Raw genomic sequence first — 230,686 nt, forward strand, 5'->3', positions numbered from 1 at the left:
GCGGTAATGGTAGAAGTAGTTCAAGGAGAGGGAGGAGTAATACCTGCTGATTTATCTTTTTTGAAAGAGATTGAAACATTATGTAATAAGTTCGGTTCCTTATTTATTATAGACGAAGTACAAACGGGGATAGGAAGAACTGGAACACTATTCGCTTATGAACAAGTGCGAATAGAGCCTGATATCGTTACCGTTGCAAAAGCACTTGGGAATGGGATTCCTGTCGGAGCAATGATTGGCCGGAAAGAGCTCGGAACGTCGTTTACTGCAGGATCACACGGTTCAACTTTTGGCGGGAATTACATCGCGATGGCTGCAGCGAAAGAAGTATTGCAAGTAAGTAAAAGACCATTGTTTTTAAAAGAAGTACAAGAAAAAGGCGAGTATGTATTAGAGAAGTTGCAAGAGGAATTACAGCATGTCGAATGTATTCAAAATATACGTGGTAAGGGGCTTATGATTGGGATTGAGTGTAAGCATGAAGTTGCAAGTTTTATAGAACAACTAGAAAACGAAGGACTTCTCGTATTACAAGCAGGCCCTAATGTTATAAGACTATTACCGCCACTCATTGTCACGAATGAAGAGTTAGAACAGGCAGTATATATAATAAAAAAAGTAGTTTGTACAAAAAACGTATCAATCATATAAGGGGGAAGTTTCATGTCAACTGTACAAGTACCGAAATTAAATACGAAAGATCTTTTAACACTAGAAGAATTAACGAAAGAAGAAATTATTTCTTTAATTGAGTTCGCTATATATTTAAAAAAGAATAAGCAAGAGCCTTTATTACAAGGCAAAATATTAGGGCTTATTTTTGATAAGCATTCAACTCGTACTCGTGTATCTTTTGAAGCGGGAATGGTACAACTCGGGGGACATGGTATGTTTTTAAGTGGGAAAGAGATGCAAATGGGAAGAGGAGAAACCGTTTCAGATACTGCGAAAGTATTATCGCAGTATATTGACGGGATCATGATACGTACATTCTCACACGCGGATGTAGAAGAGCTTGCAAAAGAATCTAGTATTCCTGTTATTAACGGTTTAACGGATGATCATCATCCTTGTCAAGCATTGGCAGACCTAATGACAATATATGAAGAAACAAATACATTTAAAGGAATAAAATTGGCTTACGTAGGTGACGGAAATAATGTATGTCATTCATTGTTGCTAGCGAGTGCAAAAGTCGGAATGCATATGACTGTTGCAACGCCTGTAGGATATGAACCGAATGAAGAGATTGTAAAAAAAGCGTTAGCGATTGCCAAGGAAACAGGAGCTGAAATTGAAGTTTTGCATGATCCTGAATTAGCGGTGAATGAAGCAGATTTCATTTATACTGACGTTTGGATGAGCATGGGGCAAGAGGGCGAAGAAGAGAAATATTCTTTATTTCAACCTTACCAAATCAATAACGAACTTGTTAAGCATGCGAAACAAACATATCGTTTCTTACACTGTTTACCTGCCCATCGTGAAGAAGAAGTAACAGGAGAAATTATAGATGGACCACAGTCTATCGTCTTCGAGCAAGCTGGTAATCGATTGCATGCTCAAAAAGCGTTATTAGTGAGTTTATTTAAAAATGTAGAAGAGCCTTCCTAAAAGGGAGGTTTTTTTATATTAAAATGTCGGATGTATATTTGGTTAACCATTTCGATATCATTTATAATAAAAGAGAAAACTAAATTTGTTTTTCAGAGTGTGTAAGGACATACTACATATAAAAATATAGTTAAAGAGATGATGAGGGTGAAAACAACTAAGAAAACATATTCGTTTTTTCAGCGGATGTGGAGAATATTAAAGTTTCAATATTATAAGTTGCTTCGATCGCCAGAAGGCGCAAAGAAAGTATCGTTAGGGTTTGCTATAGGATTCGGCTTAGAAATGTTAGTCATTTATACGGCATCGCTCGTATATGTAATATTTTATCCAATCGTCAGGTTAGCAAAGGGATCTTTTCCTGCGGCAGTTATTGGCAATATTATTGGGAAAATATCGTTTCTCCCAGTATTTTTATTTCCGCTTGCGTATACGCTAGGAAAAATGATTTATCCATTCCATGTACAGAAAATTCATCATGAACCATTTACGATATCGGACTTGTTTTCAAGTCACATTTTTACGATATTAAAGAGCTTATTACAAAGTGAAGTGTATGTATTAATTGGAATGACGATTTTAGGAGTTGTGTTTGGTCTCATTTCGTATTTCGTTGTGCATTATTTATACGAAAAGAACCGTAAGTTACGCTTGAAGAAAAGGAAGAAACGAGTGAGAGAACCACTTGTACAATTATAAACAATGTCACATTCATTTTCTCCTTTGAATATGTTTAAGAAAAAGGAGGAGAGGATAATGTATTATTATTACGTACCTCAAGTATATCCATATGTAAATTATTATCCGGTTTATGATACGAGTAGACAATACGAATTATATCGGCAACAACAATTACAGCAATTATCACAAATACCACAAATACCACAACAACAGCCTACACAGGAAAAAAAACCATATTTAACAACATGGCCATATTCCAATGTATACTATGGTAACTATTACGAATCATAAAGCTGCTTCTATTTAGAAGCAGCTTTATACGTTTGTTTTCAAAATTAAATTTTGAATGGTTTGAAGAGAATGAATGAGCTTTTCGCGCTCTTCCTCAGATAATGTTTGGAAATTTTCTTTTAGTTTGTCTAAAATGAATTGCTGATACTGATTTACTAATAATTTCCCTTCAGCTGTTAGGGAAATTAAAATGACCCGTCGATCTTTTTCGCTATAATGACGCTCTATTAGTTCTTCTTGAATAAGTTTGTTTAATAGAGGTGTCATGTTAGGCCGTGAAATCGCTAGCCGCTTGCCGATTTCGGAAACTGCTAATGTGCCGTTTTCATGCAAAAGCAGTAATACTTGTGTATGTGATGGCGGCATATGTCTTTGAGAAGAAAATTCTCCAGGAAGCATAAATTTGCGATAAAAAAGAGGCACTAGCGAAAGAAGATGATCAACAATACGTTCCCACTCGCGTGATTCCATATAAAGGCCCCCTTCCACTATCATTGTAACAAAAAAGACATGTTATAAAAATAGAATTGTTTCATGGTCGCTTTAATATTTGTAGGATAACACTTGCTTTGTAAATGTATTGGCAATAATCGCATAGCCGTTATCATTTGGGTGTACTTGGTCAAATAATAACTCTTTTTTATCATTCGATATTAATTTACGAATTGGTAAAACGATAGATGGTTGATTTGCTTTGGAAATGGAATAAACAGATTCATTCCAGCCATCTAAAAACATATCTGCATAACTTGCGATGGAGTCATCGAGTTGTAACGGGTTATAGAGTTCTGAGAGAATGAGTAAAGCATCCGGATTTTGATCTCGAACTGTCTTTACAATACTTTTTATATCCGCTTCAAAATGGGCTTTTTCTTTATTTAACATTTTTATACCATCTATAACACCAACATCACGATTTAAACGAAATAAATTATTTCCTCCAATATTAATTGTAATTATATTTGCTGCTCTAATTTTTTCCTTTACATCTTCTGATTGAACTTTTTTAGCGAGACGATCTGTTGTAAGACCGTTTACCCCAAGGTTTTCTACTGTAATTGGTTTATGAATTTGTGCTTCTATTTGCTTAGAAGCTAATTCAGCAAATCCACCTTGTGTCGATCCATATCCTTTAGCGAGTGAATCACCTAATACAAGATGATAAAAAGATTCATTTGTTTGCTTATCAATCCAATTTGGGGCAGATGTTTTTTCTGTTTTTTCTTCAGATTCATTTTGTTTTGTCTCGTCGTTCTTTTCAAAATAAGAATAAGAAATGATCAGAAGGAGGAGACAAACAATTGTTAAGATGACTTTTTTCATAAATTCATCCTCCTTGTAATTGGTAATTGTATCATATTCAGCAGTATTAGCAATGTAAGGGCATATTATATGTTTATGAAAAGTTTATAATAACTTTACAGAAAATTTGTTGAAGTTTGTCAAAAAATATTGACGATAGGAAAGAACTTTATATATGATAATGTCAGATAAGGTGAAACTTTAATTAGTGGGAGCTTTATTTCCGATTAATTAATGGTCTTCATCAATCGGGCGTTTAAGGGGACTACTCGTTAGCGCAGGGTGAAATGAAAATTGTGTCTCTAATAGAAGAAAAAAGGTATGTGGTTAGAGACAGATAGGGATTCATTTCATTATTTTTGGTAATTGTATAAGGGGGATTTTTTGTGAAAAAGTCAAAAAAAATGCTAGCTGGAGCAACTCTTGCGATTGGTGTTATAGCGCCGCAAGTAATGCCAGCAACAGCTCATGCAGATGAGAACACTGGGGAGAGTACAGTTAACTTACGAATTCTAGAAACATCAGATATTCACGTTAACTTAATGAATTACGATTATTATCAAACGAAAACAGATAATAAAGTAGGACTTGTACAAACGGCAACACTCGTTAATAAAGCACGTGAAGAAGTGAAAAACTCTGTCCTATTTGATGATGGGGATGCATTACAAGGGACACCGCTTGGGGATTACGTAGCGAATAAAATAAAAGATCCGAAGAATCGTGTGGATCCTAGTTATACACATCCATTATATCGTGTAATGAATTTAATGAAGTATGACGTCATCTCTCTTGGGAATCATGAATTTAACTATGGTTTAGATTATTTAAACAAAGTGATTGAAAAAACGGATTTCCCGGTTATTAACTCGAATGTATATAAAGTTGACCATGATGATAAGGAAGAGAACGATGAAAATTATTTTAAACCATATCATATTTTAAAGAAAGAAGTAGTGGATGAAGCAGGCCAAAAACAAATAGTGAAAATTGGTGTAATGGGATTTGTTCCACCACAAATCATGAACTGGGATAAAGCGAACTTAGAAGGAAAAGTAAAAGCGAAAGACATCGTCGCAACAGCAAGAATAATGGTGAAAAAAATGCAAAATGAGGGTGCGGATATTATCGTTGCATTGGCTCATTCAGGCGTCGATAAGAGCGAATATAAAGAAGTGAATAAAATGGAAAATGCATCATATCATTTAGCAACACAAGTTCCTGGCGTAGATGCAGTATTAATGGGACATTCACATACTGAAGTGGAGGATGTATTTAATGGTGTTCCAGTTGTAATGCCTGGTGTTTTTGGTAGTAACTTAGGTATTATTGATATGCAATTGAAAAAGGTAAACGGAACATGGGAAGTACAAAAAGATCAATCTAAGCCACAACTTCGCCCGATTGCTAATAGTAAAGGTACCCCATTAGTAGAATCTGATCAAAAATTAGTTAATGAAATTAAAGATGAGCATCAAGCGACAATCGACTATGTAAATACACCTGTAGGTGAAACGAAAGCACCAATTAATAGTTATTTTTCATTAGTACAAGATGATCCTTCCGTACAAATTGTGACAAATGCACAAAAATGGTATGTAGAACAAGAACTTAAAAAACCAGAGTACGAAAAGATTAAAGATATTCCGGTTTTATCTGCAGGCGCACCATTTAAAGCAGGTGGCCGAAACGGTGCGACATATTATACTGATATTCCAGCTGGAACGTTAGCAATTAAAAACGTTGCAGATTTATACGTGTATCCAAATACGTTATATGCTGTAAAAGTAAATGGGGCACAAGTGAAAGAATGGCTTGAAATGTCTGCAGGTCAGTTTAATCAAATTGATCCAAAGAAAACAGAAGAACAGCCGTTAGTAAATATAGGCTATCCTACATATAACTTCGATATTTTAGATGGCTTAAAATACGAAATTGATGTAACACAACCGGCGAAATACGATAAAGATGGAAAAGTTGTAAATGCAAATGCTAATCGTATTGTAAATATGACATATGAAGGTAAGCTAGTAGCTGACAAGCAAGAGTTCATCGTCGCTACAAATAACTATCGTGGAAGTAGCCAAACGTTCCCAGGTGTAAGTAAAGGGGAAGTTGTATACCAATCACAAGATGAAACACGTCAAATCATTGTGAAGTATATGCAAAAAATAAAAGATATTGATCCAGCAGCTGATCAAAATTGGACATTTAAACCGATTGTTGCAGATAAATTAAATACAACATTTGATTCTTCACCAAATGCACAAAAGTATATAAAGAAAGATGGAAAGATTTCATATGTTGGACCATCTGAAAATGAATTTGCGAAATATGCAATTGATATAACGAAGAAAAATGATGATAAAGAAACTGGTGAAGGAAATCCAACGACACCGCCAACAGGTGGTGGAGAAAATCCAACAACACCGCCAACAGGTAATGGAGAAAACCCAACACCACCAACAGAAGAAGGTAATAATGGTAATGAACCAAAACAAGATGGAAATAATACCGGATCTGGACAAACTACAACAGATGATCAAAATACAAAAGAAACAACAACAACTGTAAGTGAAAATAAAGAAGCTGAAAAAGATGAACGTGATTTACCGAAAACAGGTGCAAGTATTGCTTCTACAATTGGAGCTGGTCTTGCGTTTGTTGGAGCGGGATTACTTATGTTATTTAGAAAAAAGAAAGCGAATAGATAGTAGAGAAATATAAAAAGGATTACCAATTTGGTAATCCTTTTTGTTATATTATGAAACTGGTACTGCTTTTTCTTTTTTCCATGAAAGACCGAATCCAGTAAAGCCGACGATAATGGTTACGACTGGACACGCTAAACAGAAGATTGCGTATGGCAAGTAATCGAATGTTGGAACGCTAAGAACGTTTGTTAAGAATACGCCACTTACACCCCATGGTACGAGTGGATTAATTACTGTACCAGCATCTTCTAATACTCGTGATAAATTACGACGTTCTAAACCGACTTCATCGTATTTATTAGCAAATGCTTGTCCTGTTAAAACGATGGATAAGTACTGCTCACCGAGTAAGAAGTTTACACCAATTGCAGTTGAAGCAGTAGAAATAATTAAGCGTGTACTAGTTTTTACGAAGCTAGAGATAATATTCATCAGCTGCGCTATAATACCCATTCCTTGTAATAATCCTCCCATACAAAGAGCTAGGAAAATAAGAGCAATTGACATCATCATACTTTGCAGGCCACCGCGAGATAATAAGCTATCAATATCTTTGATACCAGTTTTAGAAACGTAACCGTCTTGCATAATTTTTATTAAATCAGCTAAAGAAGTGCTAGGTTTAAAAATAAAGAGAATAATAATCCCTACCACAATTCCTGCAAGTAATGTTGGAACTGCGGGTACCTTTTTAAATGCGAATAGGAACAGTAATAAAATAGGAATCAGTGTAACGATAGAAATCGTTGCATTTTTTTCTAATGTGTTAATAAATGCTGAGAAATCAACGTTTCCACCAGATCCGCTTCCTAAAATGAAAAATGCGATAAAAGCAATAATGAAAGCTGGCACTGTTGTCCAAAGCATGTTACGAATATGTTCAAATAAATCTACACCCGTTACAGCAGGCGCTAAGTTTGTTGTATCAGATAAAGGAGACATTTTATCTCCGAAGAATGCCCCAGAAATAATTGCCCCAGCAATAAGAGCTGGATCGTATCCAAGGGCAGTACCCATTCCCATAAAGGCAAGTCCTACAGTTGCAGCAGTTGTAAATGCACTACCGATACTCGTTCCAACAATTGCACAAACAACAAAAACAGTTGGAACGAAAATTTTTGGAGATACAAGTTGGAAGCCGTATACCATTAAAGTCGGAATAGTTCCAGCTGCGATCCAAACGCTAATTAATACGCCTACAAGTAAGAAAATAAATATAGATGGAATACCAGCTGAAATACTACTAATCATCCCTTTCTCCATAGTAGACCAAGAGATTTTCTTCAGGAATCCAAATGCTAATAAAAGAACGATACCAAATAAAATTGGGATGTGTGGTGAAACTTCTAATTGAATAACACTAAAACCAATACAGAAAAAGATAAAAATTGTTAAAAGAACAGACTCAATTTTTGAAACCATTGTTTTCCCCTCCTAAGTAATGTGAAATAGCTCTTTTTTATATAAAATTCGCCAATATTGTATATTTCCTTCTAAATTTTAGAATTTTGTGACAAATTACCGGTAATTGTTGGTTCTTCTATATGATGCGGAAATGATTGGATAAAAAAACGTCCCTGCATATAATTATGCAGGGACGAAGAAATCGCGGTACCACCCTAGCTTGTGAAATGAATGTATCACAAAATAAAGGGTCATATGATATGCGCTTATAAAATAAAAAACGCCCCTGCAATATATGCAGGGACGAAAAATTCGCGGTACCACCCTAAATTGTGAAACAGTGTCGTTTCACCACTCTTTAGACATAACGGTCTATAACCGTCTTTCACTACTCCTCACGTTTCGTAAAAGAAGCTCCAGGGGGTAATTCATAATTCGCTCTGTACTGGTTCGCACCGACCACCAGCTCTCTGAAATCAGAAATCGAAATACTACTAAATCCTATCATCGCCGATTCATATGATGTTAGTTAAATTTTTATCACATTTTCATCTTAAATGTCAATAAAAATATTAAATGTTTTTTTAGGGAAATAAAGGAGAATTGTTTTAAAGCTCTAATTTTGTACGTTATAATGAATTTGAAAGGGGAGGAAAGAGTGAAGAAAAAAATAATTCTTTTTACCACCTTACTAGTCGTTGGCGGAAGTGCTGGAATTTACACAGCTTTTGCGGCTGAATCAGAGCAGTTGAAACAAAAACAAATACAACAGTCAGAAGTGAAGAAAGTAAAAGAAATAGAAGAGAAGAAATCAATGGAAAAAGCAGCAGAGAAACTAGGAGTTTCTACTGAGGGGAAAACAAAAGAAGAGGTTACGAAAGAAGTAAATACCGCTAGGTTTGAGAAGCGTCATGATTTATTAATTGAGCACGCTAAACAACTTGGAATTGATACAGAGGGAAAAAAAGATGAAGAAATTATTTTAGAAATTGGAAAGATACAGCATGGAAAGTAGAACAACTTATCGTATGATAAGTTGTTCTTTTTTAAGAACTATTTGATTTTAAAATAATTGACAGTCATTCGGATTTAATGTTAACTATATTTATAAACAAGTTAACATTAGGAGTGACAGTTGTGACAATAAATAGTAGAACGATTGAAAAATCATCTTATACATATGAAGAATTAGCAGAGAAAAATAAAGCTTACGTATGGCACCCATTTACACAAATGAAAGATTATTTAGAAGAAGATCCTGTCATTATTGAACGTGGAGAGGGAAGAAAGCTATACGATGTAAATGGTAATGAATATTGGGATGGTGTTTCATCTATATGGTTAAATGTTCACGGACATCAAGTACCGGAATTAGATGAAGCAATTCGTGAGCAATTAAATAAAATTGCTCATTCTACTATGTTAGGACTTGCTAACGTTCCATCTATTTTATTAGCAGAAAAAATTATTGAGGTTGTACCAGATGGATTGAAGAAGGTATTCTATTCTGATTCAGGTTCTACCGCTGTTGAAATTGCAATTAAGATGGCTTTCCAATATTGGCAGCATAAAGGGAAACCAAAGAAACAAAGATTCGTTACATTAAAAGAAGCATATCACGGTGATACAATTGGAGCTGTTTCAGTAGGGGCAATAGACTTGTTTCACCAAGTGTATAGTTCGCTCTTATTTGATGCGATTAAAATGCCGTATCCATATACATATCGTTCTCCTTACGGAAATAATAAGGAGGAAATTGTAAAAAGCCATTTAGCAGAAATGGAAGAATTGTTGAAAGAAAAGCATGAAGAAGTAGCTGCCATCATTGTAGAGCCATTAATGCAAGGTGCTGGTGGAATGATTACAATGCCAAAAGGATATTTAAAAGGACTGCGCGATTTATGTACAAAGTACAATGTATTATTTATTACAGATGAGGTAGCGACTGGATTTGGGCGTACAGGGAAAATGTTTGCGTGTGAACATGAAAATGTGACGCCAGACATTTTAACTGCTGGTAAAGGTTTAACAGGTGGATATTTACCAATTGCAGTTACCGTAACGACAGATGAAATATATAATGCCTTCTTAGGAGAATATGAAGAACAAAAAACATTTTTCCATGGACATAGCTATACAGGCAATCCGTTAGGGTGTGCCGTAGCAATCGCGAATCTAGAACTATATGAAAAAACAAATTTAATAGAAGAAGTGGCACGTAAAACGGATTATGTGGCAGCGCAATTAGAAAAGCTCTTTGCGTATAAACATGTAGGTGATATTCGTCAGTGCGGATTAATGGTTGGTATCGAGCTTGTGAAGAATAAGGAAACGAAAGAAGCTTTTGACTGGACAGAAAGAGTCGGTGTTCAAGTATGTAAACGCTCAAGAGAGCTAGGTATGATTTTACGACCGCTAGGTAACACGATTGTATTTATGCCGCCACTTGCTTCTACTTTTGAAGAGATTGATGATATGTTACGCATCTTATATAAGGCAATCTCGGATGTTACGGAGGGAGAATAATGAGTGGTTTTTTCATAACAGCAACTGATACTGAAGTTGGAAAAACAGTAGTTGCAGGTGCTATAGCAGGTGTATTTAGAGAATTAGGATATAACGTAGGGGTATATAAACCGTTGCAAAGTGGGCATGTTGCATCAAACCCTGAGGGAGATGCGGCAAGGTTAAAAGTATTATCAGGTGTACCGACACAAGAAAATGAAATTTGCCCTTATTCTATTGAAGAACCACTTGCTCCGAGACTTGCCATGAAAAGAGCTGGAAGAGTAGTAAAGTTAAAAGAAATTACTGATTACTATAATGAACTATTAAAAGAGTTTAATAGCGTATTTGTAGAAGGAGCAGGTGGGCTTGCTGTCCCATATACAGAAGATGCTTTAGTAATTGATTTTGCAAAAGAATTACAGTTGCCTCTTATTGTAGTAGCTCGTCCTACATTAGGAACAGTAAATCATACAGTGTTAACGATTGCTTACGCAAAGGCGCATGGCTTAACCGTAGCGGGTGTCATTTTATCAGGTTGCAAAGAATGTGAAATGGAAAGAGTGCAAGAAAATAAAGAGATGATTGAAGAGTTGAGCGGGGTACCAGTTTTAGGATTATTACCATTCTTTGAAGGTGAGTTTACGAAAGAAGAAGTATTGGAATCTGCAAAAGAATATATTATGATTTCAAAATTAGAGGAGTTTATCCAAAATGAATCAAACGTGGCGGGCGCACCTTCAATCTAAATTACAACAATTACATAAGCAAGGGCAGTATCGAAATTTATATGTAACAGAGCAGGCAGAAGAGACTTGGCTTATTCGAGATAAAAAAAGGATGTTAAATTTAGCGTCAAATAATTATTTAGGGTTAGCTGGAGATGAAAGGTTAAAAGAAGCTGCTATTGCCTGTACAAAAAGATATGGAACTGGAGCGACTGCCTCTCGTCTCGTTGTAGGAAATCATCCATTATATGAAGAGGTTGAGAGAAGCATATGTGACTGGAAAGGTACTGAAAGAGCTTTAATTGTAAATAGTGGGTATACGGCAAATATAGGTGCCATATCTTCTTTAGCCTCTCGGCACGATATTGTTTTTAGTGATAAGTTAAATCACGCAAGTATTGTTGATGGAATCATATTAAGCGGGGCAGAGCATAAAAGGTATCGTCATAATGATTTGGATCATTTAGAGAAGCTTTTGAAAATGGCTTCGCCTGAAAAGAGGAAATTAATCGTAACAGATACCGTTTTTAGTATGGATGGTGATACTGCGTATTTGAGAGATTTAGTACAACTGAAAGAGAAATACGGAGCAATCATTATAGTCGATGAAGCACATGCGAGTGGAATATATGGAATCGGCGGAGCTGGATTATCTCACATAGAAAAAAATCTTTCTCAAAAAATTGATATACATATGGGGACGTTTAGCAAGGCTTTAGGGTGTTATGGTGCGTATTTGACAGGTGATGAAATTTATATAGAGTATTTACAAAATATGATGAGAAGCTTTATTTTTACTACAGCTTTACCACCAAGTACGTTAGGAGCGGTGCAAAAAGCAATTGAAATTGTAAAAGAAGATAACGAAAGAAGAGAGAACCTTATAGCAAATGGAGAATACTTCAGAACTAAATTAAGGGATGCTGGTTTTGATATTGGGAATAGTTCAACTCATATTGTACCGATTGTAGTCGGTTCAAATGAACATGCTTTACGGTTTAGTAAAAGGTTGCAAGAGGCAGGGATTGCGGCTATTGCAATTCGTCCGCCAACTGTGCCGGTTCATAGTTCTCGAATTCGCTTTGCAGTTACATCGCAACATACAATAGCTGATTTAAAATGGGCTATTGATCGAATTATTCACATTGCGAAAGAAGAGGAGATTTTCGTATGAACGAGCTAAAGATTATTTTTATTCCCGGATGGGGAATGGAAGAGAATATTTGGGATTTAGTAATTCCGTATTTTAAAGGATATCCTGTTCAATGCATAGATTGGCGTAATGTGAAAGAACGAAGTGAATTTGCGGAACGAATTATAGATGTAGCGCATAATGACAACGTAATTTTAGTTGGATGGTCACTAGGAGCGTTAGCAGCAGTTGAAGCTTATAAAAAGATTAAGGCAAAAGGCATCGTATTAATTGGTGGTACTGCTAAATTTACAAGTACGAGCGATTACAGTAACGGATGGAATGCTTTGCATGTAGAACGGCTGAAAAGAAATTTGGCGAGAAGGAAAGAAGATACGCTCAAGCGGTTTTATGAAAATATGTTTACGAAAGATGAGCTAAAAGAGAATAAAAACTTTGAAGACATTGTAGACCGTTTTAAAGGTGATTCTATTCAGTCTTTACAACTAGGTTTAGATTATTTAATAGAAACAGATATGAGAGAAGAACTAAAAGAAATTAAAGTACCTATACTACTTATTCACGGAGAACAGGATGTAATATGCCCATTGTCTGCGGCACGTAGTATGACGGAGAATAGCAGCAGCGAGCTGAAAGTAGTAAGTGAAGCAGGGCATGCATTATGTGTAACGAATTTTGAATATTGTGCAAATGAGATAATTCAATTTGTAGAGGGGATACGACATGATCAACAAAACGTTACTACAAAAACGGTTTAATGGGGCAGCCGTATCTTACGATCGATATGCAAATGTACAAAAAAAGATGGCACATTCATTACTTTCAATCTTAAAGGAACGATATAGTGAAACGGCATCAATACGTATTTTAGAACTGGGATGCGGGACGGGGTATGTAACAGAACAATTATCAAAGTTATTTCCGAAAGCACATATTACAGCAGTTGATTTTGCTGAAAGTATGATTGCGATTGCGCAAACTAGACAAAATGTAAAAAATGTAACGTTTCACTGTGAAGATATTGAGCGATTACGATTAGAAGAATCATATGATGTCATTATTTCAAATGCTACATTTCAATGGTTAAATAATTTACAACAAGTGTTAAGAAATTTATTTCAACATTTGTCTATAGATGGCATATTACTCTTTTCAACGTTTGGACATGAAACATTTCAAGAATTGCATGCTTCGTTCCAACGTGCGAAAGAAGAAAGAAATATAAAAAATGAAACATCGATTGGTCAACGTTTTTATTCAAAAGATCAGTTGCTTCATATATGTAAGATAGAAACAGGGGATGTGCATGTTTCTGAAACATGTTACATAGAGAGTTTTACAGAAGTTAAGGAGTTTCTGCATTCTATTCGAAAAGTAGGAGCAACTAATAGCAATGAAGGATCATATTGTCAAAGTCCCTCACTCTTTCGTGCGATGCTGCGCATATACGAAAGAGACTTCACGGGAAATGAAGGGATAATGGCAACGTATCATGCTTTATTTATGCATATAACAAAAGAGGGGAAGAGATGAAATGAAACAAGTACAAACAAAAAAGGATTGGAAAAAACTTGCATACGACGTAGTGGAAGAAAAGATGATTACGAAAGAAGATGCAATAGCGATATTAGAAGCTGATGATACAGAAGTTTTAGAAATTATGAATGCAGCTTACATTATTCGCCATCATCACTTTGGTAAGAAAGTAAAATTGAATATGATTATTAATACGAAATCTGGATTATGTCCTGAAGATTGTGGATATTGCTCACAGTCTATTATTTCAGAAGCACCAATTGATAAATATGCATGGTTAACGCAGGAGAAAATTGTAGAAGGGGCACATGAAGCAATACGCCGTAAAGCAGGTACATATTGTATTGTAGCGTCTGGTCGTCGTCCGACGGATAAAGAGGTAAATCACGTAATTGGAGCAGTTAAGGAAATTCGTGAAACGACAGACTTGAAGATTTGTTGTTGTTTAGGTTTCTTAAATGAAGATCAAGCAGGACGTTTAGCGGAAGCAGGCGTGCATCGTTATAACCACAACTTAAATACACATGCAAATAATTACGATAGTATTTGTTCAACGCATACGTATGATGATCGTGTTGATACAGTTCAAAAAGCGAAACAAGCTGGTATTTCACCATGCTCTGGAGCGATTTTTGGCATGGGAGAAACAATTGAAGAGCGTGCTGAAATTGCATTTGAATTACAACGTATAGATGCAGATTCTATCCCTTGTAATTTCCTTGTTGCTGTAAAGGGGACACCTCTTGAAGGGCAAAAAGAGTTAACGCCAGTAGAATGTTTAAAAGTACTGGCAATGATGCGTTTTGTAAACCCAACAAAAGAAATTCGTATTTCAGGAGGACGTGAAATCAATTTACGTTCTGTACAGCCAATCGGTTTATTTGCAGCAAATTCTATTTTTGTCGGGGACTACTTAACGACAGCTGGACAAGAGCCGACTGCGGACTGGGGTATGATTGCAGATTTAGGATTTGAGATTGAAGAATGTGCATTATAAGATAGATGAAAAAGCAAACTTGTAAAAGGGTTTGCTTTTTTTGTAAATAAAATGTAATAAATAGTTGTGAACGCTTGGTATTATTGGTTTTTGAGCGAAAAAAAGAATTTTTGTGGACGAATTTTCCAAGCCCTAGTTGTACATAGTAAATATGTAATTTATATTGGGTTGGAGGATTTTACATGTACAAATACATATTAGCGATTATGACTTGTTTAATTTTAATAAAAGCAATAAGTTCTGATCCAGTTAAGGCTGCTGAAAATCCTGAACAAAAAGAGATGCAACAAAGAATCGAACAACACTTTCGAACGAAAGCTGAACATTTTGGATTGAAAACGGAAGGAAAAGATTTAAAGGAAGTTAGAAAAGAAATTACTATTATAGAAGAAGCGAAAAAAAGAGAGAATGTATGGAGAACAGCACAAGCTCTTCATATAAAAACAGAAGGAAAAACGATGAATGAATTAATAAAAGATGTACAAAAAAAGGTGAAAAAATAAAAAGAGGCCGCAGCCTCTTTTTTTATGCCCATTGTTTTGATAAGTGAGCCATTTCAATTGCAGCAACAGCTGATTCATATCCTTTATTACCAGCTTTCGTACCTGCGCGTTCAATCGCTTGTTCAATTGTTTCTGTCGTTAATACGCCGAAAATAACTGGGATGTCCATTTGTAGTGATAAAGACGCAACACCTTTTGCTACTTCATTACAAACGTAATCGTAGTGAGTTGTAGCACCTCGGATTACAGTACCTAATGTAATAACAGCATCATACTTTCCGCTACTAGCCATCTTTTTAGCGATTAAAGGAATTTCAAATGCACCAGGAACCCAAGCAACATCAATATCATTTTCTTCTACACCGTGACGCTTTAATCCGTCTAAAGCGCCGCCAAGTAACTTACTTGTAATAAATTCATTAAAACGTCCAACAACAACTCCAACTTTTAATCCTGTACCAACCAAATGACCTTCGAATACCATAATAAATCTCTCCTTTAATTATAAGTTTAGTAAGTGTCCTAATTTGTTTACTTTCGTTTGTAAATACGATTTATTCTCTTCTTTTGCTGGCGTTTGCAACGGTACACGCTCGACTACTTCTAAATCGTAACCTTCTAAGCCAGCAATTTTTCTTGGGTTATTCGTTAATAATCGTAAACTTTGTAAACCTAAATCTTTTAATATTTGTGCACCGATACCGTAATCACGAAGATCAGCAGGGAAGCCGAGTTTTTCATTTGCTTCTACAGTATCGAATCCTTCTTCTTGTAATTTATAAGCACGAAGCTTATTAAGAAGCCCAATGCCTCTTCCTTCTTGTCTCATGTAAAGAAGAACACCTTTTCCTTCACGCTCAATTTGAGCAAGTGCTGCATGGAGTTGTGGTCCGCAATCGCAGCGATGTGAACTGAATACATCTCCTGTTAAGCATTCAGAATGAACACGCACAAGTACCGGTTCACCTATTGAAATATCACCTTTTACAAGTGCGATATGTTCTTTCGTATCTAATGAGTTAGAATAGCCAATTGCGTGGAAAGTACCGAAATCTGTAGGTAATGTAATTTCCACCTCTCTCGTCACAAGTGTTTCATGATGGCGGCGGTAAGCAATTAAATCTTCTATTGTAATCATTTTTATATCAAATTGTTTTGCGCATTCTATTAAATCAGGTACACGTGCCATCGTGCCGTCCTCATTTATAATCTCGCAAATAACTCCAGCTGGTTCGGCACCGCATAGCTTTGCTAAATCAACAGCAGCTTCTGTATGACCTGCACGACGCAGGACACCGCCTTCTTTCGCAATTAATGGAAAGATATGTCCAGGTCGATTGAAATCAGTGCCTTTTGATGCGGGATTTAACAATTCTTGTATCGTAGTTGCACGTTCGTGAGCGCTAATCCCTGTTGTTGTAGAAACATGGTCAATGCTCACTGTAAACGCAGTATGATGTGAATCTGTATTATGAGATACCATTGGTTCTAATTGTAGACGTTCTGCGTATCCTTCCGTAATCGGTACACAAACGAGACCACGACCATGTGTAATCATAAAATTAATTGTTTCCGGTGTAATGTACTCTGCTAAAGCAATAAAGTCGCCTTCATTTTCTCGGTTTTCATCATCACATACGATAACGACTTTACCTTGTTTTAAATCTTCTAGAGCTTCTTCAATACGATGAAACATTGTGCTTCCCCCTTATAGAAATCCGTTTTCTTGTAAAAAACTTTCGGTCATGGAACCTACTCGTTTTGCAGGTTTAGTAATAAAGCGTTCGATATATTTACCAATCATGTCACACTCAATATTTACGATATCTCCGGCATTTTTTTCTCCAATGACAGATTCGCTTACTGTGTGCGGGATGAGTGAAATCGTTATGGAAGCTTCGTCTATATCAAATATCGTTAAACTCGTTCCATCAACAGCAATGGACCCTTTATGCAAACAATAGTGTAGCAATTTATCAGAAATTGCTATTTTATAATAGACGGCATTGTAATGTTGTTTTTTAGTTAAAATCGTTCCGATGCCATCAATATGTCCTGAAACGAAATGTCCACCGAATCTTCCATTTGCAGACATTGCCCGCTCTAAATTTACTTTAGAGTGGGGTTTAAGCATGCGAAGCGATGTCGACTGCATCGTTTCAGGCATTGCATCAACTGTAAATGAAGTAGTTGTAAAGTTTGTTACAGTTAAGCAAATACCGTTAACTGCGATACTATCACCTAAGTGAACATCTGATAAAATTTTCTTTGCATGAATCGTTAATTTCATCGCTTCTCCGCTTTGTTGCATGTTTGCTATCGTTCCTAATTCTTCTACAATTCCTGTAAACATTCCGTCACCTCGTTTCGGGCATTCGCAACGATTTTTATATCATCACCAATTTGTTTCATCTCTTGAATTTTCAAGGAAAGCGCATCTTGTAATTTTGAAAAACCATTTCCTCCAAATAAAGTAGGAGCATCTTTTCCACCAATTAATTTCGGGCTTATATAGGTTACAATTTCATTGAAATTGTTTGTTTTTAAGAAACTTGCATGAATTGATTGGCCACCTTCAACGAATAGAGAAAGAATTTGTTTCTCTCCAAGAAAGGAAAGAAGGTCCTCGATTTCTATATGCTTCGTTTCCATTTGGAATATAGCTATATTTTTAGAATTATAAGAAGATATCTTCTCTTTCTTTACATCCTTACCGATAATAATCCATGTCGGTGCTAAACCATCTGTTATAACATGAGAAGATGGTGGCGTTCGTAAATGGGTATCTAAAACAACGCGAATAGGATGTTTCCCACCATTTGGAATTCTTGTTGTTAAATGAGGATTATCAGCTATAACTGTATTCACTCCAACAAGAATTGCATCATGTGTATGGCGATATTGGTGAACATCAGCACGTGCTTCTTCACCTGTAATCCACTTACTTTCACCAGTTACAGTTGCTGTTTTTCCATCTAAGCTCATCGCTGTTTTGATTGTTACAAAAGGGCGTTTCGTTTTCATGTAGTGAAAAAAGTAGCGATTTAATAAAACTGCTTCTGCTTCAAGAACACCGGTAGTTACTTCAATTCTAGCTTCCTCTAATCTTCTTTTTCCGTTACCAGAAACGAGCGGATTACAATCGAGAGTAGCAATTACCACACGCTTAACTCCTTTTTCGATGAGCAATTCACAACAAGGTGGTGTTTTTCCAAAGTGGCTACACGGTTCCAGTGTTACATAAACGGTAGCGTCTTTGGCGTTCTGACCAGCCATTTGAAGGGCATGAACTTCTGCGTGTTCTTCACCAGCTCGTAAATGAGCCCCCATACCAACGATGTTTCCATCTTTTACAACAACAGCACCAACCATAGGATTTGGACTTGTTTGTCCTGATGTTCCTTCTGCTAACTGCAGGGCAATCCTCATATATTCTTGATCTGTCATTTTCTTCACCTCTCCTAAAAAAATCAAAAAACCCCAAGGATTTAATATCCTTGGGGTTTGGGAGACGTGATTTCTAGAAATATAGTTTGAATACGAAAGCATAGGAAAGAAACCTAACGATAATTGATATTTCTGCATAAGGAAAAAACCTAGCAAAATATCGAATTTTTAAACGCTAGTTGTCTCTTTTTATTTCAGTATAAAAAATAAGTATAGAAAATTAAACATATATAAAGAATCAAAATGAATCTTTAAAAATATGCATACTGAAATAAAAGTGTATTCACTATATAAAAAACTAGAAACATATCCTTCTCCCATCCAGACTATACTGTCGGCCCTAGAGTTTCACTAGATCCACCGTTTTCGAGTTGAAAACGGGTCACGGACTTAGAAGTTTTCACTTCATCACCGCCGGTTGGGAATTTCACCCGACCCCGAAGGATGCTGTTTGCTCAAATTATAGCACAAAAAAAATAAAAGGCTAGTAAAAAATATTCGAATGTGAAGAATTGTGTGAAAATATATGTGGGCTGGAATGGAAATAAAAGTATTAGAAATGTTGTAAGGAGAAGGGATACAACGGAGTTGCTAAAAAGAAAAAAACATGCACAAAAAAATGTGCATGTCACATGTAAAATTATTCTGCCTCTGGTGCTCTAACAACGGACTCGAATTTACCTTTATGCGAAGCGTCGCAATAAGGCATATTTTTTGATAAACCACAACGGCATAAAGAAAATGCCGGTTTTGCTGGGAATACATTCCCTTGTGAGTCGACTAATTCCACGTCCCCTGTAACGCGAAAAGAGCCATTATCATTTACTTTAATTTGTACTTTTGCCAACGTTATCCCTCCTTCCCAAACGCTTAATTTCATCATATAATCAAGGGAAGTGCTTGACAATATAAAAAGAGCACTTTGTTTGAGAAAGAAGAGAGTGTTATAATAGTTTTCATAACTGACTAGAGTAAGGTGACGAGAGATGGATAAACAATTACATACATTACGAAACATTGCAAATGAGCGCACGTGGGCATCATTTTTGAATGATAATCATCCATATAGTTTGTTACATTGGTCCATTGCAGGTGTAGGGCAAGAGGCAAAGGATGTTTGGTTACTTCAAGATGAAGTAACATTTCAAACGACAGAATTCCCAACGTTAGATGATGCAATGCAATGGATTTCTGAAAATATGGAACAAGTTACAGACGTTTTAGCGCAATAAAAAAACAGGCTTATGCAAGCCTGTTTTTTGTTTCTTTCACATATGTGTTTAAAAATTGATCGATGGCTGCTTCGTACTCTTCTTTATTTTCGTTATAAGAGCAAGCGTGTGCACCACGTTCTGCAATATAAAGTTGTTTATTGTTTTCTTTTGCTTCATATAGTGATTTCGTCATATCAGCTAAAATATAATCATCATCTTTACTATGAATAAAGAGGACGGGATTGTTAATATTTTTTATACAATCAATTGGTGAAACTTCGCGAATCGTATAACCGTCACGCACTTTTAAAAAAGCATTTGCTAAAGGTAATAAAGGCCATTTTGGTAAATGGAATTCAACCTTTAAACGGTGCTGTAATTGTCCGTGAAAATCAGAGAAAGGACAATCTGCAATATAGAAATCAGCACCATCTTCTACAAGTCCTGCGTATTGAAGAAGTGTTGCAGCTCCCATAGATTCACCATGAATACCGAGTGTTATATTTGTTCCAAAGCGACTTTTTAGCCAGTCAACTACAGATTTTAAATCATGTTTTTCATAGTATCCATAGCTTGTTGTTTTTCCGCCAGTTTTACCATGACGACGATGATCATAAATAACGACATTATACCCTCTGTTTAAAAATAACCTTGCATATTTTACAGAGTTCATTTTATTTACAGTTACGCCGTGACAAAAAATCATAAACTTATTGGAATGACCAGCAGGAATGTAATAGCCGTGAAGATCATATCCGAATTGTGAAGGAATATGAATTTCTTCTTTATGAAGAGCATCAAAATCTTCTATACGAAAATGTTTTTTCGTTTCTCTTTCGAGTACTTCTTCCTCTGTTTTTTTCTTTAAATACATCACTTTATTTGTAAAGAAAATCCCAAGGGCTGTTATCGCACCTAGTACAGTAAACAATGCTGCAAAAAAACGTTTCATACTTTACCTCATCCTCCAAATACCGTTACATGTGATACACTTATATTGTATCACAATGATATAAAAGGGGAGAAATAGGAAATGGTGCATATACAAAAAATTACGCCAACGATGAAAGAAACAATTCGAATGTTTATGTGTGAGAACTGGGGAAGTTCATTGATGGTTTCACGTGGTAAGGGGCATCAATTAGAAGAGTTGCCAGGATTTGTTGCGTTTTCTAATGACAGAATAATCGGAATTATAACGTATGAAGTGACTGGAAATATGTGTGAAATTATATCGTTAGATAGTATTGAAGAAAGAAAAGGAATAGGGAAGAAGCTTGTGGATTGTGTATTGCAAGTTGCAGAAGAAGAACGGTGCAGGCAGGTTTGTCTTATTACAACAAATGATAATATGAATGCGTTACGATTTTACCAAAAACGTAATTTTGTAATGACTAATTTATATGTGAATGCGGTAGAGGAGGCACGAAAAATAAAGAAAGAAATTCCACGTATTGGATATGATAATATCCCAATTTTACATGAAATTCAGTTGGAGTATCGTTTAGTGAAATGATGTAACAATTTTCAGAAATATGAGTTATTAATCTTGACGGATAGTGTAATTTAGGTTACCGTAAAATTGTAATCTATTACCATATTAAGGGGTGACGATGTGGCAACTATACGTGATGTTGCAAAATTGGCAGGTGTTTCAGTCGCAACCGTTTCACGAGTTATTAATGAAAAAGGATATGTTCATGAGGACACAGTAAAACAAGTAAAGGAAGCAATTGAAGAATTACGTTATAGGCCAAACAGTGCAGCGAAGCCACTATTTAAAGAGAATTCAACGATAATTGCATTACTTGTAGATAATCTATATGACCCATCAAACATCACTTTGCTACATTGTATTGAGGAAATAGCATATAAAGAAGGATATCAAATCATTGTTTGTAATATAGAGAATAAAGATAGATACATATATATGTTGAAGGAGAATAACGTTGCAGGTGTTATTTTAACAAAATCCGTTTTTAAAAGTATAGGAGAAATTCCATTTCCGTTTGTTGTGATTGATGAGCAACAATCACATGGAAATTATTATGAAAGTGGACAGAGGGCTGTTTCTTTATTAAAAGAGAAAGGGTGTCACTTTCTTGCATATTTCGGTGAGGGAGAAGAAAGTGAAGAAATGGAAGATCATATAGCAGGTTTTTTAGATACTGTTTGGGATGAAGGAATCTCTTATCGAGAAGAATGTGTACAAGGGTATACAAATAAACAGTTTATTACATTATTGCGAAACAATCCGTATATAGATGGAATTGTAACCTCAAGTGATCAGATTGCTATTGAGTTAATTCGGTCAGCAAGATTTGTAAATATACATGTACCAGATAAATTAAAAATTGTTGGACCGAATGGGAGCATAGAGTGTGAATGGATAGGTTCATCACTACCGGCAATTGAAAGCTATGTCAAAGATAACGGAAAAGTAGCTTTTCAACAATTAAAAGGAAAAATAAAAAAGTAAAAGGTGCGTTTTATACGCACCTTTTTATAATGTAATTGCGGCAATAAAGCCAAATATAAGTAACGGTATATTGTAATGTAGAAAAGTGGGTACACATGTATCCCATATATGATGGTGCTGACCATCAGCATTTAAACCGGATGTTGGTCCGAGGGTACTATCTGATGCTGGAGATCCTGCGTCACCTAGCGCTCCGGCTGTACCAATAATTGCAATTGTAGCCATCGGACTAAATCCAAGCTGAATGCACAGAGGTACAAAAATTGTTGTTAAGATAGGGATGGTTGAAAAGGATGAACCAATTCCCATCGTAACGAGAAGTCCAATAACAAGCATAAGAAATGCAGCGAGTGGTTTGTTATTTCCGATTATATGTGCACTCGTTTGCACCAGAGATTCAACATGTCCTGTTTTTCGAAGAACAGCGCCGAATCCAGCGGCAGCAATCATAACAAAGCCAATAAAGGACATCATACGCATTCCGCTTGTTAATATCGCATCTGCTTCTTTAAGTGGTAGACTACCACTTACTGATAAGACGATAATACCTGCTAAAGCACCGAAAATCATTGATTCTGTTGTTAATTGAACAGTTAATGTAGCAATGATAGATAATAACCCGAAAGTAATGCTACGTTTTGTATAGGGAACGATCTCATTTTCGGTAGTATGAATTTGTTCTGTTTCATACGTACGAGGTTTTCGGTACGTAATGAATACCGCTACACATAATCCAATAATCATACCGAGTGCTGGAATAGTCATTGCTTTTGGAATAAGTGTGACATCAAATGTAAGACCGCTTTGCGCAGCGTTGGTTTGCAATACGTCATGATAAATTTTTCCGAACCCTGCAGGGATCCACATATAAGGAGTAATTAATCCAAATGTAATAATACACGTGACAAGTCTTCGATCCACTTTCAGCTCATTTAATACTTTTAAAAGTGCTGGAATTAAGATGGGGATGAAAGCAATGTGAACAGGAATCACATTTTGTGAGAAACAAGCCATCGTTAAAATAATGAATAAAATAAGTATTTTAGAATAAACTTGTTTTTTCGTGTCTTGTTCATTGCCAATCCATTTTAATGCAGTTTGAATCATAGCATCTGGAAGTCCTGTTTTGGAAAGGGAAATAGCGAAACCACCAAGCATTGCATAACTTAAAGCGATTGGAGCACTGTTTCCAAGACCAGTTGTAAAAGTGTTAATCGTTTCTGAAATACCGAGTCCGCCGATAATTCCGCCTGTTAAAGCTCCAACAATGATGGCGACAATGACCTGGACACGTAACAAACTAAGCAATAGCATAATTGCTACTGCGACGAGTACAGCGTTCATAATAAATGTAATCTCCCTAAATTTTTATTCTGTTAAGACAAGTAAATATGAAACATTTTGCTATGTTTATACATACTTGCGACATATTATTATAAAATGTTTTCTATGAAATGTAAAAGAGCCTTTTGTTACTAATGCTGAAAAGCTAGCTCTTGTTTAATTGATTGCAAAGAATTGGCGAATAATTCTGGTTCTTCTAGATCAGGAGAATGTGCTGAATTTGGGAACCAAATCATTTTTTTTATAGGCGCTTCAATAATATCGCAATATTCCTGAACGAGTGCATAAGGAGTTTGATAATCATAGCGACCAGAACAAAAATAAACTGGAATAGATAAACTTGAGATAGAAGAAAAGAAATCGATTGTCAGCATTTCTTCCCATAAAACGCCAGATTTTAAATTTCCTGCGAGAAACTTGAACCAATCTAATAGCGTATATTCAGGAGAAAAGAAACCTTTTCGTATGAAAGAAAAGGAAGATCCGTTTTGGATTGCTCCTCCGAATGTGCCAAGCCACTTTCTTTGAATAATAAGACGTCTCATATCTAAAAATGGTGGTTTTCCTAATTTTAAAAGGGAAGCTAATGCTTTTTTATGATCATGTTTTTTTGCAGAACTAATTAAATGTTGATATAGCAATTCTTCATTTTGTTTCATATGTACAATTTGCCCAATACCGATGTAAGCCTCGATATACTTTGGATATTGATGTGCTATGTTAAGCCCAATAATACTTCCCCAAGAATGACCAGCGAGAAATAGTTTTTGTTTGTTGAACCTTTTAAGTGCATATTGAATCACTTCTTTTGCATCGGAAACGAATTGTTCGATTGTAAAATTTGCTCCGAAATCTTTCATTGAAAAAGATTTACCTGCCCCGCGCTGATCCCAATTAATAACAATAAAGTGCTTCTCTAATTCTTTTTGAAAATGACGAATAAATCCGATTTGTGCCATGCCGGGTCCACCATGGCAGCATAATAAAATAGGCTGCTCTACGTTTTGCCCACGCATAAGGAGAGTTTGTTTTCGATTATTAATCATAACGCTTTCTATCGTAGCGATACTATTAGGAATGAGTTGTTTGTTTTCAGTATAGAACTGAGGGGTATAGCTACGCAAAAGCATATTGAAAACCTCCTTTTGTGAAATCGTATGAATCGCACAGGCTATTCATTTTGCATATACTGTTAGAAAATCATTGTAACATACCATACTAGTGTCATTTCAACACGGGAGGAGGGAAATTGTGACGATTGGAGAAATTATAGATGGTTTAAATAGGCGTGAATCCATCGCTATTATAGCAAAACGTCTTGAAATAAGCCCGTATACATTATCGAAGAAATTAAGATTGATTGGATACGAATATGATGGAGAGCAGAAGAAACGTATTTTTGTAGGAGATGGAGAAGAACCACGTCACTTACAACTCCAAGAAGCGACCGCCCTTCAATATGAGAAAACAGATTATCAATTATTAATTTATGAGCAATTACAAAGTATTTATGAATTATTAAGAAGAAGAGAAGAAGTAATTGCACCAATTATGAGTAAAAGTACAGAGAAAAAGAGACGCACCTTTTCTATTAATACAGAAATATTAGCAAGATTGGACCTTATATCAGAATCGAAAGGAATTCAAAAATCTAAAATTGTAGAAGAGGCGTTGCAACAATTTTTACAGCAATATGAATTTAACAAAACATCACATTTTGATAACTAAAGAAAAGGATACTATGTTCATTGGAAGAACGAGTATCCTTTTTATGATGCATATTACGTATAAATACAGGATTAGTGCAAATCTTTTATGGCGTGAAAAATGAAATTTCTTATTAGAGAAACACTTAATTTACTTTTTGGATTCTTCCATCAATAACTGGCTGAATTGGTTCTTTTAATTGTTTTACGTAATCGACTAACGCTTCAAAGTCGTTTGGACCAGTTTCTGCATTTTTACCATTTTTAAATGATATGAATCCGTCACCGCCAGAAGCTAAGAAAGCATTTGCAACTACGCTATACGTTTTAGATGGAGATAATTCTTCTCCGTTTGTTAAACGTATATTTGTAACTTTTTCACCGTTTGGTTTATTTGCATCCCACGCATATTGAATACCTGAAATTTGAAGCATTCTTGTTGTTCCTTTTTGCCATTGCTGATTTAAAATATCGCGAATGTCTTGACCTGTTAAATCTACTTTAATCAATTGATTTCCAAAAGGTTGAATGCCGTATAACTCACCCCACGTAATATCACCAGCATCTAAGTCATTACGAATGCCACCAGGATTCATGAGGGCGATTTGAGTTTGCATCGTTTGACGCTGAGCATCGGCAACTAAATTTCCAAGAGTGGACTCACCAGCATCATTTTGTTTACGGTCGATAGATGCTGTAGATTTTCCGACCACTTCATTTACAAGTGGTGCGATTTTTTCTTTATATTGATCTAGTTTTTTCTTTACTTGTTTATCAGGTTCTACACCTTCATGATACGTTGTAACAACTTCAGCTTTTTTCTTTATAATATCCTTTGTTTTACGATCAATTGTTACATCCACGTCTGAGAAAGCCGTGCCGTAAGAATTTGCTTGGACAATTAGCTTATTATTTACTGTACCATTTACATACGTATGACTATGTCCACCGAAAATAACATCAACTTCTGGGTCTGTTTCATTTGCAATTCGAGTAAGGTCGCCATTTGTTACCCCAGACTCATCGGTTGTTCCACCGACATGAGCAAGAACGACGATAGATTTAACGCCGAGGCGTTTTAATTGTTGTGTTGATTTATTAATTGCTTCTACTTCATCAGTAATTTGTACATTTTTAAGCATCGTAGGCATAACGACATTTGGTGTATCAGTTGTAACAACACCAATGAATCCTACAGGAACACCATCTACCATTTTTACAGTAAATGGTGGTAAAAATAAGCGGCCAGTTGATTTGTTATAGAAGTTAGCAGCTACATAGGGGAAGTTAGCCCCTTTGAAATTCCCTGTTTTTTCATGATATCCACCGTAAATGAGGCGTTTCATTTCATCAATGCCTTCATCAAATTCATGGTTTCCGATTGTACCAACATCAAATTTTAAATCATTTAAAAATTCAATCGTCGGTTCATCCTGTAATAATGCTGAAACTGGTGGACTAGCTCCGACGATATCACCAGCATGTACGAGAAGTGTATTAGGGTTTTGTTTTTTACGTTCTTTTAAATAAGTAGCTAAGTAATCAGCGCCACCAGCTTCTTTATTATTAATTTTTTTAACAGTATCTAGTTGTCCATGGAAATCATTAATACCAAGCATTTGTACGTCTATGTAGCGGTTTTGTTCAGCTGGATTCTGAGATGGGGGAGCGGCAAATACGCTTGAAAAAGTAATAGTGCTTAAAACAGCAACGGCAGGAATAATTTTTTTCCACATAGTTCATTTCTCCTTTTTTATAATCTGACATCATACGACATAATTTTAATAGATTCATAGGATTATAGCTACATAAAAATTTAGTCTTTTCGAAAAATTAACATATTTACAAAAAAATGGATAATAGAGTAAAGACCCTTTTTTATTGTCGATTGCATCGTGTATCTACTATAATGGAGAAAAAAGTAAAAGGTGAGTAGCATGAAGAAAAAGAAACAAAGACAAATGCAAAGACAATCGCAAGTGAATCCACCAAAGAAAGAAACACTTACATTAGGCGATCAATTAAATGATTCACTCATGCAACAATTAAAGAGTAAGAAGAAAGAGTTGCAAGTGAGAGAAGAGGAAAAAGAGGCAGCTGAACTGGAAAGAAAGCGCAAAGAACAAAAAGAACGTGAAAAGAATAAATCATTTGAAGAACTGCTAAGTGAAAGTAACCTTACTTGGAAAGACTTTAAATAATAAAAAAATGATCAGTGAAATTCACTGATCATTTTTTGACGAGCTTGTAAGAAAAGGGGAGTTATTATGAGGAAAATTGTAGTTGTTCCGCATGAAAATCATTGGAGTGAAAAATTTCAAATGGAGGCTGAAAGATTAAAAACAGCGATGCCAGAAACGGTGAAAATTCATCATATTGGAAGTACGTCAGTGCCAGGACTGGCAGCTAAACCTATTATTGATATGATCATGGAAGTAGAAAGTATTGAAAGGGTAGATAGGTGGAATGAACGATTTATAGAGCTTGGTTACATCGTAAAAGGGGAAAATGGTATTTCAGGACGCCGATTTTTTATCCATGGAACGGAAGAAAAACGTTTGTATCATTTACACGTGTTTGAAAAAGGAAATCCAGAGATAGTAAGGCATTTAGCATTTCGTGATTATATGATGGCTCATTGTGAAGAAGCAGAGGCATATGCAACCTTAAAGAAAGAATTGGCCGAAAAGTATACATATGATGGCACGTTATATACGGAAGGGAAAAATGAGTTTGTGCGCAATGTGGATGAAAAAGCGAAAGAATGGAGAGAAAATAACGTGAATAAATGAGTTCACGTTATTTTTTAGCTATATAAAAGTGTTATGTAAACTGTACGTATGTTTTGACTTTTGGGATGAATCTTGTTGAAATAAAGTTGTGGCTTATAAAAAAATGTAACAATGAAAGGGAGACGACTGTGTATATTCCAACAACTACACTTCATAATGGGGTGAAAATGCCGATGATTGGTCTAGGCGTTTATAAAGCAAAAGAAGGCGACGAAGTAAAACAAGCAGTAAAAACAGCGTTAGAAGTTGGATACCGTTCGATTGATACAGCAACTGTGTATGAAAATGAAAGCGGTGTCGGAGAAGCGATTCGTGAATCAGGAATTCCAAGAGAAGACCTATTTATTACAACAAAAGTTTGGAATGACGATCAAGGATACGAGGAGACACTCGAGGCGTTTGAAAAAAGCTTAAAGAAATTACAAATGGACTATGTAGATTTATATTTAATACATTGGCCAGTAAGAGGGAAGTATGTGGATACGTACCGAGCGTTAGAAAAATTATATGAAGAAGGTAAAGTGCGTGCGATTGGTGTTTCTAATTTTCATAAACATCATTTAGAATTGTTATTACCAAATTGCAAAGTGAAGCCGATGGTGAACCAAGTAGAACTTCATCCGATGTTAACGCAATTTGAATTGCGTAATCATTGTCAAGGTGAGCAAATCCAAATGGAAGCGTGGAGTCCGTTAATGAGGGGCGGAGAAGTATTTCAGCATCCAATCATTCAGGCTATTGCTAACAAATATGAAAAAACACCTGCGCAAGTTATATTAAGATGGGATATTCAAAGCGGGATTGTTACAATTCCTAAATCCGTTACACCATCTCGTATTAAAGAAAACTTTACTATTTTTGATTTCTCACTAACTGAAGAAGAGATAAATCAAATTAACACGTTGAATCGCGATTTACATGTAGGCACAAATCCTGATAAATATGATACGTTATAAAAAAGACTGTCTCCTAATAAAGGAGACAGTCTTCTGTTTATCGGTAATTCGATATTTTTAACGATGCAAAGCATATGTGTCATATTTAACAATTTTTTGAAGTTGTACATATTCTTCTTTAGTTAAAGGTAACTGTTGGCTAGCTCGTATATTTTCCTGCAATTGTTGAAGAGAGCTTGCGCCAGGTATAACAGCTGCAACAGTCTTATTATGTAAGCAATATTGAATAGCTGTTCCTGTTAAAGAGCTTTCTCCAATCGTTTCTTTTACACTCGCTAGAGTTGTATGTAATTCATCGTAAGAATAAGAGAGGTAATCCTTTTCCTTTACTCTTTCTATTTTTCTTGCATTGTTATCAGTTAAAATTCCTTTTGCAAGTGGTCCGCGAGCAATGATGCTAATTTGGTATTCATTCAGAAGCGGGAACCATTCTTCTGGACGACGATTTAAAAGGCTATATTCCATTAGTACACTAACGATGTTTGAGCGTTTTGCATATTCACGGATTACATTTGGACGTATAGAAGAAATACCGTAATGGCGGATAATACCTTCTTTTTTCAATTCTTCAAAAGCTTCAATTGTTTCATCTATTGGATCTTCAATCGTTCCGCCATGAAGTTGGTAAAGGTCAATATAATCAGTTTGAAGTCTACGTAAACTTTCTTTTACTTCAGCCTTTATGTAAGCTTTAGAAGGGTCCCAAGACCAGCCGTTTTTTTCTTCTGTCCAACGATTTCCAACCTTCGTTGTAAGAACAATTTTGTCTCGTTTCCCCTTCAAGGCTTTTCCAACAAATTCTTCATTTAATCCGTAATCATATAAATCTGCTGTATCAAAAAAATTAATTCCTAAATCGATTGCTTCATCGACAATACGCATAGCCTCTGTTTCAGATGTACCGAGAGACATACAGCCAAGGCCCATTTCTGTAACAAATAAATCTGAGTTTCCTAATTGACGTTTTTTCATAGGTCAACCTCCTTACCTTTATTGTACGAGAGGGAAAAGAGGTTGACAAACGTTTCCTTTTCGCTTTGCATTAACTGCCCGTAAAAGCATAATTAATGTGAGCTTAATGGATTAATGTTTCATTTTATTTGCTGTAATCCACTCTTGTACAGTTGTATACTCTTTGCTATATTGTTTTAGCTTATGGCGAATTTGCCATGCTTTTCCGACTAACGTGATGCGATTTGGTAAAATATAAACTTTCATTTCTATCACGCTCCTTTCAATGTGGTAAAATGTATGAAGAAAGAATAGGAAATAGAACAGGGAGATGAAGTAGTATGAGTAATCTTACAGAGAGAACAGTAAAAACTGAGCCGATTTTTGATGGTAGAGTTATAAAAGTTCGTGTTGATGATGTAGTATTACCAAATGGAGAAATGAGTAAACGTGAAATTGTAAATCACCCTGGTGCAGTTGCGATTATTGCTATTACAGATGAGGGGAAAATTGTGCTTGTTGAGCAGTATCGTAAAGCGCTTGAAAAGGCGATTATAGAAATTCCAGCCGGCAAGTTAGAGCCTGGTGAAAAACCAGAGGTAACAGCAGTTCGTGAATTAGAAGAGGAAACAGGATATGTATGTGAAAATATGGAGCTTATTACTTCTTTCTATACATCTCCAGGATTCGCAGATGAAATTTTATATGTATATAAAGCGACAGGTTTGACAAAAAAAGAAAATAAAGCTGAGTTAGATGAAGATGAGTTTGTGGAATTAATGGAAGTATCGTTAGAAGAAGCGATTACTCTTATGAAAAATCTTCGTATTCATGATGCGAAGACGATGTTTGCAGTACAATATTTACAACTACAAAAATAAACACTCGCCAAAGGCGAGTGTTTTTAATTGATTTTTGCATATACACGTGCATCACGTAAGCTACCGTCTGGTGCTAGGAAATCATTTTCCATTGTACCTTCTAGAATGAATTCTAAACGTTCTGCTAAGCTACATGCATTTATATTTGTTGCATCAGTACGAATTTCAATTCTTCTAGCGCCTAGTTTATCAAAGGCGAATTGGATAGCGCCTTTAACAGCTTCAGTCATATAGCCTTGTTTTGTATAATCGCTATGCAACCAGAAGTGAAGTGAAAACTTTGGAATATCCCAGTTTTCAGGTTTTAGTGTAATTGCTCCGATGAATGTACCAGATACTTTATCGTATAAGTGAAAATCAAGTGTTTCACGAAGTAAAAACTGTCCGTGAGCTTCGCGAACAATTTCTTCAGCACTCTCTTCTGTTTCAGCGTTAATTGGTACCCACGGTACTAAGTCTTCTAGAGAAGCTTGGATTGCTTCATATACTTCTGCACCATCACCTGGAAATGGTTTACGAACTTGTAAGCGTTCAGTTTGAAATAATGTTGGAAAATCTAATAATAATGGTTTCAAGAGAAATCCCTCCTATTCTCTACTTTTTAGTTTAGCAAAGTAGAGCGGAATTTCAATGTTAATTCGTCATACTTTTTTCTTTCTTTCATACATTTTTAATAAGAGTGTGAACGGAGGGAAGAAAAATGTGGCGAAAAAATTGGCAAGACCGTGTAATGTCTCACATACAGGAAAACTCTTCATTATATATATTTAACGCTGTTTTATTATTGATGGGAGTAATATTTGGAGCCATTCTTGTGAATAGTTTACAAATCAATCAAAAACAAGATTTATCATTTTATTTACAACGTTTTTTTGGACAAGTCTCTAAAGGAGAATTTGCCATTGCGGGCGAAATGTTTCGAGAAAGTTACTTTTCGCAATTAAAATACATCGGATTTATTTGGATTTTAGGGATTTCAATTATTGGATTACCACTTATTTTTATTTTATTATTTGTAAAAGGAGTTGTTGTTGGATTTACAGTTGGTTTTTTAGTAAGTCAGCATGGATGGAATGGACTATTATTAGCATTTGTATCTGTTTTGCCACAAAATTTAATTATCATTCCAGTCTTTCTCATTATGACAACCATTGCTGCAAGTTTTTCTTTACGGATGATTAGGCATCAATTTATTAGAAAAATAACCGAGCCACTATTACCATTATTAATCCGGTATACATGTTTCTTTCTTGTAATTGGAGCGGTATTAGCAATGGCTTGTAGTGTGGAGGCTTACGCATCACCAGTTTTAATGAAAGAAGTTGTTGAGGCTATTAATAAAAAATAAATATTTTTTGAGAATAATTATCAATTTGTTTTTATTGTTTTTCTTTTGACAGAAGCCCTTCTTCTGATATAATGGTGTAAGAGTGGCGAGGAGGGAGTAGTACCGAATGGAAGAAAGAATTGAACGAATTAAGAAGCAATTACATGCAGCGAGCTATAAATTAACACCGCAACGTGAAGCAACAGTTCGTGTGCTGCTAGAAAATGAAGAAGATCATTTAAGCGCAGAAGATGTTTACCTCCTTGTAAAAGAAAAGTCGCCAGAGATCGGATTAGCAACCGTCTATCGAACTTTAGAACTATTATCTGAGTTAAAAGTTGTCGATAAGATTAACTTCGGAGACGGTGTTTCACGCTATGACTTACGCCAAGAAGGTGCGCAGCGTTTTCACCATCATTTGATTTGTACACAATGTGGTGCTGTACAAGAAATACAAGAAGATTTACTTGGTGAAGTGGAAAGGAAAGTAGAACGAGACTGGAGCTTTAAGGTGAAAGATCATCGTTTAACATTCCATGGGATTTGTAAAAATTGTCAAGAAAATGAAACGGATGAAAAATAACCTTTTCCTATTTATCTAGGAAGAGGTTTTTTATTTGAATAAGGTATAAATTGGTGAAAGCTTGGCATATGTTGTAATAACTTATATTTTGGAGGAATTTACAATGCGCCGAGCTTTAAAATTAACTTTTGATGGAATAAAAGTATTTTTATTATTTACAAGTTGTACGATTTTGTTTTATTTCGCTATACTATGGATAAATGAAGAATATGAAAGCTATCATCGTTATGAAAAACCTAAAGAAGAGACTGTAGAAAAAGTATCAGGGAATGAAGAACCGGCAAAGGATGCTTTCGTAAATAGAATGATGTTTTTCTATGAAAATGGGGAGTAGTGTAGAGTGGAAGATCAATTAAAAGATTTTATTCATTATATGGTTGTCGAAAAAGGATTAGCAAAGAATACAGTAGTATCTTATGAACGGGATTTAAAAAGCTACGTAAAGTATTTGCAAAATGTGGAACAGACGAAAACTTTTCATGAAGTGACCCGTTTACACATTGTTAACTTTTTGCAGTATTTAAAAGAAAACGGAAAATCTTCGAAAACATTGGCGCGTCATATTGCATCAATTCGTTCGTTCCACCAATTTTTACTTCGTGAACGAGCGGTAGAACACGATCCATCCGTACATATTGAAACGCCGCAAGGGGAACGGAAATTACCAAAAGTATTATCAGTTGATGAAGTAGAGGCGTTACTTCAAACACCAAAAATGACAAGTGCTTTTGGGATACGTGATAAGGCGATGCTAGAGTTACTGTATGCGACAGGACTTCGTGTTTCAGAATTGATTGCACTCAATTTAGAAGATGTACATTTAACGATGGGATTTGTTCGTTGCATAGGGAAAGGGAATAAAGAAAGAATTATTCCACTAGGAAGTTTAGCAACGGAAGCGATTCAAAAGTATATTGAAAAAGGAAGAAGAGAATTAATGGGGAAAAAAGTAGTAGATGCACTCTTTTTAAACCATCATGGTAATCGATTATCAAGACAAGGATTTTGGAAAATATTAAAACGATTAGCGAAAGAAGCAAATATTGAAAAAGAGCTTACACCTCATACGTTGCGTCACTCGTTTGCTACGCACTTATTAGAAAATGGAGCAGATTTACGTGCTGTACAAGAAATGCTTGGTCATGCAGATATTTCAACGACGCAAATCTATACGCACGTTTCAAAAACTAGATTAAAAGATGTATATAAACAGTTTCATCCAAGAGCATAGTTACTATGCTCTTTTTTCATAGATTCAGAAGGGAAGACCGTTTCACAGAAACTTCACAAACATTTCGTATATTGTTTTCAGCAGAAGACTGGAATATTACAATGTATTTCCTCTATACTAAATAAAGTATAAAGGAGGAAATGATGATGAAAAAACTGATTATAACTTTATTTATCGCGATGCTAGCGTTGGCTGGCTGTAATACAAACAAAGAAGAACCGAAAAAAGAACAGAAACTTGAAGCTGTAAAAGTAGCAGTCCAAACAAATCCGAAAGAAATTAAACCAGGTGAAAAAACAGAAGTACAAGCACTTGTTACACAAGGGAAAGAAAAAGTAACGGATGCCGATGATGTAAAGTTTGAAATTTGGAAAGATGGCGACGAAAAGCACGAGATGTTAGATGGTAAGCATAAAGGAAAAGGTGTTTATGCAGTAGAGAAAACATTCGAAACGGATGGAGTATACCATATTATCGCTCACACAAATGCACGTGAAATGCACGTTATGCCGGAAGTGAAAGTTGCTGTAGGAAATGCGAAAGTAGAAGATGCGAAAAAAGAAAATAGTGATCACAGTGCAGGACATGGAGATCATAAAAGTGACACAATGATCCATCTTATGGCTGGAGACATAAAGGCAAATGCTGAATCTACAATGAAAGTTCATTTAAAGCAAAAAGAAGAAGCATTAGCTGGTGCTGAAGTACAACTAGAGATTTGGAAAGATGGTGTTGAAAAACACGAATTTATTCCAGCGAAAGAAGGGAATAAAGGAGAGTATGAAACGAAACATACTTTCAAAGAGAACGGTGCTTACAAAGTGAAAGTGCATGTAAGAAAAGGCGAATTGCATGAACATAAAGAAGAAACAATAGAAGTAAAATAAAAAGTAGCTCTTTAGAGCTACTTTTTATTTTTAATATGAAGAAATAAATCATAAAAAAATTAGCACTTCGTTGCAGAATGAATTACAATAGAAGTGTGAAGAAAATGAGAAATTCTACGAAAATGTATTAAAAAGAAAGCGTAAACATGTTATGATATCAGTATCAGATGTCTGACATCTGACTTAGAAAAAACTAGAAATGTTTTTGAGTCGTTTCAAGTAAAACGAAATAGGTTAGAGAATGGTTTAAAGAAGTACTGTTTGACAATGAGAATTCTTATGGATAACAGTTTCACTTTATAGCGTTTTGAACATACTACAAGAAGTAGAACTGAACTTATAGGAGGTCGCAGTTATGAATAAATATAAACGTATATTCCTAGTCGTAATGGACTCTGTGGGAATCGGTGAAGCACCAGATGCTGAGCAATTTGGTGATTTGGGATCTGACACAATTGGTCACATTGCTGAACATATGAATGGTTTACAAATGCCTAACATGGTGAAATTGGGTCTTGGTAACATTCGTGAAATGAAAGGTATCTCTAAAGTAGAGAAACCACTTGGATATTACACAAAAATGCAAGAGAAATCTACTGGTAAAGATACAATGACAGGTCACTGGGAAATCATGGGCCTTTACATTGATACACCATTCCAAGTGTTCCCGGAAGGATTCCCGAAAGAATTACTTGATGAATTAGAAGAAAAAACAGGCCGTAAAATTATCGGTAATAAGCCAGCTTCTGGAACTGAAATTCTTGATGAACTTGGCCAAGAGCAAATGGAAACCGGCTCTTTAATCGTTTATACTTCTGCTGATAGCGTATTGCAAATTGCAGCACACGAAGAAGTAGTGCCACTTGATGAGTTATATAAAATCTGTAAAATTGCACGTGAATTAACATTAGATGAGAAATACATGGTAGGTCGTGTTATTGCTCGTCCATTCGTTGGTGAACCTGGAAACTTTACACGTACACCAAACCGTCATGATTATGCATTAAAACCATTCGGCCGTACAGTAATGAATGAATTAAAAGATAGTGACTACGATGTAATTGCTATCGGTAAAATCTCTGACATCTATGATGGTGAAGGGGTAACGGAATCACTTCGTACGAAGTCTAACATGGATGGAATGGATAAGCTTGTAGATACATTAAATATGGACTTTACAGGTCTTAGCTTCTTAAACTTAGTTGACTTTGATGCATTATTCGGCCACCGCCGTGATCCACAAGGATACGGAGAGGCTCTGCAAGAATATGATGCACGTCTTCCAGAAGTATTCGCAAAACTACAAGAAGATGATCTATTATTAATTACAGCAGACCACGGTAATGATCCAATTCACCCTGGTACTGACCATACACGTGAATATGTACCATTATTAGCATATAGCCCAAGTATGAAAGAAGGCGGACAAGAGTTACCACTTCGTCAAACATTTGCTGATATTGGTGCAACAGTAGCAGAAAACTTCGGTGTGAAAATGCCAGAATACGGAACAAGCTTCTTAAACGAGCTAAAGAAATAGGGGGATAAACAAATGAATCGTGAACTTATTACAAAATCAGCTTCATACTTAAAAGAGAAATTTCAAGAGACACCACAAGTAGGACTAATCCTTGGATCAGGACTTGGTGTATTAGCAGACGAAATTGAGAACGCAGTAACAGTACCTTACAGTGAAATCCCTGAGTTCCCAGTATCAACTGTAGAAGGCCATGCAGGTCAACTAGTATTTGGCACACTTCAAGGTGTAACAGTAGTAGCAATGCAAGGACGTTTCCACTTCTATGAAGGATACGACATGCAAAAAGTAACATTCCCAGTTCGTGTTATGAAAGAACTAGGTGTAGAAACGGTTGTTGTAACAAACGCAGCTGGTGGTGTAAATACATCATTCGAGCCAGGCGATCTTATGTTAATTTCAGACCACATTAACTTCATGGGTACGAATCCATTAATCGGACCAAATGATTCTGAAATGGGCGTACGTTTCCCTGATATGTCTACATCATATACAGTAGAACTTCGTGAAATGGCGAAACAAGTTGCAGCAGACTTAAATATTAAAGTACAAGAAGGTGTATACGTTGGAATGACAGGTCCTGTATATGAAACACCTGCTGAAATTCGTATGCTTCGTACACTTGGCGGAGATGCAGTTGGTATGTCAACAGTACCTGAAGTAATTGTAGCACGTCATGCTGGAATGAAAGTATTAGGTATTTCTTGTATTTCAAATATGGCAGCTGGTATTTTAGATCAGCCACTTCATCACGATGAAGTAATTGAAACGACAGAACGTGTTAAAGCTAACTTCTTAGCATTAGTAAAAGCAATCGTAAAACAAATGAAGGGGTGACTTCACAATGAGAATGGTGGACCTAATTGCAAAAAAACGTGACGGACATGCATTAACGACAGAAGAAATTAACTTTATTGTTGAAGGATATACAAATGGTGATATTCCTGATTATCAAGTAAGTTCACTTGCAATGGCAATTTTCTTCCAAGATATGAACGATCAAGAGCGTGCTGATTTAACGATGGCAATGGTAAATAGCGGCGATACAATTGACTTATCAGCTATTGAAGGTGTAAAAGTAGATAAGCATTCGACAGGTGGTGTTGGTGATACAACGACACTTGTATTAGGTCCATTAGTAGCTGCTTTAGACGTACCAGTAGCGAAAATGTCTGGACGCGGTTTAGGACATACTGGTGGTACAATTGATAAATTAGAAGCAGTTCCAGGATTCCATGTGGAAATTGAAAACGATGAATTCATGCGACTTGTAAATGAAAACAAAATCGCTGTTATCGGCCAAAGTGGTAACTTAACACCTGCTGATAAAAAGTTATATGCACTTCGTGACGTAACAGCAACAGTAAACTCAATTCCGCTTATTGCAAGTTCGATTATGAGTAAAAAAATTGCTGCTGGTGCAGATGCAATTGTTCTTGATGTAAAAACTGGAGCAGGTGCATTTATGAAAACGGATGAAGATGCAAAACGTTTAGCAGAAGCAATGGTACGCATCGGTAATAACGTTGGTCGTAATACGATGGCAGTTATTTCTGATATGAGTCAACCACTCGGTGAAGCTATCGGTAACGCACTAGAAGTACAAGAAGCAATTGATACATTACAAGGTAAAGGGCCAAAAGATTTAGAAGAGCTATGTTTAACACTTGGAAGCCAAATGGTGTACCTTGCTGGACAAGCTTCATCTTTAGAAGATGCACGTGAAAAGCTAATTGAAGTAATGAACAACGGAAAAGCGCTAGAATCATTTAAAACGTTCTTATCAGCGCAAGGCGGCGACGCATCTGTTGTTGATGACCCTTCTAAATTGCCACAAGCACAATTTAAAATTGAAGTGGAAGCGAAAGAAGACGGATATGTATCAGAAATCGTTGCAGACGAAATCGGAACAGCAGCAATGCTTTTAGGAGCAGGACGTGCAACGAAAGAGTCAGAAATTGATTTAGCAGTTGGTCTAATGCTGCGCAAAAAAGTAGGCGATAGCGTGAAGCAAGGTGAATCCCTTGTTACAATTTACGCGAACCGCGAAAATGTTGAAGATGTAAAAGCGAAAATTTATGAGAACATGAAGATCTCTAAAGAACACGTAGATGCACCAACTTTAGTACACGGTATCGTAACGAAGTAATAAAAAAAAGCTGAGGAGATTTCTCCTTGGCTTTTTTTACTATTTTTTGTTTATAATAATAATGGGTGAAATTATGATTAGAATTTGTGCAGTAACAAAAACAGATGAAGTATTATATGATGTTTCTCTAGAAGAAACAAAGAAAGACCATATTGTATGGTATTGGCTAGATTTATATAAGCCAACGAAAGAAGAGTATACATATATTCTGCAAGACCATTTTAAGTTCCATCCCCTTGCAATTGAAGACTGTCTAGAATATGTACAGAGACCAAAAGTTGATTTTTATGATGGATATAACTTTTTAGTTCTTCACGCGTTTGGAGAAGATGGGCTAGAACCACATGAAATTGATTTGTTTGTTAGTGATCGCTATATTGTTTCTTTCCATTTTTCTCATAATAATGCAATTGAAAGAGTATGGAAAACACTTGGTGAGAAGAGGCGGATTAAGAAAGGACCTTTACATGTAGCACATACAATCACTGATCAAATTGTAGATGATTATTTCGCACCTGTATATTACATTGAAGATCATTTAAATGCGATTGATGATAATTTAACAGGTGAGACAGCAGGAGCCGTGCTAGAAGAAGTATTTGATATTAGGGCAGATTTATCTAAGTTAAGACGTACAATTATTCCAATGCGTGATTTATTGTATCGTATTTTGAATTCCACTCGTTTTTACGGTATAAGTGATCATGAGATTTATTTTAAAGATATACATGATCATTTACTTAAACTTACGGAAATGATTGAGGCAAGTCGAGAGTTAACGGCGGATATTCGGGATAGTTATTTTTCATTAAACTCACATCATATGAATAACATTATGAAAACATTAACTGTATTCTCGACTATTTTCATGCCATTAACATTTATTGCGGGAGTATATGGAATGAACTTTACGCATATGCCAGAGCTTGGTGGACAATATAGTTATTTTATTTGTCTTCTTCTAATGGCATTAATTGGCGGCGGAATGATGGCATGGTTTTATAAAAAAGGATGGTTTAAGTAAAAAACACCGAGGATTTCCTCGGTGTTTTTTCTTAACCAATAGCATGTAATACAAACATAGCTAAGAATAAGCATGTAATGATATACATAGATGGTGCGACTTCTTTACGCTTTCCAAGAGCAACTTTTAAGATAGGGTAAGCAATAAATCCGAACGCAATGCCATCAGCGATACTATATGTGAGCGGGATCATAACGATAATTAAGAATGCTGGAAATCCTTCTGAAAAGTCGTTCAGAGGAATTTGTTGAATGCTTGTAATCATCAGACCGCCAATAATAATTAAGATTGGTGCAATGGCACTATCAGGAATTAATTTGACAAATGGAAGAGCAAACAGTGATGCAAAGAATAGCAACCCAGTAACGATAGACGTCAGACCTGTCTTACCACCTGCAGTAATACCTGCGGCACTTTCTACTGTTGAAACGGTAGGGCTTGTGCCAAATAGACCACATGTCATTGCTGAAATTGCATTGGCTTGGTAAGCACGTGGGAATTTACGATCATCTTCTAATAAACCGTGCAGAAGTCCCATGTTCTCAAAAATAAGCACCATGCTTAAAGAGAATGTTGCAATCCAAAATGGTAAGGAAGAAAGTTTCCCAAATGACATAGCTCCAAACACATCACCGTAATTAGCGAATGAGAATGAACTATTTCCCATTTGACTCGTATCCACAAGACCAAATAACCATGAGATACCAGTTCCTATTGCAATCGTCCATAAAAAGTTTCCACGTACGTTACGAATAAATAATACAAGTGCAATGATAAGAGTAAGTAATGTCGCAAGAACGACAGGATTACTTAATTTCCCCATTGCCACAGCAGTATTTGGGTTCGAAACGACTAAACCACCTTTTTGCAATCCGATAAACGCTAAAAATAATCCAATGCCGACAGTAATCGCTTCCTTTAATGACTTTGGAATTGATACTGATAGCACGCGAGCGATTGGTGTAAAAGCGGCAATTGCAAAAATAATACCAGAGATAAAGACAGCAGCTAATGCTTCTTGCCAAGTTAGTCCAAGCGTATGCACAGCTGTGTACGTGAAGAATGCATTTACACCCATACCAGGGACAAGAATAGCAGGTGCATTTGCCCAAAATGCCATGAGTAGACATCCGACAAATGAACTAAAAACAGTTGCTAAAATTCCAGCTTCAAGAGGAATGCCAGCATCTGATAAGATGGACGCATTTACAATCATAATATATACGATTGTGAAAAATGACGTAACTCCAGCTAAAACTTCTTGTTTTGGTGATGTTTCGTGTAAACCTAATTTAAATGTTCTTTCAAGTATTCCTTTCATGTTAAACCTTCTTTTTCATATCCCTCTCCCACCCGTGATATCTCTTTTGTAAGAGCTCACCGTCCTTTATTATATCAGAACATCATGTTTTTACAACAAGTAAAATGATAACGTTTACTTGTAAAGAGAATTCGTTATAAATACGTAAAAATAGCCCGTATGGATGAAATGATTTCTAATTCACCAGATTGAATGGGCGGGGCTGCTTGTGCATGTAAAGTAGCATAAGACGTAACTTCCCGTGGTAATTGGGCAGATTCTTCAACGAATGAGAGGGGAACAGGATTAATATTTAGATTATATGTACTCGCAATAGCACGAGCTTTTTCTACTGCCTGGTGCAGAGCTTGAATGAGAGCCTTCTCATAATATTTATTTGGATGAGATACTCGGAAACGTAAACCTTTTGCTACATTTGCGCCATTTGATACGGCTATATCATATACTTCCCCAGCTTTTTGTACATTTAAAACGGTAATTTCATACAAATGCTCCACACGGTATCCTTGGAGCAATGCTTTATCATTTACATATTCGTATTGAGGAGTGATCGTATAAGAAATCGTTTCTATATCTTTATCGGCAATACCAAGCTGTTTAAGTGCATCCAGTAATTGTTTTGATTGTACTGCATTTTCTTCCTGCGCTTGTTTTACATTTTTACTATCAGTTCGAATGCCAAGCGTTAATATAACAACGTTTGGTTTTGCTTTGACAACGCCTTCGCCTTGTACAGTAATAGTAGCTTCTTTACCAGTATTAGCTGTGCGTACGTTGTGTAAATAAGGATTTATTCCACCCTGCATTTTCCATCACCATCCTTTTTATATGTATATGTGTGAACAAAAAAGAAATTTATATGAAAAAAGTTACATAAATGAGAATGTTGAGGAAAGAAATCATATACAATATAGGTATTTATAGATTATAATATGTGTAAATATGATAAAAAAGGGACGAGGCTATTGAACGAAAAAAGAGAAACGCTGATTTTAGATTTATCTGCATCATTTCGAAAAATGATACGTTTATTACAAAATGATATTAATACACGTTTTGCAGAACATATGCCATATAATGAATTTTCTGTATTACGTGCGTTATTTTTAAACAGTCCACAGATGGCTTCGCAAATTGCGAGTGAAGTAAACGTAACCTCCAGTCATATTACAGCTGTTACAGATCGACTTGTACGAAAAGGATTAGTAGAAAGAAAACGTTCTAATTCAGATCGTCGTATCGTGTACTTAGAAATTACAGAGCACGGAAGAGAAGTAACTGAAAAACTTGAAGCTGTGCGTAAAGAATATTATAAAGAGAGATTTAAAGGTTGGAGCGACCAAGAAATAGAAATGGTCTTAGAACTATTTGGCCGCGTATTATAATAAATGAGGATAGGAAGCGAAAGCATTCCTATCCTTTTTCTTTTGAATAAAAATATTTTGAAACTCCGATACTTTAATTAAAAGATCGGAGGAAAGATTATGAAATATATTGCTGCACTTACCATTTTATTTGGTAGTTTTTTCTATTTTAAAACATTCACGTACGCAGATACGCCTATCCAAGTGGTGCGAAAAGAAGTGAAGTACATTGAAACTGATAATACAGTTTTATATTCGAAATTATGGGTTCGTTCTATGCAAAACGCAGTATTATTTCACCATAGCGATAATATTCGTAATCGGGACACATTACGTAATGTAACAAGTTCATCGTTTGTTAAAGCGAAGCAACTATCTTTTCAGAAAGCAGCACTTTATATACCGAGACTATCGCAATACGTATCAAAAATAGGGAAAGAAAACATTCAAGTGTACTACATTGCGATTCACTATAATGTGAAAAAAGAAAATGCATATCAATTAGATGGTATGAACTATTTTCTACAAGTATTTGTAAAAGAGCGTGGGGAATGGAAAATTGCCGAAAGTGTAGTTGCACCGACAGAGCAAATTGTGCAAAATGGTGATGGATTTGGGATGAAAGAAGAGATGGTGTATGGGGATAGGAGAGAGAATGTGAAATAACCTCCTCTTTAAGAGGAGGTTATTTCACACGCCAAGAAAATTTAAATTTTAATAAGCGAGATAATAGTAGGTAGACTATCGTACTGGTTCCTATAAAACCAATATAATAATTTAAGATAGAATGACTTCCTCCCGTTGCCATTCCTCCAAACATTCCAATAAAGATTACACAACATATCATACATAGTGTTTTGAGTTTCGGATATAATAGAAAATTCCCATTTTGTTCATTAGGTGATCTTGTATATAAGTACATTCCTAAAGGTAATAGAATAAGTACATTTGCGATTGGGCCGATAAGTTTTGTTGCTGAGGGAATATACGTAAAATTAGGTTCATCATGACGTACGCCTTGTTCATCAGTATAAGCACGTTGAGGATCGTAATTAAAATTAATATTGAATCCGCGAACTGGCGCTAAAATACTCACTTTTTCTATTACTGAACCATAACGATCTACATTCTCCTCCGTATAGACGGGATGATTAGAAATAAGTCCAACCGTATGAATAGAAATAGCTCCGGCAATTAGAGTCGGCAAAATAAAAGGGAATCCAAGTATAGCAACACTGAAGAATCCTTGTGAAATCATATTACCAGCAATTGTTCCTATGCATAATGCAAGTGTATATATAGCAATTAAGATGATAACCATGTATAAGAAATAGGTATGAAATGGTGAAAATATTTGATACTTATTATGAAAAGTTGCCTTTTTCATAATAGCAAAAAGTCCCCAATTCAATATAACGATAGCTAAAATATTACACACACCAAAAAGCCATTTCGTCATGAAGAGATGTTTCCGTTTAAATGGCATAGACCATAGAATGTCACTTGATTGATTTTGACGCTCCCATCCAATAAGGATGCAGGCTAATGCAATAAGGAGTCCTCCTTGAACCATGATAGCATCGGGAAGTGAAAGTTGATAATAGTATCGGTATATATATTTCCATTCATTATGTTCATGAAAATATTTTAATTGCTCGGCAGATGCTAAGTAGTATTTATAGGATAGTACATAAAAACTTACTAACCAAAATAGCCAAACAATATATTTACTTTGCTTGTAGGTATGCATCCATAATACTTTTTGAAACATAGGATCTCTCCTTTAAAAAACTTTATAGTTTGTAAGACGTGATAATATAAAATAAGTGACGATTCCAAATAAAAAGAACCCAACATAGTAACTAAATAATAAATCAAAACGCTTCAACATTTGCCCACCTATTAATGCAAAATAAAAGGTAGTACACGACATCCAGAGTGAGTTGTATTTTGGAAAAAGGAAAATTTTCTTATTATGTTCATTAGGTGACCTTGCATAGAGAAACATCCCAATAAGCAAACTGAAAATTGTATAGAAGATAGGAACAAGTATTATTTTTGCAGAGTAATAACTATGAAAAGTGGGTCCCCTTTGTATTACTTTTCCATGATCTTCATCTGATTGGGCAGTAGGGTGGTAATTATAACTAATTGAAAAGTCTAATATAGCGCTTGAAATGTTGGTCTTTTTATTGAATTCATAAATGTTTTCGAAATTCGTATAACTTTTATTCCCCTGTATTGCCTCAGCATGAGCTGTAAAGAATAGGAGTAAGAGTGAAAAGGTTCCCATTCCCATGATGCAAAAAGTAATGCTAAAGATGCTTTGTGAAATAATACTGCCAGTAAATGTACCAATACATAAAGAGACAGTATAGATCGCTATATATGTGAAAATTGCATACAGGAAATATCGATGAAACGGTTCGAAAGATTGATATTCAAAGTGAATCGTAGATTTATAAATAAAATACATAAGACCCCAATTGATTAGAAGTGATAGTACAATGAAAAATCCACCGAAAACCCACTTCGATAAGAACATATCACGTCTTTTAAATGGAAATGTCATAAGTGAATCTCCACTTTGATTACTTCGCTCCCAACCAATCAATATACAGGATAGGATAATTGTAATAATACCTAACCAAAAGCTATTAGAAGAATAAAAAGAATAATGATAGTAGAACTTTTCTTCACCTATTTTTTCTGGATGGAGAAAGAGAGACTGTTGAGTTTCTGCTGCTTGATAGTATTCGAAAGATAAAAAATAAAGCGAACTAAAGAAAAACAGTAACGCAGCATATTTCCCGCGCTTCCAATTCCACATCCACAACGCTTTATGAAACATACCCATCCTCCTCCAGTGTCGTAACGAAGACATCTTCAAGTGACATTGTTAGTTCTTCAATGAGTATAGGTTGCTCTTTATAAAACTTCTCCAGTGTTGTAGCTACATTTCCCTCAATTAAGATTGTATATACTTTTCCCGTTTGGTTTAATATTTTAATATTGCTTAAGTTTTCTAGTTTTTGAGGTAATGAGCGTTCATAGGCTACTTGGATTTTAGCAAATTGTGATTTTGCATCGTCTAGTGATGTAATAGAAGATACAGTATGTCCTTTTAAAATAATGATTGTATCTGCAATTTGTTCAACTTCATCTAAATGATGGGTAGATATGAAAATGGTAATCTCTTTTTCTGCAACTTCTCCAACGAGAAACTGTAAAATCTGTCTTTTAACGATAGGATCAAGTCCGTTTGTTGGTTCATCTAAAATAATATATTCTGCCTGTGCAGCAACAGCTAAAATGATGGCAAGCAGTGCTTTCATTCCTTTTGAATAACTACGAATTCGTTTGTTTGGTAAATTGAAACGTTCTAGTAGTTCGTAGAAATATGGTTCATCAAATGCTGTATAAACTGCTTTATAAAACTTCACGATTTCTTTTACTGTATAACCGTTCAGTATGTTAGTAGAATCCGGAACATATACGATTTTTTGTTTCGTTTCAGGATTTTTATGAATGTCGATATCCTCATATGTAACAGTTCCCTCATCTGGGTCTAAAATACCGACTATCGTTCGTAATAAAGTTGTTTTCCCCGCACCATTTCTTCCAAGTAATCCGACGATACTACCTTTTTGTAATGTGAAAGAAACATCGTCTAAAATTGTTTGATTATCAATTGTTTTCTTCAAGCTTGTCACTTTCAACATCCGTATTTTCTCCAATCTCTTTATAGTATGAATCTATCCAATCATGAATTTTATCTTTCGTAATACCAAGATAAGAGGCTTCTAATAGTAATTGATGAAATTGCTTTTCAACCATAGCGATTTTCCTTTCGTCTAATGTTGGGGTAATCGATTGGGATACAAATGTTCCTTTTCCTCGTAACGTTTCAATAATTCCTTGTCGCTCTAACTCTTGATACGCTTTACTCACTGTATTTGGATTTATAACGAGTAAAGAAGCGAGCTCGCGTACAGAAGGAAGTTTATCACTTGGAGCCAACATGTTTTTCAATACGAGTTCTTTTATATTTTGAACAATTTGTTCCCATATCGGAGTGTTGCTTCTTGGGTCAAGTTGAATATGCAAGAGCAATGTCTCCTTCCTCATATGTATTAAGTGTACTACTGTATGTAATACACTTAATACAATATAGGGGACGAATGTATTTGTCAAATGAAAATAATAGAAAAAATTGGTATTAAAAAAAGAGAAATTGGAAAAAATAGGTCTGATATAGAATGGAGGGTTAGTCATGAAGCGAGTTTTTGGAATACTTGTTTGTTTCATGTTATTGCTTTCTGGAACTTCAGTGAGTTTTGCGCAATCTGAGAAAACGAAGCAGGAGAAAACAGAAGAAACAACGCCGAAGTTAGCGGAACAAGCGTCGTCAGCAATCGTAATTGAGCAAGATACAGGTAAAGTTTTATTTGATAAAAACCCAAATGAAAAATTACCACCTGCTAGTATGACAAAGATTATGACAATGCTTTTAATTATGGAACAAGTTGAAAAAGGAAAACTAAAACTGACCGATAAAGTTAGAGCGAGCGAACATGCAGCTTCAATGGGTGGATCGCAAATCTTTTTAGAACCTGGGGAAGAGATGACTGTAAATGAGATGTTAAAGGGTATTGCAATTGCATCTGGAAATGACGCATCTGTTGCAGTAGCTGAGCATATCGCAGGTTCAGAAGAAGGATTTGTAAATATGATGAACAAAAAGGCGAAAGATCTAGGGTTGAAAAATACACATTTTCAAAACCCAACAGGTCTTCCGGCCAAAGACCATTATTCGACAGCAAATGATATGGCTATAATGGCGAGAGAATTGATGAAGTATCCACTTATTCGTAAATACACAGGTAAGTACGAAGATTATTTACGTGAAGATACGGATAAAAAGTTTTGGCTCGTTAATACGAATAAGCTAGTACGTTTTTATCCTGGCGTAGATGGAGTAAAAACAGGTTTTACGACAGAAGCGAAATATTGTTTAACAGCATCGGCTCAAAAAAATGGCATGCGTGTCATTTCAGTTGTCATGGGAGCACCAACATCAAAAGAACGGAACAACGAAGTGACGAAGCTTCTTGACTATGCATTTGGACAATATATGACAAAGAAATTGTATACGCGCGGCGAAAAAATTAAGACAGTTCAAGTAGGAAAAGGGAAAAAAGAAAAAATAGATTTAGTTGCGTCAGATAATGTTTCTCTTCTTATGAAGAAGGGCGAGAGTATGGACAAGGTAAAACAAGAAGTAATTGCTGAAAAGAAAGTAAAAGCACCGATTAAAAAAGGTGACGCGCTTGGCACACTTGTTATTAAAAAAGATAAAGATGTTTTATTAAAACAAACAATTGTAGCAAAAGAAGATGTTGCTGCAGCGAGCTGGTGGGAGTTATTTAAAAGAAGTTTTGGGATGTTTTCAACATCAAAATAGCGGCAAATAGTTTGCCGCTTTTCTATTCGTATGCCAGTGAATAATGCTGAAAGGTTTCACTTTATGACGAAATAGTTCTTCTTTTGTCAGCAGGAAGGATTCTTATTTTATATCACGAAAATCTTTATGTATGTGAATAAGTAAAGTTTGAGCATAAGGAGGAAATCGTGTGAGTCTTTCCATGCAATTAGAAGTAAAACGTGACGTCCTATGTGTGAGACTAGAGGGTGAATTAGATCATCATACGGCTGAAGAGTTGCGAACGAAAGTAACAGATATGATTGAGACACATGGTGTTCATCATATTGTTTTGAGCCTAGAGAACTTATCGTTTATGGATAGTTCTGGTCTAGGTGTTATATTAGGCCGATATAAACACGTAAAGGGATTAGGTGGAGAAATGGTTGTTTGTGCAATTTCACCGCCTGTTAAGCGTTTATTTGAAATGTCGGGCTTATTCAAAATCGTTCGCTTAGAAGAAAGTGAAGCGCACGCGCTCGCGACGTTGGGGGTGGCATAGATGAGAAATGAAATGAACCTTCAATTTTCAGCATTAAGTCAAAATGAATCATTCGCTCGCGTTACAGTGGCGGCTTTCATTGCACAACTAGATCCAACGATGGAAGAATTAACGGAGATCAAAACAGTTGTGTCAGAAGCGGTTACAAATGCAATTATTCATGGATACGAAGGAAATGCAGAAGGTATTGTTTATATTTCTGTAATTTTGGAAGAAGCAATGGTGAAACTCACGATTCGAGATGAAGGGATTGGAATCTTTAACTTAGATGAAGCGAGACAACCCCTTTTTACAACTAAACCTGAATTAGAGCGTTCCGGAATGGGATTTACTATCATGGAAAATTTTATGGATGAAGTAGAAGTTATTTCAAACGAATCTTTCGGGACAACAATCCATTTGACAAAATACTTATCAAATAGTAACGCTCTATGCAATTAAGGAGAATAGCCTATGGACATAGAGGTCAAAAATGAGAAGAAGAAACCTCAGTTAAAGGACCACGAGCTAAAAGCGTTAATTCAAAAAAGTCAAGATGGAGATCAACAGGCGAGAGATACAATCGTTCAAAGTAATATGCGTCTCGTTTGGTCGGTTGTACAGCGGTTTCTTAATCGAGGATACGAACCAGACGATCTATTTCAAATTGGATGTATTGGGCTCTTGAAATCGGTAGATAAATTTGATTTATCTTTCGACGTGAAATTTTCAACATATGCAGTTCCAATGATTATTGGAGAAATACAACGTTTTTTACGTGATGATGGATCAGTGAAAGTTAGTAGGTCTTTAAAAGAAACAGGGAACAAAATTCGAAAGATGAGAGATGAGCTTTCGAAAGAGTTCGGAAGGGCTCCAACGATTAATGAGGTGGCAGAGGCGCTAGAACTAACGCCAGAGGAAGTTGTTCTAGCACAAGAAGCGAGCCGGGCGCCTTCATCTATACATGAAACTGTATATGAAAACGACGGTGATCCAATCACTATTTTAGATCAAATTGCAGATCAATCTGAAACGAAATGGTTCGATAAAATTGCTTTAAAAGAAGCGATTAGAGAACTAGATGAACGAGAGCGCTTAATTGTATACTTGCGTTACTATAAAGATCAAACACAGTCAGAAGTAGCAGAGCGCATAGGTATTTCGCAAGTACAAGTTTCAAGACTTGAAAAGAAAATATTAAAACAGATGAAAGATCGAATAGACGAATAATTGTCTATTCGATTTTTTTATGAAGTTAATAGGAGAGAGATGTTAATTTTCGAAAAAATTAACAGAATTTATTGATAATTTAGTTAATTTAAAATATAATCCAAGTATGAACTTGTCATAAAGGGGGGAAGGAAACATGGAAACGAGGCAACAATGGGGAACGAGAGCTGGATTTATTTTCGCAGCGGTCGGATCTGCCGTTGGATTAGGAAACATATGGCGTTTTCCTTATACAGCGTATGAAAATGGCGGCGGGGCATTCTTTTTACCGTACTTATTTGCATTATTAACGACGGGTATTTCATTGTTAGCATTTGAGTTTGCTCTTGGTCATCGTCATCGTGGCTCAGCACCACTTACATTTTTCCGTATTAGCCCGCGTGCCGAATTTATTGGATGGTGGCAAATGTGCGTAACATTTATTGTTTCAACATATTATGCAGTGATTATTGCTTGGTCTATATCGTATACATACTTTGCAATTACTGGAGCATGGGGAAAAGACACGCAATCATTTTTATTTAAAGAGTACTTACATGTTGCAGATAAGCCAGGACAATTTGGAGGACTTGTACCGGAAGTATTAATTCCGTTAGCTCTCGTTTGGATTATTGTGCTTGGCGTTGCATTTAAAGGAGTTAAAAAAGGAATCGAAGTTGTTAACCGTATATTTATTCCTTTATTAGTTGTTATGTTCCTTATTATCGTCGTTCGTGCAGTGACGATGGAAGGTGCTATGCAAGGACTAGATGCATTCTTTAAACCAGATTGGAGTCGTATTTTTGATGGGAAAGTATGGCTTGCTGCTTATGGTCAAATATTCTTTAGTTTATCTTTAGCATTTGGAATTATGATTACGTATTCTAGTTATTTACCGAAAAACTCTGATACAACAAATAATGCCTTTATTACTGGATTCGCAAACTCAGGATTTGAATTATTAGCAGGTATTGGAGTCTTTGCAGCTCTTGGATTTATGGCAAATAATATGGGAGTACCGGTTGATAAAGTAGCAAGTGCTGGCGTTGGACTTGCGTTCGTAGTATTTCCGCAAATTATTAATGAGTTGCCGATGTCACCGTTGTTTGGTGTATTATTTTTCTTATCGTTAACGGTTGCTGGAATCACATCACTTATTTCACTTGCGGAAGTATGCTTTGCCGCTGTATCTGAAAAATTCAGTTTAAGTCGTGAAAAAACCATTGGAATTATGGGAACCCTTCTCGTGTTAGTTTCTCTTGTTTTTGCAACACGTGGTGGACTTATGTTCTTAGATGTTGTCGACTATTTCGCTAATAATTTCGGATTAATTACAATTGCACTTGCGGAAGTAGTTACGATAGGGCTCATTTTACGTCGTTTACCAGTTTATCAAAATCATGCAAACTTTGTATCTGATATTAAATTAGGAACGTTTTGGAGAGTGAGTTTACTCGTTATTACTCCGCTTATGTTAGGGTATATGCTAATTGATGGTACAATCCAAAATATTAAAAAGAACTATGGAGATTATCCGACTGAGTTTGTTGTAACGTATGGTTGGTCGATAGCAGCAGCATTCCTCATAGTTGCAATAATCATTGGTCTGAAAAAATGGGATGCACAAATTCATTCGGACTCTGCCAAACTTGAAAAAGAATGGAAAGATCGAGGTGTTTCATAATGAGTGGATCAGCGATTATGATGATGGTTATTGGAATCGTAGTCATTTGGGGAGGGCTTGCATTAAGTATTGCAAACTTATTTAAGAAAAAGGCATAAGTAAAAAACATCTGCACCAAAATGGTGCAGATGTTTTTTTATGAAAAAATTGTATTAGAAAAAAATTCAATAACCATACTACAACTACGAGGAAGAGTGAAGGGGTGAATGAAAGTTGGAACAAACGATTTATATTAAAATGCGCAATCGTTTAAAAGTTTCTCCTACTTATGAAGTAAAGCTGGGCGATGTTGCTCAACTTGCCGGAGATTCTTCTGTAGTTGAGTTGTTACAAAATGAGATAGTTTACAAAATAACAGCGCATGATAAGACGCATGTTGTAATTGATGTTATGAAAGTAATTGAGATTATTCAACAGAAAGCATCTCATGTACAAATTAATTTACTCGGTTCTGGACAAACTCTTGTTGAAATTATATACGAAAAAAAGAAGGCGCATCCAGTTTTTTTCGGGCTTGTATGGCTGTTACTTTTCATTGGAGCGGCCCTTGCGATCATTTATTTCCATGAAGATGTAAGTATGCAACAAGTACATCAACGGTTATATTACATGATTACTGGAGAATTTAATGCGCAACCACTTTTATTTCAAATTCCTTATTCTTTAGGTCTTGGCTTAGGGATGGTTTTATTCTTTAATCATGTATTTCAAAAGCGAATTAATGAAGAGCCAAGTCCGCTAGAAGTTGAGATGTTTCAATACCAACAGTCGCTTGATCAATATGTAATCGTTAATGAAAACAAGGATAATATGAAACAACTTGCCGATGATTGAGTCTGGATTTGTTATTTTAATTGGTTTAGCTGGAGGGATTGCGGTAGGTAGCGGGTATGTCGCATTTTTAGCTGTACTTGGTATAATCCCCCGTTTAGCTCAATTAACGAGAAGTGGAAAGCATATTCAATATTTTGAGTGGGCAGTCATTGCAGGTACTTTAACAGGGGCTTGGTGTAGTTTGAAAAACATTACATTTCAAACATCGCAATATTGGCTCGTTATATTAGGGATGTTTTGTGGCACGTTCATTGGAATGCTTGCTGCGGCATTAACAGAGGTGTTAAATGTTCTACCTATTTTAGCGAAACGAGTAGGGGTAGAGGGGAAGATTGTTGTTTTACTCATTGCTATTGTACTTGGGAAAGTAATAGGATCGTTGTTTCACTGGATTTATTTCGTAAAGTAGGAGGCAGTATATAAATGACAAGTCAGAAATTGAAGGATGATTACATAAATAAAGTGAAGGAGTATCATCCAAAGCCAAACTATTTACTAAATTGTATCAAAGCATTTCTTGTAGGTGGACTCATTTGTACAGTTGGAGAAGTATTGATGAAATTTTATATACATTATTTTCACTTCAGTGAACAAGAGGCAGGAAACCCAACTGTTGCAACGCTTGTTTTATTATCCGCGATTTTAACAGGATGTGGTGTATATGATAAAATCGGTCAATTTGCTGGAGCAGGATCAGCGGTGCCGGTGACAGGATTTGCAAATTCTATGGCGAGCGCTGCCTTAGAGCATAAGAGTGAAGGGATTGTTCTAGGGATTGCTACAAATATGTTTAAACTGGCAGGAAGTGTAATTGTATTTGGGGTTGTTGGTGCATATATCATTGGGTTAATAAGGTATACCTTTAAAGTTTTTATGTCTTAAAGGAGGGGCTAGTATGAGGTTGACCGGAAAACAAACGTGGGTATTTCAAAATGATATATATGTGAATGCAACGGGTACTGCTGTCGGTCCGAAAGAAGCTGAGGGCCCTCTTGGAAAAGATTTTGATATTTCATACGATGACTTGCATTGTGGAGAGGAAAATTGGGAGCTCGCCGAACGAAGATTAATGTCAGACTCAATTCAACAAGCAGTGCAAAAAGGGAATATAAAAACATCGCAAATTGATTTCTTTTTAGCGGGAGATTTATTAAATCAAACAGTGACAGCAAATTATGTTGCGCGTAAGTGGGGCATTCCTTTTTTAGGAATGTTTAGCGCTTGTGCGACGTCTATGGAGACTTTAGCAGTTGGCTCAGCTTTTATAGACGGTGGATTTGCAAATCGTGTCTTAGCTACAGTAAGTAGTCATAATGCAACGGCTGAAAGACAATTTCGCTATCCAACAGAGTATGGTGGGCAAAAGCCAGGGACAGCAAATTCAACTGTGACTGGTGCAGGATCTATATTAATTAGCAATGAAAAAAGTGCGATTAAAATTACGGCGGCTACAATCGGAAAAGTGCAAGATTTAGGAATCACAAATCCTTTGGATATGGGGGCAGCGATGGCTCCAGCAGCAGCTCATACAATTCAACAGCATTTTGAAGATTTAAGAAGAAGTGCCGATGATTATGATTTAATTGTTACGGGTGATTTATCAGCTGTTGGGACGCCGATTGCAAAACAACTTTTACTTGAGGAAGGTTACGATCTTGGGCATATATACAATGATTGCGGATTGATGATTTATGAATCAAGTCAAGAAGAAGTGTTTGCAGGTGGTAGTGGTTGCGCTTGTTCAGCAGTTGTCACATATGGCCATTTATTACACGAGATGCAAAAAGGGAATTTACAACGAATTTTTGTCGTTGCCACTGGCGCATTATTAAGCCCGATGATGATGCAACAGAAAGAAACGATTCCAACAATTGCACATGGTGTCGTATTTGAAAGAGTTAAAGGAGAGTGAATTGTGGATTTTATATATGCATTTCTTGTAGGTGGAGCTATTTGTGTAATTGGGCAACTATTGTTAGATTTCGCAAAGTTAACACCAGCTCATTTAATGGCAACTTTTGTAGTCATCGGAGCAATTTTAGATGGATTTGGATTGTACGATAAACTAATAAAGTTTGCAGGTGCTGGAGCAACAGTCCCTATTACAAGTTTTGGACATTCACTATTGCACGGAGCAATGCATGCAGCAGAAAAACATGGATATTTAGGAATTGGTATTGGCATGTTTAGTTTAACGTCTGCGGGCATTTCCGCAGCGATATTGTTTTCGTTTTTTATAGCACTTATATGTAAACCGAAAGGATAAATCAAATGAGACGAAGGGTTGTTTTGGTCACAGATGGAGATGAATATGCAAAGCGGACAATTGAGCTTTTAACAAAGGAATTTGGGGGAAGGTGTATTTCAGCATCACAAAGTAATCCAACCAAATTGACAGGGAAAAAAGTTGTTGAGCTTATTATGCAAACGCCATATGACCCTGTATTTGTCATGTTTGATGACAGTGGATTTATTGGAGAAGGATCTGGTGAGAAGGCTTTAAAATATGTGGCTACCCATAAACAAATTGATGTGCTCGGAATTTTAGCAGTAGCGTCTAATACGCATCATTGGGAATGGGCACGTGTAGATGTAAGTGTAGATCGGAATGGGAATTTAACCGAATACGGTGTTGATAAATTTGGACTTCCAGATGGTGAAATTGGCAGGATTAGTGGAGATACAATATATTGCTTAGACGATTTAAATGTTCCTGTCATTGTTGGAGTTGGTGATATTGGTAAAATGTGCGGGAATGATGAATGGGAGAGAGGGTCACCTATTACTAGAAAAGCGATTCAATTAATTTTGGAAAGGAGTGGTTTTTATGACGAAGCCTAAAAAGGTGGATATCCCTATATCAACTTTCATAAGTGACAATGAAAATTATTTAAAGCAGACAGTTGGACTAGGCGTTACATACGATGTTGGCATTCGTAAATTTCAAATTTTGAATAAAGAAATTGGTGTGTTATTTGTAAACGGACTTTGTGATACAAATTATATTATCCCTATTTTAGAAGAAGCGGTGGATACAAATGAGATAAGGGATGTAGAAGAAGATACAGTGAAGCTTTTAGAGAATCGCTTAATCCATCAACAAGTAAGCAAAGTGAAAACGATGGATGAGGTAATGCTCCAAGTATTATCAGGACTCATTGTGATATTTGTGGAAGGTGAAACGGAAGCGTTCGCGATCGATGTTCGTAGTTATCCAGGGCGAACACCGACAGAACCAGATACCGAAAAGGTAGTACGCGGTGCGAGGGATGGGTTTGTTGAAAATATCGTTGTAAATACAGCATTAATTCGTAGAAGAATTCGAGATCCACGTCTTCGAAATGAAATTATTCGAGTAGGAGATAGATCACAAACGGATATTTGTATTACATACGTTCAAGATGTTGCAAATCCAGACTTAGTAAAGATTATAAAACAAGAATTAAATAACATCGATGTAGATGGAATTACGATGGCGGATAAAACAGTAGAAGAATTTGTTGTAAAGCAAAGCTATAACCCATTCCCACTTATTCGATATACAGAAAGGCCAGATGTAGCAGCAAATCATCTACTAGAAGGGCATGTGTTAGTGCTCGTTGACACATCACCAAGTGCTATGATTACACCGACAACATATTTTCATCATTTACAGCATGCGGAAGAATTTAGACAAAATCCAGCTGTCGGTACATTTTTACGCTGGGTGCGCTTTTTAGGTGTTATATTCTCGTTATTTTTATTACCATTTTGGCTAGTGTTTGTATTTGATCCAACTCTTTTGCCAGCAAATCTTGCTTTTATTGGACCGACTAAGATGACGCATTTACCAATTTTATTACAGGTGTTAATGGCAGAGGTCGGACTTGAGTTTTTAAGGATGGCAGCCATTCATACTCCAACGCCGTTATCGTCTGCAGCAGGGTTGATTTCCGCTATATTAATTGGTCAAATTGCAATTGATGTAGGTTTGTTTGTGCCAGAAGTAATTTTGTATGTAGCGGTTTCGATGATTGGTGCATATGCAACACCGAGTTATGAATTAGGATTAGGGAATAAGGTTGGGAAATTGTTTGTTATTATTTTAACAGGTCTCTTCCATGAGATGGGATTTGTAATTGGTATGACGATATTAATTTTATTTTTAACGTCTATAAAAAGTTTACAAACACCTTATTTATGGCCGTTTTTACCATTTGATTGGGGCGCGTTAACAAAAATTTTACTCCGTCCAACAATGTCTAGTTTAAAAGTACGACCAAGTATTGTAAGACCTCAAAATGTAAAAAGACAAAAATAAACGGGATTATACACCCGTTTATTTTTTTTAGCAAAAATTTATTGTTTTTTAACAAAAATCACACATTTTTTGTGTACACTTAGAGTAGATATTGTGTATGGAAGGGGAAGAGGACATGATTAAATTATTTGTAAGTGATTTAGATGACACGCTCGTTTACGATGTGAATCATATGCAAAAAGAAGATGAACGTGCGCTGTGTTGGTTAGCTGAGAAAGGGACAAATATTTGTTTTGCCTCTGGCCGCTTTACACATAGAATTGATGAAGTTGTAAAAAGGTTTTCATTCCCATATTACACAACAGGCTTAAATGGAGCGACAATGTTACTTCCGGATGGGGATTTATTCCATGAATCGAGTTTTGAAAATACGGTTGCCCAGGAAATATATCGATATATACATAAAAAAGGACTAGCGGATATTGTTTGTGCAAATGAGCAGCGATATACAAAAAGGAAAAATGAACAACACCATAATTTTGAAGCGTATATGGGTGTGCATATCGCTGAAATTGAAGCGTTAGAAGAAGAGTTTGGTAAGACTGTGCACCCTGCAAAATTGTTTGTTTTTGGAGAAGAAGAGAAAATTGTGACGTTAGATCAAGAGCTACGAGATACGTTTCAAGGCGAAGCGGAAGTTTTTATATCAGGTAAACGCTATGTTGATATTATGCCAAGAGGCGTGAGTAAGGGTAGTGCTCTAAAGCGACTAATGGACCATTTGCAAATTGAAGCAAATGAAGTTGCTTGTATTGGAGATTCTTTCAATGATATTTCTATGTTTGAAGTAACCCCGCATTCATTTACTCTTCATCATGCCCATCCATATGTAAAGGAGAAAGCAAATCATATAGTGCGTTCGGTTGAAGAGGCTGTTATGAAATTACCGTTACTTGTATAAAAAAGAAGCCCGTCACTGGCGGGCTTCTTTTTTACTTGAATAAAGATTTAACAAAATCAATGATACTTGAGAAGAAATCTTTCACTTTATCTAGAAAACTTTGTCCTTCTTCAGATCCTAAAAAGGCAGAAACGTGTTCTTTTGCTTTGTTTAATTGACTACCAACTTGATTCCAATCGATATTAAGATTTTTCATTTTATCAAATAACGATACTAAGTTATCTAACTGTTCATCTGTTAATGTAATGCCTAATTGATCAGCAATTTTTTTAATTAATGAACGTAAATCTTCTGTTGTTTTTGGCTGTTCTTTTGCAATTTCTTCTTTAATTTTTGCAACAAGTTGAACTGCTTTTTCTTCACCAATTTTATCACCAAGCTGGGCTGTTTGTACCATTTCTTCATTCGCTACTTTTTTAACTTCTTCAGGAATTTGTTTATTGGACGCAGTTTCATATGCTTTCATTAATCCAGTTAAAGCTGCAGTTCCTGAAACTTTAAAAGGTGCGTTAATTTGAATTTCTGCATCTTTTACACCTGCTGTAATCAAAGCGTTAGTGTACATTGCATCTGTTACCCAGTTAATGTTCTTTGATCGTACAATAAGACCAGATCCTGGTTTAGTGTATGTAATCATAGAAGAAGAAATTGCTCTCGTACCAATTTGTGCTTTTGGAACAATGCCTTCTAGAAATTTATGTTCTTCCGCATTAGATACAGTAATAATTGTAGCATCTTTCGGTGCTTTCATTTCTTTTAACAGATCTTGTTTTTGTTGTTCGGATAAGTTCTCTCCTAGTGTAACAATTGATTCTCCCTCGATGATGTCTGCAAATGAAGCTGTTGGCATCATAAATACCGTTACAGCTAATAGCAGAGCTAATAATTTCGTTCTCACGAAAAATCGCTCCCTTTCTCTTTCTAAAATTTTCGGGCAACAAAGTTATTATAGTATATATTTCTTATTTGTCACCTAGCTTTTTCCACATTTCAAAAAAGAAGTATCTAGATTGTCGGATTCTTTTTGTTTCTAGTCATGAATGTGGTAATATAGTGCTGAGATAGTTGAAAGGAGACATATACATATGAAAACTTTAGGATACATATTAATGGAAAACGGTGAAAAAATCGACTTGGAATTTTTCCCAGAAGAAGCACCGAAAACAGTAGAAAACTTTAAAAAATTAGCAGAGCAAGGATTTTATGATGGTGTTACATTCCACCGTGTTATTCCTGGCTTCGTAAGCCAAGGTGGAGACCCAACAGGTACAGGTGCAGGTGGCCCAGGTTACTCTATTCCATGTGAAACTGATGGAAACCCTCATAGACACCTTGTCGGATCACTTTCTATGGCTCATGCTGGCCGTAACACAGGCGGTAGCCAATTCTTTGTTGTTCATGAGCCACAGCCACATTTAGATGGCGTTCATACTGTATTTGGTAAAGCAACAAGCGGTATTGAAACAGTATTAAAAATGCGTCAAGGCGATGTAATGAAAGAAGTTAAAGTTTGGGAAGAATAAGGTAAGGGAAAAGAGAGCTTTTGCTCTCTTTTTTTACTTTTAAATGGGACGGGGTACTTCTTCTGCAGCTCATCATACAAGTAGTATTGTTGCTAAAATATATTGCTTGTGAGAACAAACCTTTAACAAATTACATAGAATACATTACATTATATGTTTCAATAAATATTTTTTGTTATATTAATTTTGCTAGAAGTGTGCTGCTTTAGGGTAACTATTAATGAAGTGATATTGAATGATATGTTTCTTTCCATTCCATATAAAATTTTCTTTTTTTAACTCTATTTATTAAAGGAATAGTGCTGAAACATAGATTTGACTTTCTTCTTTTCGCTTTGTATGATTATCAAGTTGTTTTAGGCTCTTCTCACTCTGTTGAAAATATTGTAAAATGAATATGATATGAAAAGAGTGATTGAGGGGATTACTAGTTTGTAACTTTTGTAAGAAGGGATAAGGGTTATGTTAATTCGTTTTAAAAAAAGTTATGAAAAAATTGCAATGGGGCTTCTTTCGTTTATGCCAACTGAAAAAGATGTGAAAACATTACAATTGACAATGAAAGAATATGAAGCAAAAGATGATTGGCAATTGTATTTGTGGAAAGAGAATGAAGATTTTGTTGGAATAATGGGGATTGTAAAAAAAGAGAATCAAGTATTAGAAATTCAGCATTTGAGTGTCAACCCATCTCACCGTCATGTAGGGATTGGGACAAAGATGGTTCAAGAGTTAAAGAGTAAATTTCTTGAGTTTACAATTTGCGGAAATGAGCAAACAGCAAGTTTTTGCGAAAAATGTAAAGGGCTAGAACAAAATATACATTCGTGAAAGCAGGGATAAGTAGTTTATTATCTCTGCTTTCTTTTTTGTAATTGTTCATTTCGTTCAGTAATGACTTCTGTGCGATCACGCATAGTATGCTTGTTTATAATATATTCACTTGGGATAGCATTCAAATCTTTCCAAGGGAGGTTTTGTTTTTGACATAACTCTGTGCACTGCTTCTCTAACGATGGATCTGATAAGGGTAAAAATAAAGGTACAAAACGTTCTTTTTTATGGATAGATTGCAATCTTTCATTGAGCAAGGAAAGAAGTTGTACTTGATTAATTCCTAAACGTTGTAAAGACACACCGCTTTTTTCTAAAATTGTGATTGCGCTTTTCATCATTTTTGTAGAACCATTCCAGTTATCACGTCTTTGGTGGTATAAAGAAACTGCAATTTGAATGAGACCAACTAAGTAATGATCACGATTTCCTCGTGGTTTTGTCTTCCAGTACTCTTCTAGTATTTCGTGGCATTCAAAATAGTCGTAATCTCCTTGGAAATGAATTAAAAATTGTATGTATTCGGTAGGATACATGTTTTCTCGCCCCTATCTAACGGTTATACATATAAGTGTATCATAGAAATATGAACAATAAACGACTAGGAGATTTCCCCCTAGCCGTTATTGTTCATATTAGCAGAAGCAAGCTGCTCCTACAATAATTAGTAAAATAAACAGTACAACAAGTAATGCGAACCCACCGCTAAAACCACAATCAACGTGACCCATAGTTTTTTGACCTCCTACATTGTTCTTACTACACTGTTATCATATGAAGTGGTGGGCATGATGACATAGGCATCGGTCTATTTTTAATTAAATTTCTTAAAAAGGTTGGATAGAACATGAGTATGCTCTATACTTATGTTGTTATAGAAAAAATGTGGTGGGATGCTTTGTGCAATATAATTTTAAAGTAGAGGCTTTTGAAGGGCCTTTAGATCTATTGTTACATTTAATACATCGTTATGAAATTGATATATATAATATTCCTGTAGCAGATATTACAGAGCAATATTTATCTTATGTGCATACGATGAAAGAACTTCAATTAGATGTTGCAAGTGAGTATTTAGTAATGGCCGCAACGTTATTACAAATTAAAAGTAAAATGTTGTTGCCGAAACATGAAGAAGATGTACTTGATAACGGTGATGATTTTATAGATGATCCTCGTCAAGAATTGATGGAGAGGTTAATTGAATATAAGAAATATAAGCAAGTTGCTACTGAGTTAAAAGAAAGAGAACAAGAAAGAGCACAGCTATATACACGTCCACCAATTGACTTTACATCGTTGCAACAAGAAGAGGAGACAAGCTTGCCTCTTGATGTTACGTTATATGATATGCTAGCGGCATTTCAAAAATTAATGCGCCGTAAAAAGGCAAAAAAACCTGTAACAACACGTATTACTCGTCAAGAAATACCAATTGAACAGCGAATGACTGATATTTTAAAGCAGTTAAAAATAAAGGGTGGTCGCCAAAGTTTTTATGATTTATTTGTTGATGATGAACGTGAAATAATGGTCGTAACATTTTTAGCAGTTCTGGAACTTATGAAAAATCAACAAATCATAATTGAGCAAGAACATAATTTTGATGAAATTTTCGTATCAAGCTCTAATAAATCTGCATAGGGCAAGTATGTAAAATTGGGATAAAAACACTTTATCTCATGCTATGTTTTAATGTATCGTTTGGAACAAGAGAAAAAATATTGAACCGAACGCATTGATTGTGATTCGGTTTTTTGATGTGTATTTTTATGGGAAAATAGAAGGAAGGAGCTCGTGAAATGGATAGGAAAGAACAAAAGTCAATTATTGAAGGCCTTTTATTTGTTTCTGGTGATGAAGGGATTTATCCAGAACAAATAGCGAAAGTTCTTGAAATTGAAATGAATGAAGTAATGAATATTTTAGAAGAAATGCAACAAGAATGTGAAGGTGCAAACCGTGGTTTGCAAATTGTACAGTATGCAAAAGTATATCGTTTTGCTACAAAGAAAGAACATGCTTCATATTATCAAAAACTAATAGATACACCAACAGCTGCTTCGCTCTCACAAGCTGCCCTTGAAACGTTAGCGATTGTTGCATATCGTCAACCAATCACAAGGACTGAAATGGAAGAGATTAGAGGAGTTAAAACCGATAAGGCGTTACAAACGTTGGTTTCCCATTTACTTATAAAAGAAATGGGAAGGGCGGAAGGACCAGGGCGTCCTATTTTATACGGAACAACAAAAGAATTTTTGGACACATTTGGATTGAAAACATTAGATGATTTACCCCCGCTTTCTGAAGAGAATGAACAAATGAATGAAGCAGATTTATTCTTCGGTTCCTTACAAGAGATATCGAAATAAAAGCTTAGCATTTTGCTAAGCTTTTTTTGTATATCAATTATTTACAGTGCCATACTAAATGAAAAAAGGAGACGAGTTATGAGAGGTATGCGGATTATTCTATTATTAGTTTCTGTTTTATTATGTTTTTCTTTAAATAGCGCATCAGCTAAAAGGTATATGATGTCCATTCATACTACGTCTCCTTTACATATGCATCGGCAACATCTTAGTAAAATGAAAGTGAGCTTTTTAAAAGTGGGGCAAGGTGATGCAACACTTATCATAATGCCAAACGGACAAACAATGTTAATTGATGGAGGACCTTATGAAGCAGGAGAGGTTATTATTCAGAAATTAATTGAGAAAGGGATTAATCATTTAGATGTAATTGTCAGTACGCATCCCGATATGGATCATATAGGGGGGCTAATTCCAATTGTAGAGCAAATGCCGGTATCGCTTATATTAGATAGCGGAAAAACATATAGTTCTCTTACTTATCATACATATCGGAATAATATTAAAAAAAGAGGGATACCTTTCGTTTCAGTAAAGGAAGGGCAATATATACCGCTGGATCCACATGTTTCTATACAAGTATTAAACAATGGGAAATCAAAAGATGAAAATAATGAATCCTCAATTGTTTTGAAGGTACGATATGGAAAAGCGGATTTTTTATTAATGGGTGACGCGGATGTACGGACAGAACATGAAATATTAAAACAATTTGATGTACATGCAGATGTTTTAAAAGTGGGGCATCACGGCTCGTATACTTCAACAAGTGAAACGTTTATAAAAAAAGTGGAACCGCAGTTTGCTATTCTGTCTTATGGGAGTAGTAATCCGTATGGACATCCTCACCAAAGTGTAGTAAAACGCTTAAAAAGGCACGGTATAATGGTATATAGAACGAATAAACGTACAGTAGAAATAGAAACAGATGGTGAACATGTTATGTTAGAGTCTAGCGGGTTAATGCCATTGTTGAAGTGACTTCTATATTAGGGGTGGATACTGTCCCTTTTTGGAAAAATGAATACTATATATTATAATTATAATGGACGTAAGAAATTTCCTTTTTTGTTGAATAAAAAGGAAATTTCATTAGAATGTATAGACAACTACTCGTGCATATATTAAGATGGAACTAGGCGAATAAGGTAATAATAACAAGTAGGTATTTCATGGGAAAGGATCGATGAAAATGAAAACGCAAATTGTCATCAATGCCAAAATTTACACAGGTCAAGAAATAGTGGAAAACGGATTTATTCGTTACGCAGAAACCATTAAAGAAATTGGTTTGATGGCTCAATATGTACCACAAGAAAATGAAACTGTTTTTGATGCTACAGGGAAGATTGTAATTCCAGGTATGATCGATGTTCATATTCATGGTGGATACGATATTGATGCGATGGATGCAAATAGCGATGGGTTAGTAACTCTAGGTAAAGAAATGTTAAAAGAAGGGGTTACAACTTACTTCCCAACAACAATGACACAAGCTCCAGAGGCAATTGAAGCAGCGCTAACTGCTGCGAAAGAAGCAAAAGAAAAAGGAGCACATTTCGAATATATTCACTTAGAAGGACCTTATGTTTCAAAGAAACGTGCAGGTGCACAACCACTTGAACATATCGTTCCTGCAAATATTGAGCAATTTAAACAATGGCAAGAAGCAAGTGGGAATTTAATTAAATTAGTAACATATGCACCAGAAGAAGAGGGAGCATTAGAGTTTGAACAATATCTTACTGAAACTGGTGTAGTTGGCACAATGGGGCATACAGATGCAATTGATGCGCAACTAAAAAATAGAAAGATTACACATGCGACACATTTATACAATCAAATGCGTGGATTACATCACCGTGAGCCAGGAGTTGTTGGTCATGTGTTATTAAATCCAGATGTAATGGTTGAAGTAATTACAGATGGTATTCATATTCACCCTGATATGGTGAAATTAGCATATAAGTTAAAAGGACCGAAAAAAGTAAGTGTTATTACTGACGCAATGCGCGCAAAAGGTCTTGAAGATGGATTATATGAGCTTGGCGGACAGCCGGTACATGTAAAAGATGGTAGTGCTCGATTAGAAGATGGAACGTTAGCTGGTAGTATTCTAAAAATGGATCAAGCTTTCCGAAATGTAATTGAATTTACAGGTTGTTCAATCGAAGATGCAGTACTGATGACATCAGTTAACCAAGCAGAAGAGTTTGGATTAAATAATAAAGGTGCATTAGCGGTAGGAAAAGATGCAGACTTTGTTGTGATGAATGAAGATTTACATGTATATGATACGGTTCGTTTAGGAATTCATATGAAGGAAGGGAAGTAATTAAATGAATATTCTTGTTGTAAAAACTCCAGAAGAACTAGCAGAAGTAGGTTATAAATTAATTGAAGAAGTTGTAAAAACAAAAGAAAATCCAACATTAGGAATGGCTACAGGAAGCTCTCCATTAGGTATTTATGCAGAAATGCGAAAAAATAAACTTGATACAAGCCGTGTAACCACTGTAAACTTAGATGAGTACGTAAATTTACCACATGAAGATAAAAACAGCTATCACTATTTCATGCAAGAACAGTTGTTTGATCATCTTCCATTTAAACAAACTTATGTACCAAACGGGATGGCAAGTGATTTAGAGGAAGAATGCAAACGTTACGAGGGCATTCTAGCTGCTAACCCAGTTGACCTACAGATTCTTGGAATCGGTGAAAACGGTCACATCGGATTTAACGAGCCAGGAACACCGTTTAATTCTCCAACGAACATTGTTGAATTAACAGAATCTACACGCCAAGCAAACCTTCGCTTCTTCGAAAAAGAAGAAGATGTGCCAACTCATGCGATTACAATGGGAATTGGAAGCATTATGAAAGCGAAACAAGTTCTACTTGTAGCTATGGGTGCTAAAAAGGCAGAAGCTGTTAAAGAATTATTGCAAGGTGAATATAGTGAAGAGTGTCCGGCTACAGTTTTACAACGTCATCCGAATGTAACCGTAATCGCAGATCAAGAAGCTCTATCTTTATGCAGTGAGGCGATTGCTGATGAACATCGACAAGTATTCACCATTTCCGATCTATTATCAGATTCAAGAGTGGGTGAAACAGCTAATTGAGGACGGCGAATGGAAGCCGGGAGATAAAATCCCATCTGAGAATGAACTTTGTGATAAGTTCGAAGTGAGTCGTATGACAATCAGACAGGCGATTAATAATTTAGTGGAACAAGGCTATTTATATCGGAAGCGTGGAATTGGAACATTTGTCCAACTTCCGAAAGTGGAACAAAAATTGCAAGGAATGACGGGATTCACAGAAGACATGATTTCTCGTGGGATGAACCCAAGTAGTCAATTACTTAGTTTCCGCCTAGTTCCAGCTACTGCTAAAATAGCAGACCGGTTGAGAATACAGGAGGGGGAATCGGTTTATGAAGTGAGGCGTATTCGCTTAGCTGATGATGAACCGATTGCTTTTGAGACGACATATTTGTCGCCAGCTCTTGTAAAAGATATTAACGAAGAGATATTGCAACAATCTTTATATGAACATTTAGAGAAAAAACTGGGCTTTAAACTTGTTAGCGCTACTCAGTCAATTGAAGCTTCTGTTGCAACGGAAAATGAAGCTGAACATCTGCATATTCCTAAAAAGGCGCCTGTACTTGTAATGCGTCAATGGTCATATTCAGAAGGTGAGATACCGCTAGAGTACGTGAAATGTATTTATCGTGGAGATCGTTATAAATTTATTACGAATATCGCACGTAACAAATAGTATATTTCAGTTTGTGAAGTACAGTGGAAATGAAAATGGATAACATGTAAAGAAATAAAAATACGACTCATCCTTATAAGGAATGAGTCGTATTTTTATTATGAGCAATTACGTGGTTAACAGCATCTTTGACGTGATTTACTACATAGTGAGCGTGTTTTTTTACTGCATCATCTGCTTGCGACATAGCAAAACTGTGAGGAGTTAAAGAAAACATAGGAATATCATTGTAAGAATCCCCTATACAAGCAATTTCCTCAGGTTTTATTTGAAACTCATTTAATAAAACAGAAATGGCAGAGCCTTTACTAACATTCGGTGGCATTACATCTAAACATTGTTCTGCTGAGATGAAAGTACTAACTTTCCCGTGGAATTTTTCATCAATTTTTTTCTGAAGGAGTTGCAAGCTCTCCTTTGTTCCACCGACAGAAATTTTATTTGGGAAAATTGTATCATCAATCTTCTGTAGTAAGTTTGGTTCTTCAACAGAAGTCATAGTTACTTGTTGTTCAAGTTCTTGAATAAAAGGTGTTTTCTCTTCAATGTAATAATTATGCTCATCACTTACATAACGGAAATAAGGATTTTCATTCGTCATAGCTAACAAATCGGGAAGTATGCTGGAATCAAAAGTTGCAGATAATAGTTGTTTATTTTCATGTGTATATACAAAAACACCATTTACACTAATACGATGAAAATTTGTATTTACAGCTTTCATTAAGTCTGCAATTTCATTATCAAGTCTTCCGGAAGCGAAGCAAAGAATAACATTTTGCTCGGCGAGGCTGCGTAGTGCCGCAACATCTTGCTCATCAATAAGACCTCCGTGTTGCATCATTGTACCATCGATATCACTTACAAACATTTTAATCATGTTGTTATCTCCTTTCTATGTACAGTTGCTCTTACATTATATGCATCATATATAAACATGTCTAAAAAATGAATTTTTATTAAATGGCAGATGTTTTACATTGACGACAAAGAAGAATATTCTGTAACATAAAAGTAGGCTATTTAAGTACGAGGGTGGTGTTATATGAATAATTATCTGGAAATTAAAAAAGTCTTAAATAATAATGTCATCATTGCTAGCCATCCTGAACACGAGGAAGTAGTAGTGATTGGTAAAGGAATTGGATTTGGGAAAAAAGCGAAAGATGTATTGGAGCAAGAACAAATCGAAAAAATGTTTGTCTTAAAAAATGAACGTGATCGTGAACAATATAAATTATTAGTGCCGCATGTTAGTGAAAAATTAATTGAATTGATGAACGATATTATGCTGTACATTCAAGAAAAAGCAAAATCTCCACTAAATGAACATATTCATATTGCGTTAACAGATCATATTTCATTTGCAATTAAAAGGTTAAAACAAGGACTTACAATTGATAATCCTTTTTTAGTTGAAACAAAAATGCTCTATCCAGAGGAATATGAAATTGCTGAAGGTGTTGTAGAACTTTTAAATTCTCGTTTGCAAATTACATTGCCAGAAGGAGAAATTGGTTTTATTGCACTTCACATTTACAGTTCGCTTACAAATTCTGATTTATCTTCAGTTAATCAAAACTCCCGTCTCATTGCACAACTTGTATCTTTAATTGAGACAAACTTACAAATTACATTAGATCAAGAGAGCATTCATTATTTACGCCTTATTCGTCATCTTCAATATGCTATTGAGAGGGTGAAAAAAGGAGAAAAAGTAGAGGAATCGCAAAGTTTTGCTGATTTATTAAAGGCGGAGTATCCAGTTTGCTATAACGTGGCTTGGAAGCTAGTTAAGGTCATGCAAAAAGAGTTGCAACTACCTGTATATGAAGCTGAAAGTATTTATTTAACGATGCACTTGCAACGCTTAGTAAAGGCAGAGCATGTGTAAAAAGTCATATATTTTTGTCTAAAATGAAAACGTTAAAAAAAATGATTGAATCGCTTACAATAGTTATGTATAATAACTATTGCAAAGTTATACAAATTTCGACAAACAGATTAAGGAGAGTAACGAAAACGTTTGCCTTAATTATAGTGAACTTATACGTAAACCTATTTTTGACACGTGTTACTGATTCGATCAGGCATGAGTGGAGAAAAGTAAGGAATGTAAGCTAGAGAAAGGGATATACTACCCTTTGTATAGCTATCGTTCTATCTTTTTTTCCTCATGTCTTTTTGGCGTTTGTCGGAAGGTATCAATATAGATAAGAGAGGAAGGGTTTCCATGTTTAAGAAGATCTTTGGTGTTCTTCAAAAAGTCGGAAAAGCGTTAATGCTTCCAGTAGCGATTTTACCGGCGGCAGGTATTTTACTTGGATTTGGTAATGCATTTCAAAATCCACAGTTAACAAATGTTATTCCTGCTTTAAAAGCAGATTGGTTCGTAATGGTTGCAAAAATTATGGAACAATCTGGTGATATTATTTTCGCTAACCTTGCATTATTATTCGCAGTTGGGGTAGCAATTGGTTTAGCTGGTGGAGACGGAGTAGCTGGTTTAGCAGCATTCGTCGGCTACTTAATTATGAACAAAACGATGAGTGTGTTCTTAGAAGTAGATAAGCTAGTGAAAGTAACAAGTTCTGGAGCAGACCCAGTAAAAATTGGATTTGCAGATCCAGCGTATGCAAACGTATTAGGTATTCCGACGCTACAAACAGGGGTATTTGGTGGTATTATCGTCGGTATAGTAGCGGCATATTGCTATAATAAATACTTCAACATTGAATTACCATCATACTTAGGTTTCTTTGCAGGTAAGCGTTTCGTACCGATCGCAACTGCAACATTCTCTTTAATAGTAGGTATTATCATGTGCTTCGTTTGGCCATACATTCAAGGTGGCTTAAACACGTTCTCACATCAAATGATTGATGCGAATAGAACAATCGCAGCATTTATATTCGGTTTAATTGAACGTTCATTAATTCCATTTGGACTACACCACATTTTTTATTCGCCGTTCTGGTTCGAATTCGGTCAGTATACAAATGCAGCTGGCGAATTAATCCGTGGTGACCAAAAAATCTTTATGGCACAGTTAAAAGACGGTGTAGAATTAACGGCAGGTACATTTACAACTGGTAAGTATCCGTTCATGATGTTCGGTCTTCCAGCAGCAGCTTTAGCAATGTATCATGAAGCACGTCCAGAAAATAAAAAATTAGCAGCAGGTATTTTAGGTTCTGCAGCATTAACATCTTTCTTAACAGGTATTACAGAGCCACTTGAATTTTCATTCTTATTCGTAGCGCCAGTATTATTCGGAATTCATGCTGTATTTGCTGGTCTATCATTTATGACAATGCAAATTTTAGGTGTTAAAATTGGTATGACATTCTCTGGTGGTTTAATTGACTTCCTATTATTCGGTGTACTACCAGGCCGTACAGCATGGTGGTGGGTAATTATTGTTGGTCTTGTACTAGCAGTTATTTACTACTTCGGATTCCGCTTTGCAATCCGTAAATGGAATCTAAAAACACCTGGTCGTGAAGAGGCAAATGCGAATGACGGTGCAGGAAAAGCAGAAGCAGGCGAACTTCCTCGTGAAGTATTAGTAGCACTTGGGGGTAAAGAAAACATTGCTTCTTTAGATGCTTGTATTACTCGTTTACGTGTTCAAGTTAACGAACAAAAGAATGTAAATAAAGACCGCTTAAAAGAACTTGGAGCAGCTGGTGTACTTGAAGTTGGAAATAACATTCAAGCTATTTTCGGACCGAAATCTGACACGTTAAAATCACAAATTCATGATATTATGTCAGGTCGTACACCTCATGCTGAAAAAGAAGAACCTGTAAAAGTGGAAGAAACTCCTCAAAAAGTTGATGAAAATGAAACAATTGTATCACCAATTGAAGGGAAAATCTTACCAATTACAGAAGTACCTGACCAAGTATTCTCAGGAAAAATGATGGGAGATGGATTTGCAATTGAGCCAACTGAAGGAACAGTAGTTTCTCCAGTTAACGGTGAGATCGTTAATGTATTCCCTACAAAACATGCGATTGGTATTCAATCTGAAGGCGGAAAAGAAATTTTGATCCACTTCGGTATTGATACTGTAAAATTAAATGGTGAAGGTTTTGAAGCGCTTGTAGCACAAGGCGACAAGGTGAAACAAGGCCAACCATTATTAAAAGTAGATCTTGCATTTGTAAAAGAAAATGCACCATCTATCATTACACCAATTGTCTTTACAAACTTACAACAAGGGCAACAAGTCGAATTGAAAAAAGATGGAAATGTTAAGAAGGGCGAAACCGCTATTATTGACATTCAGTAGGAATTTGACGCAAAATGTTTATAATTATAATAGGCGATGTGGTTGACCGAACATCGCCTATTATATACAATAGATGATGTAGTACTCACGTCTATACAACTAAAAAATACTGTAATTTAAAGGAGATAAATTATCATGGAAAAAATCTTTAAAGTAACTAGCGACTCAGGAATTCATGCTCGTCCAGCAACTCTACTTGTAAACACTGCAAGCAAATTCGGTTCTGACATTAACTTAGAGTATAACGGAAAGAATGTTAACTTAAAATCAATCATGGGCGTAATGTCTTTAGGTATTCAACAAAACGCAGAAATTAAAATCACTGCAAATGGTGATGATGCAGCTCAAGCACTAGCAGCTATCGAAGAAACTATGAAAAACGAAGGATTAGGAGAATAATGACTCTTAACATTCAAGGGATCGCTGCATCAAGTGGGATTGCTATTGCAAAGGCTTTCAGACTTGAAAATCCTGAATTTAACATCGAAAAGAAATCAATTACAAACGAAGCTGCAGAAATTGCACGCTTAGACGCTGCGCTTGAGAAAGCAAAAACTGAATTAGAAGCTATTAAAGACCACGCATTTGCTGAGCTAGGTGCTGACAAAGCTGCGATCTTTGAAGCACATTTATTAGTGTTAAATGATCCAGAACTAGTAAACCCAGTAAAAGATAAAGTGAATAGCGAAAAAGTAAATGCTGAATTTGCAATGGATGAAGTTGCATCAATGTTTATTTCTATGTTTGAAAACATGGATAACGAATATATGAAAGAACGTGCTGCAGACATTCGTGACGTAACAAAACGCGTTCTTGCACATTTACTAGGAATTAACTTCTCAAATCCTGGTACAATTTCTGAAGAGGTAATCATCATTGCTGAAGATTTAACACCATCTGATACAGCTCAGTTAAACCGTAAGTATGCAAAAGGTTTCACTACTGATATCGGTGGACGTACATCTCACTCTGCAATTATGGCTCGTTCTATGGAAATTCCAGCTGTTGTTGGTACAAAAGTTGTTATGGAGAAAATCCAAAACGGCGATATCGTTATCATTGACGGTTTAGATGGAGAAGTAATTGTAAACCCATCAGAAGAAACTCTTCGTTCGTTTGAAGAAAAGAAAGCGAAATTTGAAGAGCAAAAAAATGAATGGGCAAAATTAAAAGACCAAGCTACTGTAACAAGTGATGGACATCACGTTGAGCTTGTTGCAAATATCGGAACACCAAATGATGTACAAGGTATTATCGATAATGGTGGAGAAGGCGTTGGTTTATACCGTACAGAATTCTTATACATGGGCCGTGACAATCTTCCAACAGAAGAAGAGCAGTTCGAAGCGTATAAAGCAGTTCTTGAAGGTGTAAAAGAAGGTCAACCGGTCGTTGTTCGTACACTTGACATCGGTGGAGATAAAGAGCTTCCATACTTACATTTACCAAAAGAAATGAACCCATTCTTAGGATACCGTGCAATTCGCTTATGTCTTGATGAGCAAGATGTGTTCCGTACACAACTTCGTGCATTACTTCGTGCTAGCGTATACGGCAACTTAAAAATTATGTTCCCAATGATTGCAACTCTTGATGAGTTCCGTCAAGCGAAAGCGATTTTATTAGAAGAGAAAGCGAAACTTGTAGAAGCGGGTACAACTGTTTCTGATTCTATTGAAGTTGGTATGATGGTTGAAATCCCAGCTTCAGCAGTATTAGCAGATCAATTCGCGAAAGAAGTTGATTTCTTCTCTATCGGAACGAATGATTTAATCCAATACACAATGGCTGCAGACCGTATGAACGAACAAGTATCATACTTATACCAACCATATAACCCATCTATTTTACGTCTTGTAAAAATGGTTATCGATGCTGCTCATAAAGAAGGCAAATGGGCTGGCATGTGTGGTGAGATGGCGGGAGATTCACTTGCTATCCCATTATTATTAGGATTAGGTTTAGATGAGTTCAGTATGAGTGCAACATCTATTCTTCCTGCAAGAACACAACTAAGCAAGTTGTCAAAAGCAGAAATGGAAACATTAGCAGAAAAAGCATTAATGATGTCAACTGCTGAAGAAGTTGTTGAACTAGTTAAAAGCATATAATTAATAAAAAAACCTGAGTCGATTTGAAATCGGTCTCAGGTTTTTTCTATGAGAAAAGTAAATCTTGTTTTCTTACTATAGAGGATAAGACACAGAACTAGATAGCGATAGCAACGATATCAGTTGGGCATACACGTAAAATACCATTAAAAGTATTACGTTGACGGTTCTTATCATCTTTGTTGTCGTCTTTATTATCTTTATCATTATTGTTACGAGCTAAAGCGGAGAAAAGAGCAACACCGTTAGCGAAACCTTCAAAAATTACATCGTTGAAAGATCCGATACCTTTAATGCTTAAAAGAGAAAGCTCTGTTCCAACTGAAATGCTAGCAAGTACGTTACATACAGCTGGTTGTTGTGGTTTTACCTCTCTCTCTTTCTCGCGATGGTCACGATGGTCGCACTCTCTTTCACGATGATGACAGTCTCTAAAGTTATCACAGCATCCAAATGATCCAAACATAATCCTCATCACCCCCTTCACACTTATAATCTATGTAAGTTCGGTAGTTAGTGACTGGACAGAGAGTGGAATTTTTTCTAGGGGATTTTCTCATTTTAAATGACTAGCTGGGTGTTTAGTATGGAATGATGTTTAAAATAGGGGTAATATAACAAAAAAATGTAAAAACCACCAAAATAAACGAAATGGGTAGCCTTTACACTTTTTTACTTTTATATAAAACGACGATATATACAGGAAGAGCTAGGAGTAGTGGTACGATGGATCGTGCAGTATGTTTTTCTGATTCTAATTGAAATGCTTCTTCTTTTGGGAATTGTAAAATGGAGATGTTTGCGGCATCACCAATAAAATATAGAAGCAGTACAGTTACTATGTGACATAAAAGTGCGATCAAGCTTCCGTATGAACTCAATGAAAATCCCTCTCTTGTTATCTATTTGTTATCATTGTATCACAATTGTAATAAAAACACACGGGTATATTTCAATACCTTAACAAAATTCGACACAAAACGTCACGTTTATTTATGATAAAGGAATAGAATATACTTTTCTATAAGTATAAATGTCGAATGATTTGTAGTAATATTACAAAAGTATGACAGGAAATAAAAAACGAAGGTAATGTAGTTACCTTCGTTTTTTATTATTTTGCCCACTCACTCACTTGCTCTACGCTCATACGTGGTGCAGGGTGACCTTTTAAAGTTGATTCACCAATTGTAATAAGCATAATTGGAACGTAACGAGATGAAACGTTAAATTCGTCTGTCAGTGCTTGTGGATTGAAGCCACCAATAGCACAAGTATCCCAACCAGTTGCTTTAGCTGCAAGCATAAGTTGCATTGCTGCTAAAGATGCATTTGAAAAGGCAGCATCTCTCGGGAATTGTTCACGAGCATATGCAGATTCAATATTTTTAGCTAAGCGTTCTTTTGCTTCTTCTTTCATAAATCCTTGTTCTACAATTGGACCATATACTGGCTCAACATTTTTATAAGCTTCTAAATCACCTAAAATAGCGACTACTGCAGAAGCATCAAGAATTTGTTGTTGGTTATAAGCTATTGGGTGTAATCGTTTTTGTACATCTTCACCTTGAAAAACAAGGAATTTCCAGTGTTGTAAGTTCCAAGCGGAAGGTGCTTGTGCTGCGGCTTTTAAAATCTCATGCAATTCTGTAGATGAGATTTCTTTATTTGGGTTGAATGCACGTGTAGATGTGCGTTCATATAAAACGTTAAAAAAGTTGTCGTTTGTCATTATATATCCTCCAAATTGTATATAAAATTATCAAGAAAACGCAATGTATATTACTTACATTTTGTAAGTTGTCGAATTTAAGAATATAATATCTTTATTTTAATTGTCAAGTTTTAAGAAATAAGCTAGGGCATTCATACAAACGATATAATTCCTATAATCATACACTAAAAAAGGAATTTATAGAGTGAAAAGGGAAGATAACATTCTCAATTAGCTTGTTAATATGTATCTCTCGCAAATTAAAGTTTATTAGAGAACAGTCTTTTAAAAATGTTTGTGAGGAATTCAGTAGAACAAGATATATGAAGTGAGTGAAGACTAGTGATGAACATACTACATTTTTTATTAGAGAATACGGTTTTCCAAAATGTGTTACAAGATTTGCAGTTAAATGTCCTTTATATAGAAAATGGATGTAAGCATCAACAAACGATAGAAAATATCCATCCAAAATGTATGTTTATAGCAAATAATTTTGAAGAGGGCGAACTATTATTTCAAAGAACGAAACCGCACATTATAATTATGTATGTAACAGATTATTCTCAAATCAAATATATAAAGAATATGTATACCCCGCAAAGTACATTCATTGTCATTTGGGATCAACAAATAACAAAAGAATTTACAGATGTACTTGCATTAGGAATACGTAATATTGTAATAGCCCCTGTAACTCCACAAGCAGTATTAGAAGAAGTGAATAAGAGTTTGTATCAACTTTCTTTAGTAAGGCAAGTTAGTTTGCAACAGGAACTGCTTCAAACGATGTTTGATTTTCAAAATGATTTATTATTTATAGTAGAAGATGATGAGATTGTTGATTGTAATACAAATTTTTTAACTTTTTTCGGATATGAAAATTTGTTTGCCTATCGTGAGCAACATTTAGTATTTGCTGAACATTTTATTAGAGAAAATGGATACTACTCGACGACGCATGATATAACATGGCTAGACGATACTTTATCAAGTGGTAGAAGAATTAAGATGTCAAATTATGAAGGGGAATTATCTACTTTTCTATTACGTGCGACACCATTGCCAGAAGATTTATCAAGATTTATTGTAAAATGTACGGAAATTACAGAATTAGATGAAATCTATCAAGAACAAGAAAGACTTGCTATGGTAGATTCATTGACAGAGATTTATAATCGTTTAAAGTTTCAACAAATACTAGAGGTAGAGTGGGAAAAGGTAATACGTAGTGATGAGAAAATAGCAATCATTTTATTTGATATAGATAATTTTAAAACAGTTAATGACACATATGGTCATGATTTTGGTGATTTGGCATTAATACAACTTGCAGAGCTTATGAAATCTAAAGTGGAGCAGCAACACGTATTTGCAAGATGGGGAGGAGAAGAATTCATTATATTAGTGACAAATACAGTAGAAAAGGAAGCATTTCAAGTTGCGGAGTCATTACGATTCTTCATTGAAACAAAGCAATTCACTGGAATTTCGAAGCTAACAGCTAGCTTTGGAGTTGCGTTATATGAACAAGGAACTACAAGAGAAGAATTAATGCAACGAGCGGACATTGCTTTATATGAAGCGAAAAAAAATGGAAAGAATCAAGTATGTGTGTACAGAAAAGAAAAAATGTAATTTTTCGCAACAAATTGTTGCGATTTTTTTTTATTGTTTGATAATAGAATAGGGGGACAATTTTTAGCGAAGGAATTATGGAGGATCGACATGATAAAAAAAGTAATGATAATGGCTTCACTGTCTGCTATAGTTGGCGGCGGAGTATACTATTTTCTTGTTAGCCCCAATATAAAGGAAAACACAGTATTAACAACTAAGGTGAATCCTACTATTGAACCAGAAGTGCAAGGGAATATAGAAGAAAAAGAAGAGCAACAAATTGATTATGCTAGCATATCTCAAAAATTAGATCAATATTTAGTCGGAAAGCAATTTAATGGAACAGTTTTGGTAACAGATAAAGAGCATGTTATATTGAATAAAGGATATGGGTATGCTGATGTTCAAAATAAAATAGAAAATACGCCTCAAACAAAATATCGTATCGGTTCTATTACGAAAACAGTTGTTGCCACATCTATTTTACAGTTGCAAGAACAAGGTAAATTGAATATTCAAGATAATGTAAATAAATATATTCCTTCATTTCCGGAGAATAAAAATATTACACTATATCATTTGTTAACCCATACCTCTGGTTTACCTGAACACGCAAAAGGCAATGTTAATGCTGCTTCCCGTTTACAGTTAATTAATTGGATCGGACGTCAAAATTTAGAATTTCCTGCAGGAACAGGTTGGAGATATACAGATTATAATTATATGGTTCTTGCTTATATAATAGAACATATCTCGAAAAAACCTTTAGGAGATTACATAAAAGAAAACATATTTGTAAAAGCAGATATGCATGAATCCGGTATGGGAAATATGGTACCTGGCGATAAAAATTTTACAAAGGGTTATGTGAAAAAAAATCAAGAGCTTGTACCAGCGCAGAAGTTAGGCATGGATTGGCTATATGGTTGTGGTGAGATGTATACGACAGTTGGAGATATGAAGAAGTTAGACGAAGCAATTATAAATGGAAAACTTCTTTCTGAACAAAGTATACAAGCAATGTTTTCACCTTCAGCAGAACGGAAATATGCATTTAGTTTTTATATATATGCAGATTATTTTCATAATCATGGTGTATTATCTGGTTGGAACACTTTCAATAATTTTAATAAAGAAAAAGGAATTTTTGTTATGTTATTTTCAAATGTAAAAAATAGTATGGATGATGACTTTAATAAAGAGTTCCGAAAGATGGTAAATGATTTATTAGAACAAAGGGGATGAGAAAATGGAACATAAAACTTTATCAATAGGTTTCATTGGTATTGGCGTAATGGGAAAAAGTATGGTTTATCACTTAATGCAAGATGGTCATAAAGTATATGTATATAATAGAACGAAAGCAAAAACAGATTCTTTAGTGCAAGATGGTGCACAATGGTGTGATACGCCAAAAGAGTTAGTGAAGCAAGTTGATATTGTAATGACAATGGTTGGATATCCACATGATGTAGAAGAAGTGTATTTTGGTATAGAAGGAATTATAGAACATGCAAAAGAAGGTACGATAGCAATTGACTTTACGACATCTACACCTACTTTAGCAAAACGTATTAATGAAGTTGCAAAAAGCAAAAATATATATACGTTAGATGCACCTGTCTCAGGAGGAGATGTTGGTGCGAAAGAAGCAAAACTCGCAATTATGGTAGGTGGAGAGAAAGAAATATATGATAGATGCTTACCTTTACTTGAAAAGTTAGGAACAAACATTCAATTACAAGGACCAGCTGGGAGTGGACAACATACAAAAATGTGCAATCAAATTGCGATTGCTTCCAATATGATTGGAGTATGTGAGGCTGTTGCTTACGCGAAGAAGGCTGGACTGAATCCAGATAAAGTGTTAGAGAGCATTTCAACAGGGGCAGCAGGTAGCTGGTCATTAAGTAATTTAGCTCCTCGAATGTTAAAAGGAGACTTTGAGCCGGGATTTTATGTAAAGCATTTTATGAAAGATATTAAAATTGCTTTAGAGGAAGCAGAAAAATTACAATTATCAGTCCCGGGCTTAAGTATGGCGAAAGAATTGTATGAAGAGTTAATTAAGGATGGAGAAGAAAATAGTGGAACACAAGTATTATTTAAAAAATATATAAGGGGGTAAACGAGGTGGACCTTCAAAAGTTTGATGAGATGATTGATACTGTACAGCGAGCTACTTGTATAAAAATTAATGAAAAACAAAAAGAAGCTTTTAAACAAAAATATGATTTTGAACCAGAATTTGAATATGGAAGAGATGAGAAGGGGCATTATGTAATTCGAACCTCAAAAAAGATGTTAGAAGAAATGGAGTTTTATTTGGCATTGAAATATGATCGTGATGGAGTGGATCTTTATATGCAAGCTGAGATTGACGGTATATTTCATGTATCTGTTAGCTATGGTGAAGATGCCCTACATCTACAAGAATTGTTTCAATTTCTAGAAGAAAATAAATAAAAGTCCTCATTTGAGGACTTTTATTTATTTAGTCATCTTTAATTTTTATAATTATAAGTTAGAAGCGCGGCGGCATCGTTCAACCGGGAATGGGATAATTTGTGCGATGTGATTAGGACCCAATTGTTTTGTACGAGCATGGCGTATTATATAAAAAGCACACAGAATTGAAACAGGAATAGCGCCGAATAAACCAAACAATAAAGCGCTTACACAAGATGCGACAAATCCTAAAACACCAATTTCTAACTCTTCCATAATAGCTCCTAAAATAACTGGAAATGCTCCACATGTAACCCCAAGTATAAGTGCGATAAGTAAGCTCATGATTATCCCCCTCTGTTTGCGATATTATTTTCCTTCTTAATTAATTGTAGTATATCATATACAAAACAGAATTTTCAGAAAAAATTCAATAAATATTCAAAAAATGTTCAAAAAATATACTTGGAAAATCAAGGTGTTAAATTTGTGATGAAGTGGTACTTTTGAGTAAATAAAAAATCAGGCTTATTTCAAAAATGAAATAAGCCTGTTCCATAGGAGGATGTATATATGTAGAGTGAATAAAAGTTTGGAAAAGGGGGTCCAAGTCCTTTTATTCAACTAACTACCTTAATAGATTGGAACCCAGCCTTCAGTTGTCACAAAAATACGAATAGCTACAACTTGACGATCATCTTGCAAGGTAAAATAATGTCTTGCATTTTCAGGAACAGATATGAGATCGCCTGGCTCAAGTTCAACATCAAAGAATTTCCCATCTTTGCCTTCAATAGCGAAAATGCCATGACCACTGACGATAAAGCGAACTTCGTCATCTGTATGATGATGTTCTTTTTGGAAATTAATTAATAATTCGTCAAGGTTAGGTGTGCTATTTGAAAGTGAAATTACATCATGTGCTTTATAACCTCGACTTGCTGAAACATCAGCGATTTCTTTTGAAAAAACAGCTAATATTTCAGCTTTGTTTTCATCTGTTAACGAATAATTTTCATTTAAATGAGTAGGAAGTTTAGAAATGTTCCATTTCTCATATAAAACGCCTTCCTCTTGTAGAAATTTAGATACTTCCACTTCATTTTCAATACGAGTATTTACTTCATGAATACGAATTTGCGCCATTAGAAACGCCTCCTTGAATTGATAATAGTTTTATATGAAATTGGAATAAAAACTCATAAGCTTCTAATCTTTTCTTTGCATCAAAGCTATCTCGGCCCCATACGGTAATACCGTGGTTACGGATTAATACTGCTCCTGAATCACCTTTTATATGCTTTCGGAAGTTTTCTCCAAGCGTTGGGATATGGGCATGGTTTTCGATAATAGGAATGTGAATTGTTGCACCTTCTTCCCAAATATCGAGAGCTTTAATAATTTCTTGATTTTGAAGGGTGACTGCATCATTATATAAATTTGTGATGACATTGTTATCAGTTGTATGAACATGAAGTACGCACCCGGCATTTGTATTGTTATAAATATGTGTATGCAATACTGTTTCTGCTGACGGGCGTAATTCAGTCTCTAATACGGGAACCCCTAAATGATCTACTAATAGAAAATCATCTGGAGTAGTTTTTGTTTTATCTTTACCACTTGCTGTAATGAGAAAAGTAAGGGGCTCATGACTAACCTTTATAGAAATATTACCACTCGTTGCCGGAAACCAATTTCGTGTTGTTAATTCTTTTTTTATCTCGCTTAAGTCATACCATTGACGAAAAAGTTGTTTCATAATTTCACCTCCAACAAATGTTTTAATTCATTTTGAATATCATGGAATGTTTCAAACGGTGTATAAGCAATATAATTCTCTTCACACTTTGTAATAAGGAAGTCACGAGCAAATACTTTATCTGCTTGTTTCGCAGCTTGTAAATCAGTAATTGAATCTCCAATCACAATATGGAAGTCATTCGTATCACTCAATTTACGGATGAGTGATGATTTACATAATCCGCAATGATTTTGACAATGATGATCACAAGGATGAGGCCAATTCACCGTAATGTATTCATTTGAAAAATCTGTTTCATTACAGTAAATTTGCTCTTTTGGAATGAGTCCTTGTAAGAGTGGATAGACGAAGAAATCCATTCCACCTGATATAACGTAAAAAGAAATGTTATTTTCATTTATAAATTGTATAAATTCATGAAAACCATTACGAATTTCAGCAGTTTCTATTAAAAATTGAATAATTTCATCGTGCAGATGAGTAGGTATTAATTGAAATAATTGAGAAACACCTTCTTGAATAGATAGCTCTTGTGATAAAATTCTATTCTTTACTTCTTCAGCTTCTGGTGGTGCGAATTTTTCCATAATGGACATAATGTTATCATTATTTGTAATCGTGCCATCGAAATCACAAAATACTTGAATACTCATAATTTCACCTCATGAGAGGGATTTCCCCATATTTGTAGTGCACTATGCAAATTTATGTCATCTACTTCATGGAGTGGTTTATTTTGCAAAGTAGCATCAATTGCAGTACGGAAAGCTTTACCACCGCCTTGCGCTCCATTTGGATGTCCATGTATCCCGCCGCCAGCATTAATAACAACATCTTTACCGAAATCTCGTACAATAAAGGGAACGAAACCAGGGTGAATACCAGCAGACGGAACAGAAAAGCTCTTCTTGAAAAATGCATCGTCTTCAGTTAAATATTTTGAGATAGCAAGAGCTTCCTCTTTTTCTAGCGCAACACTTCCGTATGGAGATGGGAATAATGAAAAGTCAGCCCCAGCATAGCGTAGTAGCTTTCCGAGTAATAATGGAGATGAAATTCCATATAACTTAGATGCTGAATAAGCACCACTTACAGCAGGGTGTGCCATAATAGGAACTGGGATTTCATCATCTTCTGCAAGTGATTGTAGTACATCTAGTCCGTAAGCAAATACGTTAAATAATAGAATATCAGCTCCAGCTTGCACTGCACGTTTCGCATTTTCTTTTAAATCAAAAGTTCGTCCTGTTAAATTTACGGCATATAACGTTTTATGTCCGTATGTTTCATATACGGATTGTAAAACTTCTTTTCCAGATACAATGCGTTTCGTAAGTGGTGTTAATGCATTTTCAAATAATATTTCATCATCTTTTACTATATCTACACCACCAATTGCTTGATCGCGTAATTGCGTTTTTAAATACCCAATATTTCGTCCAATCATTCCTTTAAAAATACTCATTAAAAGGGGACGATCATGCACTTGTAAAAGATTTCGAATACCATCTATCCCGAATTTTGGCCCAGGAAAATGTTTTTTTAACTCGTCTGAAAAAGTTAAGTCAATTAATTTTACTTCGCCATCAAGGGATAGCTTTCCAAATGTAGTCGTTAAAATTGCTGGTAAATCTGGACTGAAGTTTAATAACGGATATTCGATTTTAATAATTCCGCGTTTTACTTTTTTACGTAAATACGAATTTGTATGTTCATGTTCAGCTAATTCCACAATATGAATGACGTTGCCTTTATGTTGCTTTAATTGTTCTTGCAATAATTGTGGCAAATGAGTCCAAGAGCCAATTGTTAAACCAAGTGCAATTTGCTCAGCCTTTTTTTCTAAGTTATGTGAATCATCATGGATTAAATACGTCGCTATAATTCCGCTCATTGTTATAACCTCCTAGTTAAATAAAAAAACCTCTCAGCTAAGGAGAGGTTTTTTTACAACCAGCTCCTTATCTGTCAGCGTAATGCTGCGAGAATTAGCACCGTGTCTACAATTGTAGATCGGTTGCCGGGTTTCGTCGGGCTCGTCCCTCCACCTGCTCTTGATAAGAAGTATTTAGAAATGTTTAAATTTTTAAGATAACTGAATTTTGTCAGATATTTTTCATGTTGTCAATTACTTTTTGAAAAAATTTAATTTATCAATTCGATTAATGGCTTCCCGTAATCTATCTTCTGTATGCAAGAGACCAACACGGATATACCCTTCGCCATGTTCACCAAATCCAACACCAGGAGCAACTGCAACATGTGCTTTTTCTAGTAAAATATCAGCAAATTGCTCAGAGGTATATCCTTTTGGAACAGGAAGCCATGCAAAGAATGACCCTGTTGGAATGTCTACATTCCAACCAATTGATTGACAAGCCGAAATAAGAGCGTTTCGTCGAGATTCGTAACTATTTACAAGGTCTATTACGCAAGACTGTGAACTTAATAGTGCTTCGCGGGCAGCATCTTGAACTGCACCAAAAATACTAACATACATATGATCTTGTAATAAGTTAATGGTTTCAATGACACTTTCATTCCCTACTGCAAAAGCAATACGCCAGCCAGCCATATTGAAAGTTTTCGATAGAGTGTAAATTTCAATACCTGTATTTTTAGCACCGTCTGCTTGCAAGAAACTAACAGGTTTTTGACCATCGAATCCAATCGCACCGTAAGCAAAATCATGAACCACTAATATATTATGTTTATTAGCAAAATGAATAGTTGCATCAAAAAAATCTTTTGATGCAGTAGCACCTGTAGGATTATTTGGATAGTTTAAAAACATTAATTTTGCACGCTCGGCAATAGAGTTATTAATTTTTGTGTAATCTGGTAAAAAGTTATTTTCTGCAATAAGCGGCATTGTTTCAAATTGTGCTTTTGCTAAAGCAACTCCTGATAAATAATCTGGATAGCCTGGATCTGGAACGAGAATCGAATCACCAGGGTTTGTAAAACAAACTGGTAATTCTACTAATCCAGCCTTTCCACCAAACAATATAGCAACTTCAGTTTTCGGATTTACTACTACATCATATTCACGTTGATAGAATGTTGCCACGGCTTCTTTTAAACTTTCATGTCCGCGAAATGGCGGATATTTATGATGAATGGTCTTTTCTGCAGCATCTTGTAAAGCTTTTACGATATGCTGCGGTGTTGGTTGATCTGGATTACCTTGACCTAGATTAATAACATCGTGACCAGCTGCAACGAATTTGTTAACTTTTGCAACAAGTGAAGCGAAAAATTGTGTTGGCAATGATGTTACTATCTCAGAAGGTTGAAATAATTTCATACTTTCCACCTCTTTTGAAAGTTGTTACAATTCTAGTGACAAATGATATAATCTTTCCAGTATTTTGTAAAGAGAAAAATAAGAATGGGGCTGAAAAAATGAAAGTCGCATGTATTCAAATGGATATTGTTTTTGGAGATGTAGAAAAAAATATTGAGAATGCTAAAAATAAAATAAGCGAAGCGATGAAGGAGAGACCGGATGTTATTGTCTTACCAGAATTATGGACAACAGGATATGATTTAGCAAGACTTTCTGAAATTGCAGATAGGGATGGATTGGAAACGAAAGAAAAGTTGAAAGAATGGTCGAAACAATATGGTGTACATATTGTTGGTGGTTCCATAGCGAAGCAAACAGAGCAAGGTGTTACAAATACAATGTATGTGGTAAACAAGGAAGGAGAACTAGTCAATGAATATAGTAAAGTGCATTTATTTCAGCTTATGGATGAACATAAATATTTAATCGCTGGAAATAGTACAGGTGAATTTAAGTTAGATGATGTAGAGTGCGCCGGCACAATTTGTTATGACATTCGTTTTCCAGAGTGGATGCGCGTTCATACTGCAAAAGGTTCAAAAGTTTTATTTGTTGTAGCAGAATGGCCATTAGTTCGTTTAGCACATTGGCGTTTGCTATTGCAAGCAAGAGCAGTTGAAAATCAATGTTATGTTGTTGCCTGTAATAGGGCAGGAAAGGATCCGAATAATGAGTTTGCCGGTCATTCTTTAATTGTCGATCCTTGGGGCGAGGTTGTTGTAGAAGCAAATGAAGAAGAATCAATTTTATTTGGAGAGCTTGTATTCGAGAAAATTAAAGAAGTACGTAAAGGAATTCCAGTTTTTGCGGATCGTCGTCCAGAATTATACAAATAAAATGTTGACAAGTGATTTTTATTCTTGGTATAGTCTTCAACATAAAGTTAAAAATTCAAAAAATTATACAACTCTTATCAAGAGCAGGTGGAGGGATTTGGCCCGATGAAGCCCAGCAACCGACCGTAATACCATTGTGAAATGGGGCGTTTATTACGCCAAAAGGCACGGTGCTAATTCCAGCAGAAAGTAAAACTTTCTGGCAGATAAGAGGGGAGAAGATAAACTTCAAACCTCTTTCTTAGTGGAAAGAGGTTTTTCTATGTTAGAAAAACCTCTGAATTTAAAAAGGGGGAGAAGACGATGGGATATTATTCATTAACAGAAATAACAGCTGTACAATATGCGAAAGATCATGGCTATTTTGAAGCGAAGGCAAATGTCGTTTGTCATGAAATTGGAGACGGAAACTTAAATTACGTGTTCAAATTAGATGATGGAGAGAAATCAATTATAATAAAACAAGCACTGCCTTATGCGAAAGTAGTTGGTGAAAGCTGGCCATTGTCTATAAAAAGAGCAACGATTGAAAGCAAGGCACTGCAAATTTTTGCGCAGTATGTACCGGATTATGTTCCGGTAGTGTACAGTCATGATGAAGAGTTAGCGATAACGGTAATAGAAGACTTATCAAGACTAACAATTACAAGAAAAGGATTAATAGACGGAGAAGAATATCCGCTTTTATCCCAGCATATCGGCCGTTTTCTAGCACATGTTTTATTTTATACTTCAGATTTTGGTTTACAGTCAGAAGAGAAGAGGGTACTAGAAGGTACCTTTGTAAATCCGGACCTTTGTAAAATTACAGAGGATTTAGTGTTTACAGATCCGTTTGGACATTATGATACAAATGATTATGAGCCAGATTTACAGCTCGTGGTTGATGAACTTTGGAGTGATAAAACTTTAAAACTAAAAGTAGCACAATATAAATATAAGTTCTTAACAAGAAAAGAAACTCTTATTCATGGTGATTTACATACTGGTAGTATTTTTTCGTCACCTTCTGAAACGAAAGTGATTGATCCAGAATTTGCGACATATGGCCCATTTGGATTTGACATAGGTCAATTTATTGCAAATCTATTATTAAATGCTTTATCTAGAGAAGAAGAAAAAAGAAGTGTACTATTTTTCCATATAGAAAAGACGTGGAGTTATTTTGTAGAGACTTTTACAAAGTTATGGATTGGAGAAGGTGTAGAAGTATATACGAAAGAAAAACAATGGTTACCAATTATTTTGCAAAATATCTTTACTGATGCAGTTGGATTTGCCGGATGTGAACTGATTCGTAGAACAATTGGTTTAGCTCATGTAGCAGATTTAGATGAAATAGAAAATAAAGAAACAAGAATTCAAGCTAAGAAGCAAGCGCTATCCTTAGGTAAAGAACTAATAAAATATGAATCTAAAAGTGCAGATATTCAACTGTTTCGAACATTATTTCAACAGACAGTTTCAGGGGGCGTAAAAGCGTGAGTACAATTGTTACTGTTCCGAGATCTGTAAGCTGGAAAGGTGATGCAATTGCGGTATTAAATCAAACGAAATTGCCGCATAGCACAGAATACAAAACATTGACGACTATTGAAGAGGTTTGGAAAAGCATCGTAATGTTAGAAGTACGAGGAGCGCCTGCAATTGGAATTGTAGCTGCATTTGGCTTGGCGCTTGCATCAAAAAAATATAACACTGTACATATTGAAGAATTTCAAAAGAAGTTTAATAGAGATTGTAATTATTTAGGAACGTCACGCCCGACAGCAGTAAATTTATTTTGGGCAATTGATCGTATGAGAGAATCTATTCGAGAGATTACTACAATAAAAGAAGCACAAAAAACATTAGAAGAAGAAGCGCTTCGCATTCAGCAGGAAGATGAAGAGGTGTGCCGAAATATTGGGGAATATGCGTTAACATGTTTTAAAGATGGCGATAATATTTTAACAATCTGTAACGCTGGAAGTATCGCAACTGCCAGATATGGAACTGCATTAGCTCCCTTTTATATTGGAAAAGAGAAAGGTGTGCGTTTACATGCATATGCGTGTGAAACGAGACCAGTTTTACAAGGTGGTCGCTTAACGACCTGGGAATTGAAGCAAGCAAATATTGATGTGACCCTTATTACAGATAATACTGCAGCTCATGCTATTCAAACGAAAGAAATAAATGCAATTATTGTAGGGGCGGATCGAATTGTTGCAAATGGAGATACGGCAAATAAAATAGGGACAATGAATTTAGCTATTTTAGCAAAGCACTTTGATATCCCATTTTATGTTGCTGCGCCACTGTCAACATTTGATGTTAGGAAAGAAACTGGAGCCGAAATAATTATTGAAGAAAGAGATGAAACAGAAGTTACGAAAATCTTTGGAAAACAAGTAGCACCAATCGGAACGAATGTTTATAACCCTGCATTTGACGTAACACCGAACGAATTAATTACAGGAATTATTACTGAGAAAGGTATTATAAGCGGGGATTATAAACGAGAAATTGCATCATTATTTGAAAAACAGGCTAATACATAATAGCTTGTTTTTTTATGCCTAAATGCATTGTTTTCTCTTACTTATATAATGAAAGGAGGAGAAGAGGATGGAAGAGTGGATCAAGATGATAGGTAATGTAGGGTTTCCAATTGTTGTAACATTATATTTACTCCACCGTATTGAAAGTAAATTAGAGGGGGTAATTGTTGCAATTGAGAAGCTCCCGCGGCAATTACTAAAGTACGAAGATCCTCGCGATAAAAAATAAAGTTTGCTCTTCTTGAGCAAACTTTATTTTTTATTGAGCAGTATAGCCACCATCGATAACGACAGCTTGACCAGTTATACCTTTCGCTTTTTCACTCGCTAAAAACATAGCATAATCAGCGATTTCTTGTACTTGTAGCAAACGCTTCTGTGGTACAAGTGGATAAATGACATCTTCTAAAACATTTTCAAGTGGTACATTTCGTGTAGTGGCTAAGTCCTGCAGTTGATTACGTACAAGAGGGGTATCGACATAGCCAGGACAAAGGGCATTCACAGTAATCCCGTGGGTAGCACCTTCTAAAGCAGCAACTTTTGTCAATCCAATTACACCATGTTTTGCACTATTGTAGGCAGCTTTTCCAGCAAACCCGACCAGGCCGTTAATAGAAGCGACATTAATAATACGACCATATTTTTGTTGTTTCATAATCGGAAAGGCATGCTTAATTGCGATAAACGGAGCAATTTGCATAATTTGAATTAGCAGCTCGAACTTTTCAGTTGGAAAGTCTTCAATGGGTGAAACGTGTTGCATTCCTGCGTTGTTAATTAATATATCTAATGAACCGAAATGATCAACTGTTTGAGAAATTGCTGCTGTAATTTCCTCTTCAGATGTAACGTCACATTTTAAACCGATAGCTTGAAAACCTTCATTTTGTAATTGTTCAGCAGCTTCTTTCGCACGTTCTTCAAGGCGATCAGTAATCACAACTTTTGCACCTTCTTTTGCAAAAGTACTTCCCACTTCATATCCAATACCACTCGCAGCACCTGTTAAAAAGACAACTCGATTTGTAACCATGATGAAAAACATCCCTTCATAATAAAGTTTTCATAGTGCTCTATTTAGAGAGGTTATAATGAAATTCCTGCAAACATTTGGAAAAAATATCGCTAGCTATCTTGTTTTGCAAAATAGTCTTTGCTATACTATTTTGTAAAGCAAGATACTTACGCTTATCTATCTTGTAAAACAAGATAGTAGGAGGATTTGAATTATGTCGACAAGTCAAATGCTGAAAGGGATCTTAGAAGGATGCTTACTTGCTATTATTTCTGAAGGCGAAATATACGGTTATGAAATGAGTGAGAAGCTAGCAAAGTATGGTTTTACAATGGCGAGTGAGGGAAGTATTTATCCGTTATTAATACGAATGCAAAAAGAAGGATTAATAACAAGCGTAATGAAGGAATCTCCATCTGGTCCAAAGAGAAAATATTACACATTAACAGAAAAAGGCGAGGAAGCACTTGATGAATTTATGGATCGCTGGGAAGCGATGCAAAGTAGTGTAGAACGTTTACTTGAAGGGAAGGGAAGGAGAAAATAATGTTATCAAGTGAAGCACAAAAGTTTTTGTTAGATATGAGATTATTTTTGACGGCAAAGAGTGTGAAAGAAAGTGATATTGAAAACTTTTTAGAAGACGCAGAACTTCATTTAATAGAAGGTGAGAGTGAGGGGAAGAGTGTAGAAGGTATTTTCGGAAGCTCACCGAAAGAATATGCAAATGAACTTGTAAAAGTGATGGAAAGAGATAGACAGGAAACGTGGAAGCAAATTGGTTTTACAGTAATGAATATCGTATCTTTTTGGATTATTGCTTCTATCTTAATAGTGAGTAATGGAATGTTACAGATTTCACTTATTCAGTGTATCGGTTACAGTTTTTCATTGATTTTAGTTGTCATGGGTCCTAATTTTCTACTTCGCAAAATGACCTTCGTCACAAGCTTTACAAAAACATGGTTTTCTATGTGGTCTTTAGTTATGATTGCTCCATTGTTTTTATTAGGAGCTGTTACGATATTAGATGTGATATATCCTACAAAAATGCTCACATTCACCGAAGTCCAAAGTTATATACTAGCTGGTGGGATTTTTATCATCACAGTAGCTATAAATATATATTTTGAAGGATGGTTTAAAAACTTATATTTAATCATTCCACTTTCTATTATGTTACTGTTTAAAACATTTACATCGGAAGATCTTATGCCAATGTTATTTCAAATTATATGTTTATACGGAAGTTTGTTTATTTTGATTTTCCTTGAAATTATGATGAAGACGAATAGAAGAGAAATGGTTAAATAAGGGAGTGATAAAAGTGCTATCGAATGAAGGGCAAAAGTTTTTAGATGATACTCAAGGGTATTTACGAACGAAGGGCATTAGAGAAGCTGATATTATTTCCTTTATAGAAGATGCGGAAGTTCATTTAATAGAAGGAGAAAAGAGAGGAAAGAGTGTAAATGATATATTCGGTCATGCTCCAAAAGAGTATGCAAATCAACTTGCCAAAGAGATGGAAGTTGATAAAAAAGGGAATTATAAATTATTGCTTTACTTTATTATAAATTTATTAGCATTCACGATGATGAAGAGTGTATTTTTTAGTGAAGCCGACCATCGTTTGTCTTATTCTTTAATTGAATTAATCGGATATCCGATTATGATTTTTGTAGGAATTAGTGTATTAATATGGGGCATGAGAACAGCCTCATTTAAGCGTAAAAGAACTGAATTTTTAATTATGTATATAACAGGTGCGATATGGTTTTTATCAATTTTCAGTATTGCATTATTAAATAATTTTTATGGTACAACATTTATTAAATTTACTGCGACAGAAAGCTTCATTCTTGTTGGAATAGTAGTTCTATTTGCAGCTATTGTAAATATTAAATTTGGTGGTTGGTTTACTTTGGCGTATTTACTAGTTCCAATTGCATTGGAATATGTATTCGTAATGATAGATTTATCAAGTATTATTGGAATGTATGTACAACAAATAATTCTTTTCATTGTTATTTATATGCTTTTGAAAATTCATATAAAATTAGAAAAAGGAAAGTATACGAATAAAAAGAGAGACAGTATTATTTATAGGTAAATTGAGTAGTAGTTTTCTAAGGTTAACCTAACAATAACTCTTTTATAAAAAGGATATATGTTGACTATTTTATTAATATATTAGATTACACATCAGGATATATTCTGTTTTTCGGTTTAATAGGAAAGCGGCTGCTCTGGATATGCAAAAAATTATTTCCAAAGAAATATTATATAGGGATTTTTAGAGGGATTACATTTACATTTAGTTGTCTATTTTTATTTCTAGCAGCCGGGATTTGGTTTGTTGATTGGAACAAGTTGTTTTAAACAGTAACATGAGGGTTACTGTTTTTTTCTTTGTAGTAAAGAGCTTTGTAAAGAGAGCGCTTTTTGTTCTGTTGTTAATAAGGAATGAATATGAACGTTTTCTGGACGAGGGACTATCGGATACATAAGATTTGTTGGAGAAGGGTGATGCTCCGAGCCGGTTGGAGAATGAGGATCTGCATGAGTAAGTTTTCCATGAATACGTCTTGTAAATAAAATATGACCGATTTCGTGAGCGAGCGTATATATATTTTTCATAGGGGCAGCCGAATTTGTTAAAACGATATAGCCAGTAAGTTGCTGTTGTTTTGCTAAAGAATAAGCGCAGGCAATTACTGCTGTTTCTTTGAAATAATCACTGCCAATATAACAAATATAAAGGTCGCATTCAGGAGCTTCATTTACACATGTTTGGAAAAAGGATGCCAACTTTTCTTGACTTTGAATGGGATTTTTATAACTGATTTCACGGTCAAAAAAACGGAAAAGTTCATTTAATACAATTACTTCTTGAATTTGAAATGTAATGGGGTGCCAAATTGATTCTGCAACAGCTAAATCTTTTGCGATGCGGTCATCAGAAATATCGGCGCCGGGAGTAATGCAAATACATATATTGACGTATGGATCCATAAGGAACACCTCAAATGAAAAAAGTTCTTCCTATAATATATGTGGGAAAAAGATGTCATGTATGGATAAACGCCTTCTTTATTGAATATATAGATGACAAGTCGAAAAAATTTCATAGTTCTATAACATGGTATGGTCGTCTTTTTGATATAGTAAAGGAAAGGGGGAGAATATATGTATACATTAAAAATCGTTTCAGACAGAGAAGCACTTTATCAATTTGCGAGTTATGTAAGAGTTGTACAAGGGGTTGAAGATGTATATGTAGAGGTGGGAGAACCTTTATATGAACATCCTTTAATGAAGTTTTATGTACATATTAAGCTGAAAGAAACATATGAGCAGCATAAAGCGTTACAGGAAATAGCAAGATTAGTAGAATTGGGTCGTTTTACATATGTCCATTATCGTAATGATGAAATTGAGGAAGCTTTTGAAGCTGTAAAATATGAAAGTTTTAAGAAATAAAGATGAAAAAACGGAGGCGAAAGCTTCCTTTTTTTCTTTAAAATTACATGAACAAAAAGAGAGAAATTTTGTTATGATAAGGGAGGTTAGGGAAAGGGGAATTTACATATGGGGTATATTGAAGAGTTACGAAAAGTCGTTGGTACAAGACCGCTTATTCTCGTAGGATCAGCAATCATTATATTAAATGATAAACAAGAAGTATTGCTTCAATATCGTTCAGATACATATGATTGGGGTGTACCTGGCGGGGCGATGGAACTGGGTGAAACGACAGAAGAAACGGCACGTAGAGAGTTATTTGAGGAAACGGGGTTAACTGCAAAAATAATGCAATTTCTTGGTGTTCTATCAGGAAAAGAAGTATATTTCCGTTATCCGAATGGCGATGAAATTTTCAATGTCATTCATCTGTATCAGGCACATCATGTGAGCGGGGAATTAAAGCTCGATCATGAAGGGTTGAAACTTCAATATTTTCCAGTAGATAAGTTGCCAAAATTGAATGAAACGACAGAGAAAATTTTGCAAAAGTTTTTATATGCACTGACAGAATAGAAGGTTAATTCCTTCTATTTTTATTATATGAAATATTTTGATTTTTTAGTATGTTTATAGTATGATAGTTATAGATATACATCTTATGGAATTTCACCTAAAAACTTACTAGGGTACATAAGAGAGGGGCAAGTACAAAATGCATAATGTTGTTATTACAGCTGCAGTTCGTTCGCCAATTGGAACTTTTGGAGGAGCGCTAAAAAATGTAACGCCAGTAGAATTAGCTGTTCCTGTACTTCAGGAAGCTGTAAAACGAGGCGGGGTAGAACCACATGAAGTTGATGAAGTAATTTTAGGTCATTGTATTCAAAGAACTGATGAAGCAAATACGGCGAGAACAGCTGCATTAGCGGCAGGATTTCCTGACACAGTTACGGGATATACAATCCAACGTCAATGTTCTTCAGGTATGCAAGCAATTATGTCAGCTGCAATGCAAATCCAATTAGGTGTAAGTGATGTTGTTGTTGCAGGTGGAGTAGAAGCGATGAGTTCGAGCCCTTATGCATTGAAACAGCACCGCTGGGGACAACGTCTACAGCACGGAGAAATTCGTGATACGGTGTGGGAAGTGTTAGAAGATCCGATTCACCATATTATGATGGGTGAAACAGCGGAAAATTTAGTTGAACAATATGAAATTACAAGAGAGGAACAAGATGAAGTTGCTCTTCGCAGTCATACATTGGCACTGAAGGCAATCGAGTCTGGACACTTTGACGATCAAATTGTTCCTATTACAATAAAAGAACGTAGAAAAGAAGTAGTATTTTCGAAGGATGAGCATCCACGTGCAGATATTACAGCGGAAAAATTAGCAGGGTTAAAACCAGCATTCCGTAAAGATGGGTCTGTAACTGCAGGTAATGCATCTGGCCTGAATGACGGAAGTGCAGTTCTAGTATTAATGAGCGAAGAAAAAGCAAAAGAAAAAGGCTTACAACCGTTAGCTAGAATTGTTGGATATTCAGTAGCTGGAGTAGACCCGAAAATTATGGGTATTGGACCAGCACCAGCAATCCGAAAAGGATTAGAGAAAGTAGATTGGTCATTAGAAGATGCAGATTTACTGGAAATTAATGAAGCTTTCGCGGCTCAATATTTAGCTGTAGAGAAAGAGTTAGGCTTAGACCGTGAAAAAGTGAACGTAAACGGTAGTGGCGTAGGACTTGGGCATCCAATTGGTTGTACAGGGGCTCGTATTACAGTAAGTTTAATTCACGAATTAAAAAGACGTGGTTTAGAAAAAGGAATTGCCTCTTTATGCGTTGGTGGCGGTATCGGGGTTGCCTTATTTATAGAAGCACTATAAAAAAGAAGCAGCTATTGCTGCTTCTTTTTTATGACTCAAATAGATGATGGAATAATCGATCGCGATTTTCAAAGAAAAGTTTCGTCGTTTGATAATGCTCGGTTTCTTCTAATGTGGATTCGTGAATCCCCTCTTGTGTTAAAGAGTATATAGTAGATTCAGGGTAAGCCATTAAAATAGGAGAATGCGTCGCAATAACAAATTGTGAACCTTGTTCAGCTAGTTCGTGCATTCGAATGAGCATGGAAAGTTGTCTCATCGGTGATAGAGCTGCCTCAGGCTCATCTAAAATGTATAAACCTTGTCCTGAAAAACGATTCATAAATAAGGAAAAGAATGATTCACCGTGTGATTGTTCGTGTAGTGAAACGCCGCCGTAAGATTTTATAGCATCTATTTCATCAATATAAGAAGCGACGTTATAAAATGATTCAGCGCGAAGAAAGAAACCGTCGCTTGGTGTATTGAAACTTTTTGAAATTCGAAGGTATTCATGTAAAGATGAATGTGAATCGTTTGTGCTAAAGCGGAAATTCTTCGTTCCACCTTCTGCATTAAAACCTAACGCAATTGCAATTCCTTCAAGTAATGTTGATTTACCCGTTCCGTTTTCTCCAATAATGAATGTTACATTTGGATGGAAAGCTAGTGATTGTAATGTTCGGATAGCGGGTAAGCAGTAAGGATATGCGGAAAAACTAGGGATATTTTCTTTTTTTAATGTGACATTTTGTAAAAAGGGTACGTCAATCAATATATAAACCTCAATTCATAACGGATTTTGAATCTAAAAAGGTAGCAAATACAAGTGTTAATGACACCTGAATCCCTTCCTTATTTTCTGAATATTTTATGTGGATTATATCATTTAAACTATCATATTCCAATGTGAAAATAAATATTGCATGAAGTTCCATTCTCTCGTTATGATAGATGGTATTCTATTGAAAATGTGAGAAGGAGTTAAAGTATGCCGTTTACATTTGCACATCCAGTAGCAGTTCTCCCTTTTACGAAAAAGCATTCTAAACATATTTCAGTAACGGCTCTTATATTAGGTAGTATGTCGCCTGACTTTGAATATTTCTTACACTTTAGACCGTATGGTGTAATTGGGCATACGTGGCTGGGGTTCTTATATTTAAATTTACCACTTGTCTTCTTATTAGCATACATATATCATTACATTTTAAAAAAGTCTTTTATAACACATTTACCTAAGCCATTTGCTGGCTACTATACATATGCAGTAGACAAGGGGTGGGGTCTTCATACATGGAAGGATCTTTTTGTATTTTGTTATTCAGCATTATTCGGTATGTTAACGCATGTTGTTTGGGATGCATTCACTCATAAGACAGGCTATTTTGTTATGAAAATACCATTATTGCAAAGAGAATGGTACGGTATCTCTGTTTATAAATATATGCAACATGGAAGTACATGTATTGGTTTTCTATTATTAGCATACGTTTTATAGAAGCATAGAAATGAAATGGGTAAAGACTTTATTTTAGCTTCGGAAAAAAGAAAGTATTGGATTTCAGTAATTGTTGTGGCAACTATTATATTTATCGTGTATGTGTTCCTAGATCCCTATTTTCATATTTTCCAAATTGGAGGTATAATAGTATCTGGACTGACAAGTTCATTTTGTGGACTTTTCATTGTTTCTATAGTTTACAAAGCAAGGGATTAATTTTATATTCATGAATGATAGCGTTAGGAGAAATGAAATGATGAAAGCATGGAAAAGTATTTTTGTTTTATGTAGTTTTCTTCTTATGTTAAGTGGTTGCTTCCATCAAGAAGAAAAGAAAGCTGAACCGAAGAAGAAAGAATCTATTCCTGAAACAAAAGAATATGGTGGGCGTGAGCTGAAAAAAGTAGGACAAAAAGTGAAAGAAACAGGCTGGGGTACTTTCATGTTAGAGCAGATGCATTCTGTGAATCAAACATTTGAAGTAGCGCCAATGAAAATTCACGTACAAGATGTGAAAGTAATCTCTTTATCACAGATGAGTGAAAAGGCAAAAAATACATTGAAAGTATACACTGCACTAACTCCTGAAGAAGTAAAACGTAGATTAGGGGATAAAGTAAGCCAAGAAGATGCAGAATTATATGCATCGCTAAGTGGAACAGAGATTAGTAATACAATTCGTTACGTTGAGATTACATATAAAGTGGAGAATAGCGGAAATAAAAATATGCAATTTTTCTCTATGAATGATGTTATAATTAATGGTAAGCAACATTTTAAAGTAGCGACTCAAAACTTTTTATATGACGAAGATACGTTAGTTGGTACAAAAAATGTATCAAGAGAAGACTATAAGCCTGGTGAAACAAGAGATGGGATTATTGGTTTAATACTTGACGATGGAAAAGACAAGGTAAAGGATATTCAGTTTATAACTGATGATTTACTTGCAGGAGATTCAGAAACACAAGATGTTGTAAAAGAGCCACAAACGTTTAATATCTCACTTTCGGAGTAATGTGTTTTTAAAATAATGTAAGACAAAACAGTCAGCACTCAAAAGATTATGCTGACTGTTTTTTTATTTCTTTTATGTATGAATCTACATTTTGAAAAGGTACCTTAATTTTAAACGCATCTTTTTGTTTATTAAATTGCTTTTCATTATAGGGACCGAAACGTTTATTGTGCTTTACGTCAATAATCCAATAATGTTCACTTTTTTTATTTGCAATTGCTGCGTCAGGGTTATTTGGATCTGATTTTTCCTCAGTTTGTTTTGCAATAATGTATTTATCATCCCAAGCAATGTCTGTAATTTTTGCAGGGATGTATTGTGTGGCATATACAGCATCTTGCGAGGGGAAAAGTTCAAATGCATCTCCAGAAGTACGTATGAGCTCGTATTCATCGTTAACCGTATAAGTTAAGTGACTTGTGTTTCCTGTACAACCAGTTAATAGGAAGGCGACGAATAGGATTATCCATTTTTTCAATATGGGAACCTCCTTTATAATGCTATTGTAACAAATTGTACAAGAAAAGTAAGAGAAACGCTAGTTTACAATGTTTTTTAGAAGTGGTACGATGAGACGGGTAAAGAAGGATATGAAGGAGTCGACATAAAATGAAGTTAAAGATGCATCGTCCAGCGCTTGTAATGAATCGCATAGGTGCTTCCCTAATTGACATGTTTTTAATCTCGGTTATGTATGGTGCAGTAGTAGCTATTATGACCGGAAACTATAGTGCTATGTTTAAGCGCTTTAATATAAGTTTAGGTGATTTTAGATATGATTTCGCAGTAGTTTTCATATTAATGGCGATATATTTTATTGTGTTACCCTTTATTTGGAACGGTGTTACACTTGGCAAAAAGGTAACGAGAATAAAATTAATTTCATTGAAGAGTGAAAAGCTAACGTTGCAAACATTAATTATAAGATTTTTTGTATTGTTATTGCCGAACGTATTGCTATTAGGAATTCCATTAATATGTAACGTATATATGATGTTGTTCCGCAAAGACAATTGCGGTTTTCAGGACTTAATTACAAAGACGAAAGTAATAAGTCTTGTATAATGAAAAAAGACCTTTTTATCCATAAAATAAGAAGGTCTTTTTTTGTTATACTACAATTTATGTAATAATATCATTTTGGGTTTTAATAGATTGAAAATTAAGAAAATGTTATAATGATTAAAATAATATCTTTATATAATAAGGGGGAAATTGAAATGACTGGAGGTAGTGTAATCTTTTGGGGGATTTTAATTTTCATCGGTTTAGTTTTCGATCAGCGTAATAGTAGGAAAAAAGAAGGAGTAAAAAAGTAATCGCTTACAAACGAATGAGCAATTTTTCTTGCTTGCAGATTAATCTTATAAAGGAGTATACTGAATGACGGTAAGACTTATAGAAGGGGTAATGAAAATGAAGCTTGCAGGAAAAGTTGCTATCGTAACTGGCGGTGGCATCGGTATTGGACGTAATACAGCTCTTTTGTTGGCTAAACAAGGCGCAAAAGTTATTGTGACGGACATTGATCAAGAGAGTGGACAAGCAACAGTGGAGGAAATTATGAATCTAGGCGGAGAGGCACTTTTTGTATCCTATGATATGGGAAAGCAAGGAGATTGGCAACGCGTTATTAGCATTACTTTGAATGCATTCAGTCGCATTGATATGCTTTTTCAAAATGGTGGTTTATATAAAATAGATTCTATTTTTTCTCGCCAACAAGAGAACGATTCCAATGTACTTTGTATTAATGACGTTTGGATAGAGATAAAACAATTAACGTCATCTTTTATGAAACAGCAAGAAGAAGTGGTGCTTAGTGATTTACCGATTTTCGGTATTATTAGCACGAAAGGACAATCATTTCATACAGTAGAAGCCCTAGTATAATAATGAAAACCGCCCTCAATATATGTGGACGGTTTTTTTGTATGTTATATAGAAGGAAATTTCTTTAGCGAATACGTTGTTCTGTTTGGCTGTCAAAGAAATGCGCTTTATTTAAATCAAATGCCAATTTAATTTGATCTCCAGGTGAGAATATATGTCGTGCATCAACACGTGCTGCAAAATCTTGATTTCCAAGTTTCATATATAAAATAGATTCAGCACCTAACAATTCAGCAACTTCAATTTTTGTTGTGAAAGTAGTAGATTGTGAAGCTTCTAAAAATAGTAGTTCATCATGAATGTCTTCCGGGCGAATACCTAAAACAATTTCCTTATTTACATAGCCTTGTTCACGTAGCATCTTCATTTTTCCTTCAGATACTTTGATTTTTATGGTATTGTCTATAACGAAATCGGTTTCAGTCAATTTACCACGAAAGAAGTTCATCGCTGGTGACCCGATAAATCCACCCACGAAAATGTTTTCTGGTGTTTCATATACTTCTTTTGGAGTTCCAATTTGTTGAATCTTTCCATCCTTCATAACGACAAGACGCGAAGCCATAGTCATTGCTTCTGTTTGGTCATGTGTTACATAAATTGTTGTTGTTCCAAGGCGATGATGTAGCTTAGAAATTTCTGAGCGCATTGCAACACGGAGTTTAGCATCTAAGTTTGATAATGGTTCATCCATTAAGAAAACTTTTGCATCTCGAACGATTGCTCTACCTAACGCAACACGTTGGCGTTGTCCACCTGATAATGCTTTCGGTTTTCTATCTAAATATTGTTCAAGCCCTAAAATTTTTGCTGCATCTTTCACACGACGATCGATTTCATCTTTTGGTATTTTTCGAAGTTTTAATCCAAATGCCATATTATCATATACACTCATATGTGGATAAAGAGCGTAGTTTTGGAAGACCATTGCGATATCTCGATCTTTTGGAGGAACATCATTCATTAGTTTACCATCAATTGAAAACTCGCCTTTTGAAATATCTTCGAGTCCAGCTACCATTCGTAATGTTGTAGATTTTCCGCATCCAGAAGGACCGACAAATACGATAAATTCTTTATCTTGAATGTGTAAATTAAAATCGGTTACAGCTGTTACGTTATTATCATATATCTTATAAATATTTTCTAATTTAAGTTCTGCCATGGTATTTCCCCCTAGAAATAATTATGCAAACGTTTTCTTTGAGTTCATTATAAACGAATAGATTCAAAAAATAAATAAAAAAATAAAACGTTTTCATTTATTGAAGAGTTATTAGTAATTTTCGTATGTTTTCTTAGAAAAAGAACAATAAAAATTGTAAGCGCTATTTTAAATTGAGATAGAATCTGTTATCATTCATTAATGAAAACGTTTGCGCCTTAAAAAAGAGAAAAATGAATTATGAATGAAATGGGGTAGCATAATGGAAAAACAATGGTGGAAAGAAAGCGTAGTATATCAAATTTATCCTCGTAGCTTTATGGATAGTAACGGTGATGGTATAGGAGATCTTCAAGGGATTATTTCAAAGCTAGATTATTTAAAAGAGTTAGGGATTGATGTGATTTGGTTATCACCAGTCTATGAATCTCCAAATGATGATAATGGTTATGATATAAGCGATTATTGTAAGATTATGAACGAGTTCGGAACAATGGAAGATTGGGATGAGCTATTACATGAAATGCATGAACGTAATATGAAATTGATGATGGATTTAGTTGTTAATCATACATCTGATGAACATAAGTGGTTTATTGAATCACGTAAATCAAAAGATAATAAATATAGAGATTACTATATATGGCGTCCTGGAAAAGAAGGGAAAGAACCGAACAACTGGGGAGCTGCTTTTAGTGGGTCTGCATGGAAGTACGATGAAATGACGGATGAATATTATTTACATCTGTTTTCTAAAAAACAGCCGGATTTAAACTGGGATAATGAAAAGGTAAGACAAGATGTTTATGAGATGATGAAGTTTTGGTTAGAAAAAGGAATTGATGGATTCCGCATGGATGTGATCAATTTTATTTCTAAAGAAGAAGGATTACCAACTGTTGAAACAGATGAAGATGGCTATGTTTCAGGTCATAAACATTTTATGAACGGTCCAAACATTCATAAATATTTGCATGAAATGAATGAGGAAGTATTATCGCATTATGATATTATGACGGTTGGTGAGATGCCAGGTGTAACGACAGAAGAAGCCAAATTGTATACTGGAGAAGAACGAAAAGAGTTGCAAATGGTATTCCAATTTGAACATATGGATTTAGATTCAGGAGAAGGTGGAAAGTGGGATGTAAAACCATGCTCACTTCTTACTTTAAAAGAGAATTTGACAAAGTGGCAAAAAGCATTAGAGCATACCGGATGGAATAGCCTTTATTGGAATAACCATGATCAGCCTCGCGTTGTATCTCGTTTTGGTAACGATGGAATGTATCGCATTGAATCAGCAAAAATGTTAGCGACAGTTCTTCATATGATGAAGGGAACGCCATATATTTATCAAGGTGAAGAAATCGGAATGACGAACGTTCGATTCCAATCAATTGATGAATATCGAGATATTGAAACGTTAAATATGTATAAAGAAAAAGTGATAGACCATGGTGAAGATATAGAAAAAGTAATGGAGTCTATTTATATAAAGGGTCGTGATAATGCTAGAACTCCGATGCAGTGGGATGATCAGAATCACGCTGGATTTACAACAGGTGAACCTTGGATTACTGTAAATCCTAACTATAAAGAGATTAATGTGAAACAAGCAATCCAAGATGAAGGTTCAATTTTTTATTACTATAAGAAATTAATTGAGCTACGCAAAAATAATGAAATAGTTGTATATGGATCATATGATTTAATATTAGAGAATAATCCTTCTGTTTTTGCTTATGTAAGAACATATGGAGACGAAAAACTACTTGTTATTGCAAACTTTACTGCGGATGAAAGTGTATTTGAAATGCCTGAGGATATTAGTTATAGTGAATCAGAATTATTTATACACAATTACGATGTAGAAATCGGATCGATAGATAACATTACATTACGTCCGTATGAAGCGATAGTATTCAAATTGAAATAAGAAAAATCCTTATGCCACCTTGGCATAAGGATTTTTTGGATTACCATTTTAATATGGAGAATCCATATGGAGGAAGTGTAACTTGTAATACACTTGCTTCCGCTGAAAATTCTTCATTTGTATAAATGTTAATTATTTTCTTACCAGTAACATGAAGAGGGAGTGAAACTGTAACTTCACTATTAGTAGGGTTTAAAACGAAAAAGATAGTTTCATCCTCATATGTTTTCGTATAAGAAATATAATTATGTTCATCATTTGCTTCGATGAATTGAAAAGTACCATGTCCTCCAAAAGCTTCATGTTGTTTTCGTAATGAAATCAATGTTTGTATATGTGTAAATAATGCATGATCTTGTTCTTTAGTATCCCAAATCATACATTTACGGCAATCGGGGTCCATACCACCATCCATGCCGATTTCATCTCCGTAATAAATGCATGGAGAACCGATGAAAGAAAGATGGAATACATAGAGCAATTTCAACTTATTTTTATCTCCGTTGCATGTTGTTAAAATTCTTGGAGTATCATGGCTATCTAATAAATGAAAGGCTGCTTCATTTACATTCATAGAGTAGGAATGTAGAGATTCTGTAATTTGCTTCATGAACTCACTTGCTTTAATGGAATCGTTAGCAAAGTAAGAAAGTAGAGCGTTTGTAACAGGGTAGCTCATGACAGCATCAAATTGATCGCCTTGTAGCCATGGAAGGGCATCGTGCCAAATTTCTCCCAAAATATATACTTCAGGATTTAATGTCTTTATTTCAGTTCGGAATTCTCTCCAAAAATTGTGATCGACTTCATTTGCGACATCAAGGCGCCAGCCATCTATATTAAATTCTCGTACCCAATAACGTCCTACTTCAAGTAAGTATTCTTTTACATCTGGATGAGCTGTATTTAATTTAGGCATATACGGTGTAAAGGCGAAAGTATCATAATTTGGAAGTGGCTCGGTTATAATTGGGAATTCATGAATGTGGAACCACTCTTTATATGCGGACTTCTCACCGTTCTCTAGTACGTCTTGAAATTTCTCGAAAAAGTATCCACTATGATTAAACACAGCATCGAGCATTACTTTTATACCGTGCTTATGACATTCTTCAACGAGCTCTTTGAAAGTTTCTTTCGTCCCAAATTGTGGATCAATTTCCATATAGTCAATTGTGTCATATTTATGGTTTGAATGAGCTTTGAAAATAGGTGTGAAATATATTCCGGAAATGCCAAGCTTAACAAGGTAATCAAGGTTTTGAATAACACCAGCAAAATCTCCGCCGAAAAAATTAGTTGGAGTTGGATTCGCACTTCCCCAAGGAAGGGTGTTTTCTGGATTCAGCGTACTATCGCCATTAGCGAATCGCTCAGGGAAAATCTGATACCAAATGGTGTCTTTAATCCAAGATGGTGCTTTGAATACATCATCTGCATGAATAAATGGAAAACAGAAAAAGTTACCAACATCATCATTTGGAATGTTAGAAAAGAATCCTCGCTCTGTATAAATAAGAGTGTCTGTTTCAGATTTTAATTCAAACCCATAACGTAAGCGCTTAAATTTGGGTTCGATTGAAATGGACCAATAATCAAATAATGCAGTAGAACCCGTTTTTTTCATGGGTGTACTTGATGATATCCATTTCCCGTCTTTCCATTCGTAAGGATCACCGTAAATAAGATCGGCGCTTTGAATATCATCTCTCTTAGTACGTACTCGGATGTGAATTGTTTGTTCATCATAAGCGTATGCATAATTATCTTTCGGCCTATGATAAATGGCTTCTTTAAACATATAGAAAATCCCCCTTCAATATCTCTATACATAGTATTCCCTTAAGTGTAATAATAAAGCCTATATTGCAAACGATTGCCTTTCTCGTAGCTTTAATATTGCTTATAAGAGTAGTATTCATTTCATATAAAGTCAATGTATAAAGAGTATAATGACATAATTTTTAAATTAATATTTGCAAAATGAATAAAAGAATGTATAATGATAGACAAATAGCGCAAACGTTTTCATAGACTTGGGATATTGTTTGCGCTTCAATTAAACTATTAAATGCAAACGTTTTCAGTTACTGAGGTACATAGACAATTTAGGGAGGTTTTTGGGATGAAGAAAGCATTATCATTATTAACGGTTTCAGCATTATCTATTGGTATGTTATCTGCATGTGGACCGAAAGATTCAGGGAAAAAGGAGGAAAGTAAAGCGAAAAAAGACTATGACCTTCTTGTTTGGGAAGATGAGAAAAAAGGTGTGGGTCTAGAGCCAGCGGTGAAAAGTTTTGAAAAGAAATATAATGTGAAAGTAAAAGTTGAAGAGGTTCAGATGACGAAACAAATAGAAAAACTTCGTCTCGACGGTCCAGCTGGCACAGGGCCAGATGTTGTAACATTGCCACATGATCATATTGGTAATGCGGTAACAGAAGGGCTACTTTCAGAAGTGAAAGTAGATGATACAGTAAAAAGTAAATTTACAGATTTATCAATAGAAGCACAAACATATAACGGAAAAATATACGGTTTACCAAAAGCGATTGAAACACCAATCTTTATTTATAATAAAAAAATGATGCAAAAAGCACCCGAAACGATGGATGAACTGTTTAACTTCTCAAAAGACTTTACGAAAGATGGAAAATACGGATTTTTAGCATTAGGAGATAACTTCTACTTTGCTAATGCATTTATGGCAGGTATGGGTGGTTATGTATTTGGTGAAAAAGATGGAAAGCCAAATGCAAATGATATTGGATTAAATAATAGCGGTGCGGTACAAGGTGCTGAATATATTCAAAAATGGTACAAAGAAAAGTTATTCCCGAAAGGTATTATCGGTGAATCTGGTGGTTCAGCTGCAGATGGATTGTTTAATGAAGGAAAAGCAGCATCTATTATGAATGGTCCATGGGCATTCCAAGCGATGGAAAAGGCTGGAATAGATTATGGTGTTGCTCCAATGCCGAAATTACCAAATGGTCAACCGATGAAAACGTTCGTTGGTGTAAAAGGATGGCATGTAACAAGCTTCTCTAAACAAAATGATTTAGCTACAAAATTTACTGAGTGGGTTACAAATGAAGAAAATGCTAAAATTCGCTTTGAGAAAACGAAAGAAATTCCACCAGTAAAATCAGTAATGGAAGATCCAATCATTAAAGAAAATGAGGCTGCAAAAGCGGTTGCGACGCAATCGGAAAATGGAATTCCAATGCCGAATATTCCAGAAATGCAGGAAGTTTGGAAACCAGCTGGGGATGCGCTTCAATTAGTTGTATCAGATAAAGAAGCACCAAAATCCGCACTTGATAGTGCAGTGAAACAAATTAAAGGTAATATTGAGGCAAATCATAGTAAGAAAAAATAAGGTGAAATTCGTGCCTCTAATATGAGGGGCACGAATTCTCTCCCTTCCATGTGGGAAGAAAAAAGGGGGAAGGAACATGCAAACATCTATGGAACCTGCAAAGGGGTTAAACCATTCAAAGCATAGGAAAATGGCAACCGTGTTATCAATCATTCCGGGCATGGGCCAAATATATAATAAACAATTTGTAAAAGGTCTTATTTTTCTAGTATTAACAGGTTCATTTATTGTAGCCTTTGCTGATTTATTAAATATGGGATTATGGGGCATTGTAACGCTCGGTACAGAAGTTCCACGTGACCATTCTGTCTTTCTATTAGTAGAAGGGATCTTGGCACTTATCGTTATCGCGTTTGGGCTCGGCATATATGCATTTAACTTATATGATGCATATCAAAATGGAAAGAAACGTGATATAGGAACACCGTTAAATTCTGTAAAAGAGCAATACCGTAATTTGTTAGATCAAGGCTTTCCTTATTTAATGGTTTCACCAGGTTTTCTACTACTTATCTTTGTTGTCGTATTTCCAATCATCTTCGTAATTTTAATTGGATTTACAAACTATGATTTATATCATTCTCCTCCAGCTAAATTAGTAGATTGGGTGGGTTTTAAAAACTTTATTGATATTTTCACATTACCGATGTGGAGAGATACATTTTTAAGTGTATTTTCTTGGACTGTCATTTGGACATTCGTTGCAACAACATTACAAGTTGCACTTGGTATTTTTTTAGCGATTATCGTAAATCAGCCTGGTATTAAAGGTAAGGCAATTATTCGAACAATCTTTATTTTACCGTGGGCTGTTCCAGCATTCGTATCTATTCTTGTATTTGCTGGTATGTTTAATGAAACATTTGGAGCAATTAATAACCAAGTATTAGCTTTATTCGGGATTGAAAAGATTGCTTGGATGACAGACCCGTTTTGGTCAAAGATTGCTTTAATTATGATTCAAACATGGCTTGGTTTCCCGTTCGTCTTTGCAATGACAACAGGTATATTGCAATCGATTCCAGGAGAATTATATGAAGCGGCTACAGTAGATGGAGCAACTGCTTGGCAACAGTTCCGCAAAATTACATTGCCACTTGTGTTATATGCAACAGCGCCAATATTAATTACGCAATATACGTTTAACTTTAATAATTTTAGTATTATTTATCTATTTAATAACGGAGGACCTGCTGTGTCTGGACAAAATGCAGGTGGAACGGATATTTTAATTTCATGGATCTATAAGTTAACGATGACTTCGGCTCAGTACGGAAAAGCAGCAGCTCTTACAATGATTTTATCGTTAATTGTTATTACAGTTGCGTTATGGCAATTTAAGAGAACAAAATCATTCCAAGAAGAGGATATGATGTAAATGAATATTAAACGACAAAAGATGCTACGTCTTTCATTAAGTTATTTAGTTATCTTCATAATGTGTGCGATTATTTTCTATCCATTACTATGGATAATTGGCTCATCGTTTAATCCAGGGGATAGTTTATCTGGGTCAAGTATTATTCCGAAAAATGCCACATTAGATCATTATCGCAAGCTACTTGATCTCGATTCAAGTAATTACTTACTTTGGTATAAAAATACTTTGAAAGTTAGCGTAATGACGATGATTTTCTCTGTACTAGCCATTAGTTTTACTGCTTATGCATTTTCGAGATATCGTTTTGTTGGAAGAAAGAATGGTTTATTAACATTTTTAATTTTGCAAATGATCCCGAATTTTGCAGCGTTAATCGCACTATATATATTAGCTCAGTTAACAGGATTACTTGATACACATCTTGCATTAATTTTAATTTATGTGGGCGGAGCAATTCCGATGAATACATGGCTTATGAAAGGGTATTTTGATACGATTCCGAAAGAGTTGGATGAATCAGCTCGAATGGATGGAGCAGGGCATTTCCGTATTTTCTGGCAAATCATTATGCCACTTGCAAAGCCAATCGTAGCGGTTGTAGCGTTATTTACTTTCATTGGTCCATTTACAGATTTCATTTTAGCGAGTATTATTTTGCGAACACCAGAAAATTATACTTTGGCAGTTGGATTATATGAAATGGTTGCGAAGAAATTCGGTAATGAATTTACAACGTTTGCAGCGGGTTCTGTGTTAATTGCGATCCCGATTTCAATTTTATTCCTATCACTACAAAAATATTTTGTTTCCGGTTTAACAGCTGGAGGTACGAAAGGATGAAAAATGGGACATTACGTCCCATTTTTCTTTTCATCTCCCTATAAATAACTTTATAGGGAGATGAAAAGAGATTTGACATCACATGTGAAAAGATGTCAAATAAATAGTATATTATAGTATAGGAAAAAATAGCTATATCCCTTACAATACATGAAGAGGGAGAATAGGATTAGTTTTGCAAGATATAAGAAATAAAAGTTTATGACTTGCAATGAGTGCGAGATAAAATATATGAAAAATGGCAGAGAAATGAGAGGAGGGGGATTTTTATGACAGTTACAATTAAAGATGTGGCGAAGCAAGCGAATGTTGCACCATCAACAGTTTCTCGTGTAATTGCTGATAATCCAAGTATAAGTGAAAAGACAAAGCGCCGTGTTAGGAAAGTAATGAGTGAATTAGGGTATCATCCTAATTTAAATGCGAGAAATCTTGCGAACCAAACGACGAAAACACTTGGTCTTGTTATGCCAAGTTCTGCAAGTAAAGCTTTTCAAAATCCATTTTTCCCAGAAGTTATAAGAGGGATTAGTTCATTTGCACACGTAGAAGGTTATGCGCTTTACATGTCGACAGGTGAAACGGAAGAAGAAATTTTTAATGGTGTCGTAAAGATGGTACAGGGACGCCAAATTGGTGGCATTATTCTTTTATATTCAAGAGAGAATGATCGGATTATTCAATATTTACATGAACAAAATTTCCCGTTTGTTTTAATAGGAAAACCATATGATCGAAAAGATGAAATTACATATGTAGATAATGACAATTATACAGCTGCAAGAGAAGTGGCAGAATATTTAATTTCATTAGGGCATAAGCAAATCGCGTTCATTGGTGGTGGTTCAGATTTACTTGTAACGAGAGATCGTTTAGCTGGTATGAGTGATGCCTTGAAATTAGCAGACATTGTATTACCAAAAGAATATATTTTACATTTTGATTTTTCGAGGGAAAGTGGTCAACAAGCGGTTGAGGAATTAATGGGACTGCAGCAACCGCCGACGGCAATTATGGCAACGGATGACTTAATTGGACTTGGTGTGTTAAGTGCTCTTTCTAAAAAAGGATTCGTTGTACCGAAGGATGTTTCTATTGTAAGCTTTAATAATGCTTTATTATCAGAAATTGCGAGCCCTCCACTTTCGACAGTTGATGTGAATATTTATCAGCTGGGATATGAGGGAGCAAAAGCTTTAGTTGATAAAGTAGAGAATGCAGAATCCACTGCAAAGTGTATCATTATTCCTCATAAATTACTAAAACGTCAAACTTGTGATCATTATGCATAAAAAAGCTAAGAGTTTAACTCTTAGCTTTTTTCTTTAGAAAGGCTTCTAATCGGTCGCAGCCTTCTTTTAAAGTTTCAATACTATACGCATAGGACAAGCGAAGGTAGCCTTCACCGTATTCAGAGAATGCTGTTCCAGGAACTACAGCTAGTCCAGCTTCTTTGACAAGATCAAGTGCAAAATCAAATGATGAAGATGTCAAATGACCAACATATGGGAATAAGTAAAATGCACCTGTTGGCTTTTCAACTGTTAATCCCATTTGAGTGAGTCTATTATATACGTAATCACGGCGTTTTTTATATTGGTGGCGCATCATTTTGGGTGCGTCTTTAGCTGCTGTTAATGCTTCAATTGCAGCGTATTGAGCGATTGAAGTAGCACACGTTACATTGTATTGATGAACTTTTAATATGTGTCCAGCTAAATAGCTTGGTGCAAATAAAAGTCCAACACGCCAGCCAGTCATAGAATGTGATTTAGATAAACCGTTAATGACAATTGTCTTTTCACGCATTTCTGGGAAATGAGCGATAGATGTGTGCTTTTGTTCATATACCAGCTCGCTATAAATTTCATCTGAAAGGACGAAAATATTTTTGTCTTTTAAAACATCTACAATATCTTTTAGATCTTCTGTTGATAAAGTTACACCGGTCGGGTTAGAAGGATACGGTAGTACGATACATCTTGTTTTTTCTGTAATAGCATTTTTAAGCGCTTCAGCTGTTAAACGGAATCCAGTTTTACGAACATCTACAAAAATAGGTGTTGCACCGCATAATCGAATAATAGGTTCGTAACCTGGATAAATAGGAGCAGGTAAAATTACTTCTGTTCCTGGCTCTAAAATCGTTCGAAATGTAACATCAATTGCTTCGCTAGCACCGATTGTAACGATGGTTTCGTTTTCAGGTGAGTAATGTAAATCGTAGTTATCTTTTACGAAGTTACAAGCTGCCTTGCGTAATTCTAGTAAACCAGCGTTATGTGTATAGCTTGTATAGTTTTCTGTAATAGCCCGTTTTGCAGCTTCTTTTACGAGAGAAGGTGTAGGGAAATCGGGTTGTCCGATTGTTAAAGAAATCAAATTATCATAGTTTTGAATCATGTTAGAGAATTGACGGATTCCAGAAATTTGGATGTCCTTCACTCTAGGGTTAATGAATTGTTCCATTGTATCTCCCTTTCTTCCGTTTGAAAATTAAGTTCATTTTATCATATTTTCTATGATCGCGCTTTGTATATGTAATTTAGAAAGAGAGAGAAAAGAGAAAAAAGCCGCTATAAGCGACTTTTTAATATCCGTATTCCCAATCTATCTCATCTTCATTCCAGAGTACAGAGGATACCTTGCCAAGGTGAACAACTGATTCGTTTACAGCACATGTGCAATTTTCATCTCCTGCTTTATGCTGTAATTCTTCATATACTGATTTTTCAACATTTTCTAGAACAACCAAATTTTCTTCTTTTAAAACAAGCGTAGTACCCGCCATATTTATCTTCCTCCTACTAAAGTAATGATCACTTATTTGTAAACATAGATAGTATGGATTATATGCTGTATTTTGCTATAGTTGTCCGTCTAAAAAAGTATTTTTATATTTTCTTTGTAATCCGTATTCATTGTATACTGCACGAAGGAAATTTGGTACAGGGTTTACAATCATTTCGAAAATCTGTAACAATTATGATGAGTTGTTAACAAAGAATTAACAAATATGTTAAGAAAAATCAAAATTTTAAAACAAATACACCTATAAAATGATATAATCATATCAAAATACATATAGGGGATGAGAGGTTATGGAGCTTATCCGTGATTTATTGATTCAAATTGCCATCATAATTTTGCCACTATTTTTATATGAAGCGATTCGTTTAAATCGCTATCAAGAAATGCCTCCGAAGCCAAATCGTTACTTTATTATGTTTTTATCTAGCGTTACGCTCGTTCTCTCCATGACATACTCTATTTGTTTTGGCAATGTGTGTGGGTATAACTTTCACCCCATTCCAATTGTCAGTGGTTTTTTATATGGTGGGATTGTTGGTTTAATCCCAGCGGTTATTTTTGTTGCATATGAATGGTTACTAAAGGGAATGAGCTTTCTTCCAGTTTTAGAAGTAATATTTTTATTGATAGTTCCGCTGTTTTTATCAAAGAAATGGTCTCTTTTTTCAAGGGATAAGAAATTAATTTTAGCATTTATGATTTCATCATTTTATGTGCTTGTTTCTTTAGTATTAGGCATGATTAATGTTCTTTTGGAAACAGGATTTACACCGTATATTTCGCAAATATATAGCGGATTTATATTTGCCTCGCTTATCATGGTCATGACAATGGTATTTCAGGTGTATTTAACTGAATATTTAAACGAAAATGCATTGCTACGTACAGAGATGCAAAAATCAGAAAAGCTTAATATTGTAAGTGAGTTAGCAGCAAGTGTGGCACATGAAGTTCGAAATCCACTTACTGTTGTTCGTGGATTTATCCAATTGTTAGAAAGTACGGAAGATGTGAAGAATAAGGATTATATGCGCCTCGTATTAGCTGAATTGGATCGGGCGGAACAAATTATTTCAGATTACTTGAATTTAGCAAGGCCGCAAATTGAGAAAAAAGAACACATTTGTTTATCAGCCCAATTAATAGAAATGACCACTCTCATGTCGTCATTTGCAGCGATGCAAGGTGTATATTTACAAGTTGAAATTTCAGAAAGTCTTTATACGATTGGTGATAAGACAAAGTTGAAGCAAGCTATTATGAATGTTGTTAAAAATGGTATTGAAGCAATTCAAGGAAATAAAGGATATTTAAAAGTAACAGCCATTCAAAAAGACGAAACAATCATAATAAGAGTTAAAGATAGTGGTGTTGGTATGACGAAAGAACAGTTAGCAAGGCTGGGGCAACCATATTATTCTTTAAAAGAAAAAGGGACAGGATTAGGGCTTATGGTAACATTTAGTATTTTACAAGCGCATAATGGTACATTGGAATATAAGAGTGAAAGTGGAAAAGGCACTGAAGCAATTATTATATTACCAGCTGTACAAAATAAGGAATAAAAGTTACCGATGGAAGGTAACTTTTTATTTTATATTGCTTATTCATTTGTTTTTTCTTGTTTTGCTCGGCTAAATAAACTTTTAAATGTTTGAAAGAAACTTTGCTCTTTTGAGGCAGCAACCATTCTTTTTGTTTCTTGAATTTCTCGAATAACTTGCATAAGCTGTGCATCACGATTACTGTCCTTGTTATAAATTTGACTAACAAGTTTATTCATTTTTTCTTCCTGTTTGGATTCTCGTTTATACATATGATTCATTAATAAGTCCATCTTTTCTTTTTGTAATGCATCTGTTTGAGCGGCGTGCTCGACTAACTCTTGAAGCATTTTTTCTTGAGAGCCTTCTTTTACATAAACTTGTTGCATCAATTCATCTAGTTTCTCATCCTTTAAACGATTTTGTGTAATTAGAGTAGAATTTTGATGAATAATTGCTTCATTTAATTGAGCTAGCATTTCAAGTTTCAACATGAATTCCTCAAAGTTACGTCCATCTTCCTTTTCTTTCGGTTGTATCTCTTGCTTATCTTGTATAACTGGTACAGGTGGGGCCTCTTTTTCTTTTAAAATAATCGGTATCGTTTCTGAAATATCTTCTTGTAATGTAGCAGCTCTTTCATGTATAGATTTCAATAGTTTTAAATCATCAAGTTTATAAATACGAGCATCAGCTGTTTTAGAAATCATATAGCCATGTTCCTCTAACAGTTGACTATATTTGCGGACTATATGTTTTGGGATGCCTGTTTTATTCGTGACATCTTTCGTTTTATAGGTAGCTTCCATGATATTTCCTCCCCAAAAAGTATCGTATATATCATTTCAATCTTTTATGAGGACTTCCTTTGAAAAAGAATGTCGGAAGGCTATTAGTTTTCTACAGCATTAGTGAAAAAATGAAAGTTTTTGGCGGAATGGCAAGGAATAACTAAAATAATGTCTGAAAACATATACAGGAGAAGTTTGTTATAATAACGGAGGAAAAAAGAAACTGGTAGAAACATGGAGGTATACATGAAGCAATTAAAAGGTATTATCATTTCAATTATCGCAATTCTGTCTATTTTAGTAGCAGTTTATGAAGTACTTGTGCCAGAGGAAACAAGTGTAAAGAAAACGAATACGTATGATCAAGTGTTAGAATTTCCGAAAGAACGTTATCCAGAGACAGGAAAACATATTACGGATGCTATAAAAGAAGGGCATTCAGAAGTTTGTACAATCGATCGTGGTGGTGCTGCAGATAGAAGGAAATTGTCGTTAGCACCATATCCTTCAAAAAAAGGGTATGATCGTGATGAATGGCCAATGGCGATGTGCAAGGAAGGCGGAAAAGGAGCACATATTGAATATATAAGTCCGGCGGATAACCGCGGAGCAGGCTCTTGGGTAGGGAATAAGTTAGATAAATATCCAGATGGTACGCGTGTGAAATTTGAAGTGAAGTAGTAGTTGTACATTTCATAATGAAGGAGAACGGGAACTATGGAGTTAACAATTTCTTATTCGCAATTAATGTTGATGAACTATGACGGTGAGCAGCCTTATGTAGACTGGACGGATGAAGATTTTGAAAGAGGTTATGCTGAGGCAGAGGGAACTGTTATTTTTGAAGCACTTTCTGATTATACTTGTGAAGTGAAAGTGACCCCAGGGAAACATATTGAAAAAGAAGAAGTGATTAGAACGATTACGGTTCCTTTTACAGTTGAAAATGAAAGTATCGTTATAACGAGTATTCTTTCAAATAAATTTCAAATACCTATTCCAAATGGTGAGTATACAGTGGTCTTACAAGCAATTCCTCTTGAAGAGCCAACGGATGATGAATTATATAAAATACAATACGAATTCTTTTTTGAAAGTAAAGAATAAAAAATGGGTTATCCTCAATAAGGATAACCCATTTTCGTTATGCGTTTGTTTTTAGCAGGGAGCGAGCATCTTTTGCTGCTTGCACCATGTGCTCTAAAGCTGGAATAACTTCTTCTGTTCTTCTCGTTTTTAAACCACAATCAGGATTAATCCAGAAATATTTAGGATCGCATACTTCTAAAGATTGTTCTACGATTTTATACATTTCATCTTTACTCGGTACACGTCGGCTATGAATATCATATACACCTAGACCGATGCCTTTTTCATATGTTGTATGTTTTAATGTATCAATAAATTCACCGTGACTTCTTGATGTTTCGATAGAAATCACATCTGCATCTAATGCGCGAATCGCATCAACAATATCTTCGAAGTTACTGTAACACATATGAGTATGAATTTGTGTTTCATTTGCTACAGAAGAAGTTGCTAAAAGGAAGGATTGAACTGCCCATGTAATATAAGCGTCCCAATCTTTTTCTTTTAGTGGCATTCCTTCACGAAGTGCTGGCTCATCGACTTGGATTACTCGAATTCCGGAAGATTCAAGTAGTTCAATTTCGTGACGAAGAGCTAATGCAATTTGATACGAAACTTCTTTTCTTGGAATGTCATTTCGAACGAAGGACCAATTTAAAATTGTAACAGGTCCGGTTAACATTCCTTTTACAACTTTCTCTGTTAAGCTTTGTGCATAAACAGTTTCCTTAATAGTCATTCCGTTAATAAAGGCTACATCACCATAAATAACAGGTGGTTTTACGCAGCGGGAACCGTATGATTGTACCCAACCGTTTTTAGTGAATGAGAAACCAGCAAGACGCTCACCGAAATATTCGACCATGTCAGTTCTTTCAAACTCACCATGTACAAGGACATCAAGACCAATTTCTTCTTGGTAACGAATCCATTTTTCTGTCTCTTTTTCAATAAATTTTTCATATTGTTCATTTGAAATAACACCGTTACGCCATTCTTTTCGCGCTTGACGAACTTCAGTTGTTTGCGGGAAGCTACCGATAGTTGTTGTTGGTAACAATGGTAACTCTAGGGCAACTTGTTGTAATTCGTATCGCTTTTCAAATGGAAGAGGACGTGAAAAATCTTCTTCTTTTAGTGCTGTTCGTGCTGCTTTGACATCTTCACGGTTACGTACAGCAGATGAACGAATTGTATGATGTACATTTCGATATGTTTCCAGCTCATTACTAATACTTTCTGTACCTTTAGTGAGAGCAGAATGAATAAGAACTAACTCTTCTAATTTTTGATTTGCAAATGCTAACGCATCAAATAGCTCAGTCGATAAGTGAGTTTCTTCTGTTTTATCGATTGGTGTATGCAATAAGCTACAAGAAGGCTGAACAATGAAGTCTTTCGTTTGGACTTGTTTTTGTAGCGTTGTAAATAACGTAAGAACTTCATCAAGGTCAGCTCTCCAAATGTTACGGCCATCTATACAACCGACAGCTAAAGTTTTATCAGCTGGGAATCCATATTTTGAAATAGCATGTAGATTACCTTCTTTACCATGAACGAAATCTAATCCAATACCGGATACAGGGAATGTAATAATTTCTTCATAGTTTTCTTCTACACTATCAAAATATGTTTGTAAAAGAAGGTTCGCATTTGGAACTTCTTTACGAATAGCTTCATAAATTTCTTTTGCTTGTTGAACTTCTTCTTTCGTTAAAGAAGCGAAAATCGGTTCATCAACTTGAATGACTTGTGCACCAGCTGCATGTAGTTCTGAAAGCAGTTGTACGTATGGTGCAACTAATTGTTTTAAAATCGTAGCGAATTGTTCTTGTGTATAACCTTTAGCTAATTTTAAGAAAGTATATGGTCCTAAAATAACAGGTTTTCCATCTACTCCTAATTCTTGTTTTGCCTCTTCGTATAAGCGAAGTGGACGATTATCTTTTAAAGAGATTTGTAATCCCTCTTCATATTCAGGAACGATATAATGATAGTTTGTGTTAAACCATTTTGTCATTTCAGAAGCTACGTGATCTTTAGAGCCACGCGCCATTGCGAAATATACATCAAGGTAAGATGTAAACTCAGAAAAACGTGATGGGATAAATCCTAGCATATAAGCAGTATCCAAAACGTGATCATAATATGTAAAGTCGCCAATTGGAATGAGTTCAATCCCTTTTTCTTGCTGTACTTTTACGTGTTGAAGGCGAATTTCTTTCATTGTTGTTAAAAATTGTTCTTCATCGATTTTATTGGACCAAAAAGCTTCCAATGTTTTTTTCCACTCTCGTTGTAGTCCGATACGTGGATAACCTAAGTTACTTGTTTGAATTGCCATTTTAAATTCCTCCCTAATTGAAAGTAAGCATTTCCGTTTACTAGGAAATACCTATAACAAAAAGTACAAAGACATAGAAAATAAGCCTTCCTTTTTGTTTTAACACCTCATCATCATCCGTGAATCTATCAGTGTTGTTAAAACAGGCAGGTCTCCTGACTTATGCTTCATATAATTTCTTTCACCTTCCCGTTTTCACAGTGGCACTAAAAAGAAATCTCAGCATTTACAGTGGCGGGACCGTGTTGGAGTTTCACCAAGCTTCCCTTTTAAACACGAAACGAAACTTTCGTGTACCTATTTTCCTTTTGAAAGGAATTTAACAAGCGATATGATATTGAAACAAATTCTAACACAATTTTTGGAATTTTGTCTACTGTTTTAAAATAAGAAAATTCCAAAGTTTTTATTTCTTATTATTCTGACTTTTACATTCTGAAGTAACTAATAATATTACATTATAAAAAGAGAAATTGAGCTATGAAAGAAGTAGGGATGTCTTCTTTCATAGCTCAATTTTCATCTATAGCAACTTCTGAAAGCCGGCCTGCTATAGCATCTTTAAGGAGGGTGTTTAGCCATTGTAGTTCAACTGTAATATGCTCAATTACACTTTGTAAAATATATAGTTGTGCACGTGGAACTTTTCCTTTATTACAATCATATATCGTTTGCATAGTATATAAATATTGAAGAGTATCGTTTTTCTTTTTTTCTAAAATAGGAACTAATTCGTGATCATTGCTAAAGTGAGCGAAAGATAAGGCTGAATAAATAGGTTTATATATTTGGTTTTTTGCTTCGAATTGTTTTAATAGTAAAGTGTGGAATAGTTTTTTGCCTTCTTCTGTTATATGAAAAATCGTTTTGTCAGGTCGATTTGTGTCTCTAATTACATTTGTAATATGAATTGCGCCTTGCTTTTCTAATTGCTCGAAGGCGTAATAAAGTGATCCTTTAGCATATTTAATGTAACAATCCATTTGTCGTTCTTTCATAATATGCTGCACTTCATATGGATGTTTATCTCCTTCGAGTAGCAAGCCGAGAATGACTAATTTCATGCTCATGCTGTCTCAACTCCTGTATATAAAAACTTTATCCGGCATTAACGGGCAGTAAGACACCCATCCAAAAATTCAGCGGAACCAAAGAAGTTAGGTGGGGGCGGGCTGTCCGTAAAAGCCCGATTGGTTCAATTAATAATCAGTGGGGGATGAACAAAACCGCCACTGATTAAAGATTAACTTTATACATATTATAAACGGCATATCCTTTTTCATAAAGGGATATGCCGCTTCTTTTTTATATTAACTGACTTGCTTTTGTTTTTCTTTCTTTTTAGGGCCTGTAAAGAGGCGTTCATTTCCCATAAGTAAAATACAAATAATACTTAGTACAGCCGGAATAAGTGCCCAGAAGAATGTGTTCGCAATAGATGTAGCGAGAGCTTCTTTAATACCCGCTAATATTTCAGCAGGAATTTTTGCGGTAGCGCCTGGCGATAATAAGAAACTTGTGTCTCCACCTTTTGGAGCTAATTTTGCTAGTTCAGGGGGGAACACAGAGTTTAGTTTATCTGTAAAAATATGATTTTGAATTGTACCGAAAATCGTTACACCAAGAGTCATACCGAGTGATCGGAAGAATGAGTTTGTTGATGTTGCCGAACCACGGTCTCGCATTTCTAATTTGTGAATAGAAGACATACTTAATACTGAGAATGAGAAGCCAACACCAAGCCCAGCGAGAATCATAAATAGTGTTACGAGTAAACGAGGTGTATCCATTGTTAAAGTACTTAATAAATAAATACCAAGAACGAAGAAGACGCCAGATACCATCATAATGTTACGATAGCTTGTTCGAGAAGCTAATTGTCCTCCTGTTTGACTTCCAATTACAGAACCAACCATCATTGGTGTTAAAATTAATCCGGCATTAGAGGCGGAACCTCCAAGAACGCCTTGAATGAAGATTGGAATATAAACTGTACAGATAATAAAAGCGGCACCATAGAAAAAGGCAACTCCTTGACTAGCTGCGAATAAAGGTTTTTTAAATAGATGGAACGAAATAATAGGCTCGGTTGCTTTTCGTTCTACAAAGAAGAAAATAATAAGCGTAATAACTACTGTTGTAAATAAGCCAATAATTACAGTGGAATTCCAGGCATATTCCTTACCACCAAGTTCTAATGCGAACATTAAGCAAACGATACTTATGACAAGTGTAATAGCACCAGCCCAATCAATTTTTTGTTTTCTAAATTCTAGAGACTCACTGTAGTATTTAGTAATGAAGAAAAAGGAGATAAGTCCTAATGGAATATTGATATAGAAGACCCAATGCCAACTTATATAGTCTGTAATATAAGCGCCTAATAAAGGACCGAATACACTAGAGGTCCCGAAAACAGCACCGAATAGTCCTGTCATCTTCCCACGTTTTTCTGGTGGGAAGATATCGTACATAATTGTGAAGGCGATAGGCATAAGGGCACCACCACCGATACCTTGAATAGCTCTATAAATACTTAATTGCTCAATACTTGAAGCTGTTCCGCAGAGCGCAGAACCGAATAAGAAAAGAATGAGGCCACCAATATAAAAACGTTTCCGCCCGTACATATCAGAAAGTTTCCCGAAGATAGGCATCCCTGCCATTGTTGCTACCATATAAGCTGATGTGACCCAAACAAACTTATCAAATCCTCCTAAGTCTCCAACAATTGTTGCCATTGCGGTTGCAACGATTGTATTGTCCATTGCGGCCATTAATATACCAAGCAGTAAACCAGCAACAACAAATTTTGTCTTGTTGGCGTCTTTTTTTAATGGTTGAGTTTCCAAATATAACCCTCCTTTAGAAATAAGTAAACTATATTAAGTTTTGAGTGCAGTGGATAAAAAATTTAAATGTATAGGTGATTTTAATTTCTTTTCCATAAGTGCACTGATATGCCATAAAGAATATTATAGTCAAATTTGACTATAAGGCAAACTTTTTCTTCCGTCAAAATATTCTTTCGTATGAGTAGAGAACGAGTGAGCCATATTGAATATTGCCATAAAGTAAATTGTAAAAAAATTTCATTAAGAACACCTTCTGTTAATAGATGAAAAATGGTTTTTTCTTCATATTGTCGAATAGGATAAAAGGAAGAGAAATATTAAACATTGCTTGTAGTAAGCTTTAGTAATTTGGGGAATTCATTGTGTGTATGATACATCTGAAATGAGGTGAATATATATTATGAAAATATGGGGACGAATTTCGGATACAGGAAAGTATTCAATACCGCTACAACCAGTATTGTGGATTGACGGATCGAAAAAGGAAAATGAATTTCCTCAAGTAGCCGTTACATTAAAAATTGGTAGTATGTATACAGAACAATTTTCGTATGAATTGACCTACGATGTAAACGACATACTTATTATGAGAATTGAAGTGGAAAATAAAGGGGTAGAAATGATTTCGAGAGTTGTTGTAAGTCATATGATTCGAGATTACTTTGCTTATATTCCTAATTCTTTAAAAGTTGATAAGGGGATAAGTGAGTTTTTATTCCAGCTTGTAAGGTGGCGAATTGATGATTTGTTACCGAATGAAAAGGTGGAACTACGTTGTAAAATAAAAGCTAATAAAGATAAAGCTCTTAAACAAGCATTCTTTCAGGCTACATATACATTTCAAGATAAAGAGATATCATATGGTCCACTGCAAACAAATGAAGTTGTTGTGCGTCAATAATAAAAAGGAACCTGTACAAAAGGTTCCTTTTTTTAGTGAAGGTTGTGTTTTTTGAGTATTTTCTTTTGCTCCATTCCTTTTTTTCCTACATAGTTATTTTTGTAGCCAAAGTATAGAATAAATAAAAATGAAACAACATTAACAATAGCGTCAATTTGATCGTTTGTAATAAAGTGTATGCCGAAAGAGGTAAATAATAATTTTAATGATAATAGAAAACCAGCTAGTAACCGCATAGCATCTGATAGATTCTCTTTTTGTAGCATATAGATTACTCCTTTCTATAAAAGTTATATATTATATATATGAAATAGAGTAGAAAAGGTATACAAGCTTAAGCAGAAATGTACATTGGATATGTACATTTTTTATTTGGTAGAAAAACATTATTGATATAGAAACATATATTGGTATAAAAGGGGGAGAAGTATGAAACATAAAGGGAAAATTAGTGGATTATTACTTGGAAATACAGTGGCAGTTACAGAATGGATTGCACTTCAGGATGTAATTGCAAAACTGGATTCACGATCATTTTATACCGTCTTTATTATTTATATATTGCAAATGATACTAAGTTATTATTTTGGACATTGGTACGATAAAAGAGCGAACAAGCGTATGAATGAAGAAGTAGGAGGAATGGCAAGCAACGATTTTGTTGTTGATTTTTTTGGGAAAGTAGCCGCTTTATCTGAAAGAGCTTCCCGTAATATTACAGTTTACATTCTTTCTGTAAAAGAATGGGAAGGATTAAAAGACACGTTGCAAGAAAAAAAATTGGGAGTGTTAGTACAAAAATTAGAGAGTACCATTGTAAAGTCAATTCGGAAGGGAGATGTTGTTACAAAGTGGGATGAAAATAAGTATGTTATTGTAGCAATTGATAATGGTCATGAAACATCAACAATAACAAACAGATTAATGAAAAATATTGAAAGTGAAATAGAAGGTGATTTACTCAGTGTCACTCTTTTATTTGGAGCAGCTAGCTATCCAGTAGAAGGAAAAACGTTTGAAGAACTGTTGAGAAAGTCGCAAAATCAATTGTACCAGTATAGAAATTTGCAAGAAAATGAGTGAAGCTTTGATTTGAAGATATTTGATAGGAAGAAGTTTTATTTGTAACATTTTTTTGACTTTTATTACAAAAAAACGCTACGTTTGTAATAAAAGTCTTTAAAAATATATGAAATAAGCATATAATTATGATGGTAGTGTCAATGCAATTTGCACAATGTGTTTTATTTTAAAAGTGTAGAGGAAAGCAAGCTCTACACTTTTCCTTTTTAGGAAATGAAAAGAATATTTGTAAGTTGTTGCGAGATATCGATTGTACTGTGTAAAATGAACAAAGAGATTATTTGATAGAAAGCTGGAAAGGGAATGATAGACGTGAGAGCGGAACGATCACCTTTTATCAGGTGAACTATTATAGTCTTATTAAGACTGAGGTGAAATTCTGTGGCCATTAAGGTAATACATAGTGTGAACAGATTTTAAAGAACACGAAGTACTATACTTAAAGATGGATATGGAACTGCTAAATACTTCAAAAAGAATAATGTAATATTAAGTAATAATTTGTACAAACAATATTAATGATCTTCGTAAAAAAGATGCGAGTGTATAGAACAATTACATATTTTATAACTTTTTTATATTACACGATGGTCGTTTATAAGTAGGAGGAAGAGATGTTGAAATATAGTAAATTAGCAATTATAACTGCATTATCAATGACTTTATTAGCCGGTTGTTTTGGACCGAAACCAGAAGAAGAATTATATGTAGCGTTTGAAAACGCTGCTAAACAAGAAAAAACAATGTTTGAAGATGCAAAAAAACTTGAGACTTTAGAGAAAGAAGGACAAGAATTATATAACCAGATTGTGCAAGAAGGAAAAGATAATAATCAAACTGTTAAAGAAAAACTGAATCAAGCAGCAAAGAATACAACTGAACGAGAAAAAGTACTTACAAAAGAAAAAGAGGCCTTAAATAAAGCGCAAGAAGAAGTGAAGTCAGCTGATAAGTATGTGAAGAAAATTGAAGATAATAAGTTGAAAGATCAAGCTGATAAAGTGAAAAGCATGTATGAGAAACGACACGATTCATTTAATAAAATGTATGACAGCTATAATAAATCTTTAAAACAAGAAAAAGAGTTATATACAATGTTACAAGATAAAGGTACTAAATTAAAAGATATTAGTGAAAAAGTAAAAGTAGTAAATCAATCTTATAAGGATATTGAGTCAGAAAAAGATAAATTTAATGAATTCACAAAGTCTTATAATACAGAAAAAGTAGCTTTTTATAAACAAGCAAATATTAAAATTAAAGAAGAGAAAAAATAAAACAGTTTGGCCTACACTTGGCCAAACTGTTTTATTTTTTTGTATAAGTACGACTATACCATGGAACCGGTTCACTTAATTTTTTTTCTTGTTTCAATGCTTCAGGCCCAATATAATCTTGAAGTGTTTTTTTTGCTACTGTTAAAGATAAGGTTGTTTTCGGATTTCGATAGGAGGATTCAAGATGACCAAGATGCGGTAGAATTCGAAAATCTTCTTTCGTAGGAGGGATGTGGAAAAAATAATCGCCTAAACGTATAAGGACATCAGATTGTTGTTGGCTAAAACGTGGGTTTCTAGAAAAATGTAATCCTTCTTTAATTGCTTTTTTTTCAGCAATCAAACGCTCTAAAGCTGTCTTTTTTAACCAGTATAAATATTTAGGATTAGTAGCTGCTTTAGCATGACGATTCACAACGAAAATAGATTGAGCTAGTCGATTAATAGAATGTTGGTTTTGTAATTGAGATTGTGGTTGTGAAGGTTTCATATTGAATCTCCTTTCAATTTTTCATTATTATAGCATAAATAAAATAGGTTTTTATTATATGCAAAAAGTGATTGTATATATTTTCAATATTAAAGCAATATTGTTACAAAAAACAACTATTTTGTATAATAGTAATAGAATATGTTTTTGAAATTTGATAATGAAAGAGTGAGAAGTTTGAAAGAAATATTAAAACAACAGTATGCCATTATAGATATTGGATCTAATACAATGCGTTTAGTTATTTATGAAAAGCAAAATGGAGGTTTTTATAAAGAGATTGAAAATACGAAAGTGGTTGCTAGGTTAAGGAATTACTTAATTGATGGTGTGTTGAATGAAGAGGGAATAGAAGTATTATTACAGACATTATTTCAATTTCAAGAAAGTACAAGGTTCCATCAGTTGCATCATGTACTTTGTGTTGCAACAGCAACAATTAGACAGTCTGAGAATCAAGAGGAAATTAAAAAGCTTATTGAAGGACAAACGGACTTTACTCTTAGAGTATTATCAGAATATGAGGAAGCGCGTTACGGATACTTGGCGGTTATGAATTCTACATCGTTTTCAGAAGGAATAACGGTAGATATTGGTGGGGGAAGTACGGAAGTTACATACTTTAGAAATAGAGAGATTTTAGAGTACCATAGTTTTCCTTTTGGGGCACTTTCTTTAAAGCAACAATTTATTAAAGGTGATATTCCTACTAAAGATGAGTTAGAGGGAATGCAACAGTATTTAGAATTTCAATTTCAAACGTTACCATGGTTCATCAATAAGAAATTGCCTCTTATTGCAATTGGTGGTAGTGCGAGGAACTTAGTAAAAATCCATCAAAATTTAATATGTTATCCTATAGCAGGATTACATTTATACAAGATGAAAGAAGAAGATATTGAAAATGTAAAAGATGAGTTGGAAAAATTGTCGTTCATAGAACTTCAGAAATTGGAAGGATTGGCAAAAGATCGAGCGGATACGATTATTCCAGCGGTTGAAGTATTTCATACACTTGTTAATGTTATAGAGGCACCGGCATTTGTATTAAGTAGAAAAGGATTAAGAGAAGGTGTTTTCTATGAAGAGTTGACAAAAGATTTGGGGATTTCATATTATCCGAACGTAGTTGAAGAAAGTTTGCATTTACTATCACATGAATACGAAATGGACATGGAATTTGTTATTCAACTTATTAAACATGGAAGACTAATTTGCAAACAACTTGAGGAAATAGGGCTTATTTCTATGTCAGTAAAAGACTGGGAAGTATTCCATCAAGCAGCGAAAGTATTTAATATAGGCAAATATATAGACGAAGAAGCGAGCCGTTTACATATGTTTTATTTATTGGCGAATAAGACAATTGATGGCATGATGCATAAAGATAGAGTGAGGTTAGCGCTTATTGCATCTTATAAATCAAAAATGCTATTTAAACAACATTTATCTCCATTTGAAGGTTGGTTTGATAAAAGTGAACAAAAAAAAATCCGTCTATTAGGAGCTGTTTTACAATTTTCAGCTGCTTTAAATGCAAGGCAACGATCGCTTGTTGAAACCATATCTATAACAGAAAGCAAAGAGGCATTAACGTTTAAAGTTTTATGTGAACAGTCTGCATTAGCAGAAAAAGTGCAAGCTGAAAAACAAAAAAAACAGTTAGAAAGAGTATTAAAAACGAATATTAACTTGTTATTTGAACTAAAACATTAGGTCGTACGGATGTCTTTACGAAAAATTTACACTTTGTAATATTGTAATTTGATAAAATAAAATTAACTAAATTATAGTAAAAAAGTTTCAAGGGGAAGTGTGAAGAGAATGGAATTATCGAAGGGGAATGCAGTAAATTTAAATGATACAGCTTATTACAATAATCGAGAGTTAAGCTGGCTAGCATTTAATGAACGTGTACTACAAGAAGCGCAAGATGGAAAAAATCCACTTTTGGAAAGATTGAAATTTATTAGTATTTTTAGTTCGAATTTAGATGAATTCTTTATGGTACGTGTAGCGGGATTAAAGGATCAAGTGAGTGCTGGATTTAATCAGCCAGAAAATAAAGCTGGCTTAACACCAAAAAAGCAACTAAATAAAATTGCGATAAAAGCCCATGAACTAATGACAGTACAATATGATACATTTAAAAATTATGTATTGCCAGCGCTTGAGTTAGAGGGAATTGAACGTTTAACATTCCATGATTTGACGAAAGAGCAGCGAGAATTTATAGAAGAGTATTTTGATGAGCAAATTTTTCCGGTGTTAACCCCTGTAGCTATTGATGCATATCGCCCATTTCCAATGTTATTAAATAAAAGTTTGAATTTAGCTACTCTTTTATATGATGAGAAGCAAGCGGAGGAAGAGAATCGGACGAAGCTAGGAATTGTACAAGTTCCTTCATTACTTGAGCGCTTCATATTTTTACCGAGCGAAGGGCAAAAGCATAAATTTATTTTATTAGAAGACGTAATTAGTAGCTTTACTCATAAATTATTTACGGGATATACAGTATCATCTGTTACTCGTTTCCGTATTACACGCAATGCAGATTTAACGATTCATGAAGAAGGTGCGAGAGATTTATTAAAGGTAATTGAAAAAGAATTAAAAAAACGTAAGTGGGGGGGGGGCTGTACGTTTAGAAGTTGGGAAAGAACACATTGATGAAAGAGTATTAGCGTTATTATATGAGGTTCTGGAAGTAAAAGATGAAGATGTATATATAATGGATGGGCCATTAGATTTAACATGTTTGTTTTCTTTATATAAAAAACTAGCTCCTTTATATGAACATCTTGTATATCCGGCTCTTATTCCGCAACCGCCTCAAGATTTAGGTGATGAAGAAGATGTATTTGAAAAAGCAATTGAGCATGATATTTTATTACATCATCCTTTTGAATCATTTCAGCCGGTAGTTGATTTTGTCCGTGATGCGGCAGACGATCCAAATGTACTTGCGATTAAACAAACGTTATATCGAGTAAGTGGTGATTCACCAATTATTCAGGCGTTAAAGATAGCGGCTGAAAAGGGAAAACAAGTGACGGTATTAGTTGAATTAAAGGCAAGATTTGATGAAGAAAACAATGTTCATTGGGCTAAAGAATTGGAACAGGCAGGCTGTCATGTTATTTACGGTGTAAGTCACTTGAAAACACATAGTAAAATTACGTTAGTTGTAAGAAGAAAAAACGGAAAAATCGAAAGGTTCGTACATCTTGGAACTGGAAACTATAATGATGCAACAGCGAAGTTATATACTGATTTTGGATATATTACATCAAGAAAAGACTTTGGGGTTGATGCAACCAATTTCTTTAATTATTTAAGTGGTTATACAACAAAGCCACATTTTCATCATTTATCTGTTGCTCCATTTGATATAAGAGAACAATTTATGGATTTAATAGATGAAGAAATCCGTTATCATAGGCAATATGGAAATGGATATATTATCGCTAAGATGAATTCATTAACAGATAAACCATTAATTAAAAAAATGTACGAAGCATCACAAGCTGGAGTAAAGGTAGAGCTCATTGTTCGAGGAACATGTTGCCTACGACCTGGTATTCCAAATGTAAGTGAAAATATTCGTGTAGTTAGTGTTGTTGGAAGATATTTAGAACATAGCCGTATTTATTATTTCCATCATAATGGGGAGGAGAAAATATATTTATCTTCAGCTGATTGGATGACGCGAAATATGGAGAAGCGAGTGGAAATATCTTTCCCGATATTAGATATTGAAATGAAGGCACGAATTAAGGCGATTTTACAGCTTACATTAGCTGATAATGTGAAAACACGTGAACAAAATAAAGATGGTGATTACTATTATGTTATTAATGGTAGTACAGAAGAAATTGATAGCCAAGTGAAGTTGTTTAAGATGGCGTATCAAAATACAGATGCTGAATAATGAAAAAAGTAAAAACCTCTTATGTCTATAAGAGGTTTTTACTTTTTTCTACTCATATGCTCCCAAAATGGGAGGATGAGTAGAAACAATAGTTTTATTATAAGCGTGTAATAAGGTGGCTCGTTGAGAGAATAACATTTGAAATAATCGTTATTTTAACTTAGTAATAGTATGGTTGTTGACATGGTCCACCGTAACAAGGATAAGGTGCTGGCGGCGGGAAAGGTGGTGGATAAGGTGGGTAAAATGGTCGAGGGCCGAAAGCTAATGCTCCGCCGAGTAATCCACCAGCAATTCCAGCTAGAAAGGGAACGCCAAAAAACGGGAAGAAGCGTGAGTCGCCTACTGGACCAATAGGTGCTGAACGGACTAGGATTGGTTGATAATATGGATACATGAACATACCTCCTTTATTGGACTCACTTTCATCATATGGTAAATGAAACGTGGATGAGCGCGTACAAGAAAGGATATGCAAGAAAATAGGCGAATTATTACGAATGTTGGAGTGTAAAAAGTGTAATTTCAGGTTTTGACATAAAACGGAATGGAACACGCGTTCTTCCTAGGCCTCGATTAACATAGAGAGTTAAATCTTGAATTGTATAGAAGCCTTCAATATAGTCTTTGGCGAGTGATGGTGTAATAATAGCTCCTAAAAAAGGAATTTGTACTTGTCCGCCGTGGCTATGACCAGAAAGTTGCAAGTTGATTGGATATCTGGAAACTTTGGGCGCGATATCTGGTTCGTGAACAAGAACAATGTTATAAGTATTTTGTCGTGCATGCTCTAATGTTTTCTCTATTTTGGGTTTGCCTAGTAGTATATCATCGAGACCGAAAATAGAAATCTCACTATTATCCATTAGACGAATTCTTTTTTCATTATTTAGCAATAGTTCAAATCCAGATTCACGCATGATGTGCTCATAGTATTCAGTTCCATATCCACCGTGATCATGGTTACCATAAATAGCGAATTTACCGAAGGGGGCTTGTATATTTTTTAAAATGGATGCAACGAAAGGAGTGTCAGTATACGTTTGGTAATTATCAATGAGATCTCCAGTAAAAAGGACAATATCTGGATTTACAGCATTAATTTTAGAAACAACTTGAGATAAATGTTGAAGCGAGAAATAGTATCCAAGATGTAAATCGCTGAATTGAAGAATTTTCATACCATGAAAACTTTTTGGGATGAGTTGTGATTTTAATGTGTGCTGTGTAAAAGAAATGAAATGGGGTTCTATATATTTAGCATAGTAGTATCCAATGCCACTGGTTATAAATGAATAGAGACAAGTGCGCATACCAATTTTTAAAAAATTTCTTCTTGTAATGTGCTTCATAAAAATATGAGTATACCTCAATGTTTTTATTCCATTTATAGGCTACTCGAATCTCCTTTCAGTTTATTTAAAATATACTTTACATAATAAAAATTTAGTATAGATTACGAAAAAAAATGAATGAAAAGAAAATTCTTTACATTAAAATATCAGAAAAGTTTAAAAATATAAAGATTTCTATTAAATAAAGTGATAAAATGAATGTGTATTCATTTTTTGGAGGGGATGTATGTGAAAGAGAAGGTAGTTATTATAACAGGTGGATCGAGTGGAATGGGAAAAGGAATGGCGACTCGTTTTGCAAAAGAAGGGGCACGAGTTGTTATTACAGGACGTACAAAGGAAAAACTAGAGGAAACAAAGCTGGAAATTGAACAATTTCCGGGGCAAGTATTACCTGTACAAATGGATGTAAGAAATACGGATGACATTCAGAAAATGATTGAACAGATTGATGAGAAGTTTGGTCGAATTGATGTTTTAATAAATAATGCAGCTGGAAACTTTATTTGTCCAGCAGAAGATTTATCTGTGAATGGTTGGAATTCAGTCATTAATATTGTGTTAAACGGTACATTTTACTGTAGCCATGCTGTCGGAAAATCTTGGATTGAAAAAGGTATAAAAGGGAATATCATTAACATGGTAGCAACATATGCATGGGATGCAGGTCCAGGAGTTATTCATTCGGCTGCAGCGAAGGCAGGGGTATTAGCGATGACGAAGACGCTCGCTGTTGAGTGGGGACGTAAATATGGAATACGAGTTAACGCTATCGCGCCAGGACCAATTGAACGTACGGGCGGTGCTGATAAATTATGGATTTCAGAAGAAATGGCTAAGCGTACGATACAAAGTGTTCCGCTTGGAAGGCTGGGTACGCCAGAAGAAATCGCTGGTCTAGCTTATTATTTATGCTCAGATGAAGCTGCGTACATAAATGGAACTTGCATGACAATGGATGGAGGACAACATTTACATCAATATCCATTTTAAAAGGGATAAAAAAATGAATGTTTGATTCATTTTTTTATGGTTAAATGTGACGGAATTGTGACATATGAAAGAAAAGTGTTTACAAGAGGTCATATATACGTTATATTTAAGACCTCTTTTTTCTTCATAGTAGAATTGCTAATTCCCCTTAGCATTTTACCCCTCTAATCCCTTCAGGAAAACTGAAGGGATTTTTTATTATTTTTCCGTAAATATCATGTTATAATTTTTGAAAAGTAAAGGGAGGGAAGCACGTTGATAGATGCATTAGATGTAATGAGTAACTTGGATAAAGTCCTTCCTTATTATCAAGCTATTTTTAGTGCTGATGAGCATACTGTAATTGGATATGAAGTAGTAGGACGTATTCAAACAGAAGAGGGCATACAAAGTTTAGCTTCTTTCTTTCACGATGATTCGATTCCAAGTGAATTTCAACTGGAAGCGGATAATATTATAGTAGAAAAAGCTTTAAATCGTTATTTAGAAAGCGATCAAAAATTATTATTATTTATACATCGGAATGCTAATGTATTAATGAATGATGATGATGAAAGCTTGCTTCAACTTTTATTGAGGTATGAAGAACAAGGTTTAAATTTAAAACAAATTGTTTTAGAGATTACAGAACATGAATGTAAAGAAGATATAGAGCAATTTAATCATTTGCTTATGTATTATCGTACATATGGTATTCAAATTTCGATTAATAAAGTCGGAACGGGCACAAGTAATTTAGAGCGTATTAGCGTGTTAGCACCTGATATTTTAAAAGTAGATTTAACGAATTTAAGGCAAACAGCACTTTTACAATCTTATCAAGATATTTTATATTCTTTATCATTACTTGCTAGAAGAATTGGTGCAACTTTGTTATATGAAGAAATAGATGCTTTTTATCAACTGCAATATGCTTGGAAGAACGGCGGAAGATATTATCAAGGTAATTATTTGAAAGAATGTTTACCTGATTTTATTGAAACGAATGTTTTGAAAGAGCGACTTGGTAATGAATGTCATCAGTTTATTCAGCATGAAAAGAAGAAGTTACAAAAAATTTATAATTTGACAGAGATGTTACGCGATCGCATTGGCGATGTTTTATCAAAACAAAAAAAGAATGAAGATATAAATGATTGGTTATTACAATTTAGTCAAAGTGTATCACAGTGTAGTTTTCGTATATTTATTTGTAATGAAGATGGTTTCCAACAATCAGGAAATGTTATGAAAAAAGATGGAGAATGGATTGTGATGCCGGATTATTATATGAAGAACTGGAGTTGGCGCCCGTATTTTCTCGAGAATATCATGAAAATGCGTTTTGAGAATAAGGCAAGGCTTTCAGATTTATATGCAGATATCGAAACGGGCGAAATGGTACGAACATTTTCTTTCCCAATAGATGATGACAACTTTTTATTTATAGATTTATCTTATGAATATTTATATGAAGAAGATGTTTTATTTTAATGCACGAAGAGATTCGTGCATTTTTTGTTTGTTTTTATCATAAATTGGTAATAGTGAAAATGGTGATGAAAATGCTGTCTATCGTTGTAAAGATTTTACGAACGAAATCTGTCCTTTCTTTGCATAATCATTGTTACAATGAATACTACAAAGACAAGTTCTTTTAAAAGGAAGGTGAAAAAATGAGGAAATATGGAATATGGCTTGTTCTATTTGTATGTGTTGCCTTTCTAGTTGGTTATAGTGTTACGACTGTTTTAGGGAAAGAGGAAGTGAAAGTTGATCGGAAAGAAGTATTTACAACGATACAAAAAGGCTATGAAACCCAGTTTTCAATTCGTGGGAAGCATTTGCCGATGAATAAGATGATAGAGACGTTATCACCGTATTTTACAGATAATTTCCTTCAAGTGTTTACAGATGAAAATAGCAGAAGTGATAAACAAAGTGGTGAATATTTACTTCCGGCAAAAGAAGCACCGTTTTCTTTTAATTCAGAAACGAAAATATCGTATGATGAAGAACATAAAAATTTATATGTATATGAGCGGACAAAAAGTGGACAATATCAAATTGTAACATTGAAAAGGGATCAAGATAAATGGAAGTTAGCAGGATATCATGAAAGTCAGGAACTCTTAACTGAAATAAAAAGGTTGCAACAATTATAAAGTGAAACTTTTAATCAGTGGGAGGGATTACTAGCCCATCTAACTCCTTTGCTTTAGCTAAATTTTTTGGGTTTTACTACCTACAAATAGCGGGATAAGAATAGGAATAGGTATTTACCTATTCCTATTCTATATTGAGTAGTTTTTGTAACTTTTCAATTTGAAAACCTGCAACTACTTCGCCATCAATTACGACTGTTGGAGTTGAATAAGAATCATAGTCGTTTAAAAGACGATTGCGAGCAGCAGCGTCTTTTTTTACGTCAAATTCTTCATATGCAACGTTATTATGCTTCAAAAATTCTTTAACAATAACACATGGCGGACAATCAGGTTGTGTATAAACCTCAATTTTTTTCATTGTAATTCCTCCTTTTTTCTGTTTTTTATTATATTCTTCCAGTATAAAAACCGCAATAAAGAAGGGGAAATATGTTCTTTCTGTTTTTTCCTTCGCATTTCGACAAATTTTTAGTTGAGTTTCTGGCCAATAACCTTTATCCTAGAGTGTGGAACATTTTTTCTGTTATGACGGATAGAATGAGTATAGCTGTAAAACCTATTGGTAGGAAGATCAGAGAAAGGAGAGATTTCATGTCTCTACTCCAAGGAATTTTAACTCGACTTGTTAGTCTACAAGAACAAGCTGAAAGCGGTGAAGTAGCACAACGCTATTTTGAAGTGAACGGTGAGCGCAAATGTAGCGTGAAATTTTTCGATAAAAGTGAAATGTATGAGTTAGAAGTGTATCAACAAGGTGAAAAACCTCAAGTGTACCAATTCGATAATATCGACATGGTTGCAATTGAGATTTACGATATCATTTCTTGATACATATAAAAAAGGTACTGCCATATGGCAGTACCTTTTTTAGTTCTATTACTTTCCAGCGTAATGTATAGAATTTTTTTATTTTTCCTACAATGGTATTAAAATGAAAATTTAATCTGTGTAAGTTTGCCTATCCATGTGGATAAGTAGTCCCGCCAACCGGATGAATATGTGAAGCTAAACTTCTCACAATTGCTGGGTTCTGCAAATAGTGGGAGAAATATAACTAGGAGGTTATCGTATGGAACATTTACCAGTTGTGATTTGTCCTAATTGTCAAAGCTCTGCTGAGATTACTCATGTATTAACGGCTCAATCTAATCAAAATGTAATTTATACGTGCCAAGTTTGTCACTTTGTAATTCGAAATATTGAAACGAATAAAGGATAGGAAGTTATAATTTTAGTTTTTGTCCCATACAATGAGAATACGAAAAGTCTGTCTAATTGAAAGGACGTGACTCTGTGGACGGTGCACATAAATTTTACAATGTTTCAGAGAGACATTTAAATTTTGATATGGTCTTTAGCCGTATTTGTAGTTTCATTGAAAAGGATCCACGAAATTTATATCGATTATCCATTGGGACAGACTCGCAAGCACATCAAAAGGATACGAGGTTTATTACAGCAATCCATATTCATCGTGTTGGAAAAGGTGCCTGGGGTTGTTTACACCATAGATCAGTAAAAGATAAGCCAGCAACCTTACGTGAGAAAATATATTTAGAAACGCAGTTTAGTCAAGAAATCGCATGTCTATTTACACCTACTCATATACAAACAATATGGGAGTTATTGCATCCTTATGCTCAAGATGGGGCTGGATTCATAATGGAAATTCATTTAGACATTGGGAATGATGGTTTAACAAAGGAATTTATTTTAGATATGACAGAAAAAATTCGAGCGATGGGATTAACTGCAAAAATTAAGCCGGATGCTTATGCGGCGTTTAGCTATGCAAATCGATATACGAAATGACTTTTTGTATGTTTACAATTGCTACATATCTTTTGGTAAAAACTGAATATTACATCTATTAAATAGGTTAAATTTTTTATATAATAAGAGTAACGATGCGATTGTAAGGAGAGGGGTATATGCAAAGGGAAGTTGTTTTAACGAAGGAAGAAGAAAGTTTACTACTAGATATTTTATTTCAGCAAAATTATGCAAGTGAAATTTTAGCTGTGGAACTTACAGATATTGAGAATGGTTTGAAACAGACGGATGTGATGCAATATAAAAAAATCACAAGGTTATTTTACAGATTAAAAAATAAAGGGTATTAAGCGCTACCGGAATGGTAGTCTTTTTTTTGTGCTGTATGCTAAAATAGCTGTGTGATTGTATTTTTATTGAAATAAATTTAGGACAAAATAATAATATGAAAACGCTGTCATAAAATGTGAATAGAGTTATGAACATAAGCAGGAAAAAGGGAAAATGGGGGATGTAATATGATTAGTATTCCGAAAGACGAATTTCAACAAATTCTTGTGAAGGATTTAATGATTTCATCGGAAAAAGTAGCTCATGTCCAAATTGGAAATGGTTTAGAACATGCTTTACTCGTTCTTGTGAAATCTGGATATTCGGCGATACCTGTCTTAGATCCAATGTATAAATTACATGGTTTGATTAGTACTGCCATGATATTAGATGGTATGTTAGGATTAGAGCGTATTGAGTTTGAAAGACTTGATGATATGAAAGTAGAGCAGGTGATGAAGGAAGATATACCTTTTCTTAAATTAGAAGATTCATTTGCAAAAGCTTTAGAAATGACAATTGATCATCCTTTTATTTGTGCTGTTAATGAAGAAGGCTATTTTGAGGGGATTTTAACACGTCGTGCTATTTTAAAATTGTTGAATAAGAAAGTAAGGCAACATAATCGATAACGTGAGAAAAGTGACTTCATAGAAACGAAGAAGTCACTTTTTTTCGTGCATATCACTTGTGTATGTATTATATTTAAAAAGACATAAAACATAAGGAAAGTTTGCGCTGGAAAATTGTATTTTCTGAATGAAAGCTTGTTGAAATAAGGTGTATGGAAGCTAAGGAAAGAGGGAGAAAGTTGCAAATTGATGATTTTCAAATGATGGTTGTGTTAGCTCAGGAATCAAATATGAGAAAAGCGGCGGAACGTTTATTTGTTTCCCAACCTGCGCTGAGTCAACGATTACAATCTATGGAGAAACAATGGGGAATGAAGTTTTTTATTCGCTCACAAAAAGGATTGACAATTACACCTGAAGGGGAAAAAGTTGCAAATTATGCCAAAGAAATGTTGCAAAAGGAAGAGGATATAAAAAGTGAGCTAGCTGTTTTTAGAACGGAAACTCATGGAACGTTAAAAATAGCTGTTGCATCAGTTATTGGTCAATATTGGCTTCCTCCTGTTTTGAAAAAGTTTGTGCATAAATATCCTTCTGTAAAGATATCGCTGTTTACTGGATGGAGTAGTGAAGTGCAAAAGCAGTTTTATGAAGGAGACGTTCATGTTGCTATACTGAGGGGAACACAAGAATATAAAGGTCAAAAGCAAAAATTATTTGAAGATGAACTGTATTTAGTTGATAAAGAAATAAAAGATATTTCGATGCTAAAAGAAACAAATAGGCCGTTCATTCAATTTAAAAGTGACTCGACTTATTATGGACAAATACAAAATTGGTGGTATGGTTTATTTTCTAATCCGCCTAAGCGAACGATTGTAGTTGACCAAATTGAAACATGCAAACAACTTGTTTTAAATGGTATAGGTTATGCCCTTTTACCTTCTACTGTTTTAAAGGAAGTACAGGAAAATATGTATAAAACACCTGTTCAATTGACGAGAGAAACATGGTTGTTAACAAGTGACTCAGCAAGGCAGTTGAAGCAAGTACAAGCATTTTTAGAAATTATAGAAGAAATTCAAAGGGAAAAATAAGATTATTATCTTGCTACTCGCTCTTTCGTTTGGTAGAGTAACATTATAAATGGATTTAGGAGGCAACAAGAATGAAAATGATGGACGCTAACGAAATTATTTCGTTTATTCAAAAAAGTGAAAAGAAAACTCCTGTAAAGGTATACATAAAAGGGGATTTAAAAGAAGTAACATTCCCTGAAACAGTACAAGCATTTGTGAATAAAAAATCAGGTGTATTATTCGGAGAATGGTCTGAAATTAAGACAATTCTTGATGAGAATAATAAGCACATCGTTGACTACGTTGTAGAAAACGATCGTCGTAATTCTGCAATCCCAATGCTTGATTTAAAAGGTATTAAAGCTCGCATCGAGCCCGGTGCTATTATTCGTGACCATGTTGAAATTGGTGACAACGCTGTAATTATGATGAATGCAACAATTAACATTGGTGCTGTAATTGGTGAAGGTTCTATGATCGACATGAACGCAGTACTTGGTGGACGTGCAACAGTCGGTAAAAACTGTCACGTAGGTGCAGGTGCTGTACTTGCAGGTGTTATTGAGCCACCTTCTGCAAAACCAGTTATCGTTGAAGATGATGTAGTAATCGGTGCAAACGTAGTTGTTTTAGAGGGTGTTACAGTAGGTAAAGGTGCAGTTGTAGCAGCGGGAGCTGTTGTAACAGAAGATGTGCCTCCATACACAGTTGTTGCAGGTACTCCAGCACGTGTAATTAAAGAAATTGATGAGAAGACAAAAGCAAAAACAGAAATTAAACAAGAGCTTCGTCAATTAAACCCAGAGAAATAAAAAGAAAAAAAGCGTAAGAGCGTAAATGGGCTCTTACGCTTTTTATAGATAGAGGTGCAAAAATGACAGTAAGCAAATTTGTCCAAATTCGTAGAGATCTACATAGAATTCCAGAAATCGGATTTAAGGAATGGAAAACACAACAGTATATTTTAGATTATATAGGAACGCTTTCTCATGAATTTGTGGAAGTGAAGACATGGAAAACGGGTGTAATCGTTAAAGTAAATGGAAAAAATCCAGAAAAAATAATAGGTTATCGTGCAGATATAGACGGTTTACCAATTACAGAGGAAACTGGATATGAGTTTGCTTCTATTCATGAAGGAATGATGCATGCATGTGGCCATGATGTACATACAACAATCGGTTTAGGCCTTCTAACGAAAGCTGTGAGCGAAAGAATAGATGATGACCTTGTATTTCTATTCCAGCCAGCAGAAGAAGGACCAGGCGGTGCTCTTCCTATGTTAGAAAGTGAAGAGTTAAAAGAATGGAAACCAAATATAATTCTTGGTCTTCATATTGCACCAGAATACGCTGTAGGGACAATTGCAACGAAAGAAGGACTGTTATTTGCCAATACTTCAGAATTATATATCGATTTAAAAGGGAAAGGTGGCCATGCTGCCTATCCGCATACTGCAAATGATATGATTGTTGCAGCGAGTCATCTTGTTACACAGCTTCAATCCGTTATTAGTCGCAATGTAAATCCTCTTGATAGTGCAGTAATTACAATCGGAAAAATTACAGGTGGTACGGTTCAAAATATTATTGCAGAAAAATCTCGTTTAGAAGGAACGATTCGAACATTATCAGTAGAATCAATGAAGCGTGTGAAAAGCAGAATTGAGGCAATTGTTGCAGGTATCGAAGCTTCTTTCCAGTGTGAGGCGATTATAGATTACGGAGCAATGTATCATCAAGTATATAACCATGAAGAGTTAACGAGAGAGTTTATGCAATTTGTACATAAACAAACAGATATGAATGTTATTACATGTACTGAGGCAATGACAGGTGAAGATTTTGGTTATATGCTTCGAGAAATCCCTGGATTTATGTTTTGGCTTGGAGTAAATTCAGAATATGGTTTACATCATGCGAAATTAAAGCCAGACGAAGAAGTGATTGAAAAGGCAATTACATTTTTAAGCCAATATGTAAAGTGGAAAGGGAATAGAAAATAAAACTTCCGCTTTCTTGAAGTTTCCAAAAAAAATTTTGTTCTGAGGTGTAAGTAACGCTCGTATAGATTGATTTTAGGCGTTTATATACAAATGAAAGAATAAAGTTAATTGGACTGTTTTAATAATGAGCAGGGGGTTTTTAGCCACTGCTCATTATTAATTATTTGACTAACTTATATATGTTTACTTTTAGTATGAAAAGTGTGTAAAATCAATGTGAAACATAGAAAAAAGGGTGGGGAATTACGTGCAAATTAGCAGTGCGATTTTATGTTTCGTCTTATATGCGTATGTTATTATTGCGGCGGTTTATTTTGGGATAAGTTTTTATGCCTATCGTCTAGTAGATAATAATGAATATGACGAAACATACAAATGGGTGAAGAGATATTTATCACCTGTACTAGAAATTATGAATGGGTTTGTGCTCTTTTTATTTATTGGATTAATTGCTTTCTCAACGAGTTTAGTAGGGAATAAAACTACGTTATTTGTATTGGGTATCATTATTTTTATGCTGTTAGGAATAAGGATTGGTAATACGGTCTTTTGGAATGAAAGAAAAGTAGATGGTTGGACGGGAATGTTAATTCCGTGTATGTTAGCTGCAATCGTGACAAATATAGAACATGAATATTATCAATTACATTTTTGGCTCATTATCGTTTTAACAATTCTTTCTGTTTTGTATATAAGCACAGTAGTACTAACATATATTGCACATGAAAAAGGAGATGTTAAAGGCACTCGTTTCTTTAGAGGACGGGCATTATTTTGGAGTGTGCCGACGATGGCAGTTATCGCGCTTATTGCGATATTAGTAAATGGATATCAATTTTCTAATTGGCAACTATTTTTAGAAAATTGGTGGATCTTTATCTTTTCGTTTATTGCTTTTTTAGGTGCAACGCATTATTTATTTCATCAACATCATTACATATGGGCGTTGTTATTTGCATTCATACAGCTGCTATTTGCCTTTTTTGGTCAAGAAACATTATTATTCGTTTTTGAAACATTTAGTTCGTTTGGAAATATATTTGTATTTGCTATGTTACTTGTTGGTATCGCTTTTTACTTGCAACAATATTTTTATATACAAAAACAAAAATAAGAGCTAATTACAGTTTTTGTGACGCATATAAAGTGTGTTACACTGAAAATAAATAGTACTTGAAGTTATTGGAGGAATTCCTGTGGGTGAGAAAGAAAAAGAGTTTGCTGTCATTGGACTTGGTCGCTTTGGTGGAAGTATTTGCCGAGAACTAGCTCAATTAGGTATGGAAGTAATGGCAATCGATTCAGATGAGGATAAAATTAATGAATTTGCAAATATAGCTTCGCATGCTGTAATTGCAGATTCAACAGATGAGATGGTATTAAAAAGCCTTGGTATTCGAAATTTTGATCACGTAGTCGTTGCTATTGGAGATAATTTAAATTCAAGTATTTTAACTACTTTGATTTTGAAAGAATTGGGTGTAAAAAATATTACTGTAAAAGCTCAAAATGATTATCATGAAAAAGTGTTAAGTAAAATAGGTGCAGATCATATTGTGCATCCAGAACGTGATATGGGAAAAAGGATTGCTAATAATATTGCATCAAGCAATGTGTTAGACTACCTTGAGCTTTCAGATGAGCATAGTATTGTAGAGATTATTGCGAATAAAAAAATTGATGGGCACTCTTTAATTGAATTAGATATTCGTGCGAAGTTTGGATTGAATATTGTAGCAATTAAACGAGGTAAAGAAGTTATCGTATCCCCTCGGGCTACGGAGAATATTCAAGCAGGAGATATATTAATTGTCATTGGTCATGACGATGAAGTGGATCGATTTAAACACTTTTTAAGATAAGAGAAAAGAAAAGGACAATGCCTTCATAGCATTGTCCTTTTTCTTATATTTCCATAATGATTGGTAAAATCATTGGACGGCGTTTCGTTTTCTCATATAGGAATGGAGCTAATGTGTCTGTAATTTCATTTTTAATTTCAGACCATTGTGTTGTTTTACGCTCCATTACTTTTTCTAAATGAGTTGTAATTAATGTTTGTGCATCATTGATTAAATCGCTGCTTTCACGCATGTAAACGAAACCGCGTGAGATGATATCAGGTCCTGCTGCAACTTTAAATTCTTTCATATCAATGCTTACAACTACAATTACAAGTCCTTCTTCAGAAAGGATACGACGATCTCGTAATACGATATTGCCGATATCCCCAATACCGTTTCCATCAATGTAGACCGAACCAGATGGGATTTTTCCAGCTACGCTAGCTTCATCAGAACGTAAAGCAAGAACATCGCCATTATCCATAATGAAGCAATTTTCTTCAGGGATACCACAATCATTTGCTATGTTCATGTGCATACGCTGCATACGATATTCACCATGAATTGGCATGAAGTACTTCGGTTTAATTAGACGTAACATTAACTTTTGTTCTTCTTGCCCACCGTGTCCACTTGTATGGATATTTGAAAGTTTCCCGTGAATTACATCAGCGCCAGCGCGGTACAACATGTTAATTGTACGACTTACGCTAATTGTATTTCCTGGAATTGGTGAAGAAGAGAAAACAACTGTATCTCCAGGAATAATTTGAATTTGGCGGTGTGTACCGTTTGCAATACGTGAAAGTGCTGCCATCGGTTCACCTTGACTACCTGTACATAAAATAACAACTTTATTAGCTGGTAAGCGGTTTAGTTGAGATGCATCTATGAATGTATCTTTCGGGCAACGAATATAACCAAGGTTTTGTCCGATTTCAATCGCTGCTTCCATACTTCGACCAAACACAGCTACTTTACGGTTGTTTTCAACAGCAGCTTCAATAACTTGTTGTAAGCGGTGAATATTTGATGCAAAGGTTGCGAATATAATCCGTCCGTCTACTTTACGGAAAATGTCTTGAATGCTATCACCAACGCGACGCTCAGACATAGTAAAGTTTGGAACTTCACTGTTCGTACTATCAGATAATAGACATAGCACGCCATCTTTACCGATTTCAGCCATTTTTGTTAAATCAGCTGGTTCACCAACTGGTGTGAAATCAAATTTGAAATCACCTGTATGAACAACTTGACCTTGAGGTGTTTTCACAACAACGCCGTACGAATCTGGAATACTGTGAGTTGTACGGAAGAAGGATACAGACGTTTTTTTGAATTTAATAACGTCATCTTCTTGAATTTCGTAAAGTTTTGCTTTACGAAGTAAGCCGTGTTCTTCTAATTTGTTTTTGATGAGTGCAATTGCTAATTTTCCGCCGTAAATCGGGATGTTCACTTGACGTAATAGGTAAGGGATTCCGCCGATATGATCTTCGTGACCATGTGTAATGAATAACCCTTTAATTTTATCTTCGTTTCGCACAAAATAAGTGTAGTCTGGTATTACATAATCGATTCCGAGAAGTTCGTCCTCTGGAAATTTAATTCCAGCATCAATTATAATAATTTCATCTTGAAATTGAACAGCGTATGTATTTTTACCGATTTCACCAAGCCCACCGAGAGCAAATACAGCAACTTGGTCGTTTTTTAGAAATTTCATATCGCTATACGATTTCCGCTAATGTTAAATCAGCGTTTTCTTTTTCATATTCAAGATGAGCGCCAGTAACAGACTGAACAAACTCGATATTATATGCGAACTTATTTAATTTTGTACGAACATCCTTTTCAGACGTAGCCTCTAAATATAAAACTTTTGTATTTTCACGTACTGGAACCTCAGTTAATTTTTCTTGATAAAATACTTTAAAAATCATTTGGAAAACCTCTCCTTGTCTATGTTTTGCATTATCTGTTACTTATTATAAAGCAAACAGTCACGATTTTCATGTTTTTTCGAATGAGAATGAAGAAAAAGCCCGAAATGGGCACAATTTAAGCGATTGTCTTTTTACGGACTAGACCGTTTAAATAACGCTTGAGCTTTTTCTTCAGCTTCTTCAGCATGATTACTCCTTCCTTTCCTTATTTTAAACATGCATATTACTAGTGAAAATTCTATCTCTGATATAAGAGATAGGACAAAAGTGAATGGTGAGTCTTGTCCTTTCCCATACAGTGAAAGTTATTCTATAGTAACGATTAGTAGCCGTTAGTTATAGGTATAGTATGAGGAAGAATGGAAAAGAAAATTCATCCGAACAAGTATCCACATGTTTTACTAATATATATATGCAAAGTTTACAAATAAGGTCAGAAAGGGAACGCTTTCTTCACAGATGTTTAATATGTTATACTTTTTTTTAGAATTTGAAAAGTGATATTCAAAATAGGAATATAGAGTGCCAGAAAGGATTTTGACAAATGAATGATAAAATTGTCTTTTTTGATATTGATGGAACATTATTAGATCATGATAAAAAAATTCCACAATCTACACGAGATGCAGTAAAACAGTTACAAGAAAAAGGTGTACATGTAGCAATTGCGACAGGGCGCGCGCCATTTATGTTCGAAGATATTCGTAAGGAACTTGATATACATAATTATGTTAGTTTTAATGGACAATACGTTGTCTTTGAAGATGAGGTAATATTTAATAATCCGTTACATCCAGATTCTTTACATAAGTTTACTCAGTTTGCAAAACAAGAAGGATATCCACTTGTATATCTTGACCATCAAGATATGAGAGCATCAGTGGAATATCATGATTATGTGAAAGAAGGCTTTGGAAGCTTAAACTTTGAGCATCCACCATATGAGCCTAATTTTTATGAGGAACGTAATATTTATCAAACACTACTTTTTTGTGAAGTAAATGAAGAGGAAAAGTTTATTAATCATTATCCAGATTTTCATTTTATTCGTTGGCATGCATATTCAATGGATATCATTCCGAATGGTGGTTCTAAGGCAAAAGGAATTGAGAAATACATTGAAAAGTTAGGTTTTAATCGTGATCAAGTGTATGCATTTGGAGATGGTTTAAATGATTTAGAAATGATCGAAGCCGTTGGCACAGGTATTGTGATGGGAAATGGCCATGAAGACTTGAAAAAACTTGCAAATCATGTGACAAAGGATGTTAGTGAAGACGGTATATATCATGGACTAAAGTGGGCTGGATTGCTATAAGTGAATATGGAACCCATTTCATAATAAAGAGGCGGAAGATTAATGAACTGACCCCAAAAAGTTAGACAAAGAAGTTAAGCGACTGATTGGATGTGAGTCCGGTATTGTACTGGACTCATTCCATTTAACTTCACTTTAATTCTTTTGTGATTATAATAATGAATATAATTCTCTAATTCTATCTTAAAATGCTCCATACTTTCAAAATCTTTAAGATAGAATAATTCAGATTTTAATAAGCCAAAGAAGTTTTCTATGACTGCATTGTCCAAACAGTTTCCCTTACGGGACATACTTTGGATAACCTTATGTTTTTTTAGTGATTGTTGATATATCTTCATCTGATAATGCCATCCTTGATCTGAATGAAGAATAGGAGTTTCTCCATCATTTAAGCGTGTAAAGGCTTTATTAAGCATTTTTGATACAAGTGAATACACAGGTTTATTTTCTATATTGTAAGCTATAATCTCCCCGTTATATAAGTCTAAAACAGGAGATAAATATAGTTTTTTACCATGGAGATGAAATTCAGTGACATCTGTTACCCACTTTTCATTAGGCTTAGATGCATTAAATTCACGCTTCAAAATATTCTTTGCGAATTTCCCTACTTCTCCCTTATATGAACGGTATTTTTTTATACGAACCATGCATTTTAATCCAATAATATTCATTAAACGACGAACTGTTTTATGGTTTAATATATATCCACGGTTACGTAATTCTAATGTGATACGACGATAACCGTATCTACCATAATTCTCTTCAAAAATCTCTTGGATTAATTCTTTAATGTTCTTATATTTATCTGGACGTTCCATTTGTTTAATCCAGTAATAGTACGTACTGCGGGCAATACCAGCGATTTTCACAAGATCGATGATTTTGTATTCGTGCCTTAATTCATAAATTACCTGTGCTCTGTCTTGATCTATGATTTGTTCTTTTTCTGAACTAAGGCATTTAACTTTTTTAAATAATCATTTTCCATACGTAAAAGTTCATTTTCTGCTTGTAGTGCTTCTATAGACCCCTCAACTAGCACTGTATCTTTTTTGGGTTGCACCTTAACCTTCTTATTTTTCATAGCTGGACGTCCCTTCCGCTTTGAACGTAGGGCATCCACACCATTTGAATCATAAGCTACTTTCCATCTACGAATTATTTCAGGAGAGGAAATATTAAAAATTGCCGCTGTTTCTCTAATAGATGTCCCTTGCGTATCCATATATTTAAGCACATCTAGTTTATACTGAAGCGAATAAGTTGTATAGCGTTTTTCAAAAGCTTTTTCTCCAAATGCCTCATATTGTTTGATCCACTGATAAATTACACTAGAATGAATCCCTAGAGATTTAGCAAGCCTTTTTCCACCATCTATTCCATTAAAATATTGTTTTACTATCTGTATCTTTTCTTTAGGAGAAAACTTTCCCATAAAAAAATACACCTCCAATTGTTAATTGTGTCTAACAATTGGGGTGCACATCATAACTTCCGCCTCTTTATTATTATCGCTCTAGAGGTTTGGAATCATCAGGAGCGGCAAAAGGATTTTCTTTATTGATATGGTCATAGAACATAACGCCATTTAAATGGTCAATCTCGTGTTGGAATACGATTGCTGGTAAACCTTTTAAACGTAATTTTACTTCTTCCCCGTTAATAGAAGTTGCTTTTACTGTAATTCTTGTATAACGAGGAACATAACCAGGTACTTCGCGGTCTACAGATAGACAGCCTTCACCGCCCTGTAAATATGTACGTTCAACAGAATGGCTAATGATTTTTGGATTGAATAATGCATGGCTATATAATGTACCGTCCGCATCGGTTACATGAACTGCAATCATTTTTTTTGAAACACCGATTTGCGGAGCCGCTAATCCGATTCCAGGGCGTAAACTATATTTTTCAGCCATTTCAGGATCTTGGCTATTTATTACAAATTCAATCATTTCTTTTAGGGTAGTTGTATCTTTTTCGCTTGCCGGTAATGAAACATCTTCTGCAACGTTGCGCAAAATAGGATCTCCTTCGCGAATAACATCTTTCATTGTAAGCATATGTAATCTCTCCTTTTCTCTTTAGTCTACCAAAGGAGATGGAAAAAGTCATCGGCAAGAAAGGGAAGGTATTTTGGAAATCGTTCTATTATAGAGTATTTATGTATGTGATAAACAGAAAAAGACGGCAAAGCCGTCTTTTTCTTTCCATAGTTGTTTCGTTTTACATTAGCGAATGCAAGCAGCACCAACGATAATTAAAAGAATAAACAACACAACGATTAAGGCGAAGCCGCGTCCAGACCCGCCACAAGAACCGCCATAACCGTAGGAAGGATATGAACAAGTTGGATAGCAATATGAGTATCCGTACATGAGATGACCTCCTTTATCATTTCCCGCTAATACTGCGGTTACTATAATGTATGGAAGAGAGGGTAGAAATGTATAGGTATTTACCTAAAAAAGGAAGGATAGTTTGTATATTTTTGTTACGAAGAGAGAAAAACTAAAGAGAATTAAATCGTTTACATATTATTCTAAGAGAAAAAATAAGTGAAAAAGGGAATAATATAACAGTAGGTCAATGCTTACTAATACAGATGTAAAAAATAAAAACACGTTTGTGTAGTAGAAACCTGCATATTATTTATAAAAAAACGTATTCAAAGTAATTGACATCGTAATTAGAATAGTTGTAAACTAAAAAACGTGATCAAGATTGTATTAATATGTTTCTGAAAAAACATTAGTACAGATTGTTAGGTACACAAAATTATTCTCAACCGACAGATAAACATGTTGGTTTACATCGTTGCGCTTTTTAAACTGGAAAATAGCCAGTGAAAGCGTTTCAGAATATGGTTCAAGAGAGGAAGAGGTGAACGGAATGGGTACTAAAACAAAAAAGACCCTATTTAATGTTGATGAGCAAATGAAAGCTATCGCAGCTCAATTTGAAACATTACAAATTTTAAATGAAAACGGTGAAGTTGTGAATGAAGCAGCTATGCCTGAATTATCTGATGATCAATTAAAAGAATTAATGCGTCGTATGGTGTATACTCGCGTATTAGATCAACGTTCTATTTCTTTAAACCGTCAAGGACGTTTAGGTTTCTACGCACCTACAGCTGGACAAGAAGCTTCTCAATTAGCGAGTCATTTCGCACTTGAAGCAGAAGACTTCATCTTACCAGGATACCGTGATGTACCACAATTAGTATGGCACGGACTTCCATTATATCAAGCATTCTTATTCTCTCGTGGACACTTCATGGGTAACCAAATGCCTGAGAATGTAAATGCATTAGCTCCACAAATCATTATCGGTGCGCAAATCATCCAAACTGCTGGTGTTGCGTTAGGTATGAAACTACGTGGTAAAAAATCTGTTGCAATTACTTACACTGGTGACGGTGGTGCTTCACAAGGTGACTTCTACGAAGGTATGAACTTTGCAGGTGCATTCAAAGCTCCAGCAATCTTCGTTGTTCAAAACAACCGTTATGCAATCTCTACTCCAGTAGAAAAGCAATCTGCAGCTAAAACTGTAGCACAAAAAGCAGTAGCAGCAGGTATTTACGGAATTCAAGTAGACGGTATGGATCCATTAGCTGTATACGCAGCAACTGCTTTCGCTCGTGAGCGCGCAGTAAATGGCGAAGGTCCTACTTTAATCGAGACTTTAACATTCCGTTACGGTCCACATACAATGGCTGGTGATGACCCAACTCGTTACCGTACAAAAGATATCGAAAACGAATGGGAACAAAAAGACCCAATCGTACGCTTCCGTAAGTTCTTAGAAGCTAAAGGCCTATGGTCTCAAGAAGTTGAAGAGACAGTAATCGAAGAAGCAAAAGAAGATATCAAACAAGCAATTGCTAAGGCTGACCAAGCTCCAAAACAAAAAGTAACTGATTTAATGGAAATCATGTACGAAAAAATGCCTTACAACTTAGCTGAACAATATGAAATCTACAAAGAAAAGGAGTCGAAGTAAGCCATGGCTCAAATGACAATGATTCAAGCAATCACTGATGCTTTACGCGTTGAAATGAAAAATGATCCTAACGTACTTGTATTTGGTGAAGACGTTGGTGTAAACGGCGGTGTATTCCGTGCTACTGAAGGTTTACAAGCTGAATTTGGTGAAGATCGTGTAATGGATACTCCACTTGCAGAGTCTGGTATTGGTGGACTTGCAGTTGGTCTTGCACTTGAAGGATTCCGTCCAGTTCCAGAAATCCAATTCTTCGGTTTCGTTTTTGAAGTAATGGATTCAATTTCTGGTCAATTGGCTCGTATGCGTTACCGTTCTGGTGGACGTTGGACTGCTCCAGTAACAGTTCGTTCTCCATTCGGTGGTGGTGTTCATACTCCTGAACTACATGCTGATAGCTTAGAAGGATTAGTGGCTCAACAACCTGGTCTAAAAGTTGTTATTCCATCTACTCCATACGATGCTAAAGGTCTTTTAATCTCTGCGATTCGTGACAACGATCCAGTTATCTACTTAGAGCATATGAAATTGTACCGTTCATTCCGTCAAGATGTACCAGAAGGCGAATACACAATTGATTTAGGTAAAGCTGATATCAAACGTGAAGGTACAGATGTATCTGTTATCGCTTACGGTGCTATGGTTCACGCTGCATTAAAAGCTGCTGAAGAACTTGAAAAAGAAGGTATCTCTTTAGAGGTTGTTGACTTACGTACAGTTCAACCATTAGATATCGAAACAATCATCGCTTCTGTTGAAAAAACAGGTCGCGTAGTTGTAGTTCAAGAAGCTCAAAAACAAGCTGGTATTGCAGCTAACGTTGTAGCGGAAATTAACGACCGTGCAATCTTAAACTTAGAAGCTCCAGTTGTACGTGTTGCAGCTGCTGATACAGTATTCCCATTCTCTCAAGCAGAGAGCGTATGGTTACCAAACCACAAGGATATTGTTGAAGCTGTAAACAAAGTAATGAACTTCTAATTTTTAGTTTTTCATGTGCAAAAGAAATCAGCACATGCTGGTTTCTTTTGTACATATTCCATAATAATGAAATGAATCAGGGGGCTGAATTCCGTGGCATTTGAATTTAAACTACCAGATATCGGTGAAGGTATCCACGAAGGTGAAATCGTAAAATGGTTTATTAAACCAGGCGATGAAGTAAATGAAGACGATGTACTTCTTGAAGTACAAAATGATAAAGCAGTAGTAGAAATCCCTTCTCCTGTTAAAGGTAAAGTACTTGAAGTACTTGTAGAAGAAGGAACAGTTGCAATCGTAGGAGATACATTAATTAAATTTGATGCTCCTGGATACGAAAACCTTAAATTTAAAGGTGACGATCATGATGAAGCTCCAAAAGCTGAAGAAGCAGCAGTAGAAGCTCCAGCAGCGGAAGCTACTCCAGCAGCAACTGCAGAAGTAGTAAATGAGCGCGTAATCGCTATGCCATCTGTTCGTAAATACGCTCGTGAAAAAGGTGTAGACATTCATAAAGTAGCTGGTACTGGTAAGAACGGCCGTATCGTAAAAGCTGACATCGATGCATTTGCAAATGGTGGACAAACTGTAGCAGCAACTGAGGCTCCAGCAGCAGTAGAAGCTACTCCAGCAGCAGCGAAAGAAGAAGCACCAAAAGCACAACCAATTCCAGCTGGTGAATATCCAGAAACTCGTGAGAAAATGAGTGGTATCCGTAAAGCGATTGCGAAAGCAATGGTTAACTCTAAACACACAGCTCCTCACGTAACATTAATGGATGAAGTTGATGTAACTGAGCTTGTTGCTCACCGTAAGAAGTTCAAAGCAGTAGCAGCTGACAAAGGTATTAAATTAACTTACCTTCCATACGTTGTTAAAGCTTTAACATCTGCATTACGTGAATACCCAATGTTAAACACTTCTTTAGACGATGCATCTCAAGAAGTAGTTCATAAACATTACTTCAACATCGGTATCGCAGCTGATACAGACAAAGGTCTATTAGTACCAGTTGTTAAAGATACAGATCGTAAGTCTATCTTCACTATTTCTAACGAGATCAACGATCTTGCTGGTAAAGCACGTGAAGGTCGTCTAGCTTCAACTGAAATGAAAGGTGCTTCTTGCACAATTACAAACATTGGTTCTGCAGGTGGACAATGGTTCACTCCAGTTATCAATCACCCAGAAGTAGCAATCCTTGGTATCGGCCGTATCGCTGAAAAACCAGTTGTGAAAAATGGCGAGATCGTTGCAGCTCCAGTATTAGCATTATCTCTAAGCTTTGACCATCGTTTAATTGACGGCGCAACAGCTCAAAAAGCGTTAAACCAAATTAAACGTCTATTGAATGACCCACAATTATTAGTAATGGAGGCGTAATAACAATGGTAGTAGGAGATTTCCCAATTGAATTAGATACAGTCGTTGTTGGTGCAGGTCCTGGTGGATACGTTGCGGCAATTCGTGCAGCACAATTAGGTCAAAAGGTAGCAATTATTGAAAAAGCTAACCTTGGTGGCGTATGCTTAAACGTTGGATGTATTCCTTCAAAAGCGTTAATCAATGCAGGTCATCGTTATGAGAATGCAATGCATTCTGATGACATGGGTATCACTGCAGAGAACGTAAAAGTTGACTTTACAAAAGTTCAAGAATGGAAAAACGGCGTAGTTAAGAAATTAACTGGCGGTGTTGAAGGCCTTCTTAAAGGTAACAAAGTTGAAATCATTCGCGGTGAAGCTTACTTCGTAGATGCTAACACATTACGCGTTATGACTGAAGATGCAGCTCAAACTTATACGTTTAAAAATGCTGTTCTTGCAACTGGTTCTACACCAATCGAAATTCCAGGATTCAAATACTCTAAACGTGTTATCAACTCTACAGGTGCTTTAAGCTTACCTGAAATTCCTAAAAAACTTGTTGTAATCGGCGGCGGTTACATCGGTATGGAATTAGGTACTGCATATGCTAACTTCGGTACAGAAGTTACTGTAGTAGAAGCTGGCGACGAAATCTTAGCTGGTTTCGAAAAAGCTATGAGCTCTGTTGTTAAACGTGCTCTACAGAAAAAAGGTAACGTAAATATCCATACAAAAGCTATGGCTAAAGGCGTTGAAGAAACAGAAACTGGCGTAAAAGTTAGCTTTGAAGTTAAAGGTGAAATCCAAACTGTAGAAGCAGATTACGTATTAGTAACTGTAGGTCGTCGTCCAAACACTCAAGAAATCGGTCTTGAGCAAGTTGGAGTTAAAATGACTGACCGCGGCATCATCGAAATCGATGAGCAATGTCGTACAAATGTACCAAACATCTATGCAATCGGTGATATCGTTCCTGGACCACCATTAGCTCACAAAGCTTCTTACGAAGGTAAAGTAGCTGTAGAAGCAATTAGTGGCCATGCATCAGCTATCGATTACATCGGAATTCCTGCAGTATGCTTCACTGATCCAGAATTAGCATCTGTTGGTTACACTAAAAAACAAGCTGAAGAAGCTGGAATGACTGTAACTGTATCTAAGTTCCCATTCGCTGCTAACGGTCGTGCATTATCATTAAACAGCACTGACGGTTTCCTACAACTTGTAACACGTAAAGAAGATGGTCTTCTTGTAGGTGCTCAAGTTGCAGGTGCAGGTGCTTCTGATATTATCTCTGAGATTGGTTTAGCTATCGAAGCTGGAATGACAGCTGAAGATATCGCTCAAACAATCCATGCTCACCCAACATTAGGTGAAATCACAATGGAAGCAGCTGAAGTTGCTCTTGGAATGCCAATTCACATTGTAAAATAATTTAAGTAATGTAAATAGCCCCTCTCTTATTGTAAGAGAGGGGCTATTTTTATTTTCATCAAATGACTTGCAAGGTCTTTAAACGTACTTGTCGAATGAATATATAATACTTTAACAAATGATTTAGGCGTAACTTACTTCAAAGGTAATATATATCATCCTATAATATGTAATTGATTCAAACTTAACCCCATATATTAATAAAATAGAGCATGTCAAAGGAGAAGGTTCCATGAAAATATTACATGTTATATTTTATCATTTACTACTATGGAGTGGCTTTTCCACTGTATTAACATTATCGAATGGTGATAAGTTTCATTATAAAGTTATTCTTTTTTTCGTATTCCTGTATTTAGCCTATGTAATAGCATATTTTGTATTACACGTAAGAAAGCAAGCTTTATTTCTTACATGTTCGAATTGTATACTATTTTTAATCATATTATCTATTTTTTAAATTAACGTTTATAAAAATACATTGTTCTTCCATTAAATAATTGTAACTCTCCTTCTAATTTCTTCGCTAAAAAACGGCAAAATTCATTCGCTTTCCCTTTGTCACCATATGTTGCATTAGGTGGTAAAGAAACTTGGATGAAAGATTGTTCATTTTCTATACCAACACCAATATAAATTGAGTCATACCGGTCGTGATTGGATTGAAGTTTTAATGTTGTTGTAGATGTATCTAAAATTTCATAAGGAAAAGCGGTATTTGTATACGTGTAATTAATTTGGGCCCCAGTTTTAGAAGTAACTGTTTTATAATAATGAAAAAGTTGTTTTATATCATCTACTGAAACAGATTGTTGATTGGATTTAGGTACAAGCGTAATAAAGGCATGTTGCATATAACTTCCCCCCTAACTTAGTAGAATACTATCATTCTACATCCTACTGAATTTTTTGACAATTAAAAGGAGTATTACATGTTTTGTTTAATATACTAGTAATGAAACGTGATGTAGAAAGGTGGAAACCAATGTTTGAAAAATTGTATGATGAGCATGAAAGTGTGAAGGTACGATTTTTAGGGTTTATGACACATGATACACGTTATGATTTTGGTGTTATTTATACAAATATGTTTTTTGGAAAGCCGCTCATTGTTTGTATGCAAACAGGAAGGTCTACTTTACTCGGACGAGATGATGTAGAGAATGTTCAATATATACAGGAGATTTTTAAATTAGGATCAGAAGAGGAAGCGAAGGAGTTAGCTCAGTTTTTCAAATTTCTTGTTCCGTCAACTTCTTTACATGCGGAATATGAAGAATAATTAGTGTGAAACAGTCGTACTTATAAATATGGCTGTTTTTTTATTTGAATATCGCATACTAATTTAAATTTAAAATATTTAATGTGTTATACTAAAAACCTATTGACGTAAAAAGTATAACATATTAAAATAAAGACAGAAAGTTAAGCGGTTACAAAAAGTTTTTGGGATTATAAACTTAGGGGGAAATGAAAAATGGGAACAATCGTATGTCAAGATTGTGAAGGTACAATTGCACACTTCGAAGATGAGAAAGTAACGGTACTTTACGGGAAATGTGGATCTTGCGGATGTGATCACACAGAGCATACAAAAGCCCAATAATTGATAGGAAATGGACAGCTAAAAGTTTTTAGGACCATAAACTTAGGGGGAAATGAAAAATGGGAACAATCGTATGCCAAGTATGTGAAGGAACAATCGGACATTTTGAAGATGAGAAAACGACGGTACTTTACGGAAAATGTGGAACAAATTGTGACTGTGCTAGAAAAGATAATGCGAAAGCTTAATGATAAATAAATAGATTACTATTAAAACTCAGGGGGAAATGAAAATGGGAACAATCGTATGCCAAGTATGTGAAGGAACAATTGGACATTTTGAAGATGAAAAATCAACAGTACTATACGGGAAATGTGGATCTCATTGCGAATGTGACCATAAAGAACATACAAAAGCTTAATAATAAGAAAAAGCGCCTACATGTGTAGGCGCTTTTTTAATAAATTGTAGTTGTATGGCCAACTGTTGCAACGATTGCATCATCTCTAATTGGAATAAAGCTTATGGATGTCTGTGGTGTACTAGAAGAAGCGTATTGGCTCATTATACGGCTATCGATACGGGTAATAGTATCGGTCAAGAAAGCTGAAATAAAAGCGTAAGGGACTCGTCGTTCATTTAATGAATAAATAATTTCTTCTTTTGTTTTTACACCTACGCCATGTCCGTAAAAAAAGAAATTTCCTAAATAGATTGTGTTTTCTCCTTGCCACTCAATCGTAGCTGGATTCACTTGTGGGTTTTTAAAGTAAACGAGGTCACCTGGAACAAGATCGCCACCGGTTTTTGTTATGAGCCTTAGATCTTGATCGTAGTCCCATGTATAAAGTAAAAGGTTTGCAAATAGACGATTGAAAGTTTCTTCCTCATACAATGATAATAAAGCTTTATAAAAAATAATGATCATAGCGGTTGCACATTCAGTTCCATATAGTTTTCCGTTTTTGAAAATATCTTGTATGGCAATAGAAGGTGGTATGTTTGGAAGAAGCTCGAATCCTCCAAGGGATGTTCTTTTCCAATACTGGGGGTTGCAAAAGGATTGTTGAAATGTGCGAAACTGAAATCCACTTTGAAAAAGTTCTAGTGCAGAGATAATAATATTAACTCGTAAATTGAGATCAAAGCTGAGTTCATCAGCTGTTCGGAAGGAATAAACTTCTTGATTTCCTGCCATTATTGATAAAATTTGTTGTTTCTCTGCTGCAAATGGCTCATATTCATTTGTAATATAAGGATGTACAATAGAACGGCCTATTACAATCATAATAGTATCCCCACCTATACGTTACATTCTTTAGTATCGTATGAAGAATAGGAAAAAAGGTGAAAAAAAAGCCTATCAACTGATAGGCTTGTACTCTTTAATAACACGTAATGTTTGTAATGTCATATCTTCAGGACCTTGTACAGGTAAACCTGCTTCTAAGTTTTTACGAATATACTCTAAGTTTTCTTGTGTAATAATTTCCCCCGGAGTAAAGATTGGAATCCCTGGCGGATAAACCATAACAAAATCAGCTATAATACGACCCGCTGCATTTTCAAATGGAATGACTTCTGTTTCCGAATAAAAAGCATCTCGAGGAGAAAGTGCTAGCACTGGAATTTCTGGAATCTCTACTTGTACTTGAACACCTTTATCTGCCCTATTTCTAAATGTTGCTGCTAAATCTTGTAATGCTGCAATAAGTGTATTTGTATCACTTTCTGTATCTCCCAAAGTGATAAGACATAGTATGTTGTATAAATCTGAGAGTTCTACTTCAATGTTATATTTCTCTCTAAGCCATACTTCAGCTTGGTGGCCGGTAATACCTAAATCTTTTACAGATACAATTATCTTTGTAGGATCATAGTTAAAGGTAGCATCTGTACCTAACATTTCTTTTCCAGGACAGTAAAGATGCTCAATAGAATTTATAGCATCACGAACATGTTCAGCTAATTGTATTGTTTGTTCTATGAGTGCTGTTCCTTCTGTGGCAAGACGTTTTCTGGCAACATCAAGTGATGCTAACAAGATGTAAGAAGTTGATGTAGTCGTAAGCATGCTAATAATAGATTGGACATGCTTTACATTCACCAAGCCTTCTTTCACATTAAGAATAGAACTTTGAGTTAAAGAGCCTCCTAATTTGTGGACACTTGTTGCTGCCATGTCTGCACCAGCTTGCATCGCCGACATCGGCAATTTATCGTGAAAATGAATATGAACACCATGAGCCTCGTCGACTAGTACAGGGATGTCATAAGAATGTGCTAATTGTACAATCTGTTCTAAGTCTGCAGCAAACCCAAAGTACGTTGGATTAATAACAAGTAAGCCCTTTGCATCTGAGTGCTCTTCAAGTGCTTTTTTGACAGATTGAATTGTGATTCCATGAGAAATACCGAGCTTCGGATCGATTTCAGGATGCATGAAAATCGGTTTTGCACCTGAGAAAATAATAGCTGACATTACTGATTTATGCACGTTTCGTGGTACTAGGATTTTGTCACCAGGACCGCAAACGCTCATCACCATTGTCATAATAGCGCCACTTGTACCTTGAATAGAAAAGAAAGTATGATCTGCACCGAATGCAGCGGCTGCTAAATCCTGTGCTTCTTTAATCATACCTTTTGGATGATGTAAATCATCGAGTGGCGCAATATTAATTAAGTCAATTGCTAATGCATTATGCCCAATAAATTCGCGAAATGTAGGATCCATGCCCTGTCCTTTTTTATGACCAGGAATATGGAATTGAATTGGATTTCGCTTACTGTGCTCAACTAAAGCGGTAAACAATGGTGTTTCGTATTGGGACAATCTATACACCCCTTCTTCTTCATAATATTTAGTATAATTTGTTTTATATAATCCTGCTCTAAAAAAGGTAAGTCTTTTTTAGAATGAGGCTTGTTTTTCTGCCATTCAAAAAATCGTTTTTGAGATGGTAGCTTCACTTTATTTTCTATAAAACAAAAGCATTATATCACCAATAATTATAGATGTATAGAAAAAAATGTTTTTAAGGTGAGTATGTTTAATAGTTAGCCTCAACTAATGAATAGAGGAAGACAATTCCATTAAAATGAATAAATAGTGTATAATGCAGAGTGGCTATAATGAATAATAAAATATTCTCTTTAAGATAGCATAATGAAACAAGAAGAAATGATAAATGAGGTGCGAAATGGAATATCAATATCCGTTAGATTATGATTGGTCAAATGAGGAAATGGTTACAATTGTGAAGTTTTATGAAGCGATTGAGAAAGCTTATGAAAAAGGAATTATAAGAGAAGAATTAATGGGTTTATATCGTCGTTTTAAAGAGATTGTTCCATCGAAAGCAGAAGAAAAGAAAATTGATAAAGAGTTTCAAGAAGTAAGTGGATACTCTATATATCGTGCTATTCAAAGGGCAAAGGAAGTTGAAGAACAAAAGGTTGTAAAAATATAAAAATATTTTGAAAAATAAAAACTGAAGTGATATAATGTGATAACAACTAAAAACGGACAATATAAATTGTCCGTTTTCTACTATCGATTACAAAGTGCATATAAAGGAAGGAGTGGTTGCATCGTAGATTCAATCTTAGCAAGGAATTGTTCGTTGGTCATTGCTGAAAACTCCTCTGGTGATATATGAATACCAACTAATAATTCTGCTTTTTTTACAGTAGCTAGTCGTTCAATCATCTTTTGTAAGTCTTCGGTTTCAAGTGTTTTATGTAATTTCACACTTGGTTTAGTATGGTCAATGGACCAAACGAAGTCATTTGGAATATTTGTTTTTAAATCATTTAAATGTTCTAAGAAGGCATGAGCCGTCTCAACTTTTTGTGGACACTCATAGATTAAACCAAAGTATATGAAGGCATGAGTACCCCATAAGCCGATTTGGAAATGCGGTAGCATTTTATATCCTCGTTTATTTGTTGAAAAAGCAACCCAAGTATCGTTTGGTGGATTGACTTTCCGTCGTGCGTGTTTTGCAACATGATAAAAAAAGTTCTCATCAGTGTGTTTGGATAAGTATTCTGCAAATTGTTCCCCTAAAGCTTCTAGCTTAGGATGAATGTTCGTTTTAATTGCACTCATTCGTTCTTCGAGACCATCAACTGTAAAGACATCAAAATCAGTTGACTTGAATGTTTGTATTGTCATGATTGTTCCTCCAACTCCTATTTTGCTTTTATTTTAGCATAGCTTGTACTATTCATAAAAAAAACAGCACAAAAAAATTAAAATAAAAAATATAATTTTGTTGCATAGATGATTTATCCAACATAGTATAGTATAAAACAAAAAATCAGAAAATTTAATTAATTCTAGTCCGAGGGCAGACGAATATTGGGAGGAGGCAAATAATATGAGACAGGTGATTAATGCGTTAAAGAGAACAGATGCCGAAAAGAGAATACCGGTGCTACGTTTGGAGCTAGATTATGAATTAGCAACTTTATATGATGCGATGATGGAAGATGATAAACAGAAAAAAGAAGAGTGTGTACAAAAGTTAGAAGTGTTAAGACTTGAAATGATTCGTTTAGAAGCGTAATAATAGTATATGTATAAAAAATTAGTTGGTGCGAACCTTATAAAGGGTTCGTTTTTTCTGTGAACAGTATAGATCGGAGTGTTTAAACATGCAAGAAGTATGGAAAGACATCGATGCACACGCCAAACGGTGGATTCGGGATGCAGGAGAGCATTTGATGGCATCAATGAAAAAAGCACTTATTATAGAAACAAAATCAAATGCAGCTGACTTAGTTACAAATATGGACCGAGAGATAGAACGGTTTTTAATTGGGAAAATTAAAGAAACATTCCCGAATCATAATATTTTAGGAGAAGAGGGTTATGGAGACGAGATAACGTCTTCTGGCGGGGTTGTTTGGTTAATTGATCCAATTGACGGTACGATGAACTTTGTTCATCAAAAAAGAAATTTTGCGATTTCAATTGGTATTTATGAGAACGGTATCGGAAAGATTGGACTTATTTATGATCCAGTGCACGATGAACTATATCATGCAGTCAAGGGATCCGGAGCTTTTTGTAATGATATATCAATTCCTCCATTGGAAAAAGGAACTGTAGAGCAAGGTATTGTAGCTTTAAATGCGATATGGCTTACAGATAATCCATTGCTTAATATGGAAAGTATGATGGCACTTGTTAAGAAAGCAAGGGGCACGAGATCATATGGCTGTGCAGCACTAGAGATGATATACGTTGCAACAGGAAGAATAGATGCATATGTAACGCCGAGATTATCACCATGGGATTTTGGCGGAGGACAGATAATTGTAGAAGAAGTTGGAGGTAAGGTGACGACATTCTCTGGAGCGCCACTTTCTATCATAGAGAAGAGCAGTGTGTTAGTTGCAAAACCAGGAGTGTATGAAGAAGTGTTATCGTTTATATTAGAGCAACAAAAAAAGTAAGAGGCTGTGTATAAGCTTCTTACTTTTTAGCGTTATTGTGATTTGCGCATTTTTCTTTTTGTTACAAAACCGTACCCAACTGCAACAAATGTGCCGATAATGCAAATAATAATACCGATTGGACTATTTTCAGCAATCATAATGCCGATACCGATTAAGAAAATAACACCGATAATTGCGGTTAATAAAAAGCGATATTGAATGTGTTCCATTTCTTCACCCTCCAATCTCATTTTACTTTCACAAAAGTAAGAATACAACTATATTTTCATTCTTGCTTTTATTTTAATTGCTATTGTATCCCCTTCGCTCTTATAATAGAGAAGGATTAAAAAGACATTAGGAGTTGGACATGTTGAAAAAACGACAAGATTTACGTAATATAGCAATTATTGCCCACGTTGACCATGGTAAAACAACACTTGTTGACCAGTTATTACGTCAAGCGGGGACTTTCCGTGCGAACGAACACGTTGAAGAACGCGCAATGGATTCAAATGATCTAGAAAGAGAACGCGGTATTACAATTTTAGCAAAAAATACAGCGATTCACTATGAAGATAAAAGAATTAACATTTTAGATACACCAGGTCACGCTGACTTCGGTGGAGAAGTAGAACGTATCATGAAAATGGTTGATGGTGTTTTACTTGTTGTTGATGCATATGAAGGTTGTATGCCACAAACACGATTTGTTTTAAAGAAAGCTCTTGAGCAAAACTTAACTCCAATCGTAGTTGTAAACAAAATTGACCGTGACTTCGCTCGTCCTGATGAAGTAGTTGATGAAGTAATCGACTTATTCATTGAGCTTGGTGCAAACGAAGATCAATTAGAGTTCCCAGTTGTATTTGCATCAGCAATGAACGGAACAGCAAGCTTAGATTCAAACCCAGCAAATCAAGAAGAGAATATGAAATCATTATTCGATACAATTATCGAACATATTCCAGCACCGATTGATAACAGTGAAGAGCCACTTCAATTCCAAGTAGCACTTCTTGATTACAACGACTATGTTGGACGTATTGGAGTTGGACGCGTATTCCGCGGTACAATGAAGGTTGGACAACAAGTTGCTTTAATGAAAGTTGACGGAAGTGTAAAACAATTCCGCGTAACGAAATTATTCGGTTACATTGGATTAAAACGTCAAGAAATCGAAGAAGCAAAAGCTGGGGACTTAGTAGCCGTTTCTGGTATGGAAGACATTAACGTTGGTGAAACGGTATGTCCGGTTGAGCATGAAGATGCGTTACCATTACTACGTATTGATGAGCCAACACTACAAATGACGTTCCTTGTAAATAACAGCCCATTTGCAGGTCGTGAAGGTAAATACATTACATCTCGTAAAATTGAAGAGCGTCTTCGTTCACAATTAGAAACAGATGTAAGTTTACGTGTAGATAATACAGAGTCTCCTGATGCGTGGATCGTATCTGGACGTGGGGAACTACATTTATCTATCTTAATCGAAAACATGCGTCGTGAAGGTTATGAATTACAAGTATCTAAGCCAGAGGTAATCATTAAAGAAGTTGATGGCGTAAGATGTGAACCTGTAGAGCGCGTACAAATCGATGTACCTGAAGAATACACTGGTTCTATTATGGAATCTATGGGTGCACGTAAAGGTGAAATGTTAGATATGGTGAATAACGGAAACGGTCAAGTGCGCCTTACTTTCATGGTTCCAGCACGTGGTTTAATTGGTTACACAACAGAATTCTTAACATTAACTCGTGGTTACGGTATTTTAAACCATACATTCGATTGCTACCAACCAGTACACGCTGGACAAGTTGGTGGACGTCGCCAAGGTGTTCTAGTTTCACTTGAAACAGGAAAAGCATCACAATACGGTATTATGCAAGTTGAAGACCGTGGTGTAATCTTCGTTGAACCAGGTACAGAAGTATATGCTGGTATGATTGTTGGAGAACACACTCGTGAGAACGACTTAACAGTTAACGTTGTGAAAATGAAACAACAAACTAACATTCGTTCTGCGACGAAAGATCAAACTTCAACAATGAAGAAACCACGCCTAATGACTTTAGAAGAATCATTAGAGTACTTAAACGATGATGAGTTCTGTGAAGTAACTCCAGAATCAATTCGTCTGCGTAAAAAGATTCTTGATAAGAGTGAGCGCGAAAGAGCTGCTAAGAAAAAGAAATCGGTTGAAGCGTAAAAACAAAAAAACAACGACCTTTATAAAAGGTCGTTGTTTTTTATTTTGTTTATTTTTTAGAATATTTACTCTTTTTTGTGGACAGTATTTTTTTTGCGAGTTACTCTTGTATTAAGTGTATAAAGAAAATTGTATTTTACTGCTAGGGGGGAAGAGTGTGTTAGAAAGGATGTCTTTTTTTGCAAAATTGTGTAAGGTAGATGAAAATCCAGAGTTAGGAATGTGGTTACTTTATGGGACGATTATTATATTAAGTGCTCTCGTCTATAATTTAGGGTTTGCTAGAAAGTTGTCTGTACTTAAAAATATTGTGATATACATATCATTAGCAATTGGATGTACAGTATTAACCTTTTTTGCTGTATTTTTACCCGTTGGAGAAGGACTTGTTGTAGCAGCAATTGTACTTGGGATTTATAGATTACGTTTGCGTCAAGCGAAACAACAAAAAGCAGGATGAGGAAGGGGGAGTTTTTATGCGTTCAGTACAAGATGCACTATATAATTGGTTAACAATTAAAACAGTTGCTGAAGCACGTCCAGATGATAGTGCTGCAAAAGAAACGTATTTGTTATTTCAAAATATGATATATGAAGAACATAAATTAAAAAATGTGGAAGTCGAAAAGAACGAGGAGATGTATTTAATTACATACGAAATAAATGGAGAACGGAAATCTGCAAGGTTTCCGTTAGAAGCCATTGATTGTTTTTTGGATCAGATGAATCGTGAACCAGAAAAATATAAATAAGTCCTTATCTATATGAGTAAGGACTTATTTACATTTTACCAATCATCTTCGATTTTTTTATCACGATATAATCGGAAATTACCACTTGCATGACGTTCCATTGTACGCTCTGCAATTCGTTCCGAACATTCCATGCACATATATGTATGAATAGGGCGATTACGCAGTTTTTTTGCCATAGGATTTTCATCATCTAACATATCTTTTTTATCACAAATCATACATTTGACTCTCATTTCGTCACCTCAATACGAATTCTATCAGTATAAGTATATCATGGAAGTATAATGTTTTTGAATAATAGTGGGAAAAAATAATATTTTCGCAATTCAAAAAATAAGTTATGATAAGGATATACCAAGTATGTTTGGAGGTGAAAATATGGCGAATGTAGTAGAGCCTACCTTAACAGAGGGTTTAGTACAAACGTTGCGTAAAGAGTGTATTGTTATGATAGCAACGACAGATTTCGAAAAACAAGTTCCTAACGTAAGTGCTATTTCTTGGGTGTATGCAGTGAGTAAAACTAGTATTCGATTTGCAGTAGATCAACGTTCACGTATTGTGGAAAATATACGGCATAATACAGGTGTGGTATTGACTATAATGGCGAATGAATCCGTATTTTCCATAAGTGGTGCAGGTGAAATTTTGACAGATAGAATGGAAGGTATTTCTTTAAAATTAACTGTAATAGAAGTAAATGTGCAAGAAGTGCGTGATGTTATGTTTTATGGAGCGAAACTTGCAATTGAACCAACATATGAAAAAACATATGATCTTCGGGCAGCGAAAAAGCTGGATAACGAAGTGCTAGTAGGGATAAGAGAATTATAAAGATGCTAAATAAGAAATTCGTTTATTCACTTTTGTAATCGGTTATTGTGATTTAACGTTAATAATTATAATAAAAGGTAATATATTGAATAGAAATGAATAAAGAATAAATAAAAGGTTTAATGACTATGATTTTCGATTCTACCTCGTTTACACGGTACATATAATTATAACAATGGTTCGTCCATATTTTATGGATGAAACCCTTGTTCTACAAATTTAAAAGTGGAGTCAGGGGGTAACAGGTTGGATAAAATTTATGTGTTAGATACGAATGTACTTTTGCAGGATCCTTTATCTATTTTTTCATTTGAAACCAATGAAGTAGTGATTCCAGCAGTTGTATTAGAAGAGGTTGATTCGAAAAAACGTTATATGGATGAAGTAGGACGAAACGCTCGTTATGTATCTAAGTTAATAGATAAATTTCGTGAAATAGGAAAGTTGCATGAAAGTATCCCGCTAGAAAACGGCGGAACATTTCGTATTGAATTGAACCATCGTTCATTTGTGCAACTACAAGATATTTTTGTAGAAAAAACAAATGATAATCGAATTTTAGCTGTAGCAAAAAATCTATCTTTAGAAGAACAGGAAAAAGAGGACGGGAAGTCTGTTATTTTAGTAAGTAAAGATGTACTCGTAAGGGTAAAAGCTGATGCAATTGGTTTGAAGGCTGAAGATTATTTAAGTGATCGCGTAATTGAAGTAGAAAATATATATTCTGGCTTTTTAGAAGGATATATATCAAAAGAACAATTGGATTATTTTTATGAGAAAGGTGAATTGCCTCTATCTGAAATTGCGAATCATCCTTTTTATCCAAATCAATTTGTAGTAATGAAAGATGCATTGGGGGGCTCTAGTTCTGCGCTTGGCATCGTGGATCACTTAGGTAAGAAGGTAAAGAAACTTATTTTTCACAATGAACAAGTGTGGGGGATACGACCACGAAACGTGCAGCAAATCATGGGATTAGAATTGTTGCTTCGTGAAGATATTCCGCTTGTAACGTTAACAGGGAAAGCCGGCACAGGAAAAACGTTACTTGCATTAGCTTCGGGACTTATGCAAACAGAAGACTTAGGGTTATATAAAAAATTACTCGTTGCAAGACCAATTGTCCCAGTCGGAAAAGATATCGGTTATTTACCAGGAGAAAAAGAAGAAAAGTTAAGACCATGGATGCAGCCAATTTTTGATAACCTAGAGTATTTATTTAATACGAAAAAGCCAGGAGAGTTAGATGCTATTTTAGCTGGAATGGGTTCAATTGAAGTAGAAGCCCTTACTTATATACGCGGGAGAAGTATTCCAGATCAGTTCATTATCATTGACGAAGCACAAAATTTAACAAAGCATGAAGTGAAAACGATACTAACTAGGGTAGGGGAAAAGAGTAAGATTGTATTGATGGGAGATCCTCAGCAAATTGATCACCCATACTTAGATGAATATAATAATGGCTTAACGTATGTTGTAGAGAAGTTTAAAGAACAGCGCATTAGTGGTCATGTGAAGTTTGTTAAAGGGGAGCGATCTAATTTAGCTCAACTAGCAGCAGATTTATTGTAAAAAGGAGTGAGCTTAAGCTCACTCCTTTTCTTTAAATAATTGTAAATTTACGGATGTTCCGGATTGGATTTTGTCGATTAGATCCATCATTGAAATAGAGATGAACAGGTCCGTCTTCTTTTAATGGTTTTCCTTCTTTTGAAAAGCCTAGTATAGCATTTTTGACAGTTTCTAATGGAAGTGTCATTGTATGATCTACCGTTTCAATTTCAACTTGCGTAGTGCCCTCTAAAATTTCAGCGTTAGCAAGGAATGGATGAAATGGTATACCAAATGTTCCAGTAATCAGCTGTTCTTTTTTATATTTCTTCACACTTTGTTGTATCGGCGGGAAGGCAGCACCATTACGAATTTCGCGATCCCAATGTTCTGAAGTGTTTTTTAAATAAGTTTCTAGTTCAGACGTGTTTTCTCTAGTTTCATCAAAGTAAGTTGTCAAATCTACTTTTCGATCATCAAAAATCCAAACAGTTGGATCAATAGTGATTGGAAAACGTACTTTTCCGTTAATAAATAAAATTTCGCTCATTGTTCTTCCCCCATTTGTGTTATACTCCCACTTTTCAGTATAATAGTATTAGACACTGTTGTCACAAAAAATGTTTCTATTGCAATTTATGAAAACTATCGCTAATATTAATAGATAGGATAGAGGAGAGTAGGACGGAAACGGAGGGAATCAATTTGGCGTCTGAGACAGTAGCAAATCATCAGGAAAAGGCACTAGCCCTTCTACAAGCGGATGCAGAGAAGATTTTAAGACTTATTAAGGTGCAAATGGACCATCTTACAATGCCGCAATGTCCATTATATGAAGAAGTGTTAGACACACAAATGTTTGGACTATCCCGCGAGGTCGATTTTGCAGTTCGCCTTGGTCTTATTGCAGAAGAACAAGGGAAAGCAATGTTAGGTGAGCTCGAACGTGAGTTATCTGCACTTCATGAAGCGTTTACAAACAAACAACAATAACGGGTTCAAATAAGGGGGCTCAAACTAAATTAGTTTGAGCTTTTTATTTGTATAATAAAGCAGGAAGAATCAATGTACATATGGAATACAACAATAATTAAATTGAAACAGAAAGAGGAAATGAAATGAAAAAAGTATGGAAATCAATGGATTATTCATTGGTACTTCCTCTTGTTATCTTATGTGTGCTGGGAGTTATAATGGTATATAGTTCTAGTTCCATTGTTGCGATTTCGAGATTTGATAAACCAGCAAATTTCTTTTTTAAAAGACAATTAATTACTTTAGTTGTTGGGACAATAGTATTAATAATTATTGCTACTATCCCATATAAAGTTTGGAGAAAACGAATTTTTTTGTTGGGGAGTTACGGTGCTAGTGTTGCCTTATTAGCTGCAGCTGCTTTTTTCACTAAGAAAGTAAACGGTGCAAACGGGTGGATATTTGGAATACAGCCTGCAGAATTTGTTAAGATAACAGTTATTCTCGTCTTAGCTCATTTCTTTGCCAAAAGACAAGAAACGAATACACCTGTTTCCAAAGGGTCAGGTCCAGTACTTATTGGTGTTGGTATAATCATGTTTTTAATATTAAAGCAAAATGATTTAGGTACTGATTTGTTAATTGCAGGAACAGTAGGAATTATGTTTCTTTGTTCGGGAGTACAGGTTAACTTATGGATTAAACGAATTGCTTTAACTTCTATAGTATGGATTCCAGCACTATATCTGCTTGGTAATTATGCATTAAATCCATATCAAAAGGCACGTTTTTCTGTTTTCCTTGATCCGTTTAATGATCCTCAAAAGGATGGATTTCAATTAGTGAATTCATTTATTGGAATCGCTTCTGGAGGGCTTAATGGTAGAGGATTAGGGAATAGTGTACAAAAATATGGTTATTTACCAGAACCGCAAACGGATTTTATAATGGCAATTATATCTGAAGAACTTGGTTTTATAGGTGTAGCTATCATTTTAATCTGTTTATTACTAATTATTATTCGGTCATTTAGAGTTGCACAAAAGTGTACAGATCCATTTGGAAGTTTAATAGCTATCGGAATTGCAAGCTTGTTTGGAGTTCAAACGTTTATTAATGTTGGTGGTATGTCTGGGGTAATACCACTTACCGGAGTACCATTACCGTTTGTCAGTTACGGTGGTAGTTCTTTATTAGCTAATCTACTTGCGATGGGGATACTACTCAATATTGCTAGTCACGTGAAACGACAAGAGAAACAACAGAATGGATTAATGAAAGAAAAAGAACAAAATGGACCACATCTTGTAGTTGTAAAATAAAAAACACATTGTGCTTTAGAGCATAATGTGTTTTTTATTTTTAAGTAGTTTTAAATGTGATGTATTAATATATATTTCAGTTAAAAGATATATCACATTAAGTTGAATGTGATATACAATTAAGTTGTTAGAAAAGGAAGAGGTATGCTATACTATTTTTGTGAAACAAATTGCACAGAAAACTTATCATTTGTTAAAAAATAAGGTATGATGGATAAAAATAAAGTGAAGCTTTCTAAGTATAATATAATGTGGAAAGTGAAGAACTTCACGCTTTTTAAGGTGTGTATATATTTTATCTCTAGAGTGGTAGGAAAGTAGAGGGGGAAAATCATGACAAAGCTGCAACGTATTCAAAAAGTATTGGTAGCTAACCGTGGAGAGATTGCAATTCGTGTGTTTCGAGCTTGTTCGGAACTAGGATTAAAAACAGTTGCAATCTATTCTAAAGAGGATAGTGGTTCTTATCATCGCTATAAAGCCGATGAGTCCTATTTAGTTGGGGAAGGAAAAAAACCAATTGATGCTTATCTAGATATTGAAGGCATTATTGAGATTGCAAAAAGTAATCATGTAGATGCAATCCACCCTGGATATGGTTTCTTGTCAGAAAATATTCAATTCGCGAAACGTTGCGAAGAAGAAGGAATTATCTTTATCGGTCCGAAAAGTAAGCATTTAGATATGTTTGGAGATAAAGTGAAAGCAAGAACACAAGCGCAGCTAGCACAAATTCCAGTTATACCTGGTAGTGATGGTCCAGTAGATTCATTAGAAGAAGTCGAAAAATTTGCTGAAAAGTATGATTACCCGATTATTATTAAAGCGTCCCTTGGTGGTGGCGGTCGTGGTATGCGTATTGTGCGTACTAGTGAGGAATTAGGAGAATCATATAATCGAGCGAAATCAGAAGCGAAAGCAGCCTTTGGTAATGATGAAGTTTACGTCGAAAAATTCGTTGAAAAACCTAAACATATAGAAGTACAAATTTTAGCAGATGAAGAAGGCAATGTTGTTCATTTATACGAGCGTGACTGTTCTGTACAACGTCGTCATCAAAAAGTTGTAGAAATCGCACCGAGTGTATCACTTTCAGATGATTTGCGTCAGCGTATTTGTGATGCTGCTGTGAAGTTAACGAAAAATGTAAACTATTTAAATGCAGGAACAGTAGAATTCCTTGTAAAAGATGATGAGTTTTACTTCATTGAAGTAAATCCACGTGTTCAAGTAGAACATACGATTACAGAAATGATTACAGGAGTAGATATCGTTCAATCACAAATTTTAATAGCTGATGGACATTCATTACATAGCAAAATGGTAGGTGTGCCGAAGCAAGAGGAAGTAGTTGTGCATGGATTTGCAATTCAATCTCGTGTAACAACTGAAGATCCGCTAAATAATTTTATGCCGGATACAGGAAAAATTATGGCGTATCGATCAGGCGGTGGTTTTGGTGTGCGTCTTGATACAGGAAATAGCTTCCAAGGTGCAGTTATTACACCGTACTACGATTCTTTACTTGTAAAAGTTACAACTTGGGCACTTACTTTTGAGCAAGCAGCTGCAAAAATGGAACGTAACTTAAAAGAATTCCGTATTCGTGGTATTAAAACAAATATTCCATTCCTAGAGAATGTAGTAAAACATAAAAACTTTTTATCAGGAGAATATGATACTTCGTTTATTGATGTGTCACCTGAACTATTCTTGTTCCCGAAACGTAAAGACCGCGGAACGAAAATGTTAAATTATATTGGTTCAGTAACAGTAAATGGCTTCCCAGGAGTAGGGAAAAAAGAGAAACCAATTTTTCCAGATGCTCGTATACCGAATGTATTACACTCAGAGCCAATCCAAAATGGCACGAAACAAATTTTGGATGAGCGTGGAGCGGACGGATTAGTAAAGTGGGTACAGGATCAAAAGCGTGTACTTTTGACGGATACAACATTCCGTGATGCACATCAGTCATTACTTGCAACTCGTATTCGTACAAAAGATTTACATCAAATTGCAGAGCCAACAGCGAGAATGTTACCGAACCTATTCTCAGCGGAAATGTGGGGCGGTGCAACGTTTGATGTTGCGTATCGTTTCTTAAAAGAAGATCCATGGGAACGATTACTAGATCTTCGTGAAAAAATGCCGAACGTGTTATTCCAAATGTTACTTCGTTCTTCAAACGCAGTTGGATACAAAAACTATCCAGATAATTTAATCCAAAAATTTGTAGAATGTTCTGCTCAAGCTGGCATTGATGTATTCCGTATTTTTGATAGTTTAAACTGGGTAGAAGGCATGAGAGTTGCAATTGATGCTGTACGAGATACTGGTAAAATTGCAGAAGCAACAATGTGCTACACAGGAGATATTCATGATCCATTACGTAGTAAATATGATTTGAATTATTATAAAAACTTAGCAAAAGAGTTGGAAGCATCGGGAGCTCACATTTTAGGTATTAAAGATATGGCTGGCTTACTAAAACCAAACGCAGCATATGATTTAGTTTCAGCATTAAAAGAGACGGTATCAATTCCGATTCACCTGCATACGCACGATACGAGTGGAAATGGTATATTAACGTATACGAAGGCAATTGAAGCAGGTGTTGATATTGTCGATGTAGCGGTGAGTTCTATGGCTGGTCAAACGTCACAACCGAGTGCGAACACATTATTCTATGCACTAGGTGGAAATGAAAGACAACCAGATGTTAATATCGATTCTTTAGAAAAGCTATCTCATTATTGGGAAGATGTACGCAAATACTATGCACCGTTTGAAAGTGGTATGAATGCACCTCACACAGAGGTATATATGCATGAAATGCCAGGTGGACAGTATAGTAATCTTCAACAACAAGCGAAGGCGGTTGGTTTAGGAGATCGCTTTGATGAAGTGAAAGTAATGTACCGTCGTGTGAATGACATGTTTGGAGATATTGTAAAAGTAACACCGTCATCAAAAGTTGTTGGCGATATGGCATTATTTATGGTTCAAAACCACCTGACAGAACAAGATGTTTTAGAGCGTGGACATGCGTTGGACTTCCCGGGATCTGTTGTTGAAATGTTCTCTGGTGATTTAGGTCAACCGTACGGTGGTTTCCCGAAAGAATTGCAAAAGATTATTTTAAAAGGGAAAGAGCCGTTAACAGTAAGACCAGGTGAACTACTAGAGCCAGTAGATTTCGACGCGTTAAAAGAAGAATTATTCCATAAACTTGGACGCGAAGTAACAATTTTTGATGTAGTTGCATATGCATTATATCCAAAAGTATTTATGGACTATGAAAAAGTTGCTGAGCTTTATGGAAATGTATCTGTACTTGATACACCGACGTTCTTCTATGGTATGAGACTAGGTGAAGAAATTGATGTGGAGATTGAACAAGGTAAGACATTGATGGTTAAACTTGTATCAATTGGAGAACCACAGCCGGATGGAAATCGTGTCCTTTACTTGGAATTTAATGGTCAACCACGTGAAATTGTCGTGAAAGACGAGAATGTGAAAGCAACAGTTGCACAACGTGTGAAAGGAAACCGTGAAAATCCAAATCACATTAGTGCAACAATGCCAGGAACGGTAATTAAAGTAGTTGTAAAAGAAGGCGATGAAGTGAAAAAAGGCGATTCTATGGCAATTACAGAGGCAATGAAAATGGAAACGACAGTTCAAGCGCCGTTTAATGGTAAAGTGAAAAAAGTATATGTTAACGATGGTGATGCAATTCAAACGGGTGATTTACTTATTGAATTAGATCACTAAAATAAAGAAAAGAGCTGTGTAAATATGAAGTGACCCCTAAAAGTTAGACACGGTTATTTGATTAGGCAGCTTGATAAAAGTGAGTCCGGTATTGTACCGGGCTCATTTTTAATTTTGCCTTAATCCGTTTCGTATTATAATAATCTATATATTTTTCTAATTCTATTTTAAAGTGCTCTACATTTTCAAATTCTTTTATGTAGAGGAACTCCGATTTCATAATCCCAAAGAAATTTTCTATTACTGCGTTGTCGTAACAGTTGCCTTTTCGAGACATACTCTGGACGATAGCTCTTGATTCTAGTGTACGGACGTATTGTCTCATTTGATAATGCCATCCTTGATCCGAATGCATCAGTAGCTGGTGCGTTTCAGGTAAACGTTCCAATGCTTTCTCTAACATGTCTGAAACAAGCGAATACGTCGGTCTAGAACCAATTGTATAGGTAATAATTTCACCATTATACAAATCTAATACAGGTGATACATACAGTTTTTCTCCAAACAATTTAAACTCTGTGATGTCTGTTACCCACTTTTGATTCGGTGCATCTGTATGAAAATTACGCTCTAAAATATTAGGTGCAATTCTACCGACTTTTCCTTTATAGGATTTATATTTCTTCATACGCACAACACACTTTAACCCAAGCTCTTTCATAATGCGCTGAACCTTCTTGTGGTTCACTTTCTGGCCACGATTCGTTAATTCATCACGAATGCGACGGTAACCATAACGACCTTCATTTTCCTCATAAATCGCTTTAATCTCAGCTTTCAAATCGGCATCTACATCTGGACGATTCATTTTCTTTACTAAATCATAATACGTGCTTCGAGGAATAGTAGCTAGCTCCACGAGTGCCTTCACCGAATATTTATGCCTTAATTCATAGATTACTTGCGCTTTGTCTTGTTTTGTGATTTTTCCTTGTTTTGAACTAAGGCATTTAACTTTTTTAAGTACTCATTTTCCATCTCAAGCTGTTTAATGCGTGCTTCAAGTGCTTCGACTGACCCTTCAGCTAAATGTTGTTTTAATTGTTTATTTGAATCTTTTTTCATGGATGGACGCCCCTTTTTCTTAGATTGAAGGGCATCAATTCCTTGTGTTTCGAGCTGTTTTTTCCAAACAGAAATCGTTGAAGGGGCAGGAATATTAAAGATAGCTGCCGTCTCAAATAAGGACATACCGTTTTCAATCATAAAGTTTAGTACGTCTAGTTTAAATTGTTGTGTGTAATTTGTACATCGTTTTAGAAAAGCTTCCAGACCATTCTGTTTATATTGGTTTACCCAATTCAAAATGATTGTGTCACTTATACCGAGCGATCTACCCATTTCTCGATAACTTTCATTTCCGTTCAAATAACGTAGAACGATTTGTATTTTTTCATCAGCTGTAAATTTAGCCATAGAAAAACTGCACCTCCAATTGTTAGACTGTGTCTAACAATTGGGGTGCAGTTCAATACAGCTCTTTTCTTTATTGCAAAAAATCCCTTGCCTAATTGGCAAGGGATTTTAGTTTTAAATTATTTTGTTTGTTTAGAAGTTGATCCGGCTTCTTTTGCATTCACTTTACTTCTTGTTCCTAACATAACTAAATAGCATAGTACGGCAAACAAGCAAGAAATGAATAGAGAATGTAACAATGCCATCGCTAAACTAGCGTTTGTAAATACAACTAAAACTCCTACTACAGCTTGAAGTGTAACAAGGATAAATGAAATGATCCATCCCCAATATACTACAGGTTGCTGCTTGTAATGGCGAATAGCGAGAATCATCGCGTATAGTATCCAAGCGAAAATTAACATCGCTGCAACTCTATGGCCCATTTGAACCCATTCATGTAGTTGAGTTGGCATAGGTCTGTTTTTGCTACATAAAGGAAAATCTGGACAAGCTAAGCTAGCTCGTTCGTGACGTACTAAAGCACCTGTGTAGACGACGATATAACTGTAAATTGTTACACCATAAATATGAAATTTCATTTTTTTGTCCATAATAAGTGAACGTGCATCAAATTTTTGGTCAATTTCAAAGATAAGACACGTTAATAAAATGACAGAAGCAAATGAAATTAAGGAAATACCGAAATGGATAGCAAGTACAGCTGGCATTTGTCCCCAAACAACTGCTGCTGCTCCCATTAATGCTTGTGCAACTAAAAATACGAAGGATAAAATTGCTAACGTTTTTGTTTCACGCACATGTTTATAATATTTCCAGGACAAAATACAAAGGAGAGTGACAAGAATTCCAGCTGATCCTGATGTTAATCGGTGGCTAAGTTCAATAATAGTTTCCATTGATAAATTAGATGGAACAAATTCACCGTTACAAAGTGGCCATGATTTACCACAACCTTGACCAGAACCTGTTTTTGTAACTAAAGCGCCTCCTAATAAAACTATTAATAAATCAAGGCTTGTAATGACTGCTAACCATTTAATAAAGCGTTGCAATCTCTTTCACCATCTTTCTGCTATGAAGTTATTGCGAAATATTTTCATTCCATTATGTATAGAATAAAACGCGCTAGTTCCTATGATATATAAAAAATAATAAAATAGCAAAGAAATGGAGGGGGAAGACAAGGGAGAGAAAATAGGTGTGAAAACAGGGTTCGTAAGGAAAAATTTAGGTGAAAAATAGGCTATTTTGAAAAGAAATGGGGAGAATACGTGTTAAATAGGAGAAAATAGTTTATTATAGAATGTAACATCATGTTATGATAAGGACAAGTCAGAATGAAGTTTTTTATATTCGACACAAAAAGTTCATGTTTTCTTCACAAAATGTTCGGGAAATATGATTTAATATATTGGAGTATGGGCGTAGATTAGTAGTAGAATGGGTTAACAATGTTTCTACTGTAATAATATTGCTATATAGAAGCGAATTATTTCATTTGAAATAGGCGCAAAAAGAAAGATGAAAGTTTTAAGAGGGGGTTAGAGTGATGAACCATGCAACAAGTGAGCTGCATGATGAGTCCGCTGTTACAAGTGTACCGGAAACAACTCGGTTACAAGATTTATCAGCACTCGTTAAAATGGGGATTGTAAACTCAAATACACTTACTGTATTTACAGGATTTTGGTTGGCGTTACACTTTAATGGATTAAGTGTGATGGACAATCTGGATAAGCTATTTTTTACAATCGTTGGTTCTGGATTAATTATGGCGGGGGTATGTTGTTTAAATAACTACATCGATAGAGACATCGATCCGTTAATGGAGAGAACAAAGACTCGTCCAACGGTTACTGGAAAGTATAAACCAGGATTTGCACTTACATTTGGACTAGTTATATTACTTCTTGGATTTGTATTCTTATTATTAACGACACCAATGGCAGTTTTAATGGGATTTATTGGTGCTTTCACATATGTTGTCCTATATACTTTATGGACAAAGAGAAAGTATACACTAAATACTGTTGTAGGTAGTATATCTGGAGCAGTTCCACCTTTAATTGGATGGGCAGCAATCGATCCATCTTTAGGTCATCCAATTGCTTGGATGTTATTTTTAATTATGTTTATTTGGCAAATCCCACATTTCCTTGCATTAGCGATGAAACGTGTTGATGAATATCGAAATGCAGGAATTCCAATGCTTCCTGTAGTTCATGGATTTGAAATTACGAAACGCCAAATTATGATTTGGACAGTATGTTTATTACCACTACCATTTTATATGAGTGGACTAGGGATAACATTTATGGTAATTGCAACACTGCTTAACATCGGATGGATCGCTTTAGGATTTTATGGCTTCCGTAAGAAAGATGACATAAAATGGTCCGTGCAAATGTTTGTTTATTCCCTAAATTATTTAACAATCTTATTTGTATCAATGATTGTAGTTACATTCTTCTAAGACAACGACATAATTGGATTTCTTTACGTTGAGATTTACTTTACTTAACTATAAAGTACAATCTAATTCACAAGGAAAGTGGGGGTTGTTTGTATGAAGAAACAGTGGCGACTGCTTTCGTTCGTTTCACTGCTGGCTTTACTGTTAGGGGGATGCGGTAAAGCCTTTCAATCTACTTTAATTCCGCAAGGAGAAGTAGCAAAAATGCAATATGATTTACTTCTACTGGCGAGTGCAATCATGGTAGGAGTAGTACTAGTAGTTACTATTATTTTCTTGTATGTAATTGTGCGTTTCCGACAAAAGAAAGGTCAGGAAGATTATATTCCAGAGCAAGTTGAAGGAAATCACAAGCTAGAAATTATATGGACAGTTATTCCGATTATTCTTTTACTAATCTTAGCTGTTCCAACGGTTACATATACATTCAAACTTGCTGATGTAAGTGCGATGGAGAAAAAGAATATTGATAAAGATACTATCGTTGTTGATGTAACAGCGAATCTTTATTGGTGGGAATTTTCTTACAAATCAGAAAAGATAGTAACTTCGCAAGATTTAGTCATCCCCACAGGTAAGAAAGTGTATTTAAATTTGAAGGGTGCCGATATTAAACACTCATTTTGGGTTCCATCTTTAGCTGGGAAAATGGATACAAATACAGACAATGTGAACAAAATGTGGTTAAAGGCAGATAAATCGGGCACTTATAATGGTTTTTGTACAGAATTTTGCGGCCCATCACATTCTTTAATGCAATTTAAAGTGAAAGCTTTAGATGAAAGCGAGTACAAAAATTGGCTTGCTGATATGAAGAAGATTGATGGGAAGAAAGAAGTAGCTTCAACAAAGGCGCAAGAGGGCCAAGAAATATTTAATAAAAGCTGTATTGGTTGTCACGCAGTTGGATCTAATGATAGTAGACCACCTTCCGCTCGTATCGCACCAAACTTAGCAAACTTTGCGGATCGCGATATGGTTGCCGGTATTGCCGAAAACAATGAAGAAAACTTAAAAAAATGGCTGAAAGATCCTGAAAATATGAAGCCAGGAAACAAAATGACTGGCAAATATGGCAACTTAACGGATGATCAAATTGATGCATTAAATGCATACTTACAAACGTTAAAAGTTGAAAAGTAAAGAGGGATTATTCGTGAAGGGGAGGTTGAAAACGTGAGTTCTGTAGCAAAAAAACAGGGGATGGGTGCTGTCATATGGGATTATTTAACGACAGTAGACCATAAAAAGATTGCCATTCTCTATTTAATTGCAGGTGGATTGTTTTTTGTAATAGGCGGAATAGAAGCTCTATTTATTCGCCTTCAATTAGCGATTCCTAACAACGCTTTTCTTGTTGGGGATGCTTATAATCAAGTATTGACGATGCACGGTACAACAATGATTTTCCTCGCAGCTATGCCACTCGTGTTTGCATTTATGAACGCCGCTGTACCACTTCAAATTGGTGCACGTGATGTAGCGTTCCCGTTTTTGAATTCACTCGGATTTTGGTTGTTTTTCTTTGGTGGAGTATTTTTAAATTTAAGTTGGTTTTTAGGTGGAGCACCTGATGCAGGATGGACATCTTATGCATCTTTAGCTTTAGCCTCTAAGGGTCATGGTGTTGATTTCTATGTACTCGGTTTGCAAATCTCAGGTATTGGTACATTAATTGGAGGTATTAACTTCCTTGTAACCATTATTAATATGCGTGCGCCAGGAATGACGTATATGCGTATGCCGATGTTTACATGGACGACATTTGTAACATCTTCGCTTATATTATTCGCTTTTCCACCGTTAACTGTAGGATTAGGACTTTTAATGTTAGATCGTTTATTTGGAACAAGTTTCTTTAATCCAGCATTGGGCGGGAATACAATTATATGGGAGCATTTATTCTGGATTTTCGGTCATCCAGAAGTATACATTCTTATACTCCCAGCTTTCGGAATATTCTCAGAAATCTTCGCGACATTTTCGAAAAAACGATTGTTTGGTTATTCATCGATGGTGTTTGCGACTGTATTAATTGGATTTTTAGGATTTATGGTATGGGCCCATCATATGTTTACTGTTGGACTTGGTCCAGTTGCTAATGCTATTTTCTCAGTTGCAACAATGGCGATTGCGGTTCCGACTGGTATCAAAATATTCAACTGGCTCTTTACAATGTGGGGCGGAAGTATTCGTTTTACGACACCAATGATGTGGGCAGTAGCTTTCATTCCATCATTCGTAATGGGTGGAGTTACAGGGGTTATGCTAGCATCTGCACCAGCTGATTATCAATTTCATGATAACTATTTCGTAGTAGCACATTTTCATTATGTAATCGTTGGCGGTGTTGTATTTGGTTTACTTGCAGGAGCTCATTATTATTGGCCACTGATGTTTAATAAAGTATTAAATGAAACATTAGGAAAGATAACGTTTTGGCTATTCTTTATTGGTTTCCATTTAACGTTCTTTATTCAGCATTTCCTTGGCTTGATTGGTATGCCACGCCGTTACTACACATATCTTGAAGGGCAAGGGTTGGAAATGGGGAATATGATTAGTTCTATTGGAGCGGTGTTTATGGCTCTTGGGACTATTGTTCTTCTATTCAATGTAATTAAAACGACAGTATCAAAAGAAAAAGCTGGTCGTGATCCGTGGGATGCACGTACATTAGAATGGACAATGCCAGCACCGACACCAGAATATAACTTTAAACAATTACCATTTGTTCGCGGATTAGATCCGTTTTGGATTGAAAAACGTGAAGGTAATAAAGAGATGACAGCAGCGGAACCAGTTGGTGATATTCATATGCCAAATCCTTCGTTTTCACCATTTGTCATTTCTTTTGGATTGTTTATAGCGGCATTTGGTGCAATGTATATGCAGGGTGGAAAAGATAAGTTCTGGTTATTGGTAGCAATTATTGGTTTAATCATTACATTTGGCGCAATGTTCCTACGTTCAGTAATCGATGATCATGGATATCATATTCATAAAGAAGATTTAGATGATAAGGGGGGCAAGGCATAATGCATGTAGATGAAAAATTAACGAATGAAACATTTCCAGCAGAGCCTGAAAAAGCAACCCTTGAAGGGAAAAATAAGTTTGTCGGTTTTTGGTTATTTCTTGGAGGCGAAACAGTATTGTTCGCTTCCTTATTTGGCACATATTTAGCGTTAAAGAATTCTACAAATGGTGGACCAACATCTCAAGAGATGTTCCAAATGCCACTCGTTTTCATTATGACGATGCTTTTATTAACGAGTAGCTTAACGAGTGTATATGCGATGTATCACATGAAAAACTTTAACTTTAAGAAAATGCAACTTTGGTTACTAGTAACTGTATTGCTAGGTTTAGGGTTTTTAGGGTTTGAGATATATGAGTTTTATCATTATACACATGAATTTAAGCATACTATGAGAAGTAGTGCGTTTGGCTCTGCGTTTTATGCTCTTGTTGGTACACATGGACTCCACGTATTGTTTGGGTTATGTTGGATTTTAACATTAATCTTTAGAAATGCGAAGAGAGGTCTAAATTTATACAATGCACCAAAGTTTTATGTTGCATCGATTTATTGGCACTTTATTGACGTAGTTTGGGTGTTTATTTTCACTGTAGTATATTTAATGGGAATGGTGGGATAAACAATGGCGATAAAGCAAACGAATAATCCTAAAGTTGATCTTGTTTATCGGAAGAGAAAAAGTGCGGAGGAAATGAAGCATCAAGTTATTACGTTTGCATTAATGATTTTTTTAACATTAGTTGCATTTGTAGCAGTGGCGTATCCAAAAACTTTTAGTCCGACTTTCTCTGTTCCATTTATTTTACTATTAGCAGTGGTACAAGTAATTTTTCAATTGTATTATTTTATGCATATGAGTCATAAAGGACATGAAGCAGTAAGTTTCTTTCTATACTCTGGTCTGCTAATAGGGTTAATTACAATTTTAGCATTTATGACAATCGTCTGGATTTGAAAAGTGAAAAATAAGGGAGCTTGTGTTGTCACAGCTCCCTCTTCATATTATGGATAACCTTACGAAGGTAGGTGTGAAAATGAGTAACTTGTGGATATTTGGATTTCAGGCTTTATGGAGTCCAATCTTTTTAATATTTATGCTGTCGATTCTTATTGGGTACTTCTTAATTATTGGTCCATATAGAATGCGATTTGAAAATGCGACGAAGGTAAGTAAGAAGCAAATTTTTTATTTTACGACTGGTATTGTTCTTTTGTATTTTGTAAAGGGAGGGCCTATTGATTTAATTGGCCATATTATATTTAGTGCTCATATGTTTGAAATGGCAGTCATGTATATTGCAGTTCCACCGTTACTGTTGCTTGGTATACCGATTTGGTTATATCGTTACATTACTTCTTTTAAGTTCGTTCAAATTATATTAAAGGTATTTGCTAAACCACTTATTGCGTTGTTTGTATTTAACGGCCTGTTTTCTTTTTATCATTTACCAGTTGTTTTTGATACGGTAAAACAAAGTCAAATAGCTCATCCTATTTGTTTAGCTATATTGTTTTTTACAGCAATTATGATGTGGTGGCCGATGTTAAATCCATTACCAGAATATCAAACGTTAAGTGATATAAAGAAACTTGGTTATATGTTTGCTAACGGTATATTATTAACGCCTGCTTGTGCGTTAATCATTTTTGCGACAGCCCCGTTATTTGCAACGTATACGGATCCGGCTGCTTGGATGAAAGCGATGGAACTATGTGTACCAGCGGGCACTTTATCAGATTTAAATATAACGGGACCAGAATTTTTGCACTGGATGCCAGTTGTACAAGACCAGCAAACTGGTGGTATCATAATGAAAATTGTCCAGGAAATAGTGTACGGTACAATTATAGGCTATGTATTCTTTAGGTGGGCACGTAGAGAACGTGAAAAGGATAAGGAGCAGTTGCAACAATTGCCGCCGTATTTACAGACTAAGTGAAAAAGTGTATGGGATTCCATGCGCTTTTTCTTTTTAGTTTTAGCTCTTTTCAATAAGGTTGAATTTTCTGACTTTTTATGTTAAGTTAGTGTAGGCGTGTACTAAAAGTGGATATAAAATTTACTACTAGCTTTCATGCGTAATAATTCCATATGTAGTGCAAGTTTTTTAGAGAGTTACAAATATATATTGTTATCTTTAATAAACACGAACTATTTTAAGGGGGAATTTTAATGGGTAGTAGTGGAAGTATGGTAAAGCCGATTAGTGGTTTTTTGACAGCACTAATTCAATATCCAGTACCAGTAGTAGAGTCACGTGCGGACATTGATAAACAAATTCAACAAATCATAAAAACAATTCATTCGACCAAATCAGGTTATCCTGGATTAGAATTAATAGTATTTCCTGAATATAGTACACAAGGGCTCAATACAAAAAAATGGACCACAGAAGAATTTTTATGTACAGTGCCTGGGCCAGAAACCGACTTATTTGCTGAGGCATGTAAAGAATCTAAAGTATATGGTGTTTTTTCGATAATGGAAAAAAATCCTGGTGGTGGAGAGCCATATAATACAGCAGTTATTATTGATCCACAAGGTGAAATGATTTTGAAGTATCGTAAGCTAAATCCTTGGGTACCAGTCGAGCCTTGGAAAGCTGGAGATTTAGGCTTACCTGTTTGTGTTGGACCTGGAGGAAGTAAATTAGCTGTTTGTATTTGTCATGATGGCATGTTCCCTGAAGTAGCTCGTGAAGCGGCCTATAAAGGTGCAAATGTCTTGGTTCGTATTTCTGGATATAGCACACAAGTTAGTGAACAATGGATGCTAACCAATCGTTCAAATGCATGGCAGAATTTAATGTATACATTGTCGGTAAACTTAGCGGGTTATGATGGTGTATTTTATTACTTTGGTGAAGGACAAGTATGTAATTTTGATGGGACTACTTTAGTACAGGGGCATCGAAATCCTTGGGAGATTGTTACTGCTGAAGTATATCCAGAACTAGCAGATCAGGCTAGATTAGGATGGGGATTAGAAAATAATATATATAATCTAGGTTCAAGAGGATATGTAGCAACTCCTGGTGGGGTGAAAGAAAACCCATATACGTTTATAAAAGATTTAGCTGAAGGTAAATATAAGGTTCCTTGGGAAGATGAGATTAAAGTAAAAGATGGATCTATTTATGGATATCCAGTAAAAAAAACGATTCATTCTTAGGGAAGGGAAATAAAACAAGCGCATCATATTGATGCGCTTGTTTTTGTTAATCAATAATTTGAAGTTCTTTTAACTCTTTTTCGACATTTTGTAGGAGTTGTTCACTTTTTTGAAGTACATTCGTTGGGAAAGTCTCATCATCGCCATATTCAACGCCGTGAGGATAATAATGTTTTCCTAATAAGGGGGGGAGTAGTTTTACTTCAGCGTGTCTACTGCCGATGTCACCTTCAACAGCAACTCCTTGCACTCGTAAATAATAAATATCCTTTAATATTTCAAATTTATAATCGTATGTAACCCGTTCATAATCCCACTGTCCAGCAAGTACGAAGTGGTTGTTTTCCATGATTTCAGTTAAAAGAGTTAATTCAACGACGGCTCCATTAAATTTCGTATTTGTAAATTGCATATAATACCTCCTTTTTTAATGTTACACCATTATTTTTATAATAGTATGAATAATAAGAAAGTGCAATTCATATTGAGAGAAAAGGGATAATCCAGACTTTTTTCACGAAAATATGATATAGTGAAAAGAGTACGGTACACACAAAAAGAAAGAAAAGGATTTGTGTATATCTCAATTTTATGTTTTGTTCAGGAGGTATATCGTTTGAAGAAATTATTGCGTATCGTAATGATTACATTTTTAATTTTAGCTGTTGATTTATACGGAAAATTACTCGTTTCACAATATATATTAACCCCATCTCAATCAAAGCAAGAAAATAAAATTGTGAAAAAGAAAAAGCAAATTAAGGAAGACTCCTCAGACACTGTTTTAAATATGATTGGTGAAGACTCTGAAAATTTATTGGCGAAGTGGGGAGAACCCTCTCGAATAGAGCCGTCTGCATACGGATATGAATGGTGGGTATACAATCAGGATTTAACTCAGTATGCTCAATTTGGAGTTTCTGAACGTAAAGTTGTAACGGCGTATGCTGCTGGTGAACAAGTTAAGGTTCCACCTTATTATATAAATGAAAAATATGAAGAAGTATATAAAAAAAGTCCGCCTTCGCATGAAATTGCGTTAAAAAGAGGGAAAAATAGTTATCAATTTGAACTATCTGATACCGAAGTCATGGAACAACCGTTAATACCTGTAGAAGATGGATGGGCGCAATTGTATTTTGATCAATTTACACATGAGCTTGTGGGTGTTCGTTATATGGATGATGAAACATTATTACGCCAAAGACCGTATCAGCTCGTTTATTCAGGTGAATTAATAGCAGAACAACCATTGACTCCAGAAAAAATAAAACAAGTAGAAAATGGGAATATGCAACAAATTTTTGATTTAACAAATATCATTCGAAGTCGTCATAAATTATCATTATTAACATGGGATCAGGAAACAGCAGATGTTGCTGTTGGTCACAGTAAAGATATGAAAGACAATAATTATTTTTCTCATGACTCACCTACATTAGGTACGCTAGGAGATCGATTGCAGCGCGGGAAAGTAGGATTTCAACTTGCTGGTGAGAACATAGCGGCGCAACATAGTGATGGAATTGCGGCAGTGCAAGGTTGGTTAAATAGTGAGGGGCATAGAAAGAATTTATTAAATGAACAATTTACAGGATTAGGTGTTGGTGTATACGATAAATTGTATACACAAAACTTTATTCGAAAATAAAGCGAAACTGTAAGCGGTGGGGTGTTACATCACCTAATTAGTTACTTCGTATTCACTGAATTGTAGGTGGGAATCTGACCGTATGCAAATAGCAGAAAAAAAGGTGCATGAATCGTCTGAAAATAGGCGAACCATGTGCCTTTTTTTTCTTACTATATAGTAGATATACATGGAGAGGTGAGGATTATGCCAACAACAAAAGGGCCGTTACATCCATCGGTTCAACAGTTTAAAGAATTTGTAAACCATCACCCTAAAATGGTTCATGAGGTTAGAAATGGTCACAAAACTTGGCAACAATTTTATGAAGAATGGTACTTACTTGGTGAAGAAGATCCAATATGGGCAACTTATAGACCGGATGGAGCGCCTGCGTTTTCTTCGGTAAAAGAAAATAAAAAAGAAAAAGATAATCGAACTGAAGAGGAAAAAACTGCTGATGTGATGGGGCAAATGCTTTCTTTTTTTAAAAAGTTGGACGTGGAACAAATGCAGAACCATTTAGCCAATGTGACGAGTGCTATTGGGAGCGTGCAACAAGTTATTCAGCAATTTCAAGGTAACCGTACGCAGCAAGAACAAAGTACTTCAGAAAATAACCCTTTTTTCTTTCAAAAGGATTAGGGGGGAAAGATGATGAGAGCAGAAATTATGGAGTTTATAAAGGCTGATGAGGATTTATCTCGCTATATTAGAGAGCAACCGTACTGGTATAGAAAATTAACACGAAATCCTGAAGAAAAAGAGGCTTTTGAGTTAGCGGCGATGCAACATTTCAAAAAAACAATACCAGATAAAGTGGAAAAATTTCAAAATCAATTGGCTGTTGCTTCGATCATGATTGATATGTTTCAGTATATGAAGCAACAAAATGCAACCTAATTGCAAGTGAAAAATATGTCCGTCATGCAGAACTTTTGTTACAATAGAGATTGATTATTTAAAAAGGAGTTGCAGCATGACGGAAATTTGTTTAGTACGACATGGACAAACTGATTGGAATTTTCAAGAAATTATTCAGGGGCGAGAAGATATTCCGCTTAATGAAGTTGGTAAGAAGCAAGCGAGTCAAAGTGCAGCTGCTTTACAAGAAGAAACGTGGGATATCATTATAAGTAGCCCGTTAATTAGAGCGCAAGAAACGGCTAATGAAATCGCAAAGGCGGCTGGATTACAATCGATTTTATTAGATGATCGATTTGTTGAACGGAATTTTGGAGAAGCTTCAGGGAAGCCAGTTGCGACTGTTAGAGAGTTGATTGCTGAGGGTAAAGTAGAAGGTATGGAGCAAGATGAAGAGATTGTAGCTCGTTGCTTTGCTGCTTTAGAAGATGTTGCAACAACTCATTTTGGCAAACGTATTATTATTGTTGCTCACTCACACGCGATAAAAGCAATTTTACATGCCATTGAACCAGATGAAATTACATTTAAGACACCATTAAAAAATGCGTGTATTAGTTATGTGAAACAAAATAGTGGGAAATGGGATGTTCTTAAATATAATATAGCGGAACATATTAATGTATAAGTGTGTACGGATATAGTGTGAAAATAGTTTCATTATATCTTTCTTTTGAGTAAGTCACTTCAATTAGTAGTTCTAATCTAAATGTGGTATGATGGATACTCGGAGGTGTCTCTCATGATTGTAGCGACGCTAGAAAGCGTATTAATATTAGATAAGGCAGAGCAGCTTGCAAAAGCGATTATCTGTTCAGATATAGCAGAAGATTATCGTAAGTATTATAGAGAATTACATGAAGATATAGAACTTCAGACGTTAATTCAGCAATTTACAGCGATGAAAGAACGGTATGAGGAAGTACAGCGTTTTGGAAAATACCATCCTGACTACACTACCGTATCAATGAAAATGAGAGAATTAAAGCGTTCTGTGGACTTACATGATAAGGTTGCAGCTTTTAAAAGAGCAGAAACTGCTTTGCAGAAGTTATTAGATGAAGTTAGTGTAGCAATCGGTTCGGAAGTGTCTTCTTCCATTAAAGTACCAACAGGAAATCCATTCTTTGATGCTGGTGGCTGTGGTGGAGGTTGTGGTACTGGCGGAGGTTGTGGTTGTAAAAAAACGGGGTGATGTACCCCGTTTTTTAGAAGTTGGAAGAAAACGTATACAGAGTTTGTCCTGTAATGTTATAAATTTCTGATTGGTTTTCATAGAATATAAAATATATGTTTTTAAAAGGAGAAGATGGAGAAGATTATGTTCGGGCAACGACAAAGTATGATTGTTTATTTACATTCATTGAAACATGCCAAGATTTTAAGGAAATATGGTAACATACATTACATATCAAAACGATTAAAATATGCTGTAGTATATTGTGACATGGAACAAATTGAGCATATGATGCATAAGTTGAACAAACTTCCTTTTGTGAAAAAGATAGAACAGTCGTATCGCCCGTATTTAAAAACGGAATTTGAAAATTCCCGTCCTGATCGAGCAAAAGAATACGATTATAGCTAATAGAAAAAATCCCCTGCTAAGTTTAGCGGGGGATTTTTTAATTGAAATAAAGTGTTATTTCATCGGAGGAATGAAATTGTTCATTCGTAAAATGCCAATTAAATGATTAAAAAATAGTTCTTTTTCTGGGAAAGTTGTAGATGGCTTTACAGTAAAAGTAGCCACTTTTTTTCCGAGTTGCTCTGCCGTTTCTTCAAATAAAATGACACGTTTACTTTTTTTATTTTCAAATACAGGAATGCCTTCACGACATATGTATAATGGTTGGAAATCACCAGTAGTAGTTGGTTTTAATATTACAACAAGCGAACACACTTTTTTATCGTTTTTTATCGTTTCAAATTGTAACATATGTGCTATACGTTCTTGATTTGTTTTGGCAATTTCAAGTAATTCATATAAATCAGAGTAGCCTTCTCCGAGTTCTATAAAGCGTTGAATCATATTTTTTCCTCCTCTTTCTTTTACTGTACCATTTCACTTTTTAAATGAAAAGCACACAAAGAAAAAAAACCCTGCATAGCAGGGCCCTTCTTATACTAGCATGTACTAGTAAGAAGGAAAAGGGAGAGGAGAAACCGGAGGAAGAACTTATGGGGAAACGTAAGTCTTCTCCGCGGTTGGCAACAACATCGAAGGTGATGTTGTTATAATTATTTATGTCCAATCTAAATGAAGATATACATAATGAAATTAAATTTTATGTTGGGCTTTTTATTTTTCTTTTTTTTATTTTGTGATAGGATAAAAAAGATAAAGTGGAACTAATATACATATTGGATTCATATTAGTGAATGATGAGATGAATACATAAAAATAATGAGCGGTTATTTGATGGTGAGTTTTCCGATATTTAGGTGAATGTAATTTGTTAACGGTTACCGAAGTGGGAATGGCTTTGTATAATCGCTCGATAGATTGAAATAAAGGTAGTGACAACAGATGAGAGTAGTTTCAGGAAAATGTAAAGGACACCCACTTAAAGCGGTTCCTGGTAATACAACACGTCCAACGACAGATAAAGTAAAAGAATCTATTTTTAATATGATAGGTCCTTATTTTGATGGTGGTATTGCCCTTGATTTATTTGGTGGTAGTGGTGGTCTTGGAATTGAGGCTTTGAGCAGAGGGATCGATAAAGCGATTTTTGTTGATAGGGATAGTAAAGCGATAAAAGTAATTCATCAAAATTTAGAAAGTTGTAGAATACAGGAACAAGCTGAAGTATATCGAAATGATGCGGAACGTGCAGTAAAGGCGCTAATAAAACGTGAAATGTCATTCGATCTTATATTAATAGATCCTCCATATAAAGAGCAAAAAATTGTATCTTTAATTAGTGTAATGGATCAACATGGATTGCTGCATAGTGATGGATTAATTATGGCAGAGCATGGTAATGATGTGGTTTTACCTAATTCAATAGGCAGGCTTGTGAAAGTACGAGCTGAGAATTATGGGATTACTGCAATATCGATTTATAAGTATGAAGGTGAGGGGACAGAATGACAAGTATAGCTATTTCTTCAGGAAGTTTTGATCCAATTACCCTTGGGCATCTGGATATTATTAAAAGGGGAGCAAAAGTATTTGATGAGGTGTACGTAGTCGTTTTAAACAATTCATCAAAAAAACCATTCTTTTCAGTTGAAGAGCGATTAGAACTAATTCGAGAAGCGACAAAGGATATCCCGAATGTAAAAGTAGATTCGCATAGTGGGCTGTTAGTAGAGTATGCAAAAATGCGTAATGCAAATGCAATATTACGTGGTTTACGAGCAGTTTCTGATTTTGAATATGAGATGCAAATTACTTCTATGAATCGAAAATTAGATGAAAATATTGAAACATTTTTTATTATGACAAACAACCAATATTCATTTTTAAGCTCGAGTATTGTGAAAGAAGTTGCGAGGTATGGAGGAAGTGTAGTAGATCTTGTACCTCCTATTGTGGAGCGTGCTTTAAAAGAAAAGTTTCAAACCCCGTTAAAGTGAACGGGGTTTTTCTTTATACGTGCGCAAAAATAATAAAATAATATATAAGTATAGACAAAATAATGTAAAAATTGGTCCGTAATGTATAAAAGATGTCCAAATTTCATGTAGTATAGAAGGATGCTTGGATAAAAATACAGGAATATCTTTTGGTATAGGTGAGAAAGAACTCACTTTCTCATAAAATGGTGTCCAAAATACAAATGTAAAAATAGGGGCAAGAATACTTTGAATAATTCGTGCGAAAAAATAGGGTTTAAATCGGATATCTGTTTCAGCTAATATGCTAGCAACTTGTGCCTGAATAGAAAGACCGCTAAATGCTAAAATGAAGCTTGTTACCATAGCTTGTTGTAAGAGCGGTGTTTCATTTATTTGACTAATCATTTGGCTTCCGAGTGTCATTTCGAAAATACCTGATAATATAGGTATACTAAAATCCGTACTTAGTTGGAAGAATGATAAAATATGTTGCATAATAAAAGAAAGAGCTGCTGTAATGTGGAATACAGTAATCATTTTATTTAACACAGAGAATAAAATAATAAATCCGCCAATCATAAGTAATGTTTGAATAGAAGAAACGATAGCATCCCCAAGTAATTTACCGATTGGCCTTTTTTCTTGTAAGCGCGTCTCGTGAAGAATTAAAAAAGGGTTTTGAAAGCGGCGTTTTTTTGTAGTGTGTGTATTATTTTTGTAAGCGGTATTATGTCCGTAAAAACGCATAATTAATCCGACGGCAAAGTTACTGAAATAATGGGCAGCCGCTAATATAATTCCTAATTTCGGATTATTAAAAAAACCGATAGACACAGCACCGAAAATAAAAAGTGGATTAGAAGAATTTGTGAAAGAAACGAGGCGCTCCGCTTCAATCTGAGTTAAAAGATTGCTTTTTCGTAGTCTAGCGCTTAATTTGGCGCCTGCAGGGAAACCAGAAGCCATTCCCATGGCCCAAACAAATCCACCTATCCCTGGAACGCGAAAAAGTGGGCGCATGAGTGGTTCTAATATAACGCCAATAAATTTTACAACACCGATACTAATTAGAAGTTCTGCAATGATGAAAAACGGTAGTAGTGAAGGGAATACAACTTCCCACCATATATTTAACCCGCGAATAGAAGCTTGCAAAGCGGCTTGGGGGTGGAGTACAAGAGAAAAGGTTAAAAATAGCGTTGATATGGTAAGGAAAGCGGTTTTCCATTTTTCATACATGTAAGTAAATCCCCCTTTGTCCCAAAAAACGTTCATTTCAGTATACGTGGATACGTAGTGAATTTAGACCATAAGTATGAAAAAGGAATGAAAAAAATTAAAGGGTGAGAAAAATGAAAGAACCAAAGATTGGTTTAGCGCTTGGGTCTGGAGGAGCGAAAGGGTTTGCTCATATTGGTGTAATAAAGGTTTTAAGGGAAGCGGATATCCCTATTCATATGATTGCAGGAAGTAGTATGGGGGCGCTAATAGGTACGTTTTATGCGGCAAGTAGTAACGTTGAAAGATTGTATAAATTGGCATCTGTTTTTAAGCGGAAGTATTATTTAGATTTCACGGTACCAAAAATGGGATTTATTGCTGGAAAACGTGTCAAAGATATGATTAAAATGTTTACATATAATAAAAATTTAGAAGAGTTAGATATCCCGACGGCTGTTGTGGCTACTGACATACTGAAGGGGGAAAAAGTGGTTTTTACAAGTGGGCCAGTTGCAGATGCGGTGAGGGCTAGCATATCTGTTCCTGGAGTGTTTGTACCAGAAAAAATAGATGGACGATTATTAGTGGATGGTGGAGTTATTGATCGCATCCCAGTATCGGTTGTAAAAGAGTTAGGGGCCGATATTGTTATCGCTGTTGATGTATCTCCAATTAAGGTGAATGGAGATGTTACGTCCATTTATGACGTAATCATGCAAAGTATTGAAATTATGCAGCATGAGCTTGTAATGAATCGGCAAATTGCATCGGATTTAATGATGCGACCAGCTGTAGAGCAATTTAGTTCACGTGCTTTTACGAACATTGAAGACATTATTCGAGTTGGAGAAGTAGAAGCGGAAAAACATGTTTCAAATATTTATTTATTAATTGAGCAGTGGAAGGAGAAACATAATGTTTAAGCGTTTTCGGTTTATATATGCAATCTTAATAGGGGTTATATTGGCGATGTTACTTGTTTACGTACGTTTACCGTATTATGTAACAAAACCAGGAATGGCTGCCAAATTAGAGCCTTACGTTCAAGTTGAGGGTGGAACGAAAGAATCTGGTGATTTTATGCTTGTTACGGTTTCAATGGGGCCAGCAAATGTGGTGAATTTAATAGCGGCACAGTTTAATAAATATACACATATTTCGAAAGCGGAAGAAATATTGCAAAAAGGTGAGAGTGATGAAGAATATCAATTTCGCCAAAATTATGCGATGAAAGATTCACAAAATGCCGCAATTTATAATGCATATAAACGTGCAAATCGCTCTGTTTCTTTTGAAAATAAAGGTGTATTAGTTGCTGGTGTGGCAAAAGGAATGCCGTCAGAAGGAAAGCTTAAGCTTGGTGATGTTATTATAGCTGTTGACGGAAAAACATTTGAAAAGACGGAGCAATTTATTGAATATATGACTGGGAAAAAAGAAAGCGATGCTGTAAGTATTGAGTACATGAGAAATGGAAAACAATTGAAAGAAAATTTAAATGTAAAGACGATTCCTAATGGAAATGGACGTGTCGGTATAGGTGTTTCTATCGTTACGGAAAGAGAATTAGTGGTCGATCCGAAAGTGAAAATTAATTCTCATGAAATTGGTGGACCATCCGCAGGTTTAATGTTTACATTAGAAATATATAATCAACTTGTGGAAGAAGACTTAACAAAAGGACATGAGATAGCTGGAACAGGTACAATTAATGAAAAAGGAGAAGTGGGCCCAATTGGTGGTATAAATCAAAAAGTGGTGGCTGCTAGCGATGCCGGGGCTGAAGTGTTCTTTGCGCCAAATGAAAAAGGTGCGGAGAAATCGAACTATAAAGATGCACTTGAGACTGCAAAGGATATTAAAACAAAAATGAAAATTATACCAGTGGATACGCTGGATGATGCGTTAACATATTTAGAAAAGATGGATAAGGAAAAAACCTCTCTGAAATAGAGAGGTTTTTTTATAGGAATTTTGTAGTTGTTTCATCATAGCGAATAGGATGGTGTGTTATATCCTGTTTTAATAGTTGCGTGCGTAACGGTTCGTGCATGATGGAGAAATATACAGAGTTTGCTTTTTTCTCTATATCTAAAGCGGCATGGTCAAATGTTTTTGTATGAGTAAGGATTGGAAGTTCGATTTTTTTCTTGTTTTTTGAAAGATAAGTTTGTCCTTTTTGTGACATGCCTAACAGGCGGATATATGGTGCGTGTTGTTCTATATTTGCGCTACGTATTTCCTCTTTTGTTGTGTTTGTTAAAATGTGTGTACAAGCTCTTTGTAATCTAGTCCATGTATAACGTTTTGTTTTTAATGCTTCCATGAATGAATAGAAGGAGGAACTGTTTTGTATTTTTGATAAAATACGATGCTCTAAACCTTCTTCTATTTCATATATATGTCGTAAGTCCCCTGGAGACATCGTCATGAGTTTATATTTAAAAAATGAAAAGTATTGTTCCCAATTATGTAATATCCCGTAGTTTTGTTTGTAATTTGCTAAAAGCGAAGTGGTTGCCTGTGGGAGAAAAGGTTCAATTGTTGTAAATGATCCTTCTTCGCTAAAGAGTTGTTTTCGGATGCTTGTCGCGCTTGCAATATATTGGTCATTAAATGTTTCATCATGATAATGAGAGGCAAATCTTTGTATAGTTTGAGCTTGTATAGAACTATTCTGTGACAGAATTGCTTTCATATATTGGAAGCCTAAAATATTATTTGGTTGTGACATATCAATGTTGTTTTCGGATGTTAAAATGTGTGAGAAAGCATCTGATGTTGCTTTTGCATAACTATTACCAGCGTCCATGAATTGTTTTACAAGGCAGTTAAAAGTCTCTTCTTCGTTTTTTTGTACGGAGATGGTATTATAAAAGTTTTTGATTTGTCCATCCTCACTACCGAAACAAATTTCAGAAACACGTAGGGCATTTAAAATGGAAATAGCACCATTTGCGAAGGTTTCAGCCTTTTGTGTTGCAAAGACGTATGGAAGCTCTACAACAAGGTCTACGCCGTTTGCTAAGGCCATTTTAGTGCGATACCATTTGGAAATGAGTGCGGGCTCACCACGCTGTAAAAAAGGACCACTCATAACGGCAATTATTATATCGGATTGTGTTAACTTTTTTGTCTGTTGCACATGATAAAGATGACCGTTATGAAAAGGGTTATATTCAACAACAATACCACCAGCTTTTATGGTAATCTCTCCTTTCGATGTAGCATCTTTTTGAAAAACGTGATACTCTATATATTATTTACTATGATGACTTCATTATATTGTAAAGAAAAAACATTGACAAATATAAAATGGCTAGCTATAATTTTGTTTGTTGCCTTGAGGTGATATGATATGAAATGGTCCATCCATCAATTGAATAAATTGAGAAATAAAGGATTGACATTGGATGAGATGGTAGATGTAAGTGAGCTAAAAGAGGTCGAGAAAGATATTCGTGAAATTAATCCTGTGCATGTAATGGGAAGAGTTGATTTTGGCTCCGGTAAGTTTACGTTTCATCTACATATAACTGGAAGCATGGTTTTACCATGTTCTCGCTCTTTAGTAGATGTGACATTACCATTTGACATTAAAACAACTGAGGTGTTCCAAACTTCACAAGAAGAATTTGAAACTGAAGCTGAAATTCATTCTTTAGAAGGAGAAGTACTTGACTTACTGCCCGTAATCAAGGAAAATATACTTTTGGAGATTCCAATGCAAATTTTCAGTGATGATGTTTCTGGTGGAGCACCGACGCAAGGTCAAGACTGGCAAGTGATTTCGGAAGAAGACAAAGAAAAGACTGTTGATCCAAGATTGGCAGGACTTGCAAAGTTTTTTGACAAATAATCGGAAGACTGGTTCAGGCCTTCATATGAAAATAACTATTTCTTTTAAGGAGGTGGGAAGAATGGCTGTACCTTTTAGAAGAACTTCTAAAACAGTAAAAAGAAAGCGTCGTACGCATTTCAAATTATCAGTACCTGGTATGGTAGAGTGCCCAAGCTGTGGTGAAGCGAAATTAGCTCACCGTGTATGTAAAGCATGCGGTACTTACAAAGGTAAAGAAGTAATCAGCAAGTAATTGCGGGAAAATAAACGCAGAAGATATCTTCTGCGTTTATTTTTTTTTGTCTTAATCTTTAGTTGTTGTATTCTATCTCTTCTAGTAACTGCATATGCTTAATAAAAAATGCATAGGGAGGACTAGAGAGATGGCGACAACAAGACAAGATGCTTGGACTGATGATGAAGATTTGCTTCTGGCAGAAGTAGTACTCCGGCATATTCGAGAAGGTGGAACACAACTTTCTGCCTTTAAGGAAGTGGGAAAAAATTTATCACGTACACCAGCAGCATGTGGATTTAGATGGAATTCTTACGTAAGAAAGCAATATAAAGAACGTATTGAGGAAGCAAAGCAACTTCGTAAAGTAGAAAATTATGAAGTGAAAGAGACGAAGGTGTTAGAACCTACGTCAATTACGTTGAATGATGTTATTGACTTCTTGCAAAATTATAAAGATGAAAACTCTTTAACGGTGTTGCAACAACAAGTTGAATCATTACAAACAGAAAGAGAGCGTCTTCTGGAGCGATTATCAGTATATGAGGAAGAGTATAGAACATTACTTGATTATATCGATCAAAAAAGAAGTGTAATGGTAGTGGAAAGAAACAACGCTCGCTCGAATGAAAAGTTAGAGAAGCTTAAGAAATAAAAAACAGCTGTTATACAGCTGTTTTTTTTATTTATTTATTTATTAAGCCGATTCTTCGTTTGTAACCGCATTCAAATTTGTTTCTGGATGCCAAATATAAAAATCTCCATCAGTTACTGATACGGGGTTGAAACTTAATTTATCCCAAAAACCAGATGAATGAATACGCGCTATCGTTTTAATAGGAAATTGCATTTGTTTCGCATGATTTACAAGCATTTGCCCGAATCCTTGTTTTTGAAAAGTTGGTAATACTTCAAGTTTATAAAGTTCTAGGTAAGGACCTGTAATTTCGAATGGTTCTCCGCCGTTTCTTTTCATATATAGACTCATACGTGCAATTAGTGATCCGCCATAATAAATACCGTAAAATGGAGATTCACTGTCGTTTTCAATAATGTTTGCTTGCAATTCTTCCAGCATAGATAGTTCTTGGGCTCCGCACCCTTTAAATTTTTTAAATTCATCTAACGTTTTATAATTGATGAGCAAGCGCTCAACTTTTGGGAATCCCATTACATCACATCCTTTTCTTATCTCGTTGAATGCAGAAAAGTAAAAATATTTACAATAATAGTATAACTCATTTTTTTATTTTTATGAAGAAGATAGTATATTTCTTTTATTATTTTTTTGAGGATTTGCTAAACTAAGAGTATAAGTGTATTAATAGGCAGTATATACGTAGTGAAAAATGAGAGTGTATTTGTTTGGCAGAGGACAACGAAATTATAGGGCGTGCTCATGTACTTTAAAAAGATATAAAAAAAGGGGGGCGGCAAGGGCGCTTAATGTGAATCCCTTGTGTGAAAATGAAAATTGGAATTGTCGGACCAGGTGCTATTGGTCTATTGTATACATTTTATTTACAAAAAAGTAACCAAAATGTTACGTTGTTTACAAGAACAGCTAAGCAGGCTGAAGAGTTAAATGAAACAGGTGTAACTTGTATTAGAGATAGAACATGTGAAACAGTATATCCATCTGTTTTACCGATAGAAAGTATGGTAGCGCAAAATTTAGATTATATATTTATTGCTGTGAAGCAATATCATATAGATGACATACTACCGTTTGTGGAAGGGGCAGCATCATTAATCTTTTTGCAAAACGGAATGTCACATCTTCAAAAGATGCTGAACATAGGGTGTGAAAATATAGCTGTTGGTATTGTAGAACATGGTGCGAAAAAAGAGGGAGGGCATATCGTTCATCATACTGGAGTTGGGGTAACGAAATTTGGAGTGGTTTGTGGTCAATCTATACATTTCGAAAGTGTATTCCATTCTTTTCCCGTGTCTTATTTTCCAGTTCAAATAGAAACGGATTGGAAAGAGATTATGCATAAAAAATTAGTGGTAAATGTATGTATCAATCCGTTGACGGCGTTATTGGGAGTTAAGAATGGTGAATTAACCAAGAATCGTTTTTTTTATCAAATGATGGAGCAAGTGTTTCAGGAGGTCGCCTTTCTTATTAGAGGAGAAAAAGAGATGGTATGGCAAATGGTACGCAATGTGTGTGAAGGAACGTCTCGTAATACATCCTCTATGTTAGCCGATGTAAGAGCGAATAGACAGACGGAAATTAATGCGATTGTTGGATATGTATTAGAAGAGGCTAAGAAACAGCAACGACCAGTTCCGACACTTCAATTTTTGTTCGATGCAATAAAAGGGTTAGAAACAAGAGTATAAGTGTTATTCTTTGCTTTTACGTGAAACATTGACTACAATGTGGATTGGTGAGAGAACTGGATACGAAAGGAAGAATTATATGGAGATAAAAGAAATCTCTGTTCCGCAACAAGGTGTTGTAGCGGACTATATGAACGGTAAAAAAGAGATACAGTCATGTTTTGATTATATGTTAACAGAAGATGCTTTTAAACAGCGTTTACATGATTTGCGTGAAAGGGAGTTTTTCCGCCAAGATGTAGTAGCGCATTTATTAGAATATAATACAAAATTACAAGCGGGAGAATCTACACTTCAAAATGTAAAAGCGCTTGGAGATGAAAATACATATGTTGTAATAGCTGGACAACAAGCGGGGTTATTAACTGGACCGCTTTATACAATTCATAAAGTTATTTCAATTTTAAAGCTTGCAAAGGAAAAAGAAGAAAGTTTAGGGGTGAAAGTTGTCCCTGTCTTCTGGATTGCGGGTGAAGACCATGATATGGATGAGATTAACCATACTTTTTTAGCGAAAAATAAAAAGATGAAAAAAACTATTTTTTATGATCGTAATCCGAAAAAGGCGAGTGCTTCTGAGTCTGAACTTTCTGTTGAAGATTGTAGAAATTGGATTGAAGAGATTTTTAAAACATATCCAGAAACAAATTTTACAAAGGATGTATTAAAATTTGTTGATGATGCTTTGGAAAAATCGAATACGTATGTAGATTTCTTTGCTCATCTTATTACGAAAATCTTTGCTAATTCTGGTTTAATCCTTGTTGATTCACATCATCCTGAATTAAGAAAGTTAGAAATTCCATTTTTTAAGCGAATTATAAGTAAGTATAAAGAGGTACAAGAGGGCCTTCGTAATCAGCAGGAAGTAATTAAAGAACTAGGATACAAACCGATTATTGAAACGAAGTCTCATGCAGTGCATATATTTATGGAAATAGATAATGAACGAGTATTGCTTGAAGAGCATCAAGGTAAGTTTGTTGGAAAGGATGGGGCGCATTCATTTTCATACGAAGAGTTGATTGAAGAGATGGAGAGAAATCCGGCACGTTTTAGTAATAATGTTGTAACACGTCCTCTTATGCAAGAGTATGTATTTCCTACGCTCGCATTTATTGGAGGTCCAGGGGAATTAGCTTATTGGAGTGAATTACAACAAGTATTCCATACTGTCGGTTTTCAAATGCCACCTGTCGTTCCTCGTCTTACAATTACTTATGTGGAGAGATGTATAGCGACAGATTTATTCGATCTGCAATTGAGAGAAAGTGATCCGTTTTTAAATGATGTCGATAAACTGCGTGAAAACTGGTTGTCTAATCAAATAGAGGAACCGATTGATAATCATTTTGAAAAGGCGAAAAAAGAAATTGCCGATATTCATACATCTTTACAGCAATTTGTAAAGAAAATAGAGCCGGGGTTAAGTGCGTTTGCAGGGAAAAACGAATTGAAAATTAATGAACAAATTGAACTGTTGGAAAGAATGTTGAAAAGAAATGTTGAGAAAAAGTATGAGGTTCAGCTAAATAAATTTCGCCGTATACAATTCGCACTTCGTCCATTAGGTGCGCCGCAAGAACGTGTGTGGAATGTATGTTATTATTTAAATCAGTTTGGTTTGGATTTCGTTGATCGTGTAATGGAAAACCCTTTTTCTTGGGACGGAAAACATCATGTTATAAAACTATAAAATCTTGCTCCTTGGAGCAGGATTTTATTTTTATTCCGTTGAATTTACTGTGAAGTGATTTTTTTCTGAATTATCAATCAAAAAAATAGATGTGATAATTGTGTTGGATACTTAAATATATGACAAAATAGCACAAAATGTAAACGTATTATTCGCTTTTTCGACAGTTTTTTATTTAAATTCCCGCAAAAGATGATAAAATTTAGTATATAATAAAAGAAAATAGCGATTTGTATAGTATGTTGCCTTTATTGGTAAGTTAAATGAGTCGTTCTTTCGTATTATTTCATTCTCTAAGCGTGAAAGATGTGTTTAGAGGAAGGGATACATTCAACATAATTAATTGGAAAAAGAGTAGGTGCAACAATGTTTAAACACGTAACAGTGCTTTTAAAGGAAACAGTAGACGGCTTAGATATAAAGCCAGATGGTACATATGTAGATTGTACACTGGGGGGAGGAGGACATAGTTCTTATTTATTATCCCAATTAACTGAAGGTGGAAAATTAATAGCGTTTGATCAAGATGAGATAGCGATTCAAAACGCGAAAGAAAAGTTCTCTTCATACGGTGAACAGTTTATAACAGTAAAGAGTAACTTCCGCTATTTAGCTGAAAAACTGCAGGAAATAGGTATAACAGAAGTAGACGGTATTTTATTTGATTTAGGTGTTTCATCCCCACAATTAGATACACCAGAGCGAGGCTTTAGTTATCATCATGATGCACCGTTAGATATGCGGATGGATCAAGATGCCCCATTAACAGCATATGATGTTGTAAATAGTTGGTCATATGAACAACTTGTAAGGATTTTCTTCCAATACGGTGAAGAGAAATTTTCAAAACAAATTGCAAGAAAAATTGAAGCTTATCGTGAGAATAAAGCTATTGAAACGACAGGAGAATTAGTAGAGCTAATTAAAGAAGGTATTCCGGCTCCTGCTCGTAGAACTGGTGGGCATCCTGCTAAGCGAGTGTTTCAGGCAATTCGTATAGCTGTAAATGATGAATTAAAAGTATTTGAAGAAGCATTGGAATCTGCTATTGAGATGGTTAAGCCAGGTGGAAGAGTTAGTGTTATAACATTCCATTCATTAGAAGATCGTATTTGTAAAACAACGTTTAAGCGAAATAGTACAACGCCACAATTGCCGCCAGGATTACCGATTATTCCTGATGAATTTAAGCCAAAATTAAAGCTTATTACAAGAAAACCGATTTTACCTTCTGATATAGAGCTAGAAGAAAATAATCGTGCGCGTTCTGCGAAGTTGAGAATCGCTGAAAAACGATAAAAGGGAGAGAGAGGTATGACTAATTTAGCTGTAAAGTACAAACAACAAGCGCAAGAAGAGGTGCAAATTCAAACGCCCCCACAGCAGATGGTTAAGCCGAAAGTTAAAGCGAAAATTACAAGAATCGAAAAACTGTTGTATGTAGCGTTTATTGGCTTTTTATTGTATGCCTGTGTCGCGTTTATTGGAAATAAAGCAGGCCTTTATCAAGTTAATGTAGAAGCAGCGACGATAGAAGAAAAAATTGTACAGCAGCAAAAAGAAAATCAAGAATTACAAGCTGAAGTAGAGAAGTTAAGTCGCTATGAACGAATCGCTGAAGTTGCAAAAAAACACGGGCTAGAAATTAATGCGAATAATGTGAAAGGCCTCAAATAAGGCAATAGGTGTGAAGGAACGATGAAGAAGAATATGACTAAATTTCATACCAATAAGGGAGCAGGTTATTTTATGATATTTTTCCTCCTGCTCTTTTTGCTGTTATTAGCCCGATTTTTTTACATACAATCAACAGGAACAGTTCATAATCAAGATTTAGATGCACTTGCTAAACAAAAGCATAGTAAAACAGGAGTTCTTGAAGCGAACAGAGGAACCATTTATGATCAAAACGGTCATGTGTTAGCGCAAGACGCAAACTCTTATAAAATAGTAGCCGCCCTAAAAGGTGCTAACTCTGTTGAGAATAAAGAAGATACTGCAAAGAAAATTGCAGGAGTACTTGGAAAAGGCGAAGAGGATATTTTAGCTTCTTTAAATAAGGAAGGTAGAAGTCAAGTCGAATTTGGAACGTTAGGTAAGGATTTGACGAAAGAAAAGAAGGAACAAATAGAAGCGTTGAAGTTGCCGGGAATATCTTTTATTACAGAAAATGCAAGGGTGTATCCAAACGGTGATTTCGCATCTTACGTTATAGGTCATGCAAAACCAAATGAGAATGGAACCTCGGTAGGTCAATTTGGCATAGAGAAAAGCTTGGATAAATATTTAAGTGCTTCTAACGGAGAAGTAGCATATACAGGTGACCGTAAAGGTGTGTCTCTTGATGGTGGAAAAGTTAATGTAAAGGCACCTAAAAATGGAGATAACGCGTATTTAACAATTGATCACCGTGTCCAAAGTTATTTAGAAGACGCGATGAAAGCAGCAAGTAAGCAATATGAACCAGAAAGTTTAATAGGGATTGTTGCAGATCCGAAAACTGGAAAAATATTAGCGACGTCTACTAAACCTAGTTATGACCCTAATGATCGTCAAATTAAATATTTCTTCAATGACGCAATTGCCAATGCATTTGAACCTGGATCAACAATGAAAATTTTCACGTTAGCGGCAGCTATTAATGAAGGTGTGTACAAAGGGCAAGATTATTATCAGTCCGGGACATATCAAGTCGGAAATAGGAAAATAAAAGATCATAACGGCGGTGCTGGTTGGGGCTCTATCACGTTTGATGAAGGGGTAGAACGTTCTTCAAACGTAGCGTTTGCAATTTTAGGAGATCAAAAACTTGGTCCAGAACGTTTCCGAAAATATATTCATAGTTTTGGATTAGATGAAAAAACGAACATTGATTTATCAGGTGAAGGATCGAATACAATTTTATTTGATCAGCAAATACAACAAGTGACAACAGCTTTTGGACAAGGTTCCACTGTAACACCAATTCAGCTTGTACAAGCTGCAACAGCTATTGCAAATGATGGGAAAATGATGAAACCTTATGCAATTGATAAAATTGTAGATCCGATAACAGGGAAAGTAAAATTAGAACATAAGCCAGAAGAAGTAGGAAAACCTGTTACAAAGGAAACAGCAGCGCAAGTAAGACAGTTATTAGAACGTGTTGTTACATCTCCGAAAGGTACAGGGACAGCTTATAAAATTGATGGATATTCAGTTGGTGGTAAAACAGGTACAGCGCAAATTCCGGATGGAAAAGGCGGCTATATGACAGGAAGACAGAATTATATATTCTCATTCTTAGGTATGGCACCAATGGACGACCCACAACTTGTTGTTTATGTAGCTGTAAAACAGCCGAAATTAAAAGATGATGAGAACGGTGCACAGCCTTTAGCTGATATTTTTAAATATGTAACAAAAAATAGTTTAGAGTATTTAAAGATTAAGCCAAATGAAGTGAAAGATCCGAAAAAACATCTGAAAGAGCAACAAACTACTGTTCCAGATGTAACTGGTAAAACGATGGCTGAAGCGGGGAAAGCAATTGATAAAGCAAAACTTCGTCCAATCGTATTAGGTGAAGGGAAAGTACAGCAACAAGTACCAAAAGCGACTGAACAAACATTGAAAGGCGACCGAGTCTTCTTGGTAGGAGATAAGCCTACAATGCCAAATATACAAGGATGGGCACTGCGTGATGTTATGAATTTAGCGAAGACATTACAGCTTAACTTGAAGCCTTCTGGTACAGGATACGTAACAGAACAAAGTGTGGCGGAAGGAACATTATTACAACCTGGTACAGAATTAGGTGTCACACTCGTACCGCCACTCGAACCACAACAAGAAGCAGAAAAGCCGTAATGGTAAAAGAGAAGAAGTTCTAATTAAATAAGTACAAGCATATATTGGAACAAGCTAGGCGTAAGGGAGGCTTGTTCCGATATGCGTGTATCAAATGTAACAGTTAGAAAACGACTTATTTTTATACTTATATCAGGTATACTTATCTTCACTATTATCGATATTCGTCTTGGATATGTGCAATTTTTTCTTGGGAATATGTTAACGGATCGTGCGAAAGATTCATGGAGTCGTAATATTACTTTTGAACCCGAACGTGGGAAAATTTTAGACCGAAATGGTGTGGAACTTGCCACGAATAAAAGTGCTCCAACTGTCTTTGTTGTACCGAGGCAAATTGAAAAACCAGCAGAGACTGCAGAGAAGTTAGCTGCAGTATTAGGTGTGGAAAAAGATGAGATTTATAAGAGGATTACAAAAAAAGAATCGATTGTAAGGTTAGATAAAGGCGGAAGGAAAATATCACATGACAAAGCGAAAGAGGTACGAGGCTTAAGTTTGAAGGGCGTGTATATCGCAGAGGATTCTATCCGGTACTACCCATTTGGGAATTTTTTATCACATGTATTAGGTTTTGCAGGTAGCGATAACCAAGGTCTTATGGGACTAGAAAAATATTATGATAAGGAGCTAAATGGGGACAAAGGTCATGTGCGTTTTTTTGCAGATGCGAAAGGACAAAGGATGCCTAATGTTGGTGATGATTTCAAAAAACCAGAAGCTGGTTTAAATTTAGGATTAACAATCGATGCGCGTATTACAAGGATTATGGAAAGAGAAATGAATATTGCGGAGTCAACTTATAATCCAGACGGTATGATTGCGATTGCAATGAATCCTAAAAATGGTGAAATTTTAGGTATGTCTAGTCGGCCGAGTTTTGATCCAGCGGATTTTCAAAGTGTCTCTCCAGAAGTGTATAACAGAAATCTACCTGTGTGGAGTACGTATGAGCCTGGTTCAACATTTAAGATCATTACATTAGCTGCAGCATTGAATGAAAATTTAGTAGACTTAGAGAAGGATACGTTTTATGATGATGGAGCAGCTGAAGTCGGTGGAGCTAGATTGAAATGCTGGAAAGCAGGAGGTCATGGCAGTCAAACGTTTTTAGAAGTCGTTCAAAACTCATGTAATCCGGGATTTATTGAACTTGGTGATCGCCTTGGTAAAGACCGATTATTTAAATACATTCGTAATTTTGGTTTTGGGCAGAAGACTGGAATTGACTTGCAAGGTGAAGGCAGTGGGATTTTATTTAATTTAGATAAAGTTGGTCCAGTAGAGCAAGCAACAACTTCATTCGGCCAAGGGGTTTCTGTTACACCAATTCAACAAGTAGCAGCTGTAGCGGCGGCTGTAAATGGTGGAACATTGTATCAGCCGTATATAGCTAAGGAGTTTATTGATCCAAAAAATAATCAAGTTGTTAGTAAAAAGACACCTGTTGAGAAAAGAAAAGTTATTTCCAAGGAAACTTCAGAAAAAGTTCGTTATGCATTAGAGAATGTTGTAGCGAAAGGTTCTGGTAAAGGAGCTTATATTGATGGATATCGTGTAGGTGGAAAAACGGGTACTGCTCAAAAGGTGAAAGATGGTAAATATTTAGAGAATAATTATATTGTATCTTTTATCGGATTTGCTCCAGCGGATGATCCAGAGATTGTTGTGTATGTTGCTGTGGATAATCCAAAAGGGGTTACACAGTTTGGTGGAGTGGTAGCAGCTCCAATTGTCGGGAATATCCTTCGAGATGCTCTTCCTGTTATGGGAGTGAAACCGAGAAAAGAACAAGTTGAGAAAGAATATAAATGGGGCGATACACCAACTGTGGAAGTTCCGAATTTAATTGGAATGAAAAAGAAAGACTTACAAACACAACTCGTCGATTTGCAGCTTGATATAAGTGGAGATGGAGAGAAAGTAATTAAGCAATCACCAGAAGCGGGAGCTAAAGTAAAAGAAGGCTCAAAAATTAGAATTTACTTCGGGAATTAAAGGTAACATAGTACGTTTTATGGTACAATTGGTGGAAGTGAGTTCTTTATAGAACAGTTACTTAATGTGAGACAATAAGTGTCTCATTCATAAATAGGCCAGTAGCACTTACCTCCTTATATAGGAGGTAATGTGTTGCTTACTGAAAAAAAGATAAATAAACAATGTAGAGAGGGTTTAGTGAAATGAAGTTGCATACACTTTTATCATGTTTGCATGATTTTCCAGTTGTTCCAAAAGAAAATCCAGAAATCACATCTATAGAAGCTGATTCACGTAAAGTGAAAGAAGGAAGCTTATTTGTATGTATGAAAGGATATACGGTTGATAGCCATGATTTTGCTAAGCAAGCAGCGGCACAAGGAGCGGCTGCTATTGTTGCGGAAAGACCAATTGATGTTGACGTTCCAGTTGTACTTGTGAAAAATACTTTTCGTTCGTTAGCGGTTTTAGCTGATTATTTTTATGGTCAACCGACACACAAGTTACATTTAATCGGAATTACAGGTACAAATGGAAAGACAACAACATCGCATATTATGGATGAGATTATGCGAGCACATGGTCATAAAACAGGGCTAATTGGGACGATTAATATGAAAATCGGTGATGAAACATTTGAGGTGAAAAATACAACACCAGATGCACTAACACTTCAACAGACGTTTTCAAAAATGGTTGAACAAGGTGTGGACAGCACGGTAATGGAAGTTTCGTCACATGCGTTAGATCTTGGTCGTGTACACGGATGTGATTACGATGTAGCGGTGTTTACGAATTTAACACAAGATCATTTAGATTATCATAAAACGATGGAAGAATATAAACATGCAAAAGGGTTACTATTTGCACAGCTTGGCAATAGTTATAATCATAATCGTGAAAAGTACGCTGTGCTGAATAGCGATGATAATGTAACAGAAGAGTATATGAGAAGTACTGCAGCAACAGTTGTAACATATGGTATTGATACAACAAGTGACATTATGGCAAAAAATATCGTTATGACGAGTGGCGGGACTACATTTACGCTTGTCACACCGTATGAAAGTGTAAATGTTACGATGAAATTAATAGGTAAATTCAATGTATATAACGTACTTGCAGCAACAGCAGCAGGACTTGTTTCGGGTGTGAAATTACAAACAATCATTGCTGTTATAAAAGAACTAGCTGGGGTTCCAGGACGTTTTGAAGTTGTTGATGGCGGACAAAATTATACAGTTATTGTTGATTACGCGCATACGCCGGATAGTTTAGAAAATGTATTAAAAACTGCAAAACAATTTGCAAAAGGTGATGTGTATTGTATCGTTGGTTGTGGCGGCGATAGGGATCGAACAAAGAGACCGATAATGGCAAGTGTTGCAACAAAATATGCAACTCATGCAATTTATACATCAGATAATCCAAGAAGTGAAGATCCAGCGGCTATTTTAGATGATATGGTACAGGGTGCAAGTGGGAATAATTATGAAGTGATTATTGATAGAAAAGAAGCGATACACCATGCGATCGCTAATGTGAAAGCAGATGATATCATTATTATTGCTGGTAAGGGTCATGAAACGTATCAAATTATTGGTAAAGAAGTTCATCATTTTGATGATCGTGAAGTTGCGAAAGAAGCAATTACAGGGCGTTTAAACAACCAAGAGTAACAACGTGAGAGGAGGACTACATGTGCTTGAGCAAGGTTTATTAGTAACGGCTGGGGTAGCATTCTTAATTTCTGTTGCCCTTTCGCCATTGTTTATTCCATTTTTAAGAAAATTAAAGTTCGGACAGAGTATTCGTGATGAGGGACCAAAGTCACATCAAAAAAAATCAGGGACACCGACAATGGGCGGTATTGTCATATATGTATCTATGATGGTCACTTCACTTATTATGGCGATTAAGTTTAATCATTTAGGTGCAGAGGTTTCGTTATTATTATTAGTGACATTTGGTTATGGATTGATTGGATTTTTAGATGACTACATAAAGGTAGTTAAGAAGAGAAATCTTGGTTTAACATCAAAACAAAAATTAGTAGGTCAGCTTGTTATTGCTATTGCGTTCTTTTTAATTGGAAAAGGGCAAGCATTTCACACATATATCATGATTCCAGGTACGGATGTTAAGTTTGAATTAGGTTGGGCGTATTTTGTACTTGTGCTATTTATGCTAATCGGTGGCTCGAATGCGGTTAACTTAACTGATGGTTTAGATGGTTTATTATCAGGAACAGCGGCTATTGCATTTGGAGCATTTAGTATTATTGCAGTAGCGCAAGAACAATTTGGAGTTGCGATATTCTGTATGGCAGTTGTCGGAGCAGTACTGGGATTTTTAGTATTCAACGCGAATCCAGCAAAAGTATTTATGGGGGATACAGGTTCCTTAGCTTTAGGTGGAGCTATCGCAGCTGTAGCAATTTTATTAAAACAAGAATTACTACTTGTAATTATTGGTGGAGTATTCGTAATGGAAACTTTATCTGTTATTATTCAAGTTATTTCGTTTAAAACAACAGGAAAACGTGTCTTTAAAATGAGTCCATTACACCACCATTATGAATTATGTGGTTGGTCAGAATGGCGCGTTGTTGTAACGTTTTGGTCTGTAGGATTTTTATTAGCTGTGTTAGGAATTTATATCGGGGTGTGGATGTAATTGAAAACTGTAACTGAATTTCAAAATAAAAATATTCTTGTATTAGGCATTGCAAAGAGTGGTTATGCAGCAGCTACTTTGTTGCAAAAATTAGGGGCGAATGTCATTGTAAATGACGGAAAGCCTTTAGCAGACAATGTACTTGCTGCAGAATTACAAGCAAAAGGAATGGACGTTGTATGCGGTGGCCATCCTTTAGAATTATTAGAGAGAAATATTTCTCTTGTCGTTAAAAATCCAGGAATCCCGTATTCTAATCCAATATTAGTTGCTGCGAAAGAAAAAGAAATTCCAATTGTTACGGAAGTTGAATTAGCATATCGTATTTCAAAAGCACCATTTGTTGGAATTACAGGGTCTAATGGTAAAACGACGACAACAATGCTGACATTTGAAATGTTAAAAGAAGGGCAAAAGCATCCTGTTATTGCAGGGAATATAGGAACTGTAGCTTGTGAAGTAGCACAGGATGCAAAAGAAAATGAAGTTGTAGTTACAGAGCTTTCATCGTTCCAATTGATGGGAGTAGAATCGTTCCAACCTAAAATTGCAGCGTTCTTAAACTTATTTGAAGCCCACTTAGATTACCATGGGACGAAGAAGGAATATGGTTTAGCAAAAGCAAATGTTTTTAAAAACCAAACAGAAAACGATTATAGTGTAATAAATGCGGATGATGCAGATGTGATGGAGTTATCTGCGAATACTAAAGGTCAAAAAATCCTGTTTTCGACAACGAAAGAAATTGAAGATGGTGCGTGTATAAAAGATAACGCTCTTTATTTCAAAGGTGAAAAAGTTGTTGAAGTAAGTGATATCGTTTTACCTGGTCAACATAATCTAGAAAATATTTTAGCTGCGATGAGTATTGCGAAATTATTAGGTACTTCTAATGAAGCGATTACGGTCGTGTTAAAACGTTTTACTGGTGTAAAACATCGTTTAGAATATGTAACAACGATTAACAACCGTAAGTTTTATAATGATTCAAAAGCAACGAATATGTTAGCGACTGAGAAAGCACTATCTGCGTTTACACAACCGATTGTGTTACTAGCAGGTGGGCTTGATCGCGGAAATGAATTCGATGATTTAATTCCGTATTTCAAAAATGTAAAAGCGATTGTAACATTTGGACAAACAGCTCCCAAACTAGTAAGAGCGGCAGAAAAAGCGGGATTAGATATAATTGAAAGTGTCGATACTTTAGATGAAGCAGTGGTGAAAGCTTATGCTCATTCTAAAGAAGATGATGTTGTTCTTCTTTCTCCAGCGTGTGCAAGCTGGGATCAATTTAAAACATTTGAAGAAAGAGGAGACATTTTTATACAAGCTGTGCATAAACTTATATAAAGTAAATCAAAACATCAGTAGGCTAACACCTACTGATGTTTTGTTACATAGGGCAAAAGGTTCTGCCTAAAGAGGTGGTGTTTGTGGGTAATGAAGAAAACGCCTGATTTTATTCTCATCATCGTAACACTTTCATTGTTGACAATCGGAATGATTATGGTTTATAGTGCGAGTGCAGTTTGGGCCTCTTATAAAATGGGGGACTCATTCTTTTTTGCCAAAAGACAATTACTGTTTGCGGGTCTTGGTGTAGTAGCTATGTTTTTTATTATGAAAATTGATTATTGGGTGTGGCGTACGTATTCAAAAGTAATTTTGCTAGTTTGCTTCATTCTTCTTATTCTCGTTCTTATTCCTGGAGTAGGTCTTGTTCGAGGAGGAGCACGAAGTTGGATTGGGATCGGAGCATTTTCGATTCAACCGTCAGAATTTATGAAGTTTGCGATGATTATTTTCTTGGCAAAGTTTTTAGCGGAACGGCAAAAATTGATTACATCTTTTAAACGTGGTTTATTACCGGCTCTTAGTTTTGTGTTTCTTGCTTTTGGGATGATTATGTTACAGCCAGACCTTGGGACAGGAACGGTAATGGTTGGGACATGTATCATTATGATATTTATTTCGGGAGCGAGGGTCTTTCACTTTGCGATGTTTGGTTTGCTTGGTGTAGCAGGGTTTGTAGGGTTAATCGCATCAGCACCGTATCGAATGAAGCGCATTACATCATATTTAGACCCGTGGGCAGATCCGCTTGGAAGTGGATTTCAAATTATCCAATCATTACTCGCAATTGGACCCGGTGGATTATTTGGACTTGGGCTTGGACAAAGTAGACAAAAATTTCTTTATTTACCTGAACCACAAACTGACTTTATATTTGCAATCTTATCCGAGGAATTAGGTTTTATTGGTGGTTCATTTGTGTTATTATTATTTAGTCTATTATTATGGCGCGGGATTCGTATCGCATTAGGAGCGCCAGATTTATATGGTACGTTTTTAGCAGTAGGTATTGTGGCGATGATTGCGATTCAAGTAATGATTAATGTTGGTGTTGTAACAGGACTGATGCCCGTTACGGGTATTACCTTGCCGTTTTTAAGTTATGGTGGATCAAGTTTGACATTAATGTTAATGGCAGTAGGTGTATTATTAAATATAAGTCGCCATTCTCGCTACTAAACCCTGTTTATAAGACAGGGTTTTTCGTATGTGTGTAAAAATGCAATATGTATATAGAAATAAATATAATGGAAATAAGAAAAGAGAAGCGGAGGAGTTAGTAGTGCGTGTATTAGTGAGTGGTGGGGGGACTGGTGGTCATATTTATCCAGCTCTTGCTTTAATTAGAGAAATAAAAAAGTTAAATCCAGAAGCAAGATTTTTATATATTGGTACGGAAAATGGACTAGAGAGTACAATCGTTCCAAAAGCAGGTATACCATTTCAATCTATTGTTATAAGCGGATTTAAACGAAAAATATCATTAGATAATGTGAAAACAGTAATGCGTTTTCTAAAAGGTGTACAGGATAGTAAACGATATATTCGTCGTTTTAATCCGGATATCGTAATTGGAACGGGTGGATATGTATGTGGACCAGTTGTATACGCTGCAGCCAAATTAGGTATTCCGACTATTGTACATGAACAAAATAGTGTACCAGGTGTAACGAACAAATTTTTAAGTCGTTATGTTGATAAAGTTGCTGTTTGTTTTGAAGCAGCTACAGAGCATTTTCCAGAGTCAAAAGTGGTAATGACAGGTAATCCGCGAGCATCAGAGGTAATGGATCAAAATGGAATGAAAGGGAAACGTTCAGTTGGGCTTTCTCTTCCTAAAAAGTCTGTACTTATATTTGGTGGAAGTCGTGGGGCTAGACCGATTAACGATGCCTTCGTTGAAGCAATTGAACAGTTTGGGAACAAAAGCTACGAAATACTATATGTAACAGGTGAAGTACATTATGACAAAGTGATGGAAGCCGTGAAGCAAAAAGGGAACCCGAACAATGTTATTATTAAGCCGTTCATTCATAATATGCCAGAGGTACTAACTGGTGTAGACCTTGTTGTTTCAAGGGCTGGGGCAACAACACTTGCAGAATTAACAGCGTTAGGAAAACCAAGTGTGTTAATACCGAGTCCGTACGTAACAAATAATCATCAGGAAAAGAATGCACGTTCAGTTGTTGATAAAGGAGCGGCAAAAATGTTACTTGAAAAAGATTTAACAGCTGAAACACTTATTCGTGATATTGATGAGATTTTATTGGATGCACAAACATTACAAAATATGAAGCTAGCTGCTAAGAAACTAGGTATTCCAGATGCAGCAAATAAGCTGTATGAAGTAATGAATAAGCTTGTAAAAAAATAAAGTGAGGCTTTAATCAGTGGGGAGTGATTCTCTCTCGTTGATTATTACCTTTCACTAATCGGATGTTTACTGGCATCCCGATACCGCCTAACTTCTTTGTTACCGCCGAATTTTGATTTAGGAGCTGTAATGCCCGTAAATAGAGGGATAACGTTAGGTGAACGCCCTGCATATTATTGTCATAAGGAGACTTAATATGGGGGAGATTGTCTATGGAACAATTAGTAAATGAGCTTATAGAAGCAGACGTTGGTCGTGTTTTAGTTAACGAGTCGTTAGCGCGTTATACAACTATGAAAATAGGTGGACCAGCGGATATTTTAATTGTGCCTAAGCATGTAGCCGGTATTGAAAAAACATTACAGTTAGTAAAGCAATACAAAACGAAGTGGACTGTAATTGGGCGCGGTTCAAACCTTCTTGTATCTGATCGAGGCATAGAAGGTGTTGTTATTCGTTTAGGAGAAGGATTAGATCACTTAGAGGTCGAAAAACATAAGGTAAGAGTTGGTAGTGGATATTCTCTTATTAAATTGTCAACTTTACTTAGTCGTCAAGGGTTAGCTGGATTGGAGTTTGCAAGCGGCATTCCAGGAAGTGTCGGTGGTGCAGTATATATGAATGCAGGTGCACATAAATCGGATATATCGAGTGTATTATCGAAGGCTCTCATTCTGTTTGAAGACGGTACAATTGACTGGTTAACGAATAAAGAATTGGAGTTTTCTTATCGGGCATCTGTATTGCAAACGAAACGGCCTGGTATTGTTTTAGAGGCGGAGTTTCAATTACAGGCGGGAAAACGTGAAGAAATTGTACGTAGCATGCAAAATAATAAAGATTACCGCCGTGAAACGCAACCATGGAATCACCCGTGTGCAGGAAGTATATTTCGGAATCCAATCCCACATTTTGCAGGCGATTTAGTAGAAAAAGCAGGGCTTCGTGGTTATAGGATTGGTGGAGCTCAAATTTCTCAAATGCATGGCAATTTTATTGTTAATACCGGGGGAGCTTCAGCGCAAGATGTATTGTCCTTAATTGAATTAATAAAACATACAATTAAGGATAAATTTGATGTAGATATGCACACAGAAGTAGAAATCATTGGAAGATAACGGTTATTCGTTCCGCTCATTATCATTTATGTTATAATAAGAAGATAAGAACGGCATGAGGAACATGCCGTTCTTTATGTTACATAGGGGGATCGTACATGAATAATAGTAAAGTGATTAAACTACAAGATCGTGTACCAAAATTGAAAAATCAAAAGAAAAAAAACAAAAAAAATGTTAATCATCGATTGATTTTATACATATCAATTTTATTTTTATTAGTGCTCTTTTTAATTTATTTTCGGTCTCCGCTTAGTAATATAAAAAAGATTAGTGTGTTTGGAAATCATTATATGACGGATGAGCAAGTAATGAAGGATTCAGGCGTGACATATGATACAAGTTATTTCCGAGTGACAGCACATAAAGCTGAAGAAAACTTAACGAAGCGAAAAGAAATTAAAGCAGTAAATGTAAAAAAACGTTTTCCAAACAAGATTGATGTTCATATTGAAGAATATTTAACGATTGGTTATATAAATAAAGAGGGAAAATTACAACCGTTATTAGAGAATGGAAAAACACTTGATGTACTACCTAATGGAAAACTTCCTGTTGCAGCACCGATTTTCGAACCTTTTAAAGAAGAGAAAATGAAGGAGTTAATCGCTGAACTAGAAAAATTAACACCAGCTATTTTAAAATCTATTTCGGAGATTCGCTATTCTCCAACGAATGCGAATGAAGATCATCTTACTTTATATATGAATGAAGGTTATGAAGTGAGCACTACGATTCAAAATTTCGCAAAACGTATGGAAGCCTATCCGCTTATTTTAAAAACAATTGAGCCAGGTAAGAAGGTATTAATTGATTTAGAAGTAGGTGCATATACGAAAGAATTAGGTGCGGAAGAAAAAAAAGAATAGAATGGTAGTTTTCGTTGCTTATAGCAGAAAAAAACAAAACAAACGTTCTGTTATATGCATACGAATTTAGAAGAATGGTTCATTTGATGAAAAATATGTAAAAATTCTTAGATTCATACTAGTATTGGTACAAGTTTCACTTTTCTATGAGTACATCTTAGTGTAGACTTATACTTGGCGGTAAACTTTACACTCGAAATAGAATTATTTCAAGATAAGCAGTTATTCATAGTTTACTGCGATATTCTTAATTGAATGCTAAATAAAAATAAGAAAAATATAGGGTTAAAAAAGGGAAACGTATAAAGACGTTGAATATTTTTCTTATAAATAGTAAAGTTGCGATTGTTGTTCCATATATTGAGTTGTATGGTATAAATAAAGAAGGAGGTGCCAAAGAATGAACAGCAATGAAATATATGTTAGTCTTGACATCGGTACATCCAATGTTAAAGTCATCATTGGTGAAATGGTTAATGACAGCTTAAACATTATTGGTGTTGGAAATGTAAAATCAAATGGTTTAAAGAAGGGATCGATAGTTGATATAGACGAGACTGTTCGATCAATTAAAAAAGCAATTGAACAAGCTGAGCGTATGGTGGGAATCCATATTGAGCAAGTTGTAGTAGGTGTCAATGCAAACCAGGTACAGCTACTTCCTTGTCACGGAGTAGTCGCTGTTTCAAATGAAGATCGTGAAATCGGGAATGAAGATGTCTTACGCGTTCTAGATGCAGCACAAGTTGTGTCAATTGCTCCAGAACGTGAGTTTATTGATGTGGTACCTCGACAGTTCATCGTAGACGGTCTTGACGAGATTAACGATCCACGCGGGATGATCGGTGTAAGATTAGAAATGGAAGGTACACTTATTACAGGCTCGAGAACTTTACTACATAACCTACTTCGTTGTGTAGAAAAAGCAGGTCTTGAAATTGTTGATATTTGTCTTCAACCTTTAGCGGCTGCAACAGTTGCTATATCTTCAGATGAAAAAAATAGAGGAGTAGCCCTTGTTGATATGGGGGGAGGATCTACAACTTTATCTATTTTTAAAGACGGAGAGTTACAAGCGACGAGCGTATTACCATTAGGTGGAGACCATATAACGAAGGATATTGCAATTGGGTTGAAAACTTCAACAGAAAATGCAGATCAAATTAAGTTGAAATATGGACATGCTTTTTATGATACAGCATCTGAAGAAGAGATGTTTACGGTTCCTATTATGGGAAGTGATCAAACAGAACAATATTCTCAGTTGGAATTATCGGATATAATAGAGGCTCGTGTAGAGGAAATTTTAATGTTTGTTCAAGATGAAGTGCGTAAGTTAGGAGTAAAGCAAGTGGCTTCTGGTTATGTACTAACTGGCGGAATTGCTTCTATGCCAGGTGTTCTTGATCTTGCATATGATATTTTACATGAAAATGTTCGTGTAGCAACTCCTGATTATATTGGTGTGCGTGAGCCCCAATATACAAGCGGAGTTGGATTAATTAAACATTCTTATCAAAAAGCTAAATTACGTGGGAAAAATGTGCAGGAAAAGCAAGAGCATTTTGAAACAGTACCAGCACCAGCACCAACGCCGGTACAACAGCAACCTGCGAAACAAAAAACTCGTAATCAAAACAATAATAATCAAAATGATGACCGTATGATGTCAAAAGTAAAACGTGTATTCCGTTATTTATGGGATTAAAATTGGACACGAAAAATGAGGTTCTAGGGGGATTTCGACATGTTAGAGTTTGATACTACTCAAGATCAATTAGCGAATATAAAAGTTATCGGTGTCGGCGGTGGCGGAAACAATGCTGTAAACCGTATGATTGAACACGGTGTACAAGGTGTAGACTTTATCGCTGTGAACACTGATGCACAAGCATTAAATCTATCAAAAGCTGAAACAAAAATGCAAATTGGTGGAAAATTAACGCGTGGACTTGGTGCAGGCGCAAACCCTGAAGTAGGGAAAAAAGCTGCAGAAGAAAGTAAAGAACAGATCCAAGAAGCACTTCGTGGTGCGGATATGGTCTTCGTAACTGCTGGTATGGGCGGTGGAACTGGAACTGGTGCAGCTCCAGTTGTTGCTCAAGTTGCAAAAGAATTAGGTGCTTTAACAGTTGGTGTTGTAACACGTCCATTTACTTTTGAAGGACGTAAACGTGCAACGCAAGCAGCATCTGGTATTGCAGCATTTAAAGAAAATGTAGATACTCTTATTGTAATTCCAAACGATCGCTTATTAGAGATCGTTGATAAAAATACGCCAATGTTAGAAGCATTCCGTGAAGCTGATAACGTATTACGTCAAGGTGTTCAAGGTATTTCGGATTTAATTGCAACGCCAGGTTTAATTAATTTAGACTTTGCAGACGTAAAGACAATTATGTCTAATAGAGGTTCTGCTTTAATGGGTATTGGTTCTGGTAACGGGGAAAATCGTGCTGCAGAAGCTGCGAAAAAAGCGATTTCTAGTCCATTACTAGAAACATCTATTGATGGAGCTCAAGGTGTTATCATGAATATTACGGGTGGCGCTAACTTAAGCTTATATGAAGTACAAGAAGCGGCAGATATCGTAGCCTCAGCTTCAGATCCAGAAGTAAATATGATCTTCGGTTCTGTTATTAACGAAGGATTAAAAGATGATATCGTTGTAACTGTAATTGCAACTGGTTTTGATGATAGCATTGCAACTCAACCACCAAAACCAATTATTCGTCCGAATGCGAACCACACGCAACAACAGCAACAACCAGTAGCTCAACCTTCAAAACAACGTGAAGTAAAACGTGAAATGAAGCGTGAAGAGCCAGTTGTACATGAACGTCATTCAGATTCAGATGATATCGATATTCCAGCATTTTTACGTAACCGTCGTAGACGATAAAAAAAGGAGCTTTCATGCTCCTTTTTTGTTTTTTAAATGGAAAAGACCTGCTAAGCAGGTCTTTTTTTATTTCGTATATTTCAATATATTTTGTTGGTGAAAATAAGAGTATATCATTCTATGAATTTGTACTTTTATTCTTTACCGACAGATTATGTCTAGAAATCACAAAATAACAAAAAAACACCTCCGCAAATTGACACACTTTCCTATTGGATATGCATTATACTAGTCTCAACTTGAAAAAAGAGGTGAATTGTTTGGTTGTTTACGCCGACGTTGTTTGGTTGTTAAACGCCTGCATTGATTTTCTTTTGCTTTTATTAACAGCTACCGTGTTAAAAAAGAAAATCAAAAGATGGAGGCTTGTGTTAGGGGCATTTATAGGTTCAACTATTGTTATTTTTGCCTTTACTCCTTTTGCTTCTATGATGACACATCCAATTATGAAACTACTGTACTCGTTACTTATTGTGTATACAGCATTTGGGTTTACAACATTTAGAAATTATGCACAGACTGTTTTTACTTTTTACTTTGTAACCTTTATGGTTGGCGGAGGATTAATTGGAACTCATTTCTTTTTGCAAACGAATGAAATGGTAAATGGATTGGTTCAATCTCAGTCAATTTCTTACGGCGATCCAATTAGTTGGTTATTTGTTATTTTTGGCTTTCCGGTAATTTATTATTTTTCTAAAAAGCGTATTGAAAGCGTAGAGGTCACGAAAATACACTATGACCAAATTGTGAAAGTAAAAATTCAATTGGCCGAAGAAGAACTAGAACTGGCAGGTCTTATTGACAGTGGGAACCAACTTTACGATCCATTAACAAAAACACCCGTTATGATTATGCATGTTTCATCATTAGAACATTGCTTACCATCTTGGTTAACAGAACAAATTTATTCCAAAACAGAAATTCCTCAAATACCAGAAAATGATTCTGGTTGGGCGACAAAATTACGTTTAATTCCTTTCCGTGCAGTAGGAGTAGAAAGTCAATTTTTGTGGGCAATTAAGCCTGACAGTGTGCAAGTTGATCATGAAGGTAGTTCTATTGTTGTAAACAAAGTATTAATTGGATTAAATACACAACAACTGTCTACAAATGGGGAGTATCAATGTATTGTGCATCCAAAAATGTTGATTTCACAAAAAATGGTGATCGCTTAATAATGAGAGGCGGGATAATATGATGAAATTAAAATTTTATTTAGTATACCTTTGGTATAAAGTATTGCTGAAATTAGGAATTAAGACCGATGAAATTTATTATATTGGTGGAAGTGAAGCGTTGCCACCACCGTTAACGAAAGAAGAAGAGGAAGTTCTTTTGAATAAATTGCCAAAGGGAGATCAGGCAGCAAGGTCATTACTTATTGAACGTAACTTAAGGCTCGTTGTATATATAGCAAGAAAGTTTGAAAATACAGGGATAAATATTGAAGATTTGATTAGTATAGGAACAATCGGCCTTATTAAAGCGGTAAATACATTTAATCCAGAAAAGAAAATAAAATTAGCAACATATGCATCGCGTTGTATAGAAAATGAAATTTTAATGCATTTACGTCGAAATAACAAAAATCGTTCAGAAGTTTCTTTTGATGAACCGCTAAATATTGATTGGGATGGGAATGAACTGTTGTTGTCTGACGTGTTAGGTACAGATGATGATATTATTACAAAAGATTTAGAAGCTACTGTAGATCGTCACCTTTTAATGAAAGCATTACACCAATTAAATGATCGTGAAAAACAAATTATGGAACTTCGGTTTGGTCTTGCCGGAGGAGAGGAAAAGACGCAAAAAGATGTGGCGGATATGCTTGGGATTTCACAGTCATACATTTCGCGTTTAGAAAAAAGAATTATAAAAAGATTACGAAAAGAATTTAATAAAATGGTGTGAAGAATAAGACCAGCCGTTATGTAGGCTGGTCTTATTCTATTTAGTTGTATTAGGAAAGATAATTTAAATAAAAAATCGTGAAAAAACCATATGCATAAAATCCCCTTCAAAGGAAATACTTTACACTGTACAGCAACTCCCGATAGGAGGGAACACTTTGACGAGAAACAAAGTAGAAATTTGCGGTGTTGATACAGCTAAACTTCCAGTATTAAAAAATGAAGAGATGCGTAAATTATTTCGTGAAATGCAAAGTGGAGAGATAAGCGCAAGAGAAAAATTAGTGAATGGAAACTTACGTCTTGTACTGAGCGTCATCCAAAGATTTAATAACAGAGGAGAATATGTTGACGATTTATTTCAAGTTGGTTGCATTGGACTTATGAAATCAATTGATAATTTTGATTTAGGCCAAAATGTAAAATTTTCAACGTATGCTGTGCCGATGATTATTGGGGAAATACGCAGATATTTGCGTGATAATAATCCAATTCGCGTATCGCGCTCATTGCGAGATATTGCGTATAAAGCTTTGCAAGTAAGAGAAAAGTTGATTGCAGAAAATTCAAAAGAACCAACAGCAATGGATATTGCAAAAGTGCTAGAAGTAACTCATGAAGAGATAGTATTTGCTTTAGATGCGATTCAAGACCCAGTTTCATTATTTGAACCGATTTATAATGATGGAGGAGATCCTATCTTTGTTATGGATCAGTTAAGTGATGAAAAACAAAAGGACGAGCAGTGGGTTGAAGAATTAGCATTAAAAGAAGGAATGAAGCGTTTAAATGATCGAGAGAAAATGATTATTAGAAAACGTTTCTTCCAAGGAAAGACACAGATGGAAGTTGCAGAAGAAATTGGGATTTCCCAAGCGCAAGTATCACGTTTAGAGAAGTCAGCCATTAAACAAATGAATAAAACGATTCAAGGATAAGGTCTCACCAATTATGGTGAGACCTTTTTATATGTAATATGGTTTGTGCTCATAGTAGGGGATTAGTGTTCATATAATGAAACTAGCATGGTGTTTCGTATAGGTGGCTTCCTGTAAATATGAGAAACAGTTTCCAATTCGTCATATAAGGGAGAGGATAAAAATGGTGATACGAATTTCAGAGTTACAGATGAAGGATGTTATAAATATTTCAGATGGAAAAAGGATTGGGAATATTGGAGATATTGAAATTGATATGAACACAGGGAAAATTTGTTCTGTTATTATTTCCAAACAGACACGTATGCTAGGTATTTTTGGAAAAGATGTTGAGATTGTAATTCCTTGGAAGGAAATTGTGAAAATTGGGGAAGATGTCATACTTGTAAGAGTAAATCCTGTTAATTCTGTAACAGAATCAATACAAACACCGACAATTTCATAAAGAATATTACAAATTCCTCTTTTTTTTCTGTTAGGATTATGAAAAAATAAAAGTATGGTAAAATAGACAGGAAGTACCATGCTTTTTTCTGTTATTTTAATTAAAAGGAGCCGCTTTATTATGAGAGAACCATTTAAATATGTGGACGGTATACTGTATTTACAAGCGTGGAAAGAACTTGGAAACATTACTGCTGGATTTACGACAAAAGATGGTGGGATAAGTACGGGCTCCTTTCATGCGATGAATTTAGGATTACATGTGAATGATATCGTGGAGAACGTTCATGAAAACAGACGCATTTTAGCAAATAAGTTACAAAAACCATTAGAAAACTGGATTTGCTCTGAACAAGTTCATGCTCATCATGTTAAAAAAGTAGGGCAACAGGAAAAAGGAAGTGGCGTCTATTCATATGAGGACGGCATTTCAAAAACAGATGGCATTTATACGAGTAATGAAGATGTTCTGTTAACGTCTTGTTACGCGGATTGTGTTCCGCTCTATTTTTATGCACCATCACATGGTATGATAGGACTTGCGCATGCTGGATGGAAAGGCACTGTACAAGAGATTGCAAAGGAAATGATTCAAAAGTGGAATGCAGAAGGTATTTCAAGTGATGAAATTCATGTTGCAATTGGGCCGTCGATCGGATCTTGTTGTTATGTTGTGGATGATCGTGTATTAACAGCAGCACAGGAAGTAGTTAGCGGTGCTGTTCCTCATCAAAAAATTTCTGACGGGCAGTACGCAATTAATTTAAAAGAAATTAATCGTATATTATGTGTACAAGCAGGCATAAAAGAAGAGCATATTGTAATGTCATCTCTTTGTACAAGCTGTGAAGAGCAACTATTTTTCTCTCATCGTCGTGATCAAGGTAAGACAGGAAGAATGTTGAGTTTCATAGGTTTTAAGGAGGAAGGAAGCAAGTGACAGTACAAGAAAATTTAGTGATTGTAAACGAAGCTATTAAAGAATCTTGCGCTCGAGCTGGACGTTCGTTGCAAGATATTAAACTTGTTGCAGTGACAAAAACTGTAGGGATTGAAAAAACAAACGAAGTAATTGAAGCTGGAATTATCGATTTAGGTGAAAATAGAAATGAAGGTTTCTTACAGAAATACGAGCATTTCGGTTCAAAAGTTAATTGGCACTTTATTGGCTCATTACAAACGAGAAAAGTAAAAGAAATCATTAATGAAATTGATTATTTACATTCGTTAGATCGTCTTTCCCTGGCGAAAGAAATTCAGAAACGTGCTGATAAGAAAGTGAAATGCTTTATTCAAGTGAAAACCTCATCTGAAGAATCGAAGCAAGGATTGGCAATAGAAGAGGTTGTTTCTTTTATTCAAAGTTTGCAAGAATTCGATAAAATTGAAGTGGTTGGACTAATGACGATGGCTCCATTTACAGAAGAAGAGGAAGAAATCAGACGCTGTTTTAAGGAATTACGTATGCTACAAACAGAGGTGCAGGAGCTAGAGTTATTACATGCGCCATGTAAAGAATTATCAATGGGAATGTCCAACGATTACACGATTGCAATTGAAGAAGGGGCTACATATATTCGTTTGGGAACGATTTTAGTAGGAAAAGCGTAAAAGGAAGGAGAATCTTATTATGAGTTGGTCAAAAGTAAAATACTTCTTTTTTGATACACCGGAAGAAAAAGAAGCAGCTCAATATGGTTATGAAAAGGAGCAAACAGACATGAAAAAGCAGCAAGATCCACCAGAACAACAAGATGTTACGTTTCCGAAAGCGCAACCGAAGCAAAATGTTGTGAGTATTGAAACAGCAAAACAATCTTCAAAAGTTGTTTTATTAGAACCACGCACATATTCGGAAGCGCAAGGGATTGCGGACCACCTAAAAGGTAGACGAGCTGTTGTAATTAATTTGCAGAGAATGTCTACTGATCAAGCGGTACGTATCGTTGACTTTTTAAGTGGTACTGTATACGCTATAGGCGGGGACATTCAAAAAATAGGACCGAAAACATTTATGTGTACACCTGAAAATGTTGATATTGTTGGTGCAATTTCAGAGTTATTCGGTGAAGAAGAAGAAACAAATATAAAGAGGTGGTAATACGCCATGACAACAGTTTTAATGGTGTTAAGTTCTGCTATCGAGATTTACTCGTGGGCACTGATTATTTACATTCTCCTATCATGGTTTCCTGGTGCAAAGGAATCATCTTTTGGAGAGTTCTTGGCGCGAATTTGTGAACCGTATTTAGAACCATTCCGCAGATTTATTCCGCCGCTGGGTATGATTGATATTTCTCCACTCGTTGCGATTTTTGCGTTAAAACTTGCTAAAAGTGGTTTGTTCAGCTTGTTCGGCTATTTCTTATAGTAAGAGGTTAAATACATGAGCATTTACGAACATTTTAGGCCTGATGAAGAGGTCTTTGTAGATAAAGTGCTAGAGTGGAAGCGAACGGCGGAGTACCATCAAGTGAAATTAACAGATTTCCTTGATCCAAGACAGCAACAAATTGTTTCTATGGTAATTGGACAAGGAGATGTTGCTGTGCAATTTGGTGGTGCAACGCCTAATGCAGAGCGTAAAAGAGCACTCATTTATCCAGACTATCTAGAATTAAATGAAGAAGAATTTCAAGTAGAAGTATTAGAAATTGACTATCCTTCCAAGTTTTATACGCTAGAACATAGGCAAATATTAGGTACATTTATGTCTCTTGGTTTAACGAGAGAAAAATGTGGTGATATTTTGCTGCAAGAAAATCGTGCCCAAATTGTAGTTGCGAAAGAAATCGTATCGTACATTGAGATGAACTTACAAGCAATAGGAAAAGTAAAAGTCTCCTTATCAGCAGTACAAGGAGAACAAATTCTACAGATACATGAAACGTGGGGGGAGAAATCTGGAACGGTTTCTTCACTTCGTTTAGATGTTATGTTAGCTGAAATGTTACATTTATCTAGACAGAAAGTACAACCTTTCATTAAAAATGGTTTAGTAAAAGTTAATTGGAAAATAGTGGAACAAACTTCTTATGAATGTTATCCAGGAGACGTTTTCTCTGTTAGAGGATATGGCCGAAGTAAATTATTTTCTGTAGAAGGTAGAACAAAACGCGACAAATGGAGAATTTTGTATGGTATACTAAAATGATTGGTTTTTTAGAAGGAAATCCTCCTATTTTGTCGAAGAAAAGATATAATTGAAAGAGGAAATTTAGATAACTACTTGGAGGTGGCGTTGTGCCGTTAACACCATTAGATATTCATAACAAAGAATTTGGTCGCGGATTCCGTGGCTATGATGAAGATCAAGTAAATGAGTTTCTTGATCAAATTATCAAAGATTATGAATTGGTCATTCGTGAGAAAAAAGCTTTAGAAGAAAAAGTTGCGCAGTTAGAAGGGAAGTTAGATCATTTCTCTAATATTGAAGATACGTTAAACAAATCTATCGTTGTTGCGCAAGAAGCAGCGGAAGAAGTAAAACGTAATGCGCAAAAAGAAGCGAAATTAATTGTGCGTGAAGCTGAAAAGAATGCTGATCGTATTATTAACGAAGCATTAGTAAAATCAAGAAAAGTTGCTTTTGATATTGAAGAGTTAAAGAAACAAGCGAAAGTATTCCGAACTCGTTTCCGTATGTTATTAGAAACACAGCTTGAAATGTTAAACAACGATGATTGGGATAAACTAATTGAGTTAGAAGACGAAGTAGATGAACTGTTGAAAAAAGAAGAAACAGTGTAAGCTTGACGTTTTTCTCATTATTACATATAATTTTAAACAACATATTTATTAAGAAAAACGAAGATAGGGATAAGTACCTTTTCAAACCTTATATAGCGAACTGAGGACGGTGTAAGCTCAGGATAAGGAGATAGTGGGAATATCACCCTGGAGTTCCGCGCTGAACAAATAGAGTAAGCGTAGGCGTGTATTCGCGTTAAGAATATAAGAGGATTCTATACATATGTATATGATCTACTAGGGTGGTACCGCGGGAGACTTTCTCGTCCCTTTTTGGGATGAGAAAGTCTCTTTTTTATTCCGTTTTTTAAGTATTTCTTATATACATGTAAGGAGGAATTGAGCATGGAGTACAAAAATACATTACTGATGCCGAAAACAGAGTTCCCAATGCGTGGGAACTTACCAAAACGTGAGCCTGCAATGCAAGAAAAATGGGCTGAAATGAATATTTACGAAAAAGTACAAGAACATACAAAAGGTCGTCCTTTATTTGTATTGCATGATGGACCTCCATATGCGAATGGTGACATTCATATGGGACATGCATTAAATAAAGTATTAAAAGACTTTATTGTTCGTTATAAATCAATGACTGGTTTTAGTGCGCCATATGTTCCAGGATGGGATACGCACGGTTTACCAATTGAACAAGCTTTAACAAATAAAGGTGTAAAGCGTAAAGAAATGACAGTTGCTGAGTTCCGTAAGTTATGTGCAGAGTATGCATATGAACAAGTAGAACGTCAACGTGAACAATTTAAGCGTCTAGGTGTACGTGCAGATTGGGATAATCCATATATTACTTTAGAGCCCGCTTATGAAGCACAACAAATTAAAGTGTTTGGTGACATGGCGAAAAAAGGTTATATCTATAAAGGTCAAAAACCAGTTTACTGGTCTCCAACGAGTGAATCTGCTTTAGCAGAAGCTGAAATTGAATATCAAGATAAAAAATCAGCATCTATTTACGTAGCATTCCCTGTAAAAGATGGAAAGAACGTATTAGAAGGTGATGAAAAGTACATCATTTGGACAACAACACCTTGGACATTACCTGCAAACTTAGGTATTTCTGTTCACCCAGAGCTTGAATATAGCATTGTAAAAGTAAATGATGAGAAATATATCATTGCTTCTGAGCTGTTTGAGACAGTTGCAAAAACGTTAGAGTGGGAAAATGCTGAAGTTGTGAAAACAGTAAAAGGTAGCGAACTGGAGTACACAGTTGCAAAACATCCATTCTACGATCGTGATTCATTAGTAATGCTAGGAGATCACGTAACAACAGATGCAGGTACAGGTTGTGTTCATACAGCACCAGGACACGGGGAAGATGACTTCGTTGTTGGTAAAAAGTATGGATTAGAAGTACTTTGCCCAGTTGATGATAAAGGTGTATTAACAAATGAAGCACCTGGATTTGAAGGCTTATTCTATGATAAAGCTAACAAGCCAATTACAGAAAAATTAGAAGAAGTAGGCGCGTTACTGAAACTAACATTCATTACGCATTCATACCCACATGATTGGAGAACGAAAAAACCAATTATTTTCCGTGCGACAGCACAGTGGTTTGCATCTATTGAAGCATTCCGTAAAGAATTAATAGAAGCTGTAGCGGAAACAAAATGGGTACCAGCATGGGGAGAAACTCGTCTTCATAATATGGTTCGTGACCGTGGTGACTGGTGTATTTCTCGTCAGCGTGCATGGGGTGTGCCAATTCCGGTATTCTATGCTGAGAATGGCGATCCAATTATTACAGATGAAACAATTAACCATGTAGCAGATTTATTCCGTGAACACGGTTCTAACGTATGGTTTGAGCGTGAAGCGAAAGATCTATTACCAGAAGGATTTACACATCCAGGTAGCCCAAATGGCGAATTCCGTAAAGAAACAGACATCATGGATGTATGGTTCGATTCAGGTTCTTCTCACCAAGCTGTATTAGAAGAGCGCGAAGATTTACAGCGTCCAGCTGATTTATATTTAGAAGGATCTGACCAGTATCGTGGTTGGTTTAACTCTTCATTATCAACAGCAGTTGCTGTAACAGGTAAAGCTCCATATAAAGGCGTACTAAGCCACGGTTTCGTACTAGATGGTGAAGGACGTAAAATGAGTAAGTCGATTGGAAACATCGTCGTACCGAAGAAAATCATGGATCAATTAGGCGGAGACATCTTACGCTTATGGGTATCTTCTGTTGACTATCAATCTGACGTACGTATTTCAGATGATATTTTAAAACAAGTAGCAGAAGTGTATCGTAAAATCCGTAACACATTCCGTTTCTTATTAGGAAACTTAGACGACTTTAAGCCAAGTGAAAATGCAGTAGCTGTAGCTGAGCTTCGTGAAGTAGATCGTTACATGTTAGTGAAATTAAATGACTTAATTACAAAAGTTAAAGAAGCATATGAGACATACGATTTCGCTGCTGTGTATCATGCAATTCATAACTTCTGTACAATTGATTTAAGTTCATTCTACTTAGATTTTGCAAAAGATATTTTATACATTGAAGGTGCAAACCACGAAGATCGTCGTGCAATTCAAACTGTATTATATGATGTTCTTGTTGCGTTAACGAAACTTGTAACACCAATCTTACCGCATACAGCTGATGAAGTATGGCCATACATTCCAGGCGTAACAGAAGAAAGTGTACAATTAACTGATATGCCAGAAGCTGTACAATTAGATGACGCGGAAGCATTAAAAACAAAATGGGATGCATTTATGACATTACGTGATGACGTGTTAAAAGCACTAGAAGTAGCTCGTAATGAAAAAGTAATCGGTAAGTCATTAAATGCAAGCATTACGCTATATCCAACTGCAGAAATGAAAGCTATGTTAGAGTCTATTAGCGAAGACTTAAAGCAATTATTCATCGTTTCTGAGTATAAACTTGGTGGTATGATGGAAGAAGCGCCAGCAGATGCACCGAAGTATGAACATACAGCGGTTGTTGTTGCTCAAGCAACTGGTGAAACATGTGAACGTTGTTGGGTAGTTTCAGAAACAATTGGTAAAGATGCTGAACATGAAACATTATGTGAGCGTTGTGCAACAGTTGTGAAAGAAAACTATGTAAAATAATAAAAAACTGACTGCTATTTATGCAGTCAGTTTTTTATTTTGATGATATATCAAAATAACTTTCAGGCTCTTTCCTGTGAAGGAAAAATGTGTGTGAGGTAAGCAAATAAATTTCGGACACACTAACTGTACATTACAGCTAGGAGGAATGTACACGTGAATGAAATCTACATGGAAATAAAAGAAGAATTGCAATTGATGAGAAAAGAGTTGCAAGAGAGACTAGCTAAAGAAGTAATGCACAAATATGATGTCGAGTTCAGCCAAGAGCTTGGATATGAAATTAAGGAAGAGATAAAGAAAAAATTGCTATTACATGATATAAAAGAGGATTTAAAGGATGTAGAACGTGCATTATTTAAAATGGAAATAGACATGTACGGTATTTGTGAAGAGACCGGGAGATTAATTTCGACAAAGCAAATGAAAACAATGCCGACTGCCCGAACAATTCATGAATTTTTCTATGAAAAGGTAAATGTATGAATACGCACAACGATATTATATTACCTTTTTTTAATTTATTTTATTCTTCTATAAAGGTTCATTGTGAAAAGGTAGCAGCTATGCTAAAATTTTGAGGTACACTGTCTTTGTGGGGGAAATGAAAATGATATATTATGTAATAGCGTTATTTGTCATTGCTATCGATCAAATATCGAAGTGGTTAATTGTAAAGAACATGGAATTGGGTACGAGTATTCCGATTATCGACAATGTATTATACATAACATCACATCGAAATAGAGGCGCTGCCTGGGGTATTTTAGAAAATAAAATGTGGTTCTTCTACATTATTACAGTTGTTTTTGTAGTGTTTATCGTATTTTATATGAAAAAGTATGCGAAAACAGATAAGCTTCTAGGTATTTCGTTAGGCCTAATTTTAGGCGGGGCAATTGGTAACTTTATTGATCGTGTATTTAGACAAGAAGTAGTGGATTTCATTCACGTGTATATTTTCTCGTACAACTATCCAGTATTCAATATAGCTGATTCAGCGTTATGTATTGGTGTTGTATTAATTATTATTCAAACATTATTAGAAGGCAAGAAAGCGAAGGAGTAATTGAATGAGTGAAGTAGTACAAGTAACAGTTGTAGAAGAGCAAAAAAATGAGCGAATTGATAAATTCGTTGCAGGAATAAATAACGAATGGTCACGTTCACAAGTACAGCAATGGATTAAAGATGATGTTGTGACAGTAAACGGGAAAGCAGTAAAAGTGAATTATAAAGTAAAAGAAGAAGATGAAATTACAGTAACGATTCCTGATCCAGAAGCGTTAGATATTCAACCAGAAGATATGAATTTAGAAATTTATTATGAAGATGCAGATGTGCTTGTTGTAAATAAACCACGTGGTATGGTTGTACATCCAGCGCCAGGACATACAAGTGGTACGCTTGTAAACGGCCTTATGCACCATTGTACAGATTTATCAGGTATCAACGGTGTAATGCGTCCAGGTATTGTGCATCGTATTGATAAAGATACATCTGGATTATTAATGGTTGCTAAGAATGATATGGCGCATGAATCACTTGTAAATCAACTTGTAGCAAAAACAGTAACAAGACGTTACAAAGCAATTGTGTACGGTGTTATCCCGCATGATAAGGGGACTATCGATGCACCAATTGGTCGTGATAAGAAAGAGCGTCAAAGTATGACAGTTGATGAAAATGGTAAAAACGCTGTTACTCACTTCCAAGTGTTAGAACGCTTTAAAGACTTTACACTTGTAGAATGTCGCTTAGAAACGGGACGTACGCACCAAATTCGTGTTCATATGAAATATATTGGCTATCCACTTGCAGGAGATCCGAAGTATGGTCCCAAGAAAACGTTAGATATGAATGGACAAGCACTTCATGCAGGTATTTTAGGCTTTGATCATCCTCGTACTGGTGAATATATTCAGTTTGAGGCACCGATTCCAGAAGTATTTGAAGAAGCATTAAATATTTTACGGAAATAGTATTGACAAATCACAAGAAAACTGAGATACTGACAACAGTTAAATAATGATCCTTTAACACAGCCCCGTGAGGTTGAGAAGGTAACGGTTTGAAATACTTAGGGTATGTTGTACCCTTTTTTCAAAAGTCCTCTCGCACACGCTGAGAGGACTTTTTTTATACCATTACTCTCACGCAAGAAAAAAAGCTTGGAGGTGTAGAGCATGCAAGAGAAAGCTGTCGTTTTAGATGACCAAATGATTCGCCGTGCTTTAACACGAATTAGTCATGAAATCGTGGAACGAAATAAAGGTGTCGATAATTGTGTTCTTGTCGGAATTAAAACTCGTGGAATTTTTATTGCACAACGTTTGGCAGAACGAATTGGTCAAATTGAAGGAAAAGAAATGGAAGTTGGAGAGTTAGACATTACGTTATATCGTGATGATTTAACACTGCAATCCAAAAATAAAGAACCACTTGTAAAAGGTTCTGATATCCCTGTAGATATTACGAAGAAAAAAGTTATCCTTGTGGATGACGTGTTATATACAGGAAGAACAGTTCGAGCAGCAATGGATGCTCTTATGGATTTAGGTAGACCATCTCAAATCCAACTGGCGGTTCTTGTTGATAGAGGTCATCGTGAACTACCAATTCGCGCTGATTATGTAGGAAAGAACATCCCAACATCAAGTGAAGAGCGTATCGAAGTTGATTTGCAAGAGACAGATCAACAAGATCGAGTAAGCATATACGATAAGTAAAGCCCTTTTAAATGTAGTCCTGTGAGGCTGCCAAAGGGTCTTGGCTTTCATATGTCAAATTTGGCATACGAAAGTGTAGGACTCTTTGTGCACAGGCACAAAGAGTTTTTTTATTGCAAAGATTTAAACTGAAGGAGGATGTAACAATGGAACAAAAGCCAGTGTTAGACGTTAATGAAGTACCGAAACCGGGAAAATGGTTATTTTTGAGTATACAACATTTGTTCGCGATGTTTGGATCAACAGTGCTTGTTCCGTTTTTAACAGGATTGAATCCATCAGTAGCATTAATATCAAGTGGATTAGGAACGTTAGCGTTTCTTCTTATAACGAAAGGTCAAGTACCTGCCTATCTAGGATCATCATTCGCCTTTATCGCACCGATTATAACAGCGAAAACGGCAGGTGGACCGGGAGCAGCAATGCTTGGTGGTTTGCTAGCAGGGCTTGTGTACATCTTAATCTCACTCGGAATTAAGAAATCAGGATCAGAGTGGATTATGAAATTACTTCCGCCAATCGTAGTTGGACCGGTAGTAATGGTAATCGGTTTAGCGTTAGCACATACAGCAGTTAATATGGCGATGAACGGTGCGGATGGCAAATATAGCTTTATACACTTTTCAGTAGCATTAGTAACATTAGCAATTACAATTATATGCTCGATATTCGGAAGAGGATTTTTCAGTATCATACCAGTGTTACTTGGCATTATCGGCGGATATATCTTCGCTTACTTCCAAGGGCTAGTAGACTTAAAGCCGGTAGCTGAGGCAAAATGGTTTGTTGTACCAGATTTCACAGTACCATTTGTCACATACACACCAGAGTTTTCATGGAAGATTGTACTCTTGATGGTACCAGTTGCACTAGTAACAATATCAGAACATATCGGACATCAAATTGTACTTGGAAATGTTATTAAAAGAGATTTAATTGAAAAACCAGGTTTACACCGTTCGATCTTCGGTGACGGAGTAGCAACATTAATCGCATCACTAATCGGCGGGCCACCGAATACAACGTATGGTGAAAACATCGGTGTGCTAGCAATTACGAGAGCATACAGTGTATACTTATTCATCGGTTCAGCAGTATTCGCAATCATGTTCGGATTTATCGGTAAGATTTCTGCGCTGATTCATTCGATCCCAACACCAGTTATGGGTGGGGTATCAATCTTACTATTCGGTGTAATTGCATCAAGCGGATTACGCATGATGGTAGATGATAAAACAGATTTAAGTGACAAACGAAACTTAATGATTGCATCAGTAATACTAGTAATCGGTATTGGTGGAGCGGTACTTCACGTAGGAGAATCGTTCCAAGTAGAAGGAATGGCACTAGCAGCAATTGTAGGTGTACTGTTAAATCTACTACTACCGGAAACGAAACAAATAAAACAACCTAAGCAGATTGCTTCATAATAATAACCTTTTAATTCAGTCCTGTGAGACAGAAAAGGGTGGCTTCTTCCTTGCACCCTAGTCTTACATGACTAGGGTATTTTTATACAAATGTTGTTATAAAAATACAAAAGTGGTAACATAAAAATCAGAAAGATGAGGGATGACGATGAGCCATTTGTTAACGATGAGTGAATTATCGGAAGTAGAAATTTCAGAAATCCTAAAAGACGCAGAAGATTTCGCGAATGGAAAAGAGAGCAAAACGACAGAGCAAACTTTTGTTGCGAACTTGTTCTTTGAGAATAGTACGAGAACGAGATTTAGCTTTGAAGTTGCTGAGAAGAGATTAGGACTAGATGTTTTAAACTTTTCAGCGGATGCATCTAGCGTACAAAAAGGAGAAACTCTATACGATACGATAAGAACACTAGAATCAATCGGAACAAAAGCGGTGATCGTCCGCCATGAGCAAGATCGCTACTTCGATGAACTAAAAGATCAGGTAAATATCCCAATCTTAAACGCTGGAGATGGATGTGGAAACCACCCAACGCAGTGCCTACTCGATCTTCTTACAATTAAACAAGAGTTTGGAAGATTTGAAGGATTAAAGATTGCGATAGTAGGAGATGTTCGTCATAGCCGAGTAGCACGTTCTAATGCAGAAGCATTAACGAAACTGGGTGCAACAATTTACTTTGCAAGTCCAGAAGAGTGGAAAGATGAAGACAGCACATTTGGAACATACAAACCATTGGATGAACTTGTTCCAGAAGTGGATGTAATGATGTTACTTCGTGTACAACATGAGCGTCATGATCATTATGAAACAGACATTATGAAAGAGTATCATGAGAGACACGGATTAACAGTGGAAAGAGAAAAGCGTATGAAAGAAGGAAGCATTATTATGCATCCAGCTCCTGTAAACCGTGATGTTGAAGTTGCAAGTGAACTTGTTGAGTGTGAGCGTTCACGCATATTTAAACAAATGGAAAATGGAGTTTACGTAAGAATGGCTGTACTAAAACGCGCCTTACCAAATGTATTAGGAGGAATGAAACATGAATTACTTGTTTAAAAATGGTCGTTATATGAATGAAGAAGGAAAAATCGTAGCAACAGATCTTCTCGTACAAGACGGTAAAATCGCTAAGGTAGCAGAAAATATTACGGCAGATAATGCTGAAGTAATCGAAGTGAACGGAAATTTAATCGCACCTGGATTAGTAGATGTACACGTACATCTTCGTGAACCAGGTGGTGAACATAAAGAAACAATTGAAACAGGTACACTAGCAGCGGCAAAAGGTGGATTCACTACAATTTGCTCAATGCCAAATACACGCCCAGTACCAGATTGCAGAGAACATATGGAAGACCTGCAAAAACGTATTAAAGAAAAAGCGCATGTCAACGTACTACCATACGGAGCAATTACAGTACGTCAAGCTGGTTCTGAAATGACAGATTTCGAAACATTAAAAGAACTTGGAGCATTTGCTTTCACAGATGACGGCGTAGGCGTACAAGATGCTAGCATGATGTTAGCGGCTATGAAACGTGCAGCGAAATTAAATATGGCAGTAGTTGCGCACTGTGAAGAGAATACGCTTATTAATAAAGGTTGTGTACATGAAGGGAAGTTTTCTGAGAAACACGGATTAAACGGTATCCCATCAGTATGTGAATCTGTACATATTGCAAGGGATATACTGCTTGCTGAAGCAGCAGATTGTCACTATCACGTATGTCACGTAAGTACAAAAGGTTCTGTACGTGTAATCCGTGATGCGAAACGAGCTGGAATTAAAGTAACAGCAGAAGTAACACCACATCACCTAGTGTTATGTGAAGATGATATCCCATCAGTTGATCCTAACTTTAAAATGAACCCACCGCTTCGTGGAAAAGAAGACCATGCAGCATTAATTGAAGGATTACTAGATGGAACGATCGATATGATCGCAACTGACCATGCACCGCATACAGCGGAAGAGAAAGCACAAGGAATTGAAAGAGCGCCATTCGGAATTACTGGTTTTGAAACAGCATTCCCACTTCTATACACAAACCTTGTGAAAAAAGGAATTATTACATTAGAGCAGTTAATTCAATTCTTAACAGAAAAGCCAGCTGATACATTCGGCTTAGAAGCAGGTCGCCTGAAAGAAGGTAGAACAGCTGATATTACAATCATTGATTTAGAACAAGAAGAAGAGATTGACCCAACAACATTCTTATCAAAAGGAAAAAATACACCATTCGCAGGTTGGAAATGCCAAGGATGGCCGGTAATGACAATCGTTGGTGGTAAGATCGCATGGCAAAAGGAGAGTGCATTAGTATGAAAAGACAACTTATCTTAGAAGATGGAACAGTATTAATTGGAAAAGGTTTCGGAGGCGAAATTGAAAAGTCAGGTGAGGTTGTATTTACAACAGGAATGACTGGATATCAAGAAACATTATCTGATCCATCATATTGCGGTCAAATCGTAACATTCACGTACCCATTAATCGGAAACTACGGCATTAACCGTGACGATTTTGAATCGATTCACCCATCTGTAAATGGCTTAATCGTAAACGAAATTTGTGATCACCCATCAAACTTCCGTAATGAAATTTCGTTAAATGATTACTTAAAAGAAAGAAATATCCCAGGGTTAGCAGGAATTGATACAAGAAAATTAACGAGAAAAATTCGTCAATACGGTACATTACGTGGACGTCTATGTAACATGGATGCAGATGTAGAATACATCGTGAGCCAATTAAAAGCGACAGTATTTACAGATCACGTGAAACGCGTATCAACGAAAGATCCATACCCAAGCCCAGGCCGTGGACACCGAGTTGTACTTGTAGACTTCGGAATGAAACATGGTATTTTACGAGAATTAAACAAACGTGACTGTGATGTAATTGTAGTACCTTACAATACAACAGCAGAAGAAATTTTACGCCTTAGCCCAGATGGAATTATGTTAAGTAACGGACCTGGAGATCCGAAAGATGTACCAGAAGCAATTGAAATGTTAAAAGACATTATCGGTAAAGTTCCTTTATTCGGAATTTGCTTAGGACATCAACTATTCGCTCTAGCATCTGGTGCGAATACAAGTAAGTTAAAATTCGGTCACCGTGGTTTAAACCATCCAGTAAAACATCTTGCAACTGGAAAAGTAGCAATTACATCTCAAAATCATGGTTACGCAGTAGAAGAAGAATCAGTTAAAAATACAGAACTTGAAATTACACATGTCGCTTTAAATGATGGAACAGTAGAAGGTCTTCGTCATACGAAGTTCCCAGCATTTACAGTGCAATACCATCCAGAAGCTTCAGCAGGACCAGAAGATGCAAATGATTTATTCGAAGATTTCTTAGAAATGATTGAAAACTTCAAGAAAGAAGGGGAAGAGTTATGCCAAAACGCCTAGACATTAACACAATTTTAGTAATCGGATCAGGACCAATTGTAATTGGGCAAGCAGCAGAGTTTGACTACTCTGGTACACAAGCTTGTCAATCTCTTAGAGAAGAAGGTTACAAAGTAATCCTTGTTAACTCTAACCCAGCAACAATTATGACAGATACTGCAACAGCAGATAAAGTATATATAGAACCATTAACACTAGAATTCGTAAGCCGTATCATTCGTAAAGAACGTCCAGATGCAATCTTACCAACATTAGGTGGTCAAACAGGTTTAAACATGGCTGTTGAACTTGCGAAATCAGGCATACTTGAAGAGTGTGGAGTTGAAATTTTAGGAACGAAATTATCAGCAATTGAGCAAGCGGAGGATCGCGATTTATTCCGTACATTAATGCAGGAATTAAATGAACCAATTCCATCTAGTACCATCATTCATACGCTAGAAGAAGCACATGAATTTGTAAAAGAAATTGGATATCCAGTTATTGTTCGCCCAGCATTTACAATGGGGGGAACAGGTGGCGGAATCTGTAGTAATGAAGAAGAACTAATTGAAATCGTATCAGGTGGATTAAAACATAGTCCAGTAACACAATGTTTATTAGAAAAGAGCATTGCTGGTTGTAAGGAAATTGAATATGAAGTAATGCGTGATTCAAATGATAACGCGATTGTAGTATGTAATATGGAAAATATCGATCCAGTTGGAGTTCACACAGGTGATTCTATCGTAGTAGCACCGAGCCAAACATTAAGTGACCGTGAATATCAAATGTTACGAAACACTTCATTACGAATTATTCGTGCATTAGGAATTGAAGGTGGATGTAACGTTCAGCTTGCACTTGATCCACATAGCTTCCAATACTATGTAATCGAAGTAAACCCGCGTGTAAGTCGTTCATCTGCACTAGCATCTAAAGCAACTGGATATCCAATTGCGAAGCTAGCGGCAAAAATTGCAGTCGGTCTAACATTAGATGAAATTATAAACCCAGTAACGCAAAAAACATACGCTTGCTTCGAGCCAGCATTAGACTATGTCGTTTCAAAAATTCCGCGCTGGCCATTTGATAAGTTTGAATCAGCAAACAGAACACTGGGTACACAAATGAAGGCAACTGGTGAAGTTATGTCAATCGGACGTAACTTAGAGCAATCATTATTAAAAGCGGTTCGTTCTTTAGAACTTGGCGTTTATCACTTAGAGTTAGAGCATTTAAAAGAACTTGATAAAGAAACAATGAAAAAACGCATTATAAAAGCTGATGATGAGCGACTGTTTATTGTAGCAGAAGCAATTCGTCAAGGTGTAACGAAAGAAGAAATCAACGAATGGTGTGAAATGGACTTCTTCTTCTTACAAAAAGTTGAAAACATCGTAAATATGGAACGTGAAGTAAAAGCGAATGTAGGAAATATGGAAGTACTACAAACTGCGAAAGAAATGGGCTTCAGCGATCACTACGTTGCAGCAGCTTGGAATAAAACAGAGCGTGAAATTTACGATATGCGTAAAGAAAGCAATATAACTCCTGTTTATAAAATGGTAGATACTTGTGCGGCAGAGTTTGAATCTGCAACACCATACTACTACAGCACATATGGTGACGAGAATGAATCGGTTAGAACAGATCGTAAGAGTGTAGTAGTTCTAGGATCTGGTCCAATCCGTATCGGTCAAGGTGTTGAGTTTGACTACGCAACTGTTCACTCTGTATGGGCAATTAAAGAAGCTGGATATGAGGCAATCATTGTTAATAACAATCCAGAAACAGTTTCAACAGACTTCAGTATTTCTGACAAATTATATTTTGAACCATTAACAATCGAAGATGTAATGCACATTATCGATTTAGAAAAGCCAGAAGGTGTTATCGTTCAGTTCGGTGGACAAACGGCAATTAACTTAGCGGCGAAATTAGAAGAACACGGTGTGAAAATTTTAGGAACATCACTTGAAGATTTAGACCGCGCAGAAGATCGTGATAAGTTTGAAGCAGCTCTAACACAGCTTGGTATCCCGCAACCAGTTGGTAAAACAGCAACAACTGTAGAACAAGCAGTAGCAATCGCTGAAGAAATTGGATATCCAGTATTAGTAAGACCGTCTTACGTACTAGGTGGACGTGCGATGGAAATCGTATATCGTCAAGAAGAATTACTGCACTACATGAAAAATGCAGTTAAAGTTCATGCAGAGCATCCGGTATTAATTGACCGTTACATGGTTGGTAAAGAAATTGAAGTAGATGCAATTTCAGACGGTGAGAATGTATTCATTCCAGGTATTATGGAACATATTGAACGCGCTGGAGTTCACTCTGGTGACTCAATTGGAGTATACCCACCACAAAGCTTATCTGAAAAACTAAAAGAACAAATCATTGAACATACAATTGCACTTGGAAAAGGTTTAAACATTGTTGGATTACTAAATATCCAGTTCGTAGTATTCAAAGATCAAGTGTACGTAATTGAAGTAAACCCACGTGCGAGTCGTACAGTACCGTTCTTAAGTAAAATTACGGGCGTACCGATGGCGAATGTTGCAACGAAAGTTATTTTAGGTCAAGACTTAGTAGAGCAAGGATACGGAACTGGTTATCACCCAGAAGAGAAAGAAGTATATGTAAAAGCGCCGGTATTCTCGTTTGCGAAACTACGCTCAGTTGATACAACATTAGGACCTGAAATGAAGTCAACAGGGGAAGTAATGGGTAAAGACTTAACGCTTGAAAAAGCATTATACAAAGGATTAGTTGCTTCTGGAATTAACATCCCAACGCACGGATCAGTAATCATCACAGTAGCGGATAAAGATAAAGAAGAGGCAATGGAAATTGCAAAACGTTTCCACGAAATCGGTTATAACTTATTAGCAACAGCTGGAACAGCACAATCGTTAGCAGAGCAAAATATTCCAGTGCAAGTGGTAAACAAAATTGATTCTGAAGACTATAACTTACTTGATATTATCCGTCAAGGAAAAGCACAGTTTGTAATCAATACATTAACAAAAGGCAAACAACCAGCGCGTGATGGTTTCCGCATTCGCCGTGAATCAGTAGAAAATGGTGTGGCTTGCTTAACATCACTTGATACAACGAGAGCAATCTTACGAGTATTGGAATCTATGACATTCTCAGCTCATTCAATGAAAGAAATTACGCAAACAAAGCGTCACGAGGTGGTACATGCATGATGCAAAAGCAAAATATGATTGTCGTTAACCAAAAAGAAATCGCAAAAAACATTTACGAATTAGTGCTTCAAGGAACGTTAGTACAGCAAATGAACGAACCAGGGCAGTTTGTACACATTAAGGTAGCAGAGG

The 230,686-nt window shown here is 35.5% G+C and carries 249 protein-coding genes, 2 pseudogenes, 4 riboswitches and 2 other annotated features (2 of these 257 only partly in view); of the genes and pseudogenes, 181 read left to right on the forward strand and 70 right to left on the reverse strand.

Going from position 1 to position 230,686, the window contains the following annotated elements:
- The 4 genes from MHI28_RS26510 to MHI28_RS26525 all read left to right on the forward strand — a co-directional run.
- Nucleotides 1-651, forward strand: partial view of an acetylornithine transaminase gene (locus tag MHI28_RS26510; protein ID WP_000200545.1) — the 3' portion only. It extends 510 nt beyond the left edge of the window; only the last 651 of its 1,161 coding nucleotides appear in the window; its start codon lies beyond the left edge, outside the window; its stop codon occupies nt 649-651.
- A 12-nt stretch (nt 652-663) separates the two neighbouring features.
- Entirely contained in the window at nt 664-1,614 is a 951-nt protein-coding gene (gene argF, locus MHI28_RS26515) for an ornithine carbamoyltransferase (protein WP_000108861.1), read from the forward strand.
- 138 nt (nt 1,615-1,752) lie between these two features.
- Entirely contained in the window at nt 1,753-2,313 is a 561-nt protein-coding gene (locus MHI28_RS26520; protein WP_003309896.1) for a DUF2062 domain-containing protein, read from the forward strand.
- A 57-nt stretch (nt 2,314-2,370) separates the two neighbouring features.
- On the forward strand, nt 2,371-2,586 hold the full coding sequence (locus tag MHI28_RS26525) for a hypothetical protein (protein WP_000291955.1): 216 nt from the start codon (nt 2,371-2,373) through the stop codon (nt 2,584-2,586).
- Between the two features lie 24 nt (nt 2,587-2,610).
- On the opposite strand, the gene MHI28_RS26530 is transcribed toward MHI28_RS26525, so the two are convergent.
- Nucleotides 2,611-3,057 (reverse strand): MarR family winged helix-turn-helix transcriptional regulator, encoded by a 447-nt coding sequence (locus MHI28_RS26530; RefSeq protein ID WP_000445819.1) that lies wholly within the window; start codon nt 3,055-3,057, stop codon nt 2,611-2,613.
- A 72-nt stretch (nt 3,058-3,129) separates the two neighbouring features.
- Nucleotides 3,130-3,909, reverse strand: coding sequence for a GDSL-type esterase/lipase family protein (locus MHI28_RS26535; protein ID WP_000755850.1), 780 nt, complete (start codon nt 3,907-3,909; stop codon nt 3,130-3,132).
- Nucleotides 3,910-4,274: 365 nt separating this feature from the next.
- Here MHI28_RS26535 and cpdB point away from each other — a divergent pair, with 365 nt between their 5' ends.
- On the forward strand, nt 4,275-6,602 hold the full coding sequence (gene cpdB, locus MHI28_RS26540; RefSeq protein WP_000748645.1) for a bifunctional 2',3'-cyclic-nucleotide 2'-phosphodiesterase/3'-nucleotidase: 2,328 nt from the start codon (nt 4,275-4,277) through the stop codon (nt 6,600-6,602).
- Nucleotides 6,603-6,650: 48 nt separating this feature from the next.
- Here the strand turns inward: cpdB and nhaC are convergent, their stop codons facing one another.
- A complete protein-coding gene (gene nhaC, locus MHI28_RS26545; protein WP_000253730.1) occupies nt 6,651-8,024 on the reverse strand; it encodes a Na+/H+ antiporter NhaC in 1,374 nt (457 codons plus the stop codon).
- Between the two features lie 278 nt (nt 8,025-8,302).
- Nucleotides 8,303-8,523 (reverse strand) — a binding site (T-box leader).
- Nucleotides 8,524-8,664: 141 nt separating this feature from the next.
- Between nhaC and MHI28_RS26550 the strand changes: the two genes are divergently transcribed.
- The 8 genes from MHI28_RS26550 to MHI28_RS26585 all read left to right on the forward strand — a co-directional run bounded on the left by MHI28_RS26550 (nt 8,665) and on the right by MHI28_RS26585 (nt 15,428).
- A complete protein-coding gene (locus MHI28_RS26550; protein ID WP_000726908.1) occupies nt 8,665-9,021 on the forward strand; it encodes a hypothetical protein in 357 nt (118 codons plus the stop codon).
- 77 nt (nt 9,022-9,098) lie between these two features.
- Entirely contained in the window at nt 9,099-10,532 is a 1,434-nt protein-coding gene (gene bioA / locus MHI28_RS26555) for an adenosylmethionine--8-amino-7-oxononanoate transaminase (protein ID WP_003255568.1), read from the forward strand.
- Nucleotides 10,532-11,260, forward strand: coding sequence for a dethiobiotin synthase (gene bioD, locus MHI28_RS26560; RefSeq protein ID WP_000012480.1), 729 nt, complete (start codon nt 10,532-10,534; stop codon nt 11,258-11,260). Before bioA ends, bioD begins: the two co-directional genes overlap by 1 nt.
- Nucleotides 11,226-12,413, forward strand: a complete 1,188-nt coding sequence (gene bioF / locus MHI28_RS26565) for an 8-amino-7-oxononanoate synthase (RefSeq protein ID WP_001077300.1) — start codon at nt 11,226-11,228, stop codon at nt 12,411-12,413. Before bioD ends, bioF begins: the two co-directional genes overlap by 35 nt.
- Nucleotides 12,410-13,150, forward strand: coding sequence for an alpha/beta fold hydrolase (locus MHI28_RS26570; protein WP_001004158.1), 741 nt, complete (start codon nt 12,410-12,412; stop codon nt 13,148-13,150). Before bioF ends, MHI28_RS26570 begins: the two co-directional genes overlap by 4 nt.
- Nucleotides 13,116-13,925: a malonyl-ACP O-methyltransferase BioC gene (bioC, locus tag MHI28_RS26575; RefSeq protein WP_000608912.1), complete on the forward strand. Its 810-nt coding sequence runs from the start codon at nt 13,116-13,118 to the stop codon at nt 13,923-13,925. Before MHI28_RS26570 ends, bioC begins: the two co-directional genes overlap by 35 nt.
- A gap of 1 nt (nt 13,926) precedes the next feature.
- A complete protein-coding gene (bioB, locus tag MHI28_RS26580) occupies nt 13,927-14,925 on the forward strand; it encodes a biotin synthase (RefSeq protein WP_000815836.1) in 999 nt (332 codons plus the stop codon).
- Between the two features lie 182 nt (nt 14,926-15,107).
- A complete protein-coding gene (locus MHI28_RS26585; protein WP_000280032.1) occupies nt 15,108-15,428 on the forward strand; it encodes a hypothetical protein in 321 nt (106 codons plus the stop codon).
- Between the two features lie 22 nt (nt 15,429-15,450).
- Here MHI28_RS26585 and ribH read toward each other — a convergent pair whose 3' ends face one another.
- From ribH to MHI28_RS26610, 5 genes are all read right to left on the reverse strand, one after another.
- On the reverse strand, nt 15,451-15,912 hold the full coding sequence (gene ribH, locus MHI28_RS26590) for a 6,7-dimethyl-8-ribityllumazine synthase (RefSeq protein ID WP_000230895.1): 462 nt from the start codon (nt 15,910-15,912) through the stop codon (nt 15,451-15,453).
- A gap of 18 nt (nt 15,913-15,930) precedes the next feature.
- A complete protein-coding gene (gene ribBA / locus MHI28_RS26595) occupies nt 15,931-17,124 on the reverse strand; it encodes a bifunctional 3,4-dihydroxy-2-butanone 4-phosphate synthase/GTP cyclohydrolase II (protein ID WP_000469008.1) in 1,194 nt (397 codons plus the stop codon).
- 12 nt (nt 17,125-17,136) lie between these two features.
- Nucleotides 17,137-17,781 carry a riboflavin synthase gene (gene ribE / locus MHI28_RS26600; protein ID WP_000493903.1) on the reverse strand — a complete coding sequence of 215 codons (645 nt, stop codon included), beginning with the start codon at nt 17,779-17,781 and terminating at the stop codon, nt 17,137-17,139.
- Nucleotides 17,763-18,875, reverse strand: coding sequence for a bifunctional diaminohydroxyphosphoribosylaminopyrimidine deaminase/5-amino-6-(5-phosphoribosylamino)uracil reductase RibD (ribD, locus tag MHI28_RS26605; RefSeq protein ID WP_000131985.1), 1,113 nt, complete (start codon nt 18,873-18,875; stop codon nt 17,763-17,765). Before ribD ends, ribE begins: the two co-directional genes overlap by 19 nt.
- A gap of 305 nt (nt 18,876-19,180) precedes the next feature.
- A riboswitch (FMN riboswitch) is annotated at nt 19,181-19,324 on the reverse strand.
- A 191-nt stretch (nt 19,325-19,515) separates the two neighbouring features.
- Complete coding sequence (locus MHI28_RS26610; protein WP_001151582.1) at nt 19,516-19,722, reverse strand: CDGSH iron-sulfur domain-containing protein; 207 nt, start codon at nt 19,720-19,722, stop codon at nt 19,516-19,518.
- A 139-nt stretch (nt 19,723-19,861) separates the two neighbouring features.
- Here MHI28_RS26610 and MHI28_RS26615 point away from each other — a divergent pair, with 139 nt between their 5' ends.
- Nucleotides 19,862-20,107: a DUF2552 family protein gene (locus MHI28_RS26615; RefSeq protein ID WP_000360793.1), complete on the forward strand. Its 246-nt coding sequence runs from the start codon at nt 19,862-19,864 to the stop codon at nt 20,105-20,107.
- Between the two features lie 10 nt (nt 20,108-20,117).
- Here the strand turns inward: MHI28_RS26615 and MHI28_RS26620 are convergent, their stop codons facing one another.
- The gene (locus MHI28_RS26620) at nt 20,118-21,041 is read right to left on the reverse strand and encodes an alpha/beta hydrolase (protein WP_000819241.1); all 924 of its coding nucleotides are present in this window, start codon (nt 21,039-21,041) and stop codon (nt 20,118-20,120) included.
- Between the two features lie 81 nt (nt 21,042-21,122).
- Between MHI28_RS26620 and MHI28_RS26625 the strand changes: the two genes are divergently transcribed.
- Nucleotides 21,123-21,605 carry a GNAT family N-acetyltransferase gene (locus MHI28_RS26625; protein ID WP_000233419.1) on the forward strand — a complete coding sequence of 161 codons (483 nt, stop codon included), beginning with the start codon at nt 21,123-21,125 and terminating at the stop codon, nt 21,603-21,605.
- Between the two features lie 99 nt (nt 21,606-21,704).
- The gene (locus MHI28_RS26630; RefSeq protein ID WP_000201358.1) at nt 21,705-22,568 is read left to right on the forward strand and encodes a LacI family DNA-binding transcriptional regulator; all 864 of its coding nucleotides are present in this window, start codon (nt 21,705-21,707) and stop codon (nt 22,566-22,568) included.
- Between the two features lie 24 nt (nt 22,569-22,592).
- Here MHI28_RS26630 and MHI28_RS26635 read toward each other — a convergent pair whose 3' ends face one another.
- Both MHI28_RS26635 and MHI28_RS26640 read right to left on the reverse strand, forming a co-directional pair.
- A complete protein-coding gene (locus MHI28_RS26635; protein WP_000994811.1) occupies nt 22,593-23,912 on the reverse strand; it encodes a Na+/H+ antiporter family protein in 1,320 nt (439 codons plus the stop codon).
- A gap of 131 nt (nt 23,913-24,043) precedes the next feature.
- Nucleotides 24,044-25,042, reverse strand: coding sequence for an alpha/beta fold hydrolase (locus MHI28_RS26640; RefSeq protein WP_000926820.1), 999 nt, complete (start codon nt 25,040-25,042; stop codon nt 24,044-24,046).
- A 121-nt stretch (nt 25,043-25,163) separates the two neighbouring features.
- Here MHI28_RS26640 and MHI28_RS26645 point away from each other — a divergent pair, with 121 nt between their 5' ends.
- The gene (locus MHI28_RS26645; RefSeq protein WP_000151934.1) at nt 25,164-25,640 is read left to right on the forward strand and encodes a ribbon-helix-helix domain-containing protein; all 477 of its coding nucleotides are present in this window, start codon (nt 25,164-25,166) and stop codon (nt 25,638-25,640) included.
- Nucleotides 25,641-25,764: 124 nt separating this feature from the next.
- Here MHI28_RS26645 and MHI28_RS26650 read toward each other — a convergent pair whose 3' ends face one another.
- A complete protein-coding gene (locus MHI28_RS26650; protein WP_000265545.1) occupies nt 25,765-27,354 on the reverse strand; it encodes a bifunctional metallophosphatase/5'-nucleotidase in 1,590 nt (529 codons plus the stop codon).
- A gap of 201 nt (nt 27,355-27,555) precedes the next feature.
- Between MHI28_RS26650 and MHI28_RS26655 the strand changes: the two genes are divergently transcribed.
- The 3 genes from MHI28_RS26655 to MHI28_RS26665 all read left to right on the forward strand — a co-directional run bounded on the left by MHI28_RS26655 (nt 27,556) and on the right by MHI28_RS26665 (nt 29,366).
- Nucleotides 27,556-27,819 carry a YqkE family protein gene (locus MHI28_RS26655; protein WP_000727553.1) on the forward strand — a complete coding sequence of 88 codons (264 nt, stop codon included), beginning with the start codon at nt 27,556-27,558 and terminating at the stop codon, nt 27,817-27,819.
- Nucleotides 27,820-27,885: 66 nt separating this feature from the next.
- Nucleotides 27,886-28,410, forward strand: coding sequence for a GrpB family protein (locus tag MHI28_RS26660; RefSeq protein ID WP_001227184.1), 525 nt, complete (start codon nt 27,886-27,888; stop codon nt 28,408-28,410).
- 128 nt (nt 28,411-28,538) lie between these two features.
- Complete coding sequence (locus tag MHI28_RS26665) at nt 28,539-29,366, forward strand: aldo/keto reductase (protein ID WP_000275862.1); 828 nt, start codon at nt 28,539-28,541, stop codon at nt 29,364-29,366.
- Nucleotides 29,367-29,423: 57 nt separating this feature from the next.
- Here the strand turns inward: MHI28_RS26665 and MHI28_RS26670 are convergent, their stop codons facing one another.
- On the reverse strand, nt 29,424-30,338 hold the full coding sequence (locus MHI28_RS26670) for an aldo/keto reductase (protein ID WP_000747233.1): 915 nt from the start codon (nt 30,336-30,338) through the stop codon (nt 29,424-29,426).
- Between the two features lie 111 nt (nt 30,339-30,449).
- Nucleotides 30,450-30,584, reverse strand: a complete 135-nt coding sequence (mciZ, locus tag MHI28_RS26675) for a Z-ring formation inhibitor MciZ (RefSeq protein WP_000870291.1) — start codon at nt 30,582-30,584, stop codon at nt 30,450-30,452.
- A gap of 74 nt (nt 30,585-30,658) precedes the next feature.
- Here mciZ and MHI28_RS26680 point away from each other — a divergent pair, with 74 nt between their 5' ends.
- Entirely contained in the window at nt 30,659-31,198 is a 540-nt protein-coding gene (locus MHI28_RS26680; protein WP_000067931.1) for an NUDIX domain-containing protein, read from the forward strand.
- A 23-nt stretch (nt 31,199-31,221) separates the two neighbouring features.
- Here the strand turns inward: MHI28_RS26680 and MHI28_RS26685 are convergent, their stop codons facing one another.
- Nucleotides 31,222-31,773, reverse strand: a complete 552-nt coding sequence (locus MHI28_RS26685) for a GNAT family N-acetyltransferase (RefSeq protein ID WP_000803497.1) — start codon at nt 31,771-31,773, stop codon at nt 31,222-31,224.
- A gap of 155 nt (nt 31,774-31,928) precedes the next feature.
- On the opposite strand from MHI28_RS26685, the gene spoIIM reads away from it, so the two are divergent.
- The 9 genes from spoIIM to corA all read left to right on the forward strand — a co-directional run bounded on the left by spoIIM (nt 31,929) and on the right by corA (nt 39,936).
- Nucleotides 31,929-32,546, forward strand: coding sequence for a stage II sporulation protein M (spoIIM, locus tag MHI28_RS26690; RefSeq protein ID WP_223308695.1), 618 nt, complete (start codon nt 31,929-31,931; stop codon nt 32,544-32,546).
- Between the two features lie 106 nt (nt 32,547-32,652).
- A complete protein-coding gene (fur, locus tag MHI28_RS26695) occupies nt 32,653-33,108 on the forward strand; it encodes a ferric iron uptake transcriptional regulator (protein WP_000392657.1) in 456 nt (151 codons plus the stop codon).
- A 103-nt stretch (nt 33,109-33,211) separates the two neighbouring features.
- Complete coding sequence (locus tag MHI28_RS26700; protein ID WP_001250432.1) at nt 33,212-33,442, forward strand: YqzK family protein; 231 nt, start codon at nt 33,212-33,214, stop codon at nt 33,440-33,442.
- A 6-nt stretch (nt 33,443-33,448) separates the two neighbouring features.
- Entirely contained in the window at nt 33,449-34,339 is an 891-nt protein-coding gene (xerD, locus tag MHI28_RS26705) for a site-specific tyrosine recombinase XerD (protein WP_000390088.1), read from the forward strand.
- Between the two features lie 146 nt (nt 34,340-34,485).
- Nucleotides 34,486-35,226, forward strand: coding sequence for a FixH family protein (locus tag MHI28_RS26710; RefSeq protein ID WP_000733454.1), 741 nt, complete (start codon nt 34,486-34,488; stop codon nt 35,224-35,226).
- A gap of 355 nt (nt 35,227-35,581) precedes the next feature.
- Nucleotides 35,582-36,766: a phosphopentomutase gene (gene deoB / locus MHI28_RS26715; RefSeq protein WP_001046081.1), complete on the forward strand. Its 1,185-nt coding sequence runs from the start codon at nt 35,582-35,584 to the stop codon at nt 36,764-36,766.
- A 12-nt stretch (nt 36,767-36,778) separates the two neighbouring features.
- Nucleotides 36,779-37,600 carry a purine-nucleoside phosphorylase gene (locus tag MHI28_RS26720; protein WP_001078446.1) on the forward strand — a complete coding sequence of 274 codons (822 nt, stop codon included), beginning with the start codon at nt 36,779-36,781 and terminating at the stop codon, nt 37,598-37,600.
- A 7-nt stretch (nt 37,601-37,607) separates the two neighbouring features.
- Nucleotides 37,608-38,912 (forward strand): pyrimidine-nucleoside phosphorylase, encoded by a 1,305-nt coding sequence (locus MHI28_RS26725; RefSeq protein WP_001243069.1) that lies wholly within the window; start codon nt 37,608-37,610, stop codon nt 38,910-38,912.
- A 61-nt stretch (nt 38,913-38,973) separates the two neighbouring features.
- Nucleotides 38,974-39,936, forward strand: a complete 963-nt coding sequence (corA, locus tag MHI28_RS26730) for a magnesium/cobalt transporter CorA (RefSeq protein ID WP_002026281.1) — start codon at nt 38,974-38,976, stop codon at nt 39,934-39,936.
- 31 nt (nt 39,937-39,967) lie between these two features.
- Here corA and MHI28_RS26735 read toward each other — a convergent pair whose 3' ends face one another.
- Both MHI28_RS26735 and MHI28_RS26740 read right to left on the reverse strand, forming a co-directional pair.
- Entirely contained in the window at nt 39,968-41,257 is a 1,290-nt protein-coding gene (locus tag MHI28_RS26735) for an NCS2 family permease (protein ID WP_000676243.1), read from the reverse strand.
- A gap of 134 nt (nt 41,258-41,391) precedes the next feature.
- On the reverse strand, nt 41,392-42,063 hold the full coding sequence (locus MHI28_RS26740; RefSeq protein WP_001161431.1) for an SIMPL domain-containing protein: 672 nt from the start codon (nt 42,061-42,063) through the stop codon (nt 41,392-41,394).
- A 159-nt stretch (nt 42,064-42,222) separates the two neighbouring features.
- Between MHI28_RS26740 and MHI28_RS26745 the strand changes: the two genes are divergently transcribed.
- Nucleotides 42,223-42,642, forward strand: coding sequence for a MarR family winged helix-turn-helix transcriptional regulator (locus tag MHI28_RS26745; RefSeq protein WP_001003307.1), 420 nt, complete (start codon nt 42,223-42,225; stop codon nt 42,640-42,642).
- Nucleotides 42,643-42,741: 99 nt separating this feature from the next.
- Entirely contained in the window at nt 42,742-43,287 is a 546-nt protein-coding gene (locus MHI28_RS26750; protein ID WP_000873788.1) for a hypothetical protein, read from the forward strand.
- Nucleotides 43,288-43,306: 19 nt separating this feature from the next.
- Here MHI28_RS26750 and MHI28_RS26755 read toward each other — a convergent pair whose 3' ends face one another.
- The 4 genes from MHI28_RS26755 to MHI28_RS26770 are packed head-to-tail and all read right to left on the reverse strand — an operon-like array spanning nt 43,307 to nt 46,728.
- Entirely contained in the window at nt 43,307-44,392 is a 1,086-nt protein-coding gene (locus MHI28_RS26755) for a hypothetical protein (RefSeq protein WP_000487025.1), read from the reverse strand.
- A gap of 12 nt (nt 44,393-44,404) precedes the next feature.
- Complete coding sequence (locus MHI28_RS26760) at nt 44,405-45,472, reverse strand: ABC transporter permease (RefSeq protein ID WP_000468518.1); 1,068 nt, start codon at nt 45,470-45,472, stop codon at nt 44,405-44,407.
- Nucleotides 45,462-46,343: an ABC transporter ATP-binding protein gene (locus MHI28_RS26765; protein ID WP_000922124.1), complete on the reverse strand. Its 882-nt coding sequence runs from the start codon at nt 46,341-46,343 to the stop codon at nt 45,462-45,464. The genes MHI28_RS26760 and MHI28_RS26765 overlap by 11 nt, the downstream gene beginning before the upstream one ends.
- A complete protein-coding gene (locus MHI28_RS26770; RefSeq protein ID WP_000548025.1) occupies nt 46,309-46,728 on the reverse strand; it encodes a GntR family transcriptional regulator in 420 nt (139 codons plus the stop codon). The genes MHI28_RS26765 and MHI28_RS26770 overlap by 35 nt, the downstream gene beginning before the upstream one ends.
- Nucleotides 46,729-46,894: 166 nt before the next feature.
- Here MHI28_RS26770 and dacF point away from each other — a divergent pair, with 166 nt between their 5' ends.
- The 14 genes from dacF (at nt 46,895) to MHI28_RS26840 (ending at nt 57,515) form a co-directional block, all read left to right on the forward strand.
- Entirely contained in the window at nt 46,895-48,085 is a 1,191-nt protein-coding gene (gene dacF / locus MHI28_RS26775; RefSeq protein ID WP_000832002.1) for a serine-type D-Ala-D-Ala carboxypeptidase DacF, read from the forward strand.
- A 169-nt stretch (nt 48,086-48,254) separates the two neighbouring features.
- Nucleotides 48,255-48,605, forward strand: coding sequence for an anti-sigma F factor antagonist (spoIIAA, locus tag MHI28_RS26780; RefSeq protein ID WP_000059135.1), 351 nt, complete (start codon nt 48,255-48,257; stop codon nt 48,603-48,605).
- Entirely contained in the window at nt 48,606-49,046 is a 441-nt protein-coding gene (gene spoIIAB, locus MHI28_RS26785) for an anti-sigma F factor (protein WP_001243398.1), read from the forward strand. It begins immediately after the preceding gene.
- 12 nt (nt 49,047-49,058) lie between these two features.
- Complete coding sequence (gene sigF, locus MHI28_RS26790; protein WP_000350729.1) at nt 49,059-49,817, forward strand: RNA polymerase sporulation sigma factor SigF; 759 nt, start codon at nt 49,059-49,061, stop codon at nt 49,815-49,817.
- Nucleotides 49,818-49,953: 136 nt separating this feature from the next.
- On the forward strand, nt 49,954-51,480 hold the full coding sequence (locus tag MHI28_RS26795) for a sodium-dependent transporter (protein ID WP_000450088.1): 1,527 nt from the start codon (nt 49,954-49,956) through the stop codon (nt 51,478-51,480).
- Complete coding sequence (locus MHI28_RS26800) at nt 51,480-51,578, forward strand: methionine/alanine import family NSS transporter small subunit (protein ID WP_000016826.1); 99 nt, start codon at nt 51,480-51,482, stop codon at nt 51,576-51,578. The genes MHI28_RS26795 and MHI28_RS26800 overlap by 1 nt, the downstream gene beginning before the upstream one ends.
- Before the next feature lie 115 nt (nt 51,579-51,693).
- Nucleotides 51,694-52,314, forward strand: coding sequence for a stage V sporulation protein AA (locus tag MHI28_RS26805; RefSeq protein WP_000438368.1), 621 nt, complete (start codon nt 51,694-51,696; stop codon nt 52,312-52,314).
- Nucleotides 52,307-52,723 (forward strand): stage V sporulation protein SpoVAB, encoded by a 417-nt coding sequence (spoVAB, locus tag MHI28_RS26810; RefSeq protein ID WP_079245884.1) that lies wholly within the window; start codon nt 52,307-52,309, stop codon nt 52,721-52,723. The genes MHI28_RS26805 and spoVAB overlap by 8 nt, the downstream gene beginning before the upstream one ends.
- Before the next feature lie 14 nt (nt 52,724-52,737).
- Nucleotides 52,738-53,196, forward strand: coding sequence for a stage V sporulation protein AC (gene spoVAC, locus MHI28_RS26815; protein ID WP_000203809.1), 459 nt, complete (start codon nt 52,738-52,740; stop codon nt 53,194-53,196).
- A 13-nt stretch (nt 53,197-53,209) separates the two neighbouring features.
- Nucleotides 53,210-54,226: a stage V sporulation protein AD gene (gene spoVAD / locus MHI28_RS26820; RefSeq protein WP_001241139.1), complete on the forward strand. Its 1,017-nt coding sequence runs from the start codon at nt 53,210-53,212 to the stop codon at nt 54,224-54,226.
- 3 nt (nt 54,227-54,229) lie between these two features.
- Nucleotides 54,230-54,580: a stage V sporulation protein AE gene (gene spoVAE / locus MHI28_RS26825; protein ID WP_000345907.1), complete on the forward strand. Its 351-nt coding sequence runs from the start codon at nt 54,230-54,232 to the stop codon at nt 54,578-54,580.
- 5 nt (nt 54,581-54,585) lie between these two features.
- Entirely contained in the window at nt 54,586-55,155 is a 570-nt protein-coding gene (locus MHI28_RS26830; RefSeq protein WP_001254416.1) for a stage V sporulation protein AE, read from the forward strand.
- Nucleotides 55,142-56,614 (forward strand): spore germination protein SpoVAF, encoded by a 1,473-nt coding sequence (spoVAF, locus tag MHI28_RS26835; protein ID WP_000165593.1) that lies wholly within the window; start codon nt 55,142-55,144, stop codon nt 56,612-56,614. Before MHI28_RS26830 ends, spoVAF begins: the two co-directional genes overlap by 14 nt.
- Nucleotides 56,615-56,711: 97 nt before the next feature.
- On the forward strand, nt 56,712-57,515 hold the full coding sequence (locus tag MHI28_RS26840; protein ID WP_002082221.1) for a Cof-type HAD-IIB family hydrolase: 804 nt from the start codon (nt 56,712-56,714) through the stop codon (nt 57,513-57,515).
- Nucleotides 57,516-57,546: 31 nt separating this feature from the next.
- Here MHI28_RS26840 and MHI28_RS26845 read toward each other — a convergent pair whose 3' ends face one another.
- Nucleotides 57,547-58,413 carry a DUF1002 domain-containing protein gene (locus MHI28_RS26845; RefSeq protein ID WP_001259343.1) on the reverse strand — a complete coding sequence of 289 codons (867 nt, stop codon included), beginning with the start codon at nt 58,411-58,413 and terminating at the stop codon, nt 57,547-57,549.
- A gap of 187 nt (nt 58,414-58,600) precedes the next feature.
- Between MHI28_RS26845 and MHI28_RS26850 the strand changes: the two genes are divergently transcribed.
- Together MHI28_RS26850 and ribT are read left to right on the forward strand one after the other, a co-directional pair.
- Complete coding sequence (locus MHI28_RS26850; protein WP_000853784.1) at nt 58,601-59,038, forward strand: peptidylprolyl isomerase; 438 nt, start codon at nt 58,601-58,603, stop codon at nt 59,036-59,038.
- 462 nt (nt 59,039-59,500) lie between these two features.
- Complete coding sequence (gene ribT, locus MHI28_RS26855; RefSeq protein ID WP_000908401.1) at nt 59,501-59,869, forward strand: GNAT family N-acetyltransferase RibT; 369 nt, start codon at nt 59,501-59,503, stop codon at nt 59,867-59,869.
- 20 nt (nt 59,870-59,889) lie between these two features.
- Here ribT and MHI28_RS26860 read toward each other — a convergent pair whose 3' ends face one another.
- Nucleotides 59,890-60,408 carry a DUF309 domain-containing protein gene (locus MHI28_RS26860; protein ID WP_000283612.1) on the reverse strand — a complete coding sequence of 173 codons (519 nt, stop codon included), beginning with the start codon at nt 60,406-60,408 and terminating at the stop codon, nt 59,890-59,892.
- A 99-nt stretch (nt 60,409-60,507) separates the two neighbouring features.
- Nucleotides 60,508-60,603 (reverse strand): YjcZ family sporulation protein, encoded by a 96-nt coding sequence (locus MHI28_RS26865; RefSeq protein WP_000510194.1) that lies wholly within the window; start codon nt 60,601-60,603, stop codon nt 60,508-60,510.
- Nucleotides 60,604-60,772: 169 nt separating this feature from the next.
- On the opposite strand from MHI28_RS26865, the gene scpA reads away from it, so the two are divergent.
- The 6 genes from scpA to MHI28_RS26895 all read left to right on the forward strand — a co-directional run bounded on the left by scpA (nt 60,773) and on the right by MHI28_RS26895 (nt 66,036).
- A complete protein-coding gene (scpA, locus tag MHI28_RS26870) occupies nt 60,773-61,516 on the forward strand; it encodes a segregation/condensation protein A (RefSeq protein ID WP_001199753.1) in 744 nt (247 codons plus the stop codon).
- A 158-nt stretch (nt 61,517-61,674) separates the two neighbouring features.
- The gene (scpB, locus tag MHI28_RS26875; RefSeq protein WP_000375173.1) at nt 61,675-62,247 is read left to right on the forward strand and encodes a segregation/condensation protein ScpB; all 573 of its coding nucleotides are present in this window, start codon (nt 61,675-61,677) and stop codon (nt 62,245-62,247) included.
- 78 nt (nt 62,248-62,325) lie between these two features.
- Nucleotides 62,326-63,228 carry a ComEC/Rec2 family competence protein gene (locus MHI28_RS26880; protein ID WP_001214828.1) on the forward strand — a complete coding sequence of 301 codons (903 nt, stop codon included), beginning with the start codon at nt 62,326-62,328 and terminating at the stop codon, nt 63,226-63,228.
- A gap of 211 nt (nt 63,229-63,439) precedes the next feature.
- Entirely contained in the window at nt 63,440-64,582 is a 1,143-nt protein-coding gene (gene nagA / locus MHI28_RS26885; protein ID WP_002082222.1) for an N-acetylglucosamine-6-phosphate deacetylase, read from the forward strand.
- A gap of 4 nt (nt 64,583-64,586) precedes the next feature.
- Nucleotides 64,587-65,375, forward strand: a complete 789-nt coding sequence (nagB, locus tag MHI28_RS26890; protein ID WP_001024215.1) for a glucosamine-6-phosphate deaminase — start codon at nt 64,587-64,589, stop codon at nt 65,373-65,375.
- Nucleotides 65,305-66,036 (forward strand): GntR family transcriptional regulator, encoded by a 732-nt coding sequence (locus tag MHI28_RS26895; RefSeq protein WP_014894892.1) that lies wholly within the window; start codon nt 65,305-65,307, stop codon nt 66,034-66,036. The genes nagB and MHI28_RS26895 overlap by 71 nt, the downstream gene beginning before the upstream one ends.
- 73 nt (nt 66,037-66,109) lie before the next feature.
- Here MHI28_RS26895 and MHI28_RS26900 read toward each other — a convergent pair whose 3' ends face one another.
- Nucleotides 66,110-66,916, reverse strand: a complete 807-nt coding sequence (locus tag MHI28_RS26900; protein WP_000594250.1) for a Cof-type HAD-IIB family hydrolase — start codon at nt 66,914-66,916, stop codon at nt 66,110-66,112.
- A gap of 165 nt (nt 66,917-67,081) precedes the next feature.
- Here MHI28_RS26900 and glcT point away from each other — a divergent pair, with 165 nt between their 5' ends.
- The 4 genes from glcT (at nt 67,082) to ptsP (ending at nt 72,444) form a co-directional block, all read left to right on the forward strand.
- Nucleotides 67,082-67,930, forward strand: a complete 849-nt coding sequence (glcT, locus tag MHI28_RS26905) for a glucose PTS transporter transcription antiterminator GlcT (RefSeq protein WP_001067323.1) — start codon at nt 67,082-67,084, stop codon at nt 67,928-67,930.
- A 339-nt stretch (nt 67,931-68,269) separates the two neighbouring features.
- Entirely contained in the window at nt 68,270-70,333 is a 2,064-nt protein-coding gene (gene ptsG / locus MHI28_RS26910) for a PTS glucose transporter subunit IIABC (RefSeq protein ID WP_000473175.1), read from the forward strand.
- A 135-nt stretch (nt 70,334-70,468) separates the two neighbouring features.
- A complete protein-coding gene (gene ptsH, locus MHI28_RS26915) occupies nt 70,469-70,732 on the forward strand; it encodes a phosphocarrier protein HPr (RefSeq protein ID WP_000411080.1) in 264 nt (87 codons plus the stop codon).
- The gene (gene ptsP, locus MHI28_RS26920) at nt 70,732-72,444 is read left to right on the forward strand and encodes a phosphoenolpyruvate--protein phosphotransferase (RefSeq protein ID WP_000174212.1); all 1,713 of its coding nucleotides are present in this window, start codon (nt 70,732-70,734) and stop codon (nt 72,442-72,444) included. Before ptsH ends, ptsP begins: the two co-directional genes overlap by 1 nt.
- Before the next feature lie 97 nt (nt 72,445-72,541).
- Here the strand turns inward: ptsP and MHI28_RS26925 are convergent, their stop codons facing one another.
- From MHI28_RS26925 to MHI28_RS26935, 3 genes are all read right to left on the reverse strand, one after another.
- Entirely contained in the window at nt 72,542-72,910 is a 369-nt protein-coding gene (locus tag MHI28_RS26925; protein WP_000468031.1) for a DUF3915 domain-containing protein, read from the reverse strand.
- Between the two features lie 196 nt (nt 72,911-73,106).
- On the reverse strand, nt 73,107-73,325 hold the full coding sequence (locus MHI28_RS26930; RefSeq protein ID WP_340828334.1) for a hypothetical protein: 219 nt from the start codon (nt 73,323-73,325) through the stop codon (nt 73,107-73,109).
- Between the two features lie 233 nt (nt 73,326-73,558).
- Nucleotides 73,559-74,176, reverse strand: a complete 618-nt coding sequence (locus MHI28_RS26935; protein WP_000180387.1) for a nitroreductase family protein — start codon at nt 74,174-74,176, stop codon at nt 73,559-73,561.
- 327 nt (nt 74,177-74,503) lie between these two features.
- On the opposite strand from MHI28_RS26935, the gene MHI28_RS26940 reads away from it, so the two are divergent.
- From MHI28_RS26940 to MHI28_RS26955, 4 genes are all read left to right on the forward strand, one after another.
- Entirely contained in the window at nt 74,504-75,796 is a 1,293-nt protein-coding gene (locus tag MHI28_RS26940) for a GGDEF domain-containing protein (protein ID WP_001023181.1), read from the forward strand.
- 90 nt (nt 75,797-75,886) lie between these two features.
- The gene (locus MHI28_RS26945; protein ID WP_000592892.1) at nt 75,887-77,023 is read left to right on the forward strand and encodes a serine hydrolase domain-containing protein; all 1,137 of its coding nucleotides are present in this window, start codon (nt 75,887-75,889) and stop codon (nt 77,021-77,023) included.
- A 4-nt stretch (nt 77,024-77,027) separates the two neighbouring features.
- On the forward strand, nt 77,028-77,906 hold the full coding sequence (locus MHI28_RS26950) for an NAD(P)-dependent oxidoreductase (protein ID WP_000400436.1): 879 nt from the start codon (nt 77,028-77,030) through the stop codon (nt 77,904-77,906).
- A gap of 5 nt (nt 77,907-77,911) precedes the next feature.
- Complete coding sequence (locus tag MHI28_RS26955; RefSeq protein WP_000365611.1) at nt 77,912-78,244, forward strand: DUF3909 family protein; 333 nt, start codon at nt 77,912-77,914, stop codon at nt 78,242-78,244.
- 51 nt (nt 78,245-78,295) lie between these two features.
- Here MHI28_RS26955 and MHI28_RS26960 read toward each other — a convergent pair whose 3' ends face one another.
- The 6 genes from MHI28_RS26960 to MHI28_RS26985 form a co-directional block, all read right to left on the reverse strand.
- On the reverse strand, nt 78,296-78,571 hold the full coding sequence (locus MHI28_RS26960; protein WP_000054662.1) for a hypothetical protein: 276 nt from the start codon (nt 78,569-78,571) through the stop codon (nt 78,296-78,298).
- Nucleotides 78,572-78,859: 288 nt separating this feature from the next.
- Nucleotides 78,860-79,372, reverse strand: a complete 513-nt coding sequence (locus MHI28_RS26965) for a 1,2-dihydroxy-3-keto-5-methylthiopentene dioxygenase (RefSeq protein WP_000057322.1) — start codon at nt 79,370-79,372, stop codon at nt 78,860-78,862.
- Nucleotides 79,350-79,988, reverse strand: coding sequence for a methylthioribulose 1-phosphate dehydratase (locus tag MHI28_RS26970; protein WP_000811337.1), 639 nt, complete (start codon nt 79,986-79,988; stop codon nt 79,350-79,352). The genes MHI28_RS26965 and MHI28_RS26970 overlap by 23 nt, the downstream gene beginning before the upstream one ends.
- Nucleotides 79,985-80,644: a 2-hydroxy-3-keto-5-methylthiopentenyl-1-phosphate phosphatase gene (gene mtnX, locus MHI28_RS26975; RefSeq protein WP_000027470.1), complete on the reverse strand. Its 660-nt coding sequence runs from the start codon at nt 80,642-80,644 to the stop codon at nt 79,985-79,987. The genes MHI28_RS26970 and mtnX overlap by 4 nt, the downstream gene beginning before the upstream one ends.
- Nucleotides 80,641-81,885, reverse strand: coding sequence for a 2,3-diketo-5-methylthiopentyl-1-phosphate enolase (mtnW, locus tag MHI28_RS26980; RefSeq protein ID WP_000014206.1), 1,245 nt, complete (start codon nt 81,883-81,885; stop codon nt 80,641-80,643). Before mtnW ends, mtnX begins: the two co-directional genes overlap by 4 nt.
- Nucleotides 81,886-81,949: 64 nt before the next feature.
- Nucleotides 81,950-82,055, reverse strand: a riboswitch (SAM riboswitch).
- 64 nt (nt 82,056-82,119) lie between these two features.
- The gene (locus tag MHI28_RS26985) at nt 82,120-83,298 is read right to left on the reverse strand and encodes a pyridoxal phosphate-dependent aminotransferase (protein ID WP_000765506.1); all 1,179 of its coding nucleotides are present in this window, start codon (nt 83,296-83,298) and stop codon (nt 82,120-82,122) included.
- 14 nt (nt 83,299-83,312) lie between these two features.
- Here MHI28_RS26985 and MHI28_RS26990 point away from each other — a divergent pair, with 14 nt between their 5' ends.
- From MHI28_RS26990 to MHI28_RS27005, 4 genes are all read left to right on the forward strand, one after another.
- Nucleotides 83,313-84,176 (forward strand): carbon-nitrogen family hydrolase, encoded by an 864-nt coding sequence (locus tag MHI28_RS26990; protein ID WP_002162505.1) that lies wholly within the window; start codon nt 83,313-83,315, stop codon nt 84,174-84,176.
- Between the two features lie 71 nt (nt 84,177-84,247).
- A riboswitch (SAM riboswitch) is annotated at nt 84,248-84,389 on the forward strand.
- Nucleotides 84,390-84,479: 90 nt separating this feature from the next.
- Entirely contained in the window at nt 84,480-85,661 is a 1,182-nt protein-coding gene (gene mtnK / locus MHI28_RS26995) for an S-methyl-5-thioribose kinase (protein ID WP_000542676.1), read from the forward strand.
- A complete protein-coding gene (mtnA, locus tag MHI28_RS27000; protein WP_000104611.1) occupies nt 85,658-86,719 on the forward strand; it encodes an S-methyl-5-thioribose-1-phosphate isomerase in 1,062 nt (353 codons plus the stop codon). The genes mtnK and mtnA overlap by 4 nt, the downstream gene beginning before the upstream one ends.
- A gap of 67 nt (nt 86,720-86,786) precedes the next feature.
- Complete coding sequence (locus tag MHI28_RS27005) at nt 86,787-86,948, forward strand: YvrJ family protein (protein WP_000393336.1); 162 nt, start codon at nt 86,787-86,789, stop codon at nt 86,946-86,948.
- Nucleotides 86,949-86,978: 30 nt separating this feature from the next.
- Here MHI28_RS27005 and MHI28_RS27010 read toward each other — a convergent pair whose 3' ends face one another.
- Nucleotides 86,979-87,755, reverse strand: a complete 777-nt coding sequence (locus MHI28_RS27010) for a 3-hydroxybutyrate dehydrogenase (protein ID WP_000258453.1) — start codon at nt 87,753-87,755, stop codon at nt 86,979-86,981.
- A 196-nt stretch (nt 87,756-87,951) separates the two neighbouring features.
- On the opposite strand from MHI28_RS27010, the gene MHI28_RS27015 reads away from it, so the two are divergent.
- Genes MHI28_RS27015 through MHI28_RS27030 form a run of 4 tightly spaced genes read left to right on the forward strand, consistent with a single transcriptional unit; the run spans nt 87,952 to nt 90,119 of the window.
- Complete coding sequence (locus MHI28_RS27015; RefSeq protein ID WP_000107977.1) at nt 87,952-88,284, forward strand: PadR family transcriptional regulator; 333 nt, start codon at nt 87,952-87,954, stop codon at nt 88,282-88,284.
- Complete coding sequence (locus tag MHI28_RS27020) at nt 88,284-89,051, forward strand: DUF1129 domain-containing protein (RefSeq protein WP_000952878.1); 768 nt, start codon at nt 88,284-88,286, stop codon at nt 89,049-89,051. Before MHI28_RS27015 ends, MHI28_RS27020 begins: the two co-directional genes overlap by 1 nt.
- Nucleotides 89,052-89,064: 13 nt before the next feature.
- Nucleotides 89,065-89,850 carry a DUF1129 domain-containing protein gene (locus tag MHI28_RS27025; RefSeq protein WP_000950457.1) on the forward strand — a complete coding sequence of 262 codons (786 nt, stop codon included), beginning with the start codon at nt 89,065-89,067 and terminating at the stop codon, nt 89,848-89,850.
- A 44-nt stretch (nt 89,851-89,894) separates the two neighbouring features.
- On the forward strand, nt 89,895-90,119 hold the full coding sequence (locus MHI28_RS27030; RefSeq protein WP_309445958.1) for a DNA-binding protein: 225 nt from the start codon (nt 89,895-89,897) through the stop codon (nt 90,117-90,119).
- A gap of 15 nt (nt 90,120-90,134) precedes the next feature.
- Here the strand turns inward: MHI28_RS27030 and MHI28_RS27035 are convergent, their stop codons facing one another.
- Nucleotides 90,135-90,752 carry an ImmA/IrrE family metallo-endopeptidase gene (locus MHI28_RS27035; RefSeq protein ID WP_000371603.1) on the reverse strand — a complete coding sequence of 206 codons (618 nt, stop codon included), beginning with the start codon at nt 90,750-90,752 and terminating at the stop codon, nt 90,135-90,137.
- A gap of 174 nt (nt 90,753-90,926) precedes the next feature.
- Between MHI28_RS27035 and MHI28_RS27040 the strand changes: the two genes are divergently transcribed.
- The 3 genes from MHI28_RS27040 to MHI28_RS27050 all read left to right on the forward strand — a co-directional run bounded on the left by MHI28_RS27040 (nt 90,927) and on the right by MHI28_RS27050 (nt 93,093).
- On the forward strand, nt 90,927-91,220 hold the full coding sequence (locus MHI28_RS27040) for a DUF3928 family protein (protein WP_000288330.1): 294 nt from the start codon (nt 90,927-90,929) through the stop codon (nt 91,218-91,220).
- 108 nt (nt 91,221-91,328) lie between these two features.
- Entirely contained in the window at nt 91,329-91,778 is a 450-nt protein-coding gene (locus tag MHI28_RS27045; RefSeq protein WP_002005651.1) for an NUDIX hydrolase, read from the forward strand.
- A gap of 139 nt (nt 91,779-91,917) precedes the next feature.
- Complete coding sequence (locus tag MHI28_RS27050) at nt 91,918-93,093, forward strand: acetyl-CoA C-acetyltransferase (protein ID WP_000552075.1); 1,176 nt, start codon at nt 91,918-91,920, stop codon at nt 93,091-93,093.
- A gap of 28 nt (nt 93,094-93,121) precedes the next feature.
- On the opposite strand, the gene MHI28_RS27055 is transcribed toward MHI28_RS27050, so the two are convergent.
- A complete protein-coding gene (locus tag MHI28_RS27055) occupies nt 93,122-93,847 on the reverse strand; it encodes an AAA family ATPase (RefSeq protein WP_000568005.1) in 726 nt (241 codons plus the stop codon).
- A 216-nt stretch (nt 93,848-94,063) separates the two neighbouring features.
- Here MHI28_RS27055 and MHI28_RS27060 point away from each other — a divergent pair.
- Nucleotides 94,064-94,792 (forward strand): annotated as a pseudogene (locus MHI28_RS27060) (DUF4184 family protein).
- Between the two features lie 37 nt (nt 94,793-94,829).
- Nucleotides 94,830-95,594, forward strand: a complete 765-nt coding sequence (locus MHI28_RS27065) for a hypothetical protein (RefSeq protein WP_000973902.1) — start codon at nt 94,830-94,832, stop codon at nt 95,592-95,594.
- Nucleotides 95,595-95,640: 46 nt separating this feature from the next.
- On the opposite strand, the gene MHI28_RS27070 is transcribed toward MHI28_RS27065, so the two are convergent.
- The gene (locus MHI28_RS27070) at nt 95,641-96,072 is read right to left on the reverse strand and encodes a DUF3997 domain-containing protein (protein ID WP_000758792.1); all 432 of its coding nucleotides are present in this window, start codon (nt 96,070-96,072) and stop codon (nt 95,641-95,643) included.
- A gap of 131 nt (nt 96,073-96,203) precedes the next feature.
- Between MHI28_RS27070 and MHI28_RS27075 the strand changes: the two genes are divergently transcribed.
- The 3 genes from MHI28_RS27075 (at nt 96,204) to MHI28_RS27085 (ending at nt 97,487) form a co-directional block, all read left to right on the forward strand.
- The gene (locus MHI28_RS27075) at nt 96,204-96,659 is read left to right on the forward strand and encodes an RDD family protein (protein WP_000769078.1); all 456 of its coding nucleotides are present in this window, start codon (nt 96,204-96,206) and stop codon (nt 96,657-96,659) included.
- 155 nt (nt 96,660-96,814) lie between these two features.
- Entirely contained in the window at nt 96,815-96,913 is a 99-nt protein-coding gene (locus MHI28_RS27080; RefSeq protein ID WP_000145659.1) for a hypothetical protein, read from the forward strand.
- Between the two features lie 64 nt (nt 96,914-96,977).
- Nucleotides 96,978-97,487 (forward strand): SDR family NAD(P)-dependent oxidoreductase, encoded by a 510-nt coding sequence (locus tag MHI28_RS27085; protein ID WP_000218411.1) that lies wholly within the window; start codon nt 96,978-96,980, stop codon nt 97,485-97,487.
- 64 nt (nt 97,488-97,551) lie between these two features.
- Here MHI28_RS27085 and MHI28_RS27090 read toward each other — a convergent pair whose 3' ends face one another.
- Nucleotides 97,552-98,652, reverse strand: coding sequence for an ABC transporter ATP-binding protein (locus tag MHI28_RS27090; protein ID WP_000818934.1), 1,101 nt, complete (start codon nt 98,650-98,652; stop codon nt 97,552-97,554).
- Between the two features lie 262 nt (nt 98,653-98,914).
- On the opposite strand from MHI28_RS27090, the gene malL reads away from it, so the two are divergent.
- Nucleotides 98,915-100,591 (forward strand): oligo-1,6-glucosidase, encoded by a 1,677-nt coding sequence (gene malL / locus MHI28_RS27095; protein ID WP_000415168.1) that lies wholly within the window; start codon nt 98,915-98,917, stop codon nt 100,589-100,591.
- Nucleotides 100,592-100,631: 40 nt separating this feature from the next.
- On the opposite strand, the gene MHI28_RS27100 is transcribed toward malL, so the two are convergent.
- Nucleotides 100,632-102,392 (reverse strand): alpha-glycosidase, encoded by a 1,761-nt coding sequence (locus tag MHI28_RS27100; RefSeq protein WP_000471784.1) that lies wholly within the window; start codon nt 102,390-102,392, stop codon nt 100,632-100,634.
- Between the two features lie 324 nt (nt 102,393-102,716).
- Between MHI28_RS27100 and MHI28_RS27105 the strand changes: the two genes are divergently transcribed.
- The 4 genes from MHI28_RS27105 (at nt 102,717) to malR (ending at nt 107,489) form a co-directional block, all read left to right on the forward strand.
- A complete protein-coding gene (locus MHI28_RS27105; RefSeq protein ID WP_000709931.1) occupies nt 102,717-103,976 on the forward strand; it encodes an extracellular solute-binding protein in 1,260 nt (419 codons plus the stop codon).
- Between the two features lie 76 nt (nt 103,977-104,052).
- A complete protein-coding gene (malC, locus tag MHI28_RS27110; protein WP_001194983.1) occupies nt 104,053-105,354 on the forward strand; it encodes a maltosaccharide ABC transporter permease MalC in 1,302 nt (433 codons plus the stop codon).
- Nucleotides 105,355-106,197, forward strand: coding sequence for a maltosaccharide ABC transporter permease MalD (gene malD, locus MHI28_RS27115; protein WP_001022600.1), 843 nt, complete (start codon nt 105,355-105,357; stop codon nt 106,195-106,197).
- 269 nt (nt 106,198-106,466) lie between these two features.
- Complete coding sequence (gene malR, locus MHI28_RS27120) at nt 106,467-107,489, forward strand: maltose operon transcriptional repressor MalR (protein WP_000219054.1); 1,023 nt, start codon at nt 106,467-106,469, stop codon at nt 107,487-107,489.
- A 13-nt stretch (nt 107,490-107,502) separates the two neighbouring features.
- On the opposite strand, the gene MHI28_RS27125 is transcribed toward malR, so the two are convergent.
- Nucleotides 107,503-108,666: an aminotransferase A gene (locus MHI28_RS27125; RefSeq protein WP_000434584.1), complete on the reverse strand. Its 1,164-nt coding sequence runs from the start codon at nt 108,664-108,666 to the stop codon at nt 107,503-107,505.
- Nucleotides 108,667-108,787: 121 nt separating this feature from the next.
- Nucleotides 108,788-108,988, reverse strand: coding sequence for a hypothetical protein (locus MHI28_RS27130; protein ID WP_000929277.1), 201 nt, complete (start codon nt 108,986-108,988; stop codon nt 108,788-108,790).
- Nucleotides 108,989-109,298: 310 nt separating this feature from the next.
- Here MHI28_RS27130 and kinB point away from each other — a divergent pair, with 310 nt between their 5' ends.
- The gene (gene kinB, locus MHI28_RS27135) at nt 109,299-110,573 is read left to right on the forward strand and encodes a sporulation sensor histidine kinase KinB (RefSeq protein WP_000420369.1); all 1,275 of its coding nucleotides are present in this window, start codon (nt 109,299-109,301) and stop codon (nt 110,571-110,573) included.
- Nucleotides 110,574-110,611: 38 nt separating this feature from the next.
- On the opposite strand, the gene MHI28_RS27140 is transcribed toward kinB, so the two are convergent.
- Complete coding sequence (locus MHI28_RS27140; RefSeq protein WP_000388468.1) at nt 110,612-111,361, reverse strand: DUF3967 domain-containing protein; 750 nt, start codon at nt 111,359-111,361, stop codon at nt 110,612-110,614.
- Nucleotides 111,362-111,589: 228 nt separating this feature from the next.
- On the opposite strand from MHI28_RS27140, the gene nucA reads away from it, so the two are divergent.
- Complete coding sequence (nucA, locus tag MHI28_RS27145; RefSeq protein ID WP_000811494.1) at nt 111,590-112,024, forward strand: DNA-entry nuclease; 435 nt, start codon at nt 111,590-111,592, stop codon at nt 112,022-112,024.
- 36 nt (nt 112,025-112,060) lie between these two features.
- Nucleotides 112,061-112,450, forward strand: a complete 390-nt coding sequence (locus MHI28_RS27150; RefSeq protein WP_000424022.1) for a competence protein ComJ — start codon at nt 112,061-112,063, stop codon at nt 112,448-112,450.
- Between the two features lie 37 nt (nt 112,451-112,487).
- Here MHI28_RS27150 and metE read toward each other — a convergent pair whose 3' ends face one another.
- The 3 genes from metE to MHI28_RS27165 form a co-directional block, all read right to left on the reverse strand.
- Nucleotides 112,488-114,776, reverse strand: a complete 2,289-nt coding sequence (gene metE / locus MHI28_RS27155) for a 5-methyltetrahydropteroyltriglutamate--homocysteine S-methyltransferase (protein WP_340828336.1) — start codon at nt 114,774-114,776, stop codon at nt 112,488-112,490.
- Nucleotides 114,777-114,904: 128 nt separating this feature from the next.
- Nucleotides 114,905-115,092: riboswitch (cobalamin riboswitch) on the reverse strand.
- Nucleotides 115,093-115,288: 196 nt separating this feature from the next.
- Nucleotides 115,289-115,846 (reverse strand): PadR family transcriptional regulator, encoded by a 558-nt coding sequence (locus tag MHI28_RS27160; RefSeq protein ID WP_000062064.1) that lies wholly within the window; start codon nt 115,844-115,846, stop codon nt 115,289-115,291.
- A gap of 240 nt (nt 115,847-116,086) precedes the next feature.
- Nucleotides 116,087-117,628: an MDR family MFS transporter gene (locus MHI28_RS27165; protein ID WP_000449901.1), complete on the reverse strand. Its 1,542-nt coding sequence runs from the start codon at nt 117,626-117,628 to the stop codon at nt 116,087-116,089.
- A gap of 403 nt (nt 117,629-118,031) precedes the next feature.
- Between MHI28_RS27165 and MHI28_RS27170 the strand changes: the two genes are divergently transcribed.
- The gene (locus tag MHI28_RS27170) at nt 118,032-118,532 is read left to right on the forward strand and encodes a hypothetical protein (RefSeq protein ID WP_000708116.1); all 501 of its coding nucleotides are present in this window, start codon (nt 118,032-118,034) and stop codon (nt 118,530-118,532) included.
- A gap of 32 nt (nt 118,533-118,564) precedes the next feature.
- On the opposite strand, the gene MHI28_RS27175 is transcribed toward MHI28_RS27170, so the two are convergent.
- Complete coding sequence (locus MHI28_RS27175) at nt 118,565-118,798, reverse strand: SPP1 phage holin family protein (protein ID WP_000939448.1); 234 nt, start codon at nt 118,796-118,798, stop codon at nt 118,565-118,567.
- Nucleotides 118,799-118,961: 163 nt separating this feature from the next.
- Between MHI28_RS27175 and MHI28_RS27180 the strand changes: the two genes are divergently transcribed.
- Together MHI28_RS27180 and MHI28_RS27185 are read left to right on the forward strand one after the other, a co-directional pair.
- Nucleotides 118,962-119,615 (forward strand): diguanylate cyclase domain-containing protein, encoded by a 654-nt coding sequence (locus tag MHI28_RS27180; protein ID WP_000680815.1) that lies wholly within the window; start codon nt 118,962-118,964, stop codon nt 119,613-119,615.
- 614 nt (nt 119,616-120,229) lie between these two features.
- Nucleotides 120,230-120,892 (forward strand): YkyA family protein, encoded by a 663-nt coding sequence (locus MHI28_RS27185; RefSeq protein WP_000922470.1) that lies wholly within the window; start codon nt 120,230-120,232, stop codon nt 120,890-120,892.
- Between the two features lie 31 nt (nt 120,893-120,923).
- Here MHI28_RS27185 and MHI28_RS27190 read toward each other — a convergent pair whose 3' ends face one another.
- On the reverse strand, nt 120,924-121,382 hold the full coding sequence (locus tag MHI28_RS27190) for a YkyB family protein (protein ID WP_000804864.1): 459 nt from the start codon (nt 121,380-121,382) through the stop codon (nt 120,924-120,926).
- Nucleotides 121,383-121,523: 141 nt separating this feature from the next.
- Between MHI28_RS27190 and MHI28_RS27195 the strand changes: the two genes are divergently transcribed.
- The gene (locus MHI28_RS27195; protein ID WP_340828339.1) at nt 121,524-123,098 is read left to right on the forward strand and encodes a Ppx/GppA family phosphatase; all 1,575 of its coding nucleotides are present in this window, start codon (nt 121,524-121,526) and stop codon (nt 123,096-123,098) included.
- Nucleotides 123,099-123,206: 108 nt separating this feature from the next.
- Nucleotides 123,207-125,316, forward strand: a pseudogene (locus MHI28_RS27200) (polyphosphate kinase).
- 160 nt (nt 125,317-125,476) lie between these two features.
- Here MHI28_RS27200 and MHI28_RS27205 read toward each other — a convergent pair.
- Together MHI28_RS27205 and MHI28_RS27210 are read right to left on the reverse strand one after the other, a co-directional pair.
- Nucleotides 125,477-125,713 (reverse strand): hypothetical protein, encoded by a 237-nt coding sequence (locus MHI28_RS27205; protein WP_000283734.1) that lies wholly within the window; start codon nt 125,711-125,713, stop codon nt 125,477-125,479.
- 97 nt (nt 125,714-125,810) lie between these two features.
- A complete protein-coding gene (locus MHI28_RS27210; RefSeq protein ID WP_340828340.1) occupies nt 125,811-126,668 on the reverse strand; it encodes a metallophosphoesterase in 858 nt (285 codons plus the stop codon).
- A 231-nt stretch (nt 126,669-126,899) separates the two neighbouring features.
- Between MHI28_RS27210 and fadH the strand changes: the two genes are divergently transcribed.
- From fadH to MHI28_RS27225, 3 genes are all read left to right on the forward strand, one after another.
- Nucleotides 126,900-127,664: a 2,4-dienoyl-CoA reductase gene (gene fadH, locus MHI28_RS27215; protein ID WP_340828341.1), complete on the forward strand. Its 765-nt coding sequence runs from the start codon at nt 126,900-126,902 to the stop codon at nt 127,662-127,664.
- 255 nt (nt 127,665-127,919) lie between these two features.
- Nucleotides 127,920-129,137, forward strand: coding sequence for an EAL domain-containing protein (locus MHI28_RS27220; RefSeq protein WP_000564306.1), 1,218 nt, complete (start codon nt 127,920-127,922; stop codon nt 129,135-129,137).
- A gap of 182 nt (nt 129,138-129,319) precedes the next feature.
- Nucleotides 129,320-129,808, forward strand: a complete 489-nt coding sequence (locus MHI28_RS27225; RefSeq protein WP_001233816.1) for a DUF3993 domain-containing protein — start codon at nt 129,320-129,322, stop codon at nt 129,806-129,808.
- 124 nt (nt 129,809-129,932) lie between these two features.
- On the opposite strand, the gene MHI28_RS27230 is transcribed toward MHI28_RS27225, so the two are convergent.
- The gene (locus tag MHI28_RS27230) at nt 129,933-130,169 is read right to left on the reverse strand and encodes a glutaredoxin family protein (protein WP_000717872.1); all 237 of its coding nucleotides are present in this window, start codon (nt 130,167-130,169) and stop codon (nt 129,933-129,935) included.
- A gap of 233 nt (nt 130,170-130,402) precedes the next feature.
- Here MHI28_RS27230 and MHI28_RS27235 point away from each other — a divergent pair, with 233 nt between their 5' ends.
- The 10 genes from MHI28_RS27235 to MHI28_RS27280 all read left to right on the forward strand — a co-directional run bounded on the left by MHI28_RS27235 (nt 130,403) and on the right by MHI28_RS27280 (nt 137,432).
- The gene (locus MHI28_RS27235; protein ID WP_000055151.1) at nt 130,403-130,639 is read left to right on the forward strand and encodes a YkuJ family protein; all 237 of its coding nucleotides are present in this window, start codon (nt 130,403-130,405) and stop codon (nt 130,637-130,639) included.
- Nucleotides 130,640-130,880: 241 nt separating this feature from the next.
- Nucleotides 130,881-131,030: a hypothetical protein gene (locus MHI28_RS27240; protein ID WP_000400650.1), complete on the forward strand. Its 150-nt coding sequence runs from the start codon at nt 130,881-130,883 to the stop codon at nt 131,028-131,030.
- 74 nt (nt 131,031-131,104) lie between these two features.
- Nucleotides 131,105-131,623, forward strand: a complete 519-nt coding sequence (locus tag MHI28_RS27245) for a ribonuclease H-like YkuK family protein (RefSeq protein ID WP_000348492.1) — start codon at nt 131,105-131,107, stop codon at nt 131,621-131,623.
- A 119-nt stretch (nt 131,624-131,742) separates the two neighbouring features.
- Entirely contained in the window at nt 131,743-131,934 is a 192-nt protein-coding gene (gene abbA, locus MHI28_RS27250) for an antirepressor AbbA (RefSeq protein WP_001188692.1), read from the forward strand.
- 168 nt (nt 131,935-132,102) lie between these two features.
- A complete protein-coding gene (gene cbpB / locus MHI28_RS27255; RefSeq protein ID WP_000623573.1) occupies nt 132,103-132,546 on the forward strand; it encodes a cyclic-di-AMP-binding protein CbpB in 444 nt (147 codons plus the stop codon).
- 152 nt (nt 132,547-132,698) lie between these two features.
- On the forward strand, nt 132,699-133,583 hold the full coding sequence (locus MHI28_RS27260) for a LysR family transcriptional regulator (RefSeq protein WP_003261853.1): 885 nt from the start codon (nt 132,699-132,701) through the stop codon (nt 133,581-133,583).
- A 71-nt stretch (nt 133,584-133,654) separates the two neighbouring features.
- Entirely contained in the window at nt 133,655-134,377 is a 723-nt protein-coding gene (gene dapD, locus MHI28_RS27265) for a 2,3,4,5-tetrahydropyridine-2,6-dicarboxylate N-acetyltransferase (RefSeq protein ID WP_000783241.1), read from the forward strand.
- Between the two features lie 62 nt (nt 134,378-134,439).
- Nucleotides 134,440-135,570: an N-acetyldiaminopimelate deacetylase gene (locus MHI28_RS27270; protein WP_000218671.1), complete on the forward strand. Its 1,131-nt coding sequence runs from the start codon at nt 134,440-134,442 to the stop codon at nt 135,568-135,570.
- Between the two features lie 247 nt (nt 135,571-135,817).
- On the forward strand, nt 135,818-136,684 hold the full coding sequence (locus tag MHI28_RS27275; RefSeq protein WP_001167320.1) for a hypothetical protein: 867 nt from the start codon (nt 135,818-135,820) through the stop codon (nt 136,682-136,684).
- An 82-nt stretch (nt 136,685-136,766) separates the two neighbouring features.
- On the forward strand, nt 136,767-137,432 hold the full coding sequence (locus MHI28_RS27280) for a potassium channel family protein (RefSeq protein WP_000504032.1): 666 nt from the start codon (nt 136,767-136,769) through the stop codon (nt 137,430-137,432).
- A gap of 43 nt (nt 137,433-137,475) precedes the next feature.
- Here the strand turns inward: MHI28_RS27280 and rnjA are convergent, their stop codons facing one another.
- Both rnjA and MHI28_RS27290 read right to left on the reverse strand, forming a co-directional pair.
- A complete protein-coding gene (gene rnjA, locus MHI28_RS27285; RefSeq protein ID WP_000670375.1) occupies nt 137,476-139,143 on the reverse strand; it encodes a ribonuclease J1 in 1,668 nt (555 codons plus the stop codon).
- Nucleotides 139,144-139,147: 4 nt separating this feature from the next.
- Nucleotides 139,148-139,360: a DNA-dependent RNA polymerase subunit epsilon gene (locus tag MHI28_RS27290; protein WP_000576435.1), complete on the reverse strand. Its 213-nt coding sequence runs from the start codon at nt 139,358-139,360 to the stop codon at nt 139,148-139,150.
- A 547-nt stretch (nt 139,361-139,907) separates the two neighbouring features.
- Between MHI28_RS27290 and MHI28_RS27295 the strand changes: the two genes are divergently transcribed.
- Nucleotides 139,908-140,681 (forward strand): Cof-type HAD-IIB family hydrolase, encoded by a 774-nt coding sequence (locus tag MHI28_RS27295; RefSeq protein WP_000998271.1) that lies wholly within the window; start codon nt 139,908-139,910, stop codon nt 140,679-140,681.
- Between the two features lie 74 nt (nt 140,682-140,755).
- Here the strand turns inward: MHI28_RS27295 and MHI28_RS27300 are convergent.
- The 3 genes from MHI28_RS27300 to MHI28_RS27310 all read right to left on the reverse strand — a co-directional run bounded on the left by MHI28_RS27300 (nt 140,756) and on the right by MHI28_RS27310 (nt 143,065).
- Nucleotides 140,756-142,122 (reverse strand): IS3 family transposase gene (locus tag MHI28_RS27300; RefSeq protein WP_327947199.1). Its coding sequence is split into 2 segments (ribosomal slippage): nt 140,756-141,660 and nt 141,660-142,122, totalling 1,368 coding nucleotides; the frame shifts between segments, so codons are not numbered across the junction.
- 73 nt (nt 142,123-142,195) lie between these two features.
- The gene (def, locus tag MHI28_RS27305; protein ID WP_000957043.1) at nt 142,196-142,750 is read right to left on the reverse strand and encodes a peptide deformylase; all 555 of its coding nucleotides are present in this window, start codon (nt 142,748-142,750) and stop codon (nt 142,196-142,198) included.
- 168 nt (nt 142,751-142,918) lie between these two features.
- Nucleotides 142,919-143,065 (reverse strand): YjcZ family sporulation protein, encoded by a 147-nt coding sequence (locus MHI28_RS27310; protein ID WP_000274562.1) that lies wholly within the window; start codon nt 143,063-143,065, stop codon nt 142,919-142,921.
- 514 nt (nt 143,066-143,579) lie between these two features.
- Here MHI28_RS27310 and pdhA point away from each other — a divergent pair.
- The 5 genes from pdhA to MHI28_RS27335 all read left to right on the forward strand — a co-directional run bounded on the left by pdhA (nt 143,580) and on the right by MHI28_RS27335 (nt 148,937).
- Entirely contained in the window at nt 143,580-144,695 is a 1,116-nt protein-coding gene (pdhA, locus tag MHI28_RS27315) for a pyruvate dehydrogenase E1 component subunit alpha (protein WP_000536895.1), read from the forward strand.
- Nucleotides 144,696-144,698: 3 nt separating this feature from the next.
- Nucleotides 144,699-145,676 (forward strand): pyruvate dehydrogenase complex E1 component subunit beta, encoded by a 978-nt coding sequence (gene pdhB, locus MHI28_RS27320; RefSeq protein WP_000068163.1) that lies wholly within the window; start codon nt 144,699-144,701, stop codon nt 145,674-145,676.
- A 93-nt stretch (nt 145,677-145,769) separates the two neighbouring features.
- Entirely contained in the window at nt 145,770-147,059 is a 1,290-nt protein-coding gene (pdhC, locus tag MHI28_RS27325) for a pyruvate dehydrogenase complex dihydrolipoyllysine-residue acetyltransferase (RefSeq protein WP_340828345.1), read from the forward strand.
- Nucleotides 147,060-147,064: 5 nt separating this feature from the next.
- A complete protein-coding gene (gene lpdA / locus MHI28_RS27330; protein ID WP_000260104.1) occupies nt 147,065-148,477 on the forward strand; it encodes a dihydrolipoyl dehydrogenase in 1,413 nt (470 codons plus the stop codon).
- A 232-nt stretch (nt 148,478-148,709) separates the two neighbouring features.
- Nucleotides 148,710-148,937 carry a hypothetical protein gene (locus MHI28_RS27335; protein WP_000697469.1) on the forward strand — a complete coding sequence of 76 codons (228 nt, stop codon included), beginning with the start codon at nt 148,710-148,712 and terminating at the stop codon, nt 148,935-148,937.
- Between the two features lies 1 nt (nt 148,938).
- Here MHI28_RS27335 and MHI28_RS27340 read toward each other — a convergent pair whose 3' ends face one another.
- Nucleotides 148,939-149,331, reverse strand: coding sequence for a DUF1885 family protein (locus MHI28_RS27340; RefSeq protein ID WP_001163316.1), 393 nt, complete (start codon nt 149,329-149,331; stop codon nt 148,939-148,941).
- 131 nt (nt 149,332-149,462) lie between these two features.
- On the opposite strand from MHI28_RS27340, the gene MHI28_RS27345 reads away from it, so the two are divergent.
- The 4 genes from MHI28_RS27345 to MHI28_RS27360 all read left to right on the forward strand — a co-directional run bounded on the left by MHI28_RS27345 (nt 149,463) and on the right by MHI28_RS27360 (nt 150,444).
- Nucleotides 149,463-149,759, forward strand: a complete 297-nt coding sequence (locus MHI28_RS27345) for a DUF3055 domain-containing protein (RefSeq protein ID WP_000462038.1) — start codon at nt 149,463-149,465, stop codon at nt 149,757-149,759.
- 195 nt (nt 149,760-149,954) lie between these two features.
- On the forward strand, nt 149,955-150,083 hold the full coding sequence (locus MHI28_RS27350) for a GapA-binding peptide SR1P (RefSeq protein ID WP_000536778.1): 129 nt from the start codon (nt 149,955-149,957) through the stop codon (nt 150,081-150,083).
- A gap of 59 nt (nt 150,084-150,142) precedes the next feature.
- The gene (locus MHI28_RS27355) at nt 150,143-150,271 is read left to right on the forward strand and encodes a GapA-binding peptide SR1P (RefSeq protein WP_000536803.1); all 129 of its coding nucleotides are present in this window, start codon (nt 150,143-150,145) and stop codon (nt 150,269-150,271) included.
- 44 nt (nt 150,272-150,315) lie between these two features.
- Entirely contained in the window at nt 150,316-150,444 is a 129-nt protein-coding gene (locus tag MHI28_RS27360; protein ID WP_000536796.1) for a GapA-binding peptide SR1P, read from the forward strand.
- Nucleotides 150,445-150,480: 36 nt separating this feature from the next.
- Here the strand turns inward: MHI28_RS27360 and MHI28_RS27365 are convergent, their stop codons facing one another.
- Both MHI28_RS27365 and speA read right to left on the reverse strand, forming a co-directional pair.
- Nucleotides 150,481-151,311 carry a protein-glutamine gamma-glutamyltransferase gene (locus MHI28_RS27365; protein WP_000635339.1) on the reverse strand — a complete coding sequence of 277 codons (831 nt, stop codon included), beginning with the start codon at nt 151,309-151,311 and terminating at the stop codon, nt 150,481-150,483.
- Between the two features lie 75 nt (nt 151,312-151,386).
- The gene (speA, locus tag MHI28_RS27370; RefSeq protein ID WP_000084903.1) at nt 151,387-152,859 is read right to left on the reverse strand and encodes an arginine decarboxylase; all 1,473 of its coding nucleotides are present in this window, start codon (nt 152,857-152,859) and stop codon (nt 151,387-151,389) included.
- Between the two features lie 367 nt (nt 152,860-153,226).
- Here speA and MHI28_RS27375 point away from each other — a divergent pair, with 367 nt between their 5' ends.
- Nucleotides 153,227-153,496, forward strand: coding sequence for a UPF0223 family protein (locus MHI28_RS27375; RefSeq protein ID WP_000456553.1), 270 nt, complete (start codon nt 153,227-153,229; stop codon nt 153,494-153,496).
- A gap of 80 nt (nt 153,497-153,576) precedes the next feature.
- On the opposite strand, the gene MHI28_RS27380 is transcribed toward MHI28_RS27375, so the two are convergent.
- Nucleotides 153,577-154,203, reverse strand: a complete 627-nt coding sequence (locus MHI28_RS27380) for a YktB family protein (protein WP_000155316.1) — start codon at nt 154,201-154,203, stop codon at nt 153,577-153,579.
- A 205-nt stretch (nt 154,204-154,408) separates the two neighbouring features.
- Here MHI28_RS27380 and MHI28_RS27385 point away from each other — a divergent pair, with 205 nt between their 5' ends.
- Both MHI28_RS27385 and MHI28_RS27390 read left to right on the forward strand, forming a co-directional pair.
- On the forward strand, nt 154,409-154,597 hold the full coding sequence (locus MHI28_RS27385; protein ID WP_001250164.1) for a hypothetical protein: 189 nt from the start codon (nt 154,409-154,411) through the stop codon (nt 154,595-154,597).
- 88 nt (nt 154,598-154,685) lie between these two features.
- A complete protein-coding gene (locus MHI28_RS27390) occupies nt 154,686-155,489 on the forward strand; it encodes an inositol monophosphatase family protein (protein WP_001158709.1) in 804 nt (267 codons plus the stop codon).
- 32 nt (nt 155,490-155,521) lie between these two features.
- Here MHI28_RS27390 and MHI28_RS27395 read toward each other — a convergent pair whose 3' ends face one another.
- Nucleotides 155,522-155,701: a DUF5325 family protein gene (locus MHI28_RS27395; protein WP_000400123.1), complete on the reverse strand. Its 180-nt coding sequence runs from the start codon at nt 155,699-155,701 to the stop codon at nt 155,522-155,524.
- 140 nt (nt 155,702-155,841) lie between these two features.
- Here MHI28_RS27395 and typA point away from each other — a divergent pair, with 140 nt between their 5' ends.
- The 3 genes from typA (at nt 155,842) to MHI28_RS27410 (ending at nt 158,438) form a co-directional block, all read left to right on the forward strand.
- Complete coding sequence (gene typA, locus MHI28_RS27400; RefSeq protein ID WP_000914761.1) at nt 155,842-157,686, forward strand: translational GTPase TypA; 1,845 nt, start codon at nt 155,842-155,844, stop codon at nt 157,684-157,686.
- A gap of 157 nt (nt 157,687-157,843) precedes the next feature.
- Nucleotides 157,844-158,146 (forward strand): YlaH-like family protein, encoded by a 303-nt coding sequence (locus tag MHI28_RS27405; protein ID WP_000893662.1) that lies wholly within the window; start codon nt 157,844-157,846, stop codon nt 158,144-158,146.
- Between the two features lie 16 nt (nt 158,147-158,162).
- Nucleotides 158,163-158,438, forward strand: coding sequence for a hypothetical protein (locus tag MHI28_RS27410; RefSeq protein ID WP_001258138.1), 276 nt, complete (start codon nt 158,163-158,165; stop codon nt 158,436-158,438).
- A 35-nt stretch (nt 158,439-158,473) separates the two neighbouring features.
- Here MHI28_RS27410 and MHI28_RS27415 read toward each other — a convergent pair whose 3' ends face one another.
- Nucleotides 158,474-158,674: a YlaI family protein gene (locus MHI28_RS27415; RefSeq protein ID WP_002082250.1), complete on the reverse strand. Its 201-nt coding sequence runs from the start codon at nt 158,672-158,674 to the stop codon at nt 158,474-158,476.
- A gap of 145 nt (nt 158,675-158,819) precedes the next feature.
- Between MHI28_RS27415 and MHI28_RS27420 the strand changes: the two genes are divergently transcribed.
- Both MHI28_RS27420 and MHI28_RS27425 read left to right on the forward strand, forming a co-directional pair.
- Nucleotides 158,820-159,275, forward strand: a complete 456-nt coding sequence (locus tag MHI28_RS27420) for a pyridoxamine 5'-phosphate oxidase family protein (protein WP_000024600.1) — start codon at nt 158,820-158,822, stop codon at nt 159,273-159,275.
- A 246-nt stretch (nt 159,276-159,521) separates the two neighbouring features.
- A complete protein-coding gene (locus tag MHI28_RS27425; RefSeq protein WP_000358083.1) occupies nt 159,522-160,850 on the forward strand; it encodes a PhoH family protein in 1,329 nt (442 codons plus the stop codon).
- Nucleotides 160,851-160,881: 31 nt separating this feature from the next.
- Here the strand turns inward: MHI28_RS27425 and MHI28_RS27430 are convergent, their stop codons facing one another.
- The gene (locus MHI28_RS27430) at nt 160,882-161,379 is read right to left on the reverse strand and encodes a hypothetical protein (RefSeq protein WP_001289815.1); all 498 of its coding nucleotides are present in this window, start codon (nt 161,377-161,379) and stop codon (nt 160,882-160,884) included.
- Between the two features lie 155 nt (nt 161,380-161,534).
- On the opposite strand from MHI28_RS27430, the gene MHI28_RS27435 reads away from it, so the two are divergent.
- From MHI28_RS27435 to pyc, 3 genes are all read left to right on the forward strand, one after another.
- Complete coding sequence (locus MHI28_RS27435; protein WP_000135694.1) at nt 161,535-161,822, forward strand: YlaN family protein; 288 nt, start codon at nt 161,535-161,537, stop codon at nt 161,820-161,822.
- Between the two features lie 125 nt (nt 161,823-161,947).
- The gene (locus tag MHI28_RS27440) at nt 161,948-163,126 is read left to right on the forward strand and encodes an FtsW/RodA/SpoVE family cell cycle protein (RefSeq protein ID WP_000758416.1); all 1,179 of its coding nucleotides are present in this window, start codon (nt 161,948-161,950) and stop codon (nt 163,124-163,126) included.
- A gap of 333 nt (nt 163,127-163,459) precedes the next feature.
- Nucleotides 163,460-166,906, forward strand: coding sequence for a pyruvate carboxylase (gene pyc, locus MHI28_RS27445; protein ID WP_000164058.1), 3,447 nt, complete (start codon nt 163,460-163,462; stop codon nt 166,904-166,906).
- 61 nt (nt 166,907-166,967) lie between these two features.
- Here pyc and MHI28_RS27450 read toward each other — a convergent pair.
- Together MHI28_RS27450 and ctaA are read right to left on the reverse strand one after the other, a co-directional pair.
- Nucleotides 166,968-168,322, reverse strand: a protein-coding gene (locus MHI28_RS27450) for an IS3 family transposase (protein ID WP_208730123.1) whose coding sequence is annotated in 2 segments (ribosomal slippage) — nt 166,968-167,869 and nt 167,869-168,322 — 1,356 coding nt in all. Because the reading frame shifts where the segments join, the coding sequence is not laid out codon by codon here.
- A 119-nt stretch (nt 168,323-168,441) separates the two neighbouring features.
- A complete protein-coding gene (ctaA, locus tag MHI28_RS27455) occupies nt 168,442-169,377 on the reverse strand; it encodes a heme A synthase (protein WP_001188745.1) in 936 nt (311 codons plus the stop codon).
- 497 nt (nt 169,378-169,874) lie between these two features.
- On the opposite strand from ctaA, the gene ctaB reads away from it, so the two are divergent.
- The 7 genes from ctaB to MHI28_RS27490 all read left to right on the forward strand — a co-directional run bounded on the left by ctaB (nt 169,875) and on the right by MHI28_RS27490 (nt 177,013).
- On the forward strand, nt 169,875-170,798 hold the full coding sequence (ctaB, locus tag MHI28_RS27460) for a protoheme IX farnesyltransferase (protein ID WP_001015060.1): 924 nt from the start codon (nt 169,875-169,877) through the stop codon (nt 170,796-170,798).
- A gap of 93 nt (nt 170,799-170,891) precedes the next feature.
- The gene (coxB, locus tag MHI28_RS27465) at nt 170,892-171,941 is read left to right on the forward strand and encodes a cytochrome c oxidase subunit II (protein WP_000745273.1); all 1,050 of its coding nucleotides are present in this window, start codon (nt 170,892-170,894) and stop codon (nt 171,939-171,941) included.
- Between the two features lie 60 nt (nt 171,942-172,001).
- A complete protein-coding gene (gene ctaD, locus MHI28_RS27470) occupies nt 172,002-173,837 on the forward strand; it encodes a cytochrome c oxidase subunit I (protein WP_153577875.1) in 1,836 nt (611 codons plus the stop codon).
- Nucleotides 173,837-174,460 carry a cytochrome c oxidase subunit III gene (gene ctaE, locus MHI28_RS27475; RefSeq protein WP_000557861.1) on the forward strand — a complete coding sequence of 208 codons (624 nt, stop codon included), beginning with the start codon at nt 173,837-173,839 and terminating at the stop codon, nt 174,458-174,460. Before ctaD ends, ctaE begins: the two co-directional genes overlap by 1 nt.
- A gap of 3 nt (nt 174,461-174,463) precedes the next feature.
- On the forward strand, nt 174,464-174,796 hold the full coding sequence (ctaF, locus tag MHI28_RS27480) for a cytochrome c oxidase subunit IVB (RefSeq protein WP_000985704.1): 333 nt from the start codon (nt 174,464-174,466) through the stop codon (nt 174,794-174,796).
- Between the two features lie 79 nt (nt 174,797-174,875).
- Nucleotides 174,876-175,781 (forward strand): cytochrome c oxidase assembly factor CtaG, encoded by a 906-nt coding sequence (gene ctaG, locus MHI28_RS27485; protein ID WP_041488175.1) that lies wholly within the window; start codon nt 174,876-174,878, stop codon nt 175,779-175,781.
- Nucleotides 175,782-176,014: 233 nt separating this feature from the next.
- Nucleotides 176,015-177,013 (forward strand): formamidase, encoded by a 999-nt coding sequence (locus MHI28_RS27490; protein ID WP_000535811.1) that lies wholly within the window; start codon nt 176,015-176,017, stop codon nt 177,011-177,013.
- Between the two features lie 46 nt (nt 177,014-177,059).
- Here the strand turns inward: MHI28_RS27490 and MHI28_RS27495 are convergent, their stop codons facing one another.
- Nucleotides 177,060-177,425, reverse strand: coding sequence for a YugN family protein (locus MHI28_RS27495; RefSeq protein WP_001160945.1), 366 nt, complete (start codon nt 177,423-177,425; stop codon nt 177,060-177,062).
- 204 nt (nt 177,426-177,629) lie between these two features.
- Between MHI28_RS27495 and MHI28_RS27500 the strand changes: the two genes are divergently transcribed.
- From MHI28_RS27500 to MHI28_RS27525, 6 genes are all read left to right on the forward strand, one after another.
- Nucleotides 177,630-178,664, forward strand: a complete 1,035-nt coding sequence (locus tag MHI28_RS27500) for a CAP domain-containing protein (protein ID WP_000735372.1) — start codon at nt 177,630-177,632, stop codon at nt 178,662-178,664.
- A 186-nt stretch (nt 178,665-178,850) separates the two neighbouring features.
- Nucleotides 178,851-179,288 carry a YlbD family protein gene (locus MHI28_RS27505; RefSeq protein ID WP_001143333.1) on the forward strand — a complete coding sequence of 146 codons (438 nt, stop codon included), beginning with the start codon at nt 178,851-178,853 and terminating at the stop codon, nt 179,286-179,288.
- A 12-nt stretch (nt 179,289-179,300) separates the two neighbouring features.
- Nucleotides 179,301-179,546: a YlbE-like family protein gene (locus MHI28_RS27510; protein WP_001200990.1), complete on the forward strand. Its 246-nt coding sequence runs from the start codon at nt 179,301-179,303 to the stop codon at nt 179,544-179,546.
- 76 nt (nt 179,547-179,622) lie between these two features.
- Nucleotides 179,623-180,195 (forward strand): histidine phosphatase family protein, encoded by a 573-nt coding sequence (locus MHI28_RS27515; RefSeq protein ID WP_000134944.1) that lies wholly within the window; start codon nt 179,623-179,625, stop codon nt 180,193-180,195.
- Between the two features lie 114 nt (nt 180,196-180,309).
- On the forward strand, nt 180,310-180,762 hold the full coding sequence (locus MHI28_RS27520; protein WP_000634361.1) for a YlbF family regulator: 453 nt from the start codon (nt 180,310-180,312) through the stop codon (nt 180,760-180,762).
- 126 nt (nt 180,763-180,888) lie between these two features.
- Nucleotides 180,889-181,155 carry a YlbG family protein gene (locus MHI28_RS27525; RefSeq protein ID WP_002082261.1) on the forward strand — a complete coding sequence of 89 codons (267 nt, stop codon included), beginning with the start codon at nt 180,889-180,891 and terminating at the stop codon, nt 181,153-181,155.
- Between the two features lie 54 nt (nt 181,156-181,209).
- On the opposite strand, the gene MHI28_RS27530 is transcribed toward MHI28_RS27525, so the two are convergent.
- Nucleotides 181,210-181,599: a DUF7147 family protein gene (locus tag MHI28_RS27530; protein ID WP_000616017.1), complete on the reverse strand. Its 390-nt coding sequence runs from the start codon at nt 181,597-181,599 to the stop codon at nt 181,210-181,212.
- A 498-nt stretch (nt 181,600-182,097) separates the two neighbouring features.
- Between MHI28_RS27530 and rsmD the strand changes: the two genes are divergently transcribed.
- A complete protein-coding gene (gene rsmD, locus MHI28_RS27535; protein ID WP_001266977.1) occupies nt 182,098-182,664 on the forward strand; it encodes a 16S rRNA (guanine(966)-N(2))-methyltransferase RsmD in 567 nt (188 codons plus the stop codon).
- Nucleotides 182,661-183,152: a pantetheine-phosphate adenylyltransferase gene (coaD, locus tag MHI28_RS27540; RefSeq protein ID WP_000200601.1), complete on the forward strand. Its 492-nt coding sequence runs from the start codon at nt 182,661-182,663 to the stop codon at nt 183,150-183,152. Before rsmD ends, coaD begins: the two co-directional genes overlap by 4 nt.
- On the opposite strand, the gene ylbJ is transcribed toward coaD, so the two are convergent.
- Nucleotides 183,144-184,373 (reverse strand): sporulation integral membrane protein YlbJ, encoded by a 1,230-nt coding sequence (gene ylbJ / locus MHI28_RS27545; protein ID WP_000273087.1) that lies wholly within the window; start codon nt 184,371-184,373, stop codon nt 183,144-183,146. The two genes, coaD and ylbJ, sit on opposite strands and share 9 nt — an antisense overlap.
- A gap of 113 nt (nt 184,374-184,486) precedes the next feature.
- Here ylbJ and MHI28_RS27550 point away from each other — a divergent pair, with 113 nt between their 5' ends.
- Both MHI28_RS27550 and MHI28_RS27555 read left to right on the forward strand, forming a co-directional pair.
- Entirely contained in the window at nt 184,487-185,278 is a 792-nt protein-coding gene (locus tag MHI28_RS27550) for a patatin-like phospholipase family protein (RefSeq protein ID WP_000662584.1), read from the forward strand.
- Entirely contained in the window at nt 185,271-186,308 is a 1,038-nt protein-coding gene (locus tag MHI28_RS27555; RefSeq protein ID WP_000476296.1) for a SepM family pheromone-processing serine protease, read from the forward strand. Before MHI28_RS27550 ends, MHI28_RS27555 begins: the two co-directional genes overlap by 8 nt.
- Before the next feature lie 10 nt (nt 186,309-186,318).
- Here the strand turns inward: MHI28_RS27555 and MHI28_RS27560 are convergent, their stop codons facing one another.
- Nucleotides 186,319-187,500 (reverse strand): nucleotidyltransferase, encoded by a 1,182-nt coding sequence (locus tag MHI28_RS27560; RefSeq protein ID WP_003307657.1) that lies wholly within the window; start codon nt 187,498-187,500, stop codon nt 186,319-186,321.
- 213 nt (nt 187,501-187,713) lie between these two features.
- On the opposite strand from MHI28_RS27560, the gene MHI28_RS27565 reads away from it, so the two are divergent.
- The 3 genes from MHI28_RS27565 (at nt 187,714) to MHI28_RS27575 (ending at nt 189,086) form a co-directional block, all read left to right on the forward strand.
- Nucleotides 187,714-188,214 (forward strand): YceD family protein, encoded by a 501-nt coding sequence (locus MHI28_RS27565; RefSeq protein ID WP_000872137.1) that lies wholly within the window; start codon nt 187,714-187,716, stop codon nt 188,212-188,214.
- A 61-nt stretch (nt 188,215-188,275) separates the two neighbouring features.
- A complete protein-coding gene (rpmF, locus tag MHI28_RS27570; protein WP_001984764.1) occupies nt 188,276-188,449 on the forward strand; it encodes a 50S ribosomal protein L32 in 174 nt (57 codons plus the stop codon).
- Nucleotides 188,450-188,579: 130 nt separating this feature from the next.
- Nucleotides 188,580-189,086 (forward strand): RsfA family transcriptional regulator, encoded by a 507-nt coding sequence (locus tag MHI28_RS27575; protein ID WP_000246470.1) that lies wholly within the window; start codon nt 188,580-188,582, stop codon nt 189,084-189,086.
- Nucleotides 189,087-189,128: 42 nt separating this feature from the next.
- Here MHI28_RS27575 and MHI28_RS27580 read toward each other — a convergent pair whose 3' ends face one another.
- Entirely contained in the window at nt 189,129-189,602 is a 474-nt protein-coding gene (locus MHI28_RS27580) for an N-acetyltransferase (RefSeq protein ID WP_000506698.1), read from the reverse strand.
- A gap of 296 nt (nt 189,603-189,898) precedes the next feature.
- On the opposite strand from MHI28_RS27580, the gene panE reads away from it, so the two are divergent.
- From panE to pyrK, 36 genes are all read left to right on the forward strand, one after another.
- Nucleotides 189,899-190,783, forward strand: a complete 885-nt coding sequence (panE, locus tag MHI28_RS27585; RefSeq protein ID WP_002082267.1) for a 2-dehydropantoate 2-reductase — start codon at nt 189,899-189,901, stop codon at nt 190,781-190,783.
- 79 nt (nt 190,784-190,862) lie between these two features.
- A complete protein-coding gene (gene bshC, locus MHI28_RS27590) occupies nt 190,863-192,479 on the forward strand; it encodes a bacillithiol biosynthesis cysteine-adding enzyme BshC (RefSeq protein WP_000403044.1) in 1,617 nt (538 codons plus the stop codon).
- A gap of 366 nt (nt 192,480-192,845) precedes the next feature.
- Nucleotides 192,846-193,778: a 16S rRNA (cytosine(1402)-N(4))-methyltransferase RsmH gene (gene rsmH / locus MHI28_RS27595; protein WP_000472508.1), complete on the forward strand. Its 933-nt coding sequence runs from the start codon at nt 192,846-192,848 to the stop codon at nt 193,776-193,778.
- A 15-nt stretch (nt 193,779-193,793) separates the two neighbouring features.
- On the forward strand, nt 193,794-194,156 hold the full coding sequence (gene ftsL, locus MHI28_RS27600; RefSeq protein WP_000182806.1) for a cell division protein FtsL: 363 nt from the start codon (nt 193,794-193,796) through the stop codon (nt 194,154-194,156).
- A 21-nt stretch (nt 194,157-194,177) separates the two neighbouring features.
- Complete coding sequence (locus tag MHI28_RS27605) at nt 194,178-196,328, forward strand: penicillin-binding protein (protein ID WP_000739962.1); 2,151 nt, start codon at nt 194,178-194,180, stop codon at nt 196,326-196,328.
- An 81-nt stretch (nt 196,329-196,409) separates the two neighbouring features.
- On the forward strand, nt 196,410-198,326 hold the full coding sequence (locus MHI28_RS27610; protein WP_001266235.1) for a stage V sporulation protein D: 1,917 nt from the start codon (nt 196,410-196,412) through the stop codon (nt 198,324-198,326).
- A 185-nt stretch (nt 198,327-198,511) separates the two neighbouring features.
- Complete coding sequence (gene murE / locus MHI28_RS27615; protein WP_000766292.1) at nt 198,512-199,987, forward strand: UDP-N-acetylmuramoyl-L-alanyl-D-glutamate--2,6-diaminopimelate ligase; 1,476 nt, start codon at nt 198,512-198,514, stop codon at nt 199,985-199,987.
- 22 nt (nt 199,988-200,009) lie between these two features.
- The gene (gene mraY / locus MHI28_RS27620; RefSeq protein ID WP_000893058.1) at nt 200,010-200,984 is read left to right on the forward strand and encodes a phospho-N-acetylmuramoyl-pentapeptide-transferase; all 975 of its coding nucleotides are present in this window, start codon (nt 200,010-200,012) and stop codon (nt 200,982-200,984) included.
- Entirely contained in the window at nt 200,985-202,337 is a 1,353-nt protein-coding gene (murD, locus tag MHI28_RS27625; protein ID WP_000860098.1) for a UDP-N-acetylmuramoyl-L-alanine--D-glutamate ligase, read from the forward strand. It abuts the gene before it with no gap.
- A 90-nt stretch (nt 202,338-202,427) separates the two neighbouring features.
- A complete protein-coding gene (gene spoVE, locus MHI28_RS27630) occupies nt 202,428-203,519 on the forward strand; it encodes a stage V sporulation protein E (RefSeq protein WP_000753521.1) in 1,092 nt (363 codons plus the stop codon).
- Between the two features lie 103 nt (nt 203,520-203,622).
- Nucleotides 203,623-204,717 (forward strand): undecaprenyldiphospho-muramoylpentapeptide beta-N-acetylglucosaminyltransferase, encoded by a 1,095-nt coding sequence (murG, locus tag MHI28_RS27635; RefSeq protein ID WP_014894899.1) that lies wholly within the window; start codon nt 203,623-203,625, stop codon nt 204,715-204,717.
- 212 nt (nt 204,718-204,929) lie between these two features.
- The gene (gene murB / locus MHI28_RS27640) at nt 204,930-205,835 is read left to right on the forward strand and encodes a UDP-N-acetylmuramate dehydrogenase (RefSeq protein ID WP_000437031.1); all 906 of its coding nucleotides are present in this window, start codon (nt 204,930-204,932) and stop codon (nt 205,833-205,835) included.
- A gap of 98 nt (nt 205,836-205,933) precedes the next feature.
- Nucleotides 205,934-206,704, forward strand: coding sequence for a cell division protein DivIB (divIB, locus tag MHI28_RS27645; RefSeq protein WP_001065791.1), 771 nt, complete (start codon nt 205,934-205,936; stop codon nt 206,702-206,704).
- A 400-nt stretch (nt 206,705-207,104) separates the two neighbouring features.
- A complete protein-coding gene (ftsA, locus tag MHI28_RS27650) occupies nt 207,105-208,412 on the forward strand; it encodes a cell division protein FtsA (protein WP_001087559.1) in 1,308 nt (435 codons plus the stop codon).
- Between the two features lie 39 nt (nt 208,413-208,451).
- Nucleotides 208,452-209,606 (forward strand): cell division protein FtsZ, encoded by a 1,155-nt coding sequence (gene ftsZ, locus MHI28_RS27655; RefSeq protein ID WP_000888984.1) that lies wholly within the window; start codon nt 208,452-208,454, stop codon nt 209,604-209,606.
- A 260-nt stretch (nt 209,607-209,866) separates the two neighbouring features.
- A complete protein-coding gene (gene spoIIGA, locus MHI28_RS27660) occupies nt 209,867-210,784 on the forward strand; it encodes a sigma-E processing peptidase SpoIIGA (RefSeq protein WP_000261975.1) in 918 nt (305 codons plus the stop codon).
- A gap of 19 nt (nt 210,785-210,803) precedes the next feature.
- Complete coding sequence (gene sigE / locus MHI28_RS27665) at nt 210,804-211,523, forward strand: RNA polymerase sporulation sigma factor SigE (protein ID WP_000976948.1); 720 nt, start codon at nt 210,804-210,806, stop codon at nt 211,521-211,523.
- Between the two features lie 157 nt (nt 211,524-211,680).
- Nucleotides 211,681-212,460: an RNA polymerase sporulation sigma factor SigG gene (gene sigG, locus MHI28_RS27670; protein WP_000197755.1), complete on the forward strand. Its 780-nt coding sequence runs from the start codon at nt 211,681-211,683 to the stop codon at nt 212,458-212,460.
- A 163-nt stretch (nt 212,461-212,623) separates the two neighbouring features.
- On the forward strand, nt 212,624-212,905 hold the full coding sequence (locus MHI28_RS27675) for a YlmC/YmxH family sporulation protein (RefSeq protein WP_000236745.1): 282 nt from the start codon (nt 212,624-212,626) through the stop codon (nt 212,903-212,905).
- Nucleotides 212,906-213,025: 120 nt separating this feature from the next.
- Nucleotides 213,026-213,844, forward strand: coding sequence for a peptidoglycan editing factor PgeF (gene pgeF, locus MHI28_RS27680; protein ID WP_001209011.1), 819 nt, complete (start codon nt 213,026-213,028; stop codon nt 213,842-213,844).
- Nucleotides 213,841-214,515 carry a YggS family pyridoxal phosphate-dependent enzyme gene (locus MHI28_RS27685; protein ID WP_000218005.1) on the forward strand — a complete coding sequence of 225 codons (675 nt, stop codon included), beginning with the start codon at nt 213,841-213,843 and terminating at the stop codon, nt 214,513-214,515. Before pgeF ends, MHI28_RS27685 begins: the two co-directional genes overlap by 4 nt.
- 19 nt (nt 214,516-214,534) lie before the next feature.
- Entirely contained in the window at nt 214,535-215,005 is a 471-nt protein-coding gene (locus MHI28_RS27690) for a cell division protein SepF (protein ID WP_000119129.1), read from the forward strand.
- A gap of 6 nt (nt 215,006-215,011) precedes the next feature.
- Nucleotides 215,012-215,275 carry a YggT family protein gene (locus MHI28_RS27695; RefSeq protein ID WP_000214323.1) on the forward strand — a complete coding sequence of 88 codons (264 nt, stop codon included), beginning with the start codon at nt 215,012-215,014 and terminating at the stop codon, nt 215,273-215,275.
- A gap of 15 nt (nt 215,276-215,290) precedes the next feature.
- Nucleotides 215,291-216,058, forward strand: a complete 768-nt coding sequence (locus MHI28_RS27700; protein WP_000029712.1) for a YlmH family RNA-binding protein — start codon at nt 215,291-215,293, stop codon at nt 216,056-216,058.
- 89 nt (nt 216,059-216,147) lie between these two features.
- On the forward strand, nt 216,148-216,654 hold the full coding sequence (gene divIVA, locus MHI28_RS27705) for a septum site-determining protein DivIVA (RefSeq protein ID WP_001131611.1): 507 nt from the start codon (nt 216,148-216,150) through the stop codon (nt 216,652-216,654).
- A gap of 51 nt (nt 216,655-216,705) precedes the next feature.
- Nucleotides 216,706-216,928 (forward strand) — a binding site (T-box leader).
- Between the two features lie 71 nt (nt 216,929-216,999).
- Nucleotides 217,000-219,765 (forward strand): isoleucine--tRNA ligase, encoded by a 2,766-nt coding sequence (ileS2, locus tag MHI28_RS27710; protein ID WP_000455953.1) that lies wholly within the window; start codon nt 217,000-217,002, stop codon nt 219,763-219,765.
- A gap of 156 nt (nt 219,766-219,921) precedes the next feature.
- The gene (locus tag MHI28_RS27715) at nt 219,922-220,251 is read left to right on the forward strand and encodes a molecular chaperone DnaK (RefSeq protein ID WP_001002956.1); all 330 of its coding nucleotides are present in this window, start codon (nt 219,922-219,924) and stop codon (nt 220,249-220,251) included.
- Nucleotides 220,252-220,375: 124 nt separating this feature from the next.
- Nucleotides 220,376-220,834, forward strand: a complete 459-nt coding sequence (gene lspA / locus MHI28_RS27720) for a lipoprotein signal peptidase LspA (RefSeq protein WP_000642180.1) — start codon at nt 220,376-220,378, stop codon at nt 220,832-220,834.
- 4 nt (nt 220,835-220,838) lie between these two features.
- A complete protein-coding gene (locus MHI28_RS27725; RefSeq protein WP_340828357.1) occupies nt 220,839-221,747 on the forward strand; it encodes an RluA family pseudouridine synthase in 909 nt (302 codons plus the stop codon).
- Nucleotides 221,748-221,951: 204 nt separating this feature from the next.
- A complete protein-coding gene (gene pyrR / locus MHI28_RS27730; protein WP_001156491.1) occupies nt 221,952-222,494 on the forward strand; it encodes a bifunctional pyrimidine operon transcriptional regulator/uracil phosphoribosyltransferase in 543 nt (180 codons plus the stop codon).
- A gap of 146 nt (nt 222,495-222,640) precedes the next feature.
- Nucleotides 222,641-223,924: a uracil permease gene (uraA, locus tag MHI28_RS27735; RefSeq protein WP_000435925.1), complete on the forward strand. Its 1,284-nt coding sequence runs from the start codon at nt 222,641-222,643 to the stop codon at nt 223,922-223,924.
- A 148-nt stretch (nt 223,925-224,072) separates the two neighbouring features.
- Entirely contained in the window at nt 224,073-224,987 is a 915-nt protein-coding gene (gene pyrB / locus MHI28_RS27740; protein WP_000018846.1) for an aspartate carbamoyltransferase, read from the forward strand.
- Nucleotides 224,971-226,257, forward strand: a complete 1,287-nt coding sequence (gene pyrC / locus MHI28_RS27745) for a dihydroorotase (protein WP_001108387.1) — start codon at nt 224,971-224,973, stop codon at nt 226,255-226,257. Before pyrB ends, pyrC begins: the two co-directional genes overlap by 17 nt.
- The gene (locus tag MHI28_RS27750) at nt 226,254-227,351 is read left to right on the forward strand and encodes a carbamoyl phosphate synthase small subunit (protein WP_000828669.1); all 1,098 of its coding nucleotides are present in this window, start codon (nt 226,254-226,256) and stop codon (nt 227,349-227,351) included. The genes pyrC and MHI28_RS27750 overlap by 4 nt, the downstream gene beginning before the upstream one ends.
- Nucleotides 227,336-230,554 carry a carbamoyl-phosphate synthase large subunit gene (gene carB / locus MHI28_RS27755; protein WP_001126139.1) on the forward strand — a complete coding sequence of 1,073 codons (3,219 nt, stop codon included), beginning with the start codon at nt 227,336-227,338 and terminating at the stop codon, nt 230,552-230,554. The genes MHI28_RS27750 and carB overlap by 16 nt, the downstream gene beginning before the upstream one ends.
- Nucleotides 230,551-230,686, forward strand: the 5' portion of a protein-coding gene (pyrK, locus tag MHI28_RS27760; protein WP_000983355.1) for a dihydroorotate oxidase B electron transfer subunit. Its footprint extends 644 nt past the window's final position; the window shows 136 of its 780 coding nt (coding positions 1-136); its start codon is at nt 230,551-230,553; the stop codon falls past the right edge of the window. The genes carB and pyrK overlap by 4 nt, the downstream gene beginning before the upstream one ends.

The organism is Bacillus sp. FSL K6-0268 (assembly GCF_038005425.1).
GTDB classification, from domain to species: domain Bacteria; phylum Bacillota; class Bacilli; order Bacillales; family Bacillaceae_G; genus Bacillus_A; species Bacillus_A thuringiensis_S.

What these genes read in the sequence shown, in the direction of transcription:
- ptsG (WP_000473175.1), top strand. Translation starts at nt 68,270, where the DNA reads ATGTTTAAGAAGATCTTTGGTGTTCTTCAAAAAGTCGGAAAAGCGTTA.
- MHI28_RS27420 (WP_000024600.1), top strand. Translation starts at nt 158,820, where the DNA reads ATGGCGAATGTAGTAGAGCCTACCTTAACAGAGGGTTTAGTACAAACG.
- MHI28_RS26535 (WP_000755850.1), bottom strand. Translation starts at nt 3,909, where the DNA reads ATGAAAAAAGTCATCTTAACAATTGTTTGTCTCCTCCTTCTGATCATT.
- MHI28_RS26530 (WP_000445819.1), bottom strand. Translation starts at nt 3,057, where the DNA reads ATGGAATCACGCGAGTGGGAACGTATTGTTGATCATCTTCTTTCGCTA.
- MHI28_RS27675 (WP_000236745.1), top strand. Translation starts at nt 212,624, where the DNA reads ATGGTGATACGAATTTCAGAGTTACAGATGAAGGATGTTATAAATATT.
- MHI28_RS27360 (WP_000536796.1), top strand. Translation starts at nt 150,316, where the DNA reads ATGGGAACAATCGTATGCCAAGTATGTGAAGGAACAATTGGACATTTT.
- MHI28_RS27080 (WP_000145659.1), top strand. Translation starts at nt 96,815, where the DNA reads ATGACTGGAGGTAGTGTAATCTTTTGGGGGATTTTAATTTTCATCGGT.
- MHI28_RS26830 (WP_001254416.1), top strand. Translation starts at nt 54,586, where the DNA reads ATGAGACGAAGGGTTGTTTTGGTCACAGATGGAGATGAATATGCAAAG.
- MHI28_RS26850 (WP_000853784.1), top strand. Translation starts at nt 58,601, where the DNA reads ATGAAAACTTTAGGATACATATTAATGGAAAACGGTGAAAAAATCGAC.
- ribBA (WP_000469008.1), bottom strand. Translation starts at nt 17,124, where the DNA reads ATGTTTCATCGTATTGAAGAAGCTCTAGAAGATTTAAAACAAGGTAAA.
- MHI28_RS26725 (WP_001243069.1), top strand. Translation starts at nt 37,608, where the DNA reads ATGAGAATGGTGGACCTAATTGCAAAAAAACGTGACGGACATGCATTA.
- MHI28_RS27495 (WP_001160945.1), bottom strand. Translation starts at nt 177,425, where the DNA reads ATGCAATTTACAAATACGAAATTTAATGGAGCCGTCGTTGAATTAACT.
- MHI28_RS27020 (WP_000952878.1), top strand. Translation starts at nt 88,284, where the DNA reads ATGTTATCAAGTGAAGCACAAAAGTTTTTGTTAGATATGAGATTATTT.
- spoIIM (WP_223308695.1), top strand. Translation starts at nt 31,929, where the DNA reads ATGTCTCACATACAGGAAAACTCTTCATTATATATATTTAACGCTGTT.
- MHI28_RS26615 (WP_000360793.1), top strand. Translation starts at nt 19,862, where the DNA reads ATGGATAAACAATTACATACATTACGAAACATTGCAAATGAGCGCACG.
- MHI28_RS26860 (WP_000283612.1), bottom strand. Translation starts at nt 60,408, where the DNA reads ATGTATCCTACCGAATACATACAATTTTTAATTCATTTCCAAGGAGAT.
- glcT (WP_001067323.1), top strand. Translation starts at nt 67,082, where the DNA reads ATGAATAATTATCTGGAAATTAAAAAAGTCTTAAATAATAATGTCATC.
- ptsH (WP_000411080.1), top strand. Translation starts at nt 70,469, where the DNA reads ATGGAAAAAATCTTTAAAGTAACTAGCGACTCAGGAATTCATGCTCGT.
- MHI28_RS27515 (WP_000134944.1), top strand. Translation starts at nt 179,623, where the DNA reads ATGACGGAAATTTGTTTAGTACGACATGGACAAACTGATTGGAATTTT.
- ctaB (WP_001015060.1), top strand. Translation starts at nt 169,875, where the DNA reads ATGAACCATGCAACAAGTGAGCTGCATGATGAGTCCGCTGTTACAAGT.
- MHI28_RS27365 (WP_000635339.1), bottom strand. Translation starts at nt 151,311, where the DNA reads ATGATTGTAATAGGCCGTTCTATTGTACATCCTTATATTACAAATGAA.
- dapD (WP_000783241.1), top strand. Translation starts at nt 133,655, where the DNA reads ATGAAAATGATGGACGCTAACGAAATTATTTCGTTTATTCAAAAAAGT.
- MHI28_RS27345 (WP_000462038.1), top strand. Translation starts at nt 149,463, where the DNA reads ATGTTTGAAAAATTGTATGATGAGCATGAAAGTGTGAAGGTACGATTT.
- ribH (WP_000230895.1), bottom strand. Translation starts at nt 15,912, where the DNA reads ATGGTATTCGAAGGTCATTTGGTTGGTACAGGATTAAAAGTTGGAGTT.
- MHI28_RS27355 (WP_000536803.1), top strand. Translation starts at nt 150,143, where the DNA reads ATGGGAACAATCGTATGCCAAGTATGTGAAGGAACAATCGGACATTTT.
- MHI28_RS27260 (WP_003261853.1), top strand. Translation starts at nt 132,699, where the DNA reads ATGGAAGCTAAGGAAAGAGGGAGAAAGTTGCAAATTGATGATTTTCAA.
- mciZ (WP_000870291.1), bottom strand. Translation starts at nt 30,584, where the DNA reads ATGAAAGTTTATATTTTACCAAATCGCATCACGTTAGTCGGAAAAGCA.
- MHI28_RS26625 (WP_000233419.1), top strand. Translation starts at nt 21,123, where the DNA reads ATGGTGCATATACAAAAAATTACGCCAACGATGAAAGAAACAATTCGA.
- pyc (WP_000164058.1), top strand. Translation starts at nt 163,460, where the DNA reads ATGACAAAGCTGCAACGTATTCAAAAAGTATTGGTAGCTAACCGTGGA.
- MHI28_RS26935 (WP_000180387.1), bottom strand. Translation starts at nt 74,176, where the DNA reads ATGACAAACGACAACTTTTTTAACGTTTTATATGAACGCACATCTACA.
- spoVAB (WP_079245884.1), top strand. Translation starts at nt 52,307, where the DNA reads ATGATTGAGTCTGGATTTGTTATTTTAATTGGTTTAGCTGGAGGGATT.
- MHI28_RS27580 (WP_000506698.1), bottom strand. Translation starts at nt 189,602, where the DNA reads ATGGGATTCCCAAAAGTTGAGCGCTTGCTCATCAATTATAAAACGTTA.
- MHI28_RS26680 (WP_000067931.1), top strand. Translation starts at nt 30,659, where the DNA reads ATGAGTAATCTTACAGAGAGAACAGTAAAAACTGAGCCGATTTTTGAT.
- dacF (WP_000832002.1), top strand. Translation starts at nt 46,895, where the DNA reads ATGAAGCGAGTTTTTGGAATACTTGTTTGTTTCATGTTATTGCTTTCT.
- ribT (WP_000908401.1), top strand. Translation starts at nt 59,501, where the DNA reads ATGTTAATTCGTTTTAAAAAAAGTTATGAAAAAATTGCAATGGGGCTT.
- MHI28_RS27505 (WP_001143333.1), top strand. Translation starts at nt 178,851, where the DNA reads ATGCCAACAACAAAAGGGCCGTTACATCCATCGGTTCAACAGTTTAAA.
- MHI28_RS26570 (WP_001004158.1), top strand. Translation starts at nt 12,410, where the DNA reads ATGAACGAGCTAAAGATTATTTTTATTCCCGGATGGGGAATGGAAGAG.
- rnjA (WP_000670375.1), bottom strand. Translation starts at nt 139,143, where the DNA reads ATGAAATTTCTAAAAAACGACCAAGTTGCTGTATTTGCTCTCGGTGGG.
- murB (WP_000437031.1), top strand. Translation starts at nt 204,930, where the DNA reads ATGGAACAATTAGTAAATGAGCTTATAGAAGCAGACGTTGGTCGTGTT.
- spoVE (WP_000753521.1), top strand. Translation starts at nt 202,428, where the DNA reads ATGAAGAAAACGCCTGATTTTATTCTCATCATCGTAACACTTTCATTG.
- MHI28_RS27695 (WP_000214323.1), top strand. Translation starts at nt 215,012, where the DNA reads ATGACAACAGTTTTAATGGTGTTAAGTTCTGCTATCGAGATTTACTCG.
- coxB (WP_000745273.1), top strand. Translation starts at nt 170,892, where the DNA reads ATGAAGAAACAGTGGCGACTGCTTTCGTTCGTTTCACTGCTGGCTTTA.
- MHI28_RS27175 (WP_000939448.1), bottom strand. Translation starts at nt 118,798, where the DNA reads ATGCTACAAAAAGAGAATCTATCAGATGCTATGCGGTTACTAGCTGGT.
- MHI28_RS27565 (WP_000872137.1), top strand. Translation starts at nt 187,714, where the DNA reads ATGAAATGGTCCATCCATCAATTGAATAAATTGAGAAATAAAGGATTG.
- MHI28_RS27170 (WP_000708116.1), top strand. Translation starts at nt 118,032, where the DNA reads ATGAAAATATGGGGACGAATTTCGGATACAGGAAAGTATTCAATACCG.
- malL (WP_000415168.1), top strand. Translation starts at nt 98,915, where the DNA reads ATGGAAAAACAATGGTGGAAAGAAAGCGTAGTATATCAAATTTATCCT.
- MHI28_RS27130 (WP_000929277.1), bottom strand. Translation starts at nt 108,988, where the DNA reads ATGGCGGGTACTACGCTTGTTTTAAAAGAAGAAAATTTGGTTGTTCTA.
- MHI28_RS27520 (WP_000634361.1), top strand. Translation starts at nt 180,310, where the DNA reads ATGATTGTAGCGACGCTAGAAAGCGTATTAATATTAGATAAGGCAGAG.
- MHI28_RS27140 (WP_000388468.1), bottom strand. Translation starts at nt 111,361, where the DNA reads ATGGAAGCTACCTATAAAACGAAAGATGTCACGAATAAAACAGGCATC.
- spoVAD (WP_001241139.1), top strand. Translation starts at nt 53,210, where the DNA reads ATGAGGTTGACCGGAAAACAAACGTGGGTATTTCAAAATGATATATAT.
- ctaE (WP_000557861.1), top strand. Translation starts at nt 173,837, where the DNA reads ATGCATGTAGATGAAAAATTAACGAATGAAACATTTCCAGCAGAGCCT.
- MHI28_RS26800 (WP_000016826.1), top strand. Translation starts at nt 51,480, where the DNA reads ATGAGTGGATCAGCGATTATGATGATGGTTATTGGAATCGTAGTCATT.
- MHI28_RS27605 (WP_000739962.1), top strand. Translation starts at nt 194,178, where the DNA reads ATGAAGAAGAATATGACTAAATTTCATACCAATAAGGGAGCAGGTTAT.
- ribE (WP_000493903.1), bottom strand. Translation starts at nt 17,781, where the DNA reads ATGTTTACAGGAATTGTAGAAGAATTAGGAACGATAGCAAACATGCAA.
- MHI28_RS27075 (WP_000769078.1), top strand. Translation starts at nt 96,204, where the DNA reads ATGAAGTTAAAGATGCATCGTCCAGCGCTTGTAATGAATCGCATAGGT.
- mtnW (WP_000014206.1), bottom strand. Translation starts at nt 81,885, where the DNA reads ATGAGCGGAATTATAGCGACGTATTTAATCCATGATGATTCACATAAC.
- lspA (WP_000642180.1), top strand. Translation starts at nt 220,376, where the DNA reads ATGATATATTATGTAATAGCGTTATTTGTCATTGCTATCGATCAAATA.
- ctaD (WP_153577875.1), top strand. Translation starts at nt 172,002, where the DNA reads ATGGGTGCTGTCATATGGGATTATTTAACGACAGTAGACCATAAAAAG.
- MHI28_RS27035 (WP_000371603.1), bottom strand. Translation starts at nt 90,752, where the DNA reads ATGGATCCATACGTCAATATATGTATTTGCATTACTCCCGGCGCCGAT.
- nhaC (WP_000253730.1), bottom strand. Translation starts at nt 8,024, where the DNA reads ATGGTTTCAAAAATTGAGTCTGTTCTTTTAACAATTTTTATCTTTTTC.
- MHI28_RS26660 (WP_001227184.1), top strand. Translation starts at nt 27,886, where the DNA reads ATGAGGAAAATTGTAGTTGTTCCGCATGAAAATCATTGGAGTGAAAAA.
- malR (WP_000219054.1), top strand. Translation starts at nt 106,467, where the DNA reads ATGACAGTTACAATTAAAGATGTGGCGAAGCAAGCGAATGTTGCACCA.
- MHI28_RS27105 (WP_000709931.1), top strand. Translation starts at nt 102,717, where the DNA reads ATGAAGAAAGCATTATCATTATTAACGGTTTCAGCATTATCTATTGGT.
- MHI28_RS26795 (WP_000450088.1), top strand. Translation starts at nt 49,954, where the DNA reads ATGGAAACGAGGCAACAATGGGGAACGAGAGCTGGATTTATTTTCGCA.
- deoB (WP_001046081.1), top strand. Translation starts at nt 35,582, where the DNA reads ATGAATAAATATAAACGTATATTCCTAGTCGTAATGGACTCTGTGGGA.
- MHI28_RS26880 (WP_001214828.1), top strand. Translation starts at nt 62,326, where the DNA reads ATGAGAGGTATGCGGATTATTCTATTATTAGTTTCTGTTTTATTATGT.
- MHI28_RS27205 (WP_000283734.1), bottom strand. Translation starts at nt 125,713, where the DNA reads ATGTATCCATATTATCAACCAATCCTAGTCCGTTCAGCACCTATTGGT.
- MHI28_RS26750 (WP_000873788.1), top strand. Translation starts at nt 42,742, where the DNA reads ATGAAATATATTGCTGCACTTACCATTTTATTTGGTAGTTTTTTCTAT.
- metE (WP_340828336.1), bottom strand. Translation starts at nt 114,776, where the DNA reads ATGGCAATTCAAACAAGTAACTTAGGTTATCCACGTATCGGACTACAA.
- bioB (WP_000815836.1), top strand. Translation starts at nt 13,927, where the DNA reads ATGAAACAAGTACAAACAAAAAAGGATTGGAAAAAACTTGCATACGAC.
- MHI28_RS27010 (WP_000258453.1), bottom strand. Translation starts at nt 87,755, where the DNA reads ATGGTTACAAATCGAGTTGTCTTTTTAACAGGTGCTGCGAGTGGTATT.
- MHI28_RS26710 (WP_000733454.1), top strand. Translation starts at nt 34,486, where the DNA reads ATGAAAAAACTGATTATAACTTTATTTATCGCGATGCTAGCGTTGGCT.
- bioA (WP_003255568.1), top strand. Translation starts at nt 9,099, where the DNA reads ATGTTAACTATATTTATAAACAAGTTAACATTAGGAGTGACAGTTGTG.
- divIB (WP_001065791.1), top strand. Translation starts at nt 205,934, where the DNA reads ATGAATAATAGTAAAGTGATTAAACTACAAGATCGTGTACCAAAATTG.
- MHI28_RS27240 (WP_000400650.1), top strand. Translation starts at nt 130,881, where the DNA reads ATGGAACATTTACCAGTTGTGATTTGTCCTAATTGTCAAAGCTCTGCT.
- MHI28_RS27210 (WP_340828340.1), bottom strand. Translation starts at nt 126,668, where the DNA reads ATGAAGCACATTACAAGAAGAAATTTTTTAAAAATTGGTATGCGCACT.
- MHI28_RS27575 (WP_000246470.1), top strand. Translation starts at nt 188,580, where the DNA reads ATGGCGACAACAAGACAAGATGCTTGGACTGATGATGAAGATTTGCTT.
- MHI28_RS26720 (WP_001078446.1), top strand. Translation starts at nt 36,779, where the DNA reads ATGAATCGTGAACTTATTACAAAATCAGCTTCATACTTAAAAGAGAAA.
- MHI28_RS27015 (WP_000107977.1), top strand. Translation starts at nt 87,952, where the DNA reads ATGTCGACAAGTCAAATGCTGAAAGGGATCTTAGAAGGATGCTTACTT.
- carB (WP_001126139.1), top strand. Translation starts at nt 227,336, where the DNA reads ATGCCAAAACGCCTAGACATTAACACAATTTTAGTAATCGGATCAGGA.
- mtnX (WP_000027470.1), bottom strand. Translation starts at nt 80,644, where the DNA reads ATGAGTATTCAAGTATTTTGTGATTTCGATGGCACGATTACAAATAAT.
- uraA (WP_000435925.1), top strand. Translation starts at nt 222,641, where the DNA reads ATGGAACAAAAGCCAGTGTTAGACGTTAATGAAGTACCGAAACCGGGA.
- ribD (WP_000131985.1), bottom strand. Translation starts at nt 18,875, where the DNA reads ATGACAGATCAAGAATATATGAGGATTGCCCTGCAGTTAGCAGAAGGA.
- MHI28_RS27375 (WP_000456553.1), top strand. Translation starts at nt 153,227, where the DNA reads ATGGAATATCAATATCCGTTAGATTATGATTGGTCAAATGAGGAAATG.
- MHI28_RS27160 (WP_000062064.1), bottom strand. Translation starts at nt 115,846, where the DNA reads ATGAGCATGAAATTAGTCATTCTCGGCTTGCTACTCGAAGGAGATAAA.
- MHI28_RS27040 (WP_000288330.1), top strand. Translation starts at nt 90,927, where the DNA reads ATGTATACATTAAAAATCGTTTCAGACAGAGAAGCACTTTATCAATTT.
- MHI28_RS26760 (WP_000468518.1), bottom strand. Translation starts at nt 45,472, where the DNA reads ATGTTTCATAAAGCGTTGTGGATGTGGAATTGGAAGCGCGGGAAATAT.
- MHI28_RS26585 (WP_000280032.1), top strand. Translation starts at nt 15,108, where the DNA reads ATGTACAAATACATATTAGCGATTATGACTTGTTTAATTTTAATAAAA.
- rpmF (WP_001984764.1), top strand. Translation starts at nt 188,276, where the DNA reads ATGGCTGTACCTTTTAGAAGAACTTCTAAAACAGTAAAAAGAAAGCGT.
- MHI28_RS26965 (WP_000057322.1), bottom strand. Translation starts at nt 79,372, where the DNA reads ATGGCGCAAATTCGTATTCATGAAGTAAATACTCGTATTGAAAATGAA.
- rsmD (WP_001266977.1), top strand. Translation starts at nt 182,098, where the DNA reads ATGAGAGTAGTTTCAGGAAAATGTAAAGGACACCCACTTAAAGCGGTT.
- MHI28_RS27525 (WP_002082261.1), top strand. Translation starts at nt 180,889, where the DNA reads ATGTTCGGGCAACGACAAAGTATGATTGTTTATTTACATTCATTGAAA.
- abbA (WP_001188692.1), top strand. Translation starts at nt 131,743, where the DNA reads ATGCAAAGGGAAGTTGTTTTAACGAAGGAAGAAGAAAGTTTACTACTA.
- pdhA (WP_000536895.1), top strand. Translation starts at nt 143,580, where the DNA reads ATGGGTACTAAAACAAAAAAGACCCTATTTAATGTTGATGAGCAAATG.
- MHI28_RS26840 (WP_002082221.1), top strand. Translation starts at nt 56,712, where the DNA reads ATGGAAGGGGAAGAGGACATGATTAAATTATTTGTAAGTGATTTAGAT.
- MHI28_RS26765 (WP_000922124.1), bottom strand. Translation starts at nt 46,343, where the DNA reads ATGTTGAAAGTGACAAGCTTGAAGAAAACAATTGATAATCAAACAATT.
- malD (WP_001022600.1), top strand. Translation starts at nt 105,355, where the DNA reads ATGAATATTAAACGACAAAAGATGCTACGTCTTTCATTAAGTTATTTA.
- MHI28_RS27230 (WP_000717872.1), bottom strand. Translation starts at nt 130,169, where the DNA reads ATGAAAAAAATTGAGGTTTATACACAACCTGATTGTCCGCCATGTGTT.
- spoVAC (WP_000203809.1), top strand. Translation starts at nt 52,738, where the DNA reads ATGACAAGTCAGAAATTGAAGGATGATTACATAAATAAAGTGAAGGAG.
- ftsL (WP_000182806.1), top strand. Translation starts at nt 193,794, where the DNA reads ATGACTAATTTAGCTGTAAAGTACAAACAACAAGCGCAAGAAGAGGTG.
- MHI28_RS26945 (WP_000592892.1), top strand. Translation starts at nt 75,887, where the DNA reads ATGATAAAAAAAGTAATGATAATGGCTTCACTGTCTGCTATAGTTGGC.
- MHI28_RS27510 (WP_001200990.1), top strand. Translation starts at nt 179,301, where the DNA reads ATGAGAGCAGAAATTATGGAGTTTATAAAGGCTGATGAGGATTTATCT.
- bioC (WP_000608912.1), top strand. Translation starts at nt 13,116, where the DNA reads ATGATCAACAAAACGTTACTACAAAAACGGTTTAATGGGGCAGCCGTA.
- MHI28_RS27750 (WP_000828669.1), top strand. Translation starts at nt 226,254, where the DNA reads ATGAAAAGACAACTTATCTTAGAAGATGGAACAGTATTAATTGGAAAA.
- MHI28_RS27100 (WP_000471784.1), bottom strand. Translation starts at nt 102,392, where the DNA reads ATGTTTAAAGAAGCCATTTATCATAGGCCGAAAGATAATTATGCATAC.
- MHI28_RS27290 (WP_000576435.1), bottom strand. Translation starts at nt 139,360, where the DNA reads ATGATTTTTAAAGTATTTTATCAAGAAAAATTAACTGAGGTTCCAGTA.
- bshC (WP_000403044.1), top strand. Translation starts at nt 190,863, where the DNA reads ATGGAGATAAAAGAAATCTCTGTTCCGCAACAAGGTGTTGTAGCGGAC.
- pgeF (WP_001209011.1), top strand. Translation starts at nt 213,026, where the DNA reads ATGAGAGAACCATTTAAATATGTGGACGGTATACTGTATTTACAAGCG.
- ctaG (WP_041488175.1), top strand. Translation starts at nt 174,876, where the DNA reads ATGAGTAACTTGTGGATATTTGGATTTCAGGCTTTATGGAGTCCAATC.
- MHI28_RS27085 (WP_000218411.1), top strand. Translation starts at nt 96,978, where the DNA reads ATGACGGTAAGACTTATAGAAGGGGTAATGAAAATGAAGCTTGCAGGA.
- rsmH (WP_000472508.1), top strand. Translation starts at nt 192,846, where the DNA reads ATGTTTAAACACGTAACAGTGCTTTTAAAGGAAACAGTAGACGGCTTA.
- MHI28_RS27065 (WP_000973902.1), top strand. Translation starts at nt 94,830, where the DNA reads ATGATGAAAGCATGGAAAAGTATTTTTGTTTTATGTAGTTTTCTTCTT.
- def (WP_000957043.1), bottom strand. Translation starts at nt 142,750, where the DNA reads ATGCTTACAATGAAAGATGTTATTCGCGAAGGAGATCCTATTTTGCGC.
- MHI28_RS27350 (WP_000536778.1), top strand. Translation starts at nt 149,955, where the DNA reads ATGGGAACAATCGTATGTCAAGATTGTGAAGGTACAATTGCACACTTC.
- MHI28_RS26635 (WP_000994811.1), bottom strand. Translation starts at nt 23,912, where the DNA reads ATGAACGCTGTACTCGTCGCAGTAGCAATTATGCTATTGCTTAGTTTG.
- MHI28_RS27295 (WP_000998271.1), top strand. Translation starts at nt 139,908, where the DNA reads ATGAATGATAAAATTGTCTTTTTTGATATTGATGGAACATTATTAGAT.
- ylbJ (WP_000273087.1), bottom strand. Translation starts at nt 184,373, where the DNA reads ATGTATGAAAAATGGAAAACCGCTTTCCTTACCATATCAACGCTATTT.
- MHI28_RS27490 (WP_000535811.1), top strand. Translation starts at nt 176,015, where the DNA reads ATGGGTAGTAGTGGAAGTATGGTAAAGCCGATTAGTGGTTTTTTGACA.
- MHI28_RS26895 (WP_014894892.1), top strand. Translation starts at nt 65,305, where the DNA reads ATGAACATCGACAAGTATTCACCATTTCCGATCTATTATCAGATTCAA.
- bioD (WP_000012480.1), top strand. Translation starts at nt 10,532, where the DNA reads ATGAGTGGTTTTTTCATAACAGCAACTGATACTGAAGTTGGAAAAACA.
- nagB (WP_001024215.1), top strand. Translation starts at nt 64,587, where the DNA reads ATGAATATTCTTGTTGTAAAAACTCCAGAAGAACTAGCAGAAGTAGGT.
- spoIIAB (WP_001243398.1), top strand. Translation starts at nt 48,606, where the DNA reads ATGAGAAATGAAATGAACCTTCAATTTTCAGCATTAAGTCAAAATGAA.
- MHI28_RS27555 (WP_000476296.1), top strand. Translation starts at nt 185,271, where the DNA reads ATGTTTAAGCGTTTTCGGTTTATATATGCAATCTTAATAGGGGTTATA.
- MHI28_RS26755 (WP_000487025.1), bottom strand. Translation starts at nt 44,392, where the DNA reads ATGTTTCAAAAAGTATTATGGATGCATACCTACAAGCAAAGTAAATAT.
- MHI28_RS27690 (WP_000119129.1), top strand. Translation starts at nt 214,535, where the DNA reads ATGAGTTGGTCAAAAGTAAAATACTTCTTTTTTGATACACCGGAAGAA.
- pyrR (WP_001156491.1), top strand. Translation starts at nt 221,952, where the DNA reads ATGCAAGAGAAAGCTGTCGTTTTAGATGACCAAATGATTCGCCGTGCT.
- MHI28_RS26650 (WP_000265545.1), bottom strand. Translation starts at nt 27,354, where the DNA reads ATGTGGAAAAAAATTATTCCTGCCGTTGCTGTTTTAAGCACTATTACT.
- pyrB (WP_000018846.1), top strand. Translation starts at nt 224,073, where the DNA reads ATGAGCCATTTGTTAACGATGAGTGAATTATCGGAAGTAGAAATTTCA.
- ptsP (WP_000174212.1), top strand. Translation starts at nt 70,732, where the DNA reads ATGACTCTTAACATTCAAGGGATCGCTGCATCAAGTGGGATTGCTATT.
- MHI28_RS27550 (WP_000662584.1), top strand. Translation starts at nt 184,487, where the DNA reads ATGAAAGAACCAAAGATTGGTTTAGCGCTTGGGTCTGGAGGAGCGAAA.
- pyrC (WP_001108387.1), top strand. Translation starts at nt 224,971, where the DNA reads ATGAATTACTTGTTTAAAAATGGTCGTTATATGAATGAAGAAGGAAAA.
- MHI28_RS27725 (WP_340828357.1), top strand. Translation starts at nt 220,839, where the DNA reads ATGAGTGAAGTAGTACAAGTAACAGTTGTAGAAGAGCAAAAAAATGAG.
- MHI28_RS26700 (WP_001250432.1), top strand. Translation starts at nt 33,212, where the DNA reads ATGCGCCGAGCTTTAAAATTAACTTTTGATGGAATAAAAGTATTTTTA.
- bioF (WP_001077300.1), top strand. Translation starts at nt 11,226, where the DNA reads ATGAATCAAACGTGGCGGGCGCACCTTCAATCTAAATTACAACAATTA.
- MHI28_RS26950 (WP_000400436.1), top strand. Translation starts at nt 77,028, where the DNA reads ATGGAACATAAAACTTTATCAATAGGTTTCATTGGTATTGGCGTAATG.
- MHI28_RS26640 (WP_000926820.1), bottom strand. Translation starts at nt 25,042, where the DNA reads ATGCTTTTGCGTAGCTATACCCCTCAGTTCTATACTGAAAACAAACAA.
- murE (WP_000766292.1), top strand. Translation starts at nt 198,512, where the DNA reads ATGAAGTTGCATACACTTTTATCATGTTTGCATGATTTTCCAGTTGTT.
- MHI28_RS27150 (WP_000424022.1), top strand. Translation starts at nt 112,061, where the DNA reads ATGGAGTTAACAATTTCTTATTCGCAATTAATGTTGATGAACTATGAC.
- MHI28_RS27380 (WP_000155316.1), bottom strand. Translation starts at nt 154,203, where the DNA reads ATGACAATACAAACATTCAAGTCAACTGATTTTGATGTCTTTACAGTT.
- MHI28_RS26525 (WP_000291955.1), top strand. Translation starts at nt 2,371, where the DNA reads ATGTATTATTATTACGTACCTCAAGTATATCCATATGTAAATTATTAT.
- MHI28_RS27700 (WP_000029712.1), top strand. Translation starts at nt 215,291, where the DNA reads ATGAGCATTTACGAACATTTTAGGCCTGATGAAGAGGTCTTTGTAGAT.
- MHI28_RS27195 (WP_340828339.1), top strand. Translation starts at nt 121,524, where the DNA reads ATGTTTTTGAAATTTGATAATGAAAGAGTGAGAAGTTTGAAAGAAATA.
- MHI28_RS27335 (WP_000697469.1), top strand. Translation starts at nt 148,710, where the DNA reads ATGAAAATATTACATGTTATATTTTATCATTTACTACTATGGAGTGGC.
- MHI28_RS26620 (WP_000819241.1), bottom strand. Translation starts at nt 21,041, where the DNA reads ATGAAACGTTTTTTTGCAGCATTGTTTACTGTACTAGGTGCGATAACA.
- MHI28_RS26740 (WP_001161431.1), bottom strand. Translation starts at nt 42,063, where the DNA reads ATGCAGGGTGGAATAAATCCTTATTTACACAACGTACGCACAGCTAAT.
- ftsZ (WP_000888984.1), top strand. Translation starts at nt 208,452, where the DNA reads ATGTTAGAGTTTGATACTACTCAAGATCAATTAGCGAATATAAAAGTT.
- nucA (WP_000811494.1), top strand. Translation starts at nt 111,590, where the DNA reads ATGAAGCAATTAAAAGGTATTATCATTTCAATTATCGCAATTCTGTCT.
- MHI28_RS27190 (WP_000804864.1), bottom strand. Translation starts at nt 121,382, where the DNA reads ATGAAACCTTCACAACCACAATCTCAATTACAAAACCAACATTCTATT.
- corA (WP_002026281.1), top strand. Translation starts at nt 38,974, where the DNA reads ATGGGTGAAATTATGATTAGAATTTGTGCAGTAACAAAAACAGATGAA.
- scpB (WP_000375173.1), top strand. Translation starts at nt 61,675, where the DNA reads ATGGATAGGAAAGAACAAAAGTCAATTATTGAAGGCCTTTTATTTGTT.
- cbpB (WP_000623573.1), top strand. Translation starts at nt 132,103, where the DNA reads ATGATTAGTATTCCGAAAGACGAATTTCAACAAATTCTTGTGAAGGAT.
- MHI28_RS27125 (WP_000434584.1), bottom strand. Translation starts at nt 108,666, where the DNA reads ATGGAACAATTCATTAACCCTAGAGTGAAGGACATCCAAATTTCTGGA.
- MHI28_RS26670 (WP_000747233.1), bottom strand. Translation starts at nt 30,338, where the DNA reads ATGAAAAAACGTCAATTAGGAAACTCAGATTTATTTGTTACAGAAATG.
- MHI28_RS27225 (WP_001233816.1), top strand. Translation starts at nt 129,320, where the DNA reads ATGAGGAAATATGGAATATGGCTTGTTCTATTTGTATGTGTTGCCTTT.
- mtnK (WP_000542676.1), top strand. Translation starts at nt 84,480, where the DNA reads ATGGGATATTATTCATTAACAGAAATAACAGCTGTACAATATGCGAAA.
- ftsA (WP_001087559.1), top strand. Translation starts at nt 207,105, where the DNA reads ATGAACAGCAATGAAATATATGTTAGTCTTGACATCGGTACATCCAAT.
- MHI28_RS27415 (WP_002082250.1), bottom strand. Translation starts at nt 158,674, where the DNA reads ATGAGAGTCAAATGTATGATTTGTGATAAAAAAGATATGTTAGATGAT.
- MHI28_RS27270 (WP_000218671.1), top strand. Translation starts at nt 134,440, where the DNA reads ATGACAGTAAGCAAATTTGTCCAAATTCGTAGAGATCTACATAGAATT.
- MHI28_RS26985 (WP_000765506.1), bottom strand. Translation starts at nt 83,298, where the DNA reads ATGAAATTATTTCAACCTTCTGAGATAGTAACATCATTGCCAACACAA.
- MHI28_RS27180 (WP_000680815.1), top strand. Translation starts at nt 118,962, where the DNA reads ATGAAACATAAAGGGAAAATTAGTGGATTATTACTTGGAAATACAGTG.
- pdhB (WP_000068163.1), top strand. Translation starts at nt 144,699, where the DNA reads ATGGCTCAAATGACAATGATTCAAGCAATCACTGATGCTTTACGCGTT.
- spoVAF (WP_000165593.1), top strand. Translation starts at nt 55,142, where the DNA reads ATGACGAAGCCTAAAAAGGTGGATATCCCTATATCAACTTTCATAAGT.
- MHI28_RS27185 (WP_000922470.1), top strand. Translation starts at nt 120,230, where the DNA reads ATGTTGAAATATAGTAAATTAGCAATTATAACTGCATTATCAATGACT.
- MHI28_RS26865 (WP_000510194.1), bottom strand. Translation starts at nt 60,603, where the DNA reads ATGGGTCACGTTGATTGTGGTTTTAGCGGTGGGTTCGCATTACTTGTT.
- MHI28_RS27610 (WP_001266235.1), top strand. Translation starts at nt 196,410, where the DNA reads ATGCGTGTATCAAATGTAACAGTTAGAAAACGACTTATTTTTATACTT.
- kinB (WP_000420369.1), top strand. Translation starts at nt 109,299, where the DNA reads ATGGAGCTTATCCGTGATTTATTGATTCAAATTGCCATCATAATTTTG.
- MHI28_RS27045 (WP_002005651.1), top strand. Translation starts at nt 91,329, where the DNA reads ATGGGGTATATTGAAGAGTTACGAAAAGTCGTTGGTACAAGACCGCTT.
- ctaF (WP_000985704.1), top strand. Translation starts at nt 174,464, where the DNA reads ATGGCGATAAAGCAAACGAATAATCCTAAAGTTGATCTTGTTTATCGG.
- MHI28_RS27430 (WP_001289815.1), bottom strand. Translation starts at nt 161,379, where the DNA reads ATGAGCGAAATTTTATTTATTAACGGAAAAGTACGTTTTCCAATCACT.
- MHI28_RS26925 (WP_000468031.1), bottom strand. Translation starts at nt 72,910, where the DNA reads ATGTTTGGATCATTTGGATGCTGTGATAACTTTAGAGACTGTCATCAT.
- MHI28_RS26970 (WP_000811337.1), bottom strand. Translation starts at nt 79,988, where the DNA reads ATGAAACAACTTTTTCGTCAATGGTATGACTTAAGCGAGATAAAAAAA.
- ileS2 (WP_000455953.1), top strand. Translation starts at nt 217,000, where the DNA reads ATGGAGTACAAAAATACATTACTGATGCCGAAAACAGAGTTCCCAATG.
- MHI28_RS26960 (WP_000054662.1), bottom strand. Translation starts at nt 78,571, where the DNA reads ATGAGCTTACTTATCGCACTTATACTTGGGGTTACATGTGGAGCATTT.
- fur (WP_000392657.1), top strand. Translation starts at nt 32,653, where the DNA reads ATGGAAGAAAGAATTGAACGAATTAAGAAGCAATTACATGCAGCGAGC.
- MHI28_RS27050 (WP_000552075.1), top strand. Translation starts at nt 91,918, where the DNA reads ATGCATAATGTTGTTATTACAGCTGCAGTTCGTTCGCCAATTGGAACT.
- sigE (WP_000976948.1), top strand. Translation starts at nt 210,804, where the DNA reads ATGATGAAATTAAAATTTTATTTAGTATACCTTTGGTATAAAGTATTG.
- typA (WP_000914761.1), top strand. Translation starts at nt 155,842, where the DNA reads ATGTTGAAAAAACGACAAGATTTACGTAATATAGCAATTATTGCCCAC.
- MHI28_RS27310 (WP_000274562.1), bottom strand. Translation starts at nt 143,065, where the DNA reads ATGTACGGATACTCATATTGCTATCCAACTTGTTCATATCCTTCCTAC.
- MHI28_RS27005 (WP_000393336.1), top strand. Translation starts at nt 86,787, where the DNA reads ATGGAAGAGTGGATCAAGATGATAGGTAATGTAGGGTTTCCAATTGTT.
- MHI28_RS27340 (WP_001163316.1), bottom strand. Translation starts at nt 149,331, where the DNA reads ATGCAACATGCCTTTATTACGCTTGTACCTAAATCCAATCAACAATCT.
- MHI28_RS26940 (WP_001023181.1), top strand. Translation starts at nt 74,504, where the DNA reads ATGAACATACTACATTTTTTATTAGAGAATACGGTTTTCCAAAATGTG.
- lpdA (WP_000260104.1), top strand. Translation starts at nt 147,065, where the DNA reads ATGGTAGTAGGAGATTTCCCAATTGAATTAGATACAGTCGTTGTTGGT.
- MHI28_RS27090 (WP_000818934.1), bottom strand. Translation starts at nt 98,652, where the DNA reads ATGGCAGAACTTAAATTAGAAAATATTTATAAGATATATGATAATAAC.
- MHI28_RS26900 (WP_000594250.1), bottom strand. Translation starts at nt 66,916, where the DNA reads ATGATTAAAATGTTTGTAAGTGATATCGATGGTACAATGATGCAACAC.
- panE (WP_002082267.1), top strand. Translation starts at nt 189,899, where the DNA reads ATGAAAATTGGAATTGTCGGACCAGGTGCTATTGGTCTATTGTATACA.
- MHI28_RS27410 (WP_001258138.1), top strand. Translation starts at nt 158,163, where the DNA reads ATGCGTTCAGTACAAGATGCACTATATAATTGGTTAACAATTAAAACA.
- MHI28_RS27385 (WP_001250164.1), top strand. Translation starts at nt 154,409, where the DNA reads ATGAGACAGGTGATTAATGCGTTAAAGAGAACAGATGCCGAAAAGAGA.
- MHI28_RS27390 (WP_001158709.1), top strand. Translation starts at nt 154,686, where the DNA reads ATGCAAGAAGTATGGAAAGACATCGATGCACACGCCAAACGGTGGATT.
- MHI28_RS26655 (WP_000727553.1), top strand. Translation starts at nt 27,556, where the DNA reads ATGAAGAAAAAGAAACAAAGACAAATGCAAAGACAATCGCAAGTGAAT.
- MHI28_RS27530 (WP_000616017.1), bottom strand. Translation starts at nt 181,599, where the DNA reads ATGATTCAACGCTTTATAGAACTCGGAGAAGGCTACTCTGATTTATAT.
- argF (WP_000108861.1), top strand. Translation starts at nt 664, where the DNA reads ATGTCAACTGTACAAGTACCGAAATTAAATACGAAAGATCTTTTAACA.
- MHI28_RS27440 (WP_000758416.1), top strand. Translation starts at nt 161,948, where the DNA reads ATGAAAAAAGTATGGAAATCAATGGATTATTCATTGGTACTTCCTCTT.
- MHI28_RS27395 (WP_000400123.1), bottom strand. Translation starts at nt 155,701, where the DNA reads ATGGAACACATTCAATATCGCTTTTTATTAACCGCAATTATCGGTGTT.
- malC (WP_001194983.1), top strand. Translation starts at nt 104,053, where the DNA reads ATGCAAACATCTATGGAACCTGCAAAGGGGTTAAACCATTCAAAGCAT.
- MHI28_RS26735 (WP_000676243.1), bottom strand. Translation starts at nt 41,257, where the DNA reads ATGAAAGGAATACTTGAAAGAACATTTAAATTAGGTTTACACGAAACA.
- coaD (WP_000200601.1), top strand. Translation starts at nt 182,661, where the DNA reads ATGACAAGTATAGCTATTTCTTCAGGAAGTTTTGATCCAATTACCCTT.
- nagA (WP_002082222.1), top strand. Translation starts at nt 63,440, where the DNA reads ATGAAAACGCAAATTGTCATCAATGCCAAAATTTACACAGGTCAAGAA.
- MHI28_RS26520 (WP_003309896.1), top strand. Translation starts at nt 1,753, where the DNA reads ATGATGAGGGTGAAAACAACTAAGAAAACATATTCGTTTTTTCAGCGG.
- MHI28_RS27235 (WP_000055151.1), top strand. Translation starts at nt 130,403, where the DNA reads ATGTCTCTACTCCAAGGAATTTTAACTCGACTTGTTAGTCTACAAGAA.
- sigF (WP_000350729.1), top strand. Translation starts at nt 49,059, where the DNA reads ATGGACATAGAGGTCAAAAATGAGAAGAAGAAACCTCAGTTAAAGGAC.